This is a genomic window from Elstera cyanobacteriorum (assembly GCF_002251735.1).
GTDB lineage: Bacteria > Pseudomonadota > Alphaproteobacteria > Elsterales > Elsteraceae > Elstera > Elstera cyanobacteriorum.
This window is the reverse complement of record NZ_NOXS01000030.1, coordinates 1-223,223: the sequence shown is the minus strand read 5'-3', so window position 1 is coordinate 223,223 and position 223,223 is coordinate 1. Positions and strand designations below refer to the sequence as shown.

The 223,223-nt window shown below is 62.8% G+C and carries 219 protein-coding genes and 1 tRNA gene (1 of these 220 running past the window's edge); 138 read left to right on the top strand and 82 right to left on the bottom strand.

The window, feature by feature from the left end; all coding sequences use genetic code 11:
• From leuB to CHR90_RS06990, 7 genes are all read left to right on the top strand, one after another.
• Positions 1-607 carry the 3' portion of a 3-isopropylmalate dehydrogenase gene (leuB, locus tag CHR90_RS07020; protein WP_094408281.1) on the top strand. Its footprint begins 506 nt before the window's first position, so the window shows 607 of its 1,113 coding nt (coding positions 507-1,113); its start codon lies beyond the left edge, outside the window; it ends in the stop codon at positions 605-607.
• A gap of 134 nt (positions 608-741) precedes the next feature.
• The gene (locus CHR90_RS07015; RefSeq protein ID WP_141210900.1) at positions 742-1,464 is read left to right on the top strand and encodes a hypothetical protein; all 723 of its coding nucleotides are present in this window, start codon (positions 742-744) and stop codon (positions 1,462-1,464) included.
• A 14-nt stretch (positions 1,465-1,478) separates the two neighbouring features.
• Positions 1,479-2,003, top strand: coding sequence for a type II toxin-antitoxin system VapC family toxin (locus CHR90_RS07010; protein WP_094408279.1), 525 nt, complete (start codon positions 1,479-1,481; stop codon positions 2,001-2,003).
• Positions 2,004-2,165: 162 nt separating this feature from the next.
• A complete protein-coding gene (gyrB, locus tag CHR90_RS07005) occupies positions 2,166-4,634 on the top strand; it encodes a DNA topoisomerase (ATP-hydrolyzing) subunit B (protein WP_094408278.1) in 2,469 nt (822 codons plus the stop codon).
• A 160-nt stretch (positions 4,635-4,794) separates the two neighbouring features.
• Positions 4,795-6,345: a phage tail sheath family protein gene (locus CHR90_RS07000; RefSeq protein ID WP_212668634.1), complete on the top strand. Its 1,551-nt coding sequence runs from the start codon at positions 4,795-4,797 to the stop codon at positions 6,343-6,345.
• Positions 6,346-6,518: 173 nt separating this feature from the next.
• Positions 6,519-7,778: an Nramp family divalent metal transporter gene (locus tag CHR90_RS06995; protein ID WP_094408276.1), complete on the top strand. Its 1,260-nt coding sequence runs from the start codon at positions 6,519-6,521 to the stop codon at positions 7,776-7,778.
• 163 nt (positions 7,779-7,941) lie between these two features.
• Positions 7,942-8,118, top strand: a complete 177-nt coding sequence (locus tag CHR90_RS06990; protein WP_170941325.1) for a hypothetical protein — start codon at positions 7,942-7,944, stop codon at positions 8,116-8,118.
• Positions 8,119-8,258: 140 nt separating this feature from the next.
• Here the strand turns inward: CHR90_RS06990 and CHR90_RS06985 are convergent, their stop codons facing one another.
• The gene (locus tag CHR90_RS06985; RefSeq protein WP_094408274.1) at positions 8,259-8,687 is read right to left on the bottom strand and encodes a thiol-disulfide oxidoreductase DCC family protein; all 429 of its coding nucleotides are present in this window, start codon (positions 8,685-8,687) and stop codon (positions 8,259-8,261) included.
• 91 nt (positions 8,688-8,778) lie between these two features.
• Between CHR90_RS06985 and CHR90_RS06980 the strand changes: the two genes are divergently transcribed.
• The 4 genes from CHR90_RS06980 (at position 8,779) to CHR90_RS06965 (ending at position 10,902) form a co-directional block, all read left to right on the top strand.
• Positions 8,779-9,312, top strand: a complete 534-nt coding sequence (locus tag CHR90_RS06980) for a DUF4166 domain-containing protein (protein ID WP_170941324.1) — start codon at positions 8,779-8,781, stop codon at positions 9,310-9,312.
• A gap of 71 nt (positions 9,313-9,383) precedes the next feature.
• Positions 9,384-9,830, top strand: coding sequence for an Lrp/AsnC family transcriptional regulator (locus CHR90_RS06975; RefSeq protein ID WP_094408272.1), 447 nt, complete (start codon positions 9,384-9,386; stop codon positions 9,828-9,830).
• A 4-nt stretch (positions 9,831-9,834) separates the two neighbouring features.
• Positions 9,835-10,176: a cupin domain-containing protein gene (locus tag CHR90_RS06970; RefSeq protein WP_094408271.1), complete on the top strand. Its 342-nt coding sequence runs from the start codon at positions 9,835-9,837 to the stop codon at positions 10,174-10,176.
• Positions 10,177-10,179: 3 nt separating this feature from the next.
• Positions 10,180-10,902 carry a HesA/MoeB/ThiF family protein gene (locus CHR90_RS06965; protein ID WP_094408270.1) on the top strand — a complete coding sequence of 241 codons (723 nt, stop codon included), beginning with the start codon at positions 10,180-10,182 and terminating at the stop codon, positions 10,900-10,902.
• Positions 10,903-10,907: 5 nt separating this feature from the next.
• On the opposite strand, the gene CHR90_RS06960 is transcribed toward CHR90_RS06965, so the two are convergent.
• Entirely contained in the window at positions 10,908-11,522 is a 615-nt protein-coding gene (locus CHR90_RS06960) for a hypothetical protein (protein ID WP_094408269.1), read from the bottom strand.
• Between the two features lie 91 nt (positions 11,523-11,613).
• Positions 11,614-12,216, bottom strand: a complete 603-nt coding sequence (locus CHR90_RS06955; RefSeq protein ID WP_094408268.1) for a hypothetical protein — start codon at positions 12,214-12,216, stop codon at positions 11,614-11,616.
• Between the two features lie 110 nt (positions 12,217-12,326).
• On the opposite strand from CHR90_RS06955, the gene murJ reads away from it, so the two are divergent.
• Positions 12,327-13,892 carry a murein biosynthesis integral membrane protein MurJ gene (gene murJ, locus CHR90_RS06950; protein ID WP_094408267.1) on the top strand — a complete coding sequence of 522 codons (1,566 nt, stop codon included), beginning with the start codon at positions 12,327-12,329 and terminating at the stop codon, positions 13,890-13,892.
• On the opposite strand, the gene CHR90_RS06945 is transcribed toward murJ, so the two are convergent.
• Positions 13,867-14,772 (bottom strand): helix-turn-helix transcriptional regulator, encoded by a 906-nt coding sequence (locus tag CHR90_RS06945; protein WP_229671579.1) that lies wholly within the window; start codon positions 14,770-14,772, stop codon positions 13,867-13,869. The genes murJ and CHR90_RS06945 overlap by 26 nt on opposite strands.
• Positions 14,773-14,804: 32 nt before the next feature.
• Between CHR90_RS06945 and CHR90_RS06940 the strand changes: the two genes are divergently transcribed.
• From CHR90_RS06940 to CHR90_RS06925, 4 genes are all read left to right on the top strand, one after another.
• Positions 14,805-15,200 carry a hypothetical protein gene (locus tag CHR90_RS06940; RefSeq protein WP_188775385.1) on the top strand — a complete coding sequence of 132 codons (396 nt, stop codon included), beginning with the start codon at positions 14,805-14,807 and terminating at the stop codon, positions 15,198-15,200.
• Between the two features lie 12 nt (positions 15,201-15,212).
• Positions 15,213-15,551, top strand: a complete 339-nt coding sequence (locus CHR90_RS06935; RefSeq protein WP_094408266.1) for a DUF1330 domain-containing protein — start codon at positions 15,213-15,215, stop codon at positions 15,549-15,551.
• A 32-nt stretch (positions 15,552-15,583) separates the two neighbouring features.
• Positions 15,584-16,591 (top strand): tryptophan--tRNA ligase, encoded by a 1,008-nt coding sequence (gene trpS, locus CHR90_RS06930; protein WP_094408265.1) that lies wholly within the window; start codon positions 15,584-15,586, stop codon positions 16,589-16,591.
• A gap of 64 nt (positions 16,592-16,655) precedes the next feature.
• Entirely contained in the window at positions 16,656-17,834 is a 1,179-nt protein-coding gene (locus CHR90_RS06925; protein WP_094408264.1) for a BaiN/RdsA family NAD(P)/FAD-dependent oxidoreductase, read from the top strand.
• Here the strand turns inward: CHR90_RS06925 and CHR90_RS06920 are convergent.
• Positions 17,831-18,607: a helix-turn-helix domain-containing protein gene (locus tag CHR90_RS06920; protein ID WP_094408263.1), complete on the bottom strand. Its 777-nt coding sequence runs from the start codon at positions 18,605-18,607 to the stop codon at positions 17,831-17,833. The two genes, CHR90_RS06925 and CHR90_RS06920, sit on opposite strands and share 4 nt — an antisense overlap.
• Positions 18,608-18,697: 90 nt before the next feature.
• Between CHR90_RS06920 and CHR90_RS06915 the strand changes: the two genes are divergently transcribed.
• The gene (locus tag CHR90_RS06915; RefSeq protein WP_094408262.1) at positions 18,698-19,687 is read left to right on the top strand and encodes a threonine dehydratase; all 990 of its coding nucleotides are present in this window, start codon (positions 18,698-18,700) and stop codon (positions 19,685-19,687) included.
• A 169-nt stretch (positions 19,688-19,856) separates the two neighbouring features.
• On the opposite strand, the gene recF is transcribed toward CHR90_RS06915, so the two are convergent.
• The 4 genes from recF to CHR90_RS06895 all read right to left on the bottom strand — a co-directional run bounded on the left by recF (position 19,857) and on the right by CHR90_RS06895 (position 23,320).
• Positions 19,857-20,975 carry a DNA replication/repair protein RecF gene (recF, locus tag CHR90_RS06910; protein WP_094408261.1) on the bottom strand — a complete coding sequence of 373 codons (1,119 nt, stop codon included), beginning with the start codon at positions 20,973-20,975 and terminating at the stop codon, positions 19,857-19,859.
• Positions 20,972-22,093 carry a DNA polymerase III subunit beta gene (gene dnaN, locus CHR90_RS06905; RefSeq protein WP_094408260.1) on the bottom strand — a complete coding sequence of 374 codons (1,122 nt, stop codon included), beginning with the start codon at positions 22,091-22,093 and terminating at the stop codon, positions 20,972-20,974. Before dnaN ends, recF begins: the two co-directional genes overlap by 4 nt.
• Positions 22,094-22,233: 140 nt before the next feature.
• Positions 22,234-22,740, bottom strand: a complete 507-nt coding sequence (locus CHR90_RS19620; RefSeq protein WP_229671578.1) for a MarR family winged helix-turn-helix transcriptional regulator — start codon at positions 22,738-22,740, stop codon at positions 22,234-22,236.
• Between the two features lie 367 nt (positions 22,741-23,107).
• Positions 23,108-23,320: a hypothetical protein gene (locus CHR90_RS06895; protein ID WP_094408259.1), complete on the bottom strand. Its 213-nt coding sequence runs from the start codon at positions 23,318-23,320 to the stop codon at positions 23,108-23,110.
• Positions 23,321-23,565: 245 nt separating this feature from the next.
• Between CHR90_RS06895 and CHR90_RS06890 the strand changes: the two genes are divergently transcribed.
• The 6 genes from CHR90_RS06890 to CHR90_RS06865 all read left to right on the top strand — a co-directional run bounded on the left by CHR90_RS06890 (position 23,566) and on the right by CHR90_RS06865 (position 29,818).
• Entirely contained in the window at positions 23,566-25,713 is a 2,148-nt protein-coding gene (locus tag CHR90_RS06890) for a flavin monoamine oxidase family protein (RefSeq protein WP_094408258.1), read from the top strand.
• A 120-nt stretch (positions 25,714-25,833) separates the two neighbouring features.
• Positions 25,834-26,595, top strand: a complete 762-nt coding sequence (locus CHR90_RS06885) for a (Fe-S)-binding protein (protein ID WP_094408257.1) — start codon at positions 25,834-25,836, stop codon at positions 26,593-26,595.
• A 12-nt stretch (positions 26,596-26,607) separates the two neighbouring features.
• Positions 26,608-28,029: a LutB/LldF family L-lactate oxidation iron-sulfur protein gene (locus CHR90_RS06880; protein WP_094408256.1), complete on the top strand. Its 1,422-nt coding sequence runs from the start codon at positions 26,608-26,610 to the stop codon at positions 28,027-28,029.
• On the top strand, positions 28,026-28,688 hold the full coding sequence (locus CHR90_RS06875; protein WP_094408255.1) for a LutC/YkgG family protein: 663 nt from the start codon (positions 28,026-28,028) through the stop codon (positions 28,686-28,688). The genes CHR90_RS06880 and CHR90_RS06875 overlap by 4 nt, the downstream gene beginning before the upstream one ends.
• A gap of 144 nt (positions 28,689-28,832) precedes the next feature.
• On the top strand, positions 28,833-29,468 hold the full coding sequence (locus tag CHR90_RS06870; RefSeq protein ID WP_094408254.1) for a Smr/MutS family protein: 636 nt from the start codon (positions 28,833-28,835) through the stop codon (positions 29,466-29,468).
• Entirely contained in the window at positions 29,465-29,818 is a 354-nt protein-coding gene (locus CHR90_RS06865; protein ID WP_094408253.1) for a helix-turn-helix domain-containing protein, read from the top strand. The genes CHR90_RS06870 and CHR90_RS06865 overlap by 4 nt, the downstream gene beginning before the upstream one ends.
• On the opposite strand, the gene CHR90_RS06860 is transcribed toward CHR90_RS06865, so the two are convergent.
• On the bottom strand, positions 29,815-30,384 hold the full coding sequence (locus tag CHR90_RS06860; RefSeq protein ID WP_094408252.1) for a GNAT family N-acetyltransferase: 570 nt from the start codon (positions 30,382-30,384) through the stop codon (positions 29,815-29,817). The genes CHR90_RS06865 and CHR90_RS06860 overlap by 4 nt on opposite strands.
• Before the next feature lie 127 nt (positions 30,385-30,511).
• Positions 30,512-31,441 (bottom strand): TerC family protein, encoded by a 930-nt coding sequence (locus CHR90_RS06855; RefSeq protein ID WP_094408251.1) that lies wholly within the window; start codon positions 31,439-31,441, stop codon positions 30,512-30,514.
• A gap of 358 nt (positions 31,442-31,799) precedes the next feature.
• Between CHR90_RS06855 and ugpB the strand changes: the two genes are divergently transcribed.
• The 4 genes from ugpB (at position 31,800) to CHR90_RS06835 (ending at position 35,989) form a co-directional block, all read left to right on the top strand.
• Positions 31,800-33,116, top strand: coding sequence for a sn-glycerol-3-phosphate ABC transporter substrate-binding protein UgpB (ugpB, locus tag CHR90_RS06850; RefSeq protein ID WP_094408250.1), 1,317 nt, complete (start codon positions 31,800-31,802; stop codon positions 33,114-33,116).
• A gap of 68 nt (positions 33,117-33,184) precedes the next feature.
• Positions 33,185-34,078 carry a sn-glycerol-3-phosphate ABC transporter permease UgpA gene (gene ugpA, locus CHR90_RS06845; protein WP_094408350.1) on the top strand — a complete coding sequence of 298 codons (894 nt, stop codon included), beginning with the start codon at positions 33,185-33,187 and terminating at the stop codon, positions 34,076-34,078.
• Positions 34,078-34,926 (top strand): sn-glycerol-3-phosphate ABC transporter permease UgpE, encoded by an 849-nt coding sequence (ugpE, locus tag CHR90_RS06840; RefSeq protein WP_094408249.1) that lies wholly within the window; start codon positions 34,078-34,080, stop codon positions 34,924-34,926. Before ugpA ends, ugpE begins: the two co-directional genes overlap by 1 nt.
• Before the next feature lies 1 nt (position 34,927).
• A complete protein-coding gene (locus CHR90_RS06835) occupies positions 34,928-35,989 on the top strand; it encodes an ABC transporter ATP-binding protein (RefSeq protein WP_094408248.1) in 1,062 nt (353 codons plus the stop codon).
• Positions 35,990-36,011: 22 nt separating this feature from the next.
• Here CHR90_RS06835 and CHR90_RS06830 read toward each other — a convergent pair whose 3' ends face one another.
• The 3 genes from CHR90_RS06830 to CHR90_RS06825 form a co-directional block, all read right to left on the bottom strand.
• On the bottom strand, positions 36,012-37,394 hold the full coding sequence (locus CHR90_RS06830) for a globin-coupled sensor protein (protein WP_170941323.1): 1,383 nt from the start codon (positions 37,392-37,394) through the stop codon (positions 36,012-36,014).
• A 112-nt stretch (positions 37,395-37,506) separates the two neighbouring features.
• Positions 37,507-38,583 (bottom strand): hypothetical protein, encoded by a 1,077-nt coding sequence (locus tag CHR90_RS19415; RefSeq protein WP_170941322.1) that lies wholly within the window; start codon positions 38,581-38,583, stop codon positions 37,507-37,509.
• Positions 38,584-38,661: 78 nt separating this feature from the next.
• Positions 38,662-39,150 carry a DUF6456 domain-containing protein gene (locus CHR90_RS06825; RefSeq protein ID WP_094408246.1) on the bottom strand — a complete coding sequence of 163 codons (489 nt, stop codon included), beginning with the start codon at positions 39,148-39,150 and terminating at the stop codon, positions 38,662-38,664.
• Positions 39,151-39,281: 131 nt separating this feature from the next.
• On the opposite strand from CHR90_RS06825, the gene CHR90_RS06820 reads away from it, so the two are divergent.
• From CHR90_RS06820 to CHR90_RS06785, 8 genes are all read left to right on the top strand, one after another.
• A complete protein-coding gene (locus CHR90_RS06820) occupies positions 39,282-39,932 on the top strand; it encodes an XRE family transcriptional regulator (RefSeq protein ID WP_094408245.1) in 651 nt (216 codons plus the stop codon).
• A gap of 224 nt (positions 39,933-40,156) precedes the next feature.
• Positions 40,157-41,635 carry a hypothetical protein gene (locus tag CHR90_RS06815; RefSeq protein ID WP_094408244.1) on the top strand — a complete coding sequence of 493 codons (1,479 nt, stop codon included), beginning with the start codon at positions 40,157-40,159 and terminating at the stop codon, positions 41,633-41,635.
• 140 nt (positions 41,636-41,775) lie between these two features.
• Positions 41,776-42,453 (top strand): cytochrome b/b6 domain-containing protein, encoded by a 678-nt coding sequence (locus CHR90_RS06810; protein ID WP_094408243.1) that lies wholly within the window; start codon positions 41,776-41,778, stop codon positions 42,451-42,453.
• Positions 42,454-42,542: 89 nt separating this feature from the next.
• Positions 42,543-43,262 (top strand): glycosyltransferase family 2 protein, encoded by a 720-nt coding sequence (locus CHR90_RS06805; RefSeq protein WP_094408242.1) that lies wholly within the window; start codon positions 42,543-42,545, stop codon positions 43,260-43,262.
• Positions 43,259-43,588: a lipid-A-disaccharide synthase N-terminal domain-containing protein gene (locus tag CHR90_RS06800; protein WP_094408241.1), complete on the top strand. Its 330-nt coding sequence runs from the start codon at positions 43,259-43,261 to the stop codon at positions 43,586-43,588. Before CHR90_RS06805 ends, CHR90_RS06800 begins: the two co-directional genes overlap by 4 nt.
• A 3-nt stretch (positions 43,589-43,591) precedes the next feature.
• Positions 43,592-45,064, top strand: a complete 1,473-nt coding sequence (locus CHR90_RS06795; protein WP_094408240.1) for an ArnT family glycosyltransferase — start codon at positions 43,592-43,594, stop codon at positions 45,062-45,064.
• A 100-nt stretch (positions 45,065-45,164) separates the two neighbouring features.
• Positions 45,165-46,058: a LysR family transcriptional regulator gene (locus tag CHR90_RS06790; RefSeq protein ID WP_094408239.1), complete on the top strand. Its 894-nt coding sequence runs from the start codon at positions 45,165-45,167 to the stop codon at positions 46,056-46,058.
• 131 nt (positions 46,059-46,189) lie between these two features.
• Positions 46,190-46,675, top strand: coding sequence for an ester cyclase (locus CHR90_RS06785; RefSeq protein ID WP_094408238.1), 486 nt, complete (start codon positions 46,190-46,192; stop codon positions 46,673-46,675).
• A gap of 217 nt (positions 46,676-46,892) precedes the next feature.
• Here CHR90_RS06785 and CHR90_RS06780 read toward each other — a convergent pair.
• Positions 46,893-46,977, bottom strand: a tRNA-Leu gene (locus CHR90_RS06780).
• Positions 46,978-47,113: 136 nt separating this feature from the next.
• On the opposite strand from CHR90_RS06780, the gene CHR90_RS06775 reads away from it, so the two are divergent.
• Both CHR90_RS06775 and CHR90_RS06770 read left to right on the top strand, forming a co-directional pair.
• A complete protein-coding gene (locus CHR90_RS06775) occupies positions 47,114-47,620 on the top strand; it encodes a disulfide bond formation protein B (RefSeq protein WP_094408237.1) in 507 nt (168 codons plus the stop codon).
• Between the two features lie 12 nt (positions 47,621-47,632).
• The gene (locus CHR90_RS06770) at positions 47,633-48,190 is read left to right on the top strand and encodes a demethoxyubiquinone hydroxylase family protein (protein WP_094408236.1); all 558 of its coding nucleotides are present in this window, start codon (positions 47,633-47,635) and stop codon (positions 48,188-48,190) included.
• Positions 48,191-48,200: 10 nt separating this feature from the next.
• On the opposite strand, the gene CHR90_RS06765 is transcribed toward CHR90_RS06770, so the two are convergent.
• The 9 genes from CHR90_RS06765 to sdhC all read right to left on the bottom strand — a co-directional run bounded on the left by CHR90_RS06765 (position 48,201) and on the right by sdhC (position 57,952).
• A complete protein-coding gene (locus CHR90_RS06765) occupies positions 48,201-49,238 on the bottom strand; it encodes an alpha/beta hydrolase family protein (RefSeq protein WP_094408235.1) in 1,038 nt (345 codons plus the stop codon).
• Between the two features lie 65 nt (positions 49,239-49,303).
• Positions 49,304-50,329 (bottom strand): helix-turn-helix domain-containing protein, encoded by a 1,026-nt coding sequence (locus CHR90_RS06760; protein ID WP_212668633.1) that lies wholly within the window; start codon positions 50,327-50,329, stop codon positions 49,304-49,306.
• A gap of 99 nt (positions 50,330-50,428) precedes the next feature.
• Entirely contained in the window at positions 50,429-52,342 is a 1,914-nt protein-coding gene (locus CHR90_RS06755) for a methyl-accepting chemotaxis protein (protein WP_094408233.1), read from the bottom strand.
• Positions 52,343-52,417: 75 nt separating this feature from the next.
• A complete protein-coding gene (gene zapE, locus CHR90_RS06750) occupies positions 52,418-53,584 on the bottom strand; it encodes a cell division protein ZapE (RefSeq protein ID WP_094408232.1) in 1,167 nt (388 codons plus the stop codon).
• 111 nt (positions 53,585-53,695) lie between these two features.
• Positions 53,696-54,274 carry a type 2 periplasmic-binding domain-containing protein gene (locus tag CHR90_RS06745; protein ID WP_141210898.1) on the bottom strand — a complete coding sequence of 193 codons (579 nt, stop codon included), beginning with the start codon at positions 54,272-54,274 and terminating at the stop codon, positions 53,696-53,698.
• Between the two features lie 311 nt (positions 54,275-54,585).
• On the bottom strand, positions 54,586-55,362 hold the full coding sequence (locus CHR90_RS06740; protein ID WP_094408230.1) for a succinate dehydrogenase iron-sulfur subunit: 777 nt from the start codon (positions 55,360-55,362) through the stop codon (positions 54,586-54,588).
• A 12-nt stretch (positions 55,363-55,374) separates the two neighbouring features.
• Positions 55,375-57,165 carry a succinate dehydrogenase flavoprotein subunit gene (sdhA, locus tag CHR90_RS06735; RefSeq protein WP_094408229.1) on the bottom strand — a complete coding sequence of 597 codons (1,791 nt, stop codon included), beginning with the start codon at positions 57,163-57,165 and terminating at the stop codon, positions 55,375-55,377.
• Position 57,166: 1 nt separating this feature from the next.
• On the bottom strand, positions 57,167-57,559 hold the full coding sequence (gene sdhD, locus CHR90_RS06730) for a succinate dehydrogenase, hydrophobic membrane anchor protein (protein ID WP_094408228.1): 393 nt from the start codon (positions 57,557-57,559) through the stop codon (positions 57,167-57,169).
• A 12-nt stretch (positions 57,560-57,571) separates the two neighbouring features.
• On the bottom strand, positions 57,572-57,952 hold the full coding sequence (sdhC, locus tag CHR90_RS06725) for a succinate dehydrogenase, cytochrome b556 subunit (protein WP_094408227.1): 381 nt from the start codon (positions 57,950-57,952) through the stop codon (positions 57,572-57,574).
• Positions 57,953-58,287: 335 nt separating this feature from the next.
• On the opposite strand from sdhC, the gene pdxY reads away from it, so the two are divergent.
• The 6 genes from pdxY to CHR90_RS06695 all read left to right on the top strand — a co-directional run bounded on the left by pdxY (position 58,288) and on the right by CHR90_RS06695 (position 63,755).
• Entirely contained in the window at positions 58,288-59,160 is an 873-nt protein-coding gene (gene pdxY, locus CHR90_RS06720) for a pyridoxal kinase (RefSeq protein WP_170941321.1), read from the top strand.
• 22 nt (positions 59,161-59,182) lie between these two features.
• Positions 59,183-60,454, top strand: coding sequence for a phosphoribosylamine--glycine ligase (gene purD / locus CHR90_RS06715; protein ID WP_094408225.1), 1,272 nt, complete (start codon positions 59,183-59,185; stop codon positions 60,452-60,454).
• A gap of 57 nt (positions 60,455-60,511) precedes the next feature.
• The gene (locus tag CHR90_RS06710) at positions 60,512-60,715 is read left to right on the top strand and encodes a hypothetical protein (protein WP_094408224.1); all 204 of its coding nucleotides are present in this window, start codon (positions 60,512-60,514) and stop codon (positions 60,713-60,715) included.
• A complete protein-coding gene (locus tag CHR90_RS06705) occupies positions 60,708-61,385 on the top strand; it encodes a nucleotidyl transferase AbiEii/AbiGii toxin family protein (RefSeq protein ID WP_094408223.1) in 678 nt (225 codons plus the stop codon). Before CHR90_RS06710 ends, CHR90_RS06705 begins: the two co-directional genes overlap by 8 nt.
• A gap of 94 nt (positions 61,386-61,479) precedes the next feature.
• Positions 61,480-62,358: an ATP-binding protein gene (locus CHR90_RS06700; protein WP_094408222.1), complete on the top strand. Its 879-nt coding sequence runs from the start codon at positions 61,480-61,482 to the stop codon at positions 62,356-62,358.
• Complete coding sequence (locus CHR90_RS06695) at positions 62,355-63,755, top strand: MATE family efflux transporter (RefSeq protein ID WP_170941320.1); 1,401 nt, start codon at positions 62,355-62,357, stop codon at positions 63,753-63,755. The genes CHR90_RS06700 and CHR90_RS06695 overlap by 4 nt, the downstream gene beginning before the upstream one ends.
• 44 nt (positions 63,756-63,799) lie before the next feature.
• Here CHR90_RS06695 and CHR90_RS06690 read toward each other — a convergent pair whose 3' ends face one another.
• Together CHR90_RS06690 and CHR90_RS19410 are read right to left on the bottom strand one after the other, a co-directional pair.
• Positions 63,800-64,918: a porin gene (locus CHR90_RS06690; protein ID WP_094408220.1), complete on the bottom strand. Its 1,119-nt coding sequence runs from the start codon at positions 64,916-64,918 to the stop codon at positions 63,800-63,802.
• Between the two features lie 186 nt (positions 64,919-65,104).
• On the bottom strand, positions 65,105-66,346 hold the full coding sequence (locus CHR90_RS19410) for a hypothetical protein (RefSeq protein WP_170941319.1): 1,242 nt from the start codon (positions 66,344-66,346) through the stop codon (positions 65,105-65,107).
• A gap of 282 nt (positions 66,347-66,628) precedes the next feature.
• Between CHR90_RS19410 and CHR90_RS06680 the strand changes: the two genes are divergently transcribed.
• The 6 genes from CHR90_RS06680 (at position 66,629) to holA (ending at position 72,744) form a co-directional block, all read left to right on the top strand.
• Positions 66,629-67,294: a YggS family pyridoxal phosphate-dependent enzyme gene (locus tag CHR90_RS06680; protein ID WP_094408218.1), complete on the top strand. Its 666-nt coding sequence runs from the start codon at positions 66,629-66,631 to the stop codon at positions 67,292-67,294.
• Positions 67,295-67,912: a winged helix-turn-helix domain-containing protein gene (locus tag CHR90_RS06675; protein WP_094408217.1), complete on the top strand. Its 618-nt coding sequence runs from the start codon at positions 67,295-67,297 to the stop codon at positions 67,910-67,912.
• A 146-nt stretch (positions 67,913-68,058) separates the two neighbouring features.
• Positions 68,059-68,583, top strand: a complete 525-nt coding sequence (locus CHR90_RS06670) for a DUF3576 domain-containing protein (protein WP_094408216.1) — start codon at positions 68,059-68,061, stop codon at positions 68,581-68,583.
• Between the two features lie 17 nt (positions 68,584-68,600).
• Positions 68,601-71,189, top strand: a complete 2,589-nt coding sequence (gene leuS, locus CHR90_RS06665; protein ID WP_094408215.1) for a leucine--tRNA ligase — start codon at positions 68,601-68,603, stop codon at positions 71,187-71,189.
• A complete protein-coding gene (gene lptE / locus CHR90_RS06660) occupies positions 71,176-71,703 on the top strand; it encodes an LPS assembly lipoprotein LptE (protein WP_094408214.1) in 528 nt (175 codons plus the stop codon). The genes leuS and lptE overlap by 14 nt, the downstream gene beginning before the upstream one ends.
• Positions 71,704-71,709: 6 nt before the next feature.
• Positions 71,710-72,744 carry a DNA polymerase III subunit delta gene (gene holA, locus CHR90_RS06655; protein WP_229671575.1) on the top strand — a complete coding sequence of 345 codons (1,035 nt, stop codon included), beginning with the start codon at positions 71,710-71,712 and terminating at the stop codon, positions 72,742-72,744.
• A gap of 18 nt (positions 72,745-72,762) precedes the next feature.
• Here holA and CHR90_RS06650 read toward each other — a convergent pair whose 3' ends face one another.
• From CHR90_RS06650 to gstA, 3 genes are read right to left on the bottom strand one after another with little or no spacing between them, the layout of a single operon-like run.
• On the bottom strand, positions 72,763-72,978 hold the full coding sequence (locus tag CHR90_RS06650; RefSeq protein ID WP_094408213.1) for a tautomerase family protein: 216 nt from the start codon (positions 72,976-72,978) through the stop codon (positions 72,763-72,765).
• 16 nt (positions 72,979-72,994) lie between these two features.
• Positions 72,995-73,372 (bottom strand): nuclear transport factor 2 family protein, encoded by a 378-nt coding sequence (locus tag CHR90_RS06645; protein WP_094408212.1) that lies wholly within the window; start codon positions 73,370-73,372, stop codon positions 72,995-72,997.
• 1 nt (position 73,373) lies between these two features.
• A complete protein-coding gene (gstA, locus tag CHR90_RS06640) occupies positions 73,374-73,982 on the bottom strand; it encodes a glutathione transferase GstA (protein ID WP_094408211.1) in 609 nt (202 codons plus the stop codon).
• Positions 73,983-74,095: 113 nt separating this feature from the next.
• Here gstA and CHR90_RS06635 point away from each other — a divergent pair, with 113 nt between their 5' ends.
• The 18 genes from CHR90_RS06635 to CHR90_RS06550 all read left to right on the top strand — a co-directional run bounded on the left by CHR90_RS06635 (position 74,096) and on the right by CHR90_RS06550 (position 88,554).
• Entirely contained in the window at positions 74,096-74,518 is a 423-nt protein-coding gene (locus tag CHR90_RS06635; RefSeq protein WP_229671574.1) for a winged helix-turn-helix transcriptional regulator, read from the top strand.
• A 171-nt stretch (positions 74,519-74,689) separates the two neighbouring features.
• Positions 74,690-75,487, top strand: coding sequence for a PilZ domain-containing protein (locus tag CHR90_RS06630; protein ID WP_094408210.1), 798 nt, complete (start codon positions 74,690-74,692; stop codon positions 75,485-75,487).
• 63 nt (positions 75,488-75,550) lie between these two features.
• Positions 75,551-76,957: an undecaprenyl-phosphate glucose phosphotransferase gene (locus CHR90_RS06625; RefSeq protein ID WP_094408209.1), complete on the top strand. Its 1,407-nt coding sequence runs from the start codon at positions 75,551-75,553 to the stop codon at positions 76,955-76,957.
• Positions 76,958-76,985: 28 nt separating this feature from the next.
• Positions 76,986-77,237, top strand: a complete 252-nt coding sequence (locus CHR90_RS06620; protein ID WP_094408208.1) for a hypothetical protein — start codon at positions 76,986-76,988, stop codon at positions 77,235-77,237.
• Positions 77,238-77,252: 15 nt separating this feature from the next.
• The gene (locus tag CHR90_RS06615; RefSeq protein ID WP_094408207.1) at positions 77,253-78,044 is read left to right on the top strand and encodes a gamma-glutamyl-gamma-aminobutyrate hydrolase family protein; all 792 of its coding nucleotides are present in this window, start codon (positions 77,253-77,255) and stop codon (positions 78,042-78,044) included.
• Positions 78,045-78,050: 6 nt separating this feature from the next.
• Complete coding sequence (locus tag CHR90_RS06610) at positions 78,051-78,848, top strand: YihY family inner membrane protein (RefSeq protein ID WP_094408206.1); 798 nt, start codon at positions 78,051-78,053, stop codon at positions 78,846-78,848.
• A 17-nt stretch (positions 78,849-78,865) separates the two neighbouring features.
• Positions 78,866-79,579, top strand: a complete 714-nt coding sequence (locus tag CHR90_RS06605) for a heme ABC transporter permease (protein WP_094408205.1) — start codon at positions 78,866-78,868, stop codon at positions 79,577-79,579.
• A complete protein-coding gene (ccmD, locus tag CHR90_RS06600; RefSeq protein WP_094408204.1) occupies positions 79,576-79,740 on the top strand; it encodes a heme exporter protein CcmD in 165 nt (54 codons plus the stop codon). Before CHR90_RS06605 ends, ccmD begins: the two co-directional genes overlap by 4 nt.
• The gene (ccmE, locus tag CHR90_RS06595; protein ID WP_094408203.1) at positions 79,737-80,213 is read left to right on the top strand and encodes a cytochrome c maturation protein CcmE; all 477 of its coding nucleotides are present in this window, start codon (positions 79,737-79,739) and stop codon (positions 80,211-80,213) included. Before ccmD ends, ccmE begins: the two co-directional genes overlap by 4 nt.
• Positions 80,214-80,224: 11 nt before the next feature.
• Positions 80,225-82,189 carry a heme lyase CcmF/NrfE family subunit gene (locus CHR90_RS06590; RefSeq protein WP_094408202.1) on the top strand — a complete coding sequence of 655 codons (1,965 nt, stop codon included), beginning with the start codon at positions 80,225-80,227 and terminating at the stop codon, positions 82,187-82,189.
• Complete coding sequence (locus CHR90_RS06585; RefSeq protein WP_094408201.1) at positions 82,186-82,734, top strand: DsbE family thiol:disulfide interchange protein; 549 nt, start codon at positions 82,186-82,188, stop codon at positions 82,732-82,734. Before CHR90_RS06590 ends, CHR90_RS06585 begins: the two co-directional genes overlap by 4 nt.
• On the top strand, positions 82,731-83,186 hold the full coding sequence (locus CHR90_RS06580) for a cytochrome c-type biogenesis protein (RefSeq protein WP_094408200.1): 456 nt from the start codon (positions 82,731-82,733) through the stop codon (positions 83,184-83,186). Before CHR90_RS06585 ends, CHR90_RS06580 begins: the two co-directional genes overlap by 4 nt.
• Entirely contained in the window at positions 83,183-84,478 is a 1,296-nt protein-coding gene (gene ccmI, locus CHR90_RS06575) for a c-type cytochrome biogenesis protein CcmI (protein WP_094408199.1), read from the top strand. The genes CHR90_RS06580 and ccmI overlap by 4 nt, the downstream gene beginning before the upstream one ends.
• 61 nt (positions 84,479-84,539) lie before the next feature.
• Positions 84,540-85,412: a FecR family protein gene (locus tag CHR90_RS06570; protein ID WP_094408198.1), complete on the top strand. Its 873-nt coding sequence runs from the start codon at positions 84,540-84,542 to the stop codon at positions 85,410-85,412.
• Between the two features lie 50 nt (positions 85,413-85,462).
• Positions 85,463-86,923 (top strand): hypothetical protein, encoded by a 1,461-nt coding sequence (locus tag CHR90_RS06565; RefSeq protein ID WP_141210894.1) that lies wholly within the window; start codon positions 85,463-85,465, stop codon positions 86,921-86,923.
• Entirely contained in the window at positions 86,923-87,888 is a 966-nt protein-coding gene (locus CHR90_RS06560; RefSeq protein ID WP_094408196.1) for a patatin-like phospholipase family protein, read from the top strand. Before CHR90_RS06565 ends, CHR90_RS06560 begins: the two co-directional genes overlap by 1 nt.
• Before the next feature lie 52 nt (positions 87,889-87,940).
• Positions 87,941-88,174, top strand: coding sequence for a type II toxin-antitoxin system Phd/YefM family antitoxin (locus CHR90_RS06555; protein ID WP_094408195.1), 234 nt, complete (start codon positions 87,941-87,943; stop codon positions 88,172-88,174).
• Positions 88,171-88,554 (top strand): type II toxin-antitoxin system VapC family toxin, encoded by a 384-nt coding sequence (locus tag CHR90_RS06550; protein WP_094408347.1) that lies wholly within the window; start codon positions 88,171-88,173, stop codon positions 88,552-88,554. The genes CHR90_RS06555 and CHR90_RS06550 overlap by 4 nt, the downstream gene beginning before the upstream one ends.
• Positions 88,555-88,557: 3 nt before the next feature.
• Here the strand turns inward: CHR90_RS06550 and CHR90_RS06545 are convergent, their stop codons facing one another.
• From CHR90_RS06545 to CHR90_RS06535, 3 genes are all read right to left on the bottom strand, one after another.
• A complete protein-coding gene (locus CHR90_RS06545; RefSeq protein WP_094408194.1) occupies positions 88,558-89,217 on the bottom strand; it encodes a DsbA family oxidoreductase in 660 nt (219 codons plus the stop codon).
• 81 nt (positions 89,218-89,298) lie between these two features.
• Positions 89,299-92,445 (bottom strand): efflux RND transporter permease subunit, encoded by a 3,147-nt coding sequence (locus CHR90_RS06540; RefSeq protein WP_094408193.1) that lies wholly within the window; start codon positions 92,443-92,445, stop codon positions 89,299-89,301.
• 1 nt (position 92,446) lies between these two features.
• On the bottom strand, positions 92,447-93,565 hold the full coding sequence (locus tag CHR90_RS06535; protein ID WP_094408192.1) for an efflux RND transporter periplasmic adaptor subunit: 1,119 nt from the start codon (positions 93,563-93,565) through the stop codon (positions 92,447-92,449).
• A gap of 168 nt (positions 93,566-93,733) precedes the next feature.
• On the opposite strand from CHR90_RS06535, the gene CHR90_RS06530 reads away from it, so the two are divergent.
• From CHR90_RS06530 to CHR90_RS06490, 9 genes are all read left to right on the top strand, one after another.
• Positions 93,734-94,441, top strand: coding sequence for a TetR/AcrR family transcriptional regulator (locus CHR90_RS06530; RefSeq protein ID WP_094408191.1), 708 nt, complete (start codon positions 93,734-93,736; stop codon positions 94,439-94,441).
• Between the two features lie 297 nt (positions 94,442-94,738).
• The gene (locus CHR90_RS06525) at positions 94,739-95,308 is read left to right on the top strand and encodes a F0F1 ATP synthase subunit delta (protein ID WP_229671573.1); all 570 of its coding nucleotides are present in this window, start codon (positions 94,739-94,741) and stop codon (positions 95,306-95,308) included.
• On the top strand, positions 95,308-96,837 hold the full coding sequence (gene atpA / locus CHR90_RS06520; RefSeq protein ID WP_094408190.1) for a F0F1 ATP synthase subunit alpha: 1,530 nt from the start codon (positions 95,308-95,310) through the stop codon (positions 96,835-96,837). The genes CHR90_RS06525 and atpA overlap by 1 nt, the downstream gene beginning before the upstream one ends.
• Before the next feature lie 34 nt (positions 96,838-96,871).
• Positions 96,872-97,753, top strand: coding sequence for a F0F1 ATP synthase subunit gamma (locus CHR90_RS06515; protein WP_094408189.1), 882 nt, complete (start codon positions 96,872-96,874; stop codon positions 97,751-97,753).
• A 40-nt stretch (positions 97,754-97,793) separates the two neighbouring features.
• Positions 97,794-99,218 carry a F0F1 ATP synthase subunit beta gene (gene atpD / locus CHR90_RS06510; protein ID WP_094408188.1) on the top strand — a complete coding sequence of 475 codons (1,425 nt, stop codon included), beginning with the start codon at positions 97,794-97,796 and terminating at the stop codon, positions 99,216-99,218.
• A gap of 74 nt (positions 99,219-99,292) precedes the next feature.
• Positions 99,293-99,670, top strand: a complete 378-nt coding sequence (gene atpC, locus CHR90_RS06505) for an ATP synthase F1 subunit epsilon (protein WP_094408187.1) — start codon at positions 99,293-99,295, stop codon at positions 99,668-99,670.
• Positions 99,671-99,898: 228 nt separating this feature from the next.
• Positions 99,899-101,062 carry a glycerophosphodiester phosphodiesterase gene (locus tag CHR90_RS06500; protein ID WP_094408186.1) on the top strand — a complete coding sequence of 388 codons (1,164 nt, stop codon included), beginning with the start codon at positions 99,899-99,901 and terminating at the stop codon, positions 101,060-101,062.
• Positions 101,063-101,201: 139 nt separating this feature from the next.
• Positions 101,202-101,639 (top strand): cyclic nucleotide-binding domain-containing protein, encoded by a 438-nt coding sequence (locus CHR90_RS06495; RefSeq protein WP_094408185.1) that lies wholly within the window; start codon positions 101,202-101,204, stop codon positions 101,637-101,639.
• Between the two features lie 135 nt (positions 101,640-101,774).
• The gene (locus CHR90_RS06490) at positions 101,775-103,868 is read left to right on the top strand and encodes a methyl-accepting chemotaxis protein (protein WP_094408184.1); all 2,094 of its coding nucleotides are present in this window, start codon (positions 101,775-101,777) and stop codon (positions 103,866-103,868) included.
• A 14-nt stretch (positions 103,869-103,882) separates the two neighbouring features.
• Here CHR90_RS06490 and CHR90_RS06485 read toward each other — a convergent pair whose 3' ends face one another.
• From CHR90_RS06485 to CHR90_RS06460, 6 genes are all read right to left on the bottom strand, one after another.
• The gene (locus CHR90_RS06485) at positions 103,883-104,515 is read right to left on the bottom strand and encodes a LysE family translocator (RefSeq protein WP_094408183.1); all 633 of its coding nucleotides are present in this window, start codon (positions 104,513-104,515) and stop codon (positions 103,883-103,885) included.
• A 47-nt stretch (positions 104,516-104,562) separates the two neighbouring features.
• Complete coding sequence (locus CHR90_RS06480) at positions 104,563-105,822, bottom strand: aminotransferase-like domain-containing protein (RefSeq protein WP_094408182.1); 1,260 nt, start codon at positions 105,820-105,822, stop codon at positions 104,563-104,565.
• 129 nt (positions 105,823-105,951) lie between these two features.
• Entirely contained in the window at positions 105,952-106,203 is a 252-nt protein-coding gene (locus tag CHR90_RS06475; RefSeq protein ID WP_094408181.1) for a DUF2188 domain-containing protein, read from the bottom strand.
• Positions 106,204-106,528: 325 nt separating this feature from the next.
• Positions 106,529-106,828, bottom strand: a complete 300-nt coding sequence (locus CHR90_RS06470; protein WP_094408180.1) for a hypothetical protein — start codon at positions 106,826-106,828, stop codon at positions 106,529-106,531.
• A gap of 137 nt (positions 106,829-106,965) precedes the next feature.
• Positions 106,966-108,585 (bottom strand): amidohydrolase family protein, encoded by a 1,620-nt coding sequence (locus tag CHR90_RS06465; RefSeq protein ID WP_094408179.1) that lies wholly within the window; start codon positions 108,583-108,585, stop codon positions 106,966-106,968.
• Between the two features lie 163 nt (positions 108,586-108,748).
• Positions 108,749-109,474 (bottom strand): GntR family transcriptional regulator, encoded by a 726-nt coding sequence (locus tag CHR90_RS06460; RefSeq protein ID WP_094408178.1) that lies wholly within the window; start codon positions 109,472-109,474, stop codon positions 108,749-108,751.
• A 144-nt stretch (positions 109,475-109,618) separates the two neighbouring features.
• Here CHR90_RS06460 and CHR90_RS06455 point away from each other — a divergent pair, with 144 nt between their 5' ends.
• Positions 109,619-110,722, top strand: a complete 1,104-nt coding sequence (locus CHR90_RS06455; protein ID WP_094408177.1) for a methyl-accepting chemotaxis protein — start codon at positions 109,619-109,621, stop codon at positions 110,720-110,722.
• Here the strand turns inward: CHR90_RS06455 and CHR90_RS06450 are convergent, their stop codons facing one another.
• The 4 genes from CHR90_RS06450 to CHR90_RS06435 form a co-directional block, all read right to left on the bottom strand.
• Positions 110,723-111,475, bottom strand: coding sequence for a DNA alkylation repair protein (locus CHR90_RS06450; protein WP_094408176.1), 753 nt, complete (start codon positions 111,473-111,475; stop codon positions 110,723-110,725). It abuts the gene before it with no gap.
• Positions 111,465-112,628 (bottom strand): Na+/H+ antiporter NhaA, encoded by a 1,164-nt coding sequence (gene nhaA / locus CHR90_RS06445; protein WP_094408175.1) that lies wholly within the window; start codon positions 112,626-112,628, stop codon positions 111,465-111,467. Before nhaA ends, CHR90_RS06450 begins: the two co-directional genes overlap by 11 nt.
• A gap of 45 nt (positions 112,629-112,673) precedes the next feature.
• The gene (locus CHR90_RS06440) at positions 112,674-114,569 is read right to left on the bottom strand and encodes an adenylate/guanylate cyclase domain-containing protein (RefSeq protein ID WP_094408174.1); all 1,896 of its coding nucleotides are present in this window, start codon (positions 114,567-114,569) and stop codon (positions 112,674-112,676) included.
• Between the two features lie 246 nt (positions 114,570-114,815).
• Entirely contained in the window at positions 114,816-115,280 is a 465-nt protein-coding gene (locus CHR90_RS06435; protein ID WP_094408173.1) for an Hsp20 family protein, read from the bottom strand.
• 232 nt (positions 115,281-115,512) lie between these two features.
• Between CHR90_RS06435 and CHR90_RS06430 the strand changes: the two genes are divergently transcribed.
• From CHR90_RS06430 to CHR90_RS06400, 7 genes are all read left to right on the top strand, one after another.
• Entirely contained in the window at positions 115,513-115,998 is a 486-nt protein-coding gene (locus CHR90_RS06430) for a YajQ family cyclic di-GMP-binding protein (protein ID WP_094408172.1), read from the top strand.
• 114 nt (positions 115,999-116,112) lie between these two features.
• The gene (locus CHR90_RS06425; RefSeq protein WP_094408345.1) at positions 116,113-116,436 is read left to right on the top strand and encodes an accessory factor UbiK family protein; all 324 of its coding nucleotides are present in this window, start codon (positions 116,113-116,115) and stop codon (positions 116,434-116,436) included.
• A 185-nt stretch (positions 116,437-116,621) separates the two neighbouring features.
• Positions 116,622-117,128 carry a type III secretion system chaperone family protein gene (locus CHR90_RS06420; protein WP_094408171.1) on the top strand — a complete coding sequence of 169 codons (507 nt, stop codon included), beginning with the start codon at positions 116,622-116,624 and terminating at the stop codon, positions 117,126-117,128.
• Between the two features lie 3 nt (positions 117,129-117,131).
• Positions 117,132-117,944: a pyrroline-5-carboxylate reductase gene (gene proC, locus CHR90_RS06415; protein ID WP_094408170.1), complete on the top strand. Its 813-nt coding sequence runs from the start codon at positions 117,132-117,134 to the stop codon at positions 117,942-117,944.
• A 49-nt stretch (positions 117,945-117,993) separates the two neighbouring features.
• Positions 117,994-118,584: a hypothetical protein gene (locus tag CHR90_RS06410; protein WP_094408169.1), complete on the top strand. Its 591-nt coding sequence runs from the start codon at positions 117,994-117,996 to the stop codon at positions 118,582-118,584.
• 141 nt (positions 118,585-118,725) lie between these two features.
• Positions 118,726-119,151 (top strand): phasin family protein, encoded by a 426-nt coding sequence (locus CHR90_RS06405; protein WP_094408168.1) that lies wholly within the window; start codon positions 118,726-118,728, stop codon positions 119,149-119,151.
• A 185-nt stretch (positions 119,152-119,336) separates the two neighbouring features.
• Complete coding sequence (locus tag CHR90_RS06400) at positions 119,337-121,352, top strand: methyl-accepting chemotaxis protein (RefSeq protein ID WP_094408167.1); 2,016 nt, start codon at positions 119,337-119,339, stop codon at positions 121,350-121,352.
• Between the two features lie 4 nt (positions 121,353-121,356).
• Here CHR90_RS06400 and CHR90_RS06395 read toward each other — a convergent pair whose 3' ends face one another.
• Positions 121,357-121,725, bottom strand: a complete 369-nt coding sequence (locus CHR90_RS06395) for a YbaN family protein (protein WP_094408166.1) — start codon at positions 121,723-121,725, stop codon at positions 121,357-121,359.
• Between the two features lie 113 nt (positions 121,726-121,838).
• Between CHR90_RS06395 and CHR90_RS06390 the strand changes: the two genes are divergently transcribed.
• From CHR90_RS06390 to CHR90_RS06380, 3 genes are all read left to right on the top strand, one after another.
• Positions 121,839-124,127, top strand: a complete 2,289-nt coding sequence (locus tag CHR90_RS06390; RefSeq protein WP_094408165.1) for an ATP-dependent helicase — start codon at positions 121,839-121,841, stop codon at positions 124,125-124,127.
• Positions 124,128-124,222: 95 nt separating this feature from the next.
• A complete protein-coding gene (locus CHR90_RS06385; RefSeq protein WP_094408164.1) occupies positions 124,223-124,852 on the top strand; it encodes a hypothetical protein in 630 nt (209 codons plus the stop codon).
• A 67-nt stretch (positions 124,853-124,919) separates the two neighbouring features.
• Positions 124,920-125,798 carry a 50S ribosomal protein L11 methyltransferase gene (locus CHR90_RS06380; RefSeq protein ID WP_094408163.1) on the top strand — a complete coding sequence of 293 codons (879 nt, stop codon included), beginning with the start codon at positions 124,920-124,922 and terminating at the stop codon, positions 125,796-125,798.
• On the opposite strand, the gene CHR90_RS06375 is transcribed toward CHR90_RS06380, so the two are convergent.
• Complete coding sequence (locus CHR90_RS06375) at positions 125,799-126,299, bottom strand: winged helix-turn-helix transcriptional regulator (protein ID WP_212668632.1); 501 nt, start codon at positions 126,297-126,299, stop codon at positions 125,799-125,801. It abuts the gene before it with no gap.
• 102 nt (positions 126,300-126,401) lie between these two features.
• Between CHR90_RS06375 and CHR90_RS06370 the strand changes: the two genes are divergently transcribed.
• Positions 126,402-127,061: a glutathione S-transferase family protein gene (locus CHR90_RS06370; protein WP_094408161.1), complete on the top strand. Its 660-nt coding sequence runs from the start codon at positions 126,402-126,404 to the stop codon at positions 127,059-127,061.
• Positions 127,062-127,066: 5 nt separating this feature from the next.
• Here the strand turns inward: CHR90_RS06370 and CHR90_RS06365 are convergent, their stop codons facing one another.
• A complete protein-coding gene (locus tag CHR90_RS06365) occupies positions 127,067-127,774 on the bottom strand; it encodes a response regulator transcription factor (RefSeq protein WP_094408160.1) in 708 nt (235 codons plus the stop codon).
• A gap of 74 nt (positions 127,775-127,848) precedes the next feature.
• Here CHR90_RS06365 and CHR90_RS06360 point away from each other — a divergent pair, with 74 nt between their 5' ends.
• Together CHR90_RS06360 and CHR90_RS06355 are read left to right on the top strand one after the other, a co-directional pair.
• Positions 127,849-128,742: a hypothetical protein gene (locus tag CHR90_RS06360; protein ID WP_141210893.1), complete on the top strand. Its 894-nt coding sequence runs from the start codon at positions 127,849-127,851 to the stop codon at positions 128,740-128,742.
• Between the two features lie 55 nt (positions 128,743-128,797).
• Positions 128,798-129,649 carry a protein-methionine-sulfoxide reductase heme-binding subunit MsrQ gene (locus tag CHR90_RS06355; protein ID WP_229671572.1) on the top strand — a complete coding sequence of 284 codons (852 nt, stop codon included), beginning with the start codon at positions 128,798-128,800 and terminating at the stop codon, positions 129,647-129,649.
• On the opposite strand, the gene CHR90_RS06350 is transcribed toward CHR90_RS06355, so the two are convergent.
• The 3 genes from CHR90_RS06350 to CHR90_RS06340 form a co-directional block, all read right to left on the bottom strand.
• On the bottom strand, positions 129,618-130,721 hold the full coding sequence (locus tag CHR90_RS06350; protein WP_141210892.1) for a M48 family metallopeptidase: 1,104 nt from the start codon (positions 130,719-130,721) through the stop codon (positions 129,618-129,620). The genes CHR90_RS06355 and CHR90_RS06350 overlap by 32 nt on opposite strands.
• Entirely contained in the window at positions 130,699-131,892 is a 1,194-nt protein-coding gene (locus CHR90_RS06345) for a YjgN family protein (protein ID WP_094408156.1), read from the bottom strand. Before CHR90_RS06345 ends, CHR90_RS06350 begins: the two co-directional genes overlap by 23 nt.
• A 65-nt stretch (positions 131,893-131,957) precedes the next feature.
• On the bottom strand, positions 131,958-132,530 hold the full coding sequence (locus CHR90_RS06340) for an RBBP9/YdeN family alpha/beta hydrolase (RefSeq protein ID WP_094408155.1): 573 nt from the start codon (positions 132,528-132,530) through the stop codon (positions 131,958-131,960).
• 144 nt (positions 132,531-132,674) lie between these two features.
• Between CHR90_RS06340 and rfaD the strand changes: the two genes are divergently transcribed.
• Genes rfaD through CHR90_RS06310 form a run of 6 tightly spaced genes read left to right on the top strand, consistent with a single transcriptional unit; the run spans position 132,675 to position 137,823 of the window.
• Positions 132,675-133,661 carry an ADP-glyceromanno-heptose 6-epimerase gene (gene rfaD / locus CHR90_RS06335; RefSeq protein WP_094408154.1) on the top strand — a complete coding sequence of 329 codons (987 nt, stop codon included), beginning with the start codon at positions 132,675-132,677 and terminating at the stop codon, positions 133,659-133,661.
• 12 nt (positions 133,662-133,673) lie between these two features.
• Positions 133,674-134,495, top strand: a complete 822-nt coding sequence (gene lgt / locus CHR90_RS06330; RefSeq protein WP_094408153.1) for a prolipoprotein diacylglyceryl transferase — start codon at positions 133,674-133,676, stop codon at positions 134,493-134,495.
• Complete coding sequence (locus CHR90_RS06325) at positions 134,492-135,604, top strand: class I SAM-dependent methyltransferase (protein WP_094408152.1); 1,113 nt, start codon at positions 134,492-134,494, stop codon at positions 135,602-135,604. The genes lgt and CHR90_RS06325 overlap by 4 nt, the downstream gene beginning before the upstream one ends.
• Positions 135,605-135,645: 41 nt before the next feature.
• The gene (locus tag CHR90_RS06320) at positions 135,646-136,122 is read left to right on the top strand and encodes a GNAT family N-acetyltransferase (protein WP_094408151.1); all 477 of its coding nucleotides are present in this window, start codon (positions 135,646-135,648) and stop codon (positions 136,120-136,122) included.
• The gene (pgeF, locus tag CHR90_RS06315; protein ID WP_094408150.1) at positions 136,119-136,907 is read left to right on the top strand and encodes a peptidoglycan editing factor PgeF; all 789 of its coding nucleotides are present in this window, start codon (positions 136,119-136,121) and stop codon (positions 136,905-136,907) included. The genes CHR90_RS06320 and pgeF overlap by 4 nt, the downstream gene beginning before the upstream one ends.
• A gap of 58 nt (positions 136,908-136,965) precedes the next feature.
• Positions 136,966-137,823 carry a hypothetical protein gene (locus tag CHR90_RS06310; RefSeq protein ID WP_094408149.1) on the top strand — a complete coding sequence of 286 codons (858 nt, stop codon included), beginning with the start codon at positions 136,966-136,968 and terminating at the stop codon, positions 137,821-137,823.
• A gap of 185 nt (positions 137,824-138,008) precedes the next feature.
• On the opposite strand, the gene CHR90_RS06305 is transcribed toward CHR90_RS06310, so the two are convergent.
• Positions 138,009-138,599, bottom strand: coding sequence for a pyridoxamine 5'-phosphate oxidase family protein (locus CHR90_RS06305; protein WP_094408148.1), 591 nt, complete (start codon positions 138,597-138,599; stop codon positions 138,009-138,011).
• 90 nt (positions 138,600-138,689) lie between these two features.
• On the opposite strand from CHR90_RS06305, the gene CHR90_RS06300 reads away from it, so the two are divergent.
• Together CHR90_RS06300 and queG are read left to right on the top strand one after the other, a co-directional pair.
• Positions 138,690-140,675 carry a DUF4139 domain-containing protein gene (locus CHR90_RS06300; protein ID WP_170941316.1) on the top strand — a complete coding sequence of 662 codons (1,986 nt, stop codon included), beginning with the start codon at positions 138,690-138,692 and terminating at the stop codon, positions 140,673-140,675.
• Positions 140,644-141,810, top strand: coding sequence for a tRNA epoxyqueuosine(34) reductase QueG (gene queG / locus CHR90_RS06295; RefSeq protein WP_094408146.1), 1,167 nt, complete (start codon positions 140,644-140,646; stop codon positions 141,808-141,810). Before CHR90_RS06300 ends, queG begins: the two co-directional genes overlap by 32 nt.
• Here the strand turns inward: queG and bluB are convergent.
• From bluB to CHR90_RS06255, 8 genes are all read right to left on the bottom strand, one after another.
• Entirely contained in the window at positions 141,778-142,416 is a 639-nt protein-coding gene (bluB, locus tag CHR90_RS06290) for a 5,6-dimethylbenzimidazole synthase (protein WP_094408145.1), read from the bottom strand. The two genes, queG and bluB, sit on opposite strands and share 33 nt — an antisense overlap.
• Entirely contained in the window at positions 142,413-142,934 is a 522-nt protein-coding gene (gene cobU / locus CHR90_RS06285) for a bifunctional adenosylcobinamide kinase/adenosylcobinamide-phosphate guanylyltransferase (RefSeq protein WP_229671571.1), read from the bottom strand. The genes bluB and cobU overlap by 4 nt, the downstream gene beginning before the upstream one ends.
• Complete coding sequence (locus CHR90_RS06280) at positions 142,931-144,259, bottom strand: heme biosynthesis HemY N-terminal domain-containing protein (protein ID WP_170941315.1); 1,329 nt, start codon at positions 144,257-144,259, stop codon at positions 142,931-142,933. The genes cobU and CHR90_RS06280 overlap by 4 nt, the downstream gene beginning before the upstream one ends.
• Position 144,260: 1 nt before the next feature.
• Positions 144,261-146,066: a uroporphyrinogen-III synthase gene (locus CHR90_RS06275; RefSeq protein ID WP_094408142.1), complete on the bottom strand. Its 1,806-nt coding sequence runs from the start codon at positions 146,064-146,066 to the stop codon at positions 144,261-144,263.
• 16 nt (positions 146,067-146,082) lie between these two features.
• Positions 146,083-147,003 (bottom strand): hydroxymethylbilane synthase, encoded by a 921-nt coding sequence (gene hemC, locus CHR90_RS06270; protein ID WP_094408141.1) that lies wholly within the window; start codon positions 147,001-147,003, stop codon positions 146,083-146,085.
• A gap of 53 nt (positions 147,004-147,056) precedes the next feature.
• Positions 147,057-148,856, bottom strand: a complete 1,800-nt coding sequence (locus CHR90_RS06265) for a sensor histidine kinase (RefSeq protein WP_094408140.1) — start codon at positions 148,854-148,856, stop codon at positions 147,057-147,059.
• 149 nt (positions 148,857-149,005) lie between these two features.
• On the bottom strand, positions 149,006-149,506 hold the full coding sequence (locus CHR90_RS06260; RefSeq protein ID WP_094408139.1) for a MarR family winged helix-turn-helix transcriptional regulator: 501 nt from the start codon (positions 149,504-149,506) through the stop codon (positions 149,006-149,008).
• A gap of 52 nt (positions 149,507-149,558) precedes the next feature.
• Positions 149,559-149,951, bottom strand: a complete 393-nt coding sequence (locus CHR90_RS06255) for a VOC family protein (protein WP_094408138.1) — start codon at positions 149,949-149,951, stop codon at positions 149,559-149,561.
• 218 nt (positions 149,952-150,169) lie between these two features.
• Between CHR90_RS06255 and acs the strand changes: the two genes are divergently transcribed.
• On the top strand, positions 150,170-152,107 hold the full coding sequence (acs, locus tag CHR90_RS06250; RefSeq protein ID WP_094408137.1) for an acetate--CoA ligase: 1,938 nt from the start codon (positions 150,170-150,172) through the stop codon (positions 152,105-152,107).
• Between the two features lie 55 nt (positions 152,108-152,162).
• Here acs and secB read toward each other — a convergent pair whose 3' ends face one another.
• The gene (secB, locus tag CHR90_RS06245; protein ID WP_094408136.1) at positions 152,163-152,648 is read right to left on the bottom strand and encodes a protein-export chaperone SecB; all 486 of its coding nucleotides are present in this window, start codon (positions 152,646-152,648) and stop codon (positions 152,163-152,165) included.
• Between the two features lie 60 nt (positions 152,649-152,708).
• On the bottom strand, positions 152,709-153,266 hold the full coding sequence (locus tag CHR90_RS06240; RefSeq protein WP_094408135.1) for a histidine phosphatase family protein: 558 nt from the start codon (positions 153,264-153,266) through the stop codon (positions 152,709-152,711).
• A gap of 189 nt (positions 153,267-153,455) precedes the next feature.
• Here CHR90_RS06240 and CHR90_RS06235 point away from each other — a divergent pair, with 189 nt between their 5' ends.
• The 4 genes from CHR90_RS06235 to CHR90_RS06220 all read left to right on the top strand — a co-directional run bounded on the left by CHR90_RS06235 (position 153,456) and on the right by CHR90_RS06220 (position 156,908).
• Complete coding sequence (locus CHR90_RS06235; protein ID WP_094408134.1) at positions 153,456-154,076, top strand: Tim44/TimA family putative adaptor protein; 621 nt, start codon at positions 153,456-153,458, stop codon at positions 154,074-154,076.
• A 75-nt stretch (positions 154,077-154,151) separates the two neighbouring features.
• Complete coding sequence (gene mltA, locus CHR90_RS06230; protein WP_094408344.1) at positions 154,152-155,381, top strand: murein transglycosylase A; 1,230 nt, start codon at positions 154,152-154,154, stop codon at positions 155,379-155,381.
• 68 nt (positions 155,382-155,449) lie between these two features.
• Positions 155,450-156,076, top strand: coding sequence for a LysE family translocator (locus CHR90_RS06225; protein ID WP_094408133.1), 627 nt, complete (start codon positions 155,450-155,452; stop codon positions 156,074-156,076).
• A gap of 109 nt (positions 156,077-156,185) precedes the next feature.
• A complete protein-coding gene (locus CHR90_RS06220) occupies positions 156,186-156,908 on the top strand; it encodes a substrate-binding periplasmic protein (protein ID WP_094408132.1) in 723 nt (240 codons plus the stop codon).
• Positions 156,909-156,993: 85 nt separating this feature from the next.
• On the opposite strand, the gene clpB is transcribed toward CHR90_RS06220, so the two are convergent.
• The gene (gene clpB / locus CHR90_RS06215; protein WP_094408131.1) at positions 156,994-159,597 is read right to left on the bottom strand and encodes an ATP-dependent chaperone ClpB; all 2,604 of its coding nucleotides are present in this window, start codon (positions 159,595-159,597) and stop codon (positions 156,994-156,996) included.
• Between the two features lie 121 nt (positions 159,598-159,718).
• Between clpB and CHR90_RS06210 the strand changes: the two genes are divergently transcribed.
• The 3 genes from CHR90_RS06210 (at position 159,719) to CHR90_RS06200 (ending at position 161,937) form a co-directional block, all read left to right on the top strand.
• Positions 159,719-160,360, top strand: a complete 642-nt coding sequence (locus CHR90_RS06210) for a ribonuclease HII (RefSeq protein WP_229671570.1) — start codon at positions 159,719-159,721, stop codon at positions 160,358-160,360.
• Between the two features lie 234 nt (positions 160,361-160,594).
• Complete coding sequence (locus CHR90_RS06205) at positions 160,595-161,692, top strand: site-specific DNA-methyltransferase (RefSeq protein ID WP_094408129.1); 1,098 nt, start codon at positions 160,595-160,597, stop codon at positions 161,690-161,692.
• Complete coding sequence (locus tag CHR90_RS06200) at positions 161,689-161,937, top strand: ribbon-helix-helix domain-containing protein (RefSeq protein ID WP_229671569.1); 249 nt, start codon at positions 161,689-161,691, stop codon at positions 161,935-161,937. The genes CHR90_RS06205 and CHR90_RS06200 overlap by 4 nt, the downstream gene beginning before the upstream one ends.
• 213 nt (positions 161,938-162,150) lie before the next feature.
• Here CHR90_RS06200 and CHR90_RS06195 read toward each other — a convergent pair whose 3' ends face one another.
• Positions 162,151-162,909, bottom strand: a complete 759-nt coding sequence (locus CHR90_RS06195) for a DODA-type extradiol aromatic ring-opening family dioxygenase (protein ID WP_094408343.1) — start codon at positions 162,907-162,909, stop codon at positions 162,151-162,153.
• A gap of 36 nt (positions 162,910-162,945) precedes the next feature.
• Here CHR90_RS06195 and CHR90_RS06190 point away from each other — a divergent pair, with 36 nt between their 5' ends.
• Positions 162,946-163,941 carry a LysR family transcriptional regulator gene (locus CHR90_RS06190; protein ID WP_212668631.1) on the top strand — a complete coding sequence of 332 codons (996 nt, stop codon included), beginning with the start codon at positions 162,946-162,948 and terminating at the stop codon, positions 163,939-163,941.
• Positions 163,942-163,953: 12 nt separating this feature from the next.
• On the opposite strand, the gene CHR90_RS06185 is transcribed toward CHR90_RS06190, so the two are convergent.
• Genes CHR90_RS06185 through CHR90_RS06175 form a run of 3 tightly spaced genes read right to left on the bottom strand, consistent with a single transcriptional unit; the run spans position 163,954 to position 168,849 of the window.
• On the bottom strand, positions 163,954-166,173 hold the full coding sequence (locus tag CHR90_RS06185) for a mechanosensitive ion channel family protein (RefSeq protein WP_094408127.1): 2,220 nt from the start codon (positions 166,171-166,173) through the stop codon (positions 163,954-163,956).
• Positions 166,160-166,690, bottom strand: coding sequence for a hypothetical protein (locus CHR90_RS06180; protein ID WP_094408126.1), 531 nt, complete (start codon positions 166,688-166,690; stop codon positions 166,160-166,162). The genes CHR90_RS06185 and CHR90_RS06180 overlap by 14 nt, the downstream gene beginning before the upstream one ends.
• A 50-nt stretch (positions 166,691-166,740) precedes the next feature.
• Positions 166,741-168,849: a molybdopterin-containing oxidoreductase family protein gene (locus CHR90_RS06175; protein WP_094408125.1), complete on the bottom strand. Its 2,109-nt coding sequence runs from the start codon at positions 168,847-168,849 to the stop codon at positions 166,741-166,743.
• Positions 168,850-169,044: 195 nt separating this feature from the next.
• On the opposite strand from CHR90_RS06175, the gene CHR90_RS06170 reads away from it, so the two are divergent.
• A complete protein-coding gene (locus CHR90_RS06170) occupies positions 169,045-169,512 on the top strand; it encodes a hypothetical protein (RefSeq protein WP_094408124.1) in 468 nt (155 codons plus the stop codon).
• 96 nt (positions 169,513-169,608) lie between these two features.
• Complete coding sequence (locus CHR90_RS06165; protein ID WP_094408123.1) at positions 169,609-171,084, top strand: tyrosinase family protein; 1,476 nt, start codon at positions 169,609-169,611, stop codon at positions 171,082-171,084.
• Between the two features lie 43 nt (positions 171,085-171,127).
• On the opposite strand, the gene CHR90_RS06160 is transcribed toward CHR90_RS06165, so the two are convergent.
• Positions 171,128-171,970, bottom strand: a complete 843-nt coding sequence (locus tag CHR90_RS06160) for a peptidoglycan-binding domain-containing protein (RefSeq protein ID WP_094408122.1) — start codon at positions 171,968-171,970, stop codon at positions 171,128-171,130.
• A gap of 155 nt (positions 171,971-172,125) precedes the next feature.
• Here CHR90_RS06160 and CHR90_RS19155 point away from each other — a divergent pair, with 155 nt between their 5' ends.
• Positions 172,126-172,536 (top strand): hypothetical protein, encoded by a 411-nt coding sequence (locus CHR90_RS19155; protein ID WP_141210891.1) that lies wholly within the window; start codon positions 172,126-172,128, stop codon positions 172,534-172,536.
• 1 nt (position 172,537) lies between these two features.
• Here CHR90_RS19155 and CHR90_RS06150 read toward each other — a convergent pair whose 3' ends face one another.
• Positions 172,538-173,266 (bottom strand): pyridoxine 5'-phosphate synthase, encoded by a 729-nt coding sequence (locus tag CHR90_RS06150; RefSeq protein ID WP_094408120.1) that lies wholly within the window; start codon positions 173,264-173,266, stop codon positions 172,538-172,540.
• A 104-nt stretch (positions 173,267-173,370) separates the two neighbouring features.
• Here CHR90_RS06150 and CHR90_RS06145 point away from each other — a divergent pair, with 104 nt between their 5' ends.
• Complete coding sequence (locus CHR90_RS06145; protein WP_212668630.1) at positions 173,371-174,051, top strand: 2OG-Fe(II) oxygenase; 681 nt, start codon at positions 173,371-173,373, stop codon at positions 174,049-174,051.
• Here CHR90_RS06145 and CHR90_RS06140 read toward each other — a convergent pair.
• Both CHR90_RS06140 and CHR90_RS06135 read right to left on the bottom strand, forming a co-directional pair.
• The gene (locus tag CHR90_RS06140) at positions 174,046-174,750 is read right to left on the bottom strand and encodes an HAD family hydrolase (RefSeq protein WP_094408119.1); all 705 of its coding nucleotides are present in this window, start codon (positions 174,748-174,750) and stop codon (positions 174,046-174,048) included. The two genes, CHR90_RS06145 and CHR90_RS06140, sit on opposite strands and share 6 nt — an antisense overlap.
• Positions 174,750-175,766: a patatin-like phospholipase family protein gene (locus CHR90_RS06135; RefSeq protein ID WP_094408118.1), complete on the bottom strand. Its 1,017-nt coding sequence runs from the start codon at positions 175,764-175,766 to the stop codon at positions 174,750-174,752. Before CHR90_RS06135 ends, CHR90_RS06140 begins: the two co-directional genes overlap by 1 nt.
• Positions 175,767-175,906: 140 nt before the next feature.
• Here CHR90_RS06135 and CHR90_RS06130 point away from each other — a divergent pair, with 140 nt between their 5' ends.
• From CHR90_RS06130 to CHR90_RS06115, 4 genes are all read left to right on the top strand, one after another.
• Positions 175,907-177,040, top strand: a complete 1,134-nt coding sequence (locus CHR90_RS06130) for a diguanylate cyclase domain-containing protein (RefSeq protein ID WP_170941314.1) — start codon at positions 175,907-175,909, stop codon at positions 177,038-177,040.
• Positions 177,041-177,121: 81 nt separating this feature from the next.
• Complete coding sequence (locus tag CHR90_RS06125) at positions 177,122-178,570, top strand: capsular polysaccharide export protein, LipB/KpsS family (protein ID WP_094408116.1); 1,449 nt, start codon at positions 177,122-177,124, stop codon at positions 178,568-178,570.
• 202 nt (positions 178,571-178,772) lie between these two features.
• Complete coding sequence (locus CHR90_RS06120; protein WP_141210890.1) at positions 178,773-180,521, top strand: hypothetical protein; 1,749 nt, start codon at positions 178,773-178,775, stop codon at positions 180,519-180,521.
• A 97-nt stretch (positions 180,522-180,618) separates the two neighbouring features.
• Positions 180,619-181,737, top strand: coding sequence for a glycosyltransferase (locus CHR90_RS06115; protein WP_094408114.1), 1,119 nt, complete (start codon positions 180,619-180,621; stop codon positions 181,735-181,737).
• On the opposite strand, the gene CHR90_RS06110 is transcribed toward CHR90_RS06115, so the two are convergent.
• Complete coding sequence (locus tag CHR90_RS06110) at positions 181,712-183,037, bottom strand: hypothetical protein (RefSeq protein ID WP_094408113.1); 1,326 nt, start codon at positions 183,035-183,037, stop codon at positions 181,712-181,714. The two genes, CHR90_RS06115 and CHR90_RS06110, sit on opposite strands and share 26 nt — an antisense overlap.
• 177 nt (positions 183,038-183,214) lie before the next feature.
• On the opposite strand from CHR90_RS06110, the gene CHR90_RS06105 reads away from it, so the two are divergent.
• Genes CHR90_RS06105 through CHR90_RS06090 form a run of 4 tightly spaced genes read left to right on the top strand, consistent with a single transcriptional unit; the run spans position 183,215 to position 188,590 of the window.
• Positions 183,215-184,540, top strand: a complete 1,326-nt coding sequence (locus tag CHR90_RS06105) for an outer membrane beta-barrel protein (RefSeq protein ID WP_170941313.1) — start codon at positions 183,215-183,217, stop codon at positions 184,538-184,540.
• Positions 184,541-184,565: 25 nt separating this feature from the next.
• A complete protein-coding gene (locus CHR90_RS06100; RefSeq protein WP_094408111.1) occupies positions 184,566-185,126 on the top strand; it encodes a polysaccharide biosynthesis/export family protein in 561 nt (186 codons plus the stop codon).
• Between the two features lie 10 nt (positions 185,127-185,136).
• On the top strand, positions 185,137-187,329 hold the full coding sequence (locus CHR90_RS06095) for a GumC family protein (RefSeq protein WP_094408110.1): 2,193 nt from the start codon (positions 185,137-185,139) through the stop codon (positions 187,327-187,329).
• A gap of 4 nt (positions 187,330-187,333) precedes the next feature.
• Positions 187,334-188,590, top strand: a complete 1,257-nt coding sequence (locus tag CHR90_RS06090; protein ID WP_170941312.1) for an oligosaccharide flippase family protein — start codon at positions 187,334-187,336, stop codon at positions 188,588-188,590.
• Between the two features lie 11 nt (positions 188,591-188,601).
• Here the strand turns inward: CHR90_RS06090 and CHR90_RS06085 are convergent, their stop codons facing one another.
• Together CHR90_RS06085 and CHR90_RS06080 are read right to left on the bottom strand one after the other, a co-directional pair.
• The gene (locus CHR90_RS06085; RefSeq protein WP_094408108.1) at positions 188,602-189,504 is read right to left on the bottom strand and encodes a phytanoyl-CoA dioxygenase family protein; all 903 of its coding nucleotides are present in this window, start codon (positions 189,502-189,504) and stop codon (positions 188,602-188,604) included.
• Between the two features lie 176 nt (positions 189,505-189,680).
• A complete protein-coding gene (locus tag CHR90_RS06080) occupies positions 189,681-190,685 on the bottom strand; it encodes a glycosyltransferase family 4 protein (protein WP_094408107.1) in 1,005 nt (334 codons plus the stop codon).
• 266 nt (positions 190,686-190,951) lie between these two features.
• On the opposite strand from CHR90_RS06080, the gene CHR90_RS06075 reads away from it, so the two are divergent.
• Positions 190,952-191,704 (top strand): RluA family pseudouridine synthase, encoded by a 753-nt coding sequence (locus CHR90_RS06075; protein ID WP_308421782.1) that lies wholly within the window; start codon positions 190,952-190,954, stop codon positions 191,702-191,704.
• Here the strand turns inward: CHR90_RS06075 and CHR90_RS06070 are convergent.
• Positions 191,701-193,419 (bottom strand): sensor histidine kinase, encoded by a 1,719-nt coding sequence (locus CHR90_RS06070; protein WP_094408106.1) that lies wholly within the window; start codon positions 193,417-193,419, stop codon positions 191,701-191,703. The two genes, CHR90_RS06075 and CHR90_RS06070, sit on opposite strands and share 4 nt — an antisense overlap.
• A gap of 273 nt (positions 193,420-193,692) precedes the next feature.
• Here CHR90_RS06070 and CHR90_RS06065 point away from each other — a divergent pair, with 273 nt between their 5' ends.
• Positions 193,693-195,162: a methyl-accepting chemotaxis protein gene (locus CHR90_RS06065; RefSeq protein ID WP_094408105.1), complete on the top strand. Its 1,470-nt coding sequence runs from the start codon at positions 193,693-193,695 to the stop codon at positions 195,160-195,162.
• The gene (locus CHR90_RS06060) at positions 195,146-195,472 is read left to right on the top strand and encodes a hypothetical protein (protein ID WP_094408104.1); all 327 of its coding nucleotides are present in this window, start codon (positions 195,146-195,148) and stop codon (positions 195,470-195,472) included. Before CHR90_RS06065 ends, CHR90_RS06060 begins: the two co-directional genes overlap by 17 nt.
• Here the strand turns inward: CHR90_RS06060 and CHR90_RS06055 are convergent.
• Positions 195,466-196,398, bottom strand: coding sequence for a 2-hydroxyacid dehydrogenase (locus CHR90_RS06055; RefSeq protein WP_094408103.1), 933 nt, complete (start codon positions 196,396-196,398; stop codon positions 195,466-195,468). The two genes, CHR90_RS06060 and CHR90_RS06055, sit on opposite strands and share 7 nt — an antisense overlap.
• A 143-nt stretch (positions 196,399-196,541) precedes the next feature.
• Here CHR90_RS06055 and CHR90_RS06050 point away from each other — a divergent pair, with 143 nt between their 5' ends.
• Both CHR90_RS06050 and CHR90_RS06045 read left to right on the top strand, forming a co-directional pair.
• Positions 196,542-197,669: a metallophosphoesterase family protein gene (locus CHR90_RS06050; protein WP_094408102.1), complete on the top strand. Its 1,128-nt coding sequence runs from the start codon at positions 196,542-196,544 to the stop codon at positions 197,667-197,669.
• Between the two features lie 3 nt (positions 197,670-197,672).
• On the top strand, positions 197,673-199,052 hold the full coding sequence (locus tag CHR90_RS06045) for a protein adenylyltransferase SelO (RefSeq protein WP_094408101.1): 1,380 nt from the start codon (positions 197,673-197,675) through the stop codon (positions 199,050-199,052).
• Positions 199,053-199,061: 9 nt separating this feature from the next.
• On the opposite strand, the gene CHR90_RS06040 is transcribed toward CHR90_RS06045, so the two are convergent.
• Genes CHR90_RS06040 through CHR90_RS06030 form a run of 3 tightly spaced genes read right to left on the bottom strand, consistent with a single transcriptional unit; the run spans position 199,062 to position 203,896 of the window.
• Positions 199,062-201,245: an adenylate/guanylate cyclase domain-containing protein gene (locus CHR90_RS06040; RefSeq protein ID WP_094408100.1), complete on the bottom strand. Its 2,184-nt coding sequence runs from the start codon at positions 201,243-201,245 to the stop codon at positions 199,062-199,064.
• 6 nt (positions 201,246-201,251) lie between these two features.
• Positions 201,252-203,144 carry an MFS transporter gene (locus tag CHR90_RS06035; RefSeq protein WP_094408099.1) on the bottom strand — a complete coding sequence of 631 codons (1,893 nt, stop codon included), beginning with the start codon at positions 203,142-203,144 and terminating at the stop codon, positions 201,252-201,254.
• Entirely contained in the window at positions 203,141-203,896 is a 756-nt protein-coding gene (locus CHR90_RS06030; RefSeq protein WP_094408098.1) for a hypothetical protein, read from the bottom strand. The genes CHR90_RS06035 and CHR90_RS06030 overlap by 4 nt, the downstream gene beginning before the upstream one ends.
• 356 nt (positions 203,897-204,252) lie before the next feature.
• Here CHR90_RS06030 and CHR90_RS06025 point away from each other — a divergent pair, with 356 nt between their 5' ends.
• The 5 genes from CHR90_RS06025 (at position 204,253) to CHR90_RS06005 (ending at position 210,188) form a co-directional block, all read left to right on the top strand.
• Positions 204,253-204,960: a hypothetical protein gene (locus CHR90_RS06025; RefSeq protein ID WP_141210888.1), complete on the top strand. Its 708-nt coding sequence runs from the start codon at positions 204,253-204,255 to the stop codon at positions 204,958-204,960.
• Positions 204,957-207,038: an MFS transporter gene (locus tag CHR90_RS06020; protein ID WP_094408096.1), complete on the top strand. Its 2,082-nt coding sequence runs from the start codon at positions 204,957-204,959 to the stop codon at positions 207,036-207,038. The genes CHR90_RS06025 and CHR90_RS06020 overlap by 4 nt, the downstream gene beginning before the upstream one ends.
• A 1-nt stretch (position 207,039) precedes the next feature.
• The gene (locus tag CHR90_RS06015; RefSeq protein ID WP_170941311.1) at positions 207,040-208,071 is read left to right on the top strand and encodes an ABC transporter substrate-binding protein; all 1,032 of its coding nucleotides are present in this window, start codon (positions 207,040-207,042) and stop codon (positions 208,069-208,071) included.
• A 9-nt stretch (positions 208,072-208,080) separates the two neighbouring features.
• Positions 208,081-208,824 carry a hypothetical protein gene (locus CHR90_RS06010; protein WP_094408094.1) on the top strand — a complete coding sequence of 248 codons (744 nt, stop codon included), beginning with the start codon at positions 208,081-208,083 and terminating at the stop codon, positions 208,822-208,824.
• A 104-nt stretch (positions 208,825-208,928) separates the two neighbouring features.
• A complete protein-coding gene (locus tag CHR90_RS06005) occupies positions 208,929-210,188 on the top strand; it encodes an ATP-grasp domain-containing protein (RefSeq protein WP_094408093.1) in 1,260 nt (419 codons plus the stop codon).
• A 9-nt stretch (positions 210,189-210,197) separates the two neighbouring features.
• On the opposite strand, the gene CHR90_RS06000 is transcribed toward CHR90_RS06005, so the two are convergent.
• Positions 210,198-210,815, bottom strand: coding sequence for a LysE family transporter (locus CHR90_RS06000; protein WP_094408092.1), 618 nt, complete (start codon positions 210,813-210,815; stop codon positions 210,198-210,200).
• A 63-nt stretch (positions 210,816-210,878) separates the two neighbouring features.
• On the opposite strand from CHR90_RS06000, the gene CHR90_RS05995 reads away from it, so the two are divergent.
• The 3 genes from CHR90_RS05995 (at position 210,879) to CHR90_RS05985 (ending at position 213,339) form a co-directional block, all read left to right on the top strand.
• A complete protein-coding gene (locus CHR90_RS05995) occupies positions 210,879-211,790 on the top strand; it encodes a LysR substrate-binding domain-containing protein (RefSeq protein WP_094408091.1) in 912 nt (303 codons plus the stop codon).
• A gap of 9 nt (positions 211,791-211,799) precedes the next feature.
• The gene (locus CHR90_RS05990; RefSeq protein ID WP_094408090.1) at positions 211,800-212,579 is read left to right on the top strand and encodes an AraC family transcriptional regulator; all 780 of its coding nucleotides are present in this window, start codon (positions 211,800-211,802) and stop codon (positions 212,577-212,579) included.
• A 76-nt stretch (positions 212,580-212,655) separates the two neighbouring features.
• The gene (locus CHR90_RS05985) at positions 212,656-213,339 is read left to right on the top strand and encodes a B3/B4 domain-containing protein (protein ID WP_094408089.1); all 684 of its coding nucleotides are present in this window, start codon (positions 212,656-212,658) and stop codon (positions 213,337-213,339) included.
• On the opposite strand, the gene CHR90_RS05980 is transcribed toward CHR90_RS05985, so the two are convergent.
• The 4 genes from CHR90_RS05980 to CHR90_RS05965 form a co-directional block, all read right to left on the bottom strand.
• Positions 213,336-213,827, bottom strand: a complete 492-nt coding sequence (locus CHR90_RS05980) for a GNAT family N-acetyltransferase (RefSeq protein WP_094408340.1) — start codon at positions 213,825-213,827, stop codon at positions 213,336-213,338. The genes CHR90_RS05985 and CHR90_RS05980 overlap by 4 nt on opposite strands.
• An 83-nt stretch (positions 213,828-213,910) precedes the next feature.
• Complete coding sequence (upp, locus tag CHR90_RS05975) at positions 213,911-214,591, bottom strand: uracil phosphoribosyltransferase (RefSeq protein WP_094408088.1); 681 nt, start codon at positions 214,589-214,591, stop codon at positions 213,911-213,913.
• A gap of 108 nt (positions 214,592-214,699) precedes the next feature.
• Complete coding sequence (gene rpmB, locus CHR90_RS05970) at positions 214,700-214,990, bottom strand: 50S ribosomal protein L28 (RefSeq protein ID WP_094408087.1); 291 nt, start codon at positions 214,988-214,990, stop codon at positions 214,700-214,702.
• 138 nt (positions 214,991-215,128) lie between these two features.
• Positions 215,129-216,073: an exopolyphosphatase gene (locus CHR90_RS05965; RefSeq protein ID WP_094408086.1), complete on the bottom strand. Its 945-nt coding sequence runs from the start codon at positions 216,071-216,073 to the stop codon at positions 215,129-215,131.
• 170 nt (positions 216,074-216,243) lie between these two features.
• Here CHR90_RS05965 and CHR90_RS05960 point away from each other — a divergent pair, with 170 nt between their 5' ends.
• Positions 216,244-216,606, top strand: a complete 363-nt coding sequence (locus CHR90_RS05960) for a 5-carboxymethyl-2-hydroxymuconate Delta-isomerase (protein WP_094408085.1) — start codon at positions 216,244-216,246, stop codon at positions 216,604-216,606.
• Between the two features lie 37 nt (positions 216,607-216,643).
• The gene (locus CHR90_RS05955; RefSeq protein WP_094408084.1) at positions 216,644-217,264 is read left to right on the top strand and encodes a gamma carbonic anhydrase family protein; all 621 of its coding nucleotides are present in this window, start codon (positions 216,644-216,646) and stop codon (positions 217,262-217,264) included.
• A gap of 60 nt (positions 217,265-217,324) precedes the next feature.
• Here the strand turns inward: CHR90_RS05955 and CHR90_RS05950 are convergent, their stop codons facing one another.
• The gene (locus tag CHR90_RS05950; protein WP_170941310.1) at positions 217,325-218,686 is read right to left on the bottom strand and encodes a M23 family metallopeptidase; all 1,362 of its coding nucleotides are present in this window, start codon (positions 218,684-218,686) and stop codon (positions 217,325-217,327) included.
• 348 nt (positions 218,687-219,034) lie between these two features.
• Between CHR90_RS05950 and CHR90_RS05945 the strand changes: the two genes are divergently transcribed.
• From CHR90_RS05945 to CHR90_RS05930, 4 genes are all read left to right on the top strand, one after another.
• A complete protein-coding gene (locus CHR90_RS05945; RefSeq protein ID WP_094408082.1) occupies positions 219,035-219,793 on the top strand; it encodes an SGNH/GDSL hydrolase family protein in 759 nt (252 codons plus the stop codon).
• Positions 219,790-221,229: a GDSL-type esterase/lipase family protein gene (locus tag CHR90_RS05940; RefSeq protein WP_094408081.1), complete on the top strand. Its 1,440-nt coding sequence runs from the start codon at positions 219,790-219,792 to the stop codon at positions 221,227-221,229. The genes CHR90_RS05945 and CHR90_RS05940 overlap by 4 nt, the downstream gene beginning before the upstream one ends.
• A gap of 98 nt (positions 221,230-221,327) precedes the next feature.
• Positions 221,328-222,722 carry an MBOAT family O-acyltransferase gene (locus CHR90_RS05935; RefSeq protein WP_094408080.1) on the top strand — a complete coding sequence of 465 codons (1,395 nt, stop codon included), beginning with the start codon at positions 221,328-221,330 and terminating at the stop codon, positions 222,720-222,722.
• A 10-nt stretch (positions 222,723-222,732) separates the two neighbouring features.
• Positions 222,733-222,951: a hypothetical protein gene (locus CHR90_RS05930; protein WP_094408079.1), complete on the top strand. Its 219-nt coding sequence runs from the start codon at positions 222,733-222,735 to the stop codon at positions 222,949-222,951.
• Positions 222,952-223,223: the final 272 nt, after the last annotated feature.

Here is a 223,223-nt window from a genome sequence, read left to right as displayed (position 1 = left end):
TGAAATCATCCGCGTCGCCAAGGTCGCCTTCGAGCTAGCCCGCAAGCGCCAGAGCCGTCTGCATTCGGTCGAAAAGGCCAATGTGATGGAATCGGGCGTGCTGTGGCGCGAAGAAGTGCAGAAGCTGCACGATGCGGATTACACCGACGTGACGCTCGAGCATATGTATGCCGACAATTGCGCCATGCAGTTGGTGCGCGCGCCGAAGCAATTCGACGTGATCGTCACCGATAATCTCTTCGGCGATATTCTGTCGGACTGCGCCGCCATGCTCACCGGCTCGCTCGGGATGCTGCCGTCCGCGTCGTTCGGCGCGCCGGATGCCGCCGGTCGCCGCAAGGCGATGTACGAGCCGGTCCACGGCTCCGCCCCCGACATCGCCGGGCGCGACATCGCCAACCCGCTGGCCACCATCCTCAGCTTCTCGATGATGCTGCGCTATTCGTTCGATATGGACGAAGACGCCAACCTGATCGAAACCGCCGTGAAGAACGTGCTCGCCTCGGGCATCCGCACCGGCGACATCATGGGCCCGAACACCGCCCGCGTCTCCTGCTCGACCATGGGCGAAACCCTGGTGCGGGAATTGGATAAGCTGTCGGCGTAGGGACAAGCTCCACGAGAAAAACCGGCAGGGATTCCCTTGCCGGTTTTTTTCTGTCAGAATCAAATTATCGAGGTGGTTTTCTCAGATTCTTGATGAGCTTTGATCTTGTACGACTGTGGGTGAGGAGCCGACCGATGACGGACGGACGGACTTACATTTTTCATCTCACACCCTACACGCCCGAGACGCTGTCGCTCGGGCGGCTGGCAGAGTATGCCACCGCTTTAGCCGAGGTTTTTGGCCATCGGGACTCCGTTCATCTCCGGGGAATAGACGCTGGAAGCGTCAAGCTTGCATTGAAGATTGATGACTCCGTTGTCACCCATATTGAAGCTCGCCTAGCCGACCTCGCCACCGGCGCGGGGCCGGAGGGAGCGCGGTCCGCCATCAAGCGCATTACAGAGTTTCTTACACTCGATGGTGGCACAGCGACATTAGAGGCCGCTAATGACAGTGCCGCGGTCTTAACGTTCCCAGCGCCTAAGCCACCATTACCCCCGGTCTCCGTTACCGAGGTTGGCTGTTTGGACGGCCGCGTGCTCCGTTTAGGTGGTAGCGGGGAAAAGAAAGTCACCGTTTTGCTGGAAACGGATATTGGGCGCATTACGTGCGATTTGCATAAATCTAAAGCTAAAGAAATGGCCCCTTATCTTTTTGATTGGGTCCGCGTCACTGGGGTTGGTGTTTGGGAACGTTCCCCTCAAGGGAAATGGTTTCCATCCTCTTTTACGATTAATACCTTCGATCCGCTTGACGATGAGGGCTTGGCGGATGTTTTAGCGCGCCTGCGGTCCCTGGGGGCGGGGTGGCCGGATAGCGAAACGATACAAAAGACATTGCGTGAAATACGTGATTGAGATCGAGGTGAGATGTGAAAGTCGTTCTCGATGCTTCTGTTCTCACCGAATTTCTTGCGCCCTCTGCTCATTCTACGGATGACACCCCCTACCGCCGGAAGGTGAGAGTTTTGGCCGATTTATTGGCCGGGCAAAAGGCCATGATTCTGATTCCGACCCCTGTCATTGCCGAAGTTTTGGTTAGCGTTGGCCCAGAGGGTGTGGGGCGCTTGGAAATAGTGCAGAGGACATTAGCGTTCCGCATTGTGCCCTTCGATTACCGATCTGCCATGGAAACTGCTTGGATGGCTCGTGCTGCGCGGGAGGCGGGAGATAAAAGGGCCGGGCGAGGCTCGCAAGTAACTTGGTCACAAATCAAATTCGACTGGCAAATTATAGCGGTAGCAAAAGTGCATCAAGCCGACGTTATTTATTCCAATGACGAAGGGTTTTGCAAATTTTCTAACAAGCACGAGATGCCGGCAGTCTATATGGAAGAATTCGATCCTTCCGACCATCATTCCGATACGCCACTCTTTCAGTTCTCGCGCCCTAAATAGACTTTCCGCCCCCCGGCACCCGTAACATCCCCGCCCCTCACGCCTGCCCTTCCGCATAAGCGCTGGCCTCCCGCGCTGCACCTGCTAAACTGCGCCGCTTACGTTATGAGGCCCGCCGCGCGGTGGGCTGCGTGCTGTGATTTCTGTGGAGCCTACCGACCCATGACCTCTGCCGCCCTGCCGAAGAAGCCCGCCGGTTCCCCCGAAGGTGAAGAGTATACCGCCGATTCGATTAAGGTGCTCCGGGGTCTCGATGCGGTCCGCAAGCGCCCCGGCATGTATATCGGTGATACGGGCAGCGGGTCGGGCCTGCATCACATGGTCTATGAGGTGGTGGATAACGCCATCGATGAATCGCTGGCGGGCCATTGCGATCTCGTCGAAGTGATCCTGAACCCGGACGGGTCGTGTACGGTGCGCGACAATGGGCGCGGCATTCCGACCGATCTGCACCCGGAAGAAAAGATTTCCGCCGCCGAGGTCATTATGACCCAGCTCCACGCGGGCGGGAAGTTCGACCAGAATTCCTATAAGGTTTCCGGCGGTCTGCACGGCGTCGGCGTGTCGGTGGTCAACGCGCTTTCCTCCGTCCTGCGCCTGCGCATTTGGCGCGGCGGCAATACCCACGAGATGGAGTTCCGTCATGGCGCCTCGGTCGCGCCGCTGAAGGTCACCGGCCCGTCGAACGGCAAGCGTGGTACGGAAGTGACCTTCCTGCCCTCCTATAAGACCGACGAAAACCCGGACGGCACCTTCGAAAACGTCTATGAATTTAGCTTCGAGACGCTGGAACACCGCTTGCGGGAACTGGCCTTCCTCAATTCCGGCGTTACCCTGAAGCTGACCGATGCCCGCCATTCGGAACCGAAAGACGTGCTGCTGCACTTCCAGGGCGGTGTGCAGGCCTTTGTGCAGTATCTTGATAAGTCCAAATCGCCGCTGCACGCCCCGCCGATCATGATCAAGGGCGAGCGCGACGGCATTACCGTGGAAGCGGCGATGGAATGGACCGACGCTTATCACGAATCGATGCTGTGCTTTACCAACAATATCCCGCAGCGCGACGGCGGCACCCATTTGGCGGGCTTCCGGTCGGCGCTGACGCGCATCGTCAATACCTATGCAACCGATAGCGGCATCGCGAAGAAGGAAAAGGTTAGCTTGACCGGCGACGACGCGCGCGAAGGCCTGACCTGCGTGCTGTCGGTGAAAGTGCCGGACCCGAAATTCTCCAGCCAGACCAAGGACAAGCTCGTGTCCTCGGAAGTGCGGCCTATCGTCGAGAACATCATCGGCGAAAAGCTCAACCAATGGTTCGAAGAGCATCCGCACGAAGCCAAGCGCATCGTTGCCAAGATCGTCGAAGCCGCTTCGGCGCGCGAAGCCGCCCGCAAGGCGCGCGAAATGACCCGGCGCAAAGGCGCGCTCGATATCGCCTCCCTGCCCGGCAAGCTGGCCGACTGCCAGGAACGCGACGCCTCGAAAGCCGAACTCTTCCTGGTCGAGGGTGACTCGGCAGGCGGGTCGGCCAAACAGGGCCGCGACCGGAAGTTCCAGGCCATCCTGCCGCTGCGCGGGAAAATTTTGAATGTGGAGCGCGCGCGCTTCGACAAGATGCTGTCCTCCGCCGAAATCGGCACGCTGATCGCGGCGCTCGGCACCAGCATCGGCGCGGAAGATTTCAATATCGAAAAACTGCGCTACCACAAAATCATCATCATGACCGACGCCGACGTGGACGGCAGCCATATCCGTACCCTGCTGCTGACCTTCTTCTACCGGCAGATGCCGGAGTTGATCGAGCGCGGCTACCTTTATATCGCCCAGCCGCCGCTGTACCGCGCCAAGCGCGGCCAAAGCGCCGTCTACCTGAAGGACGATCGCGCCCTTGAGGATTATCTGCTGACCGATGCGTTGAAAGACGCCTCGCTGACCCTGGGCGATGGCAGCGCGATTGCGGCGGAAGACCTGCGCCGCTTGGCTGAAACCGCCCGAGCCGCGCGCAATCTGATCACCCAGGTCGGTCGCCGCGTTGGCTCCGTCAGTGTGGTTGAACAGGCGCTGCTCGCGGGTCTGCCGAACCCGGATGCGCCGCTGGGCGACGCCGAACAGGTGCTGGCCGACCGCATCGCCGCGCGGCTGGACGCCATGACCCGCGAGGCCGAACGCGGCTGGAAGGGCATTGTCTCGGAAGACGGTCTGCGCCTGTCGCGGATGTGGCGCGGGGTGGAGGAACGCTACGAGCTGGACCTCGCCACGCTGCGCTCGGTGGAAATGCGCCGCCTGATGACCCTGGCCGATACCTTCCGCGCCGCCTTCCAACAGCCCGCCAAACTGCGCCTGAAGGACAAAGAACAACAGTCCGCCGGGCCGATGGCGCTGGTGGAGGCCTTGTTCGAGCATGGCCGCAAGGGCGTCTCGATCCAGCGCTACAAAGGCCTGGGCGAAATGAACCCGGACCAGCTTTGGGAAACCACGCTGGACGCCAACGCCCGCACCCTGCTGCAAGTGAAAGTCGCCCATACCGAACAGGCGGAAGAGGTTTTCTCGACCCTGATGGGCGATTTGGTGGAGCCGCGCCGCGACTTCATTCAGGCCAACGCGCTGAAGGTGGCGAATTTGGATGTGTAATGACACCGCGCGCCGGGCGGCTATAACGCTCGGCGCGCGTCTGACAGGCGCGCAGGCTATCGTTTCGGTTTAGCTGTGTTAGAGTTGCCTCGGCGGAAGGGATATTCGACCTTTTCGGCTGAGTGACGGCCCTCTGACACGGATGACGATTATGCCGATAATGACAACGCCCGGCGTCTTGATCACCGGAACCGATAGCTTCCCCAACGCTGTCACGCCGGTTGCCACGGCGGTGCCCGCCTTTATCGGCTATACGCCGCGAGCGGATTATCAGGGGACATCCTATTATAATAAGCCGGTGCGGATTACCTCCTTTGCCGAGTATATGGCGCTCTTTGGCCTTTCGGCGCCGCAAGCACAATACTCGCCGCAATATTATCTAGTAGAGCAAGCGTCTGTTCCCGCCGCGGGGACGAGCATTACGGTCAATAATACCGTCTATGCCATCCTGCCAGACCCCAATACAATTTATTATCTCTATAATGCCATCCGTCTTTTCTTTCTGAATGGGGGCGGTGCGGCCTGGGTGGTTTCGGTCGGCCCGTATGGTGCGGCGAGCGGGGCGCCAGTGGCGGCCCCTGGGGTACAGGCCGTTAATCCCAATGTGAAACTGTCCGAGCTTCAGGCCGGGCTGGCGCTGCTGGAGGCTGAGCCGGAACCGACCCTCTACCTCTGTCCAGAAGCGACCTTGCTGTCCCCCACCGATAACGCGGCCTTGGTTCAGGCGATGCTGACCCAGGCCGAGCGGCTTGAAACCGCCTTCTGTCTCTTCGATGTCGTCAACGGTAACCAGCCGACGCAGCAAACCTATTCCGACCAGATTACCGCCTTTCGCCTCGGTACCGGTCCCTTTGGGCTGAAGTATGGGGCGTGTTACTACCCGTTTATCGGCACCACGGTCATCCAGGCGGGGGAGATTACCTATGCTAATCTCTTTGGTGGCACTATCGCGGCGCTCGCGCCCCTGCTGGATTCGCCCGCAAATCCCAATCCTGTCGCGCGGAAGATTATCGACGCGATCGAAAACCCCCCGGCCAATCCGCTCACGCCCAGCCAACTGCATTCAGCGCTGCTCTCGGCCAGCCTGACCTATACCGAGATCCTTCAACAGGTGACGGCAACCGCCAGTATTCTGCCTCCCAGCGCGGCGATGGCGGGCGTTTATACGGTTAACGATGCGACCCGTGGCGTCTGGAATAGCCCGGCCAATACCAGCATTGTCGGGGCTGCCAACCTTCCCATTCAGTTGACGGATAGCCAGCAGGCCGCCCTGAATGTCGATGCGATCACGGGTAAGTCGATCAATGTGATTCGCCAATTTGCCGGTCAGGGGATTTTAATCTGGGGGGCGCGCACCCTAGATGGGAATAGCCAGGATTGGCGCTATGTCGCCGTCCGTCGCACGATGACCTTCCTGGAGCAGTCGGTAAAATTAGCGGCCCAGGCCTATATTTTTGCGCCCAACGACGCCAATACCTGGGCTGCCGTCAAAAGCATGATCGGCAGTTTCCTAACAGACGTTTGGAAGCAGGGCGGGCTGCAAGGGGCGAAGCCGTTGGAAGCTTTCTCGGTAGATATCGGCTTGGGGAGCACGATGACACCGCGCGATCTGATGGATGGTTATATGCGCGTGACGGTCGCGGTCGCAGTGGTGCGCCCGGCCGAATTTATCGAGATCACCTTTCAGCAGCAGATGGCGCAATCCGGGTAAGGCGGGCCGGCATGCGGGTGTCTTTGCTTACTTAGAGGCATTCTAAAAAAGAGACCCGCCCATGCCAGAAGCGCGGCCTCTAACAGCAATATGATATTGCGAGTTAGTCGCATTTAAAGATAGCCTAAACCTCTCTTCGCCCCAATGGGCGACGGCCTTGCCGGAGGTGCGCTATGACGGGTCTTGCTCTTCCCAATTCCCCCAACCCCTTAGCGGCGTTGAAGCGCCTCGCCGCCTTCATCGGCCCCGGCTATTTGGTTGCGGTCGGCTATATGGACCCCGGCAATTGGGCGACCTCGTTGGCGGCGGGGTCGCAGTATGGCTATGCCCTGCTGTCGGTGGTGCTGATCGCCTCGCTGCTGGCGATGCTGTTGCAGGCGCTGGCCATTCGCGTTGGCATTGCGACGGGCAAGGATTTGGCGCAACTCAGCGCCGAGCGCTTCTCCCCCCTGACCGGCAAGCTGCTGTGGGTGGCGGCGGAATTGGCGATTGTCGCCACCGATCTGGCGGAATTGATCGGCACGGCGATTGCGCTGCACCTGCTGTTCGGCCTGCCGCTGCTCTATGGTATTCTGCTGACGGGCTTGGACGCCGTGCTGATCCTGCTGCTGCATCGGCGCGGGATGAAGCCGCTAGAGGCCTTTGTGATCGGCACGACCGGGCTGATCGTCGGCGCGTTTCTGTTTCAAGTGATCGTGCTGAAGCCCGACGCTGGGGCGGTGGCGGCGGGGCTGGTGCCGCGCGCCGACTGGCTTGCCGATGGCACGGCGCTCTATCTCGCGGCGGGCATCCTGGGCGCGACGATCATGCCCCATAACCTCTATCTCCATACCGCCCTGGTGCAGGCGCGGCCCGCCGCCCCGGCAGAAAAGCCGCGCGCCATTCGCTATGCGACCATCGATTCGACCCTGGCACTCACCGTGGCGCTGTTCGTCAATGGGGCGATTCTGGTCGTCGCTGGAACCGCATTCACGGGGGCGGCGGGCGCGCTGGATTTTCAGATGGCTTACAAACTCCTTGAGCCGGTGGTCGGCGTCGGCCTAGCGGCGGTGGCCTTTGCGGGGGCGCTGCTAGCGTCCGGGCTGAATGCCACCGTGACGGCAACCCTGGCGGGCCAAATCGTGATGGAAGGGTTTCTGGCCCTGAAACTCTCCCCCGCCTTGCGCCGCTTGATCACCCGCAGTTTGGCCCTTGTCCCGGCGGCTTTGGTGGCGGCGGTCTATGGGGAAAGCGCGGCGGAAGGGCTGCTCGTCGCCTCTCAAGTCATCCTCTCGTTGCAACTGCCCTTTGCCGTCGTGCCGCTGCTGCTGATCGCCGGGGACCGCCAGCGGATGGGGGCGCTGGTGGCGCCCCGCTGGCAGCAGATCGGCGGGTGGGGCGCCACCGCCCTGGTCATCGGCCTCAATAGCGTGATGCTGATGAATTTAGTTTAAATTTTCTGCAACTTAGCGGGGAGAGCTAACGGGCGGCACTCCTAAAACTCGACTTCAGAAAATGCTCATTTTGTCCTTACCCTTTGTTAAGGGATCGGGCGTAGAGTTTTTGTAGATCCACGGGGGATCATCTAGACAAGACTCATAACAAGGAGCCATGAGCATGCTGTTTTCGAAGAAGGAGGATCCTCTTCCGCGCCGCGCTGTTGCAACCGCATCCAAAGCGCAGGCCATCAGCATTACAGCCGAAACCCAGCGTTTTGGGTTTTGGATCATGACGGGCATGCCGCTGCCGGTGCGCCTGTTCCGACCGGTCGCGCCGGTCCGGTCTACTCGGTAATCCCCCGCCCCGGATCGTCTCTCCTGATGTGACGACCCTAGCCCCGCCGGTGCAGCATCGGCGGGGTTTTTCTTTTGCGCACGCATCTCACAATTGACGGGATATAGTTGAGACGATACGTGCGCGGTCCTCGTCCGACCTTATGGCGCGAAGCGGTGCCGCTGTTCTGGCGCGGGGATTAAGCAGGTTTCCGTCCGGCCAAACCAAGCATACCGGTTGGCGGCGATACGGTCGTAAAGCCAATCGGTTAACCTGCGCGGTAAAATCCTTAGGAACCGTCCCCATCGCCACGGCGTGCGCAGGTAGGCCGCCAGCCGGAAGGCGGCTTCCGAGCGCAGGAAAACTTGGCCGTTCTCAATAAAAACGAAGCTATCGGTCATGCCCGGCAGGCCGATCTGCGCCAGCAGCGCCTGCCCGCTGTCCGACTGCACTGCTGCAAATCGCATCTTGGGTGCCGATTCCACCTTTAGTACGAAGCGCACAGCACCGCTGCACAGCACGCAGACGCCGTCGAAGAGGTAGGTCGGCCCCGCGAGAAACGGGGTCAGATCGGTAGGGGGTGGCGACATGGGTCAGCCTTTCGCGGTTCGGGGAAAGCTTGAACCCCTTACCGGAAAAATCAACAGTGCAGCGGTGCTGGTTCCGATTTCGGAGGTGTTGATGGTAGGTCCGACCCTGTTTCGCCGGATGCTGGGCCAGGCAATGGACCAGTTGCCCGCCGCCGTCCGCGCGGTGCACGATACTCAAGGTCGCATCGAAGTGACCGGCACGGCTGAGGTGGACGCCAAGCCGGGCCTGCTGCCCTGGCTAATCTGCGCTGCCCTTGGTCTGCCCGCCGCCGGGTCGGGTGTGCCCGTAAGGATCGTTTTCGAGATGGGGCCGGAGGGCGACTATTGGGAGCGGCACATCGGAACGCGCCGGTACGCCAGTCATTTTGTGGCAGGGCCGCGCGCGGGTGTCGTCATCGAGCGGATGGGGGCTTTCGCTAGCCATTTCGTCCTGACCGCGACCGCCGATCGGCTCTATCTGACGCTGGACCGCTGCGCTTTCCTAGGCCTGCCCCTGCCTTCCTGGTTGGCACCGCGGTGTTCGGCGGAAGAGGCGGAGATCGACGGCGCCCTTCTGTTTGATGTACCGATTGATCTGCCGCTTCTGGGCCGGATAATCCGCTATCGGGGTATAGTGCGCCCGTAAGACGCCTGCCCGGCTTTCCCGGCATTTTATTCATCCTTTTCAGCCCGGCGCGCCCGCGTTAGGGTTGGCCAATGACGCAGCGCACCAGTCTTGATGATACTGACCGGCGGTTGCTGGGCTTGCTCGATCAGAACGCCCGCGAACCCACGGCCTCGCTGGCGCGCAAGATCGGCCTGTCGCGGTCGGCGACGCAGGAACGCATCGCCCGGCTGGAACGGGATGGGGTGATCGCAGGCTATACGCTGCGCTGGGGCACGGGGGAGGCGCCGGAAGGGTTGCTGGCCCATGTGTTCCTATCGCTCGACGCGCGGGCGGGGACGAGTTTGCCCCAAGCCTTGCGGACGCGGGCGGAGGTAAAACGCTGCCACACGGTGAGCGGCGAGTTCGATATGATGCTGTTGGTTGCCGTGGCGGGGCCGAAGGCGCTGGATCGGTTGCTGGACGATATCGGCCGGTCGCCGGGGGTGCGCCGCACCCAATCCGCCGTGGTGCTGGATATGAAATTCGAACGGGGCTAGTGCGATGAGTTTGCCTTTTCTGCTGGATTACCGCGCCCGCGGCGAGGAAAGCGCACCGGCCAATCCGTTGCGCGGTAGCCCGATTACGCGGGTGGCCAATCAATATGTCGGCGCCAACGGGCATTTCTTCTGCGGCATTTGGGAATCGACCCCCGGCGCCTGGGAAGTGAATTACACCGAAGAAGAAATGTGCGTGCTGCTAGCGGGTAAGGTCCGCCTGATCCACCGCAATGGCGAGACGCGGGAGTTTAAGGCGGGTGACGCTTTCATCATCCCTGCCGGGTTCGTCGGCGTTTGGGAAACGGTGGAAACCGTGCGCAAACTCTATGCGGTGGCCGAGGCCTAGGCCATGACGCCGGAGGCGGTGCAGCGCTATTCCCGCCATCTGCTGCTGAAGGAAATCGGCGGGCCGGGGCAGGCGACGCTGGGGCGCGCAACGGTCGCCGTGATTGGCGCGGGCGGCATCGGCAGCCCGGCGCTACTGTATCTGGCCGCCGCCGGGGTGGGGCGGCTGATGCTGATCGACGATGACCGGGTCGATCTCTCGAACCTCAACCGCCAGATCGCCCATAGCACAGCGCGGGTGGGCGCGCTGAAGGTGGAGAGCGCGGCGGAGGCGCTGCGCGCGCTTAATCCCGACGTTACGCTGATCCTGCGCGCGGAGCGCGCGACCGAGGCCAGCATCGACCGGCTGCTCGCTGGGGCCGACGCGGTGATCGACGGCAGCGATAGTTTCGACACGCGCCGCCTTGTGGCCGACGCCTGCGCCCGCCTGCGCCGACCGCTGATTTCGGCGGCGGTCGTGCAACTCTCCGGGCAATTGACCGTGTTCAAACCCTATTTGGGGCCGGAGCATCCGGGCTTCGGGGCGCTCTACCCAGCGCCGCCCGCTGCGGGCGCCTTGCCCTCCTGCGCCGAAACCGGCATCCTCGGCCCAGCCGCAGGCGTGATGGGCACGCTGGCGGCGGTCGAAGCGATCAAAGAACTCCTCGGCCTCGGTGAGTCGCTGTCGGGCTGGCTGCTGCTGTATGAAGCGCTGTGGAGTTCGTTGGACCGGGTGCGGATTGGTTAGACTTTTTATTGTACCTTAGGGATCACGCCTTCGAGAGCTGGTACACTTACGTTCAGTTCCTGCACCAGTAAATCACCCTGTACACCAGGAAATTGCTTCATATAATCTCTTGTTACCGTGGTGTCGACTCTATATTTCACGAGTTTAGCCGGAAGTTGGAGGGCATTAACGTAAAAATCGCCAATATAATTGATCTTCCCAGCTTCAGCTTTGAATTTTATATAATAATTATCATCCTTAAAAATTTTGGTTAAATACGTTCTGCGATCAAATTGATTGGAGACTTCCGTTATAGCATATTCTCCGGGTGCTACGGCAAAGGCGGCTCGTTTGAAAATCGACACGGTTTGAAAGTCTCGAAATAAAATCAGACCATTTGTTTTCCAGTCGCCAACCCTAAAATTTTCACCTTCGCGTAAATTCATTTTTCCATTAATCAGATTCCTGCCCACAAGCTCGCATTCATGGCCCTCAAGCGTTTCACACCCAAAGCCGAGAACGACAATCGCCTTGCCGGTCTCTGGCGTAAACTTCGTTTCTTGGGACAGTGAGGAAGTTGATAGGCGAGCACACCCGACGAGCAAGGCGAGCGATAGGATGGCGACGGCGTTTCTGATCATGACCCTATTCCCCGAAAAGCCGTATCCATAAATTAAGAATTCGTAAAATTCAATCAACGCGAATTAAGCATTCTTTTTGCAATTTTATATATCACGGCTCAATCCGAACTGGCTTAACCACCCACTCGCCGGTGAGTTTGGGGAAGGTGGCCAGATAGGCTTCCGCCGCCGGACGATCTTCTCCGTGAATGACGCGCGGCTGATCCTTGAACGGCGTCGAGTTAAAAGTAAAATCACCGAGGTAATTGATCTTCCCGGCTTCGACATCGACGCGCGCAAAGGGGCGGTTAGTCTCTTTGCTGGCTAAGAAATAATTATGGGTTCGGCTGTTGCCGAAGGTAGAAAATAGCTTCAGTGCATAGGGGCCAGGTTCGACCACATGGGCGTAATAGCCCATTTTCTTTCCCACGTTAGGGGCGCCCGGCAGGCCCCATCCGGCATAGCGGAGCAAATTTTCGGGCCGAGTCGCTGCGTAAATGCGTTGGCTATCGGTTTCCGAAAAGCCGTCGCCAATCAGGCGACCGAACTCGATGGTGCACATGGTTTCCGAGAAGGCGAGGCACACAAACCCATGCACAACGATGGCCTTAGTTGGCTGCAACACCGTTTCCGCCGTCACAGGCGGCTCCGCAGGGCGCAGGCAACCGGTGAGCAGAAGGAGAGGCGCAAGACGCCAGAAAACCGCTTTCAGCATGACCCATCCACCTCCTAATGCACGGGGCGCGAGCATAGCGATATGGACCGACAGATGCATCTGTGATCCTTCCCCTACCCAAGCCCCAGAAACTCCCCTAAAACCCCTCCATGTCCTCTTCCTTCGCGCGCGCCATTGCCACGGTTGGCGGCTACACGATGATCAGCCGGGTGCTGGGCTTTGTCCGGGATATGCTGCAGGCGGCGGTGCTTGGGGCGGGGCCGGAGTCCGATGCCTTTTTGGTGGCGTTCAAACTGCCGAACTTCTTTCGGCGGCTGTTCGGCGAAGGGGCCTTCAACGCCGCCTTTGTGCCGGTGTTTGCCGGGATTTTGGCGACCGATGGGCAGCGGCGGGCGGTGATCTTTGCCGAACAGGCGATGGCCGTACTGCTGGCGGCGCTCATCCTCTTTTTGGGGTTGGCCGAGGTCGGCATGCGCTATCTCACAATGGCGATGGCCCCCGGCTTCATCGGCGATCCCGAGCGGTTCGAGCTGACGGTTTATCTGTCGCGCATCACCTTCCCCTATTTGCTGCTGGTCTCCCTCGCCTCCTTACAGTCGGGGGTTCTCAACAGTCTCGATCGCTATGCGGCAGCGGCGGCAACGCCGATCTTGCTGAACCTCTGCATGATTGCGGCGATGCTGGGGCTGGTGCCGATCTTGGGCGCGCGCGGTCTCGATGGCGTGGCCGAGGCCTTGGCCTGGGGGGTGGTGGCGTCCGGCGTCGCGCAGTTCCTTTGGCTGGCCTATGCCTGCCGGGCGGCGGGGGCGCCGCTGCGCTTGCCGTTACCGCGCCTAACGCCGGACGTGAAGAAACTGCTGAAACTGCTGCTGCCGGGGGTGCTGGGGGCGGGGATCATTCACGTCAATGTGATGATCGATATGATGATTGCCTCGCTGTTGCCCGCTGGGGCGGTGACGCATCTCTATTATGCCGACCGCATTGCGCAACTGCCGCTCGGCGTCGTCGGGGCGGCGATTGCCACGGCACTGCTGCCGCTGCTCTCCCGCCAGATCCGCCAGGGCGAGGCGGAGGCGGCGCACGGCAGCCAAAACCGGGCGCTCGAATATGGGTTGATGTTCACCCTGCCTGCCACGGCGGCGCTGATCGCCTTGGCCGACCCGATCATGCTGGTGCTGTTCGCGCGCGGGGCGTTTTCGCTGGCGGACGCGGCGGAAACGGCGCGGGTGCTGCAATCCTTCGCCCTCGGCCTGCCCGCCTATGTGCTGGTGAAAGGCCTAACGCCCGGCTTCTTCGCCCGGGAAGATACGCGCACCCCCGTGCGTTTTGCGGCGATCTGCCTGGTGGGGAATCTGGTCTTCAACCTCGGGCTGATGCCCTGGCTGGGGGCGGCAGGGGTGGCGCTGGCGACCAGTCTTTCATCGTGGCTCAACGTCGGGCTGTTGGCGAGCACGCTGCACCGGCGCGGGCTTCTAAGCTTTGATGCCCGCCTGCGCCGCCGCGCGCCGCGCCTGCTGCTTGCCTCCCTCGTCATGGCCGGGGCGATCTTCGCGCTGCTGCCCTGGCTATCGCCGATCCTGCAGCCGGGCCACCTCTGGCGCTATCCAGTCTTCGCGGGTCTCTGCGTTGGCGGGGCCTTGCTGTTCTTCGCGGTTGGCCATGCCCTCGGCGGGGTTAATCTGCGCGACATCAAGGCGCTGCGGCGGCGGGGGTAGCAGCAAGCTGGCGCAGTCGGTTGGCGCTGGTCTCATCGGCGGGATAGAAGGCTTCCAGCATCAGTTCGGCCAGGGTAATGTCGGTCGGTGTACCGAAGACGGTCGTGGTTGAAAACAGCGTCACCTCCCCGACCGGCGTGCGCAGGTGAAGCGGGATGAAGACCCCACCGAAATCCTCCAGCGGTGCCGTCTGGGGCGGGGCGGGAAAGCTCGCAAGCTCGGTGACCAAGGCCTCAAGCGTTGGGTCGGCGGTCGCGAGGCTCTGGCGGCGCAAGCGCTCCAACAGATGCGCCCGCCACTCCCCAAGGTTCAGGATCATTGGGGCCAAACCCTGCGGATGCAGGCTGAGCCGCAGCACATTGACCGGCGGCTCCAGCAAACGCTGATCTGCAACCCCGGCCAGAAACGGTAAAAGCGCGCGGTTCGCCGACACCAGGGTCCAGCGCTGGTCGATCGCTAGGGCCGGATAGGGTTCATGGGCGGTCAGCAGCCGCTCCAGCGCTTCCCGCGCCGGGCGTAGGGCCGGATCGTCCAGCGCGCGTTCGCCGAAGACGGGGGCGTACCCGGCGGCCAACAGCAAGGCATTGCGGGCGCGCAGGGGCAGGTCCAGCCCTTCGGCCAAGCGCAGGACTGCGCGCTGACTGGGGCGGGCGCGGCCGCTTTCGATGAAGCTTAAATGCCGTTGCGACATCTCAACTTCCAGCGCCAGATCAAGCTGGGTCAGGCGGCGGCGCTGGCGCCAGAGCCGCAGGTGATCGCCCAAACTGCGGGGCGGCAGGGAAAGCGCAGTCATGACCCCAGCATACCCGCTTTCCGCCGCCCGCCAATTACCTGCCGCGTAATCGACAGGCGCGGCGGCACGGCGCAGGGTCGGGGCCATTCACCCCCCCCCTATCCTGGCGAGAGGTTCCCATGCCCTTAAAACCCCATCCCCTGCTCCGCTATGCCCTGTTGGTTGATGCGCTGACGAGCACGGTTTTTGCCCTTGGTCTCGTTCTGCTGGCCGGACTGCTGTTCCCTCTGCTGGGGCTACCCGAAGGGTTGCTGCGGGGAATTGGCGTCGGGTTGCTGCCGTATGGTTTAGCCCTGTTTTGGATCGCGCGGCATCCGTCGCCCGTCTGGGTAAAGGCGGTCATCGGCCTGAACCTGTTCTGGGTTGCCGATAGCCTTGTGCTGTTGGGGAGCAAGTTGATCGCGCCCACGGCCTTGGGGGCGGCTTTTATCCTGGTGCAGGCGGCGGCGGTCGGCGGGGTGACGCTGGCGCAGATCATCGGCCTGCGCCGCTCCAACCCGCTCCAAGCCCGCTGACGGGAGGCCCGCATGACCGCGTATGTTATCGCCCGGCTGGTGACAGCGGGTTTCGATCCCGATCTCGTGGCCTACCTGCGGACGATTGACGCAACCCTCGCCCCGTTTGGCGGTCGCTATTGCGTTCACGGCGCCACCATCGAGCGGCTGGAGGGGGATTGGCCCGGGGGCGATGTCATTCTTCTCGGGTTTCCCAGCACCGAGGCGGCGCGCGCGTGGTATGCTTCCCCCGCTTATCAAGCGATCCTGCCGCTGCGGCAGGCCCATTGCCAGGGGGATGTGATCCTGGTTGCCGGAGTTGCCGAGGGGCATCGCGGGGTCGATTTACTGACCGCGCGCCCCAGTGCTTGACCCTTGCCGCGCCGTCCGCGATAAGCAGGACCATGAGCAAGCGCATTTTCTCCGGCATTCAGCCGACCCATCACCTGCATCTCGGCAATTACCTGGGCGCCGTGCGCAACTGGGTAAAGCTGCAAGCCGATTTCGAATGCATCTTCTGCGTCGTCGATCTGCACGCGCTGACCGTGCCGCAAGACCCGGCAGCGCTGTTGAAGGCAACGCGCGAAGTGGCCGCGACCTACATTGCCGCCGGAATCGACCCCGAGAAGAATATTCTGTTCAATCAGTCGGCGGTGCCGACCCATGCAACGCTCGGTTGGTTGCTCGGGTGCCTCACGCCGCTCGGCTGGCTGAACCGCATGACGCAGTTCAAGGAAAAGGCGGGCAAGCAGCGCGATAACGCAGGCTTGGGGCTTTATTCCTACCCGGTGCTGATGGCGGCGGATATTCTTCTCTATCACGCCACCCATGTGCCGGTGGGCGAGGATCAGAAGCAGCATCTGGAACTGGCGCGCGACATCGCCGGGGCCTTCAACCGTCAGTTCGGCGAGGAGTTTTTCCCGCTGCCCGAACCGCAGATTTTTGGCGCGGCCACCCGCGTTATGTCGCTGCGGGATGGGTCGAAGAAGATGTCGAAATCGGACGAGTCCGATTATTCGCGCCTGAACGTCACCGACGATGCCGATACCATCGCCCTGAAGATCAAAAAGGCGAAGACCGATATTCACCCGATGCCGGAGTCGGTCGAGGGGCTGGACGGCCGCCCGGAAGCCGCCAACCTGCTGAATATCTATGCTGCCCTTAGCGATAAGCCGCTGGCGGAGGTGATCGGCGCCTACGCGGGCAAGGAGTTTTCGGTCTTCAAGCGCGATCTGTCGGATCTGACCGTCGCCGTGATGGGGCCGATGTCTGAACGGCTTAATCAATTGATGGCTGACCCGGCGGAGCTTGACCGCATCCTTGCGCGCGGGGCGGAACGGGCGCAGGAGATTGCCACGCCGGTGCTGAACAAGACCTACGATCTGATGGGGCTGCTGCGCCCTAAGGCGTAAGCGGTTTTCGGAGTGAGACTCAATCGGGGGCATCGCGCCCCCGATTTGCTTTTGGCGGGCAATCATGGCGGATTTTGACGTCATCATCCTCGGCGCGGGGGCGGCGGGCCTAATGGCGGCGCTGACCGCCGGGCAACGCGGGCGGCGGGTGCTGGTGATCGACCATGCCGATACGGCGGGGAAGAAAATCCTCATTTCCGGCGGCGGTCGCTGCAATTTCACCAACCGTGACGTGGGGGCGGCGAACTACCTGTCGGAAAACCGCCATTTCGCCAAATCGGCGCTGGCCCGCTACAGCCAGTATGATTTCATTGCGTTAGTAGAACGATATAAGATTCCCTACCACGAGCGCGATTGGGGGCAATTGTTCTGCGACGGATCGGCGCGCGAGATTCTGGCGATGCTGCTGGCGGAGGCCGCTCGCGGCGGGGTGCGGATCAATCTGGGCGAGACGATCCGCGATGTGCGCAAAGCCGATCATTTTGTTATCGAAACATCTAAAGCAACCTATAGCGCCCCGGCCCTGATTTTGGCGACCGGCGGCCCGTCGATCCCGAAAATGGGCGCGACCGGCTTTGCCTTCGAGGTCGCCCAGCGCTTCGGCCTGCCGATTGTGACGCCGCGCCCGGCCTTGGTGCCGCTGACAGCGGCGGGGGACGATCTGGCGCTGATCGGCGGGCTGACCGGCGTTTCGATCCAAGATACGATCACCAGCCTTGGCAAACGGCAGTTTCGCGAGGCGACGCTGTTCACCCATCGCGGCCTGTCGGGCCCGGCGATCCTGCAAATCTCCAGCTATTGGCAGCCGGGGGACACCCTGCGGATTAACCTCCTGCCGACGGTGGAGGCCGAAGACTGGCTGCTCGGCGCGAAGCAAAGCCGCAGCCGGGCGGAGCTAAAAACCGTGCTAACCCAGCATCTCCCGACCCGCCTTGCCACGGCGTTCGTGCCGGAAGCGGCACAGGGCAAGGCGGTGGTCGATCTGCCCGATAAGCTGCTCCTAGCCCTCGCCGACCGGCTGCACCGCTGGCCCTTCACCCCCAGCGGCACCGAAGGCTATGCCAAGGCCGAAGTGACCGCCGGGGGCATCGATACCAAGGCGCTCTCGTCGCAAACAATGGAAGCGCGCGACGTGCCCGGCCTCTATGCCATCGGCGAGGCGGTGGATGTGACCGGCTGGCTCGGCGGGTATAATTTCCAATGGGCCTGGTCGAGCGGCTGGGCCGCCGGAATGGCGGTTTAACCCTTTACCTGCGCCCGAAACGCCGTGGGCGTGATCCCCAGGTAGCGTTTGAACGCGGTCGAGAGATGGGCGTGGGAGGCAAACCCTGCCTCTAAAGCGACTTGGCTTAAATCCGCCTCCCCCGCCGTCATCAGGCGGCGCGCGTGGGCGAGTTTGTGATCCAGCAGATAGGCTTGCGGCGAGACGCCCAAGGCCGCTTTCACCGCGCGGCTAAAGAAACCTTCCGACAGGCCGAGCGTTGCGGCGAGACCCGCGACCGTCACCCCTTCCGCCAGCCCGGCGTCTATCGCCGCGTCGAGCTTGGCGAGGCGCTGCGGCGTCATCCATCCGGCGGCTTTCGGCGGCGGCAGCCCGAGCGCGCGGGCGGCTTGGTCGCAAAATTCCTGCGCCAGCGCCTCGACCTCCAGCGCCTCAACCCTCTCCGGCGCCAGCAGGGCGGCGCGCAGCCGATGCGCCGCAGGGCGCAGGCCGGGGGCCAGCCGGTCGGTCGTTTGCGGGGCGGGCAGGGCGTCGGGCAGTGTCAGCGTTAGATATTCCCCGCCGAGGCGCGAGCGGGAGACAAGGCTACAGCCTTTCGGAACGTAGGCGAAACTATTGGCGCGGGTGCGATAGGGGCGCAGCCGGTCGCTATCGAACGCATGGTCGCCGTCTTGGGTTTCAAAGGCAAAACCGAGCGCTGGCGCCGCCGCGCAATAGCGCGCCTCGTAGGGCTGGCGGGGCAGCAGGGTCAGGGCGAAACGCCCGACCGACAGGCGGCGAATAGGCTCGATCATGGGCCGGGACTGCACTTCATGTCAGATGGATGAAAGCATAGCGCGTTCTGACATGGCAGAGAAGCAGAGTTATTGTTTCAGGAGCTTCCTATGCGCTTCACCCCCGATGAAATTGCCGCTGCCGCCGCGACGATCTACGACCATATGCCGCCGACGCCGCAATTCGCTTGGCCGCTGCTGGCCCAGCGTGTGGGGGCGGAGGTTTGGGTGAAGCATGAGAATCACACCCCGACCGGCGCCTTTAAAATTCGCGGCGGGATTACCTTCATCGATTGGCTGCGACGGCACCATCCGGAGGTGCGCGGCATCGTCACGGCGACGCGCGGCAATCACGGGCAAGCCCAGGCGCGCGCGGCGATCAAGGCCGGGCTGACCGCGAAAATCTTCGTGCCCTTCGGCAATTCACCGGAAAAGAACGCCGCGATGCGCGCCTTTGGCGCCGAAGTGGTGGAAGCTGGGGCCGATTTCGACGCGGCGAAGGCCGCCGCCGCCGATGCCGCTGAAACCGAGGGGCTGTACCCGGTTCCGGCCTTTCATCCCGCCTTGGTCTGCGGCGTCGCCACCTATGCGCTGGAACTCTTTGCCGCCGTGGCGGACCTCGATACGGTCTATGTACCCATCGGCTGCGGCTCGGGCCTCTGTGGAACCATTCTGGCGCGCGATGCCTTGGGGCTGAAGACCGAAGTGGTTGGCGTGGTTTCCACCGAAGCCGCCGCCGCGAAACTTTCCTTCGAAGCCGGGCGGATCATCCCGACCGCCAGCGCCAATACCTTTGCCGATGGCATGGCCGTGCGCGTGCCGGTGCCCGCCGCCTTCGAGATTTATTCGAAGGGCGCCGCCCGCATCCTCGCCGTGACCGACGCCGAAATCGCCGCCGCCATGCGCGCCCTCTACGAGGATACCCATAACCTCGCCGAAGGCTCCGGCGCTGCCGCTTTCGCCGCCCTGATGCAGGAACGCGACCGCCAACAGGGCAAGAAAGTCGCCGTCATCCTTTCCGGCGCCAATATCGACCGCGATATGGCGGCCCAAGTCTTCGCCGGGTCGGATATGACCCCGGCGGTGGCACAGGTCGCGTAAGGCTTCGTCGGGGACTCTGTCCCTGAACCCCTGGCCAAGGGGCTTGCCCCTTGGCGATCCTATTTTCTGATTGGGCTATTCGGGCGTCAGTTTTACGCCTTGATTGAGCAGTCCCGGATTCTCAAGGGGCGGTTGCCCCTTGAGCAGGGTGCAGGGGCAGCGCCCCTGCTTACAGCGCCACGCGCATCCCATCCCCGAACGCCTCGAACAACCCCGGCTCCGTCCCGGTCAGCCAGCTTTGCCCGCCGAGGGAGAAAAGCTCTGCGGCCAGGGCTTCGCGCTTGCTGGGGTCGAGATGGGCGGCGACTTCATCGAGCAGCAGCAGCGGCGGGGCACCCCGCGCGGACCTGATCAGCCGGGCATTGGCCAATAGTAGGGCGATCAGCAGGGCCTTTTGTTCGCCGGTCGAACAGAGGGCGGCGGGCATGTGCTTGCCGCGATGGACGATCTGCCAATCGCTACGGTGTGGGCCTTCGGTGGTGGTGCCAGCGGCGGCGTCGCGCGGACGGGTTTGGCGCAGAGTCCGGCGGAAGTCTTCCTCCACCGCCAGCGCGGGCTTCTCCGCCAGGGCGGCTTCGAGCAAGCCGGTCACGGCGAGATCGGCGGCGGGAAACGGCCCAACCCCGGCGGCGACGGCGAGGCCGAGGCGCTGGCTAATATCGCGCCGGGCGGCGGCAATGGCGGTGCCGTCGCGCGCCATCGTCTCTTCGAGCGCGGTCAGCCAATGGGGATCGGGGCGCTTGCCGTCCTCGCCGTCGCGCAGCAGCTTCAGCCGGTCGCGTTGGGCGGCTTCGTAGCGGCTGAGGTGCTGAAGGTGATCGGGCAGGAAGCCGTGCACCATCCGGTCGAGAAAGCGCCGTCGCCCGCTGGCGCCCTCCTGAAACAGCCGGTCCATCACGGGGGTGAGCCAGCCGACGACGAGCAGGTCCGACAGCGCGCCTTGGCTTTTGGCGGGTTCGCCGTCGATGCGGATTTGCCGCCGCTCCCCTTGGGCGGGCACGCGGCCCGTCGCGAGGCTGACGGGGCCGTGGGGCAGGTTGAGGTCCACCTGCATCGACCAGCCGCCCGGCCCGCCCTGGCGGTCGATATCCGAGAGCGATGCCCGGCGGAACCCGCGTCCGGGCGCCAGGAAGGACAAGGCTTCGAGCAGATTGGTTTTACCGACGCCATTATCGCCGGTCAGAATCACACACGCGCCCGAAACCGGAAGGTCGAGCGCGGCGTGACTGCGGAAATTCTGAAGACGCACCCGGCTAAGCGCCGGGAGGGGGTGCGGCGTCAGGCTCACACCCGCATCGGCATCAGCACGTAAATGGCGCTGCCATCCGCCCGGTCGCGCACGACGGTGGGGGAGGCGGCATCGGCCATAATGAATTGCGCGACGTCGCCCTGAACCTGCTTTAGAATGTCGAGCAGATAGCGGGAGTTGAAGCCAATCTCGAAGCCGCTGGAGGTGTAGGAGACTTCCAACTCTTCCGTCGCGCTACCCGCTTCCGGGCTGTTCGCCGTCAGGGTCAGCGTATTGCTGCCGAGGGCGATCTTAATGGCGCGGCTTTTTTCGGTGGAGATGGTAGCGACGCGGTCCACGGCTTCGGCGAAACTATCGCAATTCAGCTCCAGCACCTTGTCGTTCCCGGTCGGGATGACCCGCTCGTAATCCGGGAAGGTGCCGTCGATCAGCTTGGAAGACAGGATGATCGCGCCGAAGGCTAGGCGGATGCGGGTTTCCGACAGGCCAATGCTCACGGCGCCATCGGCTTCGTCCAGCAGCTTGCGCAGCTCCAGCACCATTTTGCGCGGCAGGATGACGCCGGGAATGCTTTCCGCGCCCTTCGGCAGCGGCAGTTCGACGCGGGCGAGGCGGTGGCCGTCGGTGGCGACGCCGCGCAGCACCGGGCCGCTGGGCTGATTGGTCGCGTGAACGTAGATACCGTTCAGATAGTAGCGGGTTTCTTCGGTCGAAATTGCAAAGCTGGTGCGGTCGATCAGCGCCTTCAGGTCGCCGCCCGAAAGCACGAAATTATGCGGCAGATCGTCCGACGCAAGGCTGGGGAAATCGGCGGTCGGCAGCGACGGCAGCGTGAAGGTGGAGCGCCCGGCGCGCACTGTCACCCGTTCCTTCTCCGGCTCCGACGTCAGTTCGACCGAGGCGCCGTCGGGCAGCTTGCGCACGATGTCGTAGAGCGTATGGGCGGGCGCCGTCACGGAGCCGGGCAGGCTGACCGAGCAGGTCACCCGGTCGACCATATCAAGGTCCATATCCGTCGCGGTCAGCGAAACGCTATCGCCATCCTGGGCTTCGATCAGGATATTGGACAGGATTGGGATCGTATTGCGGCGCTCAACGACGCTTTGCACATGGGCGAGGCTTTTGAGCAGGGCGGCACGATCAATCGTCAGTTTCATGGCGATGAGTCTTCAATCCTTCGGTCATCCGGCAGGCCGCAGCCGCAGCGGAAAAGTGGCGCGACTATAGCATAGGGACTGAGGGGGGAAAGAGGCTTCTCGTGAAACAAAACACCCCGCCGAAGCGGGGTGCCGTGTTTTTACACCGCTGCCGCCGTTCGCGCGTCGAGGCCCGGTGCGGCGGGGACTGCTACCGGGGTTGTCGGATCGGCGATGCGATGGCCGACCATCAAAGCGGTCAGCCGATGCAGGAAGGCGCGGCCCTTGCCGGTCAGGCTGACCAGCTTGCGCCGCCGCTCACGCGGGTCTTCGCGCGCTTCGACAAGGCCAAGGCCGGGCTTGCCGAAGGAATGCCATTCCGACAAAGCGGCAATATTGCGCGAGGCGGAGGATTGCGCGATGGCGAGCCGTTGCGCCAGCTCGCCCATCGACAGCCCTTCGTTCTGCGCGAGCGTCAGAAACGACAGGGCGTACTGAATGGGAAGGTCCGGGTCGAGGGTACGGAATTCTTCAAGGACGCGAATCAGGGTGGACAGCGCCATATCGGCGCTGTCGGACCCTTCAGCCGGGAGAGGCGCCTGCGCGGCAGTCGCGCTCATCCCAGTTTCAATCGCGGCCACGTCAGCCAGGGCAACCTGCGGGGGCATCAGCGGCCCGCCCCAGTCCGGCAGACAGCCCCGGCAGCCAGCGCGGGGGCGTATAGATAATGTGTAACCGTCCGAACCATATCAAAACCTCCCGGTTTTCGCGGCGCATCTCGGCCCAGCGCAACGCGCCGGTGGGCACCGACCAACGGGCAAATTCAACGTAAAGCTTAGGTCCCCGAGGGACAGAGAGGAACAGCGGCATGGGACACCTGCGGTATCAGAGAGCTTTGACAAAGGTCAGAAATGTTCTTTCGGCAGAAGGTGCCGTGGGATACGGGGAATGCCTGCGTCGATCGGCAGGCGCGGGTCTGATTGATCATGGGTTTAATCCTTTCTCGCGTAGAGAAGCTGATGCCGCAGGGGTGGGTTAGAAGCCTGCGAACGGGGATATCATCCGCGTGCGGATGGATGGACGCAAGGAAAAATCATCCTCCCCCGGCAAAGAATCGCCGAGGTTCAGATCCCGGCGCAGGGCCGGGGAGAGGTCCGCGACCGAGAGGCGCGGGGCGGACGGGGGGGCGGGAACGGGCCGATAGGCCCGCAACCACCGGGCCGACAGGGTCGCCCAGAGGGAATTCATGGCTGAGGCTTTCGGTTGGAGAAACGGGAAAAAGCGCCCCCGGAGAAAAGAAGGGGGATGTTTCCGAGGGCGGATATATCCGATAGCGGAAACGATTGAGGCGTGCAAGGGAAATTCCATCCGCCTGGCTGACACGCTGTGACTGAGCATATTTATTACAAATTGAAGATTCAGCCCCCTCATACCCTAAAGCGTGATAGAGGCAGGAAACTTCTTTTAGAACCTTATCCAAGAAAGGTTTCCTGATGTCATCGGTTGAAAAAGCGACGAGTTTTACGAAACTTTCTGAGCGCGTCTCACCGCCGACGGCGCCATGGCAGCCGCATTGGCCGAACCCTGCCGATATCCCCTATCATTATGCCAATCTATTGCACCGATGCGCGGCCACCGGTATTGCCGATGTTCGGGGAACAGCGGCAGCCCGCCAGCGGATTGCGATTATTGGGGCCGGATATGCGGGGCTAACGGTCGCCCGTGAACTTTTGCGCTGCGGGTATGAAAATATCGCCCTGTTCGAGGCAGAACCCCGAATCGGCGGTCGGGCCTACCCTGTGATGCCGGAAACAAAATCTGGTCGCGCGCTTGGCAGTTGGACGCCCTATGAATTGGGCGCAATGCGCATCCCCTTCTTTTTACCGGAGGATGGGACGACCGAGTGCAATAGCCTTGCCCATTATTTCGTCGCGCTCTATGGGCAGCAGTATCAAGATTTCCCCAATCCTGGCAGCGTTGGCACCCGGACGGGGATCTATATCAACGAAGGCTTCGGTCCAGCGATTGAGGATCAGGTTTTTCAGGGCCTATTGACCTGGGCACCGACCCCCGACGCGCCAAAACCGCCCACGGCAGGATTGCAGGCGGTGCATGCCGCTTGGACGGCCTGGGCACACAACATGCGGGAATGGGTGGCCCCCGCCTATGGGGCAAGCGCTGATTGGCGCGACTATTGGCGGCGGATTATGCAGGTTTACGAGTTCCGCACCTTCCGGGATGTCGCCCTCCTGCCCCGCAAGCAATACTACCGGATCGATGGCACGACCGATTCCCGTCACAAGGCCGACAATGCGGCGGGTGACTTCGGCGGCCTGGGATTGACGCCCGCCGAAATGGAGCTTTTCTACACAATTGGCACGGGGGACGGCAGTTGGGGTGCTTTCTTCGACGTTGCCGCCCTCTACCCGATTCGCACGCTGATTTTCGGGTTTGCAACACAGCATAAGCTGCTCGGCCACATTTCCCAGTCGATTGCCGACGCCTTACCGCTGCCGAAATCGGCCCGTCAATACGGCTATTGCAGCGATTCCCTGGGGCGGCATTTCGATATGCCCCTGCTGGCCGGGGTTTCGGCCATCCCGGCGATGCATCTGTTTCAGCCGGTGACCTGCCGGGGGCCAGAAAACGGCCAGTCGTTTTATCAACAACTGACCCCCTTCAATCCCGATGGGGTGGGGCGGTCACTGATGACGGGAACCCGCATCCGCTATATCGATTGGTTCGACAATCAGTATCTTCTAACGACAGAAACTGGCGAAACCGCCCGTTACGATCATCTCGTCGTGACGGCGCCGGGTTGGTCTCTCCAGATGAACACTGGGTTTGGGACGGGTTTTCTGGAAAATATCTTTGTCTCCCCCAGCGCCGGAAATAACTACTGGCCGCCGATGACGAGTTGGAAGGGCATCAAAATGTCCCACAACATCACGTCCAGCAAAATCTTCTTCAAACTGAAAGCGCGGTTTTGGGAAGAAAGCGCCATTCCGCAGGTGATCGTGACCGATACGTTTTTACGGGATGTCTATGGTTATGCCGTCGACCGCAAGCCCGACGGCAGCCCCAGCGGCGACCCGGGCGTCTTGCTTTGCTCCTATACCTGGGAGGATGATTCCAACAAACTGGCGTCGGAAAGTGAATATCCCGACGATAAAACGCTTGCCGCGCGGGCGCTGGCCCGCTTAGACGCGCTTCTGCAGCGCAGCGGACTGCCCGCGATGTCGAGCTTTGTTGATCAATCAGCCGCGCCGTTAGTTTGGCAGTGGGAACGACAGCCGCTGTATCGAAGCTGCGCGAAACTCTATCGGGCGGGCAGTTTTGATTGGAATTACGCCCAGTTGACGTGGAATCAAAATCATTCGCGCAGCAAGAAACTTTATTTTGCGGGCGAATTCGCCTCACTAGAAGGCGGATGGATCGAACCGGCGATGACCCGGGCAATCGATACGGTACTCCATATCGTCAAGAACACGGTGCCGCAGGCCGATTGGCCGACGGTCTTTTGCGACTATCCGATGGTCAACGCCTATCCCGAAATTGAAGATTGGCGCCCAGCCCCCCCCTATGCGACCGAGACCGATAGCGCTGAGGCACGGCACCCGGAGGCGGCTTTATCGGTCTGATTGTCCGACAATCCCCTTGCCGCCGTCGCGCTTCCCCCCCAAACTCGGGCGCGCGAAGGCTGCCGGGGACAGGCGGCCACGCGCTGGGTGTTTTGGGGTTCGTTGGGAAGGGGGGACGCGATGGCGCCTCGGGTCGGGTTGTTCGTGACCTGTCTGGTCGATCTCTATCGGCCAAGCGTTGGGTTTGCGGCGTTGAAACTTTTGGAAGCCGCGGGCTGCACGGTAGTGGTTCCGGCGGAACAAACCTGCTGCGGCCAGCCCGCTTACAATAGCGGCGAGCGGGCGACGACGAAGCAGATCGCCCATCAGGTCATCGAAGCGTTCGACGGGCTGGACTATGTGGTCGCCCCCTCCGGCTCCTGCGCGGGGATGATCCGCAACCATTATCCCGAACTCTTCGCCGACGATCCCGCCGCCAAGCTGGCCGCCGAACGGGTCGCCCATCGCACTTACGAACTTATCTCTTTCCTCACCGATGTGATGGGCGTGACTTCGGTTCCGGCGCACTGTGCCAAGAAGATCACCTATCACGATAGTTGTTCGGGCTTGCGCGAGTTGGGGGTGAAGGCCCAGCCGCGCGCCCTACTGAACACGGTTGACGGTCTCAGCATTACCGAAATGGAGGATGCGGAAACCTGCTGTGGTTTCGGTGGCACTTTCTGCATCAAATACCCCGACATTTCGGACCGGATGGTCACGAATAAAACGGATAATATCGACAAGACCGGGGCCGATTTGCTGCTGGCGGGCGATCTCGGCTGCCTGCTGAATATGGCGGGCAAGCTGAAGCGCCGGGGATCGCGCATTGAAGCCCGCCATGTTGCCGAAGTGCTGGCGGGCGATTTGTCCGCCCCCGCCATCGGCGAAGCCGAGCCGCGCTAGGGGAGAGGAAGAATGCACGCCACCAGCCATGCTTTCGTTTCCAACGCCAAAAAGTCGCTGACCGATGCCACCCTGCGCAAAGCCCTCGGGAACATGCGCGGTGGCTTCGTCAACAAACGCGCCGCCACCATCGCCAAAGTGCCGGAATGGGACCAGTTGCGCGACACGGGCCGCGCGATCAAGGACCATACGCTCGCCCATCTCGATTTCTATCTGGAAGCCTATGAGGCGCAGGTCACGGCCTCCGGCGGCGTTGTCCATTGGGCGCGCACGGCAGAAGAAGCCCGCCAGATCATTCTCGACATCTGCCGCTCGGTCGACGCCAAGACCGTGACCAAGGGCAAGTCGATGATCGCCGAGGAAATCGGCCTGAATGATTTCCTGGAGCAAAAGGGCGTCACCCCGGTCGAAACCGACCTTGGGGAATATATCATCCAGCTTCGCAAGGAACCGCCGAGCCATATCATCGCCCCGGCGATCCATCTGACGGCGGAGCAGGTGGCGGAAACTTTCCGCAAATCCCATACCCATCTCGATCCGGCCCGCCCGCTTAGCGAGCATCGGGCGCTGCTGGAAGAGGCGCGGGCGGAACTGCGGGCGAAATATTTCGCCGCCGATGTCGGCATCACCGGCGCCAACTTCCTGATCGCCGAAACCGGCACCAGCGTCATCGTGACCAACGAGGGCAATGGCGATCTGACCCAGTTGCTGCCGAAGGTGCATATCGCCATCGCCAGCCTGGAGAAGATCGTGCCGACGCTGGAGGATGCGACGACGCTGCTGCGCCTGCTGGCGCGCTCGGCGACGGGGCAGGAGTTTTCCTCCTACACCACCTTCTCCACCGGCCCGCGCCGCCCAGAAGACCCGGATGGGCCGGAGCAATATCATGTGGTGCTGCTGGACAATGGCCGCTCCGGCATGCTGGGCACCGAGTTTCAGGACATGCTGCGCTGCATCCGCTGCTCGGCCTGTATGAACCATTGTCCGGTCTATGGCGCGGTCGGCGGGCACGCCTACGGCTGGGTCTATCCGGGGCCGATGGGATCGGTGCTGACGCCGACGCTGATCGGCGTCGATGAAGCCGGGCATCTGCCCAATGCCTCCACCTTCTGTGGGCGCTGCGAGCAGGTCTGCCCGATGAAGATTCCGCTGCCGAAAATGATGCGCCATTGGCGCGAGCGGCAGGCGGAAGAAAAGCTGTCCCCCGCTGCCACGCGCTATGGCATCGGCATTTGGGCGTTCTTTGCGACGCGCCCCACCCTCTATCGCTGGCTGACGCGGGCGGTGGCGGCGGGGTTAAGCCTCGCGTCCCGCAAAAAAGGCCGCTTCACCAGCCTGCCGCTGGCGGGTGGCTGGACGCGGGTGCGCGATATGCCTGCCCCGCAAGGCCAGACCTTCCAAGCCCTTTACGCGAAACAACGGGGTCGGCGATGAGCGCGCGTACCGATATTCTTGGCTCCATCCGGCGGTCGCTGGGGCGCGGCGCGCTCGATCCGGCAACGGAAGCGGGGCTGCGTCAGCGCCTGTCCGCCCATCGCCGCCAGATCGGCCTCGCCCGCACGGAAAAGCCGCACGACGACCTCGTGATCCTGTTCGAGGAGATGGCGACGGCGCTGGCCGCGACCGTTGCGCATATTCCCGATGCGGCGCAGGTGCCGGAGGCGGTGGCGACCTATCTGTCGGACCAGAATCTCCCTGCCGAATTGGTGGCCGCGCCCGGCTTGGAAAGCCTGCCGTGGGCCGAGCGCCCGACGCTGACCGTGCGCTTTGGCAAGGCGGAGAATCCCGATCTTGTTTCCGTCACGCCGGTCGTCGGTGCGGTGGCGGAAACCGGCACGCTGGTGCTGACCTCCGGCCCGGCGACGCCGACCAGCCTCAACTTCCTGCCCGATACGCATATCGCCGTGGTCAAGCGCAGCCAGATCACTGGGCGCTACGAGGATGTGTGGGATACGATCCGCGCGACCGGCCCGGTGCCGCGCACGGTGAATATGATTTCCGGCCCGTCGCGCACGGGGGATATCGAGCAGACCATTCAACTCGGCGCCCATGGCCCGCGTCGGCTGCATATCCTCATTCTTGACGAGGCGTGACGCGGACCCGATCTTAACGGTATCAAGCCGCCGGGGATCTGCATCCCCGGCGCTTCTTTTTCAGCAAGGATACCGGTTCGCATGCTCCCCCCGCTTTCCCCCACGCCAGGGGCTTTCCCCCGGCTGGGCCTGGGGGGCTAGGCGATGGCCGGTAAGAAGGTGCCGCCCGCCCCGCGCCCCCCGTCGCGGCGGGGGCTGACGGCGGAAGAGCGCAGCCTGTGGCAGCAGGTGACCCAGCAGGTCGCGCGCCTGCGCCCGGAGCCGCCCGCCCCGGCGAAACCGGCCGAAGCGCCGAAGCCGGTCGATCCGGCCCCGCCCGCAGTGGGGGGACCGCGCCTCGCCCCCGTTAAGCCCGCCGATCCCGCCCTGCCGAAGGGCAAAGGCCCGCCGCCCGTGCGCCTGGGGCGGCTCGATAATATCGACCGGGCGACGGCCCGCCGGTTTGCCAAGGGCGAGCGGGAGATTGACGGGGTTCTCGACCTGCACGGCATGACCCAAGCCGCCGCGCATAACCGGCTGGTGGATTTCCTGTTGGGGGCCTGGGCGCAGGGCTGGCGCTGCGTGCTGGTCATCACCGGCAAGGGGATGGAGAAACCCGACCATCGCCCCTGGCCGGAGCCGGAGCAGCGCGGTATCCTCCGCCGCGCCCTGCCGCAGTGGATCAACGAGCCGCCGCTGAAGGGCAAGATTCTAGCCCTCACCCACGCCCGCCCCCATCATGGCGGCATGGGGGCTTTCTATGTTTTGATCCGCCGCGACCGGGAGGATAAACGGGGATGACCCCCTTCGGCGAACGCTGCCGCGCTTTGCGGGCGCAGAAGAAAGTTTCCCTGCGCACGATGGCCGCCGCGCTGGAAATCAGCCCGGCCTATTTGTCGGCGCTGGAAAACGGCCACCGGGGCCGCCCGTCGCGCGGCCTCGTGCGGCAAATCTGCGATTACTTCGGCCTGATCTGGGACGATGCGGAAGCCATGCAGCGCTTGGCCGACCTCTCCCACCCGCGCGTCACCATCGACACGGCGGGCTTGGACCCGCTGGCAACGGAACTGGCGAACCGGTTGGCGGAGCGGATTGGGGAGTTGGATCGGGGGGTTCTGGAGGAAATTTTGTCCAAAATTCCAAAGCATTAAGATAAGTATAAGCGCTCTTGCATCATCTTCACGTCTCCTCTCATGACCAGAGCGCTTAGAGATAATTTCGGAGACAGCGATATCGTGTCGGTTGAAAGTCGTTGGAAACCAAGCGTTTCGTAAAACAACAAAGCTCCGTAGCTTTCCTCTAAAACATATATCTGTATAAATTTGGCATCTTGCACAGATTTAAGTACAGATCGAAACAGCTCAGAGCCAATTTTGTGACGTTGATAAATGGGTAAGATATACATTCCCCATAAATAAGCGACGGCTCCAACTTCTTTGAAGATTGCGCTGCCCACAATTTTATTGTCAACATTGGCGAAGGCGATTTTTATATTATCGCCAGAAAGCATCGTGTCTAAATTTGGTAGATCAAGCGTCGAAATTAAGTCATCAAACTCAGCCTTAGGGAAGCGATGCAAATATGTCGCCGTCCAGGTTTCCCTCAAAAGAATTCTTAATAAATCTTTTTGCTCAGAATTAAATTCTTCGGCGGCAACTATTTTATATGATGTGTTTATCACTTTAAGAACCCCGAAAGAGTGAAGATAGAACTCCATCTTTTTGCCCTCACAAACCGAGGCGTTAGAATTGATAATTCACAACCCTGTTACATACATCAATAAAAAGCCCCCAAGGCAGAGCCTTGGGGGTTGATGTGCTATTGATATAGGCGAGGCGAAATCATTACGCGCTTTCCGCCTTCTGCCCCCGCGTCTTCCAGAGCGACAGTAGGATCGAACCGCCGATCAGGCCAACCGTCAGGCCGAGGGCCAGCGGGGTCGGCATTTTCCAGAAGTCGACCATCACCATCTTCGTACCAACGAGGACCAGAACCAGCGCCAGACCGTATTTGAGATACTCAAAGCGATGGATGATGCTGGCGAGCGCGAAATAGAGGGCGCGCAGGCCGAGGATGGCGAAGACGTTACTGGTGTAGACAATGAAGGGATCGGTGGTGATGGCGAAGATCGCCGGGATCGAATCGACCGCGAAGACCAGATCGGTCACTTCCACCAGGATCAGCGCCAGGAACAGCGGGGTGAGATAGAGCAGCCCGTTGCGCCGAACGAAGAACGCTTTGCCTTCATACCCTTCCGTCACCCGGAAATGCTTGCGGCAGAAGCGCAGGATCGGGTGATTGGCCGGATCGGGTTCCTTATCCGACGCAAACAGCATCTTAGCGCCGGTAATGATCAGGAAGCCGCCGAAGACATAGATCAGCCAATGCAGTTCCATGATCAAGGCCGTCCCGGCGAAGATCATGATCGCGCGCATCACCAGCGCGCCGAGAATACCCCAGAAGAGCACCCGGTGCTGATATTGCGGCGGAACCTGCAAGCTACCGAAGATGAGGGCGATAACGAAAATGTTATCGAGTGATAGGCTCTTTTCGATCAGATAGCCGGTCAGAAATTCCAGGGCTTTCACTTCACCCAGGCTGTACCAGATACCAACATTAAAGAGCAGAGCAATGACAATATAGAAGGCGCTTAGCTTCAACGCTTCGCGCGCGCCCATCGCGCGTTCCTTTTTATTCAGAACACCGAGATCGAGCGCGAGAAGAACAAGAACGAGGGCATTGAAACCAAGCCAAGCCCAAAGAGGCATGTCCATAGGGATCATCCTGCGTGCGGTGGCGCCCGTCGGCACCAGAGCATTGGGGAAAATCCGACATCACGGCTGCGGCCAGCCGTCAGAGGGGCCCGGATTATCGAACACTCGCTTTCAAGTGGCGGCGATCGGACAAGGGATCAAGAGAGGCGCGGAGATTTTTTTAAGGGCGCGTTTCAAAGTTTTTTTGCCTGCGCTTTAGCCAAAAACGCAAGGGAATGCGCGCATTTTGAACGGGTTTCGCACTGCAATGGTGATTTTCAACGCACTTTCTATGTGACACATCGGTTATGGCCATGTAACAAAACCATAACCGTCCGCGCGTAAGAGACGGCCATTGTTCCTAAAGGGGGAAGCTCACATGCGGTCTTTTATTGCGGCTCTCAGCCTCGGGTGTGCCGTCAGCGTCTCGGCTTTCGCGGCCCCGGTCGAAATCCAGTGGTGGCATGCGATGACGGGCGCGAACAATGATCGCGTCAATCAGCTCGTCGATGGCTTCAATGCCTCGCAGAGCGACTACAAGGTCGTCGCGACCTTCAAGTCGAACGATTATACCGAGCTGATGAACCAGACCATTGCCGCCTATCGCGCGGGCAATGCGCCGCACATCACCCAGGTCTTCGAAGTCGGCACGGCAACGATGATGGCCGCCAAGGGCGCCGTGAAGCCGGTGTACGAGCTGATGGCCGAAGCGGGCGAAAAGTTCGATCCGAACGTCTATCTGCCCGCGATTAAGGCCTATTACTCGACGGCCCAGGGCAAGATGCTGTCGATGCCGTTCAACAGCTCCACCCCGATTTTCTACTACAATAAGGATGCGTTCGCCAAAGCCGGTCTCGATCCCGAAAAGGCGCCGAAGACTTGGCCGGAAGTAATCGACGCCGCCAAGAAGGTCCGCGCTTCGGGGCATGCCTGCGGCCTGACCACCGCTTGGGTCACCTGGACCCAGATGGAAACCTTCAGCGCCTGGCACAATATTTCGTTCGGCACCAAGGCCAATGGCTTCGGCGGCTTTGATACGGAGTTCAAGTTCAACAACCCGACGATCGTGAAGCATTTCGAAACGCTGAACGAAATGCAAAAGGACGGCAGCTTCAAATACGGTGGCCGCACCACGCAGCCGGAAGGCCTGTTCCTGTCGGGCGAATGCGCGATGATCATGACCTCGTCGGGCTTCCTCGGCAACGCGATCAAGAATGCGAAGTTTAACTTCGCCACCGGCATGCTGCCTTATTACCCGGATGTCGCGGGCGCGCCGCAAAATTCGATCATCGGCGGGGCGACCCTGTGGGTGATGGGCGGTAAGAAGGCCCAGGAATATAAGGGCGTCGCCAAGTTCTTCACCTATCTGTCGCAGCTTGACGTGCAGATCGTGAACCATCAGCAGACGGGCTATCTGCCGGTGACCATCGCCGCTTATCAGGAAACCAAGCGTTCGGGCTTCTATGACCGCAATCCGGGTCGCGAAACCCCGATCCTGCAGTTGCAGAACAAGACCCCGACGGAAAATTCCTTCGGTGTGCGCTTCGGCAACCTGCCGAAGATCCGCGACCTGATCATGGATGAAGTCGAAGCCGCTTTCGCGGGCAAGATTTCGGTAAAGCAGGCGATGGATAACGCTGTGGCGAAGGGCAACGAAGAACTGCGCCGCTTCGAACGCACCGTCGCCAAGAACTAACCTTTCTCTTTTCCAACCTAAGGGCGGGGAGCGTGCTTCCCGCCCTTTTCGCCTTTTCGGGGGGTGCCGTGACGCCAGCCTCGTCCGCGCAAGCGCCGTTCCAGAATAAGCTGCTGCCGCTGCTGCTGCTGCTGCCGCAACTGCTGATTACGGTGGTTTTCTTCTACTGGCCGTCCGTCCAGGCGGTGCAGCAATCCTTGTATATTGAAGACCCCTTCGGGCTGAATTCCGAGTTTGCGGGCCTCGCCAATTTCACCGAGTTGTTCCGCAACTCAAGCTATGTCGATGCCTTCCTGCGCAGCCTGTTTTTCAGCGCCGCCGTGTCGGGCCTGTCGCTCGGTCTGTCGCTGCTGTTCGCGGTCTGCGCTGACCGGGTGGTGCGCGGGGCGACCGGCTATAAGACGTTGTTGCTGCTGCCCTACGCCATTGCCCCCGCACTGGCAGGGGTGACCTGGATGTTCGTCGTTCACCCGTCCATCGGCATTTTGGGCCGGGCGTTGGTGGCGATGGGGGTTGAGTGGAATTATCTGCTGAACGGCAATCAGGCGATGGCGCTCGTTATCTTTGCCGCCGCCTGGAAGCAGATCAGCTACAACTTCATTTTCTTCCTCGCCGGGTTGCAGTCGATCCCCCATTCACTGATGGAGGCCGCCGCGATTGACGGTGCCGGGCCGGGCAAGCGCTTCCGCGATATCGTCTTCCCGCTGCTCTCGCCAACCGCCTTCTTTTTGCTGGTGGTGAACATCGTTTACGCCTTCTTCGAAACCTTCGGCGTCATCCATGCCGTCACCTCCGGCGGTCCGGCCAAGGCGACCGAGATTCTGGTTTATAAGGTCTATTCCGATGGGGTCGTCGGTCTTGATATCGGCGGATCGGCGGCGCAGTCGGTTATTCTGATGCTGATCGTCATCGTTTTGACGGTCGTGCAGTTCCGCTTCGTTGAACGGAAGGTGCATTACTGATGGTCGAAAATCGCCCGCTCGCTACCTTCTTCGCCCATTTGGTGCTGATCCTGGGGGCGGTGATCGTCACCTTCCCGATTCTGTTCACGCTGCTTGCTTCGACCTACGAAGGGTCGGACGTTGCCTCGGGCCGCGTCACCCTCTGGCCCGGTACGATGGGGCTGGAGAATTACTGGCTCGCGCTCACCTCCGGCGCGCGCTACACGGCGCAGAACCCGGCGGCGCATATGCTGCTGAACTCCGCGATCATGGCGGTGACGATTGCGGTGGGGAAGATTTTCATCTCCCTGCTATCGGCCTTCGCCGTGGTCTATTTCCGCTTTCCGGGGCGGATGCTGTGCTTCTGGGTGATCTTCCTCACCCTGATGCTGCCGGTGGAAGTGCGCATTCTGCCGACCTACAAGGTGATTTCCGACCTTGGCATGCTGGATAGTTATGCGGGCCTGACCGTGCCGCTGATCGCCTCGGCGACCGCGACGCTGCTGTTCCGCCAGTTCTTCATGACCGTCCCGCCCGAATTGGCCGAAGCCGCCAAGATCGACGGCGCCGGGCCGCTGAAGTTCTTCTGGGACATTCTGATGCCGCTGTCGGTCACCAATATCGCGGCGCTTTTCGTCATTTTGTTCATTTACGGCTGGAACCAGTACCTTTGGCCGCTGCTGATCACCACCTCCGGCGGGATGGATACGGTGGTCATCGGCATGAAGAAGATGATCGGCGGCGACGATACCCAGACCGACTGGGGCGTTGTGATGGCGACCACCATTCTCGCCATGCTGCCGCCCATCGTCATCATCGTCGTCATGCAGCGCTGGTTCGTGAAGGGCCTCGTGGAGCAGGAGAAATAAGATGGCCCAGGTTAAACTGGATCAGATTCAAAAGCGTTTCGGCGACACCACCATTCTGCACGGGATTTCCTGCGATATTCGCGATGGCGAGTTTATCGTCGTCGTCGGCCCCTCGGGCTGCGGGAAATCCACCCTGCTGCGCATCGTGGCGGGGCTGGAAACCGCCTCGGCAGGCAGCATCCATATCGGCGAGCGCGAGGTGACGAAGCTGGAGCCGAAGGACCGCGATATCGCGATGGTCTTCCAGAACTACGCCCTTTATCCCCATATGACTGTTGCTGAAAACATGGCCTATGGTCTGAAGAATCGCGGCACCGATAAGGCGGAGATCGAAACCCGCGTAGCCCAGGCGGCAGATATTCTACAACTCGGCCCCTATCTTAGCCGTCGCCCGAAGCAGCTTTCGGGCGGGCAGCGCCAGCGCGTGGCGATGGGGCGGGCGATTGTGCGCGAACCCAAGCTGTTTCTGTTCGATGAACCGCTGTCGAACCTCGACGCTAAGCTGCGCGTGCAGATGCGGGTCGAGATCAAGAAGCTCCAGCAGCGCTTGGGTGTCACCGCGCTCTACGTCACCCATGATCAGGTCGAAGCCATGACGATGGCCGACCGGCTGATCGTGATGAAGGACGGGCGGGCGGAGCAGATCGGCGCGCCGCTCGATCTTTATGCGCGGCCTGAAACGGTTTTCGTTGCGGGCTTCATCGGTTCCCCCGCGATGAACCTGCTGCCGGGCGAGGTAACGGCGGAGGGGGCGGTGCGTCTCGCGTGTGGTCCGACGCTCGACCTCCCGCAACCGCTAACGGGGATGGCCGGGCGTAAGGTGCTGCTAGGCGTGCGGCCGGAGCATCTCGGCGTTCGTCCCGGCGGCGCCTTTACGGTCACGGTCGATCTGGTGGAAGCCCTGGGCGCCGATACGCTGGTCTATGCCACCCTGGCCGACGGCAGCAGCCTAACGGCGCGGCTGGACGGCGCGCAGGTGGTGGCGCGCGGTGATCAGCTTGCGCTGACCCCCGCCAATACGCTGCACGTCTTCGATGCGGCCAGCGGTTTACGGGTGAATTAGAGCCTGAGACGGAAGGGGGCGGTTAGGCCGCCTCCTTCTCCTCCTCCGCCAAAATTGAGCGGATGAAATTTTGCACGGCGCCGTCGAGGGCCGACCCGTCGCGAGCGACCACCTGGGCGTTGCCGTGGACGCGCACGGCCGACTGCCCGGTTTCCCCCGCCGCATCGATCACCTGACCGACGACGCGCACGACATCGCTGGTCGTTGCCGCCGCGACCTGGGAATTTTGGGCGATTTCCGCCGTAGCGTTTTCCTGCTGCTGCACCGCGCTGGCAATCGTGCCGCTGATGGCGGTGAGTTCGCTGATCGTGCCGTTGATGGTGCGCATGGCGCGCACCGTTTCTTCCGTCGCCGACTGAATGGCGGTGATCTGCTGGGTAATATCTTCGGTGGCGCGGGCGGTCTGGGCAGCGAGGTTTTTCACCTCCCCGGCAACAACGGCAAAGCCTTTGCCGGCTTCCCCAGCCCGCGCGGCCTCGATGGTCGCATTGAGCGCCAGGAGATTGGTCTGCGCGGCGATGGATTGGATGAGTTGTACCACTTCGCCAATGCGTTGGGCGGCTTCTGCCAGAACCTGCACCGTGCCACTGGTTTCTTCCGCTGCTGAGGCGCCGCGATGGGCGATATCGGTGGAAACACTCACCCGTTCGGCGATTTCTGCGATAGACGTGCGGAGTTTGTCGGTCGCCTGGGCGACATTCTTGACGTTGCTGGACGCCTGCCGCACGGCATCGGCGACCGATACGGCTTGATGGTTGGTCTGATCGGCGAGCGCGGCCATCGACCCCGCCGAGGTTTCAAGATCGTGCGAGGCCTGCCGCAACCCGGTCAGAACCCCGCGCACGAGGTCTTCGAAGGAGGCAGCGATTTGCAGGCGGCGAGCGCGGGCCTTTTCCTCCATCGCTTCCAGATAGGCCGTGGTCATGACGTCGAGATCGAGCATCGCCAGCCGGTTTAGGGCGATGATTGCCTCGGTCAGCGCGTCGCGCCGCCAGCGGAAATGCGCCGTTAGCACCTCGACGATCCGATTGACGACGAAGACTTTGCCGCCCATGAACCAGCGCGGTTCCCATTTAATCTTGGCGAACATATGGCCAAGGCCCCGGGCTTTTTCGAAATAGGCCGCGTCGAATTTACCGTGAAGCTGGGCGATCCAACTTTCCACCGCGCCCTTTTTGATCCGGTCGGCGGTTTCGGGATTGGCGCCGAAGGTGGCGCGCCCGGCAGGAACGCTGAGAATTTTTTGGTAATATTCCTCGATGATCCGCTCCAGGTGCGGCTGTACAATAGGCAGTAAGCCGCGCAGGGTGGCGCAGGTTGCGGGGTCGATCCCGAGAAAGCGGAAGCGTAAATCCTGCGTTTCATCCACCTGCGTGGGTGGGGAGAGGGGCGCGGGACGAGACATGGAACCTCCTGGCGGCTTTTTCCCGTCAGTATCCGCTAAAATACTATAGAAAATCAAATTATTAGAACTGTTGCGCGTGAACATCCCCAATAGGTTGATCGTTTGGACAGGTTTATTCCGTCTGCTCCAAAGCCAGCCGGATATGGTTTTGGCCGATCCGATAGGCATTGTCGAACACAGTAATATCCTCGGCGAAATAATCGAAGTAACTGCGCTGAACTTCGATCTCGATCGGTTCGAGTTGAACGGCCTTATAGCCATTATCCTTCAGCTTGCCTTCTCTGATCCACAGGTTGACCATTTCGATGGCCTTGATCTGCTGACCATAGGCAGCATTGAACCAGAGCTCGGTTTCAAAATCGCGGATTTCGGCATAATTCTGCGGGGCGCGCCCCAACCAAGCATAGGCCTGCGGGCGGGCGATGAAGAGAATATCGACGTCGACCATTTCCGACAGAATGAACTGACGGGCATAGGCGCCGTCGATCCGTTGGCGCGGATGGGCGCGGGTACCGAACCCGTAAGCGTTGAGCCAAAGGGCGTCGCGCACGGCTTCGGCGGTGATCGGTTCATAGACGACGCGCGGACCATGCGGGCCAACCCGTTCCGGTTCAAGCCCACCCCCAACGTCTTCGGCGGTTAGGCCACGCGCAGCCCAGAGCGTTTTAAGGTAATTGAACCCGGCGGGGTTCGTGTGGACGATTTCACAGCCATCGTCAGGGTCGTAACAATTGAAGAAGAGGGCGATATCACCCGTCTGATTGAACGTATCGGCGATTTCATGAAACACCGCGTCGGGCCGCACGGGAACCCATTGCTGGGCGGGAAGGGCTCGGTCCAGCCAAGCGGTCGTATCAAGCGGGTTAAACGGCAGCATCCAGCGCTGGAGCCGTTCCGGCAGGGCGGTGCGAAAGACACCCGGCAGGCCCGCGACAAGGATGCTCGCCCAATTGGCACCGCGAAGGGTATCGGGATAGGGTTTTGCCTTGCTGATCGCGCCCTGAAGCTCGGCGCGCAAATCGTCGCCCCGCAACCAGCGCGCCGTCCATTCGATCATCCCGGAGGTGCAGGACAGCGCCGCCGGGCGCACGTCCAGCGACCGCATTGCCTGCAAGACGCCGACACCATGGGCGTTCGATCCACCCAGGCCGCCAAGGGCCAGCCCGATGCTCTTATTCCCCTGTCCCATGTCGCACCTTTCGCATCGCAGCACACGTCAAAGTGGCAGGATAGGCGGAAGTCCGGCGGGAAACCAACTGGTCTTTCGTTAATCCTGCGCGCAGAAGTGATTGAGCAGATGGGTCAAAGCCTTGCGCAGCGCCCGTTCGGCCTCGGCGCGCGCGATATTTTTCGTCGCCGCCCAGTGGCCGAGCGGCAGCCCGAGGCAGCAGACATGAACAATCAGCGGCGATAAGGGCAGCGGTACGGCGCGCATCGCCGCGCGATAGTGACGGCGGGCCACAAGGGCTTCCGGGGTCGGGTCAAGCGGATCGCAGGCCCCCGCACTGGTCGGCCCCCCCTGCGCCCAGGTTTCGAAAGCGGCGGCGGCGAAAAGCTCTGCCAGCCGTTCGGCAGCAGCGTGCAGATCAGGCGGCAGCGGCAGGGCAGAGGCCTCCCCCCGGGGCGGGCGTGGGCGCGGCGCTTCGGACGGGCGCGGCGCCGATAGGGGACCGGTTTCGGCGGGCAGGGCGCGCAACCGCCCGATCAGAGTTTTGCTGCGGGTGGAGCTGCGAAGCCCCCGGGTGGAGATGCTCATGGTGTGCCGTTGCGTCCTTTAGTCGCAATTTCATGATTTGTTCTTGTTCTTCGTGTGTACCATTTTGGTGAAATCCTCGTCAATCGGATTCGGGGCTTTGCACCAAAACAGCGATATGCTAGGCTCGCGCGATGGAAAACCGTTTACGCCATTGGCGCGGGCTGCGCGGCTTGACGCTGGAACAATTGGCGGCGGCGGCGGGGACGTCGCATCAGCAGATTTTGCGCCTAGAGCGCGGGGAGCGGCGGTTAACGCTCGACTGGATGGTTCGGCTGGCTGGGCCACTGGGGGTGGAGCCGCGCGACCTTCTGCCGGAAGCCCCCGAAGCCCTTGCCCCAATGACTCCGCCCCATGTTACGCCCATACGGACGCCACGCGCATTGCCTCAAGGGGGGCTTGCGTCAGATCTTATTCCAGTACGCGGCGCCGCGCGCGGCGGGGTCGATCAGGAGATGTTTCTAGAGGACGGCCCGATCGATTACACACACCGCCCCCCCTGTTTATCGCAGGTTCGAGATGCCTATGCCCTCTATGTTGTCGGCGACAGTATGGTGCCGCGGTTCCGGCCCGGGATGCTGCTTTTCGTCAATCCGCACCGTCCGCCGAAGCGCGAGTCGGCGGTTGTTCTCGTCAAGCAGAATGCGGTTGTGCTCGTTAAGGAATTCGTGGAATTTAAAGAGGACCGCGTCATTTTGCACCAGCACAACCCTGATTGTTTTTTAGAAACACTTCGCAAAGAAATTGCAGCTTTTCATTGTGTTGTTGGGTCAGAGGAGGCGTAATCTCTGTTACGTTCATACGTATACCGACCAAAGGCCTTTGACTCTCGTCATACATCCGGTATTAAGATTGAATTAAGTTTAAAGCCCGGAAAAGTCGGGTCGATAAAAAGCTGCCGCCTCCTCGGGTGGTGGTGCCGAAACCAGAAAGGGCGTAGGCCGGTATGAGTGACGGTCAGGACAGTAATGCGGCACGAAAGGCGCTCTCGCGGACCCCGAATCCCGAGATGGCGAAGCTCGATCAGGATATCCGCACGCGGTTTGCCCGGCGCACGGGCGATATTTCGGCGTTTTTGCAGCAGTGGATTCGTCTAGACGACGCCCAGGCCATGTTTTTCGGCAATCGCGGCGTCAAGGGCGAAAACTACCTTCAGTTCTGCCTTGCCAATGGCGATATCGATATGGCGCTGCCGATTGCCCGGATGTGCGCTTTTTACGCCGAAAGCACCGATGCCGAACGGATTGCTGGATACCTCAACCATATCGATGCCGAGGGTAACGATATTTGGCACTATCTGGCCGATAATCTGAAGGAGAGCGAAGACGATGACTCGCTGGCGATCGCCCAGCTTCTCGTTCAGCTCGAAATCGACTATTGCCGGAAGAATGACGCCGATGAAAGCCCGCTGGCGCGCCTTTTGGTGCCGACGCCGCGCTGGCCGTCCGTCAATTCTATGTTGCTCGCAAAGCAACTGACCATCGAAGAAATCGAAGCGTCCTTCCCGAAGCATGTGACGGAAAGCGAGCAGATCAAGGCCGAAATCATGGCCGGGATTTTCTTCTCTGACCTTGCCGATAATGACGCGCGCCTTGCCAGCAATATGGTTTATTTCGCATCGCACCCGAAGTCGGAAATGCCGGACCGGCTGGCGATTGGCCGGGCGCTGTTCGAGTATGCCGGCGGTAAGCGGTCCGAGACGGTTTTGATGAAGATGATCGAAACCGAACATAAGGAAGTTTTCGAAAAGGCGTTGGAGTTCCTCTATTCGCTGTCCGATCAGGTCTGTAAGGCGATGGCCAAGGGCGACAATCAGCTCGCTAAGGCCCAGGCCCAGGCTTATCTGTATCGTCGGATCGGGCGCCGCAACCGGATTTTCCAGGGCGTCTTGATGAAGGCGGTGATCGCGGATCGGCCCAGCTATATTTCGTCCTTGCTGCGGCTGCTGGTGAACGAACCCGTTGTTGTGACCAAGCAGAACGCTAAAGGGGAAACCGAGCGCGAACTTCTGGTGATGGATAAAACCTCGCCCTCGCCCGCAAATCCGGCGTTATCTTTGCTATTACAGCAGGATGCTCGCGGAAATTTGGCGTTCCATCAAGCTGTGCTGATGAACAGGGCCGATTGTTTGCGCAAGCTATTCTACGGGCTATCGCTGGTCGATGTGCACGCCATCCTGTGCCGCATCCCGAACCGCTTCAATCTGACAGTGGCCGATCTTCTGTCGCAGCAGGCGGCGTTCCAAAAACTGTCCATCGAGGTCAAGGCCAAGCGCATGACCATCGAGGATGCCCAGCAGTGGATGGCGCAGATCAAAGCTGTGGACCGTCGCATCATCGAGTTCCTGGCCGAGGCGATCAAAAAGGCCGAGGATGTGATCCAACGGACTGGTGGCGCCAAGGCGGCGAAACCGACGTTCGATCTAGCACGGGTGCCGACCGTGGTGCTGGCAATGCAGAACGCTCAGGCTACTGCGGCCCGAGCCTGAGCGTCGGCGTTCGGGCGATTTTGCGGCAAGGCACGCGGTGGCGTGGCAAGCCTGCTGCCGCAAAATCGCCGCCCTCCGCCTCTCGGCAACGCGCGTAGCTTCCGCTACACTCCTGAGAGGAACGACAGGGCGAGGACAGAATGGCCGAAGGCGTGCGGAAACTCGGGGCGTTGGTGTGGGATTTGCCGACGCGGCTGTTTCATTGGCTGCTGGCGCTGCTGATCCTGGCCGCCTTTCTGAGCGACGATAACCGCGACATTCATCAGCGCATCGGTATTGCCATTCTGGCGCTGGTGCTGTTTCGGCTGATCTGGGGGGTCATCGGCGGGCGCTATGCCCGCTTCACCAGCTTTTTGCGCGGCCCGAAAGCGGTGCTGGAGCATCTTGACGAGATGCGGCAGCCCAACCCGCCCCAGCACGTCGGCCATAATGCCGCTGGGGGCTGGATGGTCGCTGTACTGTTGATCCTGATCCTGGTGCAAGCTGGGACGGGGCTGTTTACCAATGACCTCATCACCTACGTCGGCCCGCTGGGCGAGCTTGTGGCGGAAAGCACCAGCGAGAAGATCACGACAATCCATAAGATCATGAGCAATCTGATCCTAGCGGCGGTGGTGCTGCATATCGGGGCGGTGCTGGTCTATTTCGTCTGGAAAAAGCAGAACCTCGTGCGCCCGATGCTGACCGGGCGCCGCGCCGATCTGCGTGACGCCGATCTGCCGCCCCTGCCGGATCGGGCGCCGCCACTGTGGCGGGCGGGGATCGCGGCGGCGGTGGCGATTGTGGTGGTTGCGGGGATTCTGTCGCTGGGGCGATAGGTGGTTTCGCTTTTTGACAGTGGCGGAACGGCGTAGATTCGGCTACTCCCAGCGGCTTGAGACTTATTTTCCCAAGGGCCGAGGCGGATTTGACCGAACTTTCAGTCGTCGTTCCGGTGTTGAACGAAGCCGATAATATCCCCCCGTTGGTGCAGGAAATCCGCACCGCGCTGGATGGGCTTCTGGCCTATGAGATCCTCTATGTCAACGACGGCTCGACCGACCGCACGCCGGAGGTTCTGGCGGGCCTGTGCCGCGATCTGCCCAACTTCCGCGCCCTGCATCACGATAAGCGCAGCGGCCAGTCGGCGGCGGTGCGGTCGGGGGTCAAGGCGGCGCGCGGCGCATGGATCGCCACGCTTGACGGCGACGGGCAGAATGACCCCGCCGATATTCCGAAACTGTGGGCCAAGATGCAGGACTTGGGCGGCGGTGCGGTGATGATCGCCGGCTGGCGCACGCAGCGCAAAGACGTTTGGTCGAAGCGCATCGCCTCCCGCCTCGCGAACCGCATCCGTGTGGCCCTGCTGCGCGATGAAACGCCCGATACCGGCTGCGGCATCAAGCTTTTCCCGCGCGATGTATTTTTGGAATTTCCCTACTTCAATCATTACCACCGCTATCTCGCGGCGCTGATGAAGCGCCAGGGTGGGCGCGTGGTTTCGGTGCCGGTCAACCACCGCCCGCGCGGTGCAGGCCGATCGAATTACGGTAATCTCGACCGCGCCTTGGTCGGTATTTCGGATCTGCTTGGCGTCGCCTGGCTGCAACGGCGCGGCACCATCCCTCAAGTGCGCGAGGACGCATGAACCCGCTCGATTGGATCGCCAGCCTTTGGGCCGTTTTCGTCCATAATTGGGAGACGGACGGCGTTTGGATGTTGATCGGCTTTGGCGCGCAGGCGCTGTTCATGTCGCGTTTTATCGTGCAATGGCTGCATAGCGAGAAGCAGAAGAAATCCGTTATCCCGGTCGCCTTTTGGTGGATTAGCCTTTTGGGCGGCGGGTCGCTTTTTGCCTATGCCGTCCATCGGCAGGAACTGGTTTTCGCGCTCGGCCAACTGCTCGGGCTTATCGTCTATGTGCGCAATCTAACGCTGATCCGGGGCGAAAAGCGCCGGAACGAGGCGGCGTAAGCGATGAAAGACGTGCCCCGCCATTCATTTGGGTTGGCGCTGGCCGTTTTGTTCTTTCTGACCGCCGTGCGCTATGCTGTTCTGGCGAATGAATATTACCCGCTGCACGGGGACGAGGCGCAATATTGGCTGTGGTCGAAAACCCTCGATTGGGGTTATTACTCCAAGCCGCCGCTGCTGTCCTGGATCATCGCCGCGACGACCAGCTTTTTAGGCGACCGGGAATTCGGGGTGCGCTTCGCCTCCCCACTGCTGCATTTCCTGACCGGGCTGGTGATTTATCGGATCGGCGAGAAACTCTATGATCGATGCATCGGCTTTTACAGCGCGCTGACCTATGGGTTGCTGCCAGCGGTTGGGTTTTCCGCCCTGATCATGTCCACCGATGTGCCGCTGCTGCTGTGTTGGGCGGTGGGGCTTTATGCTTATCTGCGGGTCCAGGAGTCCGAGGCTCGGCCCCATTGGTGGTTGGTGCTGGGCGGGGCGATCGGTCTTGGGATGCTGGCGAAATACGCTATGCTGTTTTTCCTCGGCGGTCTGGGCCTGCATCTGCTGCTCTGGCGCCGCGATCTGCTGCGCAGCCCGCGCTTGTGGGCCGGGATGGCGTTTGCCCTGCTTGTCTTCGCTCCGAACATCTGGTGGAACGCCCAAAACCAGTTTGCGACGGTTAGCCACACGGCGGCGAATGCCAATCTGGGCGGCAAGCTGATCCATCCCGGCAAGCTGGTGGAGTTTCTTGCCAGCCAACTCGGCGTCTTTGGCCCGCTGCTGTTTCCGGTGCTGTTGGCGGCGATTCTAAGCGGCCTGCTGCTGCCGCTGATCCGTCGCCGCCTGCCGGATGAGCGGATCGGCCTGCTCGCCGGGTTCGCGCTGCCGCCGCTGTTGGTGATGATCACCGTGTCCTTCCTGTCGCGCGCCAATGCCAATTGGGCGGCAACCGCCTATGTCTCCGCGTCGGTCCTGGTGACGGTCTGGACGCTCGACCGGGCGCGCTGGCGCTGGATTATCCCGGCCAGCCTCGTGCTGCACGGGGCGCTGATGGGCTTTGGCTATAGCTATCACGATCTCGCGAAGCTGGCGGGGGTGGAGCTCACCCGCAAAACCGATCCGGCGCTGAAAGCGGTGATGGGTAGCCCCGCGCTCGGTAAGGCCGTACAGCAGACCTTGCAGCAAATGCCGGGGGCGGTACTGATGACCGACGAGCGCATGCTGTTCGCGCTCTTGTCCTTCTACGTCCGCCCGCCCGCCGAACAGGTGCAGTGGAACCCGGATGGGGTGATCCAAAACCATTTCGAGCTGACGACCCGGATCGAAGACCATCGGGACGACGAAATTCTCTACGTCTCCCGCCACGACGCCCCCGACGCGCTAACCCGCTTCCGCGACGCTAGCCGCATCGGCAAAATCAGTATTCCGCTGGCCAAGGATTATGCGAAGGTTTTCTACCTATATCGGGTGCAGTGGCTGAAGCCGTAAGCGGGTGATCGTTTGAAGGAAGATTGATAGGTTAACCCGATCCTAGAAAATTATAATTTTCTCCTCCAGCGATGTTATCTTTCGTTTGAGGAGAGAATGGATGGATGCCCTATTAGGGTTGCGCGTGTTTTGTCTCGTGGCGGAGCTGAAAAGTTTCACGGCGGCTGCGGAGCGGTTGGGTCTGTCGCCTGCCATGACCAGCAAACATATCCAACGGGTCGAAGAACGGGTCGGCGCCCGACTATTGAACCGGACGAGCCGTAGCGTCAGCCTGACTGAAGCCGGAATGCTCTACCTTAACACGGTTAGGACAGTTCTGGATGGTCTTGAACAGACCGAAGCCCAGTTGGCGCAGACCCTTCTAAAGCCCCGAGGTGTTCTGAAAGTAAGCCTGCCGATCTGGATGGCGAACCCTAGTTTTGCACGGCTCATGGCGGCCTATCATCAGCAATTTCCCAATGTTGTGCTCGACCTTGATCTGTCTGGGCGCAAGGTAAACTTGGTTGACGAGGGTTTTGATCTTGCTTTGCGGGTCACGCCAGCCCTGGACGAGACGCTTGTCGCGCGGAAGCTCGCGACGATCCGTTTTGTCATGGTGGGATCGCCGGATTTATTGATGCGCCTGGGATATCCCGATTCGCTCCCGGCCCTGCAGGGGGCACCCTTTTTAGCCTATACCGGGGTTGCCCCCGATGGACGGGTGCGGCTTGGCCAGGGCCTGCCCGATTTGCATCTGCGCCCAATAATGCTGTCTGGCAACGAAACCCTGCTACATCTTGCTGCCCGCGAAGGGATAGGCCTGTCATTCATGCCCTATTGGCTGGTCGAGAGCGATCTGGCGGAAGGTGTCCTCAAGTCAGTTCTGCCAGAAGCCCTATGGCCGAAGGTCACGTTGCATGCAGTTTATCCAAACCGGTCCTACTTGCCCGCAAAAATGCGCAGTTTTCTGGATTTCCTAACAAGCCCGCAGGGGATGGGCGGGTTAGTTGATTAACAACCCACAGTAAATTAAGTATCAAATTTCGTGCCGATGATCGACTGAGCCTAAACGGTTAACCTCTCTCTACTCAAGTGGATACCGGCAGATGGGGCCGATCCCTTACAGAAAGATGAGAGGAACCTTAGATGACCCTTAAGCAGTTCGCCAAAACCACCCTGACCGCGGTTGCGATCACCCTTGCAGCCGGTTCCGCCTTGGCGCAGTCGGCCCATAAGGACAAGATCCGCGTATTCTACGATACATTCGTTACGGGTAAGGCCGATTTGCTGGATCAGGTTCTTGCGACGGATTGGGTAAACGTGCCGAAAAATCCGGGGCAAGGGCCAGGGCGCGACGGGTTCAAGGCTCTGATCCCGGGCATGTCGGCGACATTCACCAACAGCAAATTCGTGATTGAGGACATGATCGAAGAGGGAAATAAGGTTGTGGTTCGGTCAACCTATTCTGCAACCCAAGCCGGGCCCTTTGCTGGCTTTCCGGCCAAGGGACGCAATTTTTCGATCATGACGATTGATGTTCACGAATTCGACAGTAAGGGTATGGTTGTTAAAACTTGGCATTTGGAAGATTGGCTTGGTGGTCTATTCCAAATGGGCGCTTTCGAGAAATAGTATCTCGGATATCTCATGTGACATAGGATGCCTCCCCATAAAAATATTGGGGAGGTATTTTATTGATCAGCGCTTTTTCTTCGGGGCATGTTCAGCTTGTCCTAGCAAGTGCATCCCCAAATCTATCGCTCATGGTTAGGGATAGACGACAACTCTAAGAGTTCCCGCCACTTCAGTGTCACCTATGGACACCCGTAACCATGCTTAAAGAGGAATTTGGTGCGGGCGGTCGGAATCGAACCGACACTCCTTTCGGAACCGGATTTTGAGTCCGGCGCGTCTACCAGTTTCACCACGCCCGCACAATGCCCCCAGCCCGTTCCAAGGTCGAAACCGAAGGCGGCAGCACCCTAGCGCCGGGCGGCGGCGGACGCAATTCCCTTTTTTGCGGGGCAGGCCGGGGCTTGCGTTGGCTGGGCAGGGGCGTATATCTCAGGCATGAGCACCCATCGTCCGCTGCCCCTGTCCCCCGCCCTGGTGATCCTACCGCCGCTCTATAGCGCTGCGGCTTTGGCGGTGGCGCTGGCGTCGCAGTTTTGGGGCGGCTTGCAGCCCTGCATCCTCTGCCTTTATCAGCGTTGGCCGCATGCGGCGGCGATCGTGGTCGGTCTTGTGGCCATCCTCTTGTTCCGCCAAGGGAAGACCGGTGCGGCAAAGCTGTTTACGGTTCTAGCCGCTGTGGCAATTGTAGTGTCGGCGGCGATTGGCGCGTTCCACATGGGCGTGGAATGGCATTGGTGGCAGGGCACGGCGAGCTGCGGTTCGACGCTGGGCGCGGGGCAAACGATTGATGAACTGCGCGCCTCCCTGCTCGAAACCCCGGTCGTGCGCTGCGACGAAGCGGCCTGGTCCTTTTTAGGTCTGTCGATGGCAGGCTATAACTTCGTGATTTCCGGGCTGATCGGCGTGGTTGCGCTGCTGCGCGCCGCCCACGCCCGGGTTTAGAGGAGCTTGAGGATGACGGCTTCTACCCCCGCCCTGCCGCTGCCCGGCGATCTTACCCCGGCGCAGGATTTGGAGCGGATGATCCGCGTCAATCACGCGGGCGAATATGGGGCGAAGCGTATCTACGAAGGCCAGTTGGCTTTCTTGCGGCCCAATAGCCCGCTGCGCGCGAAGATCGAGCATATGGCCGCGCAGGAGCAGGAGCATCTGACGGCCTTCGAGCAGGAGCTGGTCGCCCGCCGCATCCGGCCAACGGCCTTGTTTCCGCTCTGGCACGTTGCCGGGTTTGCCCTGGGGGCGGCCACGGCATTGATGGGCGATAAGGCGGCGATGGCCTGCACGATTGCCGTGGAAGAGGTGATCGACCAGCATTACGCCGAACAATCGGCGCGGCTCGACGCGGCAGAGGCGCCGCTGAAAGAGAAAATCGAAAAATTCCGCGCCGAAGAGCTGGAGCACCGCGACACCGGCGTTGCACACGGCGGGCGCGAGGCGGTTGGCTATCCGGTTCTGGAAGCCGCGATCAAAACCGGCTCTCGCCTTGCCATTTGGCTCGCCCAGCGGGTTTAACTTCGTTGGCTCACGGCCCCGTCTTCAATTCACGCGTAAAAGCCGCTACGACCATCGCTGTCAATTGGGTATGGATGTCGGGCCTGAAGCCTCCGGGGCTGTCCGCGCAAATGAGATCGCCGATATCCTCCGCTTCGGCACTCTCAGCCGCGCCTGGCTTGCATTCGGCAAACATACTGAAATGACTGGCTGCCGTTATCGTTGAATAGCGGGCGGCGGCGATTGCCCTCGCCACGTCGGCGGCTCGCGCCGTTACGGGAATATCCTCGGTGCGGCCGAGGTTCACCAGAGCCATCGGAGTCGTGATCTCGGAAAAACTCTCCGGCGCGAAGACATCGACCGGGGCAGGGTCGATCGCTATGGCGACGCGAATGCGTTTGTCCGTATAATCCCGGCCCGCAAGCCGCATATCCAGCGCATGAAGATCGACGCCGCTCTGCCGGATCCAGCCGCAGAGCGACGGGTTGCGGGCATCCGTATCGCAATAGCCGGCCAAGCGCTTCGGATCGATGCGCCCGCCCGCGATCGCCAGGGCCGTGCCGCCGCCCATGGACAGCCCGAGCAGGCCGGTCTTGCCTGGCACGAGATGCGGTTTGAAGAACGCATCCCTTTCCATCGCGGTCAAGGTTGCGCTGATATCTCCCGGTCTCAGCCACAGCCGCATCGTTTCTGCGGCAGACCTGTCGGCCCCGCCATTACCCGGATGGGTCGGGGCGGCAACGATAAACCCTTGATCGGCCAGTGGCGCCGCAATCCAGCTCAGGGCTTGCGGCGTGCCCGCAAGCCCCGCGCCGTGGGACAGCAGGATGAGAGGAAACTGGCCTTCGGTAATCGGGGCATCCAGTCGGGCAGCCGTGCCAATGAAGAATTTCGTCTCTCCCAGCACGACAGGAGTGCCCCCCGCCGATGCCGGGTACCAGATCGTTACGTCTATATTGCTGCCGCGCGCCTGCGATGGGGCGGCGATTCGGCGCACGCCGGCGGCTTCAACCGTCTGCGGCAGCGCCAAGGCGATGAGTGCGGCGATAATTCCCGTTGAAACTTTCATGGCATCCCTCGTAATCCGATTGGATCGACAGGATGGCCGCAAACGCCTGTCGTCGGCGTCCTGGATCAGGATATTGGACGTCCACTATCAGGATCGAGGACCTTTTCGGGGCCGCCAGCCCGACGATAGGCGCTGGGCGTCATGCCGGTCACGCGCAGGAACTCGCGGTTGAAGTTGGATTTCGTGCCAAAACCCACCTTCAACATGATGATCGTCACCGAATCGCGGGAGGAAAGCAGATGCTGCTGCGCCTCGGCGACCCGATAGGCGTTGATAATCTGGGAGACGTTTCGGCCATGCGCTCGATTCAAGGCAGCCGAAATCTGCCGCCCCGGAATACCGGCCCGGCGCGCAATCCGCTCCAAGGTCAAATCCGGGTCGCGATAGAGGTGCTGGTCGATCATCAGCGCGTCGATCCGGTGCAGAATGGCCGCATCCGCCTCGGAAAGAGTCTCAAGGGGCGGAGGGGCCGGGGAATGCGGCACTTTCTGAGGGTCGGGATCGTCCAAGGTTTCGTCGGCGGTCACGGGATAGCTACCGCCCGCAATCGCGGTGGCGCTGCCCGCCGCAGCAAGCCAAAGGATGCTGGCAGCCGTTAGCAGCGCCGACGCTTGCTGACCATCACCGAACGCGAAATCGATCGCAATTGCCGCATCGACACAGCCCGTGAGGATCAGAAGAAGCGCCATCGCGACCAAGGCTTTGTGCGCGACCCGTTCATCGCCGAGGCGTGCTGCCGCAAGCGCCCCCGGCCCCTGCCGGGCAATCTGCAAAAGCGCAAGGCCGTACCCGAGATCAAGCGCGCAGAGAATCGCATCAATCGGTTCCCGCCAGAGGAGGATAAGGCAAGCGACTGCGAGGGCAGGCAGGAGATGGGGCCATAATCTCGCAAGTGTTGCCGGTTCGCCGCGATGCAGTTGCTTAAAGACGACAAAGCAAAGCGCGGGTAGGACTGCTGCCAGGACAGGCTGGATTAGGCGTGCTGGGTACCAGCCGACGTTCCAGTTCAGGCCCGAGAGGGCGGCTTGAACGGCAAAAGCGGCGACGAGCGAAAAGAACAGCCCCAGCCGCTGCGGCCCCTGTAAGATCATTCTGACCAGAAGCTGACAGAGTACCAGAGAGATCACGAAAGGCAGCGGTATCGATGGCATGGTCGGTTAGGGCCGGGCATTCCCAGCGCCAATTGCTCCTTAAGCCAGCCGCAGGGTTTTGAAGAACTTCTGCGTTTCGTGCGACATGGTTTCGATCTGCTGCATCACGGCGGCGGCGACATCGTTCAGCGACATGGCTTCCATATCGGTTTCCATCGAGGCGGCGGAAACCTGAACGATCTTTTCCGAGACTTCGCCGACGCCCTGCGAGGCTTCGGTGGCGCTATTGGCGATTTCGCCGGTGGTTTCGCCCTGGCGCTGGATGGCGGCGGCGATATCGGTAGCGATGGCATTCAGATCGTCGATTGTGCCCGAGATGCGCGAGATCGCGCCGCTGGTCTCGCCGGTCGCCCCTTGGATCGAGGTAATATGCTCGGCGATTTTTTCCGTCATTCCGGCGGTTTCATCGGCGAGCACTTTCACCTCGCGGGCGACCACCGCAAAGCTGCGGCCCGCAATCCCGGCTCGCTCCGCCTCAACGCGGGCATTCAGCGCCAGCATGCGGGTTTGCCGGGCGATGGCGTTGATCATATCGACGACTTCGGTAATGCGGCTGGCGCTGGCCGACAGGCCCTGCACCTTAATATTAGTTTCCTCCGCCTCGCGCATGGCGCGGTTGGCGATGGCGGTGGAGTGTTCAACCTTCGCGGCGATATCGCGGATGGACCGGAACAGATCTTCCGCCGATTTGGCCACAACGCCGACATTCGCCGTCGCCTGATGGGCGGCGCCCGCCACCTGCACGCTTTGTTCGGAGGCGTTATTCGAGAGGGTAGAGAGCTTTCCGGCGGCAGACGACATTTGCTGTGCCGCGTCGGTCAGCTCGCCGATGCTGGCAAAGAAGCGCTTGTTGAACTTACGGATGCCGGTTTCGGTGCGCTCGTGGCGGCGTTCGCGGCGGCGGGTGGCGATTTCCCGCTCTTCGGCCAAGCGTTGCGCAACGATGGTTGTGTCGCGGAACCGGTCGACCGCGCCCGCCATCGCGCCGATTTCATCGCGGGCGGAACTGGCTTCGAGATCGACGTTGGTATCCCCCCGGCTCAGGGCATCCAGCGCTTGAATAGCGTTGCGCAGCGGGCTGAAGGAGCGGGCGAGATAAAGCGACAAGACGAGCACGGTTAGTAGCAGGAAGGCCAGGGTTCCGGCCCCCGTCACCCAGCTTACGGTTTCGCGCTGGGCGATGGCGGCGGAAATATCGGCGATCCCGACCAAGCTGGCGAGCGGGCGGCCCACATCGTCGCGCAAGGGCATCGCGGTGAGTTGATAGGTCTTGCCGCCGGTCGCCGCTTCCTCCAGCGCCGCTTCGCGCAGACGGGGGATTGTGTTCAGGCCCTGCCACAGAACCGGGTTGGTCGCTTCCAGCAGGCGACCGCGCAGGTTGAGCAGCGCAACCTCGCCACCCAGGCTGGTCTTCACCGCGTCGAGGGCCGCCTTAATGTCGCGCGCGACGACCAGCAGACCGAGCGTCTGGCCGTTCTGGCGCAGTGGAAGAGCGCTGGCGATGGCGAACTTGCGGTTCGAGTCTTGCTGCAAGCGCCGCACCGGTCCGGTTCCGGCAAGGGCCGCTTGCTGCATGCCTTGATCCAGCAGGCTGGTGGCGTTCATGCCGGTTTGTGTGCTGAACAGCACCTCGCCTTTCGGGCTTAGCACTTCCAGAATATCTGCGCTTTTGGGTGCAAGCCCTTCGATGGCCTGGCGCACGGCGGCGGGGGTGGGGGCGATCAGGGCGGTCAGCAGCGCCGGGGCGGTTTCCAGCCCGCGCGCATCGGCTTCGAGGTTCAGGTGGATCGTCTCGACGATCTTGTGCCACAGGACGTCTTGGCCGCGAATAGTGGCGGTCGCGAAGCGGTTCTCGCTGATCTGTTGCCGCCATAGCTGCGTGGCGGCCATTCCCAGTGCGAGGGTTAGCGTAATGATCGTAACGAAGAGGATTACCCGCGACCGCAGCGTCATGCCTCTCTCCCTGGGCAGCGAACGATTACACAGGTAGGAAGTTAGCAGAGACGGCCCAAAACAACCCGTGGAAATTTACGCCGCCGCGGTGGCGGGCAACAGGCGGTAATCCTCGCTTTGCATTTCCATCAAACGGCTGGCGGTGCGCTGGAATTCAAACGCGCCGCGCCCATCGGGATAGAGCGCGTCCGGCAAGGCTTCCGCCCCCATGATCAGCTTGGTCTTCGCCTCGTAGAGCGCATCGATCAGGGTAATAAAGCGCCGCGCCTCATTGTGATTGGCGGGCGAGAGTAGCGGCACATGATCGAGAATGACCGTGTGATATTTTTGCGCCAGGGCGAGATAATCCGACGCGCCAAGCGGTTTTGCGCAGAGATCGTCGAAATTGAAGCGCGCGACGCCGCGCGCCGCTTGCGGCACGGGAACGGTACGACCGTGGACGCTGATACTATCCGGCTGGCCGCGTTTTTCGTCGGTCAAATCTAGGAAGGCGGCATCAAGGGCGCGGCTGGTGTCGGGCCCGAGGGGGGCGAAATAGACCGGCTCGCCCAAGCGGCGCAGGCGGCGGTAATCGCGCGGCCCGTCGAGGGTTAGGGTCTCGACCGTCTGTTCCAAGAGGGCGATGAAAGGTTCGAAGCGGTCGCGGTGCAGCCCGTCCTTATACAGCATCCCCGGCGGGAAGTTGGAGGTGGCGACCATGACGAGACCCCGGTCGAAGAGGGCTTGGAACAGCCGCCCCAGGATCATCGCGTCGGCAATGTCGTTGACGACGAATTCATCGAAGCATAGCAGCCAGGTTTGTGCGGCCACCTCGTCGGCGACTTTGGCCAAAGGATCGGCCAGCCCGTCCTTATGTTCGCGCCGCAGAATATGCAGGCGGGCATGGATTTCGGCCATAAAGGCGTGAAAATGCACGCGCCGTTTCTTCTGCACCGGGGCGGCGGCGAAGAAGAGGTCCATGACCATCGATTTGCCGCGCCCGACCGATCCGTGGATATAAAGCCCCTTCGGGCGCACCGGGCGGCGGTCGCGCTTCAGCCAGCCCAGCCAGCGTGGCGGCTCCGCCCCAGCGGGGACATAGCCCGCAAGCTCGGTCTGTAAAAGCTCCAGCCGCTTTAGCGCGTCGATTTGCAGCGGGTCTTCCTGAACCGTCCCGGCCCTTACCGCAGCGCGGTAGCGCGCCAGCGGCGAGGCCGTGCTAAGACTGTCGGGATCATCGTCGATCGGCGTGCTGAACGGCATGGCGGGGCTTCTGGTCTTAAGGATAGGCTAGAAATGCTTGTAGCCCTGTCCGGGACCGGGGGGAAGGGCGCGCCCCCGGTGCGCATTCCTGCATTGCATCATTCTGGGGCGTCATTGGGGGGGCAGATAGCGGGCGACGAAGGGCAGATAGCTGCGCGTATCGCGCGCCTCTTTCACCGCCCGCAGCACGGCGACGGTCTGTGGATTATCGGCGGCTTTGGCCGAGGTAAAAAGCGACAGGGTGATCGTGCCAATCGACCGCTGCGGCCAGCGGTGGATGGGAATATCCTGCCGGGCAGCTTCGGCCTGCAGGCCGAAGCTGCTGATGATCAGCGCGTCCAAGCGCCCAGCGGACATGCGCCGCAACCCGCTGGCGGGCTGCACGTCTTCGGTCGGCGGTAGCGGCACGGGGTCCAACGTGATCTCGTCGAAGGTCAGGCCTCCGACAAGGCCAAGGGATTTCAGCGCCATCAGATTTTCCGGCGCGGTTAAGCTGATGCCCGGACGGGCAACCAGCACCATCGGCACGGTCAAAACCGGGAAGACCGGCGTGCTTAGGTCGCGGTAACGGGCCGAATTGGGGGCCACCATATAGTCGATTTCCCCACGCTTCATCATTTCGATCCCCCGGCCATAGGTCGTGACGACGGGGGTAAGCGCAAAATGGTGCTTTCGGGCAAGATCGCCCAACCAATCAATCGAGGCGCCACGGATTTGATCGTCTTCGTAGAAAGCCCAGGGGTAGCTTTCAAGTAAAAGAAATCGTTGGTCGGAGTTGGCACTTACCGTGGGGCTATATGAAAATAATATGACCATCAATCCCAAAACAGACCGAAAAAATAATCCGGCCTTTACAATGCAGAATTGGATGGTCGTTTGGGCGCGTTTCATACGGAAAGCCTAGACCTGCCTCTCTTACAAAATCCTTAATCCGTCTTACATGAAAAAGCCCCGACCGCCAGGCGACCAGGGCTTTTATCCTCTACGATGAACAGGCCTGCTTAGTTGCGGGCCACGATCATTTTCTTGATCTCGCCGATGGCCTTGGCCGGGTTAAGCCCCTTCGGGCAGGTCCGGGTGCAGTTCATGATCGTGTGGCAACGATAGAGGCGGAACGGGTCTTCGAGGTTATCGAGCCGTTCGCCCTTATGCTCGTCGCGGCTATCGGCCAGCCAACGATAGGCTTGCAGCAGAATCGCCGGGCCAAGATAGCGGTCGCCGTTCCACCAGTAGCTTGGGCAGGAGGTGGAGCAGCAGAAGCACAGAATGCATTCCCACAGACCGTCCAGCTTGGCGCGTTCTTCGACCGACTGCTTCCGTTCCTTGTCGGGCGGCGGCAGGGTTTCGGACTTCAGCCAGGGTTCGATAGACGCATATTGCGCATACGGTACCGATAGATCGGGGACGAGATCCTTCACCACCGGCATGTGCGGCAGCGGATAGACCTTGGCGTCGCCGGCGATATCATCGATCGGCTTCAAGCACGCCAGCGTGTTGGTGCCGTCGATATTCATCGCGCACGAACCGCAAATCCCTTCGCGGCAGGAGCGGCGGAAGGTAACGGTCGGATCAATCTCGTTCTTAATCTTGATCAGCGCGTCCAGAACCATCGGGCCGCATTTATCAAGATCGACTTCATAGGTATCGACGCGCGGGTTCTGACCGGTTTCCGGGTCGAAGCGATAGAGGCGGAAGCGCTTAACGCGCGTTGCCCCCGGCGCCGGGAAGGTCTTGCCCTCGGTGATCGTCGAATGGGCGGGAAGCGAGAATTTGGCCATGTGACGATCCCCTTAGTAAACGCGCGCTTTGGGCGGGAACACTTCGGCCTCGTCGGTCAAAGTGTACATATGGACCGGACGGTAGGTGAGCGAGACATTGGCATTCTCGTCCACCCAGGCGACGGAATGCTTCATCCAGGTCACATCGTCGCGGTCGGGGAAGTCGTCATGGGCATGGGCGCCGCGGCTTTCTTTACGGGCTTCGCCCGACACCATCGTCGCCTGCGCCTGACCGACCAGATTATCGAGTTCCAGGGCTTCGATCAGATCGCTGTTCCAGATCAGCGAGCGGTCGGTAATGCCGAGATCATCGAGGGCCTTGGCGATGCCATTGACCTTGACCACGCCTTCGGCCAGCAGGGCCGAATTGCGGAACACCGCCGCATGCTTCTGCATCGTGCGCTGCAACTGATCGCGCAGGGTCGCCGTCGAGCTGCTGCCCTTGGCGTTGCGGATCCGGTCAAGACGCGCCAGGGCATTGTCGCCCGCATTCGCCGGCAGCGGCTTATGCGGCGCGCCCGGCTTCACCACTTCGGCGGCGCGGTGGGCGGCGGCCCGACCGAACACCACGAGGTCGATCAGCGAGTTGGTACCGAGGCGGTTGGCGCCGTGGACCGACACGCAGGCGGCTTCGCCAATGGCCATCAGGCCGGGCACAACCGCATCCGGGTTGGCGTCCGACGGGCGGATGACTTCGGCCATATAGTTGGTCGGAATACCGCCCATATTGTAATGGACGGTCGGCAGAACCGGGATCGGTTCCTTGGTCACATCGACGCCCGCGAAAATCTTCGCGGTTTCGGAGATGCCCGGCAGGCGTTCGTGCAGGGTTTCCGGCGACAGATGCTCCAGATGGAGCATGATGTGGTCCTTACCGGCGCCGACGCCGCGACCTTCGTTGATTTCAACCGTCATGGCGCGGCTCACCACGTCGCGGCTGGCGAGATCCTTGGCCGAGGGGGCGTAGCGCTCCATAAAGCGTTCGCCTGCGGAATTGGTGAGATACCCACCTTCGCCGCGCGCACCTTCGGTGATCAAGCAACCCGACCCGTAGATACCCGTCGGGTGGAACTGCACGAATTCCATGTCTTGTAGCGGCAGACCAGCGCGCAGAACCATCGCATTGCCGTCGCCCGTGCAGGTATGGGCGGAGGTGCAGGAGAAGTAGGCGCGGCCATAGCCGCCCGTCGCCAGCACGACCATATGCGCGCGGAAGCGGTGGATCACCCCGTCTTCCATGCACAGCGCCATGACGCCCCGGCAGGCGCCATCGTCATCCATGATTAGGTCGAGCGCGAAATACTCGACAAAGAATTCCGCCTTATGCTTCAGGCACTGCTGATAGAGCGTGTGCAAGATGGCATGGCCGGTACGGTCGGCCGCCGCGCAGGCGCGCTTTGCCATCGCTTCGCCGTAGCGCTGCGTATGGCCGCCGAAGGGGCGCTGGTAGATCTTACCGTCTTCGGTGCGGCTGAAGGGCACGCCGAAATGCTCAAGCTCGTACACCGCCGGAACTGCATTGCGGCACAGGTATTCAATCGCGTCTTGGTCGCCCAGCCAGTCCGACCCTTTGACGGTATCGTACATATGGTAGCGCCAGTTATCGTCACCCATATTGGCGAGCGAGGCACCAATCCCGCCCTGCGCTGCCACCGTGTGGGAGCGGGTCGGGAAAACTTTCGTCACGCAGGCGGTCTTGAGACCCGCCGCCGTCATGCCGAGCGTGGCGCGCAAGCCCGCACCGCCGGCGCCGACCACGACGACATCGTAAGTGTGATCGACGATCTTATAGCTCTGGGACATATTATTTCCCCACCATCAGCTTCAGCACCGATACGACGCCGATCAACCCGCCGAGGACCGCAAGGCCCCGCACGACGACCAGCGCCAGGATCTTGGCCACTTCCTCGTGAACATAGTCTTCAATCACCACGGTCAAGCCGAGTTCGGCGTGGTAGAAGACCGCAATCACGAGCGCGATCAGCAGCGCGCCGCTGACCGGATGACCAGCCCAGGCGACGAAAGCGGCATGATCGGCACCAATTAGGCCGATAATGCTGATAACAAACCAGATCAGCAGGGGGACCAGCGCCAGCGCCGTCATCCGCTGCGCCCACCAATGGGCGAACCCGCTTTTTGCCGAGCCGAGGCCGCGCACGCGGCCCAGCATCGTCCGCATTCCGTTCGAAGCGTTCATGGCCTTACCCCTTTAAAGCACGAGGCCCGCGATCCAGGTCGCGAGCGTCAAAACGGCCGTGGCGCCGAGAACGGCGATATTGGCGCGGTCCACCTCGGGCAAGGTGAAGCCATAGCCCGCATCCCAAAGCAGATGCCGAAGACCGTTGCTGAGGTGATAGAACAAGGCCACCGACCAGCCGAACAGCAGCAGCCGTCCGAACCAGGACCCGATCACCGATTGTGCCGTCGCAAACGCCGTCGGCCCCAAGGCGGCCGACACCAGCCAATAGAGCAGCAGCAGCGTGCCGACCGACAGGGCAACCCCGGTCGCGCGGTGCGAAATCGACATGATGGCGGTGAGTGGCAGGCGATAGATTTGCAGGTGCGGCGACAGGGGCCGTTTAGCATCCATAGTCTGATCCCCTTCCCAAGGACTGCGACCGGGCGGGCCGGGCGTGGCCTGAGCGATCGCATCGTCCGCCCCGCTCGCTCCTTTTTGTGCGGGAGCGTTGCGCGGCTGATTGAAATGCGGACAATACCTAGACCGATGCCCCGGGCAAGTCAACGCAGCGGCGGGCCTGGGTTTTCCGCTCATGATGCGTCACGATGTAGCAAGAATGCCGCAGAAAAGCTGCTGCTATGCGGTTTTCGGGCATCAGAACCCACGGCTTTTTCTTGGCGTCGGGCGGGGGGTGCCCTATAAGCGCTTGCAATATCGCTCGTTTTCATCCCTGTCAGGGCCGCGCCATGCCCGTTCTCTCGCTTCAGTCGTCGGTCGTCCAAGGTCATGTCGGCAATAGCGCGGCGGTTCTGCCGTTGCAGGCGCTGGGACAGGAAGTCTGGGCCGTCAATACGGTCGTTCTGTCCAACCATCCCGGGCGCGGCCAGTTCAAGGGGCGGGGCGTGCCGCCCGCCGAAGCGGCGGCGCTGGTCGAAGGTTTGGGGGCGCAGGGCTTGTTTGCGCGCTGCGAGGCGGTTTTATCGGGCTATCTCGGCGATCCCGGGATGGGCGCAACCGTGGCGGCGGCCGTCGGCGCTATCCGCAGCCAAAACGGCGCCTGTTTTTATGTCTGCGATCCCGTGATGGGCGATGCCGATTTAGCGCAGGGGGAGGGCCTCTATGTGCGCCCAGAACTGCCCGCCGTCTTCCGCGATATGCTGGTGCCGCTTGCTGATATCGTTACCCCGAACCGTTTCGAATTGGGGGTTCTGACCGGCGCCCAGCCCAGTAGCTTGCGTGAGACCAAAGAGGCGGTGGCGGCTTTGCGCGACCGGATGGCGGCGACCGGGCCGCGCATCGTCTGCGTCACCTCCTACGATGGCGCCGATGTACCGGACGATAGTATCGATACGCTGCTGTTCTGCGAGGAGGGCACCTGGAGCGTCCGCCAGCCGCGCCTGGCCCGCCGCTTCGATGGGGCGGGCGATGTGTTTGCGGCGCTCTATCTTGGCTATTACCTGCGCACCCTCAATGCCCTCACGGCGCTGGAGCGGGCGACGGCAACGATGGTGCCGGTGCTGGCGATGACGGACGAGCGCGGGCAAACCGACCTCGCCCTCACCGAAGCGCTGCCCTTTCTGGTGGATGCGCGCACCCGCTTCATTGCGGAACTGATATAAAGATAGCAAAAGGGGAAAGCCGGTGAAGATTCTGGTTGTCGGCGGTGGCGGGCGCGAGCATGCCCTGTGTTGGAAACTGGCGGCTTCCCCGCGTTTGACCAAGCTCTACTGCGCCCCCGGCAACCCCGGCATCGGCCAGGTGGCTGATCTTGTGCCGGTTTCGGCCACGGATGTTCCTGCTATCGTTGCTTTTGCAAAACAATCGGCCATCGACTTCGTTGTCGTCGGGCCGGAAGAGCCTTTGACCCTGGGGCTGGTCGATGCGCTGGAAGCGGCGGGGATCGCGGCTTTCGGCCCGAGCCAAGCCGCTGCAGCGCTTGAAGGCTCCAAGGGCTTTATGAAAGATGTGGTCGCTGCTGCCGGGGTGCCGACCGCCGCCTATCGTCGCTTCACCGATGCCGAGGCGGCGCGCGCCTATGTGCGGGAACAGGGCGCGCCGATTGTCGTGAAAACCGATGGTTTGGCGGCGGGGAAGGGCGTTACCGTCGCGTTGACGCTGGCCGAGGCCGAAGCCGCGATTGCCGAGGCGATGGAAGACGGTAAATTCGGCAAGGCGGGCGCGGAACTCGTCATCGAAGAGTTTATGGAGGGCGAGGAAGTGAGCTTCTTCGTGCTCTGCGACGGTACCCATGCCGTGCCGTTGGCCGCCGCCCAGGACCATAAGCGCGCGTTCGATGGCGACGAAGGGCCGAATACCGGCGGTATGGGCGCCTATTCCCCGGCGCCGATTTTCACCCCGGCCCTGGAAGCCGAAGTGATGGCGACGATTATTCAGCCGACGCTCGATCATATGGCGGCGCGCGAGACCCCCTATAAGGGCGTGCTCTTCGCCGGGTTGATGATCACGGCGAAAGGGCCGCGCTTGATCGAATATAACGTCCGCTTCGGCGATCCCGAATGCCAGACGATTCTGCCGCGCCTGACCTCCGACCTGCTTCCGGCGCTGTTGGCCTCGCGCAACGGTCATCTCGATGACGTAACGTTGCTTTGGGGCGCCGCCCCCTCCCTCACCGTTATTCTGGCCGGGCAAGGGTATCCGGGGGAACCCAAGAAGGGCGGGGTGATTCAAGGGTTCGACGCGGCGGGCAGCGTGCCGGGCGTCACCGTCTTTCACGCCGGAACCAAACAGACCGACGCCGGGATCGTCGGTAATGGTGGGCGGGTGCTGGCCGTGACGGCGACGGGCACCGATCTAATCGAAGCGCGGACCCGCGCCTATCAGGCCGTCGATCTCATCGACTGGGCCGACGGCTTCTGCCGCCGCGACATCGGCTGGCGGGCTTTGGGGAAATAGCATGCGTTCACCTCCCGTCCCCGCGCTATAGTTGCGGGTGAACAGGGGGAGGGGAAGATGCAGGTACGCCTTGCAGATTATCCGCAGCTTCGCAAAATCTGCTGGAACCGCCGCGCCGATGCGTTGCTCGACGGTGCGGAAGCCCTTGCCCTTTATGAACGGAACTGGCGGCATGTGGAACCTGAGGCGCTTGACGGCGCCGAGCGTCGCCTGATCCAGCAGCTAGCAGACCTTTATGGCGGCGGCGTTCTGAATGTTTGAACGCCCGCACCATCAAGCTATCGCCGCGGTGCTTCGGGCGGTCGATGCTGATCTGATCGCGGAAGCAAACTGCTATTTTGGCGGCGGGACGGCAATAACCCTGCTGTTGGGAGAGTATCGCCAATCCTGGGATATCGACTTTCTCTGTGCGGACCTTGCTGGGTATCGATTATTACGAAATCGAATCGTTGATGATATCGCGCCTTTTGTCCGTCCCCCCATCGAGCAGGTCGGGAGCTTGCGCAAAGACCAATATGGCATTCGCACGCGCGTGCGGTTCGGGGCGGCGGTTATTAAGCTCGAGATTATTTTTGAGGCGCGCATTCCCTTGCAGGGGGGCTGGGAGCCCGCACTAGGCGTCGCAACCCTTGATCGGGTCAGTCTCTATGCCTCCAAACTTCTCGCCAATGCTGACCGTGGGCTGGATGCGGGCGCCTTGAGCCGCGACCTGATCGACCTCGCCATGATGGTGGGAACCTGGGGGCCGATCCCGCCGGAAGCATGGGAACGGGCGGACCATGCGTACGGCGATCACGTCAAAAAAGCCTATCATGCCGCTCTGCGGAAGCTCGATGACCCCGCCTATTTCGCGCATTGCTGCGATCAATTGTCCATCGCGCCTGCCCATCGGGAGGGGCTTCTGGACTGCCTGGCGGCTGAGGCCCCCTGACGATTTCCTTTCTCTCAAAACATATCCGACCTCGGATATTTTCTCTGGACAAGCACCGCTAAGACGGTTTCACTGCCGCGTGAGGAAACGACTGATGACCGATTTTTCGACCCTGCTGCCGCATTTGACCCGCATCGCCGACGCGCTGGAGCGGCTGGCCCCGCCCGCCAACCCGGCGCTTGATCTGACGGCGGCGGATGCCTTCGTGTGGCACGCCGACCGGGCGTGGTTGGAGCCGGTGCCTACGGTGGCGCGGGTAGAAATCGATCTGCTGCACGGGATCGACCGCTCGAAAGATCAGCTTGTTTCGAATACCGAACGGTTTGCAAAAGGCCTGCCCGCCAATAATGCCCTGCTGTGGGGCGTGCGCGGGATGGGCAAGAGCAGCCTGGTGAAGGCCGTGCATGCGGCAATCAACGCCAAGGCCCCGGTGGACCCGGCGCAGCGCTTGGCGTTGATCGAAATTCACCGCGAAGATATTCCGTCGCTGCCGCAGCTTTTGTCGGTCTTGCGCGGCCAGTCGCGCCGCTGTCTGCTGTTCTGCGACGATCTATCGTTCGATGCGGGCGATACGACCTATAAATCGCTGAAAGCGATCCTGGACGGCGGCATCGAGGGGCGACCGGAGAATGTACTGCTCTACGCCACATCCAACCGCCGCCACATCCTGTCGCGCGATATGATCGAGAACGAGCGGTCAACGGCGATTCACGCCGGGGAGGCCGTCGAAGAAAAGGTTTCGTTATCGGATCGGTTCGGGCTTTGGCTGGGGTTCCACGCCTGCGACCAAGATACCTATCTCGCGATGATCACCGGCTATGCCGAGCGGTTCGCGCTGACCTACCCCCCCGAAGCCCTGCGCGCCGAGGCGCTGGAATGGGCGATTACGCGCGGTGCCCGCTCCGGCCGCACCGCTTGGCACTTCATTCAGGATCTCGCCGGACGCCTGGGACAAGAGTTACGCTTATCATGACAAACCGCCTGATCCCTGCCGCTTGGCGGGCCGAAAGCCGGGCGATGCTGCTGCTGGCGGCGCCGGTCGCGCTTGGGCAACTGCTGCAAATGGGGATGAACCTCACCGATATGCTGGTGATCGGGCGGTTGGGCAAGGAAGCCCTGGCCGCCGCCGCCCTTGCCCAAGGCTTGTGGGTCTTCTTCTGGTTCTTCGGCATGGGGCTGGCGACGGTCACGGCGCCGCTGCTCGCCCAAGCCCAAGGGGAAGGCGATACGGCGGGGCAGGCGCGGGTGCTGCGGCAAGGGCTGGTGCTGAATTTGCTCATCGGTCTCGGGATCGTCGCAATCCTCGGCTGGTCCGAACTGCTGCTGCTATGGCTCGGGCAGGCGCCGGATCTGGCGCGCGAGGCCGGGCATTATCTGCAAGCCCTGCGCTGGGCCATTCCGCCGCTGTTGCTGATGACGGTGTGCCGCAATCTATTCGTGACCTACCAGAAGGCCAACCTGTCCTTGGGCTTTACCAGCGGTGCTTTCGTGCTGAATGCGGGCCTTGATATCGTGTTGGTCTTCGGCGGTCAGGTCATTGGTCTCAGTGCGATTCCCGCCTTCGGCCTGATCGGCGCCGGGATTGCGACGGCAGTGGGTTGCTGGCTGATGGTCGCGGCCATGCTGATCTATATCGTCACAAAAGCCCCCTTCCGCGCAGTTTGGGCGCAGGGCGGGCGTTGGTGGCCCGATGCCGCGCTGTGGCGCAAGATGCTGGTGCTCGGCCTGCCGATTTCGGTCACGATGGTCATGGAAGTCGGCCTGTTCGCTATCGCCGGGATGCTAATGGGCTGGCTGGGGACCGACCCGCTGGCGGCGCATCAGATCGCTATCCTGATCGCCTCTGTCACCTTCATGGTGCCTTGGGGCATTTCGCAGGCCGCAACGGTGCGCATTGCCGCTGCCGTCGGTCGCGGCGATGCGGAGGCCGCCGCCCAAGCCGGGTGGGTGGCGCAGGCGATGGGCCTTGTGTTCATGGGGGCGATGGCGCTGGTGCTGTGGCTGATGCCACATCCCTTCGTGCGGCAGTTTTTGGATGCCGAGGCGGCGGCCAATGTCGCCGTGCTCGATCTCGCCGTGACCTATCTGGCGATTGCGGCCCTGTTCCAGCTCTTCGACGGCATGCAGGTCATCGGGGTCGCCAGCCTGCGCGGCCTGTCGGATACCAAAGTGCCGATGTTTTTTGCGATCTTCGGTTACTGGGGCGTCGGGCTGACCACGAGCTATCTGCTGGGGTTCGTTGCCCATTGGAAAGGGGTCGGCGTGTGGATCGGTCTGGCGACCGGCCTTGCCGTGGTGGCTTTCCTGATGGTTTGGCGCTTCCGGGCGCTGACGGCAGGGCGAGGGCGGGCTATTCCGCAACCAATCTGATCGGGGTGGGGGATGGGGTAGAGCGTGGCTCTACCCCTTTTGGTTTAGAAGTCCACGCGCGTGCGGAAGGTGAACTGCGTGCCTTCGTTGCTGGTCTTCCCGGTCTTCAGGCCGCTAGCGGTTTCGATGTCGAGGAAAGCAACGTCCGCCTGCAGTGACAGGCCGGGGGCGAGCTGATAGGCACCGCCAACCCCAATCACGCGATCCTTCAGATCGCGCCCCACCGGCTGATCCGTCTCATTCTCGGTGTAATTCGCGGCGACGGCCCAGGCATTGGCGACGGTATAGGATAGGCCGACGTTCCAGCCGGTGGTTTCCGCCGTGCCGCGCACCGTGCGCGCCTTATTGGTTTCGCCATTGTCGAAGTAATTGCCACCGAAGGCGATGGTCTGACCGGGGGCGATGTCATAGCTCGCAACTGCGCCAAGGCTGAGGACGGAGAAATCACCGACCGTTTGCACTTTTTCTTTCGCCGTCAGATAGGCGGCGGTGGCCTGCAAGCCAAAGGCGCCGAACTTCTGCTGGGTGGTCAGGGCGAATTCCAACTCGTCCTTATAATTCCCGCCCGTCACATCGCTATTGTCGCGCCGATTGTTGCGGCCCGTGTCGCGATATTCCGGCGTATAGGTCACGCCCGCTTGGAACCCGGCAACGCGCGGGGTAATGTAGGAAACGCGCGTGGCAAACGTATCGCGGTCGAAGTAGAAAAAGCTGTACGATCCAAAATTGGCGAAGGAAACCACATCGCCCTGACCAATCCCAACATTCGGCGTGGCGGTTTCGAGCTGAGTAGCGACGCCGCTATTATCGCCAAGTTGGATTTGCCCCCAGCGATCCCCTTTGAGATAGACGAATTTACGATCAGCCCCTAGGACGTCCTGGTTATTCTGCCCAGCACTATTCTGATTATTGCGTAGGCGGGCGTCGAACCCGTAAACGAGGCCGTTTTCCGCCTTGGCTTCGGCCTTTAGGTGCAGTCGGTAGTCGATCCGCGCCTCGCGGTCCTGAACATTCGCAGTATCGTCCTGCATAAAGCCGAAATCGGACCGGACGCTACCGCCGATGGTGACCGTAAAGGGGGCCTTCGTAGTGACCTGTTGCGCCAAGGCGCTGCCGCTGACGAGCAGAACGCCGGTGAGGGTGCCGAACAGTTTCAATCGCATGGGGAAAATCCTTGTGACCGGCCGTCCAAAGGGCGGTCGGAGATTAACGCTGTTACGAGTAGATAATAACAGTGTTCATGGATTCAATGGGTGGCGCTATGACGTTTTCAAGACGAAATCGCCGGACTCCCCAAAAAGCAATACCCCCGCGCCGGGGTGGGCGCGGGGGTATCGAGCAGCGCTGGATTAATAGGCTTCGTCGACCGTCAGGCTGGGCTTCCCGGCCCGGCTTTTGACCAGCGCATCATACTTATTAAGCGCGCGGGCCATCGCGTCGGAGATCGAGGGATTGCCGGTGGCCAGCACCTGGCCCTGCTCGCTGGCGGGCGGCAACTGCCGGTTGGCAGCTTCGGCGGCCTGGACTGCAGTGGGGTTCGGGGTGCTGGGTTTGGTGGCGAGGGTGTTATTAACCTCGCGCCGTTCCAGCGTCACGGGGGCGCGGGTTGTGCTGCGGCCCGTGCGTTCGGGCAGTTTGAACCAACCTTTGTCCAGCGGCGCGTCGGCATCGGTCGTTGCCGCAACGGCGGCAGGATTGATGGGCGGGGCGGCGGGCGGCGTTTGCGGGGCGGAGCGCTGGGCTTGAAGGGCTGCAACCCCGGCGAGGCCAGAGAAAGATTGCGTCGGATCGCCGCCGCTCGGTTGGCCCGGCAAGCCTGGCTGTGCTGCCGCTTGTCCCGGTTGGGCTTGGCCCTGCGGCTGAACTGCCATCATGGCGGCAGCGGGGGTAATCATGCCCCCTGATGGAATGCTGGATTTGCCGCCGATAAAGCCGGTCGCCCCGGCGGGCATGGCGGCACCTGCGCCGCCAATGGCCGTCATCGGGCCTTTGCCGGTCACGGCGATGCGGCCGCCTTCTGCGGGAAGCGCGGGGGCGCCGGACGCGATACTCGGCACGGCAGGGGCGGTCGCGGGGGCCTGCGCAATCTCTGCAGCCGCGATGGGCGCGGCTGCGGGCTGCGGAACAGCTTGGCTGGCGTCGGCGACTTCGGGGCGCTTCGGTTCAGCGGTTTTGGCCTTCGCGATATTCTGCATTGCGTCTTTGCCCAAGGGATCACCCTTGACCATCGCAACAAGGTTACCGCCGATATCACGCCCAGTACCGTCTTCGATAGCAGCGTCGACCATGCTCGCCACCAGCCCAAGCGGGCCGCCGAATAGACCACCGCCGATGATGCGAGCGGCGGGGGAAATGGTGTCGCCCGTGATTTCGCGGTAGAGCGGGGCGATGATCGGCAAATGCTGCAGCGGGTTGATCGTATCCAGCAGATCGGCGAAGGTCAGCCCGTCGTCGGTGGTTTTACCCTCGGCAAGGGCTTTATCCTTGACGTCTTCGACACTGGCAACGGTATCGCTGTCATCGGTTTGCACCCAGCGGGCGTCGGAAAAAGGTCTGTCCGAGGACGAATCGACAACCAGTTTGAGTGTCATGTAACCGCCCCCTTGATGCCGACCCGATACCACCGATATTTCTGCCCAGGATTCCATCCCGTTGTCTCAGGGGCAAGCAAATTTCAGGCCGCCTGACCGATACGGGGTTTGCACCCAAGCAAAAGAAGTCTTACAGACTTGTAACCTGTGTCGGATCATACTCTTGTTCGGATTTCTTATAAAGTCGCGTAAGACGGGACGGGATAAGCCCGCCGTGACAAATATGCCGGGTGCGCAGGGGCGCTAGGCCGAATCTGCCGAGGCGGAGAAGGAGAGACAGGAATGAGCGGAATTGCCGAGGCGTTGGCCGAGGTGCGGCAGCAGATCGCCGGGGCGGCGGAGGCGGCGGGGCGAGAGGCGGCCGGGGTTACCTTGGTCGCGGTCTCCAAAACCCACGGTGCCGATGCGGTCGCCGAGGCTATCGCCGCCGGTCAGCGGGTGTTTGGCGAAAATCGGGTGCAGGAAGCGCAGGAAAAATTCCCCGACCTCAAGGCAGCCCACCCCGACTTAGAACTGCATCTCATCGGCCCGTTGCAGACCAATAAGGTCAAACAGGCGGTGGCGCTGTTCGATGTGATCGAAACGGTGGATCGTGAGAGTCTGGCTGACGCCCTGGCCAAGGAAATTGCCAAGGCCGGGCGGCGGCCCGCCTGCCTTATCCAAGTGAATACCGGCGAGGAAGAGCAGAAGGCGGGCATCCCCCCGCGCGAAGCGCTCGCCTTCATCGAGCGTGCCCGCACGGTCCATCATCTGCCGGTGACGGGCCTGATGTGCATCCCGCCCGTCGATGAGGAACCAGCGCTACATTTCGCGTTCCTGCGGGAATTAGCGCTGAAGGCTGGGCTAACGACCCTGTCGATGGGCATGAGCGGCGACTACCCAACGGCAGTGCGCTTTGGGGCTACCCATGTGCGCGTCGGGACGGCCATTTTCGGGCGGCGGGGGTAAATGGGGGGCGCGCCGCTCTGGATCGTCGAACCTGACCCCCTCGTGCGCCCGATCCTGGCGGCGGCGGTGGAAGGGGTGACGGCGGTGGCGATCGAGATGGTGGAGGCTCTGCCCAACGCGGCGCCGCCCGCCGGGGCGCTCATTCTCTCGCTCCGGCCCGGTGAACTATGGCCGGACTGGGCGGCGGCGCTGCCGACGGTCGCGATGGTGACGAAGGGTGATACTCGCCCCTGGCCGCCGGGGTGGGAGGTTTTGGAAAAGCCCCTGCATCCGGCCCTCTTGCGCGCCGCGCTTCTCCGCGTCCTTGAGGCGGCACCAATACAGGACAGCCTGCCGATTGCGGGGGGCGGCCTGCACCTGACCCGGCGGCTGCTGAGCGGTCCCGGCGGCGAAGTGCGGTTGACGGAGAAGGAAGCGGCACTGTTGCGCCATTTGTTGACGGCGTCCGCGCCGGTCCCTCGGGCCGCTCTGCTGGCCGAAATCTGGGGGTACCACAGCGACACGCCGACCCGCACGGTGGAAACCCATGTCTATCGGTTGCGGCGGAAAATCGAAGCGCTGGGGTTGCCCTTGGTCATCGAAGCGACCGGCGACGGCTACGGCGCGCGCGGGGGATAGCCGTTTTTCCCTTTGCGCGCTTGCAACGGCGCGGCGCATGCCCTAGCGTCCCGCACACTGCCGGGCAAAGCATGCCCGCGCGGGGGCCTGTCCGCGCGCTGTGGTCCGGGTCATTGGGATCGTTCGAACAAAGGATTGAACCGGTCATGCGTGCCGTTTCCCTGATTGGTATACTGCTGCTGGGCAGCGTGTTGACGGCCTGCGGGGGCCTGCCCAAGGGCGAACAAAATTATCCCAAGACCGAGGATGAGCGCGATGCCGAGCGCTTCGGCAAGGTGACCGGCGAGGATGGGATCGTCCTCTTTGGTGCCCGGACGCTGCCGCGGGGGGCCGAAGGCGGCACGGGCATTGGGGTAAATACCTATCTGTGGCGCGCTTCGCTGGATGCCTTGTCGTTCATGCCGCTGGCCTCCGCCGATCCTTTTGGCGGCGTCATCATCACCGATTGGTACAGCCCGCCGCAAAACCCGAACGAACGGGTGAAGGTTACGCTCTACGTCCTCGACCGCGACCTGCGTGCCGATGGGGTCCGCGCTGCCGTGTTCCGTCAGGTGCAGAATGGCGCCAATTGGCAGGATGCCGCCGTCGATCCGCGCACCGGCACCGATCTTGAGGACGCGATCCTGACCCGCGCCCGCCAGATGCGCATCGCCGCCCAGAACCGCAAATAGTCTGCTGAAAAGTCAAAATGGCCCGTTACGCGATTAAAGAAACCGAAGCGAAATGGCAGGCCGCCTGGGCCGACGCCAAGGTGTTCGACGCTAAGATCGACCCTGCCAAGCCGAAGTATTATGTGCTGGAGATGTTCCCTTACCCGTCGGGGCGCCTCCATATGGGCCATGTGCGGAACTATGCGATGGGGGATCTGACCGCCCGCTATAAGCGCGCGCGCGGCTATAATGTGCTGCATCCGATGGGTTGGGACGCTTTCGGCCTACCGGCGGAAAACGCTGCGATGCAGAACAACCGCCACCCGGCGGAATGGACCTACGCCAATATCGACAGCATGCGCGCCCAGTTCGGGCAGCTTGGCGTGTCGTTCGATTGGGGGCGGGAAGTTGCCACCTGTCATCCGCAGTATTTCCGCCACGAACAGAAGATGTTCTTGGATTTCTGGAAAAACGGCCTCGCTTACCGCAAGAAAAGCTATGTGAATTGGGACCCGGTGGAAAACACCGTGCTGGCCAACGAGCAGGTGGTGGACGGTAAGGGCTGGCGCTCCGGCGCGCCGGTGGAGCGGCGGGAACTCAATCAATGGTTCCTGAAGATCACCGAATATGCCGATGACCTGTTGGCGGCGATTGCAACGCTGGACCGCTGGCCGGACCGCGTGCGCATCATGCAGGAAAACTGGATCGGCAAAAGCCAAGGCGCGCAGCTTAACTTTGCGCTGACCGAGGCGAGCCGCCGTCCGGGCTTTGACGCGGTGGAAGTCTATACCACCCGCCCGGATACGCTGTTCGGCGCCTCCTTCCTTGCCATCGCCGCCAATCATCCGCTGGCGCTGGACCTCGCAAAGACCGATACCGCCGCCGCCGAGTTCATCGCCGAATGCAACCGCATGGGCACGTCGGAAGCGGTGATCGAGCAGGCAGAAAAGCTGGGCTATCGCACCGGGTTGTTCGTACAGAACCCCTTCGTGCCCGGTCAGGAGCTGCCGGTCTATTTGGCGAATTTCGTGCTGATGGACTATGGCACCGGCGCGCTGTTCGGCTGCCCGGCCCATGACCAGCGCGATTTCGATTTCGCCACGAAATATGATCTGCCGATTGTGACGGTGGTGCGCCCGCGCGATGCCGACGCCAGCTATACGGTCGGTAAGGCCCCGTTCTCGGACGATGGCATTCTCATCAACTCCGGCTTCCTCGATGGGTTGACGGTGGCCGAGGCCAAGAAAGCCGCGTGCGACCATATCGAAAAGCTGGGCATCGGCACGGTCAAGACGCAGTTCCGCCTGCGCGATTGGGGCGTTAGCCGCCAGCGCTACTGGGGCTGCCCGATCCCGGTCATCCACTGCCCCACCTGCGGCCCGGTCGCGGTGCCGGACGATCAACTGCCGGTGACGCTACCCGAAGATGTGACCTTCGACGCGCCGGGTAATCCGCTGGATCGCCACCCGACGTGGAAGCATGTGAACTGCCCAAGCTGCGGCGGCGCGGCGACCCGGGAAACCGATACGCTGGATACGTTCTTCGAAAGCTCTTGGTATTTCCTGCGTTTCGCCTCCCCCCGGTCGGAGCAGGCGTTCGATAAAGAAGCGGTCGATTACTGGCTGCCGGTCGATCAGTATATCGGCGGCGTCGAGCATGCCGTCCTGCATTTGCTCTATTCGCGCTTCTTTACCCGCGCGCTGAAGCAGTGCGGCTATGTGGATATGAAAGAGCCGTTCGAAGGCCTGTTCACGCAGGGCATGGTCTGTCACCAGACCTATAAGTCGGCGGATGGGCAATGGCTGTTCCCGACCGATGTGCAGCAGGACGAGACCGGCGCGTTCCTCGAACTTTCGACCGGCAAGGCGGCGACGCCGGGCCGCGTCGAAAAAATGTCTAAGTCGAAAAAGAACGTCATCGACCCGGACGAAATCATCGCCGCTTATGGTGCCGATGCCGCGCGCCTGTTCGTGCTGTCGGATTCGCCGCCGGAGCGCGATTTCGAATGGACGACGGCGGGCATCGACGGGGCGTGGCGCTACGTAAACCGCCTGTGGCGCCTAACGACTGAACCCGCCGCCGATAAGCCGCTGGCCGCCTATGGCGCCCCGCAGCCGGAGGGGATTTCCGGTGCGGCGGATAAGCTGTTGCGCCTGACCCATAAGACCATCCGCGACGTGACCGATGGGCTGGAAAACTTCCACTTCAATAAGTCGGTCGCGCTGATCCGCGAACTGACCAATGCGGCGGAAGATCTGACCGGCAGCGATGCGGCTTCGGCCTGGGTTCGCCGCTTCGCTTTGGTCACCGTCGTGCGCCTGATCGCCCCGATGATGCCGCATGTGACGGAAGAAATCTGGGCGGAACTCGGTCATAGCGCCGACGGTATGTTGGTCAACCAACCGTGGCCGAGCTTCGATCCGGCGCTGACGGTCGATGCCAGCGTGACGATGGCCGTGCAGGTCAACGGCAAGCTGCGCGCGACGCTGGAGTTGCCGCGCGACATCAGCCAAGCCGATGCCGAAGCGGCGGCGCTGGCCGATCCTGCGGTGCAGCGCGTGCTGGAAGGGCGGGCGCCGAAGAAGATCATCCTCGTGCCGAACCGTTTGATCAATGTGGTCGGCTAAGCCAATAGCCGCCTGGCGCGCCGCCGTTTTGGCGGCGCTGGCCCTCGGTCTCACGGGCTGCGGCTTCCAGCCGCTGCACGGGCGCGGACCGGGGCAGGTGGCGCCTGAGAGTTTGCAGCAGGTCCGCATCAACCCGATTGCCGACCGGTCGGGGCAAATCCTGCGCGGGCTGCTGATGGATCGGTTGCAGCCGCAGGGCGCCGCCGCCGCCCGCTACGCCTTGGATGTGACGCTGAACGAGGGGATTTTGGAAGTTGCCAAGCGCAGCGATGCCACCTCCAGCTATTCGCGGCTTGTCTTGAACGGTGGTATGCGCTTGACCGACCTGCAGTCGGGTAAGCCGGTCCTGTCGGAACCCGTGCGCTCGGAAATCGGCTATATCAATCTCGAAGGCGGCTACGGCACCTTGCTGGCGCAGAATGAAGCGCGGGAACGGGCCGTGCAGGATCTCGCCAATTCCATCAGCCTGCGGCTGGCGGCTTTCTTGGCCCAGCGCGGGCAGCCGCAGCCGTAGGCCAGTGTGAAGCTCGCGCGCGGCGGTTCTGCCGAAGCCCTGCTGAAACAACCGAAATCCCCCCTGCGGGCGGCGCTATTTTACGGGCCGGATGCCGGGCTGGTGCGCGAACGGGCGGCAAACCTTGTGGTCGCGGTGGCGGGCAGCCGCAATGATCCGTTTCAGGTGGTCGAACTCTCGGTGGCGGCGCTCAAGGAAGACCCGGCCCGACTGAACGACGAAGCGGCGGCGCTGTCGATGATGGGCGGACGCCGGGCAATCTGGCTGCGCGACGCGACCGACGCCGGGTTAACCGCCTTGCTGAAGGGCTTTCTTGAAACCCTGCCGGGCGAGGCGGTGATTGCGATTGAGGCGGGGGATCTGGCCGCCAAATCCTCCCTCCGCGCGCTGTGTGAAAGCCATGCGGCGGCGGTGGCGGTGCCGTGCTACCACGATAGCGGCGCCGACCTAAGCCAAGTGATCGCCGAAACGCTGCGCAAGGCAGGGCTGACACCGGAGCCGGATGCACTGGCCTATCTGACCCAGCATCTCGGCGGTGACCGGATGATGAGCCGGTCCGAACTCGACAAGCTCACGCTCTATCTGCACGGCCAAAGCCGGGTGGCGCTGGCCGATGTGCAGGGGGCGGTTGGGGATAGTGCGGCCCAGTCGCTGGATGATGTCATTCAGGCCGCGCTCGACGGGCGGACCGAGGCGCTTGATCTCGCCTTCCGCCGGGCGATGATGGACGGCGAATCGCCGGTCGGCATTCTGCGCGTGCTGTTACGCCAGATGCAGCGGTTGCATCTCGTCGCGGCGCAGATGGCAGGCGGAAAAACCGCCGAGGCGGCAATTGCCGCGCTGCGCCCACCGCCGTTCAAGCGCGATGCGGAGCGGTTGGCGCGGCAGGTGCGCCATTGGCCCGTCGCGCGCGCCGCCGCAGCCTTGGGGCGGTTGCATGAGGCGGAGGCCCAATGCAAAGCCTCGGCTTTACCGGATGAGGTGATGTGCGCCCGCGCCCTGTTGGAAGTTTCAGAAAACGCCCGCCGCCAGCGGCGCTGACGGCGGGCGCCCAAACGCTTAGCCCTTTTCGGCTTTCAGCTTTTGGCGATAGGCCTCCACCGGCAAGCCGCCGATGCCCCAATGGGCCATCTCCACCTCGTCGATGACGACGAAGGTGGTGGCGGGGCTCTTGTCCAGCACATCGACAAGAAGGTCAGTGACGCCTTTGATCAGCGCGGCCTTCTGGTCGGGGGTCGCGCCTTCCTTGGTGATCTTGATATTGACGTAGGGCATAGTCTCTCTCCGCCGGTTAGGCTTTTGAGTCGTCGCGGTGGAAGGTTTTTGAGATGATCTGCCAGCGCCCATCGAGTTTGATCAGCGTCAGCAAGTCGATGAACTGCGCCGTCCCGATGGCGCAGGTGACGGTCGCGATGGCGGTGACCGGTCCGGCGAGGGCGATGGAGACAATCGCATCGCGGCGCGCTTCCCCCCGGCTGGCGGGGGACGGGCGGGCATCGACGACGGGGAAATATTCGTCCATCGTCCGGTAGAGCAGCGTTCCGTCCGACGCGCAGACATACTGTGCTTTCGGATGGAAGACCTGCCGCAAGCGGCCGGTATCGCTGTAATAGAGCCCGTCAAAATAGGTTTGCAGGACGGGCGTGATCTCGGCGAAGGCGGTTCCCATCTTAGGCCAGACCTTCAACGGCGAGTGCCGCCTTGACCGTTGGGCGGGCGCGAACCCGATCCAGGAAGGCCGCGAGTTTCGGCCAGCGGTCAAAGCCGATGCCCGTCGGTCCGGCCCACCCGGCGACGACGAAGACATAGGCGTCGGCAACCGTGAAGGCCTCGCCGGTCAAATGTGCCCGCCCGTCGCTCAAGCGCTTTTCCAGCCAGTCGAAATGCCGGGCGACCGCCGCCGGGGCGGCGTCTTTAGCCGCCTGCGGGGCGGCGGCGTTGAATAGCGGGCCGAAGGCTTTATGGAGTTCAGAGGCGCAGAAGTTCAGCATTTCCTGCACCCGCGCCCGGGCAACGCTACCCGCTCGCGGGGCAAGCTGCGTGGCACCCGCATGATCGGCGATGAATTGCAGAATGGCCGCGCCTTCGGTCAGCACGCTGCCATCGGGCATTTCGAGGGCGGGAACCTGCCCTTTATCGGTGATCCGGGTATAGTCAGCCCCGGTTTCGGTCGTCTTGCTGGCGAGATCGACCCGCTCCAAACCGAAAGGCTGGCCGATTTCGCGCAGGGTGATGTGCGAGGCGAGCGAGCAGGCGCCGGGGGAATAGTAGAGTTTCATCGAACGGTCTCCAAAGAGGATCAGAACCGCCTTTCAGATACTGCGGAAGATTACCTATTGTAACCAGGTGATGATTGGTTATTGTGATTATGGCGTTTCCACCGGGTAACTGGATGTCCGATATGCCTTTGAAAATGCGCAAAAACCTCTCGCCGCCCCCCCATCCCGAATGCCCACTGATGGAATGTATGGGCCTGCTGGGCGGGGCCTGGACGCCGAATATCCTCTGGCATCTCGCCGGGGGCGCCCGCCGGTTCAACGAGTTGCGCGCCGATATTCCGGCCGTTTCCGCCAAGGTGCTGACGCAGCGTCTGCGCGATCTCGAAGGCAAGGGGGTGCTAAGCCGGACGATCATGCCGACCTCGCCACCGTCGGTCGAATATGCCCTGACCGACCTAGGGCAGGAGTTTCTGCCCGCCTTGCAGAGCATCGTCGAGATCGGTCATCGGTTGAAGCAGCGCCGGGCGGCGGACGCACTGGCGCGTGTACCGACCGCGCGCGAGAAGGGCAAAAATTTCGAAAATGTTAACGGTTAAAGGTTAGTGTAAGACTGTGATTTCGCCCGTATGACGCGCTTTTTAGTGTTTTAGGCTTCGATGATTTTGTTTGTGCTTGGTTTTTTGGTACAGTGTCTCGATAGTGCGAAGGATCGACCGGCAGTGTTTGTCGGCCGTCGTTGCGCAATGGTCCAAACTTGGCGATAGCCCATGTATTCCGATAAAGACCGCGAAATTCAGCGGAAGATGATGGAAGGTAAGATACAGCGCATCGACATCGACGTCGATCGTGCCCGTATCGCCGCCGCGACCGGCCGCGTGGCCGAGGTGGAGCGGATCGTGCGCAATGTGCGCGGTCAGCTTCAGGACAAGATGATCCCACGCGAATATTTCATCAAGGTGACCGAGGCGGTTAAATCCATCTCGCTCGATGCCAATGTGAAGCTGGTTGATCTATCGCTCGAACAGGCGCGGGAGTTTGCTTTACAGCGCCTCGAAGGCAAAAAGCAGGACGCGGTTAAGGTCGCTAAGGAACATCTTCTGAAGGCGATGGAACTGGGGGCGACCCAGGGCTTTAAAGACCTTGTGCTTAAAAAGATCGACCTGATCTCGATGACCGGCGGGCATCGCCAAGAAGGGCCGACGAAGGCCAAACCGGCGGAAGCGATGCCGAAGATCGCCAATGTCGCGAAGGGCGAGAAGCGCAATTACACGCGCTTTGAAGAGCCGAAACTGCAAGTGAAGATCGCCGAGAAAGTCTTCACCACCATCGATTGGTCGATCGGCGGGTTGCTGATTGCCGACTATGACGGCGAGATGGACCAAGGCGCCGAAACGCAGGTTAACTTCAATCAGGTCGGCGGGGAACGCAGCTATTCAGCGACGATCCGCGTCGTTCGCCGCGATTCGAAGAAAAAGACCCTGGCAGTCCGCTTCACGCGCTCGACAATGGACGCCTTGGAGTTTTTCCGAAATTTGATGAAGCAGCACGCCCAGCGCGCTCTATAGTCCTGTCCTGGAAGACCGGTAACGGTCTTCCTTCCCCTATCCTGATCGGTGCGCCTTCCTGTCATGAGCGACGTCCGCGCGTTTCCCGCCTCCGACCGAACGACCCTGATCACCGGTCTGCTCCGTCTGACCGATGTCGTGCTGGTGGCGGGGGTCGCCTATACGCTGTTCTGGTTTCACAATAATACGCTGCGCATCCCCCATTATTACCATCAGATCATCCTGCTGGCGGCGCTGCTGACGGCGAATTTCGCCCATGTCGCGGGCATTTACCGCCCGGCTTCCTTGGCCTCGACCTCCTTGCAGGTGGTGCGGATGGCGGCAGCCTGGACGATGGTGGCCCTGGCGGTCCTCGCCTTTGTGTTCGTTACCGACATTACTGAATGGCTAAACCGCGCCTGGGCGCTGCAATGGTATTTCGGCGTCTTTATCGCGTTTACGCTGACGCGCTTTGTGATCTGGCACCGGCGGCGGCGGGCGCGGCGGCACGGTGATCTGACGGCGCGGATTGCCCTGGTCGGCGCGCGCGACCTGGGGCGGAAGGTGCTGGAGCAGTTGCGTCAAGACCCTTACGTGCAGGTGGTGGGGGTTTTCGATACGCTCGATCCGGCCGAAGCCACGATTGAGGGGGTGCCCTATCGCGGCTCGGTCATCGATCTTGTGCGGTTGGTGCGCCAGGAACGGATCGATGAAATCGTTATCGCGATGATCGACCGCTCGGAAGAAGAAGTGGCGAGCGTGCTGGCGAAGCTGCGCGACGTGCCGATCAATACGAAATTCTGTGCCCATACGCTCCGCTTTAATCTGCCGGTGCGCGGTTTTTCCACCCTGGGCGGTCTGCCGCTGCTGCACGTCTTCCAGCGCCCCTTGAGCGCCTGGGGGCAGGTGCTGAAGGCCTTGGAGGATCGTATCCTCGGGTTCTTCATCCTGTTGCTGGCGCTGCCGGTGATGGCGGTGGTGGCGATTGCCGTGAAGCTGGATAGCCCCGGGCCGGTGCTGTTCCGACAGAAGCGCTATGGCTTTAACAATAACGAGATCACGGTCTTCAAGTTCCGCTCGATGCGCAACGACCCGAACCCCGATCCGTCGGTGCCGCAGGCGCAGCGCAATGATCCGCGCGTGACCCGGGTGGGCAGCTTTCTGCGCAAGTCGAGCCTGGATGAGCTTCCACAACTTTTTAACGTGTTGCAGGGTACCATGTCGCTGGTGGGGCCGCGCCCGCACGCGGTAGCCCATAACGAGCATTACGCGGCGATTATCGACGGTTACCTCGGTCGCCACCGGGTGAAACCGGGGATCACCGGCTGGGCGCAGGTCAACGGCTATCGCGGCGAGACGGATACGCCGGAAAAGATGCGGATGCGCGTGCAGTACGATCTTTACTACATTGACAATTGGTCCCTCAGTCTCGATCTGAAAATCTTGCTGATGACCGTGTTCGTCGGCTTTGTGAACCGGAACGCCTATTAGCCGGACGGGCTGGGGAGAGGGGCAGAGGATGCGCAGGGAACCTGAGCTGATTATCGATCCGGGCCGCGGCCCCTATCGCCCCGACAGCAAGCTGAAGCAACTGCTGCGCGTTGTCGTGGCGATTGCCGCATTGGCGGCGGTGATCGGGATGGGGTTTCTGCTCTTGGCGGGGCTGTTCACGATCCTCGCGTTCGTCCTGCCTGTCCTTTTGGTTGCTGCGATCATCTTTGTTCTGGTCAACCGCCGCCGTGTGCGCACGATTATCGTGCGGCGCGGTTAGCGAGAGGAAAGCCCCATGCCCCAGCGCCGTTCTGTCCATACTGCCCCGCGCCCGCCGGTGATCGGCGTTACGGCCTGCATTCGCACCGTCGATGGCAGCCGGACCCATACGGTCGGTGAGAAATATATCCGGGGGGTAACGGACGGGCTGGGCGGTCTGCCGCTGCTGATCCCGGCGTTGGGCGACGATCTCGATATTGGCGCCGTAGTGGCGACGCTGGATGGTTTGCTGGTCACCGGCAGCCTATCGAACGTCGAACCCCATCATTATGACGGCCCAAGTGCGGCGGCAGGGACGCTGCACGATCCGGCGCGCGATGCGACGGTGCTGCCGCTCATTCTGGCGGCGCTGACGGCGGGTGTGCCGCTGCTGGCGATTTGCCGGGGCCATCAGGAACTGAACGTCGCCCTCGGCGGATCGCTGCACCAGCGCTTGCACGAGCTTCCGGGCCGGATCGATCATCGCGCTCCCGATAGCCCTGATCTCGATATTCAATATGGTCTCGCCCATCCGGTAACGCTGACCGAGGGCGGGCTGTTCCAGCAGCTCAATGGCGGCGACACGCGCTTACAGGTCAATTCGCTGCATTGGCAGGGGATTGACCGGCTGGCCGATGGGGTGGAGGTCGAGGCGGTGGCCGACGATGGCACGGTTGAAGCCGTGCGCGTGACGCGGACCGAGAGTTTTGCCGTCTCCGTGCAATGGCACCCGGAATTCAAAGTGCGGGAAAACCCCTTCTCGTTGGCGCTGTTCGGGGCATTCGGCGACGCCGCGCGCGCCTATGGCACCCGCCGCCGGGCGCGCTGAGGCATTATGTTTCTAAAATTCTGCGGGAGTGTCTTGAAGCGGTTCTCGCAGGAACGGGTGGCCATCCTCGCCGGGTCGCTGGCTTTTACGACGCTGCTAACCTTGGTGCCGGTCGCGATTCTCGTGTTTGGCGTCGCCGCCCGGTTTGAAGGGATCGGCGATTGGATCGTGCAGGCGCGTGGCGTCATCGTCTCCAGCTTTGTGCCGGTCGTCGGCGATCAGGTTGATCAGCAACTCACGACCTTCATCAGTAACGCGGCGTCCCTGCCCTCGTTCCTATTGCCTGCTCTCGCAGTATCAATGTTTTTGCTACTGATCGAAGTCGAAACCTCCTTCAATTTTATCTGGCGCACCGAACGGCATTGGCCGTGGAGTATCCGGCTGGTCGCGCTGATCGTGGCCATTGTTGCCTTGCCGCTGCTGGCGGCGGCGAGCGGTTGGGCTTTGGGAACCGGGCTGTTGGGCAGCGATGCGCCCTGGCTGGTTGCCATCCGGCATGGGGTCACGCCGCTGATTGGCTTTGTCGCGTTTCTGTTCATGTTTATGGTTTTCCCGGCTCGGCGCGTGCATTGGGGGGCGGCGGCGATCGGTGCCAGTGTCGCAGCCCTTGCGCTGACCGTCGCCAAGTGGATTTTTGTCTGGTATATCGCCGCCGCGCCGATTCAAAACTTGATCTATGGCGCTTTGGCGGCTTTGCCCCTGCTTCAGCTCTGGATGTTCATTCTCTGGGTGCTGATCCTCTTCGGGGGAACGGTCGCCGCCGAGGCCCAGGATTGGTTCGAAGCGCGGAGGGCGCGCGCCTGAGAGGAAGGACGTAGGAGATGCACCGTTTTGCCAATCCGGCCCGGTTTCAGCGCATCGCGCGGCGGGTGATGCCCTTTGCGGCGGCGGCGGCGGTCCTGTTCCTGGGCGTTGGTCTCTATTTCGCGCTGTTCGCCTCGCCCGCCGATTATCAGCAGAGCGAAACCGTGCGGATCATGTATATCCACGTTCCCGCCGCGTGGATGAGCGTTTTCGTTTATGCCTCGATGGCCCTATCGAGCGCCGTGGCGCTGATCTGGCGGCATCCGCTCGCCGATCTTGCGACCCGGGCCGCCGCAGTACCGGGGGCGGCTTTCACCTTGCTTTGCCTCGTTACCGGCTCGCTCTGGGGTCAACCCATGTGGGGGACTTGGTGGGTGTGGGACGCGCGGCTGACCTCCGTGCTCGTGCTGTTTTTCCTCTACCTCGGCTATCTCGCCCTCGTCGATGCGTTCGACGATCCCGAACGGGGGGCGAAGGCCGGGTCGATCCTGGCCCTGGTCGGTGCGGTCAATCTGCCGATCATCAAATTTTCCGTCGATTGGTGGAACACGCTGCATCAGCCCGCCTCGGTCTTTCGCATGGATGGGCCGACCATCGACCCGGCGATGCTGCGCCCGCTGCTGCTGATGGCCTTGGGCTTTACGGCTTTTTTTGTGTGGGTGCTGCTGCTGCGCCTTGAAACCGCCATTCTTGACCGCAAAATCCGCGCGGTGGAGGAGCGGGTATCGTGAGCGAGTTTCTGCATATGGGCGGCTATGCCGTCTTTATTTGGGCGTCTTATGGGCTGGCGGCGGTCGTGCTGATTGGCCTGCTGGCGCTATCGCTGGTGCAGCGGTCACGCGCCCGCGCGGCTTGGGAGGCGATCAACCCGCGCCGGGGGGCGGAGCGATGAGCCTGAAATCCCCCGCCAAAACCGCGAAACGCCGCCGTCTCTATGCCGTGCTCGCCGGTCTTGCCGGCTTGGGGGTCGCCGCCGGGCTGATCCTGACCGCCTTTTCCGACAATCTCGTGTTCTTCCATTCCCCCAGCGATGTGGCGGCGGGCAAGGTTGCCGCCGAACGGCGTTTCCGGCTGGGAGGACTTGTCGAGCAAGGGTCGGTTGCACGGCAGGCCGATGGAGCGACGATCCATTTCCGCGTTACCGATACGGCGCAGACCGTGACCGTCGCCTATAAGGGCGTGCTGCCCGATCTGTTCCGCGAAGGCCAGGGCGTGGTTGCCGAAGGCAGCCTGGATAAGCACGGGCTTTTCGTCGCTCGCGAAGTGCTGGCCAAGCACGACGAAAACTATATGCCGAAGGAAGTGGCGGAGGCGATCAAAGCCACCGGCCAGTGGAAGCCGGGCGCCGTCGCGCCCGCCAAATAAGGGGCCGCCGCATGCTGGTCGAACTTGGGCATTACGCCTTGATCCTGGCGGGGCTGCTCGCCGCCCTGCAAGCGGCCTTCGGTCTCTTTGGGGCCCAGCGCCGCGACGGGTTTCTGATGGCCTTCAGCGGCAGCGCCGCGCTCACCCAAGCGCTGGCGTCCCTAGTTGCATTCGGTGCCCTGACCTACGCCTATATCGTTTCTGATTTCTCGGTGCAGAACGTCTGGCAGAATAGCCATGCCGATAAGCCGCTGCTGTATAAGGTCAGCGGCGTCTGGGGCAACCACGAAGGCTCGATGCTGCTGTGGATCACCGTTATGGCGCTGTTCGGCTCGGCGGTGGCCTTGGCGGGGGACCGGATGCCCGCGACCTTACGGGCGCGGGTTCTGGGGATTCAAGCGCTGATTTCCTTGGGTTTTTATGCCTTTGTCCTGCTGACCTCCAACCCGTTTGCCCGGTTGCCGCAGGCGCCGATTGAGGGGCGCGGCCTCAACCCGCTGCTGCAGGATCCCGGCCTCGCCTTTCATCCGCCGCTGCTTTACCTCGGTTACGTCGGCACGTCGATTTCCTTTGCCTTCGCGCTGGCGGCTCTGCTGGAAAAGCGCGTCGATCCCGCCTGGGCGCGCTGGGTGCGACCCTGGACGCTGGCGTCCTGGGTGTTCCTAACGCTCGGCATCGCCCTTGGCAGCTGGTGGGCCTATTACGAACTGGGCTGGGGCGGCTGGTGGTTCTGGGATCCGGTGGAAAACGCCTCTCTCATGCCCTGGCTGGCGACAACGGCGCTGCTGCACTCGGCCATCGTTGTGGAGAAGCGCGATAGTCTGAAACGCTGGACGATCTTGCTGGCCATCGTCGCCTTTGCTTTTTCGATCCTGGGCACCTTCCTGGTTCGTTCCGGCGTCATTACCTCGGTCCATGCGTTTGCGACGGACCCGGCGCGCGGTGCCTTCATCCTCGGGCTGCTGGCGGTCGTGGTCGGCGGGGCACTGACGCTTTATGCCCTGCGCGCTCATCTGCTGGACGGGGGCGGATTGTTTGCCGCGATCAGCCGCGAGGGGGCGTTGATCCTCAATAATGTGCTGCTGGCGGTGGCGCTGGTGACAGTGCTGCTGGGCACGCTCTACCCGATGTTCCTCGATGCGATGGGCCTCGGGACCGTGACGGTCGGCACCCCCTATTACAAAGCCACCTTCGTGCCGCTGCTGGTACCACTGGTGCTGGTGATGGCGGCGGGGCCGCTGATCCCGTGGAAGCGGGCCGATGCGCTGGCGATTTTGCTGCGCCTCAAGGTTGCCGGGCTGTTGGCGCTGATCGGGGCGGGCGTCGCCTATGCCTGGGCGGGCGGCGGGCCGCTGCTGGCGCCCTTCGGGATCTTCTGTGGGTGCTGGTTGATCTTCGGCGCGCTGACCGATCTTTACGACCGGCTACGCGGCAATATCCGGGCGCGCTGGCGCGGGCTGCCGCGCAGCGCCCTGGGGGCGATCATCGCCCACGCGGGGCTTGGCATTTCGATCATCGGCATGGCGGGCGACCTGTGGCAAACTGATCAGGTCAAGGCGCTGCAACCGGGTCAAAGCATGCGCGTTGCGGGGTTTGATCTGACTTTAGAGAAAGTCGAGCCGGTGCAAGGCCCGAATTTCATCGCCGAAACCGCTACTGTGATTATCCGCAGTGATGGGGCGGTAATCGCGACGGCCAAACCCGCGCGGCGCAAGTTCAACCGCCCGCCAATGACGACCAGCGAAACGGCCATTCGCACCAATGGGCTGCGCGATCTCTATTTGGCGCTCGGCGACCGCGACGCCCAAACCGGCGCCTATGCCCTGCGCGTTTATTATAATCCGCTGGTGCCGTGGATCTGGGGCGGTGCCGTAGTGATGGCCTTGGGGGGCAGCCTCTCGCTCGCCGACCGCCGCCTGCGCCTCGGGGTGGCCCAGCGCAAGCCCGCCGCTGCGTCGGGGAGGGTCGCCGCATGAAGTCGCGCTGGCTGCTCGCCGCCCTGCCGCTGCTCGTGCTGGCGGTGCTGCTGGGGTATTTCGCGGTTAGTCTGCTGGCCGGGGGCGATAAGGTACTGCCCAGCACGCTTATTGATCGCCCTGTACCGCCCACCGATCTCCCGGCGCTGCGCGCGGGCGAGGCGGCCCTGACCGATGCCGAAATTCGGGCCTTGGCGGCGCAAGGCCCGCTGCTAGTGAATGTTTTTGCGTCTTGGTGCGTGCCGTGCCGCGCGGAACATCCGTTTTTGATGGACCTGAAGAAGCAGGGGGTGACGATTCTCGCCCTCAATCAGCGCGACAAGCCGGAGAATGCCAAGGCGTTTCTGGCGGCGCTGGGCGATCCCTTTGCCCGCATCGGTATGGATAGCAATGGCACGGCGTCGATCGAGTGGGGCGTGTACGGCGTGCCGGAAACCTTCGTCATCGACCGGGCGGGCAAGATTCGCTACCGCCACGTCGGCGCCATTGATGCTGAGGTGCTGGACAAGACCTTGCGCCCGCTGCTGAAAAGTCTCGGCTCATGATCCGCCGTCTTGCCTTGGCCTTGGTGCTGCTCGCCGGGCCGCTCGCCGCCCTTGGCCCCGATGAAATCTTGGCCGATCCCGCCCTCGAAGCCCGCGCTCGCGCCCTGTCGCGGGAGTTGCGCTGCCTCGTCTGCCAGAGCGAATCGATTGACGATTCGAATGCCGATCTCGCCCGCGACCTGCGCCTACTGGTTCGTCGCCGTTTGCTGGCAGGCGATAGCGATGCGGCGGTCCTCGCGTATATCCATGAACGCTATGGTGATTTTGTGCTGATGCGCCCGCCGGTCACCGACCGCACGGCGCTCTTGTGGTTCGGCCCCTTCGGTCTGCTGGCAGGGGTGGGGGGGCTTCTGCTGATCCATGCCCGCCGGAAAACGAAGACGCCGGTCGCCCCTGTCCCGCTGACCGCGGCGGAGCGGGAGCAGTTGCGCCAGTTGGAGAAAGACGCGTGACCCTGCTGATTGCGATTCTGCTGCTGTCCGCAGGCGCGGCTGCCTTGGTTCTGACCCCGATGCTGCGCCGCCCGCCGTCGGCGGATGGGGAGGTGCCGCTTCTCCTTTACCGCGATCAATTAGACGAGTTGAAGCGCGATCATGCCGCCGGACGCCTGACCGACGCGGCCTTGGCGGCCGCAACGGTAGAAGTCCAGCGGCGCTTGCTGAAAGCCAAAGCCGCTCGGCCGATTTCCTGGGTGCGGCGCAAAGCGCTGGCGGTTCCCGTCGTTGTACTCGTGACGGCGGTGCCGCTCGGGGTTTATCTCTCGCTCGGGCAACCGGCCTTGAAGGATCGACCCCTGTCGACGCGGGCTGACGAAATCGCGCCGCTAACGGCGGCGGTACAGGCGATTGCCGAAGCGCGCAAGACCCTCGCGGCGCAACCGCTCGAACCGATGAATTGGCTGCGCCTGTCGGGTTTGCTGGTGCAGCGCGAGGAGACGCAGGAAGCCCTCGCCCTTTTGGGGGAAGCGCGGCAGAAGTTCCCCGGTCTGGCGGTTTTCCCCTCGGCGCAGGGGGAGGCGCTGACCCGCATCGGTCAGGGTCTTGTAACGGGCGAGGCGGAAGGCGCCTTTCGGGCCGCCCTGGTGCTTGACCCAAGCGATGCCCGCGCGCGCTATTACCTTGCCCTCGCCGCCGAGCAGCGCGGCGCCCGCGAGGAAGCCTTGGCGGCCGTCGAAGCCCTGCTGGCCGACGGTCCTGCCGATGCCCCGTGGCGGGCCACGGTCGCGGCGGCCCAGGCGCGGCTGCGCCAAGCCTTGAATCTGCCGCCGGTTATGGCATCGGGCGATCTTCCGAGCGACCCCGCGACACAAGCGATGATCCGGGGCATGGTGGACCGGTTGGCCGCGCGGCTTCAGGAGCAGCCGGACGATCTGGCGGGCTGGCAGCGGTTGGCCCAGGCGCGGAGCGTGCTGGGGGAGACCGAGGCTGCTATCGCAGCGCACCGGCAGATTGTGCGGCTTGCCCCGCAGTCCGTAGAAGCGCTGCTGGGGCTGGCCCGCGTCCTCTTCCCGCCCGAAGCCAGCGGAAGCGGGCCAATCCCGGCCGAGGTGACGGACCTGATGGGCCGGGTGCTGGTGCTCGATCCCAATCAGCCGGAAGCTTTGTGGTTCGCCGGTTTGACGGCAGCACAGCAGGGCGATAAAGCCACAGCGCTGGCCCATTGGCGCCGCTTGCTGGCGCTGCTGCCGCCCGACGCACCGCCGCGGGCGCAATTGCAGCGCGAGATTGATCGACTCGCGCCGTAAATCTATTCCGCACCTGCACAAGAGTATGGTATGAAGCCTGAAACCAAGCGGGCAGAATGCCATGTATGGCGGTGTTGAAAACGGCACAGAAACTTCTTTACAGGCGGAAGATCTGCTCGGCGGTGCCGATGCGGTCCGCCTCGGTGACGATTTGGTTTTTGTTGCCGGGGCGCGCGAACTCGCGCAAATCCCTAACTACTTCGCTGTCGAACGCCGCAGTTTCGACGATCTCGACCTTGGCGACGGGCTAAGCCTGTCGGCGGCAATGGTCCATGATCTCGCCGAAAGTTTTTCCATTACCGGCAAACCGGGCGATCTGGTGGCCGTGCTCGACGCGCTAAGCGGGTCGGTTACCGTTAAGCGCCCTGGTCTGCCGCGCCGCCCGGCAACCGCCGGGGAAGAACTGCTGGCGGGCGATCTGCTGGAAATCGCGGCGCTGTCGCGGGTCAGCCTACGCTTATCCGATACAACGCGGATTGAATTTGGCGGGCGGGCGCGATTGCGGGTCGACCGCCGTGTGCTGTTGCCCGCTGCTGATGGGCGCCGCCGCCTTGCCTCCGTCGAACTCACGCTGCTCACCGGCGCGTTTTTCGCCCGAACTGCGCCGACCGGACCGCAGCCACCGGTGATTTCCCTGCGCACGCCGCTTGGAACCCTCGCCTGGAGTGACGCAACCTTGGGCGGGCAGATTCTGATGCCGGGGGCGCCCGACCTGCTGGCCATTCTCGGGCGGGCGCAGGGGGCGACCGGGATTATTACCCTGATCGGTACGCAAGGGCCGCAGGCGATCACCGAAAGCCCGGCGCTGGTGGCGCTGGAACGCAGCGGGCGCGCCCGCGTTATCCAGGCGCTGATGACAGTGCGCGAGTTGGATGCGACGCTGTTTTCCCGCCTCCTGCCGTCGCGCGGTTTGGGGCAAGTCACCCAGGATTAAGCCTGCGCGCGGCCCCTGCCCTTTTTGGGCGGACATGCTAGATTATCGCTATGTCCACAACGCGCGGCCCCGCTTCCTCCTTTTACGATCTACCGGTCCCTTGGGTTGATCGGATGCAAGCGCGTTTGGACCGGCGGCCCTGGTTCGGCGTGGGGATGCTCTACGCGCTGCCGGTCCTGCTGATGCTGCTGGCCCGCTGGACGCTGGTGCCGACCCTCTCGGAGGCCGAGGCGGAACGGCTGCTGGCGATGCGCCACTTCGCGTTCTTTTATGGGCCAGACTATTCACCCTTGCCTTTGTGGTTGGGCGGGTTGCTGCTGAAGCTCGGCGTGGGGCGGCTGGCGGTTTTGCTGCCGGAAGCGCTGATGCTTTGGGCGGTGCTGATGGCGGGCTATACGGCGGCGCGTCTGTGGCTAGCGGCGGCGTCCGCACGCTTTGCCGGGGCGAGTTTGCTGCTGCTGACGCCGCTCTCCTCGGCCTTTCCGCTCGGCGGCGATCTCGCGCTGCTCGCGGCCTTCGCTCTGCTGTCGCTGGTCGCGGCGAGCGTTCGCGTCGCCCGCTATGGCGATTGGGCATCGGCGGCAGTGCTGGCCGTCAGCCTTGCCCTCTGCCTCACGGGCGGGCGGGGCAGCCTACTGTTCGCGCTGGTGTTTTTGCTCTGCCTCGGTCTCGACCGCGATTTGAGGGTCGAACGGCACCGGCATCGGTGGCGGTTTTTGGTCGGTATTCTGGGCGGATTGCTGCTGGCCGCGCCCTATCTTGCCCTCGCGTTGCGCACCCTTCAGCAGACCCCGCTGTTGCTGCTGCTACCGCCCCCCGAAGTTATCGAACCGCTGCCCCGGGCGATGTTGCACGGTTGGTCGGTTCTGGCGGAACGGGCCGTGCGCGATCTCGCCTTCTGGGGAGTGGGCGCCCTGCTCTTAGCCCCGGCGCTGCTGCGCCCGAGCCGTCCTGCCGACCTGTGGCCGGGGATCATCGCGCAAAGCTGCGCGGCAACCTTGATCTTGCTCGCCGGGGCGACCTTGCTGGAGCGCGGGCCGATCATCAGCGACAGCGGGCCGCTCGCCTGTCTCGTGCTCGTGCCGCTGCTGATCTTCAGCGCCATCGACCGTATGCCGCTATCTTCCTGGCGGCGGCTGGCGCTAGGGACTTTGATCGGGGGCGTTGCCCTGTCGGGGCCGGTCGGGTTGCTGATCGATGATCGGCTGCTGCTGCCGACCTGCGCCACCTGCCGCCAGGACGCCGATTTCTCCCGTCTGGCCACCCACCTCGATCAACTGAAAACCGGGCCGCTCCTCATCCCCGATCCGTGGATCGCGGGGAATCTCTGGCGGGTCCGCCCGAGCCTGCTGGCGGCGCCGGGGGCGCGGGCTTGCCATGTGCTGCAAACGGCAGCCGCGCCGCTGCGCCCGGCAGGACCGGTGACGCCGCTGATGCTGCCGCGCCAGCGCTATTCTGGCGCCGGGGTGCCGCTAATTCTGGCGCCGGTTGCCCCGGGGGACTGCCCCTGATGCGTGGGTATCCCCGGATTCTAACGATTGACGGCGGCGGCATGCGGGGCCTTCTCGCGGCGACGTTTCTGTCGGTGCTGGAGGAGCGCAGCGGCACCCCGGCGGGGACCGGGTTCGACCTGATCGCCGGAACCTCCACCGGCGGGATCATCGCCGCTGCGCTGCTGCGACCGGGAAAGCCGGTGGCAGCGGCGGATGTCATGTCCATCTACCATCGCGCCGGGCCACGCATTTTTGGGCGCTCCCTGTGGCGGGCATTGGGGACGATGAACGGCGTCGCCGACGAGAAATACGACGCCCGCTTCCTTGAACGGGTACTGGCCGAAACCTTCGGCGATGCCCGCTTATCCGATGTGACGCTGCCCGCCCTGATGCTGACGGCCTATGATATCGAGCGGCGGGCGGCGGTGCTGTTTCGCTCCTGGCAGGCGGCGGACCCGGCGAAAGATTATCGGCTGGCCGACCTTTGCCGCGCGACCTGTGCCGCGCCGACCTATTTCGAACCGGCACTGATCCGGTCAGGCGACGGTACCTCCCACGCATTGATCGACGGCAGCGTTTTCGCGGCGAACCCAACGCTCTGCGCCCTCTCTGCCGCGATGGACCTTTATCCCGGCGCCAGCGGCTATCTTATTCTCTCGCTGGGGACTGGGCGACAGACGCACCCCTTGCAGTATACCCAGGCCAAGAACTGGGGCCTCGCGGGCTGGGCGCGGCCGATCAGCGATGTGATCCTTGATGCCTCGTCAGAGATTATCGATAGCCAAGCGGCCGAAATGGCGGGGGACACGCATTTCCGCTTTCAGGTCGATCTGACCGGCCAGCCCGCCGCCCTCGACGATGCCCGCCCGGAAACCCTGACGCGGCTCGAAGCCCTCGCCCGCACGACCTTGGCAAAAGACAGCGACCGCCTGGACCGTTTCCTGGCACTCAATCAGTGGTTGCCGCGCTATCGGCGTGGGTAGAGGCTGGTCAAATGGATATGCTTTAGCTAAGTTAGCTAATAGGAGCGTGCCCATGCCACAAGTGACAGTCCATACCGCGAAAACCCAACTGTCCCGCTTGATTGAAGCGGCGCTGAACGGCGAGGAGGTGATCATCGCCCGGGGGAGCACGCCGGTCGTCCGACTGGTGCCGGTTATCCCGCAGCGATTTAAGTTTGGTGTTTTGTCGGCGGACCTAGGCCCCGGACCGGATTTTCTGGAGCCAATGGCGCCCGATGAGCTGGCCGAGTGGGAAGGGCCAGCGTGACGGCGCTGCTACTGGATACCCATGTCTGGGCTTGGACGCTGACCGGATCAGCCCGTTTGTCGGCCTCCGCACTCACGGCGATTGAGGCGGCACAGCAGGTCTACGTCAGTCCAATCAGCTTTTTTGAAATTGCTCAGAAAGTCCGGCTCGGGAAATGGCCGGAAATGGTACCTTTTCTCGATCAGTTACCGGGACTTTTAGCCGTGCAAGGGGCGTGCGCCGCTGGTTTGCCACCGGAGGTATGCCTGCTGGCAGGCCGGCTGGACTGGCCGCACCGCGACCCCTTTGATCGCTTCCTGGCCGCGACCGCCAAACACCTCCGTATTCCGCTGGTTTCGGCGGACACTGTGTTTGACGGGATCGTTCCGAGACTTTGGTAAGCGCTAAGCCAGCGCCTGATCGATTGCCTCCAACAACCGGTCGAGCGGTTGGGCGCCGATGACGGAGGTTTTGCGGTTGAAGAGATAGACCGGCACCCCGTCGATCCCGCCCCGTCGCCCGGCTTCTTCCATCTGGCGGGTATCCTCCACCCCGATGTCGGAGGCGAGGAAGGCCGCGGCTTCGTCACGCGGCAGGCCAACCTCGGCGGCAAGACCGGCAAGGATGTCCTTATCCCCCAAGTCCGCCCCTTCGCGGAAGAAGGCCGGATAGAGCCGCGCCGATAGCGCCAGCCCCCGGCCTTTGGTTCCGGCCCAGGCGACGAGCCGATGCGCGTCGATGGTGTTCGGTTGGCGGCCGATATCCTCGAATTTCATCTCCAGCCCGTCCATGGCGGCGACGGAGGCGACGCGCGCCCACATCGCCTGCGCCCGTTCGACCGACCCAAATTTCGCTTCGGCATAGGCGACCCGCTCCATGCCTTCGGGCGGTATATCCGGGTTCAATTCGAAGGGCCGCAGGGAGATGCGCACCGCAAGATCGGGCTTGGTTTCGCGCAGATGGTTCAGCGCCTCTTCCAGCCGATAGCGCCCGATCCAGCACCAGGGGCAGACGTAATCGGCAACGAAATCGACGACCAAAAGATTGGATGGCAGTTCGCTCATGCCCCCGAGTTAACGCCGTTTCTTGCGCCTGCGCAAGTCTGGGACCGGCGCAGGCGCGGCTTTGGGGTTACGCAGGGGTAACTATTCTGCCGGGCGGCTGCTGGCGACCCCCGGGGCGGCGAGCGCCGGGACATGGGCCAGCGCCCGGCGGCGTATATCGTCCATCGGGTCTTCCGCCACCACGGGCTTGGCGCGGAACCAAGCGGCGTAGAGCGCCGGGAGGAACAGCAGCGTCAACAGCGTCGCCACGGCAAGGCCGCCCATGATCGACACGGCCATCGGCCCCCAGAAGGCGCTGAACGACAGCGGCACCATGGCCAGAATGGCGGCAGCGGCGGTCAGGGCGATGGGGCGGGCGCGGCGCACGGTGGCGTCGATGATGGCATCCCACAGCGCGTGCCCGGCCCGCACATCCTGTTCGATCTGATCGACCAGGATGACCGAGTTACGCATGATCATCCCGGCAAGCGCGATGGTCCCCAGCATGGCGACGAAGCCGAAGGGCATGCCGGAGATCAGCAGCGCCGCCGTGACGCCGATGATCCCCAGCGGCGCCGTCAGGAAGACGATAATCAAGCGTTGGAAGGACTGGAGCTGGATCATCAGCGTCGTCAGCATGATCATCAGCATCAAGGGCATCATGGCGTTGATGGAGTTCTGGCCCTTGGCGCTTTCTTCTACGGCGCCGCCCACGTCGATGCGGTAACCGTCGGGCAGGGTCGCGCGGATGGCGTCGAGCTGCGGGTTGATTTGCGCAGTGACGACGGGGGCCTGCGTGCCGTCCCAAATATCGGCGCGGACGTTGATCATCGTCTCGCGGTTACGGCGCCACAGGATCGGCTCTTCCAGCTCGTATTTGACCGTGGCGATCTGGGCGAGGCTGATGGAGCCGCCGGTTGCGGTGCCGACGTTGATGCCCTCAAGGTCGGTCAGCGACAGGCGTTCGGCCGGAACGGCGCGGGCGACGACGGAAATCAACTCCGTCCCCTCGCGGAACTGCGCGACGTTGAGGCCCGAGAGCAGCGTATAGAGCGTGGTCGAGAGATCCTGCGGGTTAACCCCCAGGGCGCGGGCCTTCTTGTGATCGACCTCGAGCTTCACGGTCTTCGACAGCTCGTTCCATTCCAGGTTCACATTCGCCGTATGCGGATTGGCGCGCATTGTATCGCGGACCCGATAGGCGATCTCGCGGATTTGCGCCGGGTCGGAACCGAGGACGCGGAACTGGATGGGGAAGCCGACCGGCGGGCCGTTTTCGAGACGCGCCACGCGCAGTAACCCTTCTGGGAACTCGTTGGCAAACGCGGTTTCTAGCTTTTTGACGACGATTTCGCGTTCCTTAAGGCCCTTGGTCATAATGACGAACTGACCGAAATTCGACTGACGCAACTCCGGGTTCAGCGGCAGATAGAAACGCGGCGTCCCTGCCCCGACGTAGGACGTGTAATAGGCGACATTCGGATCGTCCTTCAGCAGGGCTTCCACCCGTTCGACCGTGGCCTGGGTCGCGGCGATGGACCCGCCGCCGGGCAGGCGCACATCAACCATCAGTTCCGGGCGCGAGGCGGAGGGGAAGAACTGCTGCGCCACCTTGCCGAAGCCGACGACGGAGGCGACGAAGATCGCCAGCGTCACGACCAGTACCGATTTCCGCCACCGCACGCAGAAGGTCACCACCGCGCGCAGGGCGTGATAGAGCTTGGTATCATGCGGATCATGGCCGCCGTGGGCGCGGTCTTTAAACTCCGGCAGCAGCTTATAGCCGAGGTAGGGGGTGAACAACACGGCCACTACCCAGGAAATCCCCAGCGCAATCGCCGTTACCCAGAAGATCGCATTGGTATATTCGGCCACGGCGGATTTGGCGAAACCGACCGGCACGAACCCGGCGGCGGTGACGATAGTGCCGGTGAGCATCGGAAAGGCGGTGGAGGTGAAGGCGAAAGTGGCGGCCTTTACCCGGTCATAGCCTTCTTCCAGTTTCAGCATCATCATTTCAACCGCGATGATGGCGTCATCGACCAGCAGGCCGAGGGCGATGATCAATGCGCCGAGCGAGATACGGTGCAGGTTGATGCCGATCATCTGCATGATCAGGAAGGTCACAGCCAACACCAGCGGTACCGAGAGGGCTACGACGATGCCCGTGCGGAACCCCAGGCTGATGAAGCTGACGGCCAGCACGATGGCCAGGGCTTCGCCCAAAGACTTCACGAATTCGGAGATCGAGGCATCGACAACCTTTGGTTGGGCGGCGACCTGTTCGATGTCGATCCCGTGCGGAAGCTGGGTCTTAATCTTGGCCATCTTGGCATCGACGGCCTTGCCCATGTCGATGATATTGCCGCCCGGCGCCATTGATAGGCCAATACCGATCACCGGCTTGCCGTTAAAGCGCATCTGGAAGGTCATCGGGTCTTCATAGCCCCGGCTGACCTCGGCAATATCGCCCAGGGTCTGCACGCGGCCATTGGCGACGATGGGGACGTTGCGGACATCGTCCAGCGATGCAAAACCGTTCTCGACGCGCAGGGAAATCCGTTCCTTGGCGGTTTCGATGATCCCTGCCGGGGCGACGGCGGCTTGCCGCTGCAGCGCGTCGAAAATCTGATTGGGGGTAATGCCAAGGGTGGCGAGTTTGGTGTGGGAGAATTCGACGAAAATCTTTTCGTCCTGCGTCCCATACAGCTCGACCTTGCCGACCAGTTTGATGGTCAGCAATTGCTGGCGCACGTCTTCCACATACTTCTTCAGCTCCGCGAGGTTGAAGCCATCGGCGGAAAAGGCATAGATGATGCCGAAGGTATCGCCGAACTCGTCGTTCACGAACGGCCCCTGCACCCCGCTTGGCAGGGTGCGCTGCATGTCGCCGAGCTTCTTCCGAAGCTGATAGAATAGGTTCGGGACTTCTTTGGGCGGCGTATAATCGGCGAAGGTCAGCTTGATCAGGGTTTCGCCGGGCTTCGAATAGCTGACGGCATTATCGAAATAGGCAAGCTCCTGAAGCTTCTTTTCGATCTTATCGGTGACCTGAAGCTCCATCTCCCGCGCGGTGGCGCCCGGCCAGAAGGCCTGGATCACGACGGTCTTGATGGTGAAATCCGGGTCTTCCTGCCGCCCAAGGCCAAGGTAGGCCAGGGTCCCGGCAACGCCGAGGATCAGCATAAAGAATAGCACCAGGGTCTGATGGCGCAGCGCCCAGGCGGACAGATTGAACCGGTCGCTCATCTTACTGGCCCTTCCCCGGTACGGCGCCCAGAATGCGGACCTTGATGCCCGGATCGATGCGATGGACCCCGGCGGTCACTACTAACTCGCCGTCCTTCACTCCACCGGCCAGCAGCACCGCATCTTGATGATAGGCGGCGACGGTGACTGGTTTCAGCGTGACGGCGCCTTTGGCGGCATCGACGACCCAAACGGCAGGCTTATCGCCCTGCTGGAACAGGGAGGATAGCGGCAGGGCGGCGACCGCCTGTGCATCGCCCTTCGCCAGCATCAGCGTGGCCGTCATGCCCATTTTGCCGCCTTGCGGGCGGTCGAGCAGCGTGTATTTGGCCAGATAGGTGCGCGTCTGCGGATCGGCGCTGGCGGCGAGTTCGCGCAACTGCACCCGATAGGCTTTCTCCGGTTCCGCCCACAGGCTAACGCGGGCATCCTGGGCCGCGCGGGCTTCGGCCAACCGGTTTTCCGGGATGGGAACGGATACCTCTAGCTCTTCATCGCGCGCGACGCGCACGATTGCTTGCCCCGCCGCGACCACCTGGCCCGGTTCGGCGAGAACCGCCGTGACGACGCCGCCATGATCGGCGGTGAGCGTAGTGTAACCCATCTGGCGTTCGGCAATGGCAACTTGGCTGCGGGCACCGATCAACGTCTGCTGCGCCACGGCGGCGGCGGCGGCGCGCTGGTCATAGGTCGCTTGGGTAAAGACCATGCTGGTTTTCAGCGCCTCATAGCGCTTGAGATCGGCCTGCAAGCGGGCCAGATCGGCTTCCGACGAGGCGACCTGCGCTTGGGCGCGGCGCAATTGCAGGGCAAAATCTTCCGGTTCGAGCTTGCCGATCACTTGCCCCGGCACAATCCGGGTGCCGATTTCCACCGGGCGGCTGGCGAGCTTGCCCGTGACCTGGAAGGCCAGCGGCGCTTCGAGACGCGGGGCGAGCGTGCCCGCCAGTTTCAGGGTCTCCCGCCCGGTTTCGAAGGCCACCGGCTGCACCCGCACGGGGCGCACTTCTTCGGCATGCTCCTTCTTTTCTTCGGAGCAGGCCGCGAGCAGCGGCAGAACGATCAATGCCCCGGCCAACAGGCGGGCAGCGGGCAGGGTTTGGAGCGTGAAACGCGCCATCGTCAGAACCTTCCTTGACAGAGACCGTGGACGGGGACGATACCGAAAGGGGTAAGAAGCGGAGTCCCTCTGATCTTGCGTCTATGTGTAATAGTGATTACACTTCCGGTCAAGGCAGTCCTGAAGGGGGCGGCAAAATTTTTTGCTCGGGGGCGGTAGAGGGGACTTATGTCAGAGTGTCGGGTCGGCAAGGCCATTGCAGCGGTGGCAGGCTTGGCGCGCGGTGCAAAACCGTCTCGGCGGGAAGCACGACGCGAAGCGATCATGCAGGCGGCAACGCAGTTGTTCGTCGAAAAAGGCTATGGCGCGACCAGCCTGAATGATGTGGTGCGCCTGTCGGGCGGCTCGCTCTCCACCCTTTACGATATGTTCGGCAATAAGGCGGGGCTGTTTCAGGCCATCGTCACCCATCGCTGCGAGATGATGACCGGCCTGTTCGATCATCCCGATGTGCATAGCCGCCCGGTCGGGGAAGCGCTGACCGAGCATGGTACCCGGCTGCTGTCGGTTCTTGTTGCCGACGATACGGTGGCGGCGATGCGCACGGTGATTGCCGAAGCCTTGCAGTTCCCCGAACTCGCGCAGGTCTTCTACGAATCAGGGCCGATCCAGGGGCGGCAGCGGGTGGCGGGCTATCTGGCCGAGCAAATGCGGCGCGGCGTATTGCGCACCGATGATCCGGTAGAAGCGGCGGCGGATTTTTGCCATCTCGTCATCCGCGATGCGCAGATGAACGCCATCATGGGCCTGCCGTACCCGGACACAGCGGCGGCGATCACGCGGCAAGTCGGTCATGCGGTCGAACAATTTCTGCGGATGTACCGGGCCGATGGGGCGGCCCAGCCTGCGGCGAATTTGCCGGGCACGGCGGCTTAGCGGCGCCGCCAAGCGCGAATCTGGAAGATTTCCCCGTGGGTTAGCCTGCCGTTGGCGGCATTCTAACCGCTTGCCGCCGTTGGCAGGGGTGGAGATTCGCCAAAATCCTGTCTCTTTTCTCAGTCATGGCGCGTTGCATCCATAAAAACGGTGTGTTAAGGAAGCGCCGCCTGAGCGGAAACACGCGTTTCCGTGCGGGCTTGCGTCTTATCTTTTGGCAGCCCTGCCGGGAGAGTAAGGCGTAACGTTCCTGTCCAGATTTCGGTTTGAGCCGCAACCGCGCTCGCCGGGACGCAAATGAGAGGACAAGCCGGGGTGGCGACAGAGCAGACGGGCGTTGCCGGGCGGTATGCCGTAGCCCTCTATGATTTGGCCGAGACGCAAGGCGCGCTCGATGCCGTGGCGAATGATTTGCGCGCGCTAAAGGCGCTGCTGGACGAGTCGGCGGACCTGCGCCGTCTGATCGCCAGCGCAGTGCTGAGCCGTGACGATCAGACCAAGGCGATTGGCGCCGTGCTGGAAAAGGCCGGGGCAGTGGATCTCGTCCGCCGGTTCGTTGGCGTCGTGGCGGAAAATCGCCGCTTGGCCAGCCTGCCCCAGATGATTGCGGCCTTCTTGGCCCGCCTCGCTGAAAAGCGCGGGGAAGTGACGGCGGAAGTGACCGCCGCTGTCCCGCTGCTGGATTATCAGATCGATCAGATCAAAACGTCCCTCGCCGGGTCGTATGGGTCGAAGGTTATGGTCGACGTAAAGGTCGATCCGTCGTTGATCGGCGGCCTTGTCGTCAAGATCGGCTCCAAGCTGATCGATCATTCGTTGAAGACTAAATTGACGCGCTTGCAGCTCGCCATGAAGGGAGTTGGTTGATGGATATCCGTGCTGCCGAAGTTTCGGCCATTCTGAAAGAACAAATCGCCAATTTCGGGACGAGCGCCGAAGTCGCGGAAGTGGGTAAGGTGCTGTCCATCGGGGACGGTATCGCCCGCATTTACGGCCTCGATAATGTTCAGGCCGGTGAAATGGTCGAATTCCCGAACGGCACGCGCGGTATGGCGCTGAACCTCGAAACCGACAATGTCGGTGTCGTGTTGTTCGGTGACGACCGCGGCATTCAGGAAGGCGATATCGTTAAGCGCACCGGCACCATCGTCGACGTTCCGGTCGGCAAGGGTCTGCTGGGCCGCGTTGTCGACGGTCTCGGCAATCCGATCGACGGTAAGGGTCCGCTGACCGATGTGACCCGCAGCCGCGTAGAAGTGAAGGCCCCCGGCATCATTCCGCGTAAGTCGGTGCACGAGCCGATGCAGACCGGCCTCAAGGCCATCGACAGCCTGGTTCCGATTGGGCGCGGTCAGCGCGAGCTGATCATCGGCGACCGTCAGACCGGCAAGACCGCCGTCGCCATCGACACCATTCTTAATCAGAAGAAGGTGAACGAAGGTTCCGACGAGTCGAAGAAGCTCTACTGCATCTACGTCGCCGTTGGTCAGAAGCGTTCCACGGTCGCCCAGATCGTGAAGACCCTGCAGGATGCGGGCGCGCTGGATTACACCATCGTCGTCGCCGCAACCGCGTCGGAACCGGCGCCGCTGCAGTTCATCGCCCCCTACGTTGGCTGTGCGATGGGTGAATTCTTCCGCGATAATGGCCAGCATGCGCTGATCATTTACGACGATCTGTCGAAGCAGGCCGTTGCCTACCGTCAGATGTCGCTGCTGCTGCGCCGTCCGCCGGGGCGTGAAGCCTATCCGGGCGACGTGTTCTATCTGCACAGCCGCCTGCTGGAACGCGCCGCAAAGATGAACGAAGCCGCCGGTCTCGGCTCGCTGACCGCACTGCCGGTCATCGAAACCCAGGCGGGCGACGTGTCGGCCTATATTCCGACCAACGTGATTTCGATCACCGACGGTCAGATCTTCCTCGAAACGGAACTCTTCTATAAGGGTATCCGCCCGGCCATCAACGTCGGTCTGTCGGTCAGCCGCGTCGGCTCCGCCGCCCAGATCAAGGCGATGAAGCAGGTTGCCGGTAAGATTAAGATGGAGCTGGCGCAGTACCGCGAAATGGCGGCCTTCGCGCAGTTCGCCTCGGACCTCGATCCGGCCACCCAGCGCCTCTTGGCGCGCGGTGCCCGCCTGACCGAACTGCTGAAGCAGCCGCAGTTCCAGCCGATGCCGGTTGAAGAACAGGTTGCCTCGATTTTCGCAGGCGTCCGCGGCTACCTCGATAAGGTTCCGACCGGCGATGTCACGCGCTTCGAAAAGAAGTTCCGTGAGGAACTGAAGGCGAAGGCGCCGGAACTCCTGACGTCGATCCGCGACGCACGCGAAATCACCAAGGAAACCGAAGAAAAACTGGCGGCGTTCCTCGATCAGTTCGCCAAGAGCTTCGCGTAACCCCAAGGTCGGCTGACGGGAGAGCGAGAGCGCCATGGCCAGTTTGAAAGACTTGCGGCTACGCATCCGTAGCGTCAAGTCGACACAAAAGATCACGTCGGCAATGAAAATGGTCGCGGCGGCGAAACTCCGCCGCGCCCAGGAACAGGCCGAAGCCGCCCGTCCCTACGCCGAGCGGATGGAACGGATGATCGCCACTCTGGGGGCGGGCGTCTCCAGCGATGCGCCGGCGCTGCTGACGGGGACCGGTGCCGATAAGGTGCAGTTGGTCATCGTCGCAACCGCCGACCGTGGGCTGTGCGGGGCGTTCAACTCCTCGATCATCCGCGACGCGCGCCTGATGATCCGGGGCCTGCAGGCCCAGGGTAAGACGGTGAAGCTGTTCTGCGTGGGCCGGAAAGGCCGCGACGCGCTGCGCAAGGAATTCGGCGATCTCATCATCGACAGCGTTGAGCTGGCGGGGAAGAAGAAGCTGAGCTTTGGCGACGCCGATGCGGTGGCCCGCAAGGTCATTAGCCTATTCGATGCCGGGCAGATCGATAGCGCGCATATCGTTTACGCGCGCTTCAAGTCGGCCATCTCGCAGATCGTCACCCGTCAGCAGCTCATTCCCGTGCCGCTGCCGGAAGCCGACGCGGGCAAGGCCCAGGGCGGGGCGTCGGCGCTCTATGAATATGAGCCTGACGAAGACGCGATCCTGACGGCGCTGCTGCCGCGCAACCTGTCGGTGCAGATCTACAAGGCGTTGCTGGAAAACAGCGCGTCGGAACAGGGCGCGCGGATGACCGCGATGGACAATGCAACCCGTAACGCGGGCGACATGATCAACCGGCTGACGCTGACCTACAACCGCTCGCGCCAAGCGCAGATCACCAAGGAGCTGATTGAAATCATCTCCGGGGCGGAAGCGGTTTAAGGGCAACGGGCACAGGATTTTCTCCGAAGGAGAGCGGAAAATGGCGAACAATAATATCGGGCGCGTTGCCCAGGTCATCGGCGCGGTGGTGGATTGCACGTTCGACGGCGAACTGCCGCCGATCCTGAATGCGCTGGAACTCGACAATGGCGGCAAGAAGCTGGTGCTGGAAGTCGCCCAGCATCTTGGCGAAAACACCGTCCGCACCATTGCGATGGACACGACCGACGGTCTGGTGCGCGGCACGCAGGTTGTCGATACCGGCAACGCCATCCAGGTGCCGGTCGGCCCGGAAACCCTGGGGCGCATTCTGAACGTCGTCGGCGAGCCGATTGACGAACGCGGCCCGGTCGGCGCGACCCGCCTGTCGTCGATCCATCGCGAAGCCCCGGCTTACGTCGATCAGGCCACCGAAGCGCAAATCCTCGTCACGGGGATTAAGGTCATCGATCTGCTCGCCCCGTACATCAAGGGTGGTAAGATCGGCCTGTTCGGCGGCGCCGGCGTCGGCAAGACCGTGACCATTCAGGAACTGATCAACAACGTCGCCAAGGGCCACGGTGGTTATTCCGTGTTCGCGGGCGTTGGCGAGCGGTCGCGTGAAGGGAACGATCTCTATCACGAAATGATCGACTCCGGGATTATCAAGACCGATGGTCCGGGCTCGAAAGTGGCGCTGGTCTATGGTCAGATGAACGAGCCGCCGGGGGCCCGTGCCCGCGTCGCCCTGTCGGGTCTGACCCTTGCGGAATACTTCCGCGATGAAGAAGGCCAGGACGTGCTGTTCTTCGTCGATAACATCTTCCGCTTCACCCAGGCGGGTGCCGAAGTGTCGGCGCTGCTCGGTCGTATCCCGTCGGCGGTGGGCTATCAGCCGACGCTGGCGACCGACATGGGCGCGCTGCAGGAACGCATCACCTCGACGAAGAAGGGGTCGATCACCTCGGTGCAGGCCATTTACGTGCCCGCCGACGATTTGACCGATCCGGCCCCGGCCACCTCCTTCTCGCATCTGGATGCCACGACCGTTCTGTCGCGTCAGATCGCCGAAATGGCGATCTTCCCGGCCGTCGATCCGCTTGACTCCACCAGCCGCGCCCTGTCGCCGCTGATCGTCGGCGAAGAGCATTATCAGGTTGCCCGCGACGTGCAGCGTGTGCTGCAGAGCTACAAGTCGCTGCAGGACATCATCGCCATCCTCGGGATGGACGAGCTGTCCGAAGAAGATAAGCTGGTCGTGGCCCGCGCCCGTAAGATCCAGCGCTTCCTGTCGCAGCCGTTCCATGTCGCCGAAGTCTTCACCGGCACGCCGGGCGTGTTCGTGAAGCTCGAAGACACGATCCGCGCCTTCAAGGGCATCGTCGCCGGTCAGTACGACGATCTGCCGGAAGCCGCCTTCTACATGGTCGGCACCATCGAAGACGCCATCGAAAAGGCCAAGCGTTTGGCGGCGGAAGCCGCGTAACGCTCTGTGCTTAAGGGGGAGGGGCCGTAAGGCCGCTCCCCGTTTCGACGACCAAGATTTAAGGAACGCGCAGCATGGCCGGTAAAATCACCTTTGAACTCGTCTCGCCGGAGCGTCTCGTGCTCTCCAAGCCGGTCGATATGGTGGTCATGCCCGGAACCGAAGGTGAGTTCGGTGTGCTGGTCGGCCATGCGCCGATTCTGGCGACGCTGGACCCCGGCGTTGTCGCGGTGCATGACGGCGGCCAGATCGTCGACCGTATCTTCGTCGCGGGCGGGTTTGCCGAAGTGACGGCGGAACGCTGCGTTGTGCTGGCCGAAGACGCCGTGCCGGTGAAGAATATCGACGCCGCCGCTGCTTCGGCCGCCCTGCGCGATGCCGAAGCCGGCTCGGACCCGGTGGCGCTGAAACTGGCGCGTGCCCGCGTGGCGGCCACCCAGCGCGCCGCTTAAGCCTAGCCCCTATTCGTTTAAGAAGCGGCTCGCCCTTGTGGCGGGCCGTTTTGTTTTTGGGCGGACTGAATGCGGTTTCATCGTCTCGGTAAAAAGGAAGCGCCGTCTAGCCGAGGTTCCGGGCCTCCCTTTAAGAATTTCCCAACAAAATCATCATCAATTGCACATGGAACTGTCGCCACCCGGCGGCATGGTAGCGCCCGCAAACCATCATAAAACGAGGGTGTCATGACGGGATTTATCGGGCGCGCGCTGACGGCGGCGCTGGTTCTGGGCACGGCGCTGACCGCCGCGTCGGCAAGCGCGCAGCAGTATAAGACGCTGGACGGCAAGCGCCCGCTGGTCATCGGCCATCGCGGCGCCAGCGGGACGTTCCCGGAGCACACCATCGCATCCTACACCCGCGCGATCGAAGTTGGCGCGGATTTCATCGAGCCCGATCTGGTCGCCACCAAGGATGGCGTGCTGGTCGCCCGGCACGAACCCTTCATCTCCGGCACCACCGATGTGGCAAGCCGCCCGGAATTCGCCAACCGCAAGCGCGTGCGCAACCTCGACGGTGTGGCGACGGATGATTGGTGGGTGGCCGACTTCACCCTCGCCGAACTGAAGACCCTGCGCGCCAAGCAGGCCTTTGCCGACCGCGATCAATCCTATAACGGCAAGTTCGAGATCCCGACCTTTCAGGAAGTGATCGACCTCGCCAAAAAGGAAAGCGCCAAGCGCGGCCGGGTGATCGGGATTTACCCGGAAACCAAGCATCCGACCTTCCACCATGCCATTGGCCTGCCGCTGGAAGACCGTCTGGTCGCCCAACTGAAGAAGGCCGGCTGGACCAAGAAGACCGATCCGGTCTTCATCCAGAGCTTTGAAGTGTCGAACCTCAAATATCTGCGCACCAAGACCAATCTGCGTCTCGTGCAGCTCATCGATGCCGATGATGTGGATAAGGACGGCAACATCTCGCTCGCGGCGCCCTACGATAAGCCCTACGATTTTGCCGTGCTGGGCGATAAGCGCACCTTCAAAGATCTGCTGACGCCGGAAGGGCTGAAGGAAATCAAGACCTATGCCGATGGTGTCGGCCCGTGGAAGCCCTATCTGGTGCCGGGCAAGCAGATCGACGCCGATGGCGACGGCAAGCCCGACGATCTGAACAAAGACGGCAAGATCGACGAGCAGGACCGCGTTTTGCTGCCGGAAACCGGCTTGGTGAAGGCGGCCCATGCGGCGGGCCTCGCGATCCACACCTGGACCTTCCGCAACGAACCGAAGCGCTTGGCGTCGGATTTCAAGGGCGATCCGGCGGCGGAATATAAGCTGTTCTTTGGCCTGGGTGTGGATGGCCTGTTCAGCGACTTCCCGGAAACGGCGGTTAAAGCTCGTCCGTAATACGCGCTAAACGCTTGATAAGTTGGGCTGTCCGCCTTGCGGGCAGCCCTCATCTTTTTGTCATAAAGGGCTGGTTGTTCAGCCTTCTTTAAGGTCTGATGTGTAGAAATGCCGCAGGGACAGGAAGTGGGACCGGCCAATGTTTTTGAACGAAATGACCGATGACGATCTGGCGTGGCTGACCGAAATTGGCGAGCCGACCCACCAAACGGCGGGAACGGTGCTGATTTCCGAAGGCACCGAGGGGCCGGATGTGTATATCCTGCTGTCGGGCCGCGCGGCGGTTGTTGGGGCGGGCGCGGTGCTAGCGCATTTGGCGCCGGGCGATGTCGCTGGGGAAATTTCGTTGATCGACGGTATGCCCGCCTCGGCAACCGTCATGCTGACCGCCCCGGCGCAGGTACTGCGCATCAACCGGGCGGCGCTGATGGTTCGGCTCGAGTCTGGCGATGGTTTGGCCTTTCGCTTCCACCGGGCCGTCGCCCGCGTTCTGGCCTCTCGCCTGCGCGGCAGCAACCAGCGCGCGGCAATGAAGCCGGAGGTAGCGCGGATGCTGAACCAATTGAAAGCCGCCTGATGTTTCTGACAGGTTCATGTCATTGCTATGACATACTAATAAAAAATTAGGAAAATCACTGATACGCTTTCCGGCTAGACGAAGCGAGTACGGCTTGGCGATGAACCGGCCGACCGACCTTGGAGGCACGGAAAGATGAAGGCGACCATTCGCACAAAGCTCTTGGTGGCGTTTGGTTTAACGGCGGCGCTGACGGTGGGCGCCGCTGGCGTGGCGCTGCAAGGGTTCGGGCGTCTGTCCGACATGCTGGCAGAAATTTCAACCACCAGCGTTCCTAATCTGACCTTGGCGCAGGAACTTGGCGTGCGCGCCAATGCGATCGCCGCCGCCGCGCCGTCGCTGCTGGTAACGGCGGATCAAGGGGCGCTTGGGGTCGAGCAAGCCAAGCTGATCGAATATCTTTCCGATGTCGAAACGAAATTATCGGCCCTGAAAAATGTCCTGCCAGCAGCGGATTGGGCCGCGCTGAACGGGCATTTTCAGACGCTTTCCACTGTTCTAGCGCAGTTGGAAGACCAGCACCGGCAGGCGCTGGGGGCCGGGCGGGCGGTCACGCGGGCGGCGGCAGGCGTCTCGGAAGCGTCGGAAGCAGTGACCAGCCTGCTAAACCCGTTGGTTCGCAGCACTTCTTTCACTCTCGAAACGGTTCTGGAGGGGGTTGAGGCGGGCATCGTCGATAAGACCGTCAAGCCCCTTGGGGATTTCAAAACCCTGCGCAATGCCCTGAACCTACAGCGCGAGATTACTCAGTCACGCGCGCTGTTGCTGCAAGCGGCAGTTGCCCCGACGCCGGCGGCGCTGGAGGAGGCGAAGAAAGGCTACGCCAAATCCCAGGCCGCGTTTTCGAAGCTGATGACCGCGATGGGCGATGCCGCTGTGAGTATCGGCCTTGGCGATGCAGCGGCGCAGGTGACGGCGGCGGCGGATGCACTGTTTACGGCGCGCCAGACCTATCTGACCGCAACCGGCGCCGAAGCCGGGATTCTGGAGCAAGCGGTCACGGCGGTTGCCGCCCTGACCAAACAAGCCGACCGGCTGGCGGGGGCCATGCAACGCGATATGGACGGCGGCATCGGCGGGCTCAATATGGGGATCGACTCGGCCCGGCTGGTGCTGCTGGCCCTGGCGGCGGTCGGGCTGGGATTTGCTGGGTTGACCGGCTGGTTCCTGGTGCACCGCGGCATCACCCGGCGGCTGGCGGCGCTGGCCGTGGCGATGGATCGGGTGCGCCTAGGGCAGTTCGACGCGCCGATCCCGGCGGGCGGGCAGGACGAGATTTCGGCGATGGCGACGGCCCTGGCCGTCTTCCGCGATACGGCCGTGCGCGCGGCGGAGCAGGACGCGGCAACGGCAGCCGAACGTCAACAGGCGGCGGCGGAGCGGCGGGCCACCCTACAAGCCCTGGCCAACCGGTTCGAAGCCAGCGTGCAGCAGGTGGTGACATCGGTTTCAGTGGCCGCCGGGGCGATGCATGAAACGGCGGCGCAAATGTCGGGCATGGCGCAGCAGACCAGCAGCCAATCGGCGACGGTCGCCGCCTCGGCAGAACAAGCGACCCAGAATGTCCATATGGTTGCCGTCTCGGCGGAGCAACTGACGAGTTCGATCAGCGAAATCGGCACGCAAGTCAGCCGCTCCACCAGCATCGCCGGGCGGGCCGTGTCGGAGGTGGCGTCCACCAACGAAGCCTTGAGCAGCCTTTCGAACGCCATTGGCAGGATCGATTCGGTTGTGCATCTGATCAACGATATTGCGGGCCAGACCAATCTATTGGCCCTGAATGCCACCATCGAGGCGGCGCGCGCGGGCGAGGCGGGCCGAGGCTTCGCCGTGGTGGCGGGCGAGGTCAAGAACCTCGCCGCGCAAACGGCCCGGGCGACCGAGGATATTACGGCCCAGGTTGCCGATATTCAGCAGACCGCCAAAGCGGCGGTGCAGGCCGTCGTGCGCATCGGCGCCACCATCAACGATCTGAGCGAAATCGCGGCGATGGTTGCGGCAGCGATCGAGGAACAGGGGGCGGCGACGGCGGCGATCAGCGAATCGGTACATCAGGCCGCGCAGGGCACGCAGGATGTGTCGAGCACCATCATCGGCGTCTCGACCGCCGCCAATCAGACCGGTGCGGCGGCGCGCAATGTGCTGAGCGCGGCGGACCAACTGGGCGGCTATTCGCAGCAGCTTAACCGTGAAGTCGAGGAGTTTTTAAAGGCCGTTCGGGTGGCGTAACGAAATGCGCTCGGTCAGTTGGAACGACCGAGCGCCAAGCGCACCGCAAGCCCGGCAAACACCGTACCAAGAAGATATTTCTGCACGCGCTGAAAGCTGGGCCGGGTGCGCATGAACGCCCCGAACCGCCCACCGAGCAGGGCGATACTGCCGTTGACGATGCTGCCAATCCCGATCAGCACCAGCACCATGACGAGAACCTGCGGCAAAAGCGGGCGGTCGCCGCGATGGTTAAGGAACTGCGGGAAAAGCGCGACGAAGAACAGGATGAGCTTGGGGTTCAGTAGATTACCGATCAGCGCTTGGCGGAAGATCAGCCCCAGCGCCGCTTTGGGGGCGTTGCTCTTGGCCAGAAACGGCAGGTCGGGGCTGCGGAAGGTCTGATAGGCCAGCCACGCCAAATAGGCCGCCCCAGCATATTGGATCAGCGCGTAGGCGAGCGGCGCCGCCGCGACGAGGCCCGCCAGCCCAAAGGCCGCCGCGAACGCGTGCACAACGATGCCAAGGTTAAATCCCGCCACCGAAACCAAGCCCGCCGCCGGTCCCTGGGCAATCGAGCGGCTGAGGACATAGAGCATGTCCGGCCCAGGCGTTAGGGCCAGCATCAAGCAGGCCCCGGCGAAGAGGACGAGGGTTTCCAGCGGCATCACAGCGTTCCTGGTGCGGGGCGGTGCAGGGCCCCGCCCCGTTCAGCCTAGGCTTTGACCTTCAGCGCTTCGACCGCCGCCGTCAGTAACCCGCCGAGGCGCTTAATGCCCTCGCGAATCCGTTCGGGCGGCGGGACGGAGAAGCTGAGGCGGATGGTATTCTTGCCCGACCGGTCCGGGTAGAAGGCGGCGCCGGGCACGAAGGCCACGCGGATTTCGGGAATGGCTTTCGCCAGCAGTTCGGCGGCGTCCAACCCTTCCGGCAGGGTTACCCAAACGAACATGCCGCCTTCCGGTTCGGTCCAGGTCACGCCCTGGGGCATGAAATCCTTCATCGCGGCCAGCATCGCATCCCGGCGGTCGCGGTAGATGCTGCGAATGCCGGCGGCGTGATCGAAGATGATCTTATCGGCCACTTTGAACATGGCCATCTGGTTCAGCGTCGGCGTATGCAGGTCGGACGCTTGCTTCATCAGCACCAGCTTTTGCAGCACGGGCTGCGGCGCGACGACCCAGCCGATGCGCAGGGCGGGAACGATGCTTTTCGAGAAGGTGCCGGTATAGATCACCTGACCCTGGGCGGTCGCCTCGCTCAGCGGGCGGGGCTGGTTGACCCGTTCATTATCCAGCGCCAGCAGCGGCGGCACCGGTTCGCCATCGTACCGAAGCTGGTCATAGGCCGAATCTTCGATCACCGGCACCCCGTAACGATAGGCCAGTTCCAGCATCGCCCGGCGCTGGTCCAGCGGCACGGTAACGCCGCAGGGATTGCCGAAATCCGGGGTGAGGTAAAAGAATTTCGCGCCCTTGGCCATTTCGGTTTCAAGCGCCGCCAGATCGACGCCCTCGCCCTGCACCGGCACGGTCACGAAGGTCGGCTCGTAGAGGCTGAAGGCCTGGAGCGCGCCGAGATAGCTCGGGTTCGTGACGATAATCCGGTCGCCGGTGCCGATAAACAGCTTCGCCAAAAACTCCAGCCCCTGCTGCGAGCCATTGGTGATCAGGATGTTATCGGCGTGGGTGGCGATGCCGACCTTCGGCAGATAGGTCTGCGCCAGCCATTCGCGCAGCGGCTGATAGCCTTCCGAGACGGAATATTGCAGGGCCGCCCCCCGGGTTTCCGGGTTCGACAGGATCTCGTGGAAGGTTTCGGCCAAGACCGCGTGCGGGAACAGCGCCGGATCAGGAATACCGCCTGCGAAGGAGATGATATCCGGCTGATTAATCAGCTTCAGCAGTTCGCGGATTTCCGACGCGGTGAGTTTCAGCGCGCGCGGGGCAAAGGCTTTAGTCCAGTCAAGGCTCACGGTCGACCCCTCCCAAGGCAGGGCTTAAATGTTATCCTTGAGCCTTAGCCAAGCCGCGCGCTGCTTTCCAGCCCCAAATTGTCTGTTCGAGTGCCGAGACAAGTTTTTCTGCGCCGCCAACCCCAGGGTTTACGCGGCGGGGCGGCGATCTTGGTCGCCCGCCATGTCGGCAAAGAAGAACTGGCTTGTGATATTGCCATGATAATCCACGACGCGCACGATGCCGGGGCTGCGGTGCTGCGCGACGCGGCAGGCCCATTCCACGGCGTCTTCTTTGGCGTCGAACAGGGCTTCCGGCCGGTCGGTACCGTCGGTCTGCACTTGCCACTCATCGAAATGCGGCGAGACCCAGAAGATCGGGTTCGTCGAGTTGCGGGACATTGTCCTGCGTCCTTTAGTCGTCAATAACAAACACTCGCGTGTTGGGCGCTCTTATACCGATGAAGTGTGACGAAAATAGGTCTATTCCTGCACACCTCCCCTGCGTTTGCAGCAATCGGGGCGCGCTAACCCTGTGAATATTGCGGCGCGGTATAATTTTTCTCGTGACGATTTTGGCACAGATTAAGATTTGACTGATCAAATCTTAATCAAGCCCGTTAATTTTGTTGCGTGAGGCAAGATGTTGGCGACCGATCTAAAAAATCGGGTCGGTAAAAGCGCCGCATCGCTGTGCGGCGGAAGCGCGCAGTCTGGTAAATTCGCGCTATTGCTGGATTTTAACGGCGGTAACGATCAAATCCTTGGACGAGGATTGGTTCTTCACAATCCCCGTAATTTCTACGCGCACATGCAAATCCTTGATATGGGCGGCACCATTGCGCGTCGCCAATTCCTGCATTTTTTTCAGCAGGTTCTGCACGATGGTGGCCTTATCGGCATAGGCGAAGCATTTTTCTTTACCGGCGGATGTATTGAGGTGGACTTCGCACACCGAATCCCCCGTCGAGGAGATGCGATCCCGAATGTCTTCGATCTCTCCGTCGATGGTGCGAACTGTTTCCATTCCGGCCCTATTGCTACCTTGTCCGGTGCCCCGAGCGCCATCGACCCGAAACAGGGGCTGCGTCGCCGGACCCTACAATACCTGAAAACGCGCGAATTCGAAGGGGTGTGATACCTCTTATCGACAAAACAGTTAATTTATGCCGAATTTTGTCGGTGCCGCGCCAGCTTAATTTTTTCCCCGTAATGATGCCGGAGATGGGCCCGGAGTTCTGACCAAAATTCCGGCCAAGCCGGATCGGCGGCGGCGCGGCTATAGGTATGGGCTTCCCGCAGCAGGGCGGACACCCGTTCGCGGTCGATGCCCTGTAATTCGCCTTCGCGATAGCGGATGGCCCCGCCGATCATCGTCAGGCAAACGTCGCGGGCCGACGCGCGGCCCAGCAGGTTTTCGATCAGGCTGGCGTCGAGATCGAGGGACGGGCCTTCGATGCCTTGCAGCGATAGCACCATCAGATCGGCGGGCGCACCGACGCTGAGGTGCCCGCTTTTCCCCCCAAGCCCAATGGCCCGGGCGGCGTTATCGGTGAGCATCGCCAATTGTTCGGTCAGGGTGGGGCGGGTATCCCACGGCCCCCCTTGGCTGATATCGGTGACGCGGGCCAAACCGGCAGCGAGGCGCAGTTCGCTCAGCAAATCTTCATCATCGGCAAGGGCGCGATTATTGGTGCCGAGCGCAACCGGAATGCCGGCGCGCAGCAACGGCCCCAGCCGTGCGATCCCGTGCCGTAAGCGCAGGTTAGACCCCGGCGTGGAGACGGTGCTAACGCCGCGCGCGGCCAGAAGCTCGATTTCGGCGGGCGACAACCAAACGCCCTGCACCAGCGTAAGATCGGGGGTGAGAATGCCAAGCCGGTCGAGGCGCACCAGCACCCCGTCGGGGTAGAGCGTCTGGCAGACGGCCCAATCGACCTGACTTTCGTAGACGGTCAGATGCAGCCCGATGCCGCGCTGTTTGGCATCGCTGGCAATCGCGGTCAGAAAACCATCGGACGCATATTGCGGGCCGGGGATTGCGTAGCGGAAGCTTAGCGTTGGCTCGCCCCCGAAGTCGGCGATCAGCCGGTCCATCAGGGCAATGGTATCCGCCGCCGACCCAGCATAGGTCGGTAGCGACGGTTCGGTGAGCAGCGCCGCGAGTTCGGGCGACAGCCGATCCAGAAAGCCGGGTAGATCGGCCTCGGGCGAAATGATTTGGCCTTGGTCGATCCCAGCGACGCAGATAACGGCGCGGATCCCCGCTTCCAGATACCCCCGGATGGCAGCCCGCAACTCCCCCTCGTAATCGCCGGTGCCCTGGCTGGCGCCCGCGTGCAGGGCGGTGGTGATGCCCTGGGAGAGCATATCGGTCGCAGCGACCAGCGCCAGTGGGTAGGGGTCAAGTGACGTGCGGGCCAAGCGGACCAGCAAAGCATTATCCAGCAGATCATCGCCGGGCGACAGCGGGGCGGCGGTCAACGCCCGCCCCTGCTGATGGGCATTGATCAGCCCTGGCATCAGGATCGAGTCGGGCAGCCGTTCGACCGGGACGTCGGGGTGGGCGTCGATCAGGCTGGTGACAATATCGATGGCGGCGATCTTACCGTCTTGGACCAGCACGGCAAAATCGGGCAGCAATCCTTCCGGGTCGCCGCCGGGCAGAACATAATCGGGCGCGAGGATCAGCGATTCCGTGCCGTCCCCCAGATCGAAATCGGTCTCGCGACCGGATAAGGGCGTGTCCGGGCGGGCGGCGGCGGGGAAGGCGGAACGGGTCATCGACGCACACACATCCTTGCAGGCAGGCTTGTCGGCAGAAAAGCCATCGTCGGCAGGTACTCTGCCTTATTTTCAGAAGGCTTGTCCCGTTCTTTCAAGCATCTGGACGGGCCGTGATGATCTAATCTCTGAAGCCTGCCCGTCGTGACTATCATCGTAGGGGTCAGGCGAGGCCATCCAATCGGATCGATAGCGTATCGACCGGATCGGACGACAGGATCGCGTCGCGGACCATGCGGAAGGAGTCGGCCACTTGTTCGGCGGCGATGCGGGCGGCTTCCACACTATCGCCCGCGACCAGTGCATCGATCAGGCAATGGTGTTCGTGGCTGATTTCCTCGGTCCGGTCGCGCAGGGCAAGGCCGATGTGCAGCAACCGTTCGGATTCCATCATCAATTGTTCCAGCATGGCCGCCAGGCGCGCATTGCCGGAGCGGCGGGCGATCAGCAGATGGAACTCGCGGTTAGACGCCAGAAACTTTTCGGCGCTCTCGGGGTCGCCGGGGCTATAGCGCGCCTGACAGGCCGCGTCGAGCTGCGTCAACTCATCGACCGCCACCTGCCCCGCTGCCAGCCGGGCCGCTTCCGACTCCAGCAGTTGCCGCAGGTCGAAAATATCGCGCACGTCGCGCAGCGTTACCGGGGCGATGCGCCAGCCGCGCCGCGCCTGCGCCCGGACCAGCCGGTCTTGTGCCAAGCGCGACAGGGCGGCGCGCACAGGGGCTTTGCCGAAGCCGAAGCGGGCGGCAAGCTGGGTTTCCGAAACCTCTGTTCCTGGCGGCAGCGCACAGGTGATGATCGCCCGGCGAATCGCCAGATAGGCGCGGTCGCCCAGGCTTTCGCCGTTTTCGTCGCGGCTGGGATCGGGAAGGGGAACGAGCACTGACATGGCAGTTTTCCTGATTAGAATGTCAGAAATGACCCGAACGGCCAAACCAAGTCAAGCGCTGGTCTAAAACACGGGCATTTTACCTTTTCCCCAGCGGGGGGATGGGGCATCCTAGCGACAGCCTAACCAAGAAGGCCGATCACGATGGTAACGCCCTTTTTTCTGCAAACCGGTTTGCTGCTGGCGATTGCGGTTCTGCTGCCGGCGGGGGTGGCCACCTTCCTGCTGCCCGATCCGACCCATCGGCTGATCGTGTTGCTGGTCGCGGCGGCGACGGCTGGGGGCGCGCTCGCCCTGGTGCGCCTGCTGGTCGCCCGGCTTCCGGCGGCCCAGCCGCCGCAAGCGGCGGTCAGTGCGGCGAAGGCGGCGGCGGGACCGGAAACTGTCGGCAGCATCTTGGCAACCACGATCGTTCAGCGACTAAAGCAAAGCAGCGCGTGGTTGCTCGATGATATGACGGCGGCGGCGCAGCGGTTGCGCATGACAGGCGAAGGGCTGGCGGACGTCACCAATTCGGCCAATCAACAGGCACTGCTGGTGTCCGACGCGGCGGATGAAACTGCCAGCCACGGCGACCGGGCGGCGGCGGCGGCGGGCGGTTTGGTCAAGTCGGTGCAGGAAATCGCCGTCCATGTCGATCAAGCCGTTGGCGCGGCGGAGGCAGCGCAGACGGCAGGGCAAAGTGCCCGGCACACAATGGAAGGTCTGGAAGCGGCGGCGGCGGCAATTAGCGAAGTTTCGACGCTGATTACTGAAATTGCCGGGCAGACCAATCTGTTGGCCCTGAATGCCACCATCGAAGCCGCGCGTGCGGGGGCGGCGGGCAAAGGCTTTGCTGTCGTTGCGGGCGAGGTGAAAGCGCTCGCCACCCGGACGGCGCAGGCGACCGAGGATATTGGTGCCCAGATTGCCATCATTCAAACCGTGACGGCGGATATGGGCGGGGTGCTGAACGAAATTCTCGGGCAGATCAAGCAGTTGCAGCATAACAGCAAAGAAGTCTCGTATATTTTGCAGGATCACGAGGGGGCGGCGGGCCAGGTCACCACGTTGGTGGATCGCATGGCCTCGGGCGCGCGCAAGGTGCGCGATGGGATTAGCGAGGTTGGATCGGCGGCCATCCGGGGCGGCGCGAATGTGTTGGACCTGCTGAACGCCGCCGATGACGTTGCCGACCGCACGCAGCGCCTGCGCTTGGCGATCGACGAGGCGATGCGCGCGACCGGCGGCGACGCGGCGGCGTCGTAATCAGGCCAAGGATCGCCCGGCGCGCTTCAACAGGCGGGGGGCGACGGAGGCGTCGCGGCGCCAGTCGGTTAAGAGGTGCGAAACCCAATCGGGTCGGCTTTTCGCGGCATCATTCAGCCAATTGCCGACCGAATCCTGCACATAAGGGCTGGCGTCCCGGCGGAGGGGCTGCAAAAGCGGCAAGGCCTGGGCTGGATCGGTTTTGAGAGCCGCGATATGGGCACACCAGACGCCGCGCGGGCGGGTCGCTTCGCTCGCAAACCGGCGCAGATTGGCGGATGGTTCCGCCGTCCACGGCACGAGCAGGCGCAGGGCCTCATCAATCTCTGCGGCAATCGCAGGACGCAGCGCCAGCCACGCCCATTCCCGCACGCCGAAATGCGGATCGTCGGCCAGCGGGCGCACCCGCGCGAGGCGTTCCGCCAACGATAAACCCGGCAGAGCGGCGATCAGATATGCGCCCCAGCCCCGCGCTGTATCGGCGCGGTGAACCAGCAGCCGGGGCAGCAGCGCATCGCCTTCACTCGCGCGTAATAGTTCCGCTGCGCGGGCCATACGCTGCGTGATGCCAAGGGTTGGAGGCAGCGCCGCTTCCGCCGCGTCGGCCAAAGACGGGGCCACTGTCGCCAGCAGGCGCGGGAAGGATAGGGCTAACCCTTCCGATAAGGTCCGGGTTTCCGCGAGGCCCTTGTTCAACCGATCCAGATGGTCGGGCGGGACAGCGGCAATACTCCGCGCCCCCTTAGCCGACATGGGCGCCCGTGCTGCGTCGGAGGTAGAAATATCCGAGCACCGCTGCCAGTACCGACCCGCCCAGCACGCCAAGGCGCACCTGGGCCGCCGCCTCCGGGCCGCTAAAGGCAAGACCGCCGATAAAAAGGCTCATGGTAAAGCCGATCCCGGCCAGCAGTCCGGCGCCGGTGATCAGCGGCCAGGTCAGCCCGGTCGGTAGTTCGGCCAGCCCGGCTTTCACCGCCAGCTGCGCCGCCAGCACGACGCCCACCGGCTTGCCGATCAAAAGGCCGAAGGCAATGCCCAGTGTGACGGTTTCGGTCAAGGCCGCAAGACCCAGCCCGGCAAAGGATACCCCGGCATTGGCAAAGGCAAAGACCGGCAGCACGCCCCAGGTAATCCAAGGCGCAACCGTATGTTCGGCATGGGCCAGCGGCCCGTGCTGGGCGTGGCCGTGGCGGTCGTGCAGTGGGATCGCAAAGGCCAGCGCTACCCCGGCCAGGGTGGCATGAACGCCGGATTTCAACACGAAGACCCAGAGCGCCGCGCCGACCAGTACATAGGGCGTCAACCGCCGCACGCCCGCAAGGTTCAGCACGGCCAGTACCAGCAGTAGGATGACGGCGCCGCCCAGGGCGGCGGTCGAAAGCTCCGCCGTATAGAAGATGGCGATGATCACAATGGCGCCGAGATCGTCGATCACCGCCAGGGCCATCAGGAACAGTCGCAGACCGGCGGGGATGCGGGTGCCGAGCGTCGCGAGAATCCCAAGGGCGAAGGCAATATCGGTTGCCGCTGGAATGGCCCAACCTTTCAGCGCTCCCGGCGTTCCGGCATTTAACAGCGCGTAAATCAGCGCCGGGACCGCCATGCCGCCGATAGCCGCGGCGAGCGGCAGGGCCAGCACTTTCAGATTGGCGAGTTGACCGACCCGGGCCTCGCGCTTGATTTCCAGCCCGACAAGAAAGAAAAATACGGCCATCAGCCCGTCGTTGATCCACAGCAACAGGGGCTTTTCGATCCCGGCGCCCCCGGCGTGCACCCCCACGGGGGTCGCCAGCAAGGCTTCGTAGAGCGGGGATAGGCCGGAGTTGCTGACGATCAGTGCGGCAATCGCCGCCAAAAGCAAAACGCCGCCTGCCGCGACTTCGGTTGGAATGCGCGGGCGGGTCATCGGCGTTTCCTTTCTTAATTATTCGGCGCTAGGGCGCGGCGACGATTATTCCGACGCCTCGGCAATCGGTGCATCGCTCTGCCAGTCCACCCGATACACGGTCTGCTGCTGGGCGAAGCCTTTCAACGGAACATCGAACGGCGCGCTAAGCGGCGCGACGGGACTATCCTTCACATAATCGGCAAATGTGGCATCACAATGAATATCGCCCGGCTCGCCCAAGGACGATAGGCGCGCGCTGAGCTGCACGATAGTGCCGAAATAATCATTGTTTTCCTGGACCGGCTGCCCCGCCGACAGGCCGATGCGCAGCATAATCTGTTCGCCCGGGGTGACGTTATTATGATCCGCGCATTGGCGCTGGATATCGACGGCGGCGGCCAGCCCATCGGCGACGCGCGGGAAGACGGCCATGATCCCGTCGCCGGTATGCTTCACCTGATGGCCGCGATGGCGCTTTAGGGCAACGGCGACGATGGAATTATGCGTTTGGACCAGCCGCATCGCCTGCTCTTCGCCTAAGCGCTGGGTGGTAGCGACGGAGGCGACCATATCGGTGAAGAGAATGGCGATATCCAGCGTCTTTTGAGCCGCTTCGGTCAGGCCGTTCCAGGCTTCCAGTGCCGGACCCAGCTTTTCGGCGCCGCCGCTACCGCTTTGCAGGCGTCCCGTCATCGCTGCCCGGCCCGCATCAATGGCGGCGCTGAATTTAGCGTCCCGTTGGTAATCGGCGGCCCGCGATAGGAACGTCCCCGCCCGGTCGGCCCCGGTCCCAAGGGCTTCTAGCGCGGGGCCAATGATCAGCGGCAGCTCCTGCCGCCCGGCCTTGGTTTTCGCCAAAATGGCTTCTGCCGCCCCCAGAACATAGAGGTGGCAGGCAAAGCGGTTGCGCCCGTCAAGGCCCGCTGCCGTGAAGGCCTGGGTGGCGGGATGAACCAGCGAGTCGCGCAGGAATGTCAGCAGATAATCGCGGTTTGCAGTCTGGGTGGCTGAATTAGGCGCTTCGGCAGCGGCTTTTTCCGGCGCGGCATCCGCGACCGTCTCGACCGCTTGCGCCGGTGCCGCTACCTCGGCCCCCGTCTCAGCGGATGCCGCCGCAGGTGTTGCATCGCCGTCGGACGGGAGTTGCAGCCCCAGAATCGCCGCGAGTCCGCGCTCTTCGATGGCCTTTTGTTCGGCCTCGGCACGCGCCTTTTCGGCGGCGCTCATGGGCTTATTAGCGGCGTCACCCGAGGTTGACGATGTCCGGGCCGCAGTGGGGCTCTCGGTCGGGTCGGCGGAAGGGGTGTCGGCGGGGGCCTCGGTGCCGTCGGTCGGAACTGGGCGGCGGCGGCCCGCCGTGCGCCCGAACACTTGCAACGAAATCCAGAAGGCGATGGCAAAGACCAGGAGGGCCAGCAGATAGATGACAATCGGATCGATATGGGCCAACGGCCCATTTTCGCCCCCCAAAACGCCAGTCAGCAAGAGGACGCCGATACCTGATAGGCCGACGGCGATCAGCGCTGAGAGGATCAACCGGCTGGCTAGCGACCGTTCCTGCGGGGGGTCCGTATCGGTTTTAGGCTTCGGCGGCGGGGCTGACGGGGACGCGAGGACGCTGGCGGCTGAGCCAAGGGGCCGCGCCTGCGCGGTGCGGGGAACGGCGCCGCCTCGGCTGATCGGCGCTGCGGCTGCCACCCGGCGCGGCGCGGCTTGAACGGGCGGATTGATCGGGGGCGCGACCTTCTGTTTCGACTGGCGATAGATGGTGCGCTGCTTAAAAAGCTGTTCGCCTTCATCGTATTTTTCGAGAATGACGCGGACAGCCTCTACCGATGGCGACGCAAAATGGCGCTTCGCCTCCTCGACGGCTTCGTCCTTCTGTGTCCCTCGAAAGCGTTCTTGCAAATGCCAACGCCCGCTTTCGGCGACATGTAGCTCATATATGTCGTCGTGCATGCGTCTGCTGTTTAGCCTTCTTGTTTGCCAGCCATGGTCGATGGACCTTCTGTCCCGCTATTTTCTAAATTACGGGATAGTTTGGGGCGACCCAATAGGATTCTTGCGTAATACGGTAATAGTCCCAGCCCGCGCCCCTTATAAGAAGAACCCCCGCAGGTTGCTACTCCTGCGGGGGCCGGATCATTCAGAGGTGGCTTGTGTGCGCTGCAAACCTGGTTAACGCGTCAGGTTTGGGCAGAAACCCTATTCCGCCGCCGCGAGCGACGGGACTGCGCCGTTACGGTTTGCCGTTGTAATGGCGATGGTCCGCGGCTTCATGGCTTCCGGCACTTCGCGGACAAGCTCGATGTGCAGCAGGCCGTTTTCCAGCGCGGCAGTATCGACGCGGATGTGGTCGGCCAGATCGAACTTACGTTCAAACGCTCGGCCGGCGATGCCCCGGTGCAGGAACTGGGCCTTTTCGTCGTCGGCCTTGGCTTGTCCGCTGACGGTCACCTGATTGGGCTTGGCGACGATGGTAATATCGCTCGGGGCAAAGCCCGCAACGGCCATGCTGATGCGATAACGATCATCGGCCAGCTTTTCGATATTATAGGGCGGGTAGGAGGAACCGGCGTCTTCGGCGCGCTGGGCGGCATCCATCAGATGGATGAGCCGATCAAAACCAACGGTCTGGCGGAAGAGCGGATTGAGATTAAGCGTACGCATTCCATATTCTCCTTGAGAAGCAACATGGTGACTGGGACCGCCGCGATGGCGCGCCCCGTTTTGGAAGGTGTCAGCCCGACTTCGGCGCCGACCCCCTGGAGGTAAGCAGCGATGCGCGCGGGTTCAAGAGGGGGTTTTTCGGATTCCGACGCATGATTTTTTGCTTGCCCCCACGGCCCGATCCGGCCTTTCAATGCCGCCGATAGAGCAGGATTGATCAGGAGCGCCCGCAATGCCGTCTTTCGACATCGTCTCGAAAACCGATCTGGCCGAGGTTGATAATGCCCTTGGCAATATCGTCCGCGAGATCGGCACCCGCTTCGATTTCAAAGGGTCGAAGTGCGAGATCACGCGCAAGGACAATGATTTAACGATCCTGGCCGACGATCAACTGAAGCTCGATCAGATGCACGAGCTGCTCAAGGTGCATTTCACCCGCCGCAAGATCGACCCCAGCGCCCTCGACTATAAGACCGTGGAAAAAGCCACCGGCGCCAGCGTGCGCCAGGTCATTACGGTGAAGCAGGGCATTCCGCAGGATGTGGCGAAAACCATCACCCGCGCGGTCAAGGACGCCAAGATGAAGGTGCAGGTGGCGATCCAGGGCGATGAGCTGCGCGTGACCGGCAAAAAGCGCGACGATTTGCAGGAAGCGATTGCCCTCGTGCGCGGGCTTAAAATCGAACAGCCGCTGCAGTTTGAGAATTTCCGCGATTAATCGGCGGGTTTGGGTGGCGTAATTCCGTCATAAAGCGGGTGATACGGTCTTACCCTGCTTGCCGTGCCCTGCCGGGCGCGGCATGGTGAGCCAATGTGGAAGGAGGCAGTCCCGATGCGACAGCAAGGACGGTTTTTCGAAGATGGCGCCCGGGTTGCCGGGGGGGCGCTCGGCGCTTTGGCCGGGCTGAAGGCCGAGGTCAATGGTCTCGCGCGCAGCCGGGTCGAACGGCTGCTGGCAGAGCTGAACCTCGTGACCCGCGATGAGTTCGAAGCCATGCGCGACGTTGCCGTGCGGGCTCGGGAGGCACAGACCGCCCTCGAGGCGCGGGTGGCGGCGCTAGAAGCCAAACTCGCCGCTGTTGCGAAACAGGATGAACCTTCGCCCACTAAGCGGCCTCGCGCCAAAGCAAAACCCGCGGCGGACCCCGCAGTTTAGCTAGGGTTTCTGCTCTGCGTTTTTGGAAAACGACCTATACCGGGCTTGCCTTTTCGGCGTTGGCCCGGTATCGCTGCCTATGGAACTTCGTTTGCACAAGCGAAGACTTCGGTGGCGAGGACACCAGCCGGTTGCTCTGGGCTTAGGTCTCGTTCTTTATTTTGGTTCGCCCGGAGGCGATAGGTATGACCACCCTTCGTGAGACAACGCCCGATATCCCGTCTCATCCGCTCGATTTGGTCGAAGACATCGTTACGGCAAACGAATGGCCGTTCGACCGGGCGAGTGATGACGAACTGGTTGCGGAACTGCGCGGCCGCTGGTGCGATTACCGCCTGTTCTTCGTTTGGCGCGACGATGTTAGCGCGCTGCACTTCTCCTGCGCGTTCGACGCCAAGGTGCCGGAAACCCGCCGCCGCGAGATTTACACGCTGACGGCGATGATCAACGAGCGCCTGTGGATCGGCCATGTCGAAGTAAGCCAGGAAGACGGCATGCCGTTGTTCCGCCACACGCTGCCGCTGCGCGGTCTGCTAACGGGCGCGTCGCTGGAGCAGCTCGAAGATCTGGTCGATGCCGCCTTTACCGAGTGCGAGCGCTTTTATCCGGCCTTCCAATTGGTCATCTGGGGCGGCAAGACCGCCGAGGAAGCCTTGGAAGCCGCTTTGTTCGAAACCGTCGGCGAAGCCTAAGTCATGGGTCTCGCGCTGCTGCTGCTTGGGTGCGGCAAGATGGGCGGGGCGATGGCCCGGGGATGGTTGGCGTCGGGCGCGGTAGACCGCGTTTTGGTGGTTGATCCCCATCAACCGACCGACCCCGCCCTCGCGGGCGATGCCCGCCTGTCGTGGGTTCCCGATGTGGCGGGTTTGGGGGATCTAGGCGGCCTTGATGCCATCGTTCTCGCGGTCAAGCCGCAGATGATGGATGGGGCGCTGGCGGCCTTGGCACCGAAGATCGCGGGCGCACCGCTGATCTTGTCGATTGCTGCGGGCAAGACCATCGCTTATTTCGAAAAACACTTGGGCGCTGCTTTGCCCATCGTTCGGTCGATGCCGAACCTGCCCGCCGCCATCGGGCGCGGGGTGACGGTCTGTGTGGCGACCGATAAGGTTTCAGCCACCCAGCGCGCCCTCGCCACCCAATTGCTGACCGCCTGCGGCGCCGTTGAATGGGTGACGGAAGAAAAACAGATTGACGCGGTCACGGCCCTATCGGGCGGCGGTCCCGCCTATGTGTTCGCGCTGATCGAAGCGATGACCGAGGCTGGTATTGCCGTGGGTCTGCCCGCCGATGTCGCCGGGCGGCTCGCGCGTGTCACCATTGCTGGCGCCGGGGAATTGGTGCATCAGTCCGACCTGCCCGCCGCAACCCTGCGCGAGAATGTCTGTAGCCCCGGCGGCACGACGATTGAGGCGATTAAGGTGCTGATGGGGCCCGACGGCTGGCAGCCTATCGTGACCCGGGCGATTGCCGCCGCCACCCGCCGCGCCGGGGAATTGGGCGCGTAATTCTTCCAGCTTTCTGCTAGTCTGCCACCGGGAAACGCAAGGGGGTGCGATGACCGATCCTGTTTTGCTGGCGGTCAGCCGGGCGATTGCCGAAACCGGCTGGCATCAGGTGCCGATGGCCGAGTGGGCGCGGCGGGCCGATGTGCCATTGGCCGACGTGCAGGCACGCTTTCCCCATAAACTCTCGATCCTCTTGGCGTGGAACCGGGCGGCGGATACTGCGATGCTCGCTGATCTGTCGGCGGATGAGCAGGAAGGCCCCGTGCGCGACCGGCTCTTCGCGCTCCTGATGCGCCGCTTCGATGCGCTGGCGCCGGGGCGGGAGGCGCTGGCCTTGCTACCCGATCCGCGCCGGGGGGCACCGCATCTGCTCGTTGCCCTCTCGCCGCATCTTATTCCGTCGATGGTCTGGGCGCTGGAAGCGGCGCAGCTTGCGACTGGCGGGATCCTAGATGTGCTGCGCGCCAAGCCGCTCGCCTTCGCCTATGGGCTGGCCCTGCGCACCTTTATAAGCGATCCGAACCCGGATATGTCGGATACGATGAAGGCGGTCGATCAGGCGCTGAAGCGTATTCAGGGCTGGCCGTTGGCCTTGCCGACCATACCAGATATGGCCCCGCCGACCGCGGACGCCTCCTAAGGCCTCCTGTCTTTGGCGAGGGGCAGGGTTGCACGTAAGAGTTATGTTGCAGCGCACAAAATGCCTTGAAATTAGGCTGGAGCTGTGACAAGGTTTAGTCATGTTGCACCGCAGCAAAAACGCCAACCCGGAGAGACTGCCATGACCAAGAACCCGTTCTTCGATATCGACTTCACCAAGATCGCCGCCGACTACAAGATCCCCGGCCTTGATGTGGAAGCCCTGGTCAGCGCCCAGCGCCGTAACATCGAAGCGATCACCGCCGCCAACCAACTCGCCTTCGAAGGCCTTCAGGCCGTTGGTCGCCGTCAGGCCGAAATTCTGCGCCAGACCCTGGAAGAAACCGCCGCCGCCCTGCGCGATGCCGTGGCCCAGGGCACGCCGGAAGAAAAGCTGGCAAAGCAGACCGACCTCGCCAAGCAGGCTTTTGAAAAGGCCCTGTCGAACATGAAGGAACTGGCCGACCTGCTCGCCAAGTCGAACCAGGATGCCGCGTCGGTGATCAGCGCCCGTGTGACCGCCAGCATCGACGAAGTGAAGTCGCTTCTGGCGAACATCAAGAAGTAATCAGTTTTACTTCGCTGATAAGTTGCAGGAACGCCGCCCTTTGGGCGGCGTTCTTTCTTATTTTGAGATCGAAATAAATCCAAGACTCCGCGCCAGAGTTTTCGTGTTAACAATTTTTGCTTCTTCACAATATGTTCATCGTTTGCCGGTAAGGGTTCCGGTATTTCCTAACGATAGGCCGAACGATGATAACGTCTGCATCCGCACTGGGAATCCGGGGGCGGCTCTGGCTGGCTTTCGGGGCAATTTCGGCGCTGCCCATCGTGGCGGCGCTGGTGGCCTGGGTGGCCTTCGCCGATGTGGCGGAGCGCATGAGCCTCGTCGCCGATCAGCGGCTGCCGCAAATCGAAACCGCGCTGCGGCTTGCGGCGACGGCGGAACGGCTGGCGAGCTACGGTCCCGATCTGGTGGCGGCGCCCGATGCCGACCGTAGGGCCGCGCTGTGGCAAAAGGTCGAGCCGACCCAAGCAGACGCCCGCCGGTTGATCGAGGCGTTGCGGGCGACCACCGATGCGTCGGAAATCACCGATTATATCTCCTATATCGACGATATGGCCCGCATGCTGGCCGATATCCGCCGTTTGGTGGATAGCACCAGCGCCACCCGCAGCGCTCTGGCGGAAACCATGCTGTCGGTCGATTTGACCGCTCAGGATTTCGATCAATCGGCGGCGCGGCTCTCGCACGCCGAGACCGGCACCTTGCTGCGGCAACTCAATGCCCGGCTGGTCACGCAAATTCAAACCCTGCCCGCGATGACCGATCCCGAGGCCGTGGCTCGCGCAGGCCGTGTCGTTGCCGAACAGCAGGTGACGCTGGCCCGCTTGGTGGAGGGCCTCTCCGCCGCCGATCAGGCCGAAATCGCCCCGCCGCGCGATGCTTGGGTAACCTTGCTGGCCAGCGCGCCCTTTCAGAAGCAAACCGATTTGCTGCTCGATGGTCAGGACCGCGACCTGCTGTTGGTCTCCAACGCGACGATTGCCGACCGGTTGCGCGACCGGACGGCCAAGCTGGTGGCAGAAGCGCGGGCGGGCGTCACCTCGGCGGCGCAGGACGTGCGCGACGTCATCACCCAAGGGGTGCGGCAGCTTTTTGGGGTTGCAGCGGGGGCGGTGGTTCTGGCGGTTTGCATTGGCTGGTTCTACGTCAGCCGCCGGATCATTCGCCGCCTGATGCGCCTGATTGGCGCGATGGGGCGCCTGTCCCAGGGCGATTATACCGCGCTGGTCGAGGATACGGGCCGGGATGAAATCGGCGCAATGGCGGAAGCCTTGCGGGTTTTCCACGCCAACGCTGTCGCCGTCGAACAGTTGAACCGCGAGAAAGCCGATGCCGAACGCCGGGCGGAGGAGGAGCGCCGCGCCGCCCTGCACCGGCTGGCCGATGGGTTCGAAGCCAGCGTTCGCCATATCGTCGAGGATGTGGGCCGGGCGGCGCAGGATATGCGCGGGTCGGCGGATGAATTGGCGACGGCGGTCGGCGTTACCCAGAACCGGGCGGAGGACGTGCGCAGCGCCTCCGATCTTGCGGTCGGGCATAGTCAGACTGTGGCTGCCGCCGCTGAGGAACTAACGAGCGCAATTGGTGAGATTGGGCGGCAGGTCAATCACGCCGCCAGCATCACCGGCGCGGCCAGCGCCGCGGCCGACCATTCGGAACAGCAGATGCGGCAGTTGGCCAGCGATGCCCAGCGCATTGGGCAGGTCGTCGATCTGATCAACGGCATCGCGGGGCAAACGAACCTCTTGGCGCTGAATGCGACCATCGAGGCGGCGCGCGCTGGGGACGCGGGTAAGGGGTTCGCCGTGGTCGCGGCGGAAGTTAAAGCGCTGGCAACCCAGACCGGGCGGGCGACGGAGGAAATCCGTAGTCTTGTTTCGACTATCGGCGGCCAAAGCCAAGTCGCCGTCGGCAATATCGCCGATATCACGCGGACCATGCGCGAAGTGAACGAGGTCGCCGCCGCCATCGCCGCTGCGGTCGAACAGCAGGGCGCCGCGACGCAGGAAATCGCCCGGACGGTGCAGGAAGTGGCGCAGGGCGCGGTTGGGGTGAACCGCAATATTCTGCAGGTTGCCGATGCGACAACGACCGCCGCCGCCGTCTCGGGCTCGGTCCAAAGCGCCGCGACGGGATTGGCGCTAACGGCAGGCTCGCTGCGCCACGAGGTCGATCAATTCGTCGCGCGCGTCCGAGCGTAAGGCCTTAAAGCCGCTCCGTCTGCGGCAGCGGGCGGGTGGCGATGAAGAGGGCGACGGCGGCGAGCACGGCGACCTGGAGCGCGACAATCATCGGATCGACGCCGACCGCCCATGTCAGCACGGGGGTGGCCGCCATTGTCGCCAGCGCCAGCCGCTTGGCTTTGCGCCCAATGGCCCGCTGCTCCCGCCACGCTAGGATCGGCGGCCCGAGGTGACGGTGCCCCAGCAGCCAGGCTTCGAGGCGGGGAGAGCTCCGGGCAAAAGCAAAGGCCGCCAGCAGCAGAAACGGCGTCGTCGGCAGTAAGGGCAGCAGGATACCCGCGATGGCGAGAACCACCGCGACCCCGCCGAGACTGGCCCAAATGATCCGCATGCCGGTTTCCTTCTTGGCGTTTCTATCCCAGATTTAGACCTATTGCCCCGTAAGTCCAGAGGCGGAAGGCCGCTGTAGCCTTTCCGCCGTCCGTCCAGTATAGACAACGGATCATGAACGATTCCTTTGCCGATCTTCCCGAACCGGATGCCCCCGACGCGCCGCCAGCCTATCTGACCGGCCTTAATCCGCCGCAGCGCGCGGCGGTAGAGGCGACGGAAGGGCCGGTGCTGGTACTGGCGGGGGCGGGCACGGGCAAGACGCGGGTGCTGATCACGCGCCTCGCCCATTTGATCGTCACCCGCCGGGCGCAGCCCTGGCAGATTTTGGCCGTGACCTTCACCAATCGCGCGGCGCGAGAAATGCGGGAGCGCGTGGCCAATCTGATCGGCCCGGTGGCGCAGGATATTTGGCTCGGCACTTTCCACGCCCTCGCGGCGCGGTTGCTGCGACGCCATGCGGAACTTGTGGGCCTCAAAAGCAGCTTTACCATTCTCGATACCGACGATCAACTTCGCTTGCTGAAGCAAATTTTGCAGGCCAATTCGGTCGATGAGAAACGCTGGCCCGCCAAACTGCTGCTCGGCACTATCGAGCGTTGGAAGGACCGCGGGCTGACGCCGGAAAAATTGAAGCTGGATGATGGCGGGGAGCTGGCCGGCGGGCGGCTGGTTGATCTCTATCGCCAGTATCAGGAGCGGTTGAAGGTTCTCAATACCTGCGACTTCGGCGACCTGTTGCTGCATATGGTGACGATCTTCCAGCAGCACCCGGACGTGCTGGCCGAGTATCACCGCAAGTTCAAATATATTCTGGTCGATGAGTATCAGGATACAAACGTCGTCCAATACCTTTGGCTGCGGCTGCTGGCCCAGCAGAGCAAGAATATTTGCTGCGTTGGTGACGATGATCAGTCGATCTATGCGTGGCGCGGGGCGGAAATCGATAATATCCTGAAGTTCGATAAGGACTTCCCCGACGCGAAAGTGATCCGGCTGGAGCAAAACTACCGCTCCACCGCGCCGATCTTGGCGGCGGCGGGGCATTTGATCGCCCATAATGAAGGCCGTCTCGGCAAAACCCTCTGGACCGATCAAACGGGCGGGGCGCCGGTCAAAGTGCGCGGCGTCTGGGATGGGTCGGAAGAAGCGCGCGAGATTGGCGATGAGATCGAAGCCTTGCAGCGCGACGGCCAGTCGCTGGGCGATATGGCGATTCTGGTGCGCGCGGGCTTCCAAACCCGCGAGTTCGAAGAACGGCTGCTGACCCTCGGCGTGCCGTACCGCGTCATCGGCGGCCTGCGCTTCTATGAACGGGCGGAAGTGCGCGATGCCGTTGCCTATTTGCGCCTCATCGCCCAGCCCGACGATGATTTGGCTTTCGAGCGGATCGTCAATACCCCCAGGCGCGGCATCGGCGATGTTGCGTTGCAGACCCTGCACCGGGCGGCGCGCGCGGCGAACCTATCGCTGACCCTGGCGGCTTATGACGTGGTGACGACCGACGAGTTGAAACCGGCGGCGCGCAAGGCCGTGTCGCGCTTTCTGGCCGATTTCGACCGCTGGCGGCAGTTGGCGCAGGGCCTATCCGTCGCCGAACTGACCGAACAGGTGCTGGACGATTCGGGCTATACGGCCATGTGGCAGGCCGATAAATCGCCCGAAGCCCCGGGGCGGCTGGAAAACCTGAAGGAATTGGTGCGCGCGGTCGAAGAGTTCGAAACGCTGCCCGCGTTCCTGGAGCACGTCAGCCTCGTCACCGAACGGGCGGAGGAGAGCGGGCAGGCGCAGGTGACGCTGATGACCCTGCACGCTGCCAAAGGGCTGGAGTTCGATACGGTGTTTCTGCCGGGGTGGGAGGAAGGGGTCTTCCCCAATCAGCGCAGCCTGGATGAAACCGGGGCGCGCGGGCTGGAGGAAGAACGCCGCCTCGCCTATGTCGGCTTAACCCGCGCCCGGCAGCGCGCTTACGTCTTCCATGCCGCCAACCGGCGCATTCATAACCAATGGCAGTCGCTATTGCCGTCGCGCTTCATCACCGAATTGCCGGGCGATCAGATCGATCTATCGGCGGCGACCGGCCTTGCTGGAGCCTATCGTCGCCCAACGGTCGAAACCTATGGCGGCGCCAGTTTCGGTGGTTCGTCCTATGGCGGCGGCGAAACCAATGCCGAACGCTGGGCCGCACGCCGCGCCGCGCCCAGCCGGGGGCCGGTGATTGAAGGCAAGGCCGCGCGCCTCGTCTCGGGCTCAGCGCCGAAATTCACTGTCGGTGAAAGGGTTTTTCACCAGAAGTTCGGATCGGGGGTTGTGGAGGCTGCCGATGGCGATAAGTTGCAAGTCGCCTTCGAAGCTGCTGGAATTAAACACGTTATGGCTGCGTTTATCGAAAAAATGCGGTGATACTGGGTGTAAGATAGCAAGACCGTGCCGGATTCCGACTCTGTTAACAAATCTTGAGTCAGAATGTTCGGACTGCGGTGGGGGAGACACTCAGAATGATCGGTCGTCCACAAGCCAAGCCGGGGGCCGCCCGCGCAAAAGTGCGCGATAAGCGGCTGACCATGCCCAATCTGTTCATCGACCTGCGCGACAAGGTCTATAAAACCCGCGTTTGGGCGCCGGGGAAGTTTATCCTATCGGACTACGACGGGGGGCTTGGCACCGGCGACGATTTCACCGGTGTATTGAAAATTGGCGGTAGCCCAAAGGTCTTCCTGTTCGATGGCCACGCGGCGCGCGTCGATTTTATCAATAAGAAAATGGCGGCTTCCTTCGAGTTGCACTCGGCGGAAGGTAACGAGCTTTTGGCGAAATATTACGCGGTGAAGGAAAATAACCCCACCGCCGACCTGCCGCCGTTGCTCTTTAGCGTTGCGTATCGCACGGTTAACTGGTCGCTGTCGGGCTTTCTCATCGGCGAATACGGCGGTAAGCTGACCATCGGTCAGCAGTTTTCTGGCATGATCCGCCTCGATAAGACCAATAAAGCCGGGTTCTTCCGGGCGGAAGTGAAGCGCCATGTTCCCTCTGTCCGGGGGCTGGGTGCCCAGTTCCTCAGCCTGACGCCGGAGACCTTCGAAATGTTCGAAATCGCCATGAAGAAATCGGAAGCGGCAGGCGGGTAAAGACTTTTCCCGCGCCGCGATCCGCTTTAGGGTCCGCCCTACGATAGGTTAGGCGGCGAGGGCTGGAATGGCGCAGGAATATAAGATCACTCTGATCGTGAAGCAGGCGGCGGTGCAGCCCTTCGCCGATGCGCTGGACGAGATGGCGGTGGCGATTGCCGCCTTCGAAATCGTTCCCGGCGGCGATTGGCGGGTCGAAGCCTATGCCATCGAAGAACCGGATGCGGTGATTGTCGAAACCGCGCTGAAAGCGGCAGGCGACGCGCACGGCCTGACCGTGCCTAAGTTCGAGATCGAGGCCCTGCCGCAAACCGATTGGTTGGCGGAAAACCGCCGGGCCTTTCCGGCCCAGACTATCGGGCGGTTTTTCATCCACGGCTCGCACTTCGAAGGGTTGGCACCCTCTGGCTCAATCCCCTTGTTGCTCGATGCTGCGACGGCTTTCGGCTCGGGCGAGCATGAAACAACGCGCGGTTGCCTGATCGCCATCGACCGCATCGGCAAGGTCCGCCGCCCGAAAAAACCGCTGGATGTCGGCTGCGGGTCGGGGATTCTTGCCCTCGCCATGGCCAAACGCTACCGCCGTAAGGTCATCGCCTCCGACCTCGACCGCGAATCGGTGCGCGTCGCCCGGGAAAACATGCGCCTTAACCGCGAAGCCGGGTGGGTGCGGGTGGAACAGGGCGCGGGCTATCGCCTGCCGATCATCGGGCGCAACAAGCCCTTCGATCTGATCGTTGCCAATATTCTGGCGCGGCCGCTGTGCCAATTGTCGAAAGACCTGAAGCGGCACCTGTCGAAAGACGGCACCGTCATCCTGTCCGGCCTGCTGGAAAATCAGGAAACGATGGTGCTCGCCGCTCATCGCCGCCAAGGCCTGCGCCTCGTCAACCGCCAACGCCGCAAAGGCTGGAGCACGCTGACGCTGGCGGCGCGGCGGGCCTAGTCAGCCGTCGATCTTATCGGCGTCGGCCAGCTTTTCTGCGAAAGCTGCATTGAGTTCGGCCAAAACCTGGCGCGTCGGCTGTGGCGCGCCGAGGTGGCGGTGACGTAAGTCGTCCATGAGGGCTGCCCACAGCGGCGGCCCGCCCGTTTCTAAAATTTCTGCCCGCACCGAGAGCGCGACCGACGCGGGCGTATGCTGTCGCCCCCAGCCGCCCATCATCGCTAACAGCGGTACAAGTTGGATTGCCGGATCGGTCAGGCTGTAGCGCGTCTTTTGCTTATGGCTAGGATCGGCGGCTTTGGTCAGTAGCCCCGCTGCCGTTAACCGTTTTAGCCGGTCGGCCAGGATATTGGAGGCAATCCCCTCTTCCGACTGCGCCAGTAATGTTCGGAAGGAGCGGCGGTCACCGAACATCACGTCGCGGATGACGATCAGACTCCAGCGGTCTCCCAGCATTTCCAGGGTCAGATTAATTGGACAGCCTGACCGATGTGCATCCACGCGCCTACCTCCTGATTAAACTGATTGCGATATAAGAGCGGTTTCCGTAGGCTACAACCGGTTGCATTTCAAAACCGGTTCACTGCCCCTCGGGAGGCTTCAATGTCGCTGTCGCTTTTCGCCCATCCACTTTCGTCCTATTGCCAGAAGGTGCTGGTCGCCTTGTACGAGTTAGGGACGCCTTTCACCTTTCGCCAACTTGGCCCGGATCAGACCGATGCCGCCGCCGAGTTTGCCCGTCTTTGGCCACTCCAGCGGATGCCCGCTCTGGTGGACGGGGATCGGACGATCTGCGAATCGACCGTGATCATTGAGTATCTCGACCGGAATTATCCCGGTGCGGTCCGGTTAGTGCCGGAGGCGGAGGACGAGATGCTAGAAGCCCGCTTCCTCGACCGGGTTTTCGATAATTACATTCAAACGCCGCAGCAGAAGGTTGTGTTCGACGCGCTGCGCGGTGATCAGCCGCGCGACCCTGTGGGAGTTGCCCAAGCGCGGGCGTTACTTGAGCAGAGCTATGCGTGGTTGGATGACCGCTTAGCAGGGCGCCAATGGGCTATTGGGGACCGTTTTAGCCTTGCCGACTGCGCCGCCGCCCCCGCCCTCTTTTATGCCGATTGGACCCATCCCATCGACCCGGCATTCACTCGACTGTACGCCTATCGCGAGCGGCTGAAGGCCCGCCCGTCTTTCAAGCGGGCCATCGATGAAGCTCGGCCCTATCGCGGGCTCTTTCCGCTCGGTGCGCCGGACCGGGACTAGGGCGCTTACGCCCCCGTCGAGACCCGCCCGGCGAAGCGGTAGCCGTGGCCGCGTGCCGTTTCGATCAGCACGCCCGCATCCTCGCCCAGCTTTTTGCGCAAGCGGCTGACCAGAATATCAATACTGCGGGCGCTGGTTTCGCCTTCGGCGGTGCCGAGCGCTTCCATCAACTCCTCACGGGAATGCACACGGGTCGGGCGGCGCACCAGGGCTTGCAGTAGGTCGAACTCCGCCGGGGTCAGATCGACCGGCAGCCCATCCGGCCCGGTGACGATACGGGCGGAGGCATCGAGCGTGCAGCCGGCAAAGCGGAACAATGTGCCGCCCCCGGCCTCGCTTTCGCCCGGGCGGCGGCGGTCCAGTACATTGCGTACCCGCGCCAGCAGTTCGCGCGGGAAAACCGGCTTTGGCAGATAATCTTCCGCCCCCAGTTCCAGGCCCGAGGCGCGGTCGTCGGGTGCGCCGCGTTCCGATACGATGATAACGGGGCCGGAGTAGGCGGCGCGCAACTCGCGCACCAGCATCACGCCGCGCGCGTCTGGCAGGGTCAGATCGAGCAGGATCAGATCGATACGGGTCTTCGGCAGAATCCCCTGCGTCTGGGTCCAATCGACCGCCAGGGTGACGGTGTAGCCCGCTTTCCGCATCAAGGCGGCGAGCAAGGATCGAACCGCCTCGTCGTCCTCGACGATCAAAATATGCTCGCCCGCCACGATTTCCCCCTAATGTGTCATAAAATCCCCGTAGTTTCTTGGCAGAGGTTGCGCAACAGGTCAAACTTAGCGCGATGATTTTTATTCTTTTCGGTCTTACGGTCGCGGCAGCCGTCGGTTTGGGGGTGGGACTTTTGTCCCCGCGCCTCGTTCCCGTGCCGCCGCCCGCAACCCGCGCTCTAGTGGCGATGATCTACGGCAGCTTTCTGTTGGCCGGGAGCATCGCCCTCGGCGCGCTGACGCGCGACCTCTGGATGCCGCCGCGTCCGTCCGCCGTGGCAACGACGCTTGAACTGCCCCCAGCCCCTAAGCCGATACCTGCGCCAGAACCGCCGCCAAAGATCGAAGCGCCGCCGCCCGCGCCCGTTGCAGCCCCAGTTGCACCGCCGCCAGAGCCTGTGCCCGAAGCCAGCAGTCCGCCGGTAGGTCCGCCCCCCGATCCCGGCCCGCCGCCGGAGGCACCGACGCGCTTCGGTCCCTTGGCCCTGGGACAAAGCGCCGCCCACTGGCAGACGACCCTGACCGATCAAGGGCTGGTAACGGCGTGGGAACCCCAGACCGGCCCGCTGGGGCAAGCGGTTCTGGTCGGCAAAGGCAGCGGCCTTGGGGTTTTTGCTGAGGCGGAGGAGGATCGGCTGTACCGCGTGCAGGTGACTGCCGATCTGGGGGCGGCCCTGGCCGACCTTGGACCGGTGGCGCGCGATACGGCGCGGCTGCAACTCGGGCTGACGGCGCTTGCCCTCACGCCAATCTCACCGCAGCCGGACGAGCTGCGCCAAGCGGGGGATCGGGTCTGGCAGGCGCTGCTGACCCGGCTGCAAGAGGATCCTGCCCGGCGGCGCCTGTCGGAAACGCTGACGATTGCCGGGGCCAGCCTGCGCCTAACCCTGACCCAGGCGGGAAAGGCCAGCGCCCAACTTGCGGCCCGCGAGGGCGATCTCGACCCGCTGCTGGACGTGGGGCCGTAACTTTCCCCCGCGCGGCGGCGAACTCAACGGCAGAGAGATGGGAGGAGAGAGGCGCGTGGGCATCCCTTGGCGAACGCGGGACGGGCGGTTTTCCCCCTTTAAGCTAGCGGTTTTTCTGGCGCTCTTTTTGCCCGCCCTTTGGCTGGTATTCCGCGCTTTTGGCGGCGCGGGCGGGCTGGGGCCGCGCCCCTATATGGAGGCGATCCACCGCAGCGGCGATTGGGCCGTCCGTCTCTGGCTGATCTCCTTAGCGCTAACGCCTTTCCGGCACATGCTGCGCCTGCCCGCTTTGGCCCTGGTGCGGCGGATGATCGGGGTGGCGGTTTTCGCCTATGCCGCGCTGCATGTCACGCTCTACACCGTCGATCTCGCGGGCGATCTTGGCAAGGTTGCGTCGGAAATCTGGCTGCGCTTCTATCTCACGATTGGCTTTGTTGCGTTGCTTGGGCTGCTGGCACTGGCCGCGACCTCCACCGATGGCATGCTGCGCCGCCTCGGCGGGCGGGCATGGCGGGGGCTGCATCGGTTGACCTATCCGCTCGCCGCCCTCGCGCTCTGGCACTTCGGCCTGCAATCGAAGCTGGAGGTGAGCGAGCCGATGGTGATGATCGGCCTCACGCTCTGGGTGCTGCTGCTGCGCTGGCCCGCCGCGCGCACCGGCTGGGGCTTGGCGCTCAGCCTGCCGCTTGTGGTGCTGGCGACCGCAGGGATCGAAGCCGCTTGGTACGCCGTGCGCAGCGGGGCGCCGCTGACCGCGATCCTTGGGGCTAATCTCATGACCGGCCTCGGCCTGCGCCCGGCCCATTGGGTGGCCCTGCTGGTCGGGGCGGCAATCCTGCTGGTTGGACTGGCGCGCCTGCGCCCGGTGGCACCCGTTAGACGCCGCAGGCTTTCCGAAGTGCCGTAACGTCGGCTGGCGAATAGGTAAAGCCGATGGTCGCAAGACCGGGTTTTGGCAGTTCCGCGAGCGCCGCCACCCGTTCCGCCGTGTCGGGATGGGTGGAAAACCATTGCGGGACAAAGGCCATTTCAGTCTCGGGCAGCCGTTGCAGCGCCTCGCCCAACAGCGTCGGGGCGCGCCCAAGCGCCAAGAGATAGCGCGCGCCATCCCGGTCGGCCCGCCGTTCAATATCGCGATGATAGGCCAGAATCGGCATGATTTCCGCCAGGCTGGCGACAGTGCCGATACCGAAGAGCGTCTGGGCCGCCAAACTCCAGCCCATATGCTGGATCACCGCCGCCAACGGGTCGGCATGGGCCAGATGGGCGGCTTCATGGGCCAGAACGGCCAGAACCTGTTCGGGCGTTTGCAGGCGCTTTAACAGGCCGCGCGTCAGGATGATGCGGTTGCCGGGCAGGGCGAAAGCATTGGGCAGCGCGACCGGATAGACCCTGATCTGCGGCGGCGCGGGCAAATCCGCCGCAGTCGCCAGGGCTTCCGCCACCCGGGCTAGCACCGGCGTATCCTGCGTATCGGCGCAGGCGGCGGGGGGCATCGGTTTTTGCGCGAGCGCTTTCACAATCGCCGTTTCGGTCTCGTCGCCAAGATGCGCTTGCCAGCTTAGGGGGATGAGCGCGGCGCCCCAGGCGGCAAGCGGCGGCAGCAGAAAATAGAGCGCGGCAAGCCCGGCGACAATGCCGCCGAGCCAGCGGACCGTCGCCCGGCGTTCCTGTCGCTGTTTGGAGGTCGGGGCGGTCAACTGCGGCAGAAATGGGCGCAGCGCATCGAGATCGGTCAGCGCCGTCAGCCGGACTTGTTCCGCCTCGTGGATAAGCACGGCAACCCCGGCGCGGGCCGTTTGCTGGGCGCCATCCCGCAGACGAATGGCGGCGCACGGCCAGCGGGTCAGCGGCCCTGTATCGGTGGCCAGGATCAGCCCATCGCCCTCAACCGACAGCGTAACGGCGCGCTGGGCCGCCGTCACCCCATCGCTGTAGCGCCCGGTGGCACGGGGATCAGGCACCGAAATCGACCGCACTGAGCAACCCCTCCCCCCGTCCAGGGGTGGGCGCTATGCTCTGGCCAATCCCCTCAAGCTCAAGCGTGCCGGTGAGGTGGGTTGTCGCAACCAGGGCCGATGTGAACGGCGCCGTCCAGAAGCGCGCCCAGAGAGCCGAACCGACGGCCAGGGTCAGGAAGGGCGTCAGGATGACGCCCAAAACCGCGACTCCCCCCGAGACCGCTTTCGCAAGCATGCTAATGGCAATAATCAGCATCCCGCCCGGCACCAGGATCATGAACCCGGCCCCCAGCGCGATTATCACGGCCCGCCCAACGGTAAACTCTGACGATACGCGCAGGCCGCCGAGGCTAAGGCTCGACAGAACCGCCCGCAGCAGGCGGACGCGATAGATCAGATAGGTGATCACAGAGAGCATGGTTCCGACGAAAAAACCGATCAATGCCCCTCCGTTGCGTGCGGTCGCGAGCGAGGCCATTTGGTTTTCATCGGTCAACAGGCTGAGATCGCCCTGGGTTGCCGTCCAGACCGACCAGATTAACGAAGCGGTCGGCACAAAGAAGAAAACCCAGGCGAGATAATAGACCTTGCCAATCGTCGAGACTGTTAGGTCGCTGGAGAATCGCTGTGTACCGAAGAAGGAATGGTCCCAGAAGTACCGTTCCATATAGACCTGCCGGTAGGGTTCGGTCAGCCCAAGCGTGATGATACTCAGCAGCCCCAGGCCAAGGCTCTGCCAAAAAAACGGCTTCAGCGGCCCCGAAAAGGCGGCGCGGATACCACGCCATTCCGTTCGCGACAGTCGGTAGCGCCGGGCAAAAAACATCCCGAGCGGCGTTAGCATCAGGATCAGGCCGAGTTGCAGACCGCTGGCCAGCCAGGGATGACCCGCCGACCCCAGAATATTGACCGGGATGAACACGGCCATCAGCACCAATAGGGCGATGAAAGCGCCCTTGAACAGTTCGAACCCGGTGCCGGTATAGTGCAGCGGGTCGCCGTCGATCTGGATATTGGCCCAGAGATAGCGCCGAATGCGGGTTTTGGCCCAGAAGCTCCAAACCCCCAGCGTCAGCAGCGTCAGCAGACTATTCCTGAAAGCGATCCACCCCAGGGCGCCGCCCCGGATCGTGTGATGCAGCGCAAGGCCGGGCGGGGGCGGCAGGCTATCGGCGACGTCGAGACTCATGGGCTTCCCCGGCAGCGGTCAGTCGACCGAGGATAGCGAAGGGCGGCGGGTAAGGCGAGGGCGGTTTACAACCCTGCCCGGCCCAGCAACCGCCCGAGCAGCAGCAGGCCGGTCGGCCAGATGCCCAGATTGGCCGCATTGCCGATATGCCCAAGCTCCCCCACATCGGCGAAATCGGTCCCCCAGGCGGCGGCGCAGGCTTCGGAGCGCGCGAAGCTGACGCGCGGATCGTTGCGGCTGGCGACCACTAGGGTCGGGAAGGAGAGTTTTTCCATCGGCACCGGCGCAAAGGGACGCACCAGATCGAAGGATGGATCGGGGTTGCCAACGTCGGTGGCGGCGACCAGAAAGGCGGCGCGCACTTTCGCCAGTAGGTCGGCTTCGGCACGGGCGGCCCATTTGACCGTGGTGATCGTTGCCAGCGAATGGCCAATCAGCACCACCGGGCGCGGGGCAGCGCGGACGGCGGCATCGAGGCGGGCGATCCAATCGACGGGGTCGGGCGCGTCCCAATTGGCCTGCAAGACCCGGCTGGCGTTGGGAAACAGGCCCAGCCAATGGGTCTGCCAATGATCGGCGCCGGAATTTCCGCGCCCCGGCAGAAAGAGAAAATCGAAGGCGGTGCTGCCGAACGTCATCGGGGGATACTCCGTCGCAAAGAATAGCAACCCTAGTTAGAGACGGCGCCGCGCCCCCGGCAAGGGCTTTGCGTGCGCCTGCCACATTGCCGCCGGAAAGCGCCTCGCCTATAACCGGGGCAAGACTGAGGGAAGAGGTTGACTATGATCGTCGTCACCGGGGGGGCCGGGTTCATCGGCTCCAATCTGCTGCGCGGGCTGGAAGCGCGGGGGCTGCACGATCTTGTCGTCATCGACCGGCTGGGGACGGACGAAAAATGGCGCAATATCGCCAAACGCGAGTTGGCCGCCGTGGTGCCGCCCGAAGAATGTTTCGCCTTCCTCGATGCCCATGCGGCGGAAATCGACGTGATTTTTCACCTGGGCGCGATTTCCAGCACCACCGAAACCGATGCGGATCTGATCAACCAATCGAATTTCGCGCTGACGCTGAAACTGTTCGATTGGTGTGCGTGGCGCGGGGCGCGGCTGATCTACGCCTCCTCCGCCGCGACCTATGGCGATGGGGCGGCGGGGTTTGACGATGATGGCGGCCTTGATGCGCTCGCCAAGCTGGAGCCGCTGAACGCCTATGGCTGGTCGAAGCATGCCACCGACCGGCGCATCGCCCGGCTGGTGGAAAAGGGCGGGCCGCTGCCGCCGCAATGGGTGGGGCTGAAGTTTTTCAACGTCTATGGCCCGAACGAATACCATAAGGGCGGCCAGAAAAGCGTTGTCGCCCATATTCTGCCGCAGATCGAGGCGACCGGACGGGCGCGGTTGTTCAAATCCTACCACCCCGACTATGCCGATGGCGGGCAGTTGCGCGATTTCGTCTGGGTCGGCGATATCGTCGAGATCATGCTGTGGGCCTATGATCACCCGGCGGTTAGCGGATTGTTCAACGCGGGCAGCGGGCAGGCGCGCAGTTTTGCCGATTTGGCGAAGGCCGTCTTCGCGGCCCTCAACCGGGCGCCGGCGATCGAGTTTATCGACATGCCGGAAAGCCTGCGCCCGAAATATCAATATTTCACCGAGGCGCGCATGGATCGCCTGCGCGCTGCCGGGTATGATAAACCGCTGACGGCGCTGGAAGACGGCGTTGCCACCTATGTGCGGGATTATCTGCTGCGGGAAGACCCTTATGCCTGAGGATGCGGCACGATGAGCCTGATTGTTTTGCCTGCCCTGATGTTTCCGGCCATCGACCCGGTGGCGGTGGCTATCGGCCCGGTGGCGATTCGCTGGTATGCCCTGGCCTATATCGCCGGGATTATCCTGGGCTGGCGCTATATGATCGCCCTGGCGACTAAGGCGCCCAAGGTTGCGACCCGCACCGATATTGACGATTTCCTGACCTGGGCGACCCTGGGGGTCATCCTCGGGGGGCGCTTGGGCTATGTGCTGTTCTATAAGCCCAGCCAGTATATCCAGAACCCGGCAGAGATTTTTCAGGTCTGGAACGGCGGCATGGCCTTCCACGGTGGGGCGCTGGGGGTGATTATCGCCGCTATCCTCTTCACCCGCCGCCGCAAGATTCCGCTGCTGGCCTTCGGTGATCTACTGGTCGGCGTCGTGCCCATCGGCCTCGGTCTCGGGCGGATCGCGAATTTCCTCAATGGCGAACTATGGGGCCGGGTGACAGATGTGTCCTGGGGCATGATCTTCCCGACGGGCGGGCCGGACCCGCGCCACCCCAGCCAGCTTTATCAGGCGGCGTTGGAAGGTTTGCTGCTCTTCATCCTGCTGCGCGTGCTGGAGGTGAAGGGCTTCCGGGGGCGTCCCGGCTTCCTCAGCGGTGCTTTTTTGGCGGGCTATGGGGTTGCCCGTAGTATCGGCGAATTGTTCCGGCAGCCGGATTCTTTCCTCGGCTTCCTCGTCGCCGGGACGACGATGGGGCAGTGGCTGTCGCTGCCGATGATCCTGGTCGGTATCTGGCTAATGCTGCGGGCGAAACCTGCGGCTGCCCCGTCGCGAGCTGCATGAGCGAGACCCTAACCGAGATTCTGCGGCGGCGGCTCGAGCTGGGGCCGATCACGGTTGCCGATTATATGCGCCTTGCCCTCGGCCATCCGACGCGCGGCTATTACCGGACCCGCGACCCGCTGGGCGGCGCCCCCGGCGGCGCGCTTTCGGCCCCGGGCGGCGATTTCGTCACCGCGCCCGAATGCTCGCAGATGTTCGGTGAATTGCTCGGCCTCTGGTCGGCCCATGTCTGGGGGCTGCTCGGCCAGCCCGATCCGATCAATCTGGTCGAACTCGGGCCGGGACGCGGCACGCTGATGGCCGATGCGCTGCGGGCGGTGCGGCTGGTGGCGCCCGGCTTCCATGCCGCCGTGCGCGTTCATATGGTCGAAACCAGCCCAGTGCTGCGTGCCCGCCAAGCCAAAGCCCTGGAAGGCGAGCGGGTCGAGTGGCACGAGCGGATTACCGATCTGCCGCCCGGTCCCTTTCTGCTGCTGGCGAATGAGTTTCTTGACGCGCTGCCGATCCATCAATTGGTTAAGCACGACGGGGAATGGCGCGAACGACAGGTAGGCCTCTCGCCGCAGGGGGAGTTTACCTTTCTAACCGCGACCGCCGCCTCGCCACTTGCCCGCCTGCTGACCCCCGATGTTGCTGCCGCCCCGGACGCAAGTATTGCCGAAGTCTCCCCCGCGATTCGGGGGGCGGTGACGGCCATCGGCCGCCGTCTTGCCCATTACGGCGGCGCGGCGTTGCTGATCGACTATGGCTATGCCAAGCCCGCCGCCGGGGATTCCTTGCAGGCCGTGCGCCGTCATGAATATCACCCCGTGTTAAAAGACCCCGGCGAGGCCGATCTAACCGCCCACGTCGATTTCGAGGCGGTCGGGCAAGCCGCGCGGTTAACGGGCGTCGATGTGCATGGGCCGATTGAACAGGGCTTGTTCCTAACGCGGCTTGGCATCGTCGAGCGGGCAAAACGGCTGGTCCGCGACCTTGATCGCGCCCAAGCGCGCGAGATTGTAGAAGGCATGGACCGGCTGATCGCCCCGCAGCGCATGGGTAGCCTGTTCAAGGTCATCGGCCTTGGCCCTGCCGGTCTATCGGCTTTGCCGGGATTTCTCGGCTGATCGGTCTAGACAGCACCGTATAGGGTGCTAAAGATGCGCCCATGCACAGTTTCCGACCCGTTGCCCCGACCGACCTAACGCTGATCTGCCAGCATCGCGAAACCATGTTCCGGGAAGCCGGCTGGGATGAAATGGCGATTGGCGCGATGGCCGTGCCGTTCCGCGAGTGGCTGGCGCCGCGCCTGGCCGATGATCGCTATTTCGGCTTCATCGTCGAAGACCAAGGCCGCGCCGTTGGTGGTATCGGCTTGATGATCCTAACTTGGCCGCCGCATCCGTCGCATCCGCACGACGACCGGCGCGGCTATATCCTCAATCTCTACATCGATCCGGCCTACCGCCGGCGCGGGCTGGCGCGCGATCTGATGCAGCAAGCGCAAAGCGAACTGACCCGCCGGGGGCTTGCCTATGCAGTCTTGCATGCCACGTCGAATGGCCGGAAGCTCTATGAAAAAATCGGCTGGGCGGCGACCAGCGAAATGGCGCTGCCGCTCGTTTTCGATGGAATGCCTGCATGAGCCTTGCGCCCCTTACCGCTTCGCTGCTCGACCGTCCCGGCGTCCGCCACGGGTTTTTCACCCGTCAGGGCGGCGTTTCGACCGGGATTTACGCCAGCCTGAACGCCGGGTTCGGCTCGAAGGACGATCCGGCGGCGGTGGCGGAAAACCGCGACCGGGTGGCGAAATTTCTCGGCGCCAGCGGTGGGGCGCAGTTGGTGACGGGCTATCAGGTGCATAGCAAGGCGGTGGCAACGGTGACCGTGCCTTGGGCGCCCGGCGCGGCGCCACAGGTCGATGGGCTGGTGACGAAGCAGCGCGGCCTCGTGCTGGGCGTGCTTTCCGCCGATTGCGCGCCGCTGTTGTTCGCCGATGCCGACGCTGGGGTGATCGGCGCCTGTCACGCGGGCTGGCGCGGCGCCCTCGGTGGCGTGGCACAGGCGACGGTCGAAGCGATGGTCGCCCAAGGCGCGAAGCGCAACCGCATTGCGGCCGCCATCGGCCCCTGCATCGGCGCCGCCTCCTACGAAGTCTCGGACGAGTTTGTGGCAACCTTCATGGATGCCGATCCCGCCAATATGGATTTCTTCGAACCCGGCGCCCGCGACGGGCACGCGCAGTTCGACCTTGGCAATTACCTATTGCGCCAGCTCGAAAAACTGCGCCTGGGCGCGGCGGAACTGCTGGGGGCCGATACGCTGGCCGACCCGGATCGTTTTTTCAGCTATCGGCGGGAGACGCTGGCGAATGGCGGCGCGCCCGCCGACTATGGTCGCCTGATTTCCGCCATTTGCCTTCCCGAGTAAGGGGCATGCCCTATCTCTTTCAGTTTTTCGCCATCGCCGTGCTGCTGACGATCGCCGGATGTATCGCGTTTTAAGCCTCGCGGCCCTGGCGCTGCTCACGGCCTGCCAACCGCTGCCGCAACCCTTTCAGCCGACCGCGGCGGATAAGGGAAGCGTGGTGGCGCTGCTGCCGCAGGATACCCACGGGGTCGCCGTGCTGGAAGTCACCGGCCTGCCGACCGCGCTCAGCGGTCCCTTGCGCGCGGCGGTCGCGCAGGCGTTGCGCGATGAAGATATTCCCGCCGCCGTCGATATCGCCCATCGCGGGGCGATCCTGCTGCGCGGCGAAGCGACCTTGGTGCCGCTCTCCGCCCAGGAAGAAGAGCTGCAGATCACTTGGTTCCTGGTGCCGCCCGAAGGCGGGAGCGTCCGTAGCTTCCTGCGCCGCGACGCCCTGCCGCGCGGCCAGGCGCAGGCGCCGAGCGGCCCGCTGCTCGACCGCATGGCGCGCGGCGTCACCACGGCGCTGCTGCCGATGCTCAGCGCGGCGGCGAACGAGGCGCAGGGCGTGCGCGGCGTCACCATTTGGGGCATCGACGGTGCGCCGGGTGACGGGCGGGTGGCGCTGAAACGCTCGCTGGAGTTTATCCTGAAGGAAAACGGCGTCCGCGTCGTTGACGCCGAGACGGCGGAGGCGCTGGTCGTGACCGGCAATGTCACCCTCGGTAAGCCGATCAACGGCCAGCAGACCATTCAACTGCGCTGGGTCTTGCATCTGCCCGATGGGACGGAGCTTGGGACCGTCGAGCAGGAAAATCAGATCCCAGCGGGCAGCCTCGATAAAACCTGGGGCGAGGCGGCCTTGTTTGCCGCCGAAGGCGCCTTCGAAGGCTTGGCAGCGCTGTTGGAAAAAGCCCCGCCGATCTCCGCAAAATAAACAGGCTTATACCAAGGCTTGATGAGAAGACTCATCGAGCCTTGGCTCGGCGCGACTGCGCCGCGCGGCTCCTGACGTGCTTGGCACGTCAAACGTGCCGGGTGCCGCGGAAGGCAAGGGTTTCGGAGAAACCCGCCCGCCGCTTGAGGGCTGCGGTGATCGGTTCAGAGCACCGCAACTTGCTATTAAGGGGTTAGCCAGCCCATATGCGTTACGCTGCCGTCCGCTCCATAAGCAAAGCGGGCGCGGCGGTGGCCTTGCGCGGCGAGATAGAGCCAATCGAGCCCCGAGACCGTTAGCAGATAGGGCTGGAACACCGCCGCCTCCGCCTCCGCGGCAAAATCGGCAGCGGGGACGGCCTGGGGGCTGCTGGGGGCGCCGGTAACGGCATAGCAGAGCCGCCCGTGCCGATTGGTCGCGGCCCAAGCCGCGCGGCGTAGCTCATCCGGCGCCGGGGCGGCGGTCGCGTCCAGCCGTAGTTGGATCTTATGACCGGGATCATAGAACAGCACCTGGACGCGCGGGCAGGCTGCAAGTTCCGCCCCTTTCGGCGACCGCGCGTCGGTATGGAAGCGCAGCACGCGGGCTTTTGCGTCCACAGCGCGCAAAACGACCGTGCGCAGGCGCGGGCTGGGCAGACCGTCCGCGTCCATCCCCAGGCTGGCGAGTTGCATCAAGTGATAGGGGCTATGGCGATCGGCGGCGCCGCGCGCGATCAGCCGCCAGGCTTCGGCTTCGGTGAGCGTTAGATCATTATAGAAAGCCGGGGGTTCCATCGCGTCAGCCCTTTTTTGGGAATGCCTATCCTAGAGTTGCCGCAATCAAGCTATAAGCCAGGAACGGCCCAAGACAACCGGAGTGCCCCTATGCGTCCGTTTTTACCCGCCCTTTCCGCAGCCCTGCTGCTGACCGTTCCAGTCTGGGCGGCGGAACCGCAGGTGACGGCGGTGCTGCTAACCCAGGCGGGCGTCGCTACCGTCGAACAGGAAGCCAAGGTCAGCGGCGACGAGACCTTGGACGTGACGGTGCCGTTCAGCCAAGTCGATGACGTGCTGAAAAGCCTGATCGTGCTCGATCCGGCGGGCAGTGTGCAGCGCGTGACCCTGGCGGGCAGCAGCGACGAGACGGCGATGGCCGATCTACCGATTCCGCCGGATGCGCTGACCAGCACGCCCGCGCTGCTGCAAGCCCTGGTCGGCCAATCCATCGAGATCGACAATACCTTGCGCAGCCAGAAAGGCCGCCTGATGGCCGTGGTGGAGCGGGAGGAGATGGGGGGCAAAGATAAGCCCGACCCGGTGCGCCGCCTCGTGCTGTCGCTGCTGACCGATAGCGGCGTGACCGAGACGATCTTGGAGCCGGGGGCGACGGTGCGCCTGTCCGACAAAGCCCTGCAAGCCCGGCTAGACCGGGCGCTCGCCAGCCTCGCCAATAGCCGCGATCGCAGCGCCCGCACCCTATCGGTCGCCGTTGCGGGCCAGGGCGAACGGGTGGTGAAGCTCGCCTATGTCGTCGCCGCGCCGGTGTGGAAAGCGACCTATCGGCTCGACCTCGCCCCGGACGGTAAAACCGCGCGGCTGCAAGGCTGGGCGGTGCTGGAAAACCGCACGGGCAAGGATTGGAAGAATATCCGCCTCACCCTCTCCTCCGGCCAACCGGTGACCTTCCGCCAGCCGCTCTACGCCTCGACCTGGGTGGACCGGCCGGAAGTGGCGCTGAACGTCGCTAAAGTGAAGCCGCTGGAGGCGGATCGTGGGACGGTGACGACCATGAGTATGGTGAATGCCTCGCCGGTTCCCGCGCCGGTTCTCGCCCCGCCGATGGGGAAGATGCAGGAATTTTCTGTGGCGCCGCGCGCCTTGGCGGCGGTGCCGGTGGCAACAGCGGATGAATCGCTGACGCAGATCAGCTTGACCCTGCCGCAGACGATCAGCGTGGCGGCGGGGCAATCGCTCTCGGTGCCGATTGTCGATAAGACCGTTCCGGCGCAGCAGGTTCTCGTGTGGAATACGCGGGAAGCCGCCAATGCGCTGCAAGCCGCCGTCGAACTGACCAATGCGGGTGACAGCAGCCTGCCGCCAGGGGCGGTGGCACTCTACGACGGCGGGCGCGGGTTCGTCGGCGACGGGCGGCTCGATCTGTTTCCCAAGGGCGAAAATCGCTTCATTTCGTACGCCCGCGATGTGCAGGCCAAGCTGACCCGGCAGGCAGAGACCACGGCCCATAGCACCGGTATCACCATCCTGCGCGGTGTTGCTACGCGCCGGGAAAAAATGGAGACCCGGACCAAGCTGCGCGCCGTGTTGAAGGAGGGCGATACCCGGCCGATTCTGGTCGATTTCCCGCGCCAAGGGGCCGATGCAACCCTGGTAGCCCCGACCGACGGGGTGCGCGAAACCCCGTCGGGTTATCGGATCAGCCTAACCGGCGGGGCGGACCGGCAGATGGAGATTGTGACCCAGCGTATCGGTGCAACGACAATCAATATTGCGACGTCCACGATTGATTGGGTGCAGTTTCGGCAAGACAATGGTGATCTGCCGGAACCGGTGCGGGCCGCCCTTGATAAGCTGATCCAGCTCAACGGGAAGTTTGCCGATGCCCAAAACGCCCTTACCCTCGCCGAAAGCACCCGCTCCGCCAGCGCCGCCGAGCAGAAGCGCCTGCGCGAGAGTCTGTCGGCAACCCCGGCGCTGGAAAAAAGTGACCTCGGCAAGCGCTATATGAAGGATCTCCTGAGCCTTGAAGACGCGCTGGCCGACCAGCAAAAGAGCATCGACCGCGCCAAACAGGCGCTGGACAGCGTGAAGAAGGAACGCGATGCCTTCATCGCCACCCTCTCCATCCCCTAGCGATCACCTGCGGGCGCGGCTGCGGGCTGAAGCCCTGGCGCTGGGGTTCGACGCCGTGGGGTTCGCCCCGGCGTCGGTGCCCCAGCGAGCGGCGGAGGGGTTGCGGATGTTTCTGGCCGAGGGGCGGCACGGCGATATGGGCTGGATGGAAGCCCATGCCGACCGGCGGGCCGATCCGCAAACCTTGTGGCCAGACGCGCGCTCTATCCTCGTCGTCGGGCAGAATTACGCCCCGGCGCACGACCCAATGGGGTTACTGGATCAGCCGGACCGCGGGGCGATCTCTGCCTATGCGCGCAATAAGGATTATCACGATCTGATGAAGGCCCGCCTGCGCACCCTGGCGGGCGTGGCGGTGGCAGAGGCCGCAAAACTCGGGTTGCCGCAGGAGGTGAAACTCTTCGTCGATACCGCCCCCGTGCTGGAAAAACCGCTGGCCGTCCAAGCCGGGCTGGGTTGGCAGGGTAAGCACACGAATATGGTCAGCCGCCGTTTTGGCTCCTGGCTGTTCCTGGGCGAACTTTTCCTGGCAGCGGACCTCGCGCCCGAGACGGCGGAACCCGACCATTGCGGGCGCTGTTCCCGCTGCTTGACGGTTTGCCCCACGGCGGCCTTTCCGGCGCCCTATCAGTTGGACGCGCGGCGCTGCATCGCCTATCTGACCATCGAGCATAAGGGCGTCATCCCGGCGGAATTCCGCCCGTTGATCGGCAACCGCGTCTATGGCTGCGACGATTGTTTGGCGGTTTGCCCGTGGAATAAATTCGCCTCGGCAACGCGGGAGGCAGCGTTTTTCCCGCGCATCGAACTCACCGCGCCGCGCTTGGCCGATTTGGCGGAATTGGACGATGCCGATTTCCGCGCGCTGTTTGCCGGATCGCCGATCAAACGCATCGGGCGGGCGCGGTTTATCCGCAATGTGCTGATCGCCCTCGGCAATAGCGGCGAACCGCGTTTCGCGCCCGTGGTCGAAGCACGGTTGAGCGACGACAGCCCGCTGGTGCGCGGTATGGCCGTTTGGGCACTGGGGCGGCTGGCGCCCGAGCGGTTGGCGGCGCTCGACGGGCCGGAGGAGGATGAGGGCGTGCGCGCAGAATGGGCGCTAGCGCGTCAGAACCAGCCCGTCATCATCTAAGCGCGCTTGCCAGCCCGCCTGCTCCAAGGTCGGGCGCGCGCTGTCCGTCTCAGGATAGCCCAGGCAGAGATAGGCGATAAAGCGCCAATCGGGCGGCACCGCCAGGGTGTCGCCAACGGCGGCGGCATCGAGGATCGAGACCCACCCCAGGCCAATCCCGTGCATCCGGGCGGCGAGCCAGAGCGTGTGAATGGCGGTGACGGCGGAATAGGCCAGGGTCTCCGGCATCGTTCGCCGCCCCAAACCGTGCCCGGCTTCGGGATCGGTCAGCGCGAAGCAGGCAAGCTGCACAGGGGCGTCGTCCAAGCCCGCCAGTTTCAGTTTGGCGTAGAGCGACGCACGCTCGGCGCCCTGCGCAGCCAGCGCTTCGGCATTGCAGCGGGTGAAATTGGCGCGGACGGCGGCGCGGGCCTCGGGCGTTTCGACGATCACCCAGCGCCAGGGCTGACTATAGCCAACAGAGGGGGCAAGCCGCGTCAGCCGCAAGAGTTCATCCAGCAGGCCGGGCGGCAGCGGATCACGGCGAAAGGCCCGCACGTCGCGCCGCCAGCGCAGCAGGGTTTCAAACTGCGTCTGGAAGTCGGGATCGAAAACCGGCGCGGTCATTGCGGCGGTTTGACCGTCATCGGCAACCCGGCGACCAGGAAGACAACTTCCCCGACCTCGGTGGCGAGGCGCTGATGAACCCGGCCCACGGCGTCGCGGAACCGGCGGGCCAGGGCATTGTCGGGGACGATGCCAAGCCCGACTTCGTTCGACACGAGGGCGACGGGCAGCGGGCAGGCAGCGAGGGCGGCGAGCAGGGGCGCGACTTCATCCTCCGGCGCGCGGTCGGCGAGCAGCAGATTGCTGGCCCAGAGCGTCAGGCAGTCGATCAGGATCGGCTGGCCGTGCGGGATAGCCTGCGCAAGCGCGGCAGGCAGATCAAGCGGGGCCTCCAGCGTTACCCACTCCGGCCCTCGGTCCTGGCGGTGCTGGGCAATGCGGGCGCGCATTTCATCGTCGAAGGCTTGCGCGGTGGCAATATAGGTGGCGGGGCTGCCCCAGGCGCGCACCCGGCGTTCGGCATAGGCGCTTTTGCCCGACCGGGCACCGCCCAAGACCAGCAGGCGCGGCGGCGTCACGGCAGCAGGGCCGGGGCGGTCGCAGGCACGGGGGTTGGCAGGATGGCGGGATCGCCCGGCTGGCCCCATTGGCTGGCGCCGACCGTGCCGCAGGTCGAACAGACCGGCTCCCACTCAGGCGCCGCTGTACCGCAGGCGCCGCAGCGCCAGCGCGGATCAAGCGGGGCGCTTTGCGCGTCGGCGCGCAACTGGGCGGCCTGGGCGTGGTTCTGATGCTCGGCGTCCGCCACCTCGGCCAATGCAATCAGTGCCCGGCGTTCGGTCAGGGGCGCGGCGCGGGCGGCGTCGAGATGGCGGCGGGCCTCGCCCCATAGGCGCCCCAGCAGTGCCGCCTGCCCAAGCGCCAGTTCGGCTTCCGGGTGGCGATGGGCGGCGCGCAGCAGTTTTTCCGCCTGCCGATAGCGGCCTATCGCGTCCCCAGCGGTCAGCAGATAGGGCAGAAAGCCCGGATGCGGGTGCTTTGCCCAATGTTTTTCGGCGAACCGTTGAGCTTCCTCTGCCCGGCCTTCGGCGGTCAGCAGCCGGGGTTTCGCCAGCAGGGCGGGCAGAAAGGCTTTATCGGAGGCCAGCGCATCGTCGACGGCGACCAGGGCTGCGGCGGGGTTCCCTGCCGCCTCATGGCGCTTGGCATCGGCCAGCGCGGCGACGGCTTGCCGGTGGCGGCGTTCGTCGGCGGGCAGGGCTTCGCCCCCCAGGCTCAGGGCTTGGCGATAATCGGCCCAATCCCCCGCGCGGGCGGCAAGGTCGAGCCGGGCTTGCAGCACAGCGGGGGCGGTCGGCTTCAACGCCTGGGCGGCCCGGGCCGCTTCCAGCGCCGCCGCGTCATTGCCGGTGGCGCGTTCGACGGAGAGAAGACCGCGATACCCGAGGAAAGCCCCCTCCGGCTGTTGGCTCAGGTCGGTGAACGCCTGGCGCGCCGTCGGCCAATCCTGGGTCAGCATCGCCGCTTGCGCGGTCAGCAGCAGAGCAACGGGCCGGTCACCCAGCCCCTGATAGACGGTTTTGATGGCCGCTTTCGCCGCCGGTGCGTCCCCGGCCGACAGGGCGAGCAGCCCCTGGGTTAGGGCGGTCACCCCCGCCTCGCGCTGCTTCCAACGTCGCGCCCGCGCCCAGGCGCGCGGCCCGGCGCGCAGGGTGGTGAAGCCCCAGATCAGCCCGTAAAAAATCAGCGCCAGAACGAAGCTGCCGCCGATGAGGAGGGCGGGCGTCGTATCGATCTGCCAACCTTCCCAGGCGATGCGCACGGTGCCGGGGTGATTGGCGAGCCAGACAAAGCCCGCGACCAGCAGCGCGAGTTTGATCAGCAGGAACAGTAGGGCGCGCATGCTACGGCCCCACTTTCGCAAGGGCGGCGATGGTGAGATCGAGCAGCCGGGCGGCCAACCGTTCGGCATCGCGCCGCGCCTTCACGGCATCCAGGAACGGGGTCGCAGCGGTGGTGATTTCGGCAGAAGCGCCGTCGAAGGCGCGGAGGGCGCCGTCCCATTCCGACCGGGCAAGATGCGCTTCGACCTTCGCCAGCCGCGCATCCAACCCGTCGCCGACCGGAACATCGGTGCGGCGGATGGTGATGAGATGGCCCGTGACGCGCGCCACTTCCTGCCGCCAGCCGCTTTCCCCCGCCGCGAGTTCCGCCGCTTTGGTCGCGGTGACGAGGGCGGGCAGCCGGGCGCGCAGGGCTTCCCCGGTCGGCACCCCGGCGTCGAGCGGGTCGAGGCCGGCGACAGCCGTCATCAGTTCGGCATCTTGGGCGCCGAGGGTGGCGAGCAGGCGCAGCGCATCGGCGAAGGGCTGGCCTTGGGTGACGGCACCACTGACGCGCAGGGCGGCAAGGGCCAGGGAGGCCTGTTTTACCAAGGCGCGGGTCGTGTCTTCGGTAAGGCTGCGCGCCTGCGTCACGCGCTGAAGATAGTCTGCCATCTGTTCGGACAGGCGGGCGGAGCGTTCGGACAAAGCGGCGAGGCTGGAGGCATCCGCTGTGCCGCGCAGCGCCTGTTCGAAGCCCTCTACCCGGCGGCGCAGGGCGGCAATCGCCTCGTCATCCGCCGCCACCTGTGGGGCAGCTTGCGGGCGGCTTTCGAGCGCGGCGAGCTTCTTCGTTAGATCGTCGAGATCGGCGCGCAGGGCAGCCTCGTCCGCCGGGCGGGGCAGGGCGGCAAGGCTACGTTCCAGCGCATCGACGCGCAGGGTCAGCGACCGGTCCGGCGCGGCGGGCGTTGGCAGCAGAGCGGGCAACCAGGCGTCGCGCGTCGCAACCCCCGCCCCCGCCACCAGGGCCGCGCCGATCAGACCGCCGATCACGCCCGTCACCAGGGCCGAAGCGCCCCTTTTCGGCGGCGGCGCGGGAAGCTCGGGGGTTGTGGAGCGGTCGGTGTCGGACATAATTTCCTCGCGGGCAGCGGACGGAACCTTGGGCAGCAGCCCCAGCAGCGCTTCCCCCAAGGGATGGGGGGCGACGGCGACGGCACGATAGGGGAGCGAAAGGGCTTTGGCTACCGCAGGCGACAGGCAATAGGCGGTTAACCCCCCGGCGGTTTCGGGCGGCAGCGCGCCGGTCAAGGCGGCTTCAAACAGTTTGGCGGAGCGCGGGGAATAAAGCAGCACGCCCGCGACCGTTCCTGCGGCGAGTGCGGTTATCGCCGTCGCGCTTAAGCCCTCGGACGGATCGGCGCGGTAGAGACTGCAGCTATCGACCGTGAACCCAGCGCCTTCCAGCAGCGGGACGGGATCGACGGCAATGGTTTCGCCCCGAACGTGCAGCAGCTTGCCGTCCTCGGGGTCCAGCCGATCCCGGACATAATTCACCAGCACCACCGCATCACCGCTGGCGCTTTCCACCTGGGTAAAGCCCAAGGCCCGCGCCTTTGCCGCCGTATGATCGCCAACCGCCAGGATCAGATCGCCGCGCCGGTCCGTGCGTTCGGCGAGCGCGCGCACCCCATTGGCGGAGGTGACGATAAGCCCGTGATAGTCGGTCAAATCCGGCAAGGGCGCATCGGCCAGCACGGTGATGGTCAGCAGCGGCGAGAGGATCGGATCATAGCCGCGCGCCCGCAGTTTCTGCGCCGTCGCTTCGCCATCTTCCGCCGGGCGGGTGACCAGCAGGCCGAGGGGGGGAGTGGGCGCGGGCATCGCGCGGCCCCGGCGCCTAGTCGCGCTGTGCAGCCAGCAGTGCTTCGCCGACGGCTTTCCCCAAGGCGTCCGGCTGATCGGCAGGCGCGGTCAGGCGCTTGCGGAAGCCGTGGCGACCGTCGGGTGAAATCAGCAGACCATCGAGCGTAAGCTGGCGCATGCCCCCATCATGACTGAGACGGGCGTAGCCGCCAATGGGGGTTCGGCAATTTCCGTCGAGGGTGGCGAGCAGCGCCCGTTCGGCCCGGACACACAGATGCGTCTCGGCATGATCGAGCGGCGCCAAGAAGGCCGCGACCTGTTCGTCGCCGATGCGGGCTTCGATGCCGATGGCGCCCTGGGCGATGGCCGGTAGCATCACGTCCGGTTCCAGGATTGCGGCGGCTTCGGCGCTCATCTTCAGGCGATTGAGACCGGCGGCGGCCAAGAGCGTGGCGGCGACCTGACCCTCGCGCAGTTTGCGCAGGCGGGTTTCGACATTGCCGCGAAACGGCACAATCGTCACATCCGGGCGGGCGTGCAGCACTTGGGCGCCCCGGCGCAGGGAGGAGGTGCCGACGATAGCGCCCGGCGGCAGCGCCGCAAGGCTGGCATAGGGGCCGATCAGGGCATCGCGCGGATCGTCGCGCTCCAAGATCGTCGTGATCGCCAGCCCATCGGGCAGAACCGTCGGCACATCCTTCATCGAATGTACGGCAAGGTCGATCCGCCCATCGCTGAGCTGGTCTTCGATTTCTTTGGTGAACAGCCCTTTGCCACCGATCTCTGCAAGATTGCGGTCCTGCACCAGATCGCCGGTGGTCTTGATAACCTCGATAGCAATCGCGTCCGGCGCGGCGAGCACCGGGTGCGCGGCGGCCAGAGCGGACTTCACAATGTTGGCCTGGGTCAGCGCCAGCGGGCTGCCGCGCGTGCCGATGCGGAGAAGGGCGGTCATGATTGCGGGAGGTTCTAGTCTAGCCGCGCCTGCGGCTCAAGGAAATGCTGCGGCTATTGCGCGGCTTTCAGGGATGCACCCAGGGGATAGTCCAGCGCCCGCGACTGCGGCTGCGGGGTTAGGGTCGGCACGCTTACCGGCACGTCGGCTGCCGGAATATCGAGCCAGAAGCGCGACCCAATCCCCGGCTCGCTGGCAAAAACGATCCGGCTGCCCAGGCTTTCCGCCAAGCGCTGCGCAATCGCAAGACCGAGGCCGACGCCAAGGTCAGGCCCGAGCGGCAGATTGGCCGGGCGGCGCGCGAAGGGCGAAAACAGCGTGGCGGCATGATCGGGGGCGATGCCGATGCCCGTATCGGCGACAACCAGCCGCAGCGCCTGCGGGGCTTCGCCGTTGCGCGTTAGAACGGGTTCGACCGTGATGCTGACCGCCCCGCCGGACCGGTTGAAGCGCAGGGCGTTCCGAACCAGCTCTGCAACGACTTGATAGAGCCGCTCGCCATCCGTTTGGAAGGCAACCCCCGCCAGCGCGATGTCCTGCGGCCAGTCGGCCCGCAGCCCAGCCTCGCGGGCCACGGGATCGAGCGTATTGCGGAGGCGCCCCAGCAGTTCGAGCGCGGGGACCGCGCGCAGCGGCAGCGCTTGGGACGGGCCTTGCAGGCGGGCATAATCCGAAAGCGTGCAGAGCAAGCCCAGCAAATGATCGCTATTCTCGCTAATCCGCCCCAGGAGCTTCTTTTGATCGGCCCCCAGGGCGTCGCGCAACGGATCGACCATGCGGGTCATGTCACCCAGAATATCTTGCACCATGTGGCGGGTTTCATGGACGGCGGCGGCAACAAAGGCGCCGTGCTGTTGAGCTTGCCGGTCCAGCAACTGGCGGTGTTCGTCGAGGATCTGACGCCGCTGGGCGATTTCCTGGTTCAGCGTCGCTTGTGACGACTGGAGGGAGCTGAGCGTCCGGGTCCGTTCCGCCAAGGCCAAATCGCGCTGGCGGGTCACTTCCGTCAGCCGGTCTTCCAAGGTCTGGCGCTGCAGATCGGCGTCGCTCAGGCGCCGAAGCAGGTCTTGCGCCCGGCGGCTACGCAGCGCATCGCGGTTGGCGCGCCAGGGGCGGACGATCATCATCAACGCCATCAAACCGACCAGAACGGTCACGATGACGACCAACCCGATCATGATCAGGGCCGGGGAGGCGTGCAGGCCGAGGCTGAACAGCGGGATGCGGTCCGCCTCCGTCACGACTTCGGTCAGCGGCAGGCCGGAGGTGGCGATGATCAGCAGAAACCGGCTGCCCGCGAGCCCAATCACCAGGATCGCGGCGGCGAACAGCCGGTGCATCGGGCCAGAGGAGGTGGTGGAAATCGCAAACGTGCCGGTCTTGGTCGCGACGGCCATCACCAGGCTGGCAATGACCAAGCCATAATCGAGCCGGATCGCCTGGAGCGGCATCAATTGATAGATGACGAGCAGGCTGGTGGCATATTGACCGGCAGTCAATGCGGCGCTGGCGGTCAGGATGCAGGCAACCGTTGGGGCGGGCCGCGTAATCAGGTGCAGGGCGTAGAAACTGCCCGCCAGAATGGCGGCGCTCCCGCCCAAAAAGAAGGTCAGCCGGTTGCTGAGCGGCAGATTGCCGCCGATTAATGTTGGGAGCGCGGTCAGGGTCTGCGCCGCCATAATGCTACCCGCGAGCAGCAGAGCGGCCCACAGGATGGCGCGCACCCGCGTCCAACCGGAGGTGCGCTGCGCCAGCCCGGCAAACTCCAGACTGCTGGTGACAGAAAGCCACAGCATGATGAAGAGGATCAGCAACAGCACGCGGTCGCCTTGGGTTCCAAGAAAGGTGAGCACATCCCACTCCTTCGGTCGACCAGCGAATCCGCCCGACCGGGTTTTAACCCTAGGCGACGAGTCTTAAGAAGCTGTTAGGAATGGATCAAATGCGACGCATTCCGTGTCTTACGTTAGGGGTCAAGGCCCGCCGTCTGAGGGGCAAAAAATTACGTCAGCTTGGCCAGCAGGCGTAAAAACGCAGCCCGTTCGTCAGGCGTGAGGGGGGCGAGGGTTTCGTCGGTCGCGACCCGCCCGAGGGGGATGTGTTCGGCGACCGCGTGCCGTCCGGCAGCCGTCAGGGCCAATAGCGCGCGACGGCGGTCGTGCGGATCGTCGCGGCGCAGCACGAGGCCCTGGTCAATCAAACGCTTTACCACGCCCTGGCTGGTGGCTGGGTCCATCGCCACCAGTCGCCCGAGCAGGTTTTGACTGACCTCGCCCTGATCACCGATTTTGACCAGGGCGGCATATTGCATCGGGGTCAGCCCATCGACGCCAAAAATCTGGGTAAACAGCGCGACATGGCGTTGATGGGCGCGGCGCAGAAGATGGCCGACCTGGGCTTCCAGCACATAGGCATCCCCCGCCTGCGCGGCCGGATGCTGCAAATAGGCGGCGCGGTCAAAGGGTAGGCCGGTCGGTTCCGGCGGTTCGGGCGGCTGCGGCATCGCATTCCCTTTCGAAGCGGCGCCGCACCTTACCCGAGGCATCAAAGGCGCATCAACCGCCTTCGGCATCGCAGACGGCAGCCAGCTTATTGCCGACCGGATCCCGAACATAAGCGGCGTACCAATTCGGCCCATAGTGCGGGCGCAGACCGGGGGCGCCTTCGTCCGTTCCCCCGGCGGCCAGGGCGGCAGCGTAGAAGGCATCGACCGCCGCGCGGGTTTTCACCGTAAAGCCGACCATCGTGCCGTTACCAGCCGTTGCCGGGGCGCCGTTGAAGGGTTTTGCGACCCAGACGGTGGGTTCGGCGCCGGTTCCGCCCTCCGAAAAACCGCGCCAGCCCGGATAATCGGCGTGCGGCGCCCAGCCGATGGTTGCCAGAACCGTTGCGTAAAATTCATTGGAGACGGCGCAGTCGAGCGCGCCAAGCGTAACATAAAGGCCCATTCTCTTCCTCCCTGATGGACGCGAGGAGCCTAGCGCAAAACTAAGAACAAATAAAGAACATCCTCTCAGGGCCGGGGATTCTCCGAGGCGCGGCATTTCGCGCGGCCTCCCTCCCCCCCACGATTGCGCTAGAGTAGCGCCACTCGCCCGGACAAGAGGCGGGAAAGGCCGGTTGACGCTATACGTCCGGCCCAACGGTGATGGAGAGGAAATCGACGATGAGCCAGACGCTGTTCCCCGTTCCCGAGGCGATTGCCGCCGGCGCCCATGTGACCGCCGCGCAATACCAAAGCCTTTATGAACGCTCCGTGAAAGACCCGGATGGGTTCTGGCGCGAGTATGGTCAGACCGTGACCTGGATGAAGCCCTTTACCCAGGTTTGCGACGTCGATTTCGCCGCCGATGCCCGCATCCGCTGGTTTGCCGATGGCACCCTGAACGTCTCCGCCAATTGCCTCGACCGGCATCTCGCGACGCGCGGCGATCAGGTGGCGATCATCTGGGAAGGCGATTCGCCCGACGAGAGCAAGAAGATCACCTACCGCGAGGCGCATGAAGCCGTCTCCCGCCTCGCCAATGTGCTGAAAGCCCAGGGCGTGAAGAAGGGCGACCGGGTAACGATCTACCTGCCGATGATCCCGGAAGCGGCCTATGCCATGCTGGCCTGCGCCCGCATCGGCGCGATCCACTCGGTGGTTTTCGGTGGTTTTTCGCCCGATTCGCTGGCCAACCGCGTGCAGGATTGCGATAGCAGCCTGATCATCACGGCGGACGAAGGTCTGCGCGGCGGCAAGAAAGTCCCGCTGAAAAAGAATGCCGATGAAGCGCTGAAGACCTGCCCCGGCGTCAAAACCGTGCTGGTGGTCAAGCGCACGGGCGGCGCCGTGCCGATGCAGGACGGGCGCGACCTCTGGTATCACGAGGAAACCGCTAAGGTTTCCGCCGATTGCCCGCCGGAAGAAGTGACCGCGGAAGACCCGCTGTTCATCCTCTATACCTCTGGCTCCACCGGCAAACCCAAGGGCGTGCTGCACACCAGCGGGGGCTATCTCGTTTATGCGGCGCTGACGCATAAATACGTCTTCGATTACCGCGATGGCGAAATTTACTGGTGCACCGCCGATGTCGGCTGGGTCACCGGCCATTCCTATATCGTCTATGGCCCGCTGGCGAATGGCGCGACGACGCTGATGTTCGAGGGGGTGCCGAACTACCCGGACGTCTCGCGCTTCTGGCAGGTCATCGATAAGTATCAGGTGAATATCTTCTACACCGCCCCGACCGCCATCCGCGCGCTGATGCGCGAGGGCGAAGAGCCGGTGAAAAAGACCAGCCGCGCCTCGCTGCGCATTCTGGGCTCGGTCGGCGAGCCGATCAACCCGGAAGCCTGGCTGTGGTATAACCGCGTCGTCGGCGATGAACGCTGCCCGATCGTCGATACGTGGTGGCAGACCGAAACCGGTGGGATTCTGATCTCCCCACTCCCCGGCGCAACCGCGACCAAACCAGGGTCGGCCACCCTGCCGTTCTTCGGCGTCGTTCCGGCGCTGGTCGACAACGAAGGCGAGATTCTGACCGGCGCCACGGAGGGGAACCTCTGCATCACCGAAAGCTGGCCGGGCCAAGCGCGGACCGTATTCGGCGATCATAAGCGCTTTGTGGAAACCTATTTCTCCACCTTCCCGGGGAAATATTTCACTGGCGACGGCGCCCGCCGCGACGAGGATGGCTATTATTGGATCACCGGCCGCGTCGATGACGTGATCAATGTCTCCGGTCATCGCATGGGCACGGCGGAAGTGGAAAGTGCGCTGGTCGCCCATCCCAAGGTCGCGGAAGCGGCGGTCGTCGGCTATCCGCACGATCTGAAGGGCCAGGGCATTTACGCCTATGTCACGTTGAACGCCGGGGAAGAGCCGACCGAGGAACTCCGCAAGGAATTGGTCGCCTGGGTCCGCAAGGAAATCGGCCCCATCGCCTCGCCGGACCTTATCCAATGGTCGCCGGGCCTGCCGAAAACCCGTTCCGGTAAGATCATGCGCCGCATCCTGCGCAAGATCGCCGCGAACGAGCATGACGCGCTGGGCGACACCTCCACCCTCGCCGATCCGGGCGTGGTGACCGATCTGGTTGAAAACCGCATGAACCGGGGCTGATCGCCCCCAACCCAAAAGAAAAACCCCGGAAGCCTTCGCTTCCGGGGTTTTTACGTTACGCCGTCCCTGCCGCTTCTTCTTCCTGGGCAGCCGCGACGCGGCGGCGGAAGAGGTCGAGGAAGTCGATCGGCTGTACCATCAGCGGCGGGAAGCCGCCGTCGCGCACGGCATTGGCGACGATGCCCCGGGCGAAGGGGAACAGCAGGCGCGGCACTTCGATCAGCAGCACCGGCTGAATATGTTCGTCCGGCACATTCAGGGTCACGACGCCGCCGTAGACGCATTCCACCAGGAAGGCGGTTTCTTCGCCGTGCTTGGCGGTGGCGTTGATGCTGAGAATGACTTCATAAAGCTGCGGGCCAAGCTGGCGGGCGCCGACATCGACGCGCAGTTCCACATCCGGTGCGCTCTGCTGCACCAAGCTGGCGGGGGCGCCCGGGTTTTCGAAGGAGAGATCCTTCACATATTGAACATTGATGGTGATCGGCGCGGCATCCGACTGCTCGCCGCCCTGACCATTCGTGAAATTCTCTTCGCTCATTTTCATATCCTGATTGGACCGCGCCGCAGCGCGCGGGCGTCACGTCCCCCCTAGCACGGCTCAGGTTGCGTGTACAACCGTGGCGGCGGTCACCTTGGGCGGAACATGCACGACCGAACAATTGCCGACGGGAAGCCCCGTCACCGCTTGGATAAAGCCCCAATGGCTGACGATCAACAAGCCATCGCGATTGGCGTGGGTTGCGGTTTCGGTCACAAACCGCGCGGCCCGGCGCTGTAGCGCGGCAATCGGCTCCTCGTGATCCGGCCACCATTGCGGGGCGAGATGGCCGAAATCGAGATGCGGGAAACTTTCCGACAGAACATCGGGGTGGCTGCCGTAATCGCAAAAATAGGCGGCGCGTTCGCCCACCAGCGGCGTCACCGTATGGATCGTGGCGCCAAGATGCCCGGCGATAATCTCTGCCGTTTGAATAGCCCGCCGGTAGGGGCTGCACCAGATTTCCCGAACGCGGTCTTGGGCGCGGATAACGTCGGCGGCGGTCCGGGCCTGGGCGCGGCCTTCGTCGGTCAGGTCGGGGTCGCGGATACCGGGGTCGCGGCGCGTCCGGTTGAAATGCGCGTTAAATTCCGACTGCCCATGACGGACCATCAACATGATGAAACCGGCTCCTGTCTGATTATCCTCGCGCTAGAATAGGCGCCGCAGGCAGCCACGGCTAGTCATAGCGCTGATTTTATCTCCGAAAACCCTCGGAAGCCTGCTGGTGGGCGCTTGCCCTTTCACCGGCGCTTGCCTATGTAGAAAGACAGGAATTGTATCTGTCTAGCGGCATCGAGGGTTTCCGTGCTGGAATCAATCGTTCTATTTGCGGTGATCGCCGCGTTTCTGCTCTATCGCCTGCTGTCCGTCCTCGGGCAGCGGACGGGGGAGGAGCGTCAGCGCCCGAACCCGATGGAACGCACGCCCGAAACCGCGATGCCGGAGGGCGCCGCCGCGCCGGGCAAGATTCTGCCCTTCCCTGGTCCCAGCCAGCGCCCGACGCCGCGCCCGGTCGATGAACCGCGCTCGCTGCTCGAAGGCGTGGCGGAACTCAAGCAGTTCGATGGCAGCTTCGACGAGCCGCAGTTCCTCTCCGGCGCCCGCATGGCGTTCGAGATGATTGTCAAAGCCTTTGCCGAGGGCGACTCCGCCGCCCTGCGCCCGCTGTTGTCGGATGATGTGTTCCGTGATTTCAACGCGGCGATCCAGCAGCGCGGTGGGCCGGAGCCGGTGCCCCTGGTGCGCGTGATTGCCGCCGATCTTGCCGATGTGCGCATGGATGGGCCGCTGGCGCTGGTTACCGTGCGCTTTGTATCCGAGCAGACGGGCGGCGAGGAAGTGATCGACCTCTGGACCTTTACCCGCGACGTGCGGACGAAGGATCCCAACTGGCAGCTCTGCAAGACCCGTGCGGGCGCGGCCTGATTTTCTGTAAGGTTCCGGGGGCCGCAGGCGGGGCGGTCCATGCCGGAGGGTGAAGCCCCGCGTGTCGATGGTCGAATGTCTCCCTCTCTCGCCCGTGTTCCCGTCTTCCGCCTCGCGCCCCTCGCCGCTGGGGCGCTGCTGCTGTTATCCGCCTGCGCCGAACAGCCCGGCCCTGGCCCGGCGACGGGAACGGCGGTGTCGCCGGTTCCCGATCAGGTTAGCCTGAAGCCGGTTGCTTTTACCGATCTGCCCGGATGGGGTTCGGATGATCTGCTGGCGGCCAAACCGGCCCTCACCCGCAGTTGCGATAAGCTGACCGTGCAGGACGATAGCCGTCCAGTCGGCCCGAATGGGACGGCGGGGAAAGTGGCTGACTGGCGCGCGGCCTGTGCGGCGCTGGCACAAGCGACGACGGCCCCGGCGGTTAAGCAAGCGCTGGAGACGCATTTCCGCCCGATGGAAGTCAGCGGGCGCGAGGGGCGCCAGGGATTGTTCACCGGCTATTACGAGGCTGAGTTACGCGGTGCCCGCCGCCCCGGCGGCACCTTTCAGACCCCGCTTTACCGTCGCCCGGAAGATTTGATTACGGTTGAACTGGCCGATTGGCGGGCCGATTGGCGCGGCCAACGCATCGCCGGGCGCGTGGTGGAAGGCCGGTTGCGCCCCTATGCCGACCGCAAGGGCATCGAAGGCGGCGCCTTGAAAGGGCGCGGTTTAGAACTTGTTTGGGTCGATGATCCGGTCGATGCCTTTTTTCTGCAAATCCAAGGCTCCGGCCGGGTGATTTTACCCGATGGGCAGGTTATGCGCATCGGGTTTGCCGCCCAGAATGGTCATGCCTACGTGCCCATCGGGCGCGTGCTGGCCGATAAGGGCGCGATCCCGCGCGACGAAGTGTCGATGCAGACGATCCGCGCTTGGCTCGCCGCCCATCCGAAAGATGCGGCGGAGGTGATGAACGCCAACCCCTCCTATGTGTTTTTCCGCGAGCTGTCAGGCGACGGTCCCTTAGGCGCCCAAGGGGCAGCGCTGACGCCGGGCCGGTCGCTGGCGGTCGATCCCAGCTTCATGCCGCTCGGCGCGCCGGTCTGGCTCGATCTTGAGGATGTGCCGGCCGATGGCACGAAAACCGGCCCACTGCGCCGCTTGGTCGTGGCGCAGGATACCGGCGGTGCCATCCGGGGCCCCGTGCGTGGCGATCTGTTCTGGGGCTATGGCGATACCGCCGCCGACCGGGCGGGCCGTATGAAGGCCAAGGGCCGCTATTTTCTACTGTTGCCGAAGACGGCGGCCCCGGTCAGTTAACGGTTTAGGGCTTGCGACCAGCGCATTTTTAGGGATGGCTCAGGGGGATCACTAGGAAGGAAGCCTCCATGACCTCCGATCTCGCCTTTATCGGCCTTGCGACCGTCTTGCTCTTGGGGGCGATGAGCCCCGGCCCGAGTTTTTTATTGGTGGCGCGCTTGGCCGTCGCTCAATCACGCGGCCAGGGCCTGGCCGCCGCGCTCGGGATGGGTATCGGCGCCGGGATTTTCGCGCTGGCCGCCCTCATTGGCCTGCAAAGCCTGTTGACCGCCGTTCCTGCACTCTATGTCGGCATTAAGCTGCTCGGCGGCGCCTATCTGGTCTACCTCGCCGTGCTGATCTGGCGGGGGGCGAAGCAGCCGCTGGCGATGACCGAGGGGCCGACGCCCGCAAAGTCCGGCCAGCGGGCGTTTCTGATCGCCCTCGGCACGCAACTCTCGAACCCCAAAACGGCCATTGCCTATACCGGCATCTTCGCCGCCTTCCTGCCGCAGGGCGCCGAACTCGGCACTGGGCTTGAGGTGTTGGCTCTGGTGCTGGCGGTTGAGATCGGCTGGTACGCGGTGGTCGCCCTCCTGCTCTCCTCCCCCACGCCGCGCGCGATCTATCTGCGCGGCAAGACCGGGATCGACCGGGCGGTGGGCGCGGCCCTCGGCTTTCTCGGGGTGAAGCTGCTGCTGTCGGTGCGGGACTGAGTCAGTCAGCCGGACAGAAGTTTTTTGCTCTTTATAGTTGTATTTAACCTTAAGTATAAATTAAACCCTCTCCGACATAATGCTAGTTAAACACTTCGGAGAGGGTTAAATGCGATCAATTTTGTTAGGCGTTTTAGGGGCTCTGGTTGCAACGACCGGGTCTGCGCAAGAACCCATCAAACTGGTAGGATTCGATGCCCTGCCTTTTTCCAGTGTCAATGATGGGCGTTCTTTAAGCGGCGCAGGGTATGATTTTGCTGCGGATCTATTTAAGTCTGCAGGCATTCCGTTTGTTAGCGAAGGCCAGCCGATCCAACGTCTTCTCGAATCGCTGGATCGCGGCAATACGGTCGCAATTTACCTCGTCCGTACCCCTGCGCGGGAAGATAAGTACACTTGGATCGGCGGCTTGGTCGAGGATGATGGTTTTGCCTTCATGACTTTGCCCGACCGTCCGCGCGTCGATGATTTTGAAACGGCGCGCGGGCTAAAAATGGTCGGGGCGATCATCAGCCCGGCGGTTAAAAATATGCTGGTGAGCAACGGCGTGACGGCCATCGACGAAACCGCAGCCGAAGGCCAGAATCTTAAAAAGCTGCTGGCGGGCCGCTTTGATGCGTGGTTCACCACGAATACCGTCGCGCGCTATATGGTGAAGGATGCGGGACTTCCGCCGACCAGTATCACTATTGGAAAACAGCTGATCCCGTCATCCGGTTGGATGGTGGGATCGAAGTCTTTACCGGCGGAAACCGTTCAAAAACTACAAGCCGCCTTCGCCGCAGCAAAGGCCGATGGTCGCTATGCCGCTTTCCGCGCTAAGCTGAACTAGCCTGAGGTATTGCCCGTCTTCCGGCACAGCCAAAAGGAAAGAGCGCCGTTGATTGGCGCTCTTTCCGTTCAAAGGGTTAGGGGGGTTAGGCTGCGTCGGCCTGCCTAACGGCGGGGGCAAGGAATAGCCCGTCCGTCCCCGCCGTAACGCGCACGGTCTGACCATCCTGGATCGACCCGGCCAGCAGCAGTTCCGCCAGGCGGTTCTGTAACTGGCGCTGGATGACGCGCTTCAGCGGGCGGGCGCCATAGACCGGATCATAGCCCGCATCGGCCAGCCATTCGCGGGCTTCCGGCGACAGATCGAGGGTGATCTTGCGCTCCGCCAGCAGCTTTTGCAGGCCCTGCAACTGGATGGTGACGATCCCGTCCATATTGCTGCGGTTGAGGCGGTGGAACATCAGCACTTCATCGAGCCGGTTCAAGAATTCCGGCCGGAAGGCGGCGCGCACCACCTCCATCACCCCGTCGCGGATGCGCGGCGGGATCTCGGTTTCGGCTTCCGCCGTTTGCGCCAGCAGGTCGGAGCCGAGGTTGGAGGTCAGCACGATCAGCGTATTGCGGAAATCAACCGTGCGGCCCTGGCCGTCCGTCAGTCGCCCGTCGTCCAGCACTTGCAGCAAGACGTTGAAGACATCTGGGTGGGCCTTTTCCACCTCGTCGAACAGGATCACCTGATAGGGCCGCCGCCGCACGGCTTCGGTCAACGCCCCGCCCTCGTCATAGCCGACATAGCCGGGAGGCGCGCCGATCAACCGCGCGACCGCGTGCTTTTCCATATATTCCGACATATCGATGCGCAGCAGCGCCTTATCGTCGTCGAATAGGAAGCCCGCCAGGGCCTTGGTTAGCTCGGTCTTACCCACCCCGGTCGGCCCGAGGAAGAGGAAGGAGCCGATGGGCCGGTTCTGGTCCTGCAACCCGGCGCGCGCCCGGCGCACGGCATTGGCGACGGCATGGATGGCTTCATCCTGACCGATCACCCGTTCGTGCAGGGCTTCTTCCAGGTGCAGCAGCTTTTCCCGTTCGCCGGTCAGCATTTTTTCGACCGGAATGCCGGTCCAGCGACCGACGACGGCGGCGATATCCTGGTCCGACACGGCTTCCTTTACCAACCGCGATCCGGCGGCAGCCTCGGCATCGGCCAGCGCTTTTTCCAGGTTCGGAATCACGCCATAGGTCAGTTCCCCGGCCTTCGCCCAATCGCCGCTGCGTTGAACGATCTCAAGCTGCGCTTTCGCGTGATCGAGCTGTTCTTTCAGCTTCTGGGCGCTGTTCAGCGTCGCCTTTTCCGCCTCCCACGCGGCGGTCAGGCTTCCGGCTTCGGTTTCGAGACCCGCGAGTTCCTTTTCCAGCGCAACCAGCCGGTCGCGGCTGGCGACATCGGTTTCCTTCAGCAGCGCTTCCCGCTCGATCTTAAGCTGGATGATGCGGCGGTCGAGTTCATCAAGGGCTTCTGGCTTCGAATCGACGGCCATGCGCAGGCGTGCCGCCGCCTCATCGACCAAATCGATGGCTTTATCGGGCAGAAAGCGGTCGGTGATATAACGGTTGGACAGGGTAGCTGCCGCGACGATGGCGCTATCGGTGATGCGCACGCCGTGGTGAACCTCGTATTTCTCCTTCAGCCCGCGCAGGATGGAGATGGTGTCGGCCACCGTCGGTTCCGACACGAAGACCGGCTGGAAGCGCCGTGCCAGCGCCGCATCCTTCTCGATATACTTGCGGTATTCGTCCAGCGTCGTCGCGCCGACGCAATGCAGCTCGCCGCGCGCCAGGGCGGGTTTCAGCATGTTTGACGCATCCATCGCGCCATCGGCCTTACCCGCACCGACCAGCGTGTGCAGTTCGTCGATGAACAGCACGATCTGGCCTTCGGCGTGGGAAACTTCCTGCAAAACCGCCTTCAGCCGTTCCTCGAACTCGCCGCGAAACTTCGCCCCGGCGATCAGCGCGCCAAGGTCGAGCGACAATAGTTTCTTGCCTTTCAGGCTTTCCGGCACGTCGCCTTTGACGATGCGTAGGGCCAGCCCTTCGACGATGGCGGTTTTCCCCACCCCCGGCTCGCCGATCAGCACCGGATTGTTTTTGGTGCGGCGGGACAGCACTTGAATGGCGCGGCGGATTTCTTCGTCGCGGCCAATCACCGGATCGAGCTTACCGTTCGCCGCCGCTTCCGTTAGGTCGCGGGCGTATTTTTTCAGCGCGTCATACTGGCCTTCCGCCGTAGCGCTATCGGCCTTGCGGCCCTTTCGAATGGTTTCGATGGTTTGGTTCAGCGTTTGTGGCGTTACCCCGCCCAAGGCCAGGGCCTTGCCGGGATTGCCCTCTTTCTCCAGCGCGAGCGCTAGCAGCAGCCGTTCCACAGTGACGAAACTATCGCCCGATTTCTGCGACAGTTTCACCGCCGCATCGAACAGCCGCGCGGTTTCCGGCGCGAGATAGAGGTTGCCCGCGCCCGTGCCTTCGACTTTTGGCAGCTTGCCAAGGTCCGCATCAATCGCCGCTTCTACCTGCTTCGGGTCGCCGCCCGCCGTGCGGATCAGATTGGCGGCCATGCCTTCCGGGTCTTCCAGCAGGGCCTTCAGAATATGGTCTGGCAGGAACCGCTGATGGCCTGCGCGCAAAGCAACAGCCTGCGCCGCCTGAATGAACCCGCGCGCCCGTTCCGTATAGTTCGAAAAGTCCATGTCTCACTCCTGTCTTGCGGCCCCAGTTTGCCCGGCGGCCACGCTCGCGCCATGCTGTGCATCAACGCCCTATGGTTTTAAGGTGGCGGCGCTTTCGGTTTTTTTGAAGAGGGGCGCAAGGGTGAGCCGCGAAAAAAATGGTCCCGATTTCTCGCACGAGTCGGAATGGGCCGGGCCGGTCGCTGGGGTCGATGAAGTGGGGCGCGGTCCCCTGGCCGGGCCGGTCCTGGCCGCCGCCGCCATCCTCGACCCGCACCGCCTGCCGGATGAGTTGGTGGGCGGCTTGCGCGACTCCAAGAAGCTGACCGCCGCTAAGCGCGAGAGTTTGGCCGCCGGGTTGCTGGCGGCGCAGGGCGCAGGCGTGTGGGCCGTGATCGCCGCCGCCTCGGTCGCCGAGATCGAGGCCTATAATATCCTGGGCGCGACCCATCTCGCCATGCGCCGGGCGCTCGACCGGCTGCCCTTGCGCCCGGTCGCGGTGTTGATCGACGGTAACCGCCCGCCAAAAGGCCTGACCCTGCCACACCGCTGCTTGGTCGGCGGCGACGACCGCAGCCTCTCCATCGCTGCGGCCTCGATTTTGGCAAAAGTGACCCGCGACCGGCTGATGGCCCGGCTTGCAACCCGCTATCCCGCCTATGGCTGGGAGAAAAACGCGGGCTATCCTGTGCCCGCCCATCGGGCCGCGCTGCTGGCGGTCGGGCCGACGCGGCACCATCGCCGCAGCTTCGGTGGCGTTCGTGATTTGTTTAATACGTTATAAATCAATGAGTTATTAAAAGAAGCTATTTCATAACCTCAGAAATGAGTGGCAAGAGACAGAAAAATCGCTATGCTTCGAATTACGGCAAAACCGCAATAGGTTGGGGATTGGGGCATCAGACACACACAAGATATTGAGTTTTCTTAAGACATTACATTCACAAAATCTGATAAAGCACTAAAAACACTCATTTTTTAGATTGACGGCCCTGTCTGACAAAGGCATCTTCGGGGTATGACGAAGCGCCCCGAAAACACCTCTGCTCTCCCGCTGGACGCGATCCTGCTAGGCGATTGCATCGCTGAAATGGCGCGTCTCCCCAATAACTCGGTTGATCTGGTCTTTGCTGATCCGCCCTACAACCTTCAACTCAACGGTGAGTTGCACCGCCCCGACAATAGCCGGGTCGATGGTGTCGATGCCGAGTGGGACAAGCTCGGGGATTTCGAAGCGCACGACCGCTTTACCCGGGCGTGGCTGACCGAAGCGCGCCGCGTGCTGAAGGACGATGGCAGCATTTGGGTCATCGGCTCCTACCACAATATCTTCCGTCTCGGGGCGATGTTGCAGGATATGGGCTTTTGGATCCTAAATGACGTGATTTGGCGCAAATCCAATCCAATGCCCAACTTCCGGGGCCGCCGGTTTACCAATGCCCATGAAACCCTGATCTGGGCGTCAAAAACCCCGAAGTCGAAATACACCTTCAACTACGCTGCCCTGAAGATGGCGAACGACGATCTGCAAATGCGGTCGGACTGGGTTCTGCCGCTCTGCACCGGGCGCGAACGCTTGAAGGTCGATGGGCGCAAGCTGCACCCGACGCAAAAGCCGGAAAGCCTGCTGTATCGCGTGCTCATGGCATCGACCAAGCCGGGCGATGTAGTGCTTGATCCCTTCTTCGGCACCGGGACGACTGGCGCCGTCGCGAAATATCTGGGTCGCCATTTTATCGGCTGCGAGCGCGACCCCGCGTATGCCGAAGCCGCCCACGCGCGCATTGATAGCGTCGAACCGGCGCCCGCCGATGCGATCACCGCCACGCAATCACCGCGTGAAGTACCGCGGATTCCCTTTGGCAATCTCGTCGAACGTGGGCTGATCCGCCCGGGTGAACTGGTGTTCGACGTGCGCCGCCGTTATTCCGCCCGCGTTCGCGCCGATGGCAGCCTCGCTGCCGACAGTGCCCGTGGGTCCATCCACCAGGTCGCAGCCGCCTTGCAATCTGTGCCCAGTTGCAACGGCTGGACGTTCTGGCACGTCGAACGGCAAGGACAATCCGTCCCGCTCGACGCCCTTCGCAGCACCCTCCGAGAAGGACAAAGCGCATGACCCCCCGTCCCCATTTCCCGCCGCCCCCGGTGCGTGTCAAGGCCGTTGACAGTCAGGTCATGCTGACTGTGCGCGTCGAAGCCGAACTGGAACGCCGCCTCGCCAATCTTGCGCGCGCCACGGGCCGTACCAAGAGCCATTACGCGCGTGAAGCGATCATGCGTCTGTTGGCCGAAAAAGAAGCGCCGATCCGCGAGACCCCATCGGTCCCGATGCCGCGCTTCCAACCGGTGGTGGGTCGTTAACAAATTTGACCCAAAATTTAGATTTCGGGCTTGATTCCGTTAGGAATAGAGACGAAATATTAACCTGTCTCAGGTTTTACTGGGATAAGTGATCGAGAGAAGAGCAACGCCTCCGCTCTTCTCCCGGCCCCGCCCACCGAGCGCTTGTGCCTCTGCTGCTCGGTGGACGGGGTTTTTTTTGGCCTTCTATTTGGCCAAGTCTTCCCGTTTCTCCTAACCGAACTGTACCGAGCGGCGGCTGAACGAGCCGTACTCAAACCCTTCGACCGGAAACGTTACCGGCTCGTCATAGGGCAGGGACGCGCCAAAGTTGAACAGCAGCGGCAGAAAGTGGCCGTCTGCCGATTCGCGGGCGCCCGGCGCGGTTGCGCGATAGTCGGCCATCGCCGCCGCATCTTTTTTCACCGCAACGTCGGCAACCCAGGCGTCAAAGCTGGCGGCCCACTCGCGCGGCCCGCCGTTGTGGAAACCCATGCGCATATTATGGGTGATATAGCCCGACCCGATGATCAGCACCCCTTCTTCCCGCAAGGGCGCGAGGGCTTGGCCGATCTCGATCATCTTCGCCGCCGAAACGTCCGGCATGGCGATTTGCAGCACCGGAATGTCCGCTTCCGGGTAGCAGCACAGCAGCGGCACATAGGTGCCGTGATCATAACCGCGCGCCGGATTGCGCCGCACGGGGGTAACACCGGCCAGCAGTGTTTCCACCCGGTCGGCCAAGGCTGGCGCGGGCGGGCAGGGGTATTGCAGGCGGTAGAGCGGTTCCGGGAAACCGTAGAAATCATAAATCAGTGGCTGCGGCGTCGTTGCGCCGATCACCAGATCCTTTTCCTCCCAATGGGCAGAAATCATCAGAATGGCCTTCGGGCGCGGCAAAGCTTTAGCCCAATCGGCCAACCCCTGCACCCGCGCTTCGTCGGTTAGCAGCATCGGGGAGCCGTGGGCGATGAAAATGGTCGGCAGGGTCATGGCGGCAGCTTTCGTGGTCAACGTGATGAACAATAGATGGCAGGCTGGCCCGCCCGGCGGCAGGGCGCTATTCTGCGACACATGGTTGACGAACCGGAAACCTTTCCGCCCGGACAACCGCTGACCGGCGGGCTTGATGATCTGCGCGCTTTCTGCGCGGTGGTCGAGCTTGGTACGCTGACAGCGGCGGCCCGCCTGCTGGGGGAAACCAAGGGCGGGATCAGCCGCCGGGTGCAGCGGCTGGAAACCCATCTCGGCGCCCGGCTGCTGGCCCGCACCCCGCGCGCGGTGACACCGACCGAGGAAGGGGGCCGCTTCTACCAAAGCACCCGCGACGCGCTGGCGCTGCTGGACGATGCCGCCGAAACCGCCCGCCAGACCCGGCAGGGCCTCCACGGGCTGATCCGCCTGACGGCGCCGGTCGATTTCGCCACCCAGGTTTTGCCGCCGCTGCTGGTGCGTTTTCAGCAACGCTATCCGCAAGTGCGGCTGGATTTGACCGGCCAGGACGCGCCGCTCGACCTGACCGCCCATCGGCTCGACCTTGCCCTGCGCGTCAGCCTCGGCCCGCTGGCCGACCTGTCCTATCCCGGTTTGCTGCTCGGTACGGTGCGGCTGCGACTCTATGCGGCGCCCGCCTATCTCGACACCCGGGGAAAGCCCCTATCGCCGGAGGATGTGACCGCGCAGGCGCTGATTCTCGCCGGGCCACTGCGCGCTGCCGCCCGGTTGACGCTGATCGGCGCGGAGGGCCCCCACGTTATTCCTGTTCGACCGTCGATCCTGGCGTCGGATTTCACCAGCGCGCTGCGGTTTGCCGAAGCGGGCGGCGGGGTCGCCCCGTTGCCCCAGCCGATTGCCGCCGATGCGGTGGCCGCAGGCCGCCTAGTGCCGGTTCTGCCCGATTGGCACTTGGGCGACGCCCGCCTCTATGCCCTTACCCAAGACGGGCGCGACGGCCCGGCGCGGGTGCGGGCGCTGGTGGCGTTTTTGAAAGAGGCTTTGGCGCTGGAGACCGGGCAGAGCGCCTAAGGCGCGCGAGAGTTAAGGCGCGCCGGTTACCGGAATGGGCGCGGTGCCGCCAACCGAAGCCGCGGCCCCGCCGGTGGCATCGCTCCCCCGGACCGTGACGGCATTGGAGGCGAAAATAACCCCCGCGTCCCGCAGGGCGGCATAGACGCGCTTCAAGCCTTCCCGTTGCAGCCAGCTCGATTTATCGGGCTTCGAGGTAAACTTCAGCCGCACGATAATGGCGGTATCGTCAATCTCCGCGACGCCTTGCATCTTGAGCGGCAGGATCAAGTGCGGGGCAAACTCCGCCTCCTCCTGCATCGTCAACCCGACGCGCTTGATGATCTTACGGGCTTTTTCGATATCCGTATCGCGGTCGAGGCGGATGTTAAACTTCACCGTCGCCCATTCGCGGCTGGAATTGGTGACGGAGGCGATTTGCCCGAAGGGAATAGTATGAACCAAGCCGCTTTGGTGGCGCAACTGGACCGAGCGCAGCGTAATCCGCTCCACGGTGCCTTTCAGGCGGCCGGTGTCGATATATTCGCCGACCCGGAACGCATCATCGGCAATGAAGAAGATGCCAGAGACGATATCCCGCACCAAAGCCTGCGAACCGAACGAGATGGCAAGCCCGATAATCCCGAACCCGGCCAGCAGCGGCGCGATATCGACCCCAAGCCGCGACAGGGCAATCAGCGCCGTGATCCCGGCGATCCCTGCGAGAACGACTGCGCGCACGAGCGGTAGGATCGTCCCGAACCGGCTTTGCACCTGCTGTTCAGCGCTTTCATCTTCGGCATCGGGGCCGGTCACGGCGCGGGTTTGCGGCATATAGGCTTGAAAGAGCGCTTCGAGAAAACTCCAGACCATCCAGCCGACCAGCAGCACGGCAATCACGGCAATGGGGCCTTCGAGCGCCGCTACCTGGGCCGGGCTGAAGATTTCCAGCAGGAAAAACTGCCACAGCCGGGCCATAAACCACAGCCCAAGAACCCAGACGATCATGCCGCAGGTTGTGGCAGCGACCAGCCCCCATGCCTTCAGGATCGGGTTGGTATCGAGGCGCCCCGTTTCGGCGCAGCGGCGCAGGGTAACGCTTTCACGGACCAGGGCCGCGACCCCTGCTGCCAGGATCGGCACCAGAATGATGATGATTTGGGTTGCCCCAGCGGCATTTGCCCAGCGTGCCCCATCGGGCGCGACGGCGGCAACCCGCCCGACGGCCCAAATCAGCACGGCCGACGCCATCAGCAAAACCGGCGCCGCCGTTGCCAGCGCCCGCCGCCCGATCCCTGCCACGGCGCCGCCACTGCACAACAGGGCAATATCGGCGCGGCCCGTCCAAAACCACCATAGCTTATAAAGGGTGATCGCCCCGCCCGTCAGGCTGAACCAGCCGGCAATCGCCAAAGGGCTGCTGCCGATCTTTGCGAAGAGATCCACGGTCATCAAAATAGCGGGACCGCAGAAACCATAGAGCCGGAGCAGCCGAAAATGCCGTTCGGCATTGGGGATTGGCAGTAAGCGGCGCTGCGGGCGCCCCGGCCCCAGCAAAAACTCGCCCACGGCCCAATAGGCGATGAAGCCAATCGCCAGTGCGCTGATCCCTTCGGCCAGCCAGCGCGCCAGATCGGGTTCCGGCAAAAGCTGCGCGCTGGCGATCCAGGCGAGGGCCAGGAAGGCCGCCAGCCCGATTAGATGCGATAGTAAGGTCGCAAGACCCGCCCCCAATCGTGACGCAATCCCATCGAGCGGCGACCATTCCAGCCGCGCTTGTCGCCAGACGAGGCGGATGCTTCGCATGGTCGCATAGCCCACCAGGGCCGAGATACCGGCAATCAACAGGGCCGTTCCCACGGCCTGGACGGGCGTTGTCCCATTGCGAACGTCCCGCCAAGCCCGGGCCAAATCGGCGGGAAGCGCGCGGATCGACGGTAGGGCGTCCCAGCCATATTCGACGCCGACGGTAAAATTCTCCGAGAGAATCGCCCAGCCGCTGCGGTCAATATCGGGGGACGGGGGAGGATCAGCGGTAACCGGGGCAGACCGCAGGCGCACTTCCACCGGGCGCCCTTGCTTGGCCGCAGCCGCCAGCAGCTTATCGACAAGCTCGGGCGGTTCGGTTCCGGTTAGCGTGACGACAACGGGGGCCGGATCGGCGGCGCGCCCCGAGGGCGCCAGGATACCCACGGCCATCAGCAGCAGCGCCACCAGCCCAAGCAGGTGGGCGACGGCCTTACCCTTGATCATCGCCCCCAAAAAGTTTGGCGCGGTTGGGCAGCAGCGATTTCAGCTTATCAAGCGGTTTGGCGCGCGACCCGGTTTCTGCCGGGGCGGTTGGGTTGCCGGTCAGATCGATCAGCTCTACCCGGCGTTCAACCGAGTTACGGAACTCCTCGCTCGCCCCGGCTTTCATGGCTTTCGGCAGATATTCTTTCACCATATTCAAAATGGCGACTTTCTGCTTTAGCCGCTGGTCCTGGGCGGCATCACGGGCTTTTGACAGAAGATCGTCGATATAGAAGATATAGCCTTCCTTCTCCATCTTCACGATCGACCGTTGCGCCTCGTGAATCAAATCGCGCGGCAGCTTCGGATTCTTGATGAAAATCTGAATATTGGTGACCGAGCGCTCCATCGACGAAATCTGGCCGCTCTGGGCATATTTCATCCCATCAGCAACCAATTGATCGACGCGCTTCTTGGTCTGCTCGATCAGCCGATCAAGTTCCTGCGCTTTTTGAATACTGTCCCGGTTTCCTGCCATGCGACTCTCTTAGCGCAGAATGCCTTGAATGTCGTTAAAAATTGCGCTTCTTAGCGGCGCCCCTGGGACTTCAGCCAGACGGCGGTATCGTGAAATACCGCACCGCCCGCAGGCGCCGGACTGACATCCGACACTAGTGTATTGATTCCGATCCCTTCGGGAAAATCATTATTTCGCCACAACCCTTCAGCGACGAGCAGCGCCGGGTTCATCCCGTCGCGCAGGGCTGCGGTTAGGGTGACAGAACCCTGCGGATTGCCGACGGTCACCGTATCCCCGGCGGTGATGCCGTGCGCGGCGGCCGTGTCCGGGTGGATCAGCAGGGTCGGCGTGCCTTCGCGCACCCGCGACGCGCCGACATCGGAAAAGCTAGAGTTCAAGAACTGGCGCGCGGGCGGGGCGATCAGCTTGAAGGGATGGGTTTCATCGCGCGCGGCAATCACGTCCCAATGATCCGGCAGGCGCGGCAGGCTGGGATCGTCGATACCAACGCTGGTCCAATCGGGGGCGAAATGGAACTTGCCATCGGGCGTGCCGAAGCCGTTCTGGAACCGCCCCTCGTCCGAGGTCGGGGTGCAATCAACCCAACGGTCGGCGATGAAGGTTTCAATGCTAGGGTAATTGGACGCCTGCAGCGTGCGGTCGATCAGCTCCCGCGCCGTGAGACCAAACCCCGGCTTATCGGCAACACCAAGGCGCGCGGCCAGGGCTTCGATCAGGTCGTGGTTGGAGCGGCAGTCGCCCGGCGGGTCGATCAGGCGCATCCCCACCTGCAAATGCCCGTGCCCGCCTGCGGTGTAGAGATCGTCATGCTCGACGAACATGGTGGCGGGCAGCACGATATCGGCCATTTTGGCGGTATCGGTCATGAACTGTTCGTGGACGACGGTAAACAGATCCTCACGCGCGAAGCCCTGCGCTACCAGCGCGCTGTTCGGCGCCACCACCATCGGATTGGTATTCTGGATCAGCAGCGCCATCACCGGTGGCCCGTCTTGCAGCTCTGACCGGTCACCGGTCAGATGCCCGGTCAGGGCGGCGCCGATACGGCTCATGTCCATCACCCGCACATCTTTACGGCGGAAGGGGGTGCCGTCGATCAAGCGCTTATCGAGCTTATAGAGCGGCCCACCGTAGGACCAGAAAGCCCCGCCGCCCGGCACCTGCCACGCGCCGGTCACGGCGGGCAGGCTGGCGACGGAATGGACGTTCAGCGTGCCATTGCGCACCCGGCTGAAGCCGTACCCCAGCAGCAGATAGCTTTTCTGCGTGCCGGTATACAGCGCGGCGAAATCTTCGATCTGTGCGACGGTCAACCCGGTGATCGCGGCGGCCCAGGCGGGGGTTTTATCGGCCAGATGGGCTTCCAGGGCCTGCCAGTCCTTGGTATGAGCTGCCAGATAGGCACGGTCGGCCCGCCCGTCGCGGAAGGCGACATGCATGATCGCGCAGGCCAACGCCCCATCGGTGCCCGGCAGCGGCGTCAGATGCACATCGGCCAGTTCGGCCGTCGGAGAGCGGTAGGGGTCGATCACGACGATTTTGGCGCCGTTTTGCTTGCGCGCCTTGCTCATCAACCCGGCGATATGGACGTGGGTGGTAACGGGGTTCCCGCCCCAAATGACGATGACTTCGCTGCCCAGCATTTCCATCGCGCTCGTGCCGCGCTCGAAGCCGGTGCCCGCCACCCAGCCGGAACGGGCGAGGGCGGTGCAGATCGTCCGCTTTTGATCGGAATAGCCCAAGGCGTGGCGCAGGCGGTTGATGCCGTCGCGCTGCACTTGGCCCATCGTCCCGGCATAATAATAGGGCCAAATCGCTTCGGCCCCATAGGTGTCGGCGATGCTCTTGAAGCGCGCGGCGATTTCGTCGAGCGCTTCGTCCCAGGAAATCGGCGTGAACTGGCCGCTGCCCTTCGGCCCGCTGCGGCGCAGGGGCTGGGTCACACGGTCGGGGTGATGCACTCGGTCAGCATAGCGCCCGACCTTGGCGCATAAAACCCCGGCGGTATAGGGATTGTCCGACGCGCCGCGAAAACGCCCGACGCGGTTATCCGGCAGCACTTCCACCTCAAGGGCGCAGGTGGCGGGGCAATCATGCGGGCAGGCAGAGGATTTGAAAGACCCGGCGGTGGTTTTCGCGGCGGTATCGAGCGGCATAATATTAGGTCCATCGGTCAGCGGCGGCGGGCGATGTCGGGCCAGCCTCTCTCTAAAATTGCGTTTAGCTGACCAGATGGTCGGGGGCGGGTAAAGCCCCAAAACGGCATGTGCCCGCTTTTCAGGCATGCGTCCCCCTCTTGTCATCGCTACTGGGGCGGACAACATATCGAGATATCAATCGCGGAGCGGGCCATGCCGTCTGTATCACGATGGTTTTGCGGCGGGATCGCCGCTGTCCTGGCCTTCGGGCTAGCGTTCAGCCGGGCCGAGGCCCAAGGCGGGGTGCCGATTGTCTTGACCGGGGCGCCGGTTATCTTGCCTTTGCCGCCGCTTTCCCTCGCGCCGGGCAGCGCAGCGCGGCGGGTTTTAGTGCTCGAGGGGGTGCGGCGGTCGGTGGCGCAACCGGCGCTTTACGATCTTTTTTGGCTGAGCGATTCTGCCGCTGGGCCGGGGCAATTTATCGGCACGCTGAGCCTATTCGGCTTGCCTGCACCCGAAACCCTACCGGCGGCACAAGGGCGAACGCTGGTTTTTGATGTCACCGGTCTGCCGCTCGGCGCGTATCCCGCTCTGCGGTTGGTCCCCGGTCCCGGCGATGCCGCTGGGGCCGAAGGACGGGTGGTCATCGACCGACTGGGACTGGAAATTCTACCGAATTAGCGTTTTGGTTGCTCAAAACCATAAATATAAATCCATAAATTGTATTCATCGACATATGAGAATATCATCCGCTGAGCACAACCAGTGGAGGTATCTATGCGCCTATCCCGCCGTTCCGTTCTCGCTGGGGGGAGCGCCGCCGCCGCGCTCGGCCTTCTCGATCTAACCGCTCCCCGCGCCGCCGCGCAAATGCCGATTGTGCGCTATTCCGCTACCAGCACCCAGGGGCGGCGCATGCTGGCGATCTATGCCGATGCAGTCGGCAAGATGATGCGGCTGGATCAGCGCGACCCGCGCTCCTGGACGTTCCAATGGTATACGCATTCTTTTCCGGGTCAGACTTCGATCCAAGATATCCCGGCGATGGTGCGCAGGGTCTACGGCGAAACAACCTCGCCGAATGCGCAACTGGCGCTGGCCATGTGGGGCACCTGTCAGCCGCATTATCCGACCAGCAGCGGGCAATATCTCATCGATAATTTCCTGCCCTGGCACCGGATGTATGTGAATTATCTCGAAGACATTATCCGTGTCATTTCGAACCAGCCTTCCTTTACCCTGCCCTATTGGGATTATACCAATCCCAGCTATCAGGCGCTGCCGCCGGAGTTTCTGCGCCCGAACGATGCGCTGTACCGCGCACTCTATCGGTCGCAGCGCAATAGCTATTCCAACGAAGGCAAGCCGATCACCACGGGCCGCCCCTCGTCGGCGCTCAATACCGACTCTATGTTGATCCGCACCTATGGTGGCTCGAAGGGTTTCTGCAATACGCTGGATAACGGCTTGCACGGCCGCGTTCATGATTATACCGGCAATGGCAACGGTATGGGGTCGGTGCCGACGGCGGCGGGCGATCCAGTGTTCTGGATTCACCATTGCAATATTGATCGCGTGTGGGCGAGCTGGAACCGCCTCGGCAATCAAAATCCCTCGGGCGATTCGGACTGGGGCCGCACGCAATATACCTTCGTCAACGGGCGCGGGCAGCGGGTCACGCCGACCATTGCCAGCGTTCTGAACCTCAATAACCTGGGCATTTCTTACGATGCCTATCTGTTGCCCCCGGGCCGGGCCGCGTCTGGTTCGGCGCTGCTCTCCGCCACGCCCAGCATGGTGCCGAGCGGGGCCGTGCTGGCGAAGGCCGATACGGTCGGTGCCGCCATTACCCTCGCCGATAAGCCGGTGGTCACCACCGTCAAGCCGGTCGAAAGCCGTAGCAGTCTGCTGGCCGCCGCCAAGCCGAACAGCGAACGGGCGGTCTTTCTGTCGATTGGCAATATCACCAGCCACGGTGGGCCAGGGATTGTCTACGATGTTTACCTGGGGCTGCCGCAGGGGGCGCCGCCGACTGAAGATTATTTCGTCGGCTCGGTCGGTTTCTTCGCCTTGTCGGCGGGTCACGGTCACGGGCCGGGTGCCGTGTCTCAGAACCTCTATGTCACGCCGGTGCTGGATAAGCTGGCATCGGAAAATCGTAGCGACGAGCTGACGGTGACGCTGGTTCCGTCGGGTAAGCCGAAGGATGGTACTGCGCCGCAGATTGGCTCGCTGGAACTGGTTGCGCTCTAAGACGAAAGGCTGTGTCGGGGTTATCCCGGCACAGCCCTTTGGTTTACGCGGGCCGATCCGGGCGCGGCGCGGGCGCCAGAAATGGGTTCGGGCCGCGCGGGCGGGCGAACCCCGCTTGCCAAATGATCCAGCCAAAAATCCCGACGATCCCCGGCACGGTCAACCACGGCCAGAAGCTGAAAACGCTTTGCTCGTCAGCGGGTTTTGGCAGGGCGGGCGGCGGCGTGGTGATCGTTCGGGTGATCTGCACCTCTTCCTGCGGGACGGCTGCCACGCCCGGCCCGGTTTGCGTCCGCTGCGAGACGGGCGGGCGGTTGCTGATGCCGGGCGGCAGAATCGGCGCGGAGCTGCTGTGCTGGCCGCTGGCGTGCGGGGCGCTGGGCAAAGGGGGGGCGGCACGCGAAGGGGTGCCGCCGGTCACCGAGGGGGCCTCGATACTGCCCCGCTGACCATAGCCGGTAATCACGCTCTGTGACCCGCCGAGGCTTTGGCCGGAGACGGAAGCCTGCGGCGCGGCGGCCACTTTCGGCGGCGGGGCGGCTGCCGCGGCGGCAGCCTGCTGCTGGCGCTTCTGGGCGCTTTCAAGGCTGAGCGCGCTGCTGAACTTCGTATCGCGCGTTTGGCGCAGGGCGTTCAGCGTCGCGGCATCGAGCTTGCCGGTCACCGGCAGCTTTGCCTGCGCCTGGAATTTTTGCAGCCCTTCGACGGTCGGCGGCGTCATTTCCCCGGTCGGGCGGCGGGTGAAATGGCCCATCAGCATCAGAATCTTCTGCGCTTCCTCAATCTCATCCTTGCTTTGCGCCTGCACGGGCAGCGGCAGCAGGAAGGGGAGGATCAGCGCCCCTGTAGCGAGGCGGGCCGGGAGGGATTTCAGAAGCTTAGACATGGGTTCTTTATGCCGGATCGACGTATGACAACGCAAGGGGCCAGGTGGGAAGACCAGAGCGCTACCTTGGCTGGAAAAAGTGACGGAAGAAGGGCAGGATAATCCGATGTTTAATTTGGAGTCTGGACAACTAGCCAGCCCCACGGGAGGTCACCATGCTCGGCAGCGTTGAAACAACTGCAAATGACTTGAATGAGCGTGTCGCCCGCATTCTCGTTGTGATCCGTTCGGTGCTCTTTATTTTTCTGTTTTTGTGGATACCTCTATCGGGGTTCATCAAAATATCGAATTGGGGAGCGTTTACGCCAGTTCGTGAGATAATTGCACCTTTGGTGAATTATATTTCGACCGACAAGTTATCTTTTATCATTTTTGGAATTTTATTCGCGGTGACCTTAATCCAAAAAACAAAATTTCCGACGCAAAAAGAAAAGGCGGCCAAACAAGAAATCACCACCCTGACAGCAGCTTTAGACGAGTTAAAAGCGGCTGGTCAGGGTAGTTCGGAGGCAGCCAAAATTATCCAGAAACGGCTGGCCCAATTGAGAGATCATTCGAGCAGTTGAGCTAACCAGCCGTCACCGCCAGATAGCGCTTCACCACCGCCTCAAACCCATCGACCAGCGCTTCCGCCATAATGGCATGGCCGATCGACACTTCGTCCGGGCGCAGGCGGGCGAGGCAGGCGGGCAGGTTGACGGTATCGAGATCATGCCCGGCGTGGATGCGCAGGCCGAGTTCGCGCGCATAATCGGCGGCGACGCCCAGGTCTTCCAGTAGCGCCTCGCCGTCCGGGGTGCCATAGGCCTGGGCAAAGGCGCCGGTATAGAATTCCACCGCATCGGCCCCGGCGCGGGCGGCATAGGCGACGGAGGTTTTCGTCGCGTCGCAAAACACCGAAACCCGCATCTGGCCATTGAAAAAGCGCACCGCCGCCGCCAGCGCCTCGTGATCGTCATAGGCCCGCCAGCCGCGCGAGGAGGTGACTTCGCCCGGCGTGACCGGCACGACGGTAAACTGATGCGCCCCCGCTTCCAACGCACAGCGCATCAGTTCGGGCCGCAGGTCGCCCTCGACGTTCAATTCCGCCGCGCCGCTTGCCACTTCCGGCAGGGTCATGAAGGCAATCACATCGTCCAGCCGGGCATGGCGTGCATCGGCACGCGGGTGCAGGGTCAGGCCCGCCGCCCCGGCATCCAGGCAAATCCGCGCAATCGCCAGCGGATCGGGGTGGTTGCCGCCGCGTGAGTTGCGCACCAGACAGACCTTATTGAGATTAACGCTCAGCCGGGTCATCGCCACGTTTCCTTCCCGTGTGAACGACAGCGCAAGAAGTGGGCAGCGCTGCCGGTGCGGGCATGATGGGATGGGTGCCGGTGCAAACCAAGAGGATATCCGGCATGACTGAACTGCTTCCCGCCGACCGCGACAGCCTAACGCGCGACGGGGCCGCCCGGTTGGGGCGCCTGCTGTCCGCTGACGAGTGTTTAGCCCTGCGCGCGCTTTATGATCAGCCGGACCGGTTCCGCAGTCGAGTGGTCATGGCCCGCCACGGCTTCGGCCAGGGGGAGTATCAATATTTCGCCGATCCGCTGCCGGAGATCGTGGCCCGTCTGCGCGAGACGCTCTATGCCGCGCTGGTCCCGGTGGCGAATGACTGGGCGGCGCGCGTGGGGGAGGCCACCTATCCGCCGACCCTTATCGAGTTCACGGCATGCTGCCACGCGGCAGGGCAGACCCGCCCGACGCCGCTGCTGCTGCGCTACCGGACGGGGGACTATAATTGTCTGCACCAGGATCTCTACGGCGCAATCAGCTTTCCAATCCAGGTGGTCATCGCCCTGTCGGACCCGGCGGATTATGACGGCGGCGCCTTCGTGCTGGTCGAACAGCGCCCGCGCCGGCAGTCGCGCGCCGAGGTTTTCTCGCTTGCCCAAGGGGAAGCGCTGGCCTTTGCCGTGCGCGACCGCCCGGTGCAGGGTGCGCGCGGCCCCTATCGGGTGCAGATGAAACACGGTGTCGCCACGGTCACGCGCGGCGAACGGCTGACGCTGGGCATCATCTTTCACGATGCCCTATAGCGGAAACTGCGCCCCCACCCAGTCGGGCACGTCGCGAATATCCGCAAGGCGCACATAGCGCGGATGGCCGAGCGGTTCTGGGGCGGCCTCATGCGCCCAGGTTAGGTGATAGGGGATATGCACCCCCCAGCCGCCAACCTCTAGGATCGGCAGCACGTCCGACTTCAGTGAATTGCCGATCATCGCCAGCCGGTCGGGCGCAACTCCGTGGCGGCCAAAAACGCGGGCATAGGTCGGCACATCCTTCTCGCTGACAATCTCCACTGCCGAAAACAGATCGGCGAGGCCGGAACGGGCGACCTTATCTTCCTGATGGAACAAATCGCCCTTGGTGATCAGCATCAGCGGATAGTGGCGGGCCAGATCCTCCAGAACATCCCCCACCCCGTCGAGCAGGGTGACCGGATGGGCCATCATCTCCTTCCCGAGATCGAGCAAGGCTTGCAGCACGCTGGCGGGGACGGCGCCTTCCGTCACCTCGATGGCGGTTTCGATCATCGACAGCGTATAGCCCTTCACCCCGTAGCCGAAGACGCCAAGATTGCGGCGCTCGGTTTGGGTTAACCGCTCCTTCAGCGCCTCCGGGTCGGCATAGGGGGCGAGTAACTGGCCGAAGGCTTCTTCCGTCAGCGCAAAGAAACTCTCATTATGCCACAGGGTATCGTCGGCATCGAAGGCCAGCATCGGGGCATCGGTCATTAGAAGAAGGTCTTCGCCAGATCGAGGGTGGAGCGATGGTTGAGATCGTCGAAATGCGCCGCGAGCCAACGGTCGGCGGTGGCGCGGCCGATGGTGAAAAGATGCTCCAGAAACGCCGGTTCCGACGAGAGTTTGCTGGAGGCGCCAAGGGCCGCCAGTTCCTGTTCCGAGGCGATCATATGCATATTGAGCTGTTTATACTGCTCCGGCGCCAAGTGGCCGCCGTCGATCAGCCGGGAGACGAAATGGATCGCCCGCATCTCGCGCATCAGCGAGGAGTTGAAGCTGATCTCCCCCACCCGGTCGATGATGTCGCGGCCCGTCGTCGGGATATCCTCCCGGTACATCGGGTTGATCTGCACCAACACCACATCGGAACTGGTGCAATTATAGATCAGCGGAAAGATGGCGGGGTTGCCCATATAGCCGCCGTCCCAATAGGCCTCGCCGTCGATCTGCACGGCCTTGAACAGAAACGGCAGGCAGGCCGACGCCATCAGCGCCTCGCAGGTCACCTCATGCTTTTCAAAGACCCGAACTTTGCCGCTGCGCACATTGGTGGCGCAGATAAACAGCTTGATCCCGCCGACCGTGCGCAACCGGTCGAAATCGACCGATTTTTGCAGCACGTCGCGCAGCGGGTTATAATTGCTTGGGTTCCACTGGTAGGGCGAAAACAGCCGAGTCCAAAGGTCGAACCAAAAGAAGCCCGGCGAATCATCGACCCGCCAGCCGCCGCGCATCGCCTCCCAGATCGAGCGCTGCAAGGGGCTGTAGCGCCCGCTTTCGCCGACCTGGGTCCAGAAGTTTCGAAGGGCGGCGCGCGCGCCGTCCCGGCCGTCTGCGGCATAGCCATCGGCGAGCACGGCGGCATTCATTGCCCCGGCCGAGGTGCCGACGATGCCTTCGATTTCAAGGCGCTCATCTTCTAGAAGCCGGTCGCAGACCCCCCAGGTGAAAGCGCCGTGCGATCCGCCGCCCTGAAGGGCGAGATTGATGATTTTATGGGATGCCATAGATCGGAGTGTAGCGCCCGCCCGCCGCCTGGCAACCTTTTCCGCAGGCCGACATATTTTCGTCCCCGCCTGCATTCGTGTGGAAAAATTAACGTTGTCCGCCTATCCTCACGTAAAAGATGAGGACTTGGAACGCCACCGTGCAAAAAGTCAGCAAGCGACTTTGGGATATTGGCCGCATGGCCTGGGATCGGTTGATCCTGACCGGCGCGCCGCCGACCCCGGAAAATTACGCGCTGTGGTATCATGCCACCGGCGGGACGGTGGAAGGGTTGCCGGAAGCGATGGCCGAACTGGCGCAGGCGGGTATGCTGGCCCAACCCGGGGCGCTGGATTCCATTCAAGCGCGGTTTTTCCCCAATGGCATTAAGGCGGGCGGCGATGGGCCTGCCCCCGCCCCGACGCCCGAGGCGAAGCCTGCCGAGACGCGCCCGTCGTCGTTATCGCTGGTCTACCGGGTGTCCGGGGAGGCAGGCGATATTATGGAAGCGGCCAGCGCCGCGCTCAGCCAAGCCGATAAGGCAAATTCCGGCTATGCGGAAACCCTGGCGGGCTTGCAGCCCACCCACATCGATACGCCGTCCAGCCTGAAATCGGCCATCCGACTGCTGACCGAAGAAACCGATAAGGTCATCGGTGAAAATACGGCCTTGCGCGAGCAGCTCGACGGTCTCTCGGCGCGGCTCAAGGCGCTGCGGGAGGAGTTGGCGGGTACGCAGACCGAACTCGGGCGGGCGCAGGCCAATCTGTCGGAAGCGCGGATCGCGGCCGAAACCGATGCGTTGACCCATCTGCCCAACCGCCGCCGCTTCGAACAGGATCTATCTGCCCTGTTGCGCAGCGCCGATGGGCGCTTCTGCCTCGTGCTGGCCGATATCGACTTTTTCAAGAATTTCAACGATCAGCACGGTCACGTCATGGGCGATCAGGTGCTGCGGTTAGTGGCCCAGGGCCTCGCGCGCCGCGTGGAAAAGCTGGGGCGCGCCTATCGGTTCGGCGGCGAGGAATTCGCTTTGCTGATCCGCGACTTGCCCGTCGCCAAAGTCTTCGAGCTGTGCGAGGCGATCCGCCGCGATGTGGCGACGCGCGAAGTGGTGAACCGCAGTACAGCCCAGCCACTGGGGCGCATTACCCTCTCGGCAGGGATTACCGCCGCCCGGATTGGGGAAGAAGCCGATACGATCATCGACCGGGCCGACCGGGCGCTTTATGCCGCGAAGAATCAGGGGCGGAATCGGGTAATCTGCGATCCACCGCTGGCGCCGCCTGCTTAAGAAGAATTCATCGCTCTGCCGATTGCGTCGGTATAAGGTCCGCCCCGACATTCAGCACCGCGAACGAAAGGGCGGAGCATCATGACGAACGGCATGCCCCCACAAACCATTGCTTTCCTGTCGAACCAGACCCTGACTCCCGTGCAAAAGCATCTGGCGGATCGGCTGGAGGCGGCGGGCTATCGCTGCGTCTGGCTGGTGCCGGGTAAGCGTTGGGATCGCTGGTTGGCCGACCAGGGCGTGCCGGACGACCGCCGCCTGCCGCTTTATACGCTGACCGACAGCGCCCAATCCCTACCGCTTGAGATGGCCAAGGCGATTTTAGCCGCCTGGGAGCAAGAAGACCGCCCGCGCGCCGCCGCGCTGATCCGCATGGACCGGCTGATGAAAATGTGGCCGAGAGATCGAGCCTGGCGGGTTCTGGCCGCCTACGGTCAGGCGATCGACTGTTTTCTGCGTGATCAGAATGTCGTCGCCTGCTTCGGGGAGCAGACGTGGGCCTGGGAAATGCTGACGGCGCTGATCGCCCGCAGTCAGGGCCGGGGCGCATATTTTTACAGTACGGTGCGTATCCCATCTGAACGCTGGGGTATCTTCGAGCCGATCACCCACCGCCTTGTGCATTGGCGCGCCCCGGGCGAGGCGGACGACGCTTGGGCGGCGGAGTTTCTGGCGACCTGGCGAAACCGCCCGGCGCGGCCTTTTTATGCGGCCAGCCATCCGTCAGCGATGAGCTTTCGCCGCTATTGGTGGGATGAGTTACGCCGCCGCCTGCGCCCCCAGGCCGAAGCGGGGGATGATATTACCGTTCGACCGATGCGCGATGCGGTGATCGACCGGCTGCGTTTGGCGTGGAATGCCGCCCGGCTGCGCCTGTCGCCGCCCTTCGAACCGCCGCCCGCCAGTGGGCGTTTCGTGCTGTTTTGTTTGCACCATGCGCCGGAAGCCTCGGTCGATGTATTGGGGGCGCCCCACGCCGATCAAGCCCATCTGATCGAACGATTGTCCCGGCTGCTGCCCGCCAGCCACGAACTTTGGGTGAAGGAACACCCCGATTGGCTCGGTGACCGCTCCCCCGGGTGGCTGCGGCAGATCGGCGCTTTGCCCAATGTTCGGCTGATCGATCCGGCGGCCAGCACCTTCGATTTATTAAAACGCGCCGATCTCGTGGTCACGATCACCGGCACGGTTGGGTACGAGGCGGCGCTGATGGGCCGACCGGCGGTGGCGCTTATGCCGCTGTTCTTCGACCCGTTAATGCGGATTTCGGCGGCCGATTTCCCCGATCCGTTAAGCTGGCCGATCCAGCGTTTGTTAACGCCCTTGTCGGAAATATCCCAGGCCCGGCACGAGGCGGAATGCCGCAGTTTTCTGGCACGTGTCCATGCCATCACCTTCGAAGGCTTCCCCGACCGGCTGGCCCGCGAGGTGCAGCAGGGGCGGGTCGACTCAAGCGCTTTGGACGCTACCGCCTTGGGTTTGCTAGATTTTTTAAAAACGGCTCATCCCTCCCTGCCTCCCGAAGCATAGCGTGCCAGGCAGATCAAGCAGCGTAAGGCATGCGCCGCTTGCGGGGCTCATCCCGAAATTTGAAGAAGTCTTCTCTCGAAATCGTGAAGAATTTTAACTAACTGTTAAGAGCATTGCATTAACGTGCAGGTATGAAAGAGCGGGCTGGCAGAAGGCCGCTTGCACCGATGTTAACCCGGCAGGGCGCCGGATGGAGTTGAAAATGGCTGATATTTCGCCGGTCCTGGGGTCGATCGACAAGTACATCGGTGCTGCCGAAGCCGCCGTCCGTAAGGGTTTGGGCACGGCTCCTAAGTCCAGCGCGCCGGTCAATACAGCAGAAGCCAGCAACACTCTGGGCCAGGCAACCGCGCTGAACGATACCGTGTCGCTTGCCGACCGTGCCGACTCGTTGCTGCTCATGTATGGTGCCGATGCCCGGTTCAAGGGAACGGTACAGGGCATTAAAGATAATACTAGCGCCAAGGTGCTGAACGCCATCGGTGCTACGGCTAGCTACACGCAGGCCGCGCCGACGACGACTAACCAGACGCGCACGCTGGAAAACGGTACACAGCGCAGCACTGAAACCACTATTCTGTCGCGCACGGTCCAAGGGACTGCAGCGAAGAACAATAATGGGATTGGCGTTCAGCGCAGCTTTAGCGAAACTGTTATCCGCGAAAGCAGCGGGTATCAGAAGAGCGGAACGGCGATTGCCGACACCGTGCGCCGTGAAACCACCGAAGCGGTGTCCACGGCCGACGCGGCCAAAGGCACGCTGACCCAGAGCTTCACGATCTCGGCGGTTATTACGAACTCTGCCGATAGCAATACGACCTACGAACAGCGCAACCGCGTGATCGTTTACAGCACCAATAAGGATGGGAACGTCCAGAAATCGTTGCGCGAAGTTCTGACCTCGGTTGTTAAGAACGCGGCAGGCGAGGTGATTGGCACGACGCAGAGCGAAGCTAGCGAAACCTCGGTTGTTGATAAGGCTACCGGCACGCTGAAGGTCAGCCGTGTCGATGACGTCGTGGCCGCGAGCAATAGCAATGGGCAGACGGTGGTCTCGACTCGTCGGGTCAGCACAAACATCACGACGACCGATACCAGCGGCGGGACCAACCCGACCGTCGGCAATGTGACGATTACGGAGAAGGCGCTAAGCTCGAACGTCGTCAGCCGCAATGACGGTACGGTGGATACGGCCTCGACCACGGATCGTTCTTCGACCTTCAAGGGTGTCGGGACGACCGTGACCAGCGGCAGCACGACCCTCTACAGCCAGGCAAGCTGGCTGAAGTCGGACGGTACGTTGGGCGGCGGTGCGACCGAGCGGACGACCAGCTTCGTTGTGAAGGCCGATACGGCTAACCCGGCGCAACAGGTTCTGAACCGGTCCAACAGCACCAATACGACCAGCAATATTGGTCTGCGGGCTAATGGCACTATTGATGTTCAGGCCTACAGCGTTGGGGTTTCGACCTCGACCAATAGCAAAGGCAAGTTGTCGGCACCGAACTTCAGCGTTAAAGGCGCGACGATTACCGAGCAGATCGCTGCCGGGACGCAGAACGCTCAATCCGCACGCCAAACCGGGCCGAACTATCTGCTGGCCAATGGCGTTCTGACGCTTCAGGCCGTCAGTGATCGCACGAACGGTCCGACCGTGACGCTCGACGTTGCCAATCGTCGTATCCAGGCGGTTGGTCGCCCGACGACGGCGGGCGCGACGGTCGACGGCATCGCTGGTATGCTTCAGGTTTACAATAATAAGGGCAGCACGCGCCCCCTGCTGGTGACGCGCGATAAGAACGACGTTCTGACGGCGGTTGAAAAGAACCCGACCAGCCAGAAGTCGGCTCAGTTAGCCGTGCAGGTGTACAACGGAAATTATGCTCTCGGTACCGCTACCAAGGGCGTTCGCGGGTTCACGCCGGTGACCAACCTCGTTAAGACCGCGTAAGCCGTCATAACGACTGCTAACGTTTAAGCCGCCGCCTTTCCATGAAGGCGGCGGTTTTATTTTGGTTGCAGGCTAGCCGCACGGTAAACTGCTCTACATGCGCATTCTGCACGTCGCCAAATTTTATCCGCCCGCATTTGGCGGTATGGAAACCGTTGTCGCCAGTATGGCCGAAGGCGCAGCCGCGCTGGGGCATGAGGTGATTGTGCTCGTCCATGCCGACGATGGCGATACGGCCCCGCGGACTCCGGTCCCGGGGGTTACCGTTTTACGGGCACCCTATCGGTTTGCCGTGGGCACAATGGCACTCTCGCGGGCCTATACCCGCCTCTACCGGCGCTGGCGGCACTGGGCCGATGTTGTTCATGTGCATGCGCCCAATCCGTTTGTTGATCTTTTGATCGCACTCTGGCCGCCGAAGGCGCCGCTGGTGGTGACTTGGCATAGCGATATCGTGCGGCAGAAGTTCTTAAAGCATCTGGTGACGCCGCTGGCGCATGCGCTGTGTCGCCGGGCTGCCGCCATCCATTGTTCAGCCGAGTTTATTCGTCGCGACTCCACTTTCTTGCCCCCCTATCGGGATAAAATCCGCGTTATTCCTTTCGGGCGGGTCGTCGACGAGTTTCTGGCCGCCGCGGCCGATGAGCCAGCGAAAGCCGCAACCCAGGCGGCGCGCGGTGGGCGCTTTGCCTTAGCCGTCGGGCGGCTCGTGTACTATAAGGGCTTCGACGTTCTGATTCGGGCGGCGGTCGATGTCCCCGATCTGCGGTTGGTTATCCTGGGGGATGGTCCGCTACAGGCCGATCTGCAAGGGATGATCAATGATCTTGGTCTTCGGGACCGGGTTACACTGGGCGGCGGGGTTTCGGCTGCCGAGCTGGCGGCCCATTATGCGGCGGCCGAGTTTTTTGTGCTATCCTCTACCCACCGTTCGGAAACCTTTGCCTTAGTGCAAGTCGAGGCAATGGCCGCAGGGCTGCCGGTTATCAATACCCGTTTGCCGACGGGGGTGCCGGAGGTGAGTTTGGATGGGCTGACCGGGCTGACTGTTCCCCCCGCCGACCAAGCGGCTCTGACACAGGCGCTGTACCGCCTGTGGAATGACCCTGCGTTGCGCGCTACTTTCGGCGCGGCGGGGCGGCAGCGTGCGGTTGATATTTATAGCGCTCGCGCGGCGGCGGAGCGGATGGTCAGCCTTTACGCATCGTTGCAGTGAGGCGGCGCCCGCTGGCGTCAAGACGATGGATCAAAACCCCCATCGTCAGCAACGAGACGATGATGTAAAGCCCCTGGGCCGTAAAAATAAAACTCGTTACCGGTATGAGGAACAGTACGATGCTCATGTAGGCGGTTAGGGGAAACCACGCCGTCGGTTGCCGAGCGGTGGCACGCCACAAAAGTGACAAAATAAAACCGCCAAAAATCATAAAAACGGGTCCCCCCCAATGGTAGTCAAGGAAAAGTGGGACAAAGAATGTCGCGAAAATGCCGACTCGAATATCGAGGTTGGCAATTAGCTCGTTAACAGAAGTATCGCCAATCACCATGCCGATAAATTTATAAATATGAAAGAAATTATAAGCGCCCCATAATGGTTTGTTCGGTAATTTATCGAAAATATATAAATATTCGTATCCGGAATGGCAATAATACTGTGTTATATGTACAATTATTCCCATGAGAGAGCTTAAAAAGCCTCGGTTCTCAATAAGATAATAGGTTGCAAAATTATTTGGAGGCACGGTGAAAGCGTAACCAGAGGTTTGGCTGGATGTATAAAAATCCATCCCCATACCTTCAAGCCGTAATTCAAATATTAAGAAGAATAGATTCATTAAAAGAAAAAATCCAACAGTTAAAGCAATCGGATTCCGTAACCACTTCAAATTATCTACGAGAATTGAGCGGGTCAATAGTATGAAGCCAAGGCTGACAATCATTTGAGACCGCGTGCCCGATAAATTTGCTTCAAGGGATGGGTATAGAAAGACGATTGTCGAGATGATGCCTAGCGTTCTGCTACGGTCTTCTTTTCGCAAACAAAAATAAAAAAAGATAATGCCAAAGCAAATTGGATAGATAATCGCGCTGGCGGCCGAGAGCGGCGAGGCGCTGGTCGCTTCCAATTGGGCGCGAACAGAGGCGAAATCCTCACCAATAGGCACACTGCGCAGCACTAGCCGGTCGATGATGCGCATGGCGACGCCCAGGCTCGATAGGCCGAGGGCGATTAAGAACAAGCGTTTTGGAAGCGGCGCGGACAGCAGCAGCGTGGGCGCGGCTTTCTGAGGGAAGAGTGTATGGTAGAGGAGTGCCCCGACCGCAAGGCCAAGGTACCCCAGAGCAGCATAAACAATCGCCATGACCGATGGGTCCGTGACCGTTGACCGCAGGGGCGCAACCGCAACCAGCAACAAATAGGTCAACAGCCCCATCACCGCCACGCGCACGGGCTCGAGGCGGCGGAGAAAGCGCCCCGACAAGCGGATTGGAACAGGCTTGACCTCAAAGCTCATCGTTCCGGTGTCTCCACTGCGGATCAAACGGCATCACCGATGGTCGGTTGGGGGCTGCTAGGCCCCCTAGGTCATTCAGCATAAACCAGAAAGAATCACGCTTTGTCAATTTGTTATAGAAAAGTTTTATAAAATCAGATAAACGTATGTCGGACTGTCTGACAGTGGATGCCCGCCATGATTCCGCCCTGCCGCCCGCCACATCGTTCTCTTTTGCCGTCCACCCTCGCGGTGCTTTTGGCGACGATCAGCAGCATGGCCGTCGCGCAGAGTTATCATCGCCCAATCCTGATCGAGAACCAGCCGCCACAAGATCCGAGGGATCCCTCCGGCGAAGATCAGCCAGGCGTGATGACCCGGGCTTATCCCGAGTTCAGCCCGCCCGGCATGACCCTTGGCGGCTTTACGCTCACGCCGCGGCTCATGACCGATATTGGATATTCCGATAATATTTATGCGCGCCCGCGGAACTCGCAAGCCAGCGCCATTGGTGTACTGACGCCAGAAGCGGAACTTCAATCCAACTGGTCGCGTCACCTGCTGCAAGCCGCCGTTTCAGCGGAAGCGAAGCGTTATGCGTCGGAAAAAAGTGAGAATGTGGAGAACTACCGCGTTAGCCTGGGCGGCGGTCTCGATATCGCCACCGGCAGCGTTCTGACGGGGGCGGTGAAGCGGCAGCGTTTCCATGATTTACGGGGCGATCCCGAGAATGAGGTGCGAACGCGGGAGCCTACCCCGTTCGATCTGACCGCGGGGAACATCGCCTTCCAGCAGCAACTGGGTGATCTTAGTTTTCGCCTGGAAGGCAGTGGTAGCTCCTATGAGTTTCAGTCGGGGACCGGGGTGAACGGGCGGACGATAGACGGCGCCGACCGCAGCTATGCCACCCTGGGGGGGCTAGGGCGGGTTAGCTATGCGCTTAGCCCAGATTTTTCGGTCTTCGGAGAAGGCGGCTGGCAGAACCGCACCTATGACCGCCCGAGGGGCAATGGGCTGAGCAGTCGCAATTCAACGGGGCCGACCGTTAACAGCGGCTTTTCCTTTGCGCTGGGGGGGCTATGGTCCGGCGAGGTCGCGGTCGGTTATGCCGAGCGTGATATCGACGATGCGAAATTCGGTTCGGTTTCAGCGATGACCGCCCGGGCAAGCCTGCTGTGGAATGTGACGCGCGCGACCTCGCTGCGTGGGCAGGCAGTGCGCGCGGTGGGCGAGACGGCGGTTGGACCGTCGGTCGCCTACATCGGAACCACCTATTGGTTCGGGATCGAGCATCAGTTGCAGTCCGATCTATTGCTCGGGGCAAATGTCTCCACCCGTACGCTTGATTACGTTCATAGCCCGGATCAAACCGATATTCTGTCGGTTGGCGCGCGGGCGACCTGGTTTATTAACCGAAATTTTAGGGCGCAGGCCGAATATAACTTTAGCCGCCGGGATGGAACCTTGCCCGACAGTAATTTTGACCGGAACATCGGTGTGCTTCGCTTTGTGTCCAGCTTCTAAGATCGCCCCGGCCTGAAAGCTGATAATGATCACCCGGCGCCGCTGCCTTGCTTTGCTTCCGGTTTCCCTGATCCTCGGGAAAGCCTTTGGCGCGGCTGGGCAAACCCCGGTGCCAGAGGTTGGGATTGGCGAATACCGCCTGGGTCCGGGCGATAAAGTTCGGGTTCATGTCTTCAACGAACCGGATCTATCGGGGGATTTCGATATCGATGGAACCGGGCAACTCGCCCTGCCGTTGATCGGAACGATCCAGGCGGGCGGCCTGCGGCTGATGGAACTTGAAGCGCTGATCACCAAAGCGCTGGCAGGGGGGTATCTTAAGAATCCCCGGGTGACGGCGGTCATTCTCACCTATCGGCCTTTTTACATTTATGGCGAGGTGCGCCTACCCGGCGGCTATGCCTATGTGAACGGCATGCGCATGGTCAATGCGGTCGTGCTGGCGGGCGGCTATACGCCGCGCGCGCGCCAGGGCCGCTTGCTCGTGACCCGACTGGTCAACGGTCAGAAGACCGAACTCGAGGCAACCGACGATACGCCCGTGCTGCCGGGCGATATCATCCGTGTTCCCGAACGTTTTTTCTGACGGGGGCAGGATGACACAACTGCAACCCGCCGCCCCGCCCCCAGCGACGCTCCTCCCGCCACCTGCGCCGATGCAGGAGGAGAACGAGCTGTTTAACGTCGGGCGACTGTTCAGTCTGTTGCGCCGCCGTTTTCTGGTGATGCTGATCGTTTTCGGAACGATTGTGGCGCTCGCCATTTTGTGGGTGATCGCCCAACCGCGCGGTTATACCGCCGAAGCGACGGTGGCGCTGGACACCCGCCGCGTCAATGTGCAGGAAATTCCGAACTTCATTACCGGCGTGACGCTGGATTTCCCCATCGTCCGCACAGAAGTGCAGGTGCTGCAGTCCTGGCCCCTGGCGGCAAAAGTCATTCAGACCTTGAACATCGCCGACCATCCAGAATATGCGCGCAATCAGTTGGGGCCGTTGGGGCGGATGGCGCGGACGCTCGGGTTGCCCGACGCGATACAAGGATGGTTTGCCCCGTCGCCGTCGCCACCGATGGAGATGGACGAGCTCGTTAACCGCTTCAACGGCAATCTATCGGTGATGACCGATGGCCGATCCTATGTGATCCGGGTGCAGTTCCGCTCCGTCGATCCTGCACTAGCCTCGGCCGTTGCGAATCGCTTGGTCAGCCTCTACCTGTCCGGCCAGGAGGAGGAGCGGGTCCAGACGGTCAAGCGCATCAACGGGTGGTTGAACGAGCGGGCGGAGGAGTTGCGCACGCAGGTTCGTCGGTCGGAGCTTGCAGTCCAGCAGTTTCGCGAAAAGAACAATCTGGCCGAACTGCGCGGGGCCAGCGTCTCGCAGCAGCAGATCGCTAATCTCAATAATCAATTGATTATCGCTTCGGCAGAGCGGGCGGAAAAAGACGCGCGCTTCCGGCAAATCCAGCAGGGGCGCAGCAGCGGCAATATTGCCAGCTTAGGCGAAGTGCTTAATTCGCCCCTGGTCGGTCGCCTGCGCGAACAGGAAGCCCAGGTGATCCGCCGCGAAGCCGAACTGACCGACCGTTATGGCGAAAAACACCCGACGATGATCGCCGTTCGGGCCGAGCGGGAGGATCTGCGGCGGAAGATTGACAGCGAAATCGCCAAGATCGCCCAGGCCATCGGGGCAGAGGCGGATATCGCCCGGGCGCGCGAGGCGTCGTTACGCAGCAGTCTCGAAACCCTGCAACGGCAGGCCGCCCAAGCCAATCCCGCTGAAGTCAGGTTACGGGAACTGGAACGGGACGTTGATGCGAATCGCGCGGTGCTGGATGCTTTTCTGACGCGGATTCAGGAAGGCGCGACCCAAGAAAATTTCGTTAATCCCTTTGCCCGCGTGGTCTCCCCCGCTCAGCCGCCAAAATATCCCGATCAGCCGCGTCGGGGCCTGATTTTGGTTATCGCCGCCATCATTGCGGCGGCGGTCGCGGTGGTTCTGGCCGTGATACTGGATGCGATCGACCGGACGGCTCGGTCAGCCGAACAGTTGGAGCGCGAGGTCGGCATCGCCTGCCTTGGGCTTGTGCCGCGCGCCGGGGCGCTGTTGCGGTCGGGCGGGCGGGCCGATCTGGTCCTGACCCAGCGCGGTGGCCCGTTCGCCGAAGCCATCCGGTCGATCCGCGCGGCTTTGACCGTTTCTAGCATCACCAGCCCGCCGAAAGTTATCCTGATGACCTCGGCGGTTCCAAACGAAGGGAAAAGCCTGCTGGCGCTTAGTCTCGCCCGCTCTGCCGCCCTCGATGGGGCACGCGTGCTGTTGATCGACTGCGACCTGCGGACGCCGGCCTTGGCCCGTAATCTTAAGGTTCCCGGCACCAATGGTCTCGATGATCTGCTGATACACGGGCAGACCGGAACCTCGCCGATTAGGACCGATCAGGCCAGCGGGCTCCATTACATCCCGACGGAACCCGCGCCGCAAAAGGCCCAGGAACTCCTGAGCGGGCGCTTGTTCGCCGGTTTGTTGAAAGAAGTTCGGCGCCATTATGATTTGGTGATTCTCGATAGCCCGCCCGCAACCGCCGTCTCGGATAGTCTGTTGATTGCCCAGCAGGCCGACGCCACGCTGCTGGTAGCCCAATGGCGGCAAACGCAAACGCATATGATCGCCCGCGCTGTCCGCCGCCTCGTGCAAAGTCATAGCCGCGCTGTCGGCCTGGTGTTGAATAAGATCGAACCTGGGTTGTTCGATCGCTACACCGATGGCCGCCGCTTGTCGCTTGATTAGCCGCGTGGGTCGCCTTCGCCGCCTTATCACGGTTGGGCTGTTCCTCGCGTCTTACGGGGGGGCCAGGGGGCTGGCGTTTTTAGGCGTCTTACTGCTGCCTCGGTTATTGAGCGCCGATCTCTATGGTGGGGTTGAACTGGCTCTATCGGTTGCCGGATTGCTCGGCAATGCTGTGGGGTTGGGCGTCCCCCAAGCAACGGCGCGCTTACGATTACTGCTCGGGCACGAGCGCGTGACTGACCTGCTGGCCTTGGCCTTCTTACTGTCAGCGACGCCCCTCGTCCTGGCCAGCATGGCGGCGGCGGTCGCGACGCCATTGTGGATTGTCCCGCTCACCTTAGTATTCGCGGCGATTTATGGGGCGCAATATAATCTCAGCTTTTGGGCCCGTGCCGAGGGGCAGAAGTTCATCTCCACTTGGGTCGATAATGGCACCCTGGTTTTGATCGGGATTGGCGCGGGGCTGCTGACGGTTTTGCAGATCACGCCCGACATGTCCGCCTCGCTCTACGGGTTGTGGGCCATCGCCCTTCTCTTGGTGATGGGTGGTGCAATCACCTTGCATCGTTTCCGCATCCCCGGCCTCTGGATTAATTGGCGCAAGGCTATGCGGGAAGGGCTGCCGCTATTGGCGACTGGCCTTGTGCTGGCGGCCTTCGTGGCGGCACCGCGCTTGCTGGCGGGGCGGTTCCTATCGCTTGCCGATGTTGGCGCTTTGGCCCTGGCCGCCCGCCTTTGTCTGCTGCTCTTAATTGTCTATCAGCTTTTGATGACTTGGAATTTCCGCAACTTCTACATTTGGCCCGCCGACCGCTGCGATAAGGTTTTGTCGGCAATTCTGATCGGATTAGCGGGGCTCGGCTGTCTCGTGATGCTGGTGTGGCCGCTGGTTGCGCCGGTCATTGCGCCGGATTTTCCTGATTTATCGCGCCTAACGGTCGGGCTTGTTGCCGGGCAGACCGTGCTTTGGGCGGCGCTCGCCTTGTTCGAAAATTCGCTTGGTCGTCAGGGGCTTGGTATGAAGGCCGCGCCGACGCTTCTGTTGGTGGGTTTGTTTGCCTGGGGCGTCATCGAGCTGGTCATGCTGTTTGTGCCGGTCACGTCGCACCGCATTGCACTTGCTGGGATCGGTCTTATGGCGGCAGGAGTTACCGTGCAATGGGGCTTGTTGTACCGATCCGGCATGTGCTTACCCCGCTCCGGGGCCGCGTTGGCCAGTGCCGCCTTGCCCGCGATACTGGCCGTGTTGATCGAGCGCTAAGTTTGGTCCGATTAGGGCTTAAAATAGAACCGATTGATGAAGGGATCGCATCCCTGCGGCAGCGGGGCAACGGGCGCGGGCGGAGCATAGGGCAGCCCCATCAGGCAATAGGTAACCTGAAAGATCAGGCGTGGCCGGTCGAGCGGTGGCAATCCCCGATGCATGCCGTAGGTATTTTCAAGGAAACAGCTACCCGCTGGGCCGGTAAAGCGGACTTCCGGCCCCAACTCATGGGCTTCGCTATCCGTATAGCGTCGGATATCGAGGTGCGAGGCGCGGTTATGTGACCCAGGCACATAGATGTGCGGCCCACTGCGCTCATCGACATCGGTGAGATAGAGAAAGAATTTATAAAAGGCCCAATCATCGACATCGCGGTGAAACAGCTCGGCATGTTCTGCCGTTCCATCCCCCGGCAGCGACCACCAGGCAGCGATATACCCAATACTGGGTTTGCAGCCCAACAGCGCCTCCATCCCCGCCAGGAGTACGGGATGATTGGCCAGGGCGGCGGCATGAGGGGCCTTGACCACGGTTTCAGGATCGAAGAATGCGACATGGGTTTCCGGCCGGGCTTCGGTCAAGGGAAGGAATCGGCCAAAGGTCGGACGGTACGGATCGGAAGCCTTTTGTTCGGAAAAATAGGCCCGCATCTCGGCAACCTGCTGCGGTTCGACCAGACCCGACAGCATGTGATAGCCCTGCTGGTTCATATTCTGAACCAAGCTATCGAGGCCCGCCGTCGCGTTAGACCCGGGGCGAATGGCAGACTGTGGACGCCGACGCGCTAAAAAGCGTGCCATCTTCGCGCGATTGTCCGGGTGGCGGATACGCCGTTGCGCAGTGAAGCCCCAGAAGTAGGGTGACGCAGCAATTCGAGCGTTGCGAATAATTTTTTCGACGAGTTTGCTCATCAGAACCACTTTCACCGAGGCAGTATAGCGTGATCATAAGCGCATTGTTTGGCGATTGCGGCGTCCAAAAAAGCGCTCTTAGAGATGAAGCAGCCGCGATAGACGCCGGTGGTGGCCCGCCGAGGTACGCCCCGAGCGCATTAGCGCAATCGGCGGTTCCGTTGCGGCTTCTAATGTTACACGGTACGCGGCTTAGCGAGAAAAACCGGCAGGTTCGACAGGACCAGCAGCCACGCCACCGCCGCGACCAGCCACACGCTTGTCAGTCCTGGCGCGATCACGCTGAGGGTCGAGGGCACCAGGGTTGCACTGGCGTAGAGGGCCGAGGCCCAGCGCGGCGACGTATCGTCCCACAGCACATGGTGCAGATGATCACGCCCGCCGCGGAACGGGCTTTGCCCCCGGCGCAGGCGCACCGCCAGCACGCGGGCCGCATCGAAGACCGGGACAATGAACCACAGCAGCAGTTGGTCGAGCGCAACGATCCCGCTATTCTGTGCATAGAGGCCGAGGATGCCGACCGAGCTGGCGATCAGGTAAGCGCCGCTGTCGCCCGCAAAAACCAAGCCGCGCAGATTGGCGACCAGGAAGGCCGCACAGCAGACCATCGCGATCCCGTAATAGTGGATCGGCAAGGCATCGGCCGTAATCTGAAGCAGCGTCAGCCAGACAAGCGCGTAACCGCCGAGGATGCCATTGCGTCCGTCAATCAGGTTCACAGCAAAAATGAAGGAAACCAGCACCAGCCCCGCCGCGATGAAGGCAAAGACCGGCACGATGCCGACGCTTACCTCCCAGGAGAAATGAAGCGCCGAGGGCACGAGACGCGGATCGAGCCAAAAGGCAGCGGCGACCACGGCCATCGATAGAATCAGCCGCAGCCGCGCATCAATGTCGGCGCGATCATCGATCAGACCGATAATGTAGTGGCAGGCAACCAAAACGACGCCAACCTTTGCGGGAAACGGCACACCAATATGAAGAGATTGTAAAAGCACACACGCTAGCCCGGCAACCGCGAGGGCCGTGCCACCCATCTTCGGCGTTGGCCGCGCATGGAACTTTCGCACCGCATTCGGCGTATCGAGAACCCCGAGACGGATGCCCAGCGGACGCGCAAGCCAGAGAATCAGCAGGGTGAGACCCAAGGCTGCGAGAAACTGGAGCAAAATCATCGCCATCAGAGCATACCCTTTCAGCGGATGCGTACATTCTTACCTTGCCAGGACGGTAGGCGCTTAGGTCTAAAATTTCCCTTAATATGGAATTAAATTAAGATGAAAAGCCTCCCTCTCACTGCACGGCAGTGTAGCGAAAATTCACCCCGGCCCTATGTGACATGGCTGTCATTGGCCCTGTCATACGCGCGCGCCGGGAAACGATGGTGTTAATGCGGGTGAGTAAAATTAACATTTTAGTAAAGGAGTGGATGGCATAAAACCATCCTATGCAGCAGATGGATATCGCAGAAATTGCCGAATGGCGCCGCCGATCCCCCGAAACACTCCCCGATCTCTTGGATGATTGGGTTTTGCATCGGGATGGACTCGTTTTAGTCCTTAACAAACCGGCCGGATTGCCGGTCCATTCGGTCGCGGGTGGAAAAAATTTGCATCTCGGCCAACTTCTTTTTGCATGGCAGTACGGACTAAAGCAGCCGCCGCTGCTGGCGCATCGCTTGGATCGCGACACGTCCGGTTGCTTGATTCTGGCCCGTCACCGCAAGGCGATGATCCGTATGACCGAGTTGTTTGCCGCCCGTCAGGTCGAAAAAACCTATTGGGCCGTGCTGGAGGGGATACCGGACACCGACCGAGGCATCATCGCGGCGCCGCTGGTCGATATGAAACGCCCCGGCGGTGTCACTGTCCGTCTTGCAAAAGCCGATGACGGCGAGGAGGCGCAAGAAGCCGTGACCGAGTGGCGCGTGCTGGCAACGGCCAATCGCCGGACGTGGGTAGAGTTTCACCCCCAAACCGGGCGCAGTCATCAATTGCGCGTCCACGCGGCGTCTATCCTCGGGTGTCCGATTGTTGGCGACCGGCTTTATGGGCGGTCGGAGCCTGGAGGCCTGTGTCTGCACGCCCGGCAGGTGGCCTTCGCCCCCCGCGCTAATAAGCCGCCGCTGTCGGTGACCGCGCCGGTGCCCGAGGCTCTCGCCACGCTCCTGGCGAGCTTCCCGACCCCGGAAGAGGTTTAAAGGTCGCCCGGTTCCGCGTCGCGGGGCAGTTCGATGCAGGGGGTAAAGTCGAGCGTTACCGAAGTGCCGGTGCCGACCTGGGTCTCGATGGAAATGGCGATTCCATGCGCATCGAGCAGATCTTTGGTAATCGCAAGCCCCAGGCCGGTGCCGCGCTCCCCGGCGGCGCGATAGGCGTCGCGGTCGTCGAAGGTGGCGAAGGGGCGGAAAAGGTCCGGCAGTCGTTCGGGCGGAATGCCGGGGCCGGTATCGCGCACGGTCAGCAGATAACGCCCTTCTTCGCTGATCCGGGCCGTCATTTGAACGATCTGGCCTGACTGCGAGACTTTGACGGCGTTCGATAGGAAATTGCAGATGGCCTGGGCCAGGCGGGTGCGGTCGCCGATGATCAACGGCCAATCGTCGCCGCCCCGCGCGTGGACCGTTACCCCCAGCCGCCGGGCTTGGCCGCTGCTGATCCGGGCGGTTTCGGCCACCAACTCCGCCATCGGGATCGGGGCGCGGTGCAGGACGATTTCGGCATTTTCGATGCGGGCGATGTCGAGAATATCGTTGATGATTGCCAGCAAATGCGCCGCGCTTTGATGAATATCCCCGGCGTAATTGGCAATGCGCCGGGGATCGCTGACATGGCCATCGCGGATAACTTCGGAAAAGCCCATGATCGCGTTCAGCGGGGTACGCAGCTCGTGGCTCATGGTCGCGAGAAACGTGCTTTTGGCGCGGTCGGCGCGCACGGCGCGCGCCCGTTCGGCGTCGAGGCTGAGTTCCCGGGCTTTCAGCGCGCTTACGTCGCGATGGCACAGAACCCGCCACGCGCCACGCTGCGCCAGAATGCTTTGCATATAGCGCCCATCGCCGACGGCGAAATCGGCGCTCCACTGTCCAATCGTGCCCTCGGCCAGCGGGGTGCGCTGCCAAGGGGCGAGGGTCAGGAAGGCCTCGAACCCCATGCCGAGGCTTGGCACGGCGGAGAGCAGCGTTTCCATCGCCCGGTTCCATAAAATCAGCCGGTTTTGCGCATCGAAGAGCGCCACCGCATCGGTGACCGAGGCCACCGTCAGCCATTCTTCACGCAGGCGGGCGAGGTGGCGCGAGAGACGGGCCTGCGCCCCCCGGGCGACGATGGCTTCACGATAGGTGGCATTGACCCGGCGCACGCTGAGGGTCATCGCCACCCAGTATACTGCCGCCAGGATGGCCAAGGTCCAATGCACGCCGCCTTGAACGGCAAAAAACACGGCCCACGGCAGCATGCCAGCGGTCTGAAACGCATAGGCGGCGTAGCGCAGGGCGCCCAAGGTCGTCACCGACCCGGACATGATGGAGGCAACCGCGAGGGCGACGATATATTGATCGAGCGGCGGCGCCTCTTGCATGAAGAGGCAGGAAGCCCCCCACAGCGCCCCGGAAATCCCGCTGCCCCAGACGGACCGCCGCGCGAGGCGGCGGAAGCGGGAGCGCGTTAAAATCCGGGCTTTGCCTTGAGAGAGTCTCCAACGCCGATAATGCCACAGGCTGCCGCCCAAATGCAGCCCGGCCCAAACCAGCGAGAGGGCAAAACCCACCGGCGACAAATAGTCGCTAAAAACGAACTGCGCCATCACCACAAGCGCTGCGGTTGCCGTCACACCGCTGTTAATCGGCGTCTGCTTTAAAAAAAGCCGAAGAACTTCAGCATGATAACGATTACTGCCAACGGCGGTGCTGCTCATGGGAAACCAGGGGCCTATGCGTTCTCGCAAGACATGGATGCGGTCGTGCCTTGACGCTGACGCAAACGTAACCCGCAATCGGCGCCTTGCTAATTTAGCACAATTTTAAACTTATCAGCGGAATTATCGCGGCCAATCGGATGAAAGCGACGATTTATTGGCGCTCTCGATACGGGGTTTGGGCGGGCGCGGTGCTGTTATTTGCGCGCCCGGTGATCCGACCGCCCATTACCATCGTATCCAATCATACTCCCTAAGACCGAGGTCCAACGAATGGATGAGCTTGTTCGCCTGCGTCATACAATGGCCGCCGTCCTGGTCGGTTTCATCGCTTTGCATGTGCCGGTGGTGGTGCTGACCGTTTGGTTACGCGGTGGCGATTTGCTCGCCCCCAGCTTGATCAGCGTGGCGCTCAGCGGCGCCAGCGTCGCGGCTTGGGCGGCGAACCGGGCCGCGCTGTCAACCCGCATGACGCTGGCGGCCGCGCTGATCGGCCAAGTCTCGCTGATGGTCTATGCGCTGGCCGGGCATCCCTGGCAGGCCGATATGCACATGTATTATTTCGCCGCCATCGCGATCCTAGCGACCTTCTGTGACGGGCGCGTCGTGCTGATGGGCGCGGCTGTGACGGCGGTGCATCACCTCATTCTCAACTTCGTCTTTCCCGCCGCCGTCTTCGCGGGCGGGTCGGATTTAGCCCGTGTGATTCTGCATGCGGTGATTGTGGTGCTGGAAACCGGTGCGCTGGTGTGGCTGTGCTGGATGCTGGGTAAAACCCTGGTGCTTTCCGCGAAAACCCTGGAGCAACTGGAAGAAAAGACCAAAGCCGAGGCCGCGCAAGCCGACCGTCAGCGGGCGCGCGACGAGGCGCAGGAAGCCAAGGAACGCGCCGCCCGCCTGAAGATGGCCGAACAGTTCGAAGCGCGCGTCGGCCAGATCGCCCGCCGCTTGGCCGAGCAGGCGACGGTGATGCAGAAGTCGGCAACCACGCTGGCAACCTCGGTCGGTCATGTCGCCGATGCTTCGCAGGGGGTGACGCACAGCTCCGCCGCTGCCAATGAAGGGGCGATTGCCGCCGCTGCCGCGACCCAGCAGATCCATCAGTCCATTCACGAAATCGGTGCGAAGATCGACGAAACCGCCGCCGCCGCCCAACAGGCCGTTCGCTCCGCCGAAGAAACCGGCACGCGGGTCCAGCAGTTGGCGGAGGCCGCTGATAAAATCGGCGAGGTCATCCGCTTGATCCAAGACATCGCCGCCCAAACCAATCTTTTGGCCCTGAATGCCACGATCGAGGCGGCCCGCGCCGGGGACGCCGGGAAGGGGTTCGCCGTCGTCGCCAGCGAAGTGAAGCAACTCGCCACGCAAACCGCCCGGGCGACCGAGGATATTCAGCGTCAGGTGTCCGCCATCCAGAGCGAGACCGACGAGGCGGTCGAGTCGATCCTGCGCATCGGGCATGCGATCACCGATATCAACACCCTTGCCGGGTCGGTAGCGGTGGCGGTGCATCAGCAGGACGCCGTGACCGGCGATCTCGCGGGTCGGGTCGATCTGGTGGCGCAGGAAGTTGCCTCGGCGACCGGGGCGATTACGGCGATTTCCGGCGATACCCGCGCCGCCCGTCAGGTTGCCGATACGCTGCTCGGCGTCGCCAAAACCCTATCCGAACAGACGGAAAAACTGCGCGGCGACGTCGATGCGTTCCTCGGCGACGTACGGGCCGATGCCCAAGCCGCCTAAGGTCGGCGCGCGGCGCTGGGTCGGGCGGCTCAGCTTGCCGCTGGCGCTCGGGCTGCCGCTGATGGCCGCCGGGGCGGGCCTTAGCGCCCCCCTAGGGTCAAAGGAGCCGGTTGCCGTTGTTTTCCCGCCGACCTATTCCCGCGACGCTACCCTGGCCGCCGTCGCGGAAGCCGGGGCGGCGCTGGTGGCGCCCGGCGGGCTGCCGTCGGTGTTCATCGTCCAAAGCGATGCAGCCGATTTTCACGCCCGGCTGAAACGGGCCGGGGCGTGGCTGATCTTGTCGAGTTCAGCCGCCGCCCTCTGTCAGTAACCGCGCGTCGGGTCGATCACCCCCTGCATCGGCGCGCCCCGCTCGAAGGCGGCGATATTGCCCAGGATTTGCTGAATAGCCTCACGTGGTAAGGTCGCGGCGGAGGTATGGGGCGTGACCCTAACCCGGGGGTGCCGCCAGAAAGGATGATCGCCGGGGAGTGGTTCCTGACGAAAAACATCGAGCAAGGCAAAGCGAATCGTGCCGCTGTCGAGCCGGGCGAGCAAGGCCGCCTCGTCGATCAAGGCCCCACGCGCCAGATTGATGACGGAGGCGCCCGGCGGCAAATGCGCTAACCGTGCGTCCGATAAAAGCCCCTCTGTCTCCGCCGTCAGCGGCAGCAGCACGATCAGCACGTCGCAGCCCGCCAGAAACGCCGGAAGGCTATCGAGCCCGGCATAAGTGGTGACGCCCGGCACGCTACGCGGCGAGCGGCTCCAGCCTGATAGCGGAAAGCCGAAGGGCTGTAATTTTTCGATCACGCCCTGGGCCAAGGCCCCCAGCCCAAGAATCCCGACGCGGGTTTCCGCCGGATCACAGATGCCGGGATCGTTCCACACGCTGGCTGCCTGCTGCTGGGCCAAGAGATCGAAGCGGCGATGGACGTGCAGCACCCCATAGAGGGCATATTCCGCCATCTGTGCGGCCATACCGCCATCGACGATCCGCACCAGCGGCACGTGCTTGGGAAGGCCGGGGTTCGCCAGCAGCGCATCGACCCCCGCCCCCAGATTGAAAATCGCCTTCAAGCCGGTCAGCGGGGCAAAAAGATCCGCAGGGGGTTTCCACACCAGCGCGTAGGGGATGGTGGCAAGGGTCTGCGCGTCGGTTTGGCCCCAGAGATGAACGGCCCGATCCGGCGCTTCCGCCCGCAAAATTTTAAGCCAAGGTTCGGCGGCGCCGGGGGTTGCGAGCAGCAGGGTCACGATACCATCTCCATGGCAGCAATCGGGGCGGCATCCAAGCGCGACAGAAGATGATTGGCAAGCCCACGTGTTTGCGCTACGTATTACCAACGTGAATCCGAAGTCTTAGCGATTTTAGCTAAAACCTTGAAGTGAGACTGATTATGGTGCCGACCTCCGCCCCGATGGATGCTTTCGCCGAACGGCTCGCCGAATTGATGTCGCCCCCGAACGAGGGGGAGGGGCGCTATTGGCGCACCAACCCAAAGCACGGTCTGGCGGCGACCATCGGTCTTGGCATCTTCATGGGGCTCGTCATGCCGCTGGTCTTCGGCAAGGCGGCGAGGGCCGATACCAATCTAACCGTTCTTTATACCGGCGACGTGGCGTCGCGCATGGAGCCGTCGAAGACCGATGGGACGCCCTGCACGCTGGAAGAACGGGCGACCGATGCCTGCCTGGGCGGTCTTGCGCGCTTGGCTGGGCAAGCCAATCTGGAGCGTGCCCGCGCGAGCACGGTGCTGTTGCTCGATGCCGGCGGGCAGTTCGGTGGTACGGCTTTCTGGACCCAGCATAAGCAAGATGTTCTGGCCGACCTGATGAACCGCACCCGCTTCGATGCGATGGCGGCGGGCGCGGCGGAATTCTCCGAAGGGTCGGAAGTGCTCGGCAAGTTCATTCGCACGGCACAGTTCCCCATTCTGGGTGCCAATATCGGCACCGACCGCGATCCCTATTTGAAGGACCAGATCTATCCGATGCTGGCGACCGACCGGGGCGTGCAGCGCCTGGGGTTGCTGGGGATTGCCGATCTCAATATTCCGCAGAAGTCGAAAGCGCCCGTCAACGCGACCATCGTGCCGATTGAAGCCAAGGCGCCGTTCTGGCTAAAGCAGCTTGGCTTCATGGGCACGAAGACGGTGGTCGCCGTATCGTCTGCCGGGGCGGAGAAGGATAAGGATATCGCCCAGCGTATCGCTGGGATTGATGTGATCATCGGCGTGTCGGGCAAAGGCGCCCACAGCGGCGGCCAGCCCCAGGGCGCCCCGCAGGTGATCACCGGGCCGGGCGGCAAGCCGGTGCTGCTGGCGCAGGCGGCGTCCTTCGGCCATTACCTTGGCAAGCTGAACGTGACCTTCGATAAGGACGGTCATCCGAAGGCCTGGAAGGGCGATCAGATCAAACTCGACCGCACCGTCCCCGAAGATCCCGACATCCGCACCCAGGTGGAAGCCTATGCCGCTGCTTTGGGGGACCGGCGCACGCAGGTCAGTCAGGTGCCGGTTAAATAGCGCGTGCCGCCCAGCGCCGCCTATCGCCCCAGCCGATCCCATGAGACGCTGGGGCCGGAATTTTTTGACCCGGTTCAGGCTGCGGTTTTCCCCCAGCATATTCTGCGCTGGCGTAACCAGCGCGCGGCCGAACCCTTGGGGCTAGGGACGCTCAGTGAAGCGGAATGGATCGACCATTTTGGGTGCTTCACCCCTCTGCCCGGCAGTTTCCCCCAGCCGTTGGCCTTGCGCTATCACGGTCATCAGTTCCGCCACTATAACCCCGACCTCGGGGATGGGCGCGGCTTCCTGTTTGCCCAGCTTTACGGTGCCGATGGGCGGCTGTTCGACCTTGGCACCAAGGGCAGTGGCCAGACGCCCTATTCCCGTGCGGGCGACGGCCGGTTGACGCTGAAGGGCGGCGTGCGCGAGATTCTGGCGACTGAGCTTCTGGAGGCACGCGGCGTTACCACCTCGACAAGTTTTAGCTTGATCGAGACCGGCGAGGCGCTGCACCGGGGCGACGAACCCAGCCCCACCCGGTCCTCGGTCCTCGTGCGCCTTTGCCATTCTCACATCCGCATCGGCACGTTTCAGCGCCTCGCCTATCACGGCCAGACCGACGCGCTGGGGCGGTTGATCGATTATGCGCTGGCCACCTATTGGCCGACCGTTGCCCCTGGCCCGACGCCCGCGCTGACCCTGTTCGCCGAAGTGATGGCGGCGGTGGCCAAGCTCGGCGCCGAATGGATGGCCGCGGGCTTCGTTCATGGCGTCCTCAATACGGATAATATCAACATCACCGGCGAGAGCTTCGATTACGGCCCCTGGCGTTTTCTGAAGCAGTATGATCCGCGCTTCACCGCTGCCTATTTCGATCAGACCGGCCTGTATGCCTATGGTCGCCAGCCGACGACCCTGCTGTGGAACCTTGAACGGCTCGCCGAATGCCTGCTGGATTTCGCGCCAGAAGCGGCCCTGGTGGCGCAGTTGGAAACCTATCAGGCGCGGTTCCGCCCGGCGCTGCGCGATACCTGGTTTCGCCGTCTTGGGCTGGTGTCGACAGAGCTTGAGGCCGACCTTGGTTTCCTCTCGACGCTCTACCAATTCATGTTCGACAGTGGCGCCGGGTTCGAGCAGACAATCTTTGATTGGGTCGGCGGACGGGCGGATCGGGCGGCGGCCAGCCCGCAGGCGGAACTTTATGAGCGGCCCGATTTTCGGCTGGTGCGGGCCGGGCTGGACGCCCGCGCCAATCCCGCCGCCGTCCTGCCCCCTGGTGATGGGCCTGCCGATCTGCCCATCGAGGATGTCGAAGCCCTGTGGGCGCCGATCGCGCAAGCCGACGATTGGTCGCGGTTCGAGGCGAAGGTCGCCGCTATTCGGGCCAGCGCTCGCGGCTAACCCGCCCGTCTATTTCTCCAGCAAGGTCCAGGCGCCGGTCCAATCGTCCGGCGGTGGGGCTGCCCGCAGGGCTAGGCTGCGCTTGAGCAGCCGTTCGCTGGGGGCATCGTGCGGACGCAGGGCCAAACATTCCTCGAAGGCCGATACAGCGCCTTGCCAATCGCGGCGATAGTAGCGCCGCAAACCCATTTCGAAGTGATCGCGCAAGCGGGCGGTGTGATCGTCCAGCTTCCCGGCTTCGGCCAGAAGTTCATAGACCACCGTCGCCTCGGTCTTACCCATGACGATGATTTTTTCCATCTCGCGGGTTTCGATACGCGCCCCCGCCAGTTCGCGTGTCGAACCAGAGATGAGCATGCGCGTGCCTAGCGCTTTATTGGCCGTCTCCAAACGCGCGGCAAGGTTGGCGGTATCGCCCAAGACCGTATAGGTGCGCGATTGGTCGGAACCGATCGAGCCGACAATCAACTCGCCGGTAGCGATGCCGCAGCGGATATCGATGCGTTCAATCTCGTGGGTAAAGCGCCCACTGCGCATCAGCCGGTTGACCCAGGCCCGCACCTCTTCCCGCTGTTCAAGGGCGGCGAGACAGGCTTCCGACGCTTGCGACATATCCATCGTGAACGGCGGGCCCCAGAAGGCCATGACCGCATCGCCCATATATTTATCGACGATCCCGTGCTGATCCTTGATCGGGCGCGACATCAGGGTGAGGTAATCGTTCAGCACCGACACAAGCTCGCTCGGGTTAAGCCGCTCGGACAGGCTGGTGAACCCCTGCATATCGGCGAAGGAGACCGTCATCACCTGCTGCTGACCGCCGATATTCGGATCGAGCAACAGGCTTTCGACGACGCGCGGATCGATGTATTTGCCGAAGGTTTCGCGAATCTTCTCCGCTTTGCGGCGTTCAGCGATATCGGCCAACATGCGGTTACACAGTTGCTTCAGCACCGACGACAGGAGGGTCAGTTGGTCTTCATCCCCCCGGTTGGGATCATGGGCGGCTTCCGATTCGCGCCGGTCCTGCACGATGGCATCAAGGTCGCCCAGCACTTCGCCGCGCGCTTCTTCGTCCAGCGTATCGGCCAGCGCCAGCATTTGGCGGCGGATCATCCGTTCCTGACGGCGGCGCTGGCGTTCGCGCTCGTCCCGGTAGCGGTCGATGGTGCGAGCATGGTCACGGAAGACTTCGACGGCGGCGGCGATCCGGCCGATTTCATCGTTCTTCGGGGCGAAAATCTGCACGGAGGTATCGCCGCGCGACAAGGCATTCAGCCCGGTAATGGCATCGTCCAGCGGCCCGAAGGACCGGCGCAGATACCAGATCAGGAAGGCGATGATCAGGGCAACGCCCAGCACCACCATCAGGACCGAGGCTAACCCGACCCGATCCACCCGCGAAACGGTGGTCGTCACATCCTTGACCGTCACCAGCGCCCCGACGACACGCCCAACCGCATCGACCAGCGGAACGGAAGCAATCTGATAGACCCGCCCAACGACCGTGCGATGCTCGATATAGCGTTGGCGGATCGGCAGATCGAAGGCCAATTGCTTGGCCAGCGCCTCGTTGGTGCCGTGGGCGACGCGATTGCGGAGCGACAGGATATAGGCATCCCCGCCCAACCCCTCGCTCAGTTCGGCCAAAGCGCGGTCGCTATCAATAGCCGCCGCCAAGGCGCCGCTGATCTGACCCGAACTGCCGATGACCGGCTGCGCTACGGTAATGCGAAAGCGGCGGCTGCTGTCCTGCTGCACGAGGGCCAGCACTTGCGGATCGGCCATAATCTGGCTGACCGTCCCGGCGTCCAGCAGGGTCGGTGGGGGGAAGCCGCTGGCCGTGGTCAGCAACACTTCGCCATCGTCATCGACAAGATCGACCTGATCGACGTGCCGTTCGCTCTGCAAGCGCCCAATATCGGCTTCGAGGATCTTCTGCACCTCGTCCTGTCGGCCATGGTCCAGCGCGTCGGCAAGCGCGGGGGAGAGCAAAGCGCGCAGTTGCGCGCGCAAATCCTGCTCGTACCGTTCGACGATCTTCGACCATAGCAGGGTTTGGGTCTGGAAGGTTTCTTCGCTCCGTCGGTCTTCGACCAGCCGTTCCCGTTGCCAGCTTGCAACAATGAGACCGCCGGTCAGGAGGAGGAAAGCGACTGCGACAATCAGGACGACCCGGGTACGAAGCAGCATCGGGGGTTAGGGCTCCCGGGACACGAGGGACTGAGGCCGCAGAAGGGCGGCACCCCCGATTATAGCGGCCAAAATGCTTAAACTTAACAGAATGTCGGGCATATGGGCCGAGGCCGTCAGCGCGGCCAAGCTGATCCCAATCAGGCCGCCCGCCGAATCGATCAGGATCAGGCCCGACGATGGGCGCATCGTTCGCATTGCGCCCCAGCCGCCGCCCAACAACAGCAGGCCCAATCCCGCACCGATAACATCGGGTAGCAGGATGAGCAGCGTCAACCCAACCGCCGCCAACAGTAGGCCGGTACCAGTCCGGCGCGACTGCGGGCCTGCCGCAAGAACACCGACCAGAATCCCGACCCCAAAGAGGGCGTAAAACGGGACGCTGGCCATCAACGTCCCCGAGGTCAGCCCCTGCACGGGCAAGGTGCCGAACAACACGGCGCCAATGATGACGGCCATAATCCCAGCGGACCAGAGGCGTGGCGTATCGACCTGTTCTTCCGTCTCGGGATCGGTGATCTCGGGCAGGTGGCGCAGGCTGTTCCAACCGTAAAGACCCGATGCCACACTGGCGGCGGCGAAGAACCAAAGCGCACTCTGCACCCCGAAACTTTCGCCGATCACCGCGCCGATCATCGGCCCGACGGCATGGAACCCGAGGCCGGCAATCAGCAAGGTACGACTATCTTGCAGGATATCGGTGCGGTAGCGCTGGGACAGAAGGCGCCACGCCAGCCCAAGCCCGATGCCCGCAGCCAAGCGGCACGTCCAGAAGACCACAGCGCTCGGGCTTGCCGCGACGATAACCAGCGACAGGGCGACCAAAACCAGCATCAGCAAGAAAACGCTAGTCCGGCGCGACGGGCGCACCAGCGGCGCGAGGACGACGCCAAAACCGATCCCGACGAGGTTGAGGCCCAGGGGCACTGCGGCCAGCAAGGCTGGGTCGAGGCCGGTTAGGCTGCGGTCGGCGCCGATTACGGGCACCAGCGGACGGATCATCTCGCTCAAGAGGGCCAGCAGCAGCAGTACCCAACGGCCATCCGGGCGCGCGGGCGGCGGCAGGGCGGGGCGCCCGGCTTCGGTCATCAGGGTGGGGAAGCGCAGTTTGGCGTCTTCCAGCATCCGCGACAGTCGGTCGGCGGAGGCGGCATCGAGATCAAGGCCGCGAATAGCATTGGCCGAGGCGGCGAACCGTTCGAACCGATCCGTCACCGCGCGCAGATTGGTATTTAGCTTGCGAATGGCGCGACCCATCGTGCCCGGTGCGGAACTGACGACGGCGGTGCTGTAGTCGCCTTCCAAAATCGTGCGAAGCGCCGCCCCCAATTGGGCCGAGGGCGTATCGATGGCCCGGGCCAGAATGAGCCGTGCGACTTCGTGCACCAGCAATAGGCTGGCGAGGATCACCCCCAGCGTGGTGGCGAGATAGAGCCACACCCGGTCGGCCATAAAGCTAAGATCGCTGCCGACGCGGAGCGTGCCGACGGTGGTGCCGTTGACGGTGATCGGCAGGCTGCTGACCACGGGGCGGGTCAGCGGTGACGCGCCGCCCCGGTCATCGGCGGGCAGCTTATCGCCAGAGGTAAACAGAATACGGCCCTGGGGATCAGTGACCTCAATCGCGTTCAGCGACGGGTTGTCGCCGATCACGGCTTCCAGCATTTCATCGACGCCCGCGAGTTTCGCCAGCGGAATGCCAGAGGCGACGGCGCCCGAAAACTGTTTGACAACCGAACGGCCCACCGCAGCGCTATTCTTCTGCATTTCGGCGACAAGCAACGGGGCGACGGTACGATGGGCCGCCCATAGTGCCCCGGCGACCGCGACGAACAGCAGCAAACCAGTGAGCAGCGTTAGCCGCAGGGAATAAGGCCGTTTGTCCATCGGGCGGCTCATAGTTCGTCATCCAGTCGCTGAAGGTCTTTGGCGCGGCCGTCGAGATAGGATGATGCCGAGGTAATTTTGTCCTGGGCAGCACGGGCGAGGTTCAGAAGATCGTCGTTTCCGGCGTCTGAGCTGCTGTCGCCGTTGAAAATCGCCAGCAAAGCCCGGGGCCGAGCGGCGGGCGGAGCGGTCGTCCCATAAGTGCCAAGAGCCAGCAACGCCGCCAAGCCTGCCAGGATGGCCGTTCCCCAGCCAAGCAGGCTTTCGGTGAAATCGGTCAACTTCTGGTCGAAATAGGCCTTGGAGTACTGAAGGGCGACGTAACCGACCGTTCTTTCGAAGTCGTTAACGATGGGGACGCCGATCACGATGGCGTCGCGCTCCGTCACCGTCCACCGTTGACCGCTGCTCACCTGCAAGGCCTGTAACCAATCGGCGGGGGCGTCTTCGCCGACCGTGCCGCGATCGGTGCTAAAAAGGCTACGCCCGGTATCGTCCAGCACCTCGATGGCCAAAATCTGGTCGTCATCGGCCTTTTCCCGCTCGATCAGGTCTTGGCTAACCCGGAGCTCTGCCAGGGGAAACCCGAGGCCGATATTCAATTCTAGCGCTGTCTTTAGGCTCTGCGACACAAACAAAAAGCGGGTTTCGGCAATCGAATCATAGGTTTTTCCAACCAGACTGCGGTTTAGTTGCAGCAGGAGAAGAAATATAATCGCAACAAAAAACAGGATGGCAAAAAAGATCCGCAATCGGAAAGTCATCGTGTACCACCCCATTGCTCAGATGGCGGTAAGTAAGCCACTCTGATGTCAACAGACTATTGCAAAAATACCAAAAGGCCAGCGCTTACAGACAAATCCAATCCGAGATTGGAAGATTCGGCACCAGACGTGAAGCCTGATCAAAATCCGGTTCTGTCTTGCCATAAAATTGCGCCAAAGCCAAGTTTGAGAGCGATTTTAATTTTCTGTTCATCATTGCCGCGATATGCTGGAAATCCAGTCACCGAAAGACTTTCTAAAGCCACCACCTAAGGTGGTATCACTATGGGTCGAGGCAAATCATGCGCGGAAAGCTGTCGCTTAAAATCGTTTTAATGCTTCAGCTCGTGTTCGGAATGGCACTGATTCTCACGGCTTTGTTGAACTATTTCAAGTTTGAAAAGACCGTTACGAACGTTATTGCCTCCCGCTTCGTCGTCACTGTCAATGGTTTGCAGGGTGACGTTGAAAATGCGATGAACCTGGGTTTGTCTTTGCCCGAGCTGCGTGATCTTGAGCAGCTTATCGAGCGCGAAGAGCGCAGCGACAATCAAATTCTGGCGATTGAAATCGCCGACCCGGCTGGAACCATCTTGTTTTCGACCGATAAGAACCGCATCGACGCGCGCCTGCCGGATGATTGGGTCCGCACGATGAGCCGCAGCGACGGTGGTATTTGGCAGGAAAGTTTCGAGGGTAATCCCGTGCTGGGGGCAACTCTTCGGAATACGTTCGGTCAGGTTGCGGGTAGCGTTATGTTGCGCTACGCCAAATCAGCGATTACCCAGCGCACGGCGGCAGTGCGGCCCGGCTTATCGATTGCTGCGGCGATTGCCATCATCGGATGCGGTCTTGTCACGGTGGTTGGCGTCTGGTTGGTGTTCCGCAAGATCATCGGCGGGTTCCGCGATGGGGAAACCTATGTCACTGCCGCTTTCGCGGCGGGCGGGGAAGCGGCATCCGTGCCAAAACCGCAGGGGGCCTTAGGCGATGATCTCGTCGCCATTGTCGATACCCTGAAGGGCGCCGAGCGCGAGCTGAAGCAGGCAGCAGAAAAAGCATGAATAATACTCTCGCAAAATCCATCAGCTCGCGGCTTTTGACCCTAGCAGTACTTCTGCTTCTGGTCATGCTGGCAGGCTTTTCTATTTTCTCGCGCAGTCTTTTTGAGCCGCAAATTCTGCCGGAACTTGAAAAGAAGGCGGAGAAGGTCGGCACCTATGTTTTGGCGCAGATCGACCGGGCTGTCGAATGGGGCATCCCCGTCGATAAGCTCTCCGGGACCGATGAGTTGTTCGACGATATCCTGGCTGACAATAAGGATATCGGCTTCATCACCATCACCGACCTGAACGGTAAGCGGCTGCATCTGCGCGGCACCTTATCGACGACCTTCGACGCCGGATTGGCCCAGATCACGCGCGACGCGGTGCAGGCCAAGGCGATGACGCAGGGGCGGCTTGGGACGGTGTTCATCACTAAATCGCTGCCCATCGAAACCGACACCGGCGGCATCGTCGGCGTTTTGCACGTTGGGGCGCGGGCGGATTTTGTTAGCAATCAGTTGGAGGAGGTCTACTACGACCTTGCGATCATCCTGCTGGTCGCTGCGCTGTTCACCTTTGAAATCCTGCTTTACTTCGTCAACGCCTCCATCCTGCGTCCGATCCGGGATATTCACGAGATGGCGACCCGCTTGGCGGATGGGTACTTCGGCCGCCCGATTGCGCCGAAAACCCGGGATGAGTTGGGGCGGATCGGTCTGCGGATCGACGAGGCGGTCGCATCGGTCCGGCGGCGCTACGAAGAGCTTGCCCAGGCGGTCACCGGTTGGGGTGCGGACGCCCGTGCCAAGGTTACGGGAACGCTGGATAAGTTCGAATTCGCCTTCCCGCCGAAACCGGCCGAGTTGCACTCCAGCGGCCAGCAGGGCACGGCGTTGATCCGTATTGCCGTTTTCGTTTTCAGCTTGGCCGAAGAGCTGACCCGAACCTTCCTGTCGGTTTATATCAAGCAGTTGTTCGATCCCGTGCCGGGCCTAGCGATGGAAGTGGTGATCGGCGCGCCGATTGCGCTGTTCATGCTGCTTTGGGCCTTGGCGCAGCCGTTCGCCGGGGTCTATTCGGAGAAATTCGGGCGTCGGAAAGTGTTCCTAGTCGGGGCTTTGCTGGCTGCCCTTGGGCTTGTCGCCTCGGGCTTGGCTCTGACCCTGGTGCATTTGTTGATCGCCCGCTCGATCACTGCCATCGGCTATGCGATGGTCTTCATCTCCGCCCAAGGCTTCGTTATTGATAATACGACGCGCGAAACCCGCGCGCAGGGGATGGCGGGCTATGCGGGCGGCATTCTGACCGCAGGGGTCTGCGGCCCAGCCATCGGCGGGATTTTGGCGGATCAGCTTGGTTTCCGTATAACCTTCATCCTATCGGCAGGCCTTGCGATTGCGGCGGCGGCGATGGTCTATCGCGCCATCCAAGAGCGCCCGATCATGACCCAGGCCGAACGCTTCAGCCTAAAGAACCTTGGGCTGTTCATCGCCAATCCGCGCTTTATGGGCGTGGTGCTTTTCTCGGCCATCCCGACCAAGCTGGCGCTGACCGCCCTCGTTTTCTTCTTGGTGCCGCTGTATCTGAACGAACAGGGCATCAGCCAGTCGATGATCGGGCGGGTGTTGTTGCTCTATTGGCTGGCGATGATCTTCGTGTCGCCGGTTGCCAGCAGCCTGTCCGATAAGTTCGGCAATCGTAAATTCTTCGTCGTCGTTGGCGGGGTCTTGGCCGCGGTCGCCGGGGTGGTTGCGGTGCTGAACACGTCGATTTGGTCGATGGTCATCGGCCTCACCGTCCTCGGTATCGCTCACGGTCTGGTGATGACGCCGCAACTGGCGCTGGTCACCACTCTGTCGCACGGTCAGCAGACGCAGAAACTCAGCGAAACGACCGTGCTGGCGATGTTCCGCCTGATGGAGCGCATCGGCAATGTCATTGCGCCCTTCGTCGCCGGTCTGTTGTTGGCGCGCTTCGGTTACGCCGGGGCGATCACGGGGATCGGCTATATCCTGGCCGGCTGTGCCGCCATCTGTTTGCTTCTCTTTGTAGCCTTCCGGGAGCCGAGCGCCCCCGCGCATGAGGGACGGGCTTGATATGATGAACTTTTCGCGTCGTCATTTCCTTGCCGGGGCGGGTATCGCCTCGGCGGGACTGTCCACCGGCCTTGCTGCCCCGGCCTTTGCTCAGGCGGCGGCGGGCAAGACCTTCCGTATCGCCATTCTGACCCCGCGTGAGAATATTGGCGATGTGGTTGGCTTTCGCGATTTCTTCGCCAATGCCCGCATTAAGGTCGACTACGATATGCGCGTCATCGCCAATATGGCCGATATGCCCGGTCATATTGAGGCTCTGCGCGAAACCAAGCCCGACCTAATCTTCACCATCTTCACGCCGATCACCCAGGCGGTTCTCGGCAGTCACGATGCGGCGGATAAGTCGAAATTCATTACCGATATTCCGGTGGTGTTCAGTTCGGTCACCAATCCCGTCGCTTCGAAGGTCGTGCCGTCGCTCGATGCGCCGGGGCGTAACTGCACCGGCACCCGCCACATTGCCCCGCTGGATACGCAGGTGCGCACGATCAGCCTGATGAAGCCGGTCAAGAAGCTGGCCATCATCTACAATCCTGCCGAAAGCAATATGGTGGTGACGGCGGATGAGTTGCGCACCTTGCAACAGCCGCTGGGCTTCCAGATGCTCGACAAGCCCGTGCCGATGGATGCGGAGAAGAAACCGAACGCGGCGGCGATCCCCGATCTCGTGCGGCAGGCCGCCAAGGAAGGTGCTGATTTTATCTACATCGGCCCGGATACGCTCGTCGGCTCCAACAATAGCAAGGCCGTTGCCGATACGGCGCTGGAGCTAAAGATTCCGACCTTCTGCGCCACGGAATTGCCCGTGCGCCAGTCGAATATGCTGATGGGCCTCGTCAGCCGCGCCTATAACGTCGGGCGTTTTGCGGGGTATAAGGCCAGCGAAATTTTGGTCGGCGGTAAGCCCGCGCAGTCGGTGCCGGTCGAAACCCTAAAGCGTTTTTCCTTCATCATCCGTATTCCGGTGGCCCAAAAGCTGGATCTTTATCCGCCAATGCGCCTGCTGAATATCGCCGAAGTCATCACCGCCTAGGGATTCCGCATGTTGATTTCCGCCGCTCAATGGCTGGATAGCGGGACGCTGGCCGCCGCGTCGGAGCCGGAACGTACCTTGTCGTTCCATTTCCGCCGCATGGGCGCGGGCGACCGGACGGAAATCATTGCGTTCCGCGAAGCAATCTTTGGTGCCTTGCCCGATCCCGATATGTATGTGCCGGAGGTGCCGGAGTTCGTCGATTGGCACTTGGAGGGGGAGCGCGGGTTCACCTTCGGCCTGTTCATCGACAATGCTTTGGCGGCGCTGACCATTCTGGGCCTGCCGCAAGCGGGTATGCCGAACTTTGCCAGCGATCTGCCGACGCCACCCGCCAATCTGATGGACGTGGCCCATATTGCCAGTTCGATGGTCGATCCGCGCTATCGCGGGTTTGGGTTACAGAAGCGGCTCTTCGCCTATCGCACCCTGATGGCTTTGGGGGCGAAGCGGCCGATCCTGACCGCCCGCGTTGCCCTGACGAACCCGATCAGTTGGCGGAATATGTTTAGCTGCGGCATGGTCATCGGCCAGCTTTTGGTTATGCATGGCGATAAACTACGGTTTCTGTTTATCCGCGATCTGCGCCAACCGCCCTATGCCTTCACCGCCCCGGCGGCCCTTGTTGCTCTGCGCGATATTGAGGCGCATCGGCAAGCACTGGCCGATGGGCTGGTTGGCTTTAAGGCAATCTTACAGGATGGCGCGTGGATTATTGCTTACGGCCGCCCCGCCGCGCGTCTCTGTGATTAATTGTTAACATTTTATTATCATTCTTGCTACCTTAGGAATACAATGGTATAGGCCGCCTCTCGACTTTCGTGCCGCATCGTTACGGCTTTGCAGGAGATATGCCCATGACCAACCCGACTGCTGTGGTCGTCGATCCCTATTCGACAGGCGTTCTCTTCGCGGATTATCTCAAGGCGCGCGGTTATCGGACGCTGGCGGTGCGCAGCGGCCCCGATCTGGTCGATTCGCTGCTCCGCACCTACCGGGCCGGGGACTTCGAAAGCCTAACGGACCATACGGGCGATCTCGACGCGCTGGCCGCACGGTTTGCTGGCGAAGACGTGCGCTGCGTTCTGCCGGGGAATGAGTCCGCCGTTGAACTCGCCGACGCTTTAGGCGCGCGTCTCGGTGTCCGGGGCAACGATCCGGCGACCACCAAAATCCGCCGCAATAAGTATGAAATGATCGAGCGGATTACCGCCGCAGGTCTGCACGCCGCCAAACAAAAGCTGGTTGCGACCGAAGACGAGGCGGGGGCCTGGGCCGCCGCGCATGGCCGCTGGCCGGTGGTGATCAAACCGCTCGACAGCGCTTCCACCGATAATGTCCACGTTTGCGATAGTGAAGCCGAGGTCCGGGCGCGCTTTCAGCAGATCGTGCATTCGCGCAACCTCTGCGGTTTGCCGAACACCAGGGCGCTGATCCAATCCTACCTCGATGGGTTGGAGTATGTCGTCAACACCGTTAGCCGCGATGGGCGGCACTATATTTGCGACATTCTCGAATCGCGCAAACGCTCGCTGAACGGCTCGCCGCTGATCTATGATTTCTATCGCCTGCTGCCGCCGACGGGCGAAGTGCAGGATCAACTGTCGCGCTATATTGTCGGCGTGCTGGATGCGCTCGAAATCCGCAATGGCGGCGGCCATGCCGAGATTCGCATGACGGCGGACGGCCCGGCATTGGTGGAAATCGCCGCGCGGGCGATGGGGCCGCTCGATTCGACCACCACCATCGCCCACGGAACGGGCCATGATCAGGCGGAGTTGATCGTCGATGCCCTGACCGATGGCGCCAAGTTCGATAGTTTATACGGCCAGACCTACCGGATGGATAAGCACGCGATGGTCGTCTATCTCCCGTCCACGGTGGAAGGCGTGCTGGGCGATCTGCCGATCTTGGAGCATTTGAAGGCCCTGCCGAGCCTGCTCAACTATCAACTGCTGCCGAAGCTGGGCGGGCCGATCCAACGGACGATGGATCTGACCTCCGTCCTCGCCAAAATCTATCTGGTGCATGCCGATGGCGCCCAGGTGGACGCCGATTACGCGAAGATTCGCGAATTGGAAGAGGCGTACCCGCCGAAAGTGTTGCAGCCCGCGTGATTTTCTCCGTCAGCCCCGCAGGCTGCTGCTCGCGAGGAGAGCACCGAAGCCAACCAGCACGGCGCCGAACGCCCGGTCGATCCAATGGCGCAGGGCCAGCAGCCGGGTTTGCACCCGGTCGGCAGAAAAGAATAGGGCGACCAGCGTAAACCAGCCGATATGGGCGGCGGCGATGAACAGCCCATAGCCAAGCTGCACCGCCAGAGGCGTCGTCGGCTGCACGACCTGCATAAATAGGCTGACGATAAAGACCGTGGTTTTCGGGTTCAGCGCATTGGTTAGAAAGCCGGTGCGCAGGGCCGCCCAGGTGCTGAGCGGTGCAATCCCCGCCGCGGCCCCGAGAGCGCTGGGACGCGCTCGCAGCATTTTCCAGCCGAGCCACAGCAGATAGGCGGCGCCGATCAGCTTCAGGGCGTTGAACAGCAGCAGCGACTGCTGAATGATCAGGCCAATGCCCAGGATTGTATAGCCGATGTGGATAAAACATCCACAGCCGATGCCGAGGGCCGTCAAGACACCCGCCCGGCGCGACAGCAGCAGGCTATTCCGCGATACCATCGCAAAATCCGGTCCTGGGCTGATCACTGCCAACAGGGTGATGCCGATTACGGCAAAAAGCTCCATCATTATCCACTCCTCAGGGTATGCTCTATCAGTGATTAGACCGCACCGATGCCTGAGAAACGAACGATGATTTCTGACGATATAGATGAGGTAAGCTCACAGATAAAATCGGCCCGTCTCCCACCCCTCGGCGCGCTGCGTTGCTTTGAGGCCGCTGCCCGCCTGGAGAGTTTCAGCCGGGCGGGCGATAGTTTGCACCTCACCCACGGCGCGATCAGCCGGGCAGTGCGGAGTTTGGAGGATGACCTCGGCGTCGCCCTCTTCGAGCGGCGGGCGCGGCGGGTGTTTCTAACCGACGCCGGGCGGAAGCTGCACGCGGCGACGGCGGAAGCCTTCGCCCTGATTGCCGCAGCGGCCAACCACGTGCGGCGCCAAGGCCAACCGCAGCCGCTGCGCCTCTCCTGCGAACCGACCCTGCTGATCCGCTGGCTCATCCCACGCCTGCCGGGGTTTACCGCCGCGTATCCCGGCGTGGCGCTGCAATTGGTCGCGGGCGGTGGGCCGGTCAGTTTTAGCGCGGGGCTGGACCTCGCCCTGCGCCGCAACGACCACGGGCCGTTGCCGGGGACGGTCAGCCATTTTCTGTTCGATGAAACTATCGGCCCGGTCTGTGCCCCGGCGCGGCAGGCGGACTTCTTCGGAGCGGACGGGCTGCCGACCCCCACGGCGCCGCTGCTCCACACGGCGACCCGGCCCGATGCCTGGGCCACGTGGGCGCAGCGCCAGGGGGTTCCGGTTCCCAAAGGGCCACCCCAGGTTTTTGAGCATTTTTACCTGAGCCTTCAGGCCGCCAGCGCCGGGCTGGGCATCGCCATCGGCCCCCGGCGCTTGGTGACGGATGATCTTGCCACGGGCCTTTTAGTCGCCCCCGCCGGGTTCCTACCCGATGGCAGCCATTACCATCTGCTCTCGCCGCGCCCGATCACCCCCGCGACCCCAGAAGCGGCGGTGCTCGCGTGGCTGCGCGATCTCGTATAGGCTCTTGGCATGTCTTCTGCCGCTTTTCATCTGCGCCCCCTGGGCTTGCCGGGCGGATACGCCGTAACGGCGGCGAGCGATCATCGCTTTCCAAAGCACCACCACGACCTCTTCGGCATCGGTCTGATCGAGCAAGGCGCGCAGAAATCCTGGAGCGGGCGGGGCATGGTGGAGGCCGCCGCAGGCGACGTCATCACCGTCAATCCCGGCGAGGTTCACGATGGCGCTCCCTTGGCCGACGGTGGGCGGCGGTGGACCATCCTCTATCTACCCCCCGCCCTGGTCGCGGCGGCGGCGGATGATATTGCCCCCGGCCCTGGGGCGCGCTTTGAATTCTCCCAGCCTGTCTATCGCGCCTCCCCGCTCGCCCCGCGTTTACGGGCCTTGCTGGCGGCAGGCGGCGACCCCAGCGCGGCGGAGGAAGGCTTGCTGTCGGTCCTAACGCCGCTGTTGCACCCAGAGAGCCGCCCGCATGGGGCGCCGCGCGCGATCCTAACGATCCGCGAGTGGATCGACACTGAACCCGAAGCCGATATTCCGCTGGCCGTGCTGGCCGCCCGGGCAAACCTAAGCCGCTTTCAACTGCTGCGCAGCTTTGCCCGCCTGACGGGGATGACACCTCACGCCTATCGGCTGCAACGGCGGGTGCAGGTGGCGCGGCGACTAATTCTCTCCGGCATCCCCTTGGCCGAGGCGGCGGCGGCGAGCGGCTTTGCCGACCAAAGCCATATGACGCGGCTGTTCCGGCGGGTCTATGGCCTTGCGCCCGGGGCCTTCGCGCGGGCGTGAGCGCCTGCAATTTTCTTCAAGACCCGCATGCTAGAAACCGCGTTTCCTCGGCGCATCATCCGTGCGGAGAGAAGTGATGCGATTTTCCCATGCCCCCGAAATCTGGGCGATGTATCCCGAGTTAAGCGCCGAAGCGATGGCAGTCGGCGAGATCTATCCCGAGGGGGCGTATCAGGCGGCGATTGCCGAATGGACGGCGCGCGCCCACGCCCGCTTGGCGACAGCGCCGGAGGGGGATTGGCCGGAAATTCAGGCCTGGCGCCGCGCCTTTAGCCGCATGGGCCTTAAGCCGACGCAATACCGCTGTGCGGCGGAATCGCTGCTGCGGCGGCTGCGTCAAAGCGGCGATCTGCCTGCACTTTTACCGCTGGTTGCCCTCGGCAATGCCGTCTCTGCGGCTTTTGGCGTGCCCGTGGCGCTGTTCGATACCGCGCGAATTTCCGGCGATCTGACCGTCCGTCCGGCCACGGGATCGGAGGTCTATGAGGATTTCTCCGGCACGCCGGAAATCCCGTCGGCGGGGGAGGTGATCTTTGCCGATAGCGCCGGAGCAGCCCATGCCCGCCGCTGGTGCCACCGGCAAAGCCGCCTATCGGCGGTCAGTGCGGACACCCGGTCGCTAGTCATTATCGTCGAGGCGATGCACCCGGAGGGGGCGGAGACTGTGGCAGCGGCCCTTGATGCGGTCGCGACCGCCCTGAAACTCCCCGGAACCCGGCAACGCCTCACCGCTGCCACCCCCAATTTTGCGGTGGGTTAGAGTGTCCGCTGCATCCAGACGAGATCGAGCCAGCGGCCAAATTTAAAGCCAACTTCCTTCATATGGCCGCTGATTTCGAACCCAAAGCGCTCGTGAAAGCGGATTGATCCGGCGTTGTCGGCGTCGATTGCGCCGATCATGATGTGTTTGCCCTGTGCTTTGGCCCGTTCGATTAGCGGCGGCATCAGGAGGCCACCCAGCCCCTTGCCGCGCTGGTCGTCGCGGATATGCACGGAATGTTCGACCGAATAACGGAACCCCGGCCAGGGGCCGCGAAAAATACCGTAGGAGGCATAGCCCAGCACTTCCGCCCCCTCGGCGGCGACCAGCACCGGATACCCATTGGCTTGCCGGGCGGCAAACCAAGCCTGCCGGTCGGCCAGCGTCACCGGATCGTCGATATAGATCGCGGTAGAGGTGGCGATGACCTGATTATAGATCGCCAGAATGCCGGGCACATCCTCGGCGGTCGCATCACGGATGATCATGGGGGCCTCTTTCATCGAACCCCGTCAGGATCGAGTGGGCGCGGCAAAAGGTCAATGCTTCTGCCACGCCGTTTCTTGCTGTTTTAGTGATCCTTCGTCCCGAACAGCCGGTCGCCCGCATCGCCGAGGCCGGGGACGATATAGGCGTGCTCGTTCAAATGGCTATCGAGGGCGGCGGCATAAACCGGCACGTCTGGGTAGTGGGCGTTGAAAACCCGCATGCCTTCCGGCACGGCGACCAGGGCCATGAAGCGGATATTCTCGCGCGGCACGCCGCTTTTCACCAGCACGTCCACCGCATGCACGGCGGAATTGCCGGTTGCCAGCATCGGATCGGCCAGGATGAACAGCCGCCCCTCCGAGCTGGGCAGGCGGATGAGATATTCCACCGGCTTTTTAGTTTCCGGGTCGCGGTACAGGCCGATATGCCCCTGGCGGGCGGAGGGAACCAAATCCAGCAGCCCTTCCACCATTCCCAGGCCCGCGCGCAGGATCGACACAACGGCGACCTTCTTGCCCGCGATGACCGGCGCATCCATCTCCGCCAGCGGGGTGGTGATGCGCTCGTGGGTCAGCGGCAGGTCGCGGGTAATCTCATAGCCCATCAGCAGCGAGATTTCGTGCAGGAGCTGGCGGAACCGCACCGTGGAGGTAACGGCTTCGCGCATGCGCGACAGTTTATGCTGGATCAAAGGGTGTTTCAGAACGCGAAGATTGGGAAATTCCTGTTCCCGAAGATCGGTTTCCGAATTGGCCACGGCCATCCCCCTTTTCCTTGCTAAGATCACTGCCGGATCGTACCCCGGCTGCACGTCATAAAAAACCCCGCTAGGGCGGACCCAGCGGGGTTTTTAAACTGAAACGCCGAAGCGTTAGGCGGCCTTGGCGGTCGCCTTGTCGATCTGCTTCTTCAAGCGCAGCACATCGCCCGTCAGTTCCGACGAGCGGGCCTTGCCGAGGAAAGCATCCAGACCGCCCGCATGCTCGATGGAGCGGATGGCGTTGGTCGACAGACGCAGACGCACGACGCGGCCCAGGGCTTCGCTGGCCAGCGAGGCAACCTGGAGGTTCGGCAGGTAGCGCCGACGCGTCTTGTTATTGGCGTGGCTGACATTATTGCCAGACTGGACGCCCTTGCCGGTGACGGCGCACCGTCTCGCCATGACCGTATCCCCTATGTGTAACGGTTAAACCTGAACGACCGTCCCGCAACCCTGGCGGACCTCGGAACGGTCTGAGAGACGGGGTGTATAGGCATCCCCGCTGGTAGCGTCAAGCGAAAAGCGCGGTAGGACTCGGGTTTACCCCTCGTCATCCTCCTCGCACGCCTGCATGTCGGGCAGCAGGGCGGCGATGATTGCATCGGCCTCATCGGGCGGCACTTGGCAGGTGCCCGCGGCCGTATGCCCGCCGCCGCCGTGACGCAGCATCAGCGAGCCGATATCGACGGTCGAGGACCGGTCGAAGATCGACTTGCCGCAGGCCAGCACAACATTCTGCTTATCGCGCCCCCACATGACGTGCATGGAAATCAGCGACGAAGGGTACATCGCGTACACAAGAAAACGGTTACCCGCGAAAACCTGTTCTTCGTTGCGCAGATCGAGAACCACGACCTTGCCCTCGATCCGGCCAATCCGCTCAAGCTGGCGCTTAAACTCTTCCTGCTGCGCCTGATACATGCGGATACGTTCCTGCACGTCTTCATCGGCCATGATCGGGGCCAGTTCGCCGGTGCGCAGCAGCTCCACCAGCTTCATCATCAACTGGTAGTTCGAGATGCGGAAATCTCGGAAACGCCCCAGGCCGGTGCGGCTATCCATCATGAAGGACAGCAGCGTCCAGCCTTCGGCGTCCAACACTTCGTCCATCGTCCAATCGGCGCTATCGGCGCGATCAACGGCGAACATCATATCATCCAGGCTTTCGGGGAAGCGGTCCGACCCGCCGTAATGGCGCCAGACGACGCGGGCGGCAGAGGGGGCATAGGGATCGATGATCAAGCCCGGCTTATCGCCCAGCCGTTCTACTTCCGATGAATGATGATCGAAGGTCATGGCGCAGCCCGGCACATAGGGCAGGTTGCAGATAATGTCGCGGTCGGTCGCCGGAACCTTGCCGTCCTGCATATCCTTGGGATGGGCGAACAGAATATCGTCGATCAGGTCCAATTCTTTCAGCAGGGCGCCGCAGACGAGACCATCGAAGTCACTGCGGGTAATCAGACGATATTTTCCCTCGGCCATCTCTCTCTCCCGGGTTCCTCGGCACGGTTTCCGAGGCGAAATGTTCAAACGGCCCCGATGGTTGGGCAGAACCCCCTAAAATGCAAGCGAAGAGGCGATGACAGCAGCAGTAGCCGCGCTTTTCAGATTCCGTTAGCGTTTCAGCCCTTATAGTGACTCAGGAGAAAGCAATGCCGCAAATTCGTTTAGAAGGAAGCCCCGCCCTGTTGGACGCTTTGGATCTTCAGCCCTTGATTGCTGAAATCCATGATCGCATCGTGACAATTGCCAAAGCGCAACTGATCGACTGCAAGACGCTGGTGATGGACGCGCGGGCCGAGCGGATCGGCGATGGGTCGCTGGCCATGCTGCACGCGGAAATCCGCCTGCTGCCGGGCCGCGATCTCGCAACGAAGCAAGCCTTGGGGGCGGCGGTCACAGAAGTTATGGAAAAGGCCGTTCTACCCCACAAAAACGGCCTGAGCCTGCACGTAACGGCCGAGATTATCGAGTTCCCGAAAGAGACCTATTCGAAGCGTGTGATCCCCGCCTAAGTCTTATCCCCCCATCCCCGATCGGAGGCGTTCGACCATGATTATCACCCATCAAGGCCAGACCCCTCGGATCGACCCTTCGGCTTGGGTGGCACCCGACGCGACCGTCTGCGGTGCCGTGACCTTAGGTCCGGGGGTACGGGTGATGCATGGGGCGCGCATCGTTGGGGAAAGCGGCGGGCGCGTAACCCTGGGACGAGACGTTATTATATATGAAAATGCGGTTCTTCGGGCGACGTCGCGCCACGATCGCCGCATCGGGAATTATACCCTGATCGGCCCGCATGCCCATGTCACCGGGGCCGAGATTGCCGATGAATGTTATTTGGCGACCGGGGTTACGGTTCTGCCCGAAGCCTGGCTCGGCCCGCGTTGCGATGTGCGGGTCGGGGCTGTGGTGCATCTAAAAACCCGCTTGCCGGAAGGTACTGTCGTTCCGGTCCATTGGGTGGCGGTGGGCGATCCGGTTGAAATTTTGCCGCCCGATCAGCACGATTCGATCTGGGCGCGGCAAAAGCCGCTCGATTTTCCTCGCACGGTTTTTGGGGTGGACCGTACCGCGCCGGATTTCATGATCACCTTGACCCGCAAACTGTCGGACGATCTCGCCCCGCATCGGAACGATATCATCGTCGATGGGGCTGGCGCCGGGATCTAGAGCAAATCCCGAGCAGGTGAACCCACCTGCGACGACGCATTTGCTTACAAAACAAATGCTTTAGCGTGCGCTGGCGACCTGGACCGGATGGGGCAGGCTGTCCATCTTATCGTTGAGGGTCTTGGTTTGCGCCAAGAACTGCCGCAGATCGGCACCATCGAGCTTGCGGCCCGAGGGCAGCTTGACCGACAGCGGATTGATCTGCGTCCCGCCCGCCAGCACTTCATAATGTAGGTGTGGGCCGGTCGACCGGCCGGTGGTCCCGACATAGCCGATGATCTGGCCTTGCCGCACCCGGCTGCCAACGCGCAGCCCAGGGGCAAAGCGGCTCATATGGGCATAGGCAGTCGCATATTGGCCGTTATGCTGAATCTGGGCGTAATTGCCATAGGCGCCGTTGCCGCCATAGACTTTCAGCGTACCGTCCCCGGCGGCTTGGATCGGCGTCCCCGTTGGCGCGCCGAAGTCGACGCCCTTATGCATCAGGGAGAAGCCGAGGATCGGGTGCTGGCGCATGCCGAAGCCGGAGGTGAGCTTGGCGCCGTCAATCGGGGTTTTCAGCAGCGCCTTGCGCACGCTTTCGCCCTTGGGATTGTAGAAATCGACGAAGCCGTCGCCATCTTCGAAGCGATAGAGCTTCAGGCTGGTGCCCGATAGGGTCATGGCGGCATAGAGCAGGCGACCGTTGCGGGCCAGCTTGCGGTCCTGCGTCACCTTCTGTTCGAACACCACTTCGAACCCATCGCCCGGCTGAATATCACGCTGGAAATCGACATCGAAGGAGAGGATTTTGATCATCTCCATCATCACATCGACCGGAATGCCCGCGCCCGTGCCGGATACGAATAGGCTATTGTCGATGGTCCCTGCCGCGCGCGAGATTTCGGTGGTCAGCGGCTTCAGCTTATCTTCGGCTTTATAGCTGCCGTCGGGCTGGCGGGTCACGGCCACATCGCGCTCGACATTGGCTTTTAAGGAGAAGCTTTGCAGCACCACCCCGTCGCCATCCGTTTCCGGCGCCAGATGCACCGATACCTGCTGGCCCGGGCGCAGATCCTTCGGGTTGAAAATCTTGGTCACGGCGGCAAAGGCATCGGCGGCGTGATTGGCCGGTGCCCCGGCCCGCGCCAAAACGATGGCCAGCGTATCGCCCTTGCCGATCACATCCTGTTTTTCGCCCAACAGCTTTTGCCGTGCCTCGGTCTTGGCCAGCGTCTGCAAGCGTGCCTGCCGAGCGTCTGCCATCAGCAGCGCTTTTTCGACCAACGCATCGCGGGTGTCATGCAGCGCCGCCAGCTTATCGGCGGTCGCCGGAGCTGGCGTGGCAGCACCCCGCCGAAGAACAATCGGATCGGCCGATGCAGAAAGACTAAGAAACGTCACGGCGGCCAAGGTAAAACCAGAGGCGAGTGATTGTTTCATCGTCTTTTTCATGGGGCGATGCAATCTTTACAATAGAAATTCGGAAAAGCGGGGCAATAAGGCCCGCGCGCCCCAGGGTTCATCCGCCAAGGCCCGCCAACAATCCCGAAACAGCCTTGGCCTGTCAACTTAATTCCTTGTTTTTATTGATTTTTTATTCGGTTGAGGGGTTGTCGGTCCGCAACAGTGTGTCCGTATGACAACAGGGTTGCAGGGAAGGGGAGTTGATTTCCGCCGTGTGCAAGCGCAAAACCGAACGGCGGCGGTAGCAGGACGGTGAAAAAAGCGACTCTTTACCAAAAGGATCGCTAAGCGCATTTCTAAGATAGGGCGTAGCAGGGGCGAGTGATGGTGCAGCGGCGGGATTTTCTCGGAATCACAATGGCTTGGGCGCTAACGGCGGGGCTTGCCAGCAGTGCGTGGGCCGAGACGGGGACCGGTGAGCCGCGTTCCTCCACTCCCAGTCCTGCACAAAAAACGATCCTGATATTCGGCGATTCGATGGCTGACGGCGTTTGGGGCGGGCTGACGCGCGCCTTGATCCGCGATACCTCGATTAAGCTCATTCGGCGTGGCAAAAATGGTACAGGTCTGGCGCGGCCCGATGTCTACGACTGGCCGACCAATCTGCCCGCCCTGCTGGAAGCCGAAAAGCCCGACATCGCCATCGTGTCCTTCGGCCTCAACGATCGGCAAGATACTTTTGCCGGGGGGCGCCGGGAACATTACTTCCGCACCGAAGCGTGGAAGACCTCCTATATAGAACGCATCCAAGCGATTTTGACGCCGCTGAAAGACAAGCAAATTCCGACCTTTTGGATCGGCCTGCCGATCATGCGCGACGCCGCCGTTTCAAAAGATGCCGAGTTTCTGAACGGCCTCTACGAGCCTGCGGTGATCGCGGCGGGCGCGATTTTCTTCCCAATCTGGGAGCTATCGACCGACGGCACCCACGATTATACGACCCATATCAAGGGCACCGATGGCCGCCTGCGGTCTTTGCGCAACGACGATGGGATGCATTTTTCCCCTGCCGGGTACGATCTGCTGGCCCAAGCGCTGTTGCAAAAGCTCACCCCCATTATTAAGGCGGCGAAAGCACCATGAACTGGCCGCGCGCGCGCCTCGCCTCGCTCACCCTGTCGCTGGCGCTTGCGGCCTGCGCGGGTGGCCCGTCGAGCCAACAGGCGCCCGCGCCGCGCGGGGCGGATGCGGCAGTGTCCGCCCTTCCGTTCCGCTGGCATGTGCCGGAAGCGCGCACGCCGACGACGGGCGCCGTTGCGGCCCCACGTCCGCGCCTCGGTCCCGGGCCGCTCGCCGGTTTCTTCACCGAGCTCGCCGCGCTGGAACGTGGGACGCGCAAAGAACCGCTGCTGATCCTGCAATTGGGCGATAGCCACACGGCGGGTGACCGGTTTAGCGGGCGGCTGCGCGAGCGGTTTCAGGGCCAGTTCGGCGCCGCGGGGCGCGGGCAACTGCCGCCCGCTGTGCCCTTCGATTATTTCCGTCCACAAGGGGTGCAAGTCACCGCCTCGCCGGGCTGGATCATCTCGAAAGCCGGGGCGCTAAAGCCTGAAGGGCTGTTTGGGGTGAGCGGTTTCCGCGCCCGCGCCACCAAACCCGGCGACCGTGCTAGCCTGACGAGTACTGAGGAGGCGGGGTTCGATACGCTGCTGCTCACCGTGCTGCGGCAGCCGCTCGGCGGCACGCTTGAGCTTGAGATCGACGGTCAGCGCCTGCCGCCGATCAGCACGGCGGCGGAGACCGGCCCGCAGGTGGCAAGGGTACAGATTCCAGTGCCCCCCGGCTCCCGCCAAGCCGTGCTGACCGCCCGGGCCGATGGGCCGACCGATCTTCTGGCCTGGGGGCCGCAGCGCCAGCAGCCCGGGATCGTGCTGGAAGCACATGGTACGGTTGGGGCGACCGTTAAGCTCGTGCGGCGCTTCGACCCTGCAACGGCGGCCTTCGAACTTGCGGATCGCCGTCCCGATCTGATCCTGCTGGCGTTTGGCACGAATGAAGGGTTTCAAGACGGTTGGACCGCCGAAACCTATGCGGCGGAAGCGGCGGGGGCGGTGGCCGATCTGCGCCGTCTCGCGCCGGGGGTTGATATCGCGGTCATCGGTCCGCCCGATGGGAATCGCCTCGCCTCATCCTCCGGCTGTTCGCCCGCCGCGACGCGCCAATGCCTCGTGCCAGGGCTGCCCGTGCCGCCGCCGCCCGTCGTCAAACCCGGGGCGAAACCCCCGGCGAAGAAACCCGCCGCGGCCTGCCGCTGGGTCATTCCGCCGAATCTTAGCATGGTGCGCCAGACCCTGACTGGAATCGCGCAGAAGGAGCGCTTGTTCTTCTGGGATTGGTCGCAGGTCATGGGGCCGTGTGGCGCCAATGCGTGGGCCCTGCAAGACCCGCCCCTCGCCGGATCGGACCGCGTTCACTATCGCCCGGAAGGCTACGCCCGCGCGGCGGATGCGCTCTACGATCAGATGATGGCGGAGTACGCAGCCTGGAAGCTGGCGGTCAGCGGCGTCGCCCAGCAGTAACATCCCGACCCTCGGTCGCTTTCGTCATTGCGATGCGGGACAAGCTGGTGTAGCGCGGGCATATCTTCAGAATAGGCCGAGGCCGGTTTTCCCCGATCATGCTGTTTCCCACGCTTAATTACGCTTTGTTCTTCGTCGCGGTCTTCGCGCTGGTCTGGTCGATGCCGACCTTGCCCGCGCGCAAGGCCGTGCTGGTGGTGGCCAGCTACTTCTTTTATGCGCAGTGGAGCACGCTGTTCGCCGGATTGCTGGCGGCAAGTTCACTGACGAATTTCGCCTTTGGCGTCTGGCTCGCCTCCCGCCCCGCCGACCGCCGCAAACCCATCCTGATCTTAGGGGTGGCGCTGAACCTCGGCCTGCTGGGGGTTTTCAAATATTATAATTTCTTCCTCGAATCCCTCGCCGATCTGCTGTTGGTCTTGGGGTGGCAGCGCGATATGCCGTTTCTCACCCTCATCCTGCCAGTGGGGATTTCCTTCTTCACCTTCCACGGCATTAGCTACATCGTCGATGTGGCGCGGGAAGAGATCCCGCCGACGCGCAACCCGCTCGATCTGCTGCTCTACCTCGCCTTTTTTCCGCAGTTGGTCGCCGGGCCAATCGTGCGTGCGGCGCAGTTTCTGCCGCAGTTGCACCGTCTGCCGCGCTTTAGCGAGGTGCAGGTTGGCCCGGCGGTCGTGCTGATCCTCGGCGGCTTGTTAAAGAAAATGGTGATTGCCGATGCGCTGGCAACGCATCTGGTCGATCCGGTCTTCAATAGCCCGATCACGGCGGGAACGCTCGATCTTTGGATGGCTGCCTATGGCTATGCCGTGCAGATTTACTGCGATTTCTCCGCCTATAGCGATATCGCCATCGGTTCGGCGGCGCTGCTCGGCTATCGCTTCCCGCTCAACTTCGACCGGCCCTATCGCGCCACCAGCTTTTCGGATTTCTGGCGGCGCTGGCATATTTCGCTCTCAAGCTGGCTGCGGGATTATCTCTACATCCCCTTAGGCGGCAATCGCGGCGGCACGTTGGCGACCGCCCGCAATCTGGCGGTGACGATGCTGCTCGGCGGCCTGTGGCATGGGGCGGCCTGGACCTTCGTGCTCTGGGGGGCGCTGCACGGCGGCGCGCTGGGGCTCGAGCGTTGGGCGGGGGGCGCTTGGCGGCGGCTGCCGGCACTGCTGCGCGGGCTCGTGGTTTTTCACACCGTTTGCGCCGCCTGGATCTTGTTCCGCAGCCCCGATCTGGCCAGTGCTGTTGACTATCTGCTCGGCCTCCTGGGGGGCTATGCCGACGCCGAGCCCCTGACAAACGTGCCCTTAGTAGCGCTGATCGCACTGGCGCTTGCCAGCCAGTTTATGCCGGATCGAATCGGTCCCCGTCTTGGGCACGCGCTGGATCGCTTGCCCTGGTGGGGCTGGGGCGCTTTGATTGGGGTTCTGGTGCTGACGCTCGAAGGGCTCGGGCCGCAGGGCGTCGCCCCCTTTATCTATTTTCAGTTCTAGGGAGGGGGAGATGCCCCGCACGCTCGCCGCCTTTCTGCTCGGGCTTCTGGTGCTCGGTCTCGGCAATGCCCCGGGCCTGACCGCCTGGGTGCGCGATGTAAAGCCGGCCGCGCTCGCCGACCGGCTGCTGCCCGCCGCCGAAGCCTGGCAGCGGCTGACCGAAAGCCTGGGAACCGACCGCTATCTTGCCTGGTTGCGGGCGCGCCGGGGCGATCTGTTGGAACCCTGAGCGTGTTGTGTGTTTTTTGCGCTTGATCTTGACCGGTTGGACCAGTAGAAACCGCCTCCTGTCGCGGCGCCGCCGGACAGTCGGTCCTCCGGATCGTTTCCATAGATCGCAAGATCGCAGGACAACGAAAAAGAAGAGCGAAAAAACAGCTTGACGGAGCGTAGCGGTTTAGGTAAAAACGCAACCCCGACACGCTGAACGGCGGAGCGGATGGCCGGTGAAAACCGGATGTGATCTTTGACATTGTTGATTTATGGGAAGGGATATGGAGT

Coding starts and splice junctions, on each gene's coding strand:
- CHR90_RS06630 (WP_094408210.1), top strand. CDS start 74,690: ATGTATTCCGATAAAGACCGCGAAATTCAGCGGAAGATGATGGAAGGT.
- CHR90_RS06455 (WP_094408177.1), top strand. CDS start 109,619: ATGGTAACGCCCTTTTTTCTGCAAACCGGTTTGCTGCTGGCGATTGCG.
- CHR90_RS05985 (WP_094408089.1), top strand. CDS start 212,656: ATGCGATTTTCCCATGCCCCCGAAATCTGGGCGATGTATCCCGAGTTA.
- lgt (WP_094408153.1), top strand. CDS start 133,674: ATGAGCCTGATTGTTTTGCCTGCCCTGATGTTTCCGGCCATCGACCCG.
- CHR90_RS06005 (WP_094408093.1), top strand. CDS start 208,929: ATGACCAACCCGACTGCTGTGGTCGTCGATCCCTATTCGACAGGCGTT.
- CHR90_RS06770 (WP_094408236.1), top strand. CDS start 47,633: ATGACGGCTTCTACCCCCGCCCTGCCGCTGCCCGGCGATCTTACCCCG.
- CHR90_RS07015 (WP_141210900.1), top strand. CDS start 742: ATGACGGACGGACGGACTTACATTTTTCATCTCACACCCTACACGCCC.
- CHR90_RS06570 (WP_094408198.1), top strand. CDS start 84,540: ATGTATGGCGGTGTTGAAAACGGCACAGAAACTTCTTTACAGGCGGAA.
- CHR90_RS06430 (WP_094408172.1), top strand. CDS start 115,513: ATGCCGTCTTTCGACATCGTCTCGAAAACCGATCTGGCCGAGGTTGAT.
- zapE (WP_094408232.1), bottom strand. CDS start 53,584: ATGCCGTTCAGCACGCCGATCGACGATGATCCCGACAGTCTTAGCACG.
- CHR90_RS06390 (WP_094408165.1), top strand. CDS start 121,839: ATGAACGATTCCTTTGCCGATCTTCCCGAACCGGATGCCCCCGACGCG.
- CHR90_RS06530 (WP_094408191.1), top strand. CDS start 93,734: ATGTCAGAGTGTCGGGTCGGCAAGGCCATTGCAGCGGTGGCAGGCTTG.
- CHR90_RS06080 (WP_094408107.1), bottom strand. CDS start 190,685: ATGGCGATGATTTTGCTCCAGTTTCTCGCAGCCTTGGGTCTCACCCTG.
- CHR90_RS06830 (WP_170941323.1), bottom strand. CDS start 37,394: ATGTCTCGTCCCGCGCCCCTCTCCCCACCCACGCAGGTGGATGAAACG.
- CHR90_RS06965 (WP_094408270.1), top strand. CDS start 10,180: ATGACGCCGGAGGCGGTGCAGCGCTATTCCCGCCATCTGCTGCTGAAG.
- murJ (WP_094408267.1), top strand. CDS start 12,327: ATGTCCTCTTCCTTCGCGCGCGCCATTGCCACGGTTGGCGGCTACACG.
- CHR90_RS06420 (WP_094408171.1), top strand. CDS start 116,622: ATGACCACCCTTCGTGAGACAACGCCCGATATCCCGTCTCATCCGCTC.
- CHR90_RS19415 (WP_170941322.1), bottom strand. CDS start 38,583: ATGGGACAGGGGAATAAGAGCATCGGGCTGGCCCTTGGCGGCCTGGGT.
- CHR90_RS05995 (WP_094408091.1), top strand. CDS start 210,879: ATGATTTCTGACGATATAGATGAGGTAAGCTCACAGATAAAATCGGCC.
- CHR90_RS05945 (WP_094408082.1), top strand. CDS start 219,035: ATGGTGCAGCGGCGGGATTTTCTCGGAATCACAATGGCTTGGGCGCTA.
- bluB (WP_094408145.1), bottom strand. CDS start 142,416: ATGACCGCGCCGGTTTTCGATCCCGACTTCCAGACGCAGTTTGAAACC.
- CHR90_RS06485 (WP_094408183.1), bottom strand. CDS start 104,515: ATGCCGCTGGAAACCCTCGTCCTCTTCGCCGGGGCCTGCTTGATGCTG.
- CHR90_RS06795 (WP_094408240.1), top strand. CDS start 43,592: ATGAAAGACGTGCCCCGCCATTCATTTGGGTTGGCGCTGGCCGTTTTG.
- CHR90_RS06870 (WP_094408254.1), top strand. CDS start 28,833: ATGGCCGGTAAGAAGGTGCCGCCCGCCCCGCGCCCCCCGTCGCGGCGG.
- rpmB (WP_094408087.1), bottom strand. CDS start 214,990: ATGGCGAGACGGTGCGCCGTCACCGGCAAGGGCGTCCAGTCTGGCAAT.
- CHR90_RS06590 (WP_094408202.1), top strand. CDS start 80,225: ATGCTGGTCGAACTTGGGCATTACGCCTTGATCCTGGCGGGGCTGCTC.
- CHR90_RS06385 (WP_094408164.1), top strand. CDS start 124,223: ATGATCGGTCGTCCACAAGCCAAGCCGGGGGCCGCCCGCGCAAAAGTG.
- CHR90_RS07000 (WP_212668634.1), top strand. CDS start 4,795: ATGACAACGCCCGGCGTCTTGATCACCGGAACCGATAGCTTCCCCAAC.
- CHR90_RS06740 (WP_094408230.1), bottom strand. CDS start 55,362: ATGGCCAAATTCTCGCTTCCCGCCCATTCGACGATCACCGAGGGCAAG.
- CHR90_RS06325 (WP_094408152.1), top strand. CDS start 134,492: ATGAGCGAGACCCTAACCGAGATTCTGCGGCGGCGGCTCGAGCTGGGG.
- CHR90_RS05935 (WP_094408080.1), top strand. CDS start 221,328: ATGCTGTTTCCCACGCTTAATTACGCTTTGTTCTTCGTCGCGGTCTTC.
- CHR90_RS06620 (WP_094408208.1), top strand. CDS start 76,986: ATGCGCAGGGAACCTGAGCTGATTATCGATCCGGGCCGCGGCCCCTAT.
- CHR90_RS06785 (WP_094408238.1), top strand. CDS start 46,190: ATGACCCTTAAGCAGTTCGCCAAAACCACCCTGACCGCGGTTGCGATC.
- sdhD (WP_094408228.1), bottom strand. CDS start 57,559: ATGAACGCTTCGAACGGAATGCGGACGATGCTGGGCCGCGTGCGCGGC.
- CHR90_RS06865 (WP_094408253.1), top strand. CDS start 29,465: ATGACCCCCTTCGGCGAACGCTGCCGCGCTTTGCGGGCGCAGAAGAAA.
- CHR90_RS06160 (WP_094408122.1), bottom strand. CDS start 171,970: ATGTCTAAGCTTCTGAAATCCCTCCCGGCCCGCCTCGCTACAGGGGCG.
- CHR90_RS06650 (WP_094408213.1), bottom strand. CDS start 72,978: ATGCCCTACGTCAATATCAAGATCACCAAGGAAGGCGCGACCCCCGAC.
- CHR90_RS06690 (WP_094408220.1), bottom strand. CDS start 64,918: ATGCGATTGAAACTGTTCGGCACCCTCACCGGCGTTCTGCTCGTCAGC.
- CHR90_RS06820 (WP_094408245.1), top strand. CDS start 39,282: ATGGAAAACCGTTTACGCCATTGGCGCGGGCTGCGCGGCTTGACGCTG.
- CHR90_RS06440 (WP_094408174.1), bottom strand. CDS start 114,569: ATGCACGACGACATATATGAGCTACATGTCGCCGAAAGCGGGCGTTGG.
- CHR90_RS06760 (WP_212668633.1), bottom strand. CDS start 50,329: ATGATCTTACAGGGGCCGCAGCGGCTGGGGCTGTTCTTTTCGCTCGTC.
- CHR90_RS06205 (WP_094408129.1), top strand. CDS start 160,595: ATGACGAAGCGCCCCGAAAACACCTCTGCTCTCCCGCTGGACGCGATC.
- sdhC (WP_094408227.1), bottom strand. CDS start 57,952: ATGGATGCTAAACGGCCCCTGTCGCCGCACCTGCAAATCTATCGCCTG.
- CHR90_RS06025 (WP_141210888.1), top strand. CDS start 204,253: ATGGCACTGATTCTCACGGCTTTGTTGAACTATTTCAAGTTTGAAAAG.
- CHR90_RS06490 (WP_094408184.1), top strand. CDS start 101,775: ATGAAGGCGACCATTCGCACAAAGCTCTTGGTGGCGTTTGGTTTAACG.
- CHR90_RS06525 (WP_229671573.1), top strand. CDS start 94,739: ATGAGAGGACAAGCCGGGGTGGCGACAGAGCAGACGGGCGTTGCCGGG.
- CHR90_RS06425 (WP_094408345.1), top strand. CDS start 116,113: ATGCGACAGCAAGGACGGTTTTTCGAAGATGGCGCCCGGGTTGCCGGG.
- CHR90_RS06065 (WP_094408105.1), top strand. CDS start 193,693: ATGGATGAGCTTGTTCGCCTGCGTCATACAATGGCCGCCGTCCTGGTC.
- CHR90_RS06675 (WP_094408217.1), top strand. CDS start 67,295: ATGGGGGGCGCGCCGCTCTGGATCGTCGAACCTGACCCCCTCGTGCGC.
- CHR90_RS06535 (WP_094408192.1), bottom strand. CDS start 93,565: ATGGCGCGTTTCACGCTCCAAACCCTGCCCGCTGCCCGCCTGTTGGCC.
- CHR90_RS06225 (WP_094408133.1), top strand. CDS start 155,450: ATGACCTCCGATCTCGCCTTTATCGGCCTTGCGACCGTCTTGCTCTTG.
- CHR90_RS06515 (WP_094408189.1), top strand. CDS start 96,872: ATGGCCAGTTTGAAAGACTTGCGGCTACGCATCCGTAGCGTCAAGTCG.
- CHR90_RS06885 (WP_094408257.1), top strand. CDS start 25,834: ATGGCGCCTCGGGTCGGGTTGTTCGTGACCTGTCTGGTCGATCTCTAT.
- CHR90_RS06610 (WP_094408206.1), top strand. CDS start 78,051: ATGTTTCTAAAATTCTGCGGGAGTGTCTTGAAGCGGTTCTCGCAGGAA.
- CHR90_RS05990 (WP_094408090.1), top strand. CDS start 211,800: ATGTCTTCTGCCGCTTTTCATCTGCGCCCCCTGGGCTTGCCGGGCGGA.
- CHR90_RS06300 (WP_170941316.1), top strand. CDS start 138,690: ATGCGTCCGTTTTTACCCGCCCTTTCCGCAGCCCTGCTGCTGACCGTT.
- leuS (WP_094408215.1), top strand. CDS start 68,601: ATGGCCCGTTACGCGATTAAAGAAACCGAAGCGAAATGGCAGGCCGCC.
- CHR90_RS06360 (WP_141210893.1), top strand. CDS start 127,849: ATGATTTTTATTCTTTTCGGTCTTACGGTCGCGGCAGCCGTCGGTTTG.
- CHR90_RS19410 (WP_170941319.1), bottom strand. CDS start 66,346: ATGACACTCAAACTGGTTGTCGATTCGTCCTCGGACAGACCTTTTTCC.
- CHR90_RS06070 (WP_094408106.1), bottom strand. CDS start 193,419: ATGAGCAGCACCGCCGTTGGCAGTAATCGTTATCATGCTGAAGTTCTT.
- CHR90_RS06095 (WP_094408110.1), top strand. CDS start 185,137: ATGACACAACTGCAACCCGCCGCCCCGCCCCCAGCGACGCTCCTCCCG.
- CHR90_RS06615 (WP_094408207.1), top strand. CDS start 77,253: ATGCCCCAGCGCCGTTCTGTCCATACTGCCCCGCGCCCGCCGGTGATC.
- CHR90_RS06180 (WP_094408126.1), bottom strand. CDS start 166,690: ATGGCAGGAAACCGGGACAGTATTCAAAAAGCGCAGGAACTTGATCGG.
- CHR90_RS06320 (WP_094408151.1), top strand. CDS start 135,646: ATGCACAGTTTCCGACCCGTTGCCCCGACCGACCTAACGCTGATCTGC.
- CHR90_RS06540 (WP_094408193.1), bottom strand. CDS start 92,445: ATGAGCGACCGGTTCAATCTGTCCGCCTGGGCGCTGCGCCATCAGACC.
- atpC (WP_094408187.1), top strand. CDS start 99,293: ATGGCCGGTAAAATCACCTTTGAACTCGTCTCGCCGGAGCGTCTCGTG.
- CHR90_RS06860 (WP_094408252.1), bottom strand. CDS start 30,384: ATGGAGTTCTATCTTCACTCTTTCGGGGTTCTTAAAGTGATAAACACA.
- CHR90_RS05955 (WP_094408084.1), top strand. CDS start 216,644: ATGATTATCACCCATCAAGGCCAGACCCCTCGGATCGACCCTTCGGCT.
- CHR90_RS06460 (WP_094408178.1), bottom strand. CDS start 109,474: ATGTCAGTGCTCGTTCCCCTTCCCGATCCCAGCCGCGACGAAAACGGC.
- CHR90_RS06140 (WP_094408119.1), bottom strand. CDS start 174,750: ATGACCGATGCCCCGATGCTGGCCTTCGATGCCGACGATACCCTGTGG.
- ccmE (WP_094408203.1), top strand. CDS start 79,737: ATGAGCCTGAAATCCCCCGCCAAAACCGCGAAACGCCGCCGTCTCTAT.
- CHR90_RS06695 (WP_170941320.1), top strand. CDS start 62,355: ATGACAAACCGCCTGATCCCTGCCGCTTGGCGGGCCGAAAGCCGGGCG.
- CHR90_RS06410 (WP_094408169.1), top strand. CDS start 117,994: ATGACCGATCCTGTTTTGCTGGCGGTCAGCCGGGCGATTGCCGAAACC.
- CHR90_RS06790 (WP_094408239.1), top strand. CDS start 45,165: ATGGATGCCCTATTAGGGTTGCGCGTGTTTTGTCTCGTGGCGGAGCTG.
- CHR90_RS06465 (WP_094408179.1), bottom strand. CDS start 108,585: ATGACCCGTTCCGCCTTCCCCGCCGCCGCCCGCCCGGACACGCCCTTA.
- atpA (WP_094408190.1), top strand. CDS start 95,308: ATGGATATCCGTGCTGCCGAAGTTTCGGCCATTCTGAAAGAACAAATC.
- CHR90_RS06815 (WP_094408244.1), top strand. CDS start 40,157: ATGGCGAAGCTCGATCAGGATATCCGCACGCGGTTTGCCCGGCGCACG.
- CHR90_RS06310 (WP_094408149.1), top strand. CDS start 136,966: ATGTATCGCGTTTTAAGCCTCGCGGCCCTGGCGCTGCTCACGGCCTGC.
- CHR90_RS06405 (WP_094408168.1), top strand. CDS start 118,726: ATGACCAAGAACCCGTTCTTCGATATCGACTTCACCAAGATCGCCGCC.
- CHR90_RS06010 (WP_094408094.1), top strand. CDS start 208,081: ATGTTGATTTCCGCCGCTCAATGGCTGGATAGCGGGACGCTGGCCGCC.
- lptE (WP_094408214.1), top strand. CDS start 71,176: ATGTGGTCGGCTAAGCCAATAGCCGCCTGGCGCGCCGCCGTTTTGGCG.
- atpD (WP_094408188.1), top strand. CDS start 97,794: ATGGCGAACAATAATATCGGGCGCGTTGCCCAGGTCATCGGCGCGGTG.
- CHR90_RS06475 (WP_094408181.1), bottom strand. CDS start 106,203: ATGTCCCGCAACTCGACGAACCCGATCTTCTGGGTCTCGCCGCATTTC.
- dnaN (WP_094408260.1), bottom strand. CDS start 22,093: ATGAAACTGACGATTGATCGTGCCGCCCTGCTCAAAAGCCTCGCCCAT.
- CHR90_RS06565 (WP_141210894.1), top strand. CDS start 85,463: ATGTCCACAACGCGCGGCCCCGCTTCCTCCTTTTACGATCTACCGGTC.
- CHR90_RS06260 (WP_094408139.1), bottom strand. CDS start 149,506: ATGCCGCAGCCGCCCGAACCGCCGGAACCGACCGGCCTACCCTTTGAC.
- CHR90_RS06340 (WP_094408155.1), bottom strand. CDS start 132,530: ATGACGTTCGGCAGCACCGCCTTCGATTTTCTCTTTCTGCCGGGGCGC.
- CHR90_RS06400 (WP_094408167.1), top strand. CDS start 119,337: ATGATAACGTCTGCATCCGCACTGGGAATCCGGGGGCGGCTCTGGCTG.
- CHR90_RS06645 (WP_094408212.1), bottom strand. CDS start 73,372: ATGGGAACCGCCTTCGCCGAGATCACGCCCGTCCTGCAAACCTATTTT.
- CHR90_RS06990 (WP_170941325.1), top strand. CDS start 7,942: ATGCTGTTTTCGAAGAAGGAGGATCCTCTTCCGCGCCGCGCTGTTGCA.
- CHR90_RS06165 (WP_094408123.1), top strand. CDS start 169,609: ATGCGCCTATCCCGCCGTTCCGTTCTCGCTGGGGGGAGCGCCGCCGCC.
- CHR90_RS06825 (WP_094408246.1), bottom strand. CDS start 39,150: ATGAGCATCTCCACCCGGGGGCTTCGCAGCTCCACCCGCAGCAAAACT.
- CHR90_RS06580 (WP_094408200.1), top strand. CDS start 82,731: ATGATCCGCCGTCTTGCCTTGGCCTTGGTGCTGCTCGCCGGGCCGCTC.
- CHR90_RS06190 (WP_212668631.1), top strand. CDS start 162,946: ATGGCAGGCTGGCCCGCCCGGCGGCAGGGCGCTATTCTGCGACACATG.
- upp (WP_094408088.1), bottom strand. CDS start 214,591: ATGGCCGTGGCCAATTCGGAAACCGATCTTCGGGAACAGGAATTTCCC.
- CHR90_RS06015 (WP_170941311.1), top strand. CDS start 207,040: ATGATGAACTTTTCGCGTCGTCATTTCCTTGCCGGGGCGGGTATCGCC.
- CHR90_RS06800 (WP_094408241.1), top strand. CDS start 43,259: ATGAACCCGCTCGATTGGATCGCCAGCCTTTGGGCCGTTTTCGTCCAT.
- CHR90_RS06135 (WP_094408118.1), bottom strand. CDS start 175,766: ATGGCATCCCATAAAATCATCAATCTCGCCCTTCAGGGCGGCGGATCG.
- CHR90_RS06200 (WP_229671569.1), top strand. CDS start 161,689: ATGACCCCCCGTCCCCATTTCCCGCCGCCCCCGGTGCGTGTCAAGGCC.
- CHR90_RS06555 (WP_094408195.1), top strand. CDS start 87,941: ATGCCACAAGTGACAGTCCATACCGCGAAAACCCAACTGTCCCGCTTG.
- CHR90_RS06635 (WP_229671574.1), top strand. CDS start 74,096: ATGTCCGATATGCCTTTGAAAATGCGCAAAAACCTCTCGCCGCCCCCC.
- secB (WP_094408136.1), bottom strand. CDS start 152,648: ATGAGCGAAGAGAATTTCACGAATGGTCAGGGCGGCGAGCAGTCGGAT.
- ugpE (WP_094408249.1), top strand. CDS start 34,078: ATGGTCGAAAATCGCCCGCTCGCTACCTTCTTCGCCCATTTGGTGCTG.
- CHR90_RS06240 (WP_094408135.1), bottom strand. CDS start 153,266: ATGTTGATGGTCCGTCATGGGCAGTCGGAATTTAACGCGCATTTCAAC.
- rfaD (WP_094408154.1), top strand. CDS start 132,675: ATGATCGTCGTCACCGGGGGGGCCGGGTTCATCGGCTCCAATCTGCTG.
- CHR90_RS06035 (WP_094408099.1), bottom strand. CDS start 203,144: ATGAGCCGCCCGATGGACAAACGGCCTTATTCCCTGCGGCTAACGCTG.
- CHR90_RS06175 (WP_094408125.1), bottom strand. CDS start 168,849: ATGCCGCTCGATACCGCCGCGAAAACCACCGCCGGGTCTTTCAAATCC.
- CHR90_RS06275 (WP_094408142.1), bottom strand. CDS start 146,066: ATGCCCGCGCCCACTCCCCCCCTCGGCCTGCTGGTCACCCGCCCGGCG.
- CHR90_RS06060 (WP_094408104.1), top strand. CDS start 195,146: ATGCCCAAGCCGCCTAAGGTCGGCGCGCGGCGCTGGGTCGGGCGGCTC.
- CHR90_RS06880 (WP_094408256.1), top strand. CDS start 26,608: ATGCACGCCACCAGCCATGCTTTCGTTTCCAACGCCAAAAAGTCGCTG.
- CHR90_RS05960 (WP_094408085.1), top strand. CDS start 216,244: ATGCCGCAAATTCGTTTAGAAGGAAGCCCCGCCCTGTTGGACGCTTTG.
- CHR90_RS06985 (WP_094408274.1), bottom strand. CDS start 8,687: ATGTCGCCACCCCCTACCGATCTGACCCCGTTTCTCGCGGGGCCGACC.
- CHR90_RS06560 (WP_094408196.1), top strand. CDS start 86,923: ATGCGTGGGTATCCCCGGATTCTAACGATTGACGGCGGCGGCATGCGG.
- CHR90_RS06940 (WP_188775385.1), top strand. CDS start 14,805: ATGCCCTTAAAACCCCATCCCCTGCTCCGCTATGCCCTGTTGGTTGAT.
- CHR90_RS06955 (WP_094408268.1), bottom strand. CDS start 12,216: ATGCTGAAAGCGGTTTTCTGGCGTCTTGCGCCTCTCCTTCTGCTCACC.
- nhaA (WP_094408175.1), bottom strand. CDS start 112,628: ATGACCCGCCCGCGCATTCCAACCGAAGTCGCGGCAGGCGGCGTTTTG.
- CHR90_RS06500 (WP_094408186.1), top strand. CDS start 99,899: ATGACGGGATTTATCGGGCGCGCGCTGACGGCGGCGCTGGTTCTGGGC.
- pdxY (WP_170941321.1), top strand. CDS start 58,288: ATGCCCGTTCTCTCGCTTCAGTCGTCGGTCGTCCAAGGTCATGTCGGC.
- CHR90_RS05980 (WP_094408340.1), bottom strand. CDS start 213,827: ATGATCATCCGTGATGCGACCGCCGAGGATGTGCCCGGCATTCTGGCG.
- trpS (WP_094408265.1), top strand. CDS start 15,584: ATGAGCAAGCGCATTTTCTCCGGCATTCAGCCGACCCATCACCTGCAT.
- CHR90_RS19155 (WP_141210891.1), top strand. CDS start 172,126: ATGCTCGGCAGCGTTGAAACAACTGCAAATGACTTGAATGAGCGTGTC.
- CHR90_RS06705 (WP_094408223.1), top strand. CDS start 60,708: ATGTTTGAACGCCCGCACCATCAAGCTATCGCCGCGGTGCTTCGGGCG.
- CHR90_RS06875 (WP_094408255.1), top strand. CDS start 28,026: ATGAGCGCGCGTACCGATATTCTTGGCTCCATCCGGCGGTCGCTGGGG.
- CHR90_RS06855 (WP_094408251.1), bottom strand. CDS start 31,441: ATGGACATGCCTCTTTGGGCTTGGCTTGGTTTCAATGCCCTCGTTCTT.
- CHR90_RS06545 (WP_094408194.1), bottom strand. CDS start 89,217: ATGAGCGAACTGCCATCCAATCTTTTGGTCGTCGATTTCGTTGCCGAT.
- CHR90_RS06765 (WP_094408235.1), bottom strand. CDS start 49,238: ATGAAAGTTTCAACGGGAATTATCGCCGCACTCATCGCCTTGGCGCTG.
- CHR90_RS06670 (WP_094408216.1), top strand. CDS start 68,059: ATGCGTGCCGTTTCCCTGATTGGTATACTGCTGCTGGGCAGCGTGTTG.
- pgeF (WP_094408150.1), top strand. CDS start 136,119: ATGAGCCTTGCGCCCCTTACCGCTTCGCTGCTCGACCGTCCCGGCGTC.
- CHR90_RS06470 (WP_094408180.1), bottom strand. CDS start 106,828: ATGGAAACAGTTCGCACCATCGACGGAGAGATCGAAGACATTCGGGAT.
- CHR90_RS06280 (WP_170941315.1), bottom strand. CDS start 144,259: ATGCGCGCCCTACTGTTCCTGCTGATCAAACTCGCGCTGCTGGTCGCG.
- CHR90_RS06145 (WP_212668630.1), top strand. CDS start 173,371: ATGACTGAACTGCTTCCCGCCGACCGCGACAGCCTAACGCGCGACGGG.
- CHR90_RS06075 (WP_308421782.1), top strand. CDS start 190,952: ATGCAGCAGATGGATATCGCAGAAATTGCCGAATGGCGCCGCCGATCC.
- CHR90_RS05930 (WP_094408079.1), top strand. CDS start 222,733: ATGCCCCGCACGCTCGCCGCCTTTCTGCTCGGGCTTCTGGTGCTCGGT.
- CHR90_RS06030 (WP_094408098.1), bottom strand. CDS start 203,896: ATGACTTTCCGATTGCGGATCTTTTTTGCCATCCTGTTTTTTGTTGCG.
- CHR90_RS06105 (WP_170941313.1), top strand. CDS start 183,215: ATGATTCCGCCCTGCCGCCCGCCACATCGTTCTCTTTTGCCGTCCACC.
- CHR90_RS06980 (WP_170941324.1), top strand. CDS start 8,779: ATGGTAGGTCCGACCCTGTTTCGCCGGATGCTGGGCCAGGCAATGGAC.
- hemC (WP_094408141.1), bottom strand. CDS start 147,003: ATGACCGCCCTTCTCCGCATCGGCACGCGCGGCAGCCCGCTGGCGCTG.
- CHR90_RS06915 (WP_094408262.1), top strand. CDS start 18,698: ATGCGCTTCACCCCCGATGAAATTGCCGCTGCCGCCGCGACGATCTAC.
- CHR90_RS05950 (WP_170941310.1), bottom strand. CDS start 218,686: ATGAAACAATCACTCGCCTCTGGTTTTACCTTGGCCGCCGTGACGTTT.
- CHR90_RS06220 (WP_094408132.1), top strand. CDS start 156,186: ATGCGATCAATTTTGTTAGGCGTTTTAGGGGCTCTGGTTGCAACGACC.
- CHR90_RS06305 (WP_094408148.1), bottom strand. CDS start 138,599: ATGGAACCCCCGGCTTTCTATAATGATCTAACGCTCACCGAAGCCGAA.
- CHR90_RS06625 (WP_094408209.1), top strand. CDS start 75,551: ATGAGCGACGTCCGCGCGTTTCCCGCCTCCGACCGAACGACCCTGATC.
- CHR90_RS06710 (WP_094408224.1), top strand. CDS start 60,512: ATGCAGGTACGCCTTGCAGATTATCCGCAGCTTCGCAAAATCTGCTGG.
- CHR90_RS06585 (WP_094408201.1), top strand. CDS start 82,186: ATGAAGTCGCGCTGGCTGCTCGCCGCCCTGCCGCTGCTCGTGCTGGCG.
- CHR90_RS06195 (WP_094408343.1), bottom strand. CDS start 162,909: ATGACCCTGCCGACCATTTTCATCGCCCACGGCTCCCCGATGCTGCTA.
- mltA (WP_094408344.1), top strand. CDS start 154,152: ATGTCTCCCTCTCTCGCCCGTGTTCCCGTCTTCCGCCTCGCGCCCCTC.
- CHR90_RS06755 (WP_094408233.1), bottom strand. CDS start 52,342: ATGACGCTGCGGTCGCGGGTAATCCTCTTCGTTACGATCATTACGCTA.
- CHR90_RS06680 (WP_094408218.1), top strand. CDS start 66,629: ATGAGCGGAATTGCCGAGGCGTTGGCCGAGGTGCGGCAGCAGATCGCC.
- CHR90_RS06170 (WP_094408124.1), top strand. CDS start 169,045: ATGCCGTCTGTATCACGATGGTTTTGCGGCGGGATCGCCGCTGTCCTG.
- CHR90_RS06115 (WP_094408114.1), top strand. CDS start 180,619: ATGCGCATTCTGCACGTCGCCAAATTTTATCCGCCCGCATTTGGCGGT.
- CHR90_RS06050 (WP_094408102.1), top strand. CDS start 196,542: ATGGTGCCGACCTCCGCCCCGATGGATGCTTTCGCCGAACGGCTCGCC.
- CHR90_RS06895 (WP_094408259.1), bottom strand. CDS start 23,320: ATGAATTCCCTCTGGGCGACCCTGTCGGCCCGGTGGTTGCGGGCCTAT.
- clpB (WP_094408131.1), bottom strand. CDS start 159,597: ATGGACTTTTCGAACTATACGGAACGGGCGCGCGGGTTCATTCAGGCG.
- proC (WP_094408170.1), top strand. CDS start 117,132: ATGGGTCTCGCGCTGCTGCTGCTTGGGTGCGGCAAGATGGGCGGGGCG.
- CHR90_RS06970 (WP_094408271.1), top strand. CDS start 9,835: ATGAGTTTGCCTTTTCTGCTGGATTACCGCGCCCGCGGCGAGGAAAGC.
- CHR90_RS06810 (WP_094408243.1), top strand. CDS start 41,776: ATGGCCGAAGGCGTGCGGAAACTCGGGGCGTTGGTGTGGGATTTGCCG.
- CHR90_RS06960 (WP_094408269.1), bottom strand. CDS start 11,522: ATGATCAGAAACGCCGTCGCCATCCTATCGCTCGCCTTGCTCGTCGGG.
- CHR90_RS06255 (WP_094408138.1), bottom strand. CDS start 149,951: ATGGGCCTTTATGTTACGCTTGGCGCGCTCGACTGCGCCGTCTCCAAT.
- CHR90_RS06120 (WP_141210890.1), top strand. CDS start 178,773: ATGGCTGATATTTCGCCGGTCCTGGGGTCGATCGACAAGTACATCGGT.
- CHR90_RS06380 (WP_094408163.1), top strand. CDS start 124,920: ATGGCGCAGGAATATAAGATCACTCTGATCGTGAAGCAGGCGGCGGTG.
- gyrB (WP_094408278.1), top strand. CDS start 2,166: ATGACCTCTGCCGCCCTGCCGAAGAAGCCCGCCGGTTCCCCCGAAGGT.
- CHR90_RS06110 (WP_094408113.1), bottom strand. CDS start 183,037: ATGAGCTTTGAGGTCAAGCCTGTTCCAATCCGCTTGTCGGGGCGCTTT.
- CHR90_RS06000 (WP_094408092.1), bottom strand. CDS start 210,815: ATGATGGAGCTTTTTGCCGTAATCGGCATCACCCTGTTGGCAGTGATC.
- CHR90_RS06700 (WP_094408222.1), top strand. CDS start 61,480: ATGACCGATTTTTCGACCCTGCTGCCGCATTTGACCCGCATCGCCGAC.
- CHR90_RS06150 (WP_094408120.1), bottom strand. CDS start 173,266: ATGACCCGGCTGAGCGTTAATCTCAATAAGGTCTGTCTGGTGCGCAAC.
- CHR90_RS19620 (WP_229671578.1), bottom strand. CDS start 22,740: ATGCCCCCGCAGGTTGCCCTGGCTGACGTGGCCGCGATTGAAACTGGG.
- CHR90_RS06775 (WP_094408237.1), top strand. CDS start 47,114: ATGAGCACCCATCGTCCGCTGCCCCTGTCCCCCGCCCTGGTGATCCTA.
- CHR90_RS06395 (WP_094408166.1), bottom strand. CDS start 121,725: ATGCGGATCATTTGGGCCAGTCTCGGCGGGGTCGCGGTGGTTCTCGCC.
- CHR90_RS05965 (WP_094408086.1), bottom strand. CDS start 216,073: ATGGCCGAGGGAAAATATCGTCTGATTACCCGCAGTGACTTCGATGGT.
- CHR90_RS06345 (WP_094408156.1), bottom strand. CDS start 131,892: ATGAGTCTCGACGTCGCCGATAGCCTGCCGCCCCCGCCCGGCCTTGCG.
- queG (WP_094408146.1), top strand. CDS start 140,644: ATGCCTTCATCGCCACCCTCTCCATCCCCTAGCGATCACCTGCGGGCG.
- sdhA (WP_094408229.1), bottom strand. CDS start 57,165: ATGTCCCAGAGCTATAAGATCGTCGATCACACTTACGATGTCGTCGTG.
- CHR90_RS06495 (WP_094408185.1), top strand. CDS start 101,202: ATGTTTTTGAACGAAATGACCGATGACGATCTGGCGTGGCTGACCGAA.
- CHR90_RS06085 (WP_094408108.1), bottom strand. CDS start 189,504: ATGAGCAAACTCGTCGAAAAAATTATTCGCAACGCTCGAATTGCTGCG.
- CHR90_RS06995 (WP_094408276.1), top strand. CDS start 6,519: ATGACGGGTCTTGCTCTTCCCAATTCCCCCAACCCCTTAGCGGCGTTG.
- CHR90_RS06450 (WP_094408176.1), bottom strand. CDS start 111,475: ATGTCGGCTAAGGGGGCGCGGAGTATTGCCGCTGTCCCGCCCGACCAT.
- CHR90_RS06935 (WP_094408266.1), top strand. CDS start 15,213: ATGACCGCGTATGTTATCGCCCGGCTGGTGACAGCGGGTTTCGATCCC.
- CHR90_RS06125 (WP_094408116.1), top strand. CDS start 177,122: ATGACGAACGGCATGCCCCCACAAACCATTGCTTTCCTGTCGAACCAG.
- CHR90_RS06925 (WP_094408264.1), top strand. CDS start 16,656: ATGGCGGATTTTGACGTCATCATCCTCGGCGCGGGGGCGGCGGGCCTA.
- CHR90_RS06370 (WP_094408161.1), top strand. CDS start 126,402: ATGTCGCTGTCGCTTTTCGCCCATCCACTTTCGTCCTATTGCCAGAAG.
- acs (WP_094408137.1), top strand. CDS start 150,170: ATGAGCCAGACGCTGTTCCCCGTTCCCGAGGCGATTGCCGCCGGCGCC.
- CHR90_RS06605 (WP_094408205.1), top strand. CDS start 78,866: ATGCACCGTTTTGCCAATCCGGCCCGGTTTCAGCGCATCGCGCGGCGG.
- CHR90_RS06185 (WP_094408127.1), bottom strand. CDS start 166,173: ATGATCAAGGGTAAGGCCGTCGCCCACCTGCTTGGGCTGGTGGCGCTG.
- CHR90_RS06435 (WP_094408173.1), bottom strand. CDS start 115,280: ATGCGTACGCTTAATCTCAATCCGCTCTTCCGCCAGACCGTTGGTTTT.
- CHR90_RS06920 (WP_094408263.1), bottom strand. CDS start 18,607: ATGATCGAGCCTATTCGCCGCCTGTCGGTCGGGCGTTTCGCCCTGACC.
- CHR90_RS06890 (WP_094408258.1), top strand. CDS start 23,566: ATGTCATCGGTTGAAAAAGCGACGAGTTTTACGAAACTTTCTGAGCGC.
- CHR90_RS06020 (WP_094408096.1), top strand. CDS start 204,957: ATGAATAATACTCTCGCAAAATCCATCAGCTCGCGGCTTTTGACCCTA.
- CHR90_RS06975 (WP_094408272.1), top strand. CDS start 9,384: ATGACGCAGCGCACCAGTCTTGATGATACTGACCGGCGGTTGCTGGGC.
- CHR90_RS06945 (WP_229671579.1), bottom strand. CDS start 14,772: ATGGCCCCGACCCTGCGCCGTGCCGCCGCGCCTGTCGATTACGCGGCA.
- ugpB (WP_094408250.1), top strand. CDS start 31,800: ATGCGGTCTTTTATTGCGGCTCTCAGCCTCGGGTGTGCCGTCAGCGTC.
- CHR90_RS05940 (WP_094408081.1), top strand. CDS start 219,790: ATGAACTGGCCGCGCGCGCGCCTCGCCTCGCTCACCCTGTCGCTGGCG.
- CHR90_RS06100 (WP_094408111.1), top strand. CDS start 184,566: ATGATCACCCGGCGCCGCTGCCTTGCTTTGCTTCCGGTTTCCCTGATC.
- CHR90_RS06040 (WP_094408100.1), bottom strand. CDS start 201,245: ATGCTGCTTCGTACCCGGGTCGTCCTGATTGTCGCAGTCGCTTTCCTC.
- gstA (WP_094408211.1), bottom strand. CDS start 73,982: ATGAAACTCTACTATTCCCCCGGCGCCTGCTCGCTCGCCTCGCACATC.
- CHR90_RS06835 (WP_094408248.1), top strand. CDS start 34,928: ATGGCCCAGGTTAAACTGGATCAGATTCAAAAGCGTTTCGGCGACACC.